This is a genomic window from Ideonella sp., assembly GCF_041914305.1.
In the GTDB taxonomy this organism is placed as follows: Bacteria; Pseudomonadota; Gammaproteobacteria; order Burkholderiales; family Burkholderiaceae_C; genus Ideonella.
This window is the reverse complement of sequence record NZ_JAYSDQ010000005.1, coordinates 171,824-356,801: the sequence shown is the minus strand read 5'-3', so window position 1 is coordinate 356,801 and position 184,978 is coordinate 171,824. Positions and strand designations below refer to the sequence as shown.

162 protein-coding genes and 7 tRNA genes (1 of these 169 only partly in view) are annotated in these 184,978 nt (G+C 67.5%); 103 read left to right on the top strand and 66 right to left on the bottom strand.

Going from position 1 to position 184,978, the window contains the following annotated elements:
- The 4 genes from eno to ACE3SG_RS09550 all read right to left on the bottom strand — a co-directional run.
- Window positions 1-968 (bottom strand): phosphopyruvate hydratase (gene eno, locus ACE3SG_RS09565; RefSeq protein WP_374564470.1); only part of this gene is annotated, 968 nt, incomplete at its 3' end.
- A gap of 95 nt (window positions 969-1,063) precedes the next feature.
- Window positions 1,064-1,369, bottom strand: coding sequence for a DUF1330 domain-containing protein (locus ACE3SG_RS09560; RefSeq protein WP_374564468.1), 306 nt, complete (start codon window positions 1,367-1,369; stop codon window positions 1,064-1,066).
- 13 nt (window positions 1,370-1,382) lie between these two features.
- A complete protein-coding gene (gene kdsA / locus ACE3SG_RS09555; RefSeq protein WP_374564466.1) occupies window positions 1,383-2,240 on the bottom strand; it encodes a 3-deoxy-8-phosphooctulonate synthase in 858 nt (285 codons plus the stop codon).
- A gap of 17 nt (window positions 2,241-2,257) precedes the next feature.
- Window positions 2,258-3,928: a CTP synthase gene (locus ACE3SG_RS09550; RefSeq protein WP_374564464.1), complete on the bottom strand. Its 1,671-nt coding sequence runs from the start codon at window positions 3,926-3,928 to the stop codon at window positions 2,258-2,260.
- A gap of 137 nt (window positions 3,929-4,065) precedes the next feature.
- Here ACE3SG_RS09550 and ACE3SG_RS09545 point away from each other — a divergent pair, with 137 nt between their 5' ends.
- On the top strand, window positions 4,066-4,464 hold the full coding sequence (locus tag ACE3SG_RS09545) for a 4a-hydroxytetrahydrobiopterin dehydratase (RefSeq protein WP_374564462.1): 399 nt from the start codon (window positions 4,066-4,068) through the stop codon (window positions 4,462-4,464).
- 18 nt (window positions 4,465-4,482) lie between these two features.
- Here ACE3SG_RS09545 and ACE3SG_RS09540 read toward each other — a convergent pair whose 3' ends face one another.
- The 3 genes from ACE3SG_RS09540 to ACE3SG_RS09530 form a co-directional block, all read right to left on the bottom strand.
- Window positions 4,483-5,277 carry an alpha/beta fold hydrolase gene (locus ACE3SG_RS09540; RefSeq protein ID WP_374564460.1) on the bottom strand — a complete coding sequence of 265 codons (795 nt, stop codon included), beginning with the start codon at window positions 5,275-5,277 and terminating at the stop codon, window positions 4,483-4,485.
- On the bottom strand, window positions 5,274-6,098 hold the full coding sequence (locus tag ACE3SG_RS09535) for a peptidase (protein WP_374564458.1): 825 nt from the start codon (window positions 6,096-6,098) through the stop codon (window positions 5,274-5,276). Before ACE3SG_RS09535 ends, ACE3SG_RS09540 begins: the two co-directional genes overlap by 4 nt.
- A gap of 168 nt (window positions 6,099-6,266) precedes the next feature.
- Window positions 6,267-7,049 carry a TolB family protein gene (locus ACE3SG_RS09530; protein ID WP_374564456.1) on the bottom strand — a complete coding sequence of 261 codons (783 nt, stop codon included), beginning with the start codon at window positions 7,047-7,049 and terminating at the stop codon, window positions 6,267-6,269.
- 58 nt (window positions 7,050-7,107) lie between these two features.
- On the opposite strand from ACE3SG_RS09530, the gene ACE3SG_RS09525 reads away from it, so the two are divergent.
- Both ACE3SG_RS09525 and ACE3SG_RS09520 read left to right on the top strand, forming a co-directional pair.
- Window positions 7,108-7,365 (top strand): hypothetical protein, encoded by a 258-nt coding sequence (locus tag ACE3SG_RS09525; protein ID WP_374564454.1) that lies wholly within the window; start codon window positions 7,108-7,110, stop codon window positions 7,363-7,365.
- Window positions 7,366-7,509: 144 nt separating this feature from the next.
- On the top strand, window positions 7,510-8,181 hold the full coding sequence (locus tag ACE3SG_RS09520) for a hypothetical protein (RefSeq protein ID WP_374564452.1): 672 nt from the start codon (window positions 7,510-7,512) through the stop codon (window positions 8,179-8,181).
- A 7-nt stretch (window positions 8,182-8,188) separates the two neighbouring features.
- On the opposite strand, the gene mutS is transcribed toward ACE3SG_RS09520, so the two are convergent.
- Window positions 8,189-10,816: a DNA mismatch repair protein MutS gene (gene mutS / locus ACE3SG_RS09515; protein ID WP_374564450.1), complete on the bottom strand. Its 2,628-nt coding sequence runs from the start codon at window positions 10,814-10,816 to the stop codon at window positions 8,189-8,191.
- 147 nt (window positions 10,817-10,963) lie between these two features.
- Here mutS and ACE3SG_RS09510 point away from each other — a divergent pair, with 147 nt between their 5' ends.
- The 7 genes from ACE3SG_RS09510 (at window position 10,964) to ACE3SG_RS09480 (ending at window position 19,340) form a co-directional block, all read left to right on the top strand.
- Window positions 10,964-12,286: a tyrosine-type recombinase/integrase gene (locus tag ACE3SG_RS09510; protein ID WP_374564448.1), complete on the top strand. Its 1,323-nt coding sequence runs from the start codon at window positions 10,964-10,966 to the stop codon at window positions 12,284-12,286.
- A 775-nt stretch (window positions 12,287-13,061) separates the two neighbouring features.
- The gene (locus ACE3SG_RS09505) at window positions 13,062-13,856 is read left to right on the top strand and encodes a hypothetical protein (RefSeq protein ID WP_374564447.1); all 795 of its coding nucleotides are present in this window, start codon (window positions 13,062-13,064) and stop codon (window positions 13,854-13,856) included.
- A 157-nt stretch (window positions 13,857-14,013) separates the two neighbouring features.
- The gene (locus tag ACE3SG_RS09500; RefSeq protein ID WP_374564445.1) at window positions 14,014-14,304 is read left to right on the top strand and encodes a helix-turn-helix transcriptional regulator; all 291 of its coding nucleotides are present in this window, start codon (window positions 14,014-14,016) and stop codon (window positions 14,302-14,304) included.
- Window positions 14,301-14,816: a hypothetical protein gene (locus tag ACE3SG_RS09495; RefSeq protein WP_374564443.1), complete on the top strand. Its 516-nt coding sequence runs from the start codon at window positions 14,301-14,303 to the stop codon at window positions 14,814-14,816. Before ACE3SG_RS09500 ends, ACE3SG_RS09495 begins: the two co-directional genes overlap by 4 nt.
- A gap of 662 nt (window positions 14,817-15,478) precedes the next feature.
- Window positions 15,479-15,766: a hypothetical protein gene (locus ACE3SG_RS09490; RefSeq protein WP_374564441.1), complete on the top strand. Its 288-nt coding sequence runs from the start codon at window positions 15,479-15,481 to the stop codon at window positions 15,764-15,766.
- A gap of 54 nt (window positions 15,767-15,820) precedes the next feature.
- Window positions 15,821-18,817: a DUF927 domain-containing protein gene (locus ACE3SG_RS09485; RefSeq protein WP_374564439.1), complete on the top strand. Its 2,997-nt coding sequence runs from the start codon at window positions 15,821-15,823 to the stop codon at window positions 18,815-18,817.
- Between the two features lie 19 nt (window positions 18,818-18,836).
- Window positions 18,837-19,340, top strand: coding sequence for a hypothetical protein (locus ACE3SG_RS09480; RefSeq protein WP_374564438.1), 504 nt, complete (start codon window positions 18,837-18,839; stop codon window positions 19,338-19,340).
- A 24-nt stretch (window positions 19,341-19,364) separates the two neighbouring features.
- Here ACE3SG_RS09480 and ACE3SG_RS09475 read toward each other — a convergent pair whose 3' ends face one another.
- Together ACE3SG_RS09475 and ACE3SG_RS09470 are read right to left on the bottom strand one after the other, a co-directional pair.
- A complete protein-coding gene (locus ACE3SG_RS09475; RefSeq protein ID WP_374564436.1) occupies window positions 19,365-19,979 on the bottom strand; it encodes a hypothetical protein in 615 nt (204 codons plus the stop codon).
- A 33-nt stretch (window positions 19,980-20,012) separates the two neighbouring features.
- Entirely contained in the window at window positions 20,013-21,770 is a 1,758-nt protein-coding gene (locus ACE3SG_RS09470; protein ID WP_374564435.1) for a restriction endonuclease, read from the bottom strand.
- A 363-nt stretch (window positions 21,771-22,133) separates the two neighbouring features.
- Between ACE3SG_RS09470 and ACE3SG_RS09465 the strand changes: the two genes are divergently transcribed.
- A complete protein-coding gene (locus tag ACE3SG_RS09465; protein WP_374564433.1) occupies window positions 22,134-22,763 on the top strand; it encodes a recombinase family protein in 630 nt (209 codons plus the stop codon).
- Between the two features lie 169 nt (window positions 22,764-22,932).
- Here the strand turns inward: ACE3SG_RS09465 and ACE3SG_RS09460 are convergent, their stop codons facing one another.
- Window positions 22,933-23,859 (bottom strand): inositol monophosphatase family protein, encoded by a 927-nt coding sequence (locus ACE3SG_RS09460; protein WP_374564431.1) that lies wholly within the window; start codon window positions 23,857-23,859, stop codon window positions 22,933-22,935.
- 130 nt (window positions 23,860-23,989) lie between these two features.
- Between ACE3SG_RS09460 and ACE3SG_RS09455 the strand changes: the two genes are divergently transcribed.
- Both ACE3SG_RS09455 and cysE read left to right on the top strand, forming a co-directional pair.
- A complete protein-coding gene (locus ACE3SG_RS09455) occupies window positions 23,990-24,754 on the top strand; it encodes an RNA methyltransferase (RefSeq protein WP_374564429.1) in 765 nt (254 codons plus the stop codon).
- A 51-nt stretch (window positions 24,755-24,805) separates the two neighbouring features.
- Window positions 24,806-25,585 carry a serine O-acetyltransferase gene (gene cysE, locus ACE3SG_RS09450; protein ID WP_374564428.1) on the top strand — a complete coding sequence of 260 codons (780 nt, stop codon included), beginning with the start codon at window positions 24,806-24,808 and terminating at the stop codon, window positions 25,583-25,585.
- A 60-nt stretch (window positions 25,586-25,645) separates the two neighbouring features.
- On the opposite strand, the gene mog is transcribed toward cysE, so the two are convergent.
- Both mog and yjgA read right to left on the bottom strand, forming a co-directional pair.
- Complete coding sequence (mog, locus tag ACE3SG_RS09445) at window positions 25,646-26,236, bottom strand: molybdopterin adenylyltransferase (protein ID WP_374564426.1); 591 nt, start codon at window positions 26,234-26,236, stop codon at window positions 25,646-25,648.
- Window positions 26,229-26,834, bottom strand: a complete 606-nt coding sequence (gene yjgA / locus ACE3SG_RS09440; RefSeq protein WP_374564424.1) for a ribosome biogenesis factor YjgA — start codon at window positions 26,832-26,834, stop codon at window positions 26,229-26,231. The genes mog and yjgA overlap by 8 nt, the downstream gene beginning before the upstream one ends.
- A gap of 138 nt (window positions 26,835-26,972) precedes the next feature.
- Here yjgA and pmbA point away from each other — a divergent pair, with 138 nt between their 5' ends.
- Together pmbA and ACE3SG_RS09430 are read left to right on the top strand one after the other, a co-directional pair.
- Window positions 26,973-28,346, top strand: a complete 1,374-nt coding sequence (gene pmbA / locus ACE3SG_RS09435; RefSeq protein ID WP_374564422.1) for a metalloprotease PmbA — start codon at window positions 26,973-26,975, stop codon at window positions 28,344-28,346.
- A gap of 230 nt (window positions 28,347-28,576) precedes the next feature.
- Window positions 28,577-29,659 (top strand): TRAP transporter substrate-binding protein, encoded by a 1,083-nt coding sequence (locus tag ACE3SG_RS09430; protein ID WP_374564488.1) that lies wholly within the window; start codon window positions 28,577-28,579, stop codon window positions 29,657-29,659.
- A 70-nt stretch (window positions 29,660-29,729) separates the two neighbouring features.
- On the opposite strand, the gene nhaD is transcribed toward ACE3SG_RS09430, so the two are convergent.
- From nhaD to ACE3SG_RS09375, 11 genes are all read right to left on the bottom strand, one after another.
- A complete protein-coding gene (gene nhaD, locus ACE3SG_RS09425; protein WP_374564420.1) occupies window positions 29,730-31,004 on the bottom strand; it encodes a sodium:proton antiporter NhaD in 1,275 nt (424 codons plus the stop codon).
- Window positions 31,005-31,009: 5 nt separating this feature from the next.
- Window positions 31,010-32,770, bottom strand: a complete 1,761-nt coding sequence (locus ACE3SG_RS09420; RefSeq protein WP_374564418.1) for a TRAP transporter large permease subunit — start codon at window positions 32,768-32,770, stop codon at window positions 31,010-31,012.
- Window positions 32,770-33,384: a TRAP transporter small permease subunit gene (locus ACE3SG_RS09415; RefSeq protein WP_374564416.1), complete on the bottom strand. Its 615-nt coding sequence runs from the start codon at window positions 33,382-33,384 to the stop codon at window positions 32,770-32,772. The genes ACE3SG_RS09420 and ACE3SG_RS09415 overlap by 1 nt, the downstream gene beginning before the upstream one ends.
- Window positions 33,385-33,531: 147 nt before the next feature.
- Complete coding sequence (locus ACE3SG_RS09410; protein ID WP_374564414.1) at window positions 33,532-33,882, bottom strand: TIGR01244 family sulfur transferase; 351 nt, start codon at window positions 33,880-33,882, stop codon at window positions 33,532-33,534.
- 14 nt (window positions 33,883-33,896) lie between these two features.
- Entirely contained in the window at window positions 33,897-34,343 is a 447-nt protein-coding gene (locus ACE3SG_RS09405; RefSeq protein WP_374564412.1) for a GatB/YqeY domain-containing protein, read from the bottom strand.
- 120 nt (window positions 34,344-34,463) lie between these two features.
- Complete coding sequence (gene rpsU / locus ACE3SG_RS09400; protein ID WP_009551973.1) at window positions 34,464-34,676, bottom strand: 30S ribosomal protein S21; 213 nt, start codon at window positions 34,674-34,676, stop codon at window positions 34,464-34,466.
- Between the two features lie 161 nt (window positions 34,677-34,837).
- Window positions 34,838-36,082: an NAD(P)/FAD-dependent oxidoreductase gene (locus ACE3SG_RS09395; protein WP_374564409.1), complete on the bottom strand. Its 1,245-nt coding sequence runs from the start codon at window positions 36,080-36,082 to the stop codon at window positions 34,838-34,840.
- A gap of 6 nt (window positions 36,083-36,088) precedes the next feature.
- On the bottom strand, window positions 36,089-36,916 hold the full coding sequence (locus tag ACE3SG_RS09390) for a sulfite exporter TauE/SafE family protein (RefSeq protein WP_374564407.1): 828 nt from the start codon (window positions 36,914-36,916) through the stop codon (window positions 36,089-36,091).
- 21 nt (window positions 36,917-36,937) lie between these two features.
- The gene (locus ACE3SG_RS09385) at window positions 36,938-37,402 is read right to left on the bottom strand and encodes an EVE domain-containing protein (protein WP_374564406.1); all 465 of its coding nucleotides are present in this window, start codon (window positions 37,400-37,402) and stop codon (window positions 36,938-36,940) included.
- A 356-nt stretch (window positions 37,403-37,758) separates the two neighbouring features.
- Window positions 37,759-38,085 carry a cell division protein ZapA gene (locus tag ACE3SG_RS09380; protein ID WP_374564404.1) on the bottom strand — a complete coding sequence of 109 codons (327 nt, stop codon included), beginning with the start codon at window positions 38,083-38,085 and terminating at the stop codon, window positions 37,759-37,761.
- Window positions 38,082-38,297 (bottom strand): DUF904 domain-containing protein, encoded by a 216-nt coding sequence (locus ACE3SG_RS09375; RefSeq protein ID WP_374564402.1) that lies wholly within the window; start codon window positions 38,295-38,297, stop codon window positions 38,082-38,084. The genes ACE3SG_RS09380 and ACE3SG_RS09375 overlap by 4 nt, the downstream gene beginning before the upstream one ends.
- Before the next feature lie 155 nt (window positions 38,298-38,452).
- Between ACE3SG_RS09375 and ACE3SG_RS09370 the strand changes: the two genes are divergently transcribed.
- Together ACE3SG_RS09370 and ACE3SG_RS09365 are read left to right on the top strand one after the other, a co-directional pair.
- The gene (locus tag ACE3SG_RS09370; RefSeq protein ID WP_374564400.1) at window positions 38,453-39,394 is read left to right on the top strand and encodes a FecCD family ABC transporter permease; all 942 of its coding nucleotides are present in this window, start codon (window positions 38,453-38,455) and stop codon (window positions 39,392-39,394) included.
- Window positions 39,391-40,131: an ABC transporter ATP-binding protein gene (locus tag ACE3SG_RS09365; RefSeq protein ID WP_374564398.1), complete on the top strand. Its 741-nt coding sequence runs from the start codon at window positions 39,391-39,393 to the stop codon at window positions 40,129-40,131. The genes ACE3SG_RS09370 and ACE3SG_RS09365 overlap by 4 nt, the downstream gene beginning before the upstream one ends.
- 4 nt (window positions 40,132-40,135) lie before the next feature.
- Here ACE3SG_RS09365 and ACE3SG_RS09360 read toward each other — a convergent pair whose 3' ends face one another.
- The 5 genes from ACE3SG_RS09360 to ACE3SG_RS09340 all read right to left on the bottom strand — a co-directional run bounded on the left by ACE3SG_RS09360 (window position 40,136) and on the right by ACE3SG_RS09340 (window position 46,591).
- Window positions 40,136-41,362, bottom strand: a complete 1,227-nt coding sequence (locus tag ACE3SG_RS09360; protein WP_374564396.1) for a right-handed parallel beta-helix repeat-containing protein — start codon at window positions 41,360-41,362, stop codon at window positions 40,136-40,138.
- A 51-nt stretch (window positions 41,363-41,413) separates the two neighbouring features.
- On the bottom strand, window positions 41,414-42,532 hold the full coding sequence (mltB, locus tag ACE3SG_RS09355) for a lytic murein transglycosylase B (protein ID WP_374564394.1): 1,119 nt from the start codon (window positions 42,530-42,532) through the stop codon (window positions 41,414-41,416).
- Complete coding sequence (locus ACE3SG_RS09350; protein ID WP_374564392.1) at window positions 42,529-44,595, bottom strand: transglutaminaseTgpA domain-containing protein; 2,067 nt, start codon at window positions 44,593-44,595, stop codon at window positions 42,529-42,531. Before ACE3SG_RS09350 ends, mltB begins: the two co-directional genes overlap by 4 nt.
- 12 nt (window positions 44,596-44,607) lie before the next feature.
- Window positions 44,608-45,564, bottom strand: coding sequence for a DUF58 domain-containing protein (locus ACE3SG_RS09345; protein ID WP_374564390.1), 957 nt, complete (start codon window positions 45,562-45,564; stop codon window positions 44,608-44,610).
- Between the two features lie 100 nt (window positions 45,565-45,664).
- On the bottom strand, window positions 45,665-46,591 hold the full coding sequence (locus tag ACE3SG_RS09340) for an AAA family ATPase (RefSeq protein ID WP_374564486.1): 927 nt from the start codon (window positions 46,589-46,591) through the stop codon (window positions 45,665-45,667).
- Between the two features lie 53 nt (window positions 46,592-46,644).
- Between ACE3SG_RS09340 and ACE3SG_RS09335 the strand changes: the two genes are divergently transcribed.
- On the top strand, window positions 46,645-47,580 hold the full coding sequence (locus ACE3SG_RS09335) for a histone deacetylase family protein (protein ID WP_374564388.1): 936 nt from the start codon (window positions 46,645-46,647) through the stop codon (window positions 47,578-47,580).
- Window positions 47,581-47,619: 39 nt separating this feature from the next.
- Window positions 47,620-48,885: a mechanosensitive ion channel family protein gene (locus ACE3SG_RS09330; RefSeq protein ID WP_374564386.1), complete on the top strand. Its 1,266-nt coding sequence runs from the start codon at window positions 47,620-47,622 to the stop codon at window positions 48,883-48,885.
- 29 nt (window positions 48,886-48,914) lie between these two features.
- On the opposite strand, the gene ACE3SG_RS09325 is transcribed toward ACE3SG_RS09330, so the two are convergent.
- Window positions 48,915-50,438, bottom strand: coding sequence for a fumarate hydratase (locus ACE3SG_RS09325; protein WP_374564384.1), 1,524 nt, complete (start codon window positions 50,436-50,438; stop codon window positions 48,915-48,917).
- Between the two features lie 61 nt (window positions 50,439-50,499).
- Between ACE3SG_RS09325 and nhaA the strand changes: the two genes are divergently transcribed.
- Window positions 50,500-51,681: a Na+/H+ antiporter NhaA gene (nhaA, locus tag ACE3SG_RS09320; RefSeq protein WP_374564382.1), complete on the top strand. Its 1,182-nt coding sequence runs from the start codon at window positions 50,500-50,502 to the stop codon at window positions 51,679-51,681.
- A 6-nt stretch (window positions 51,682-51,687) separates the two neighbouring features.
- Here nhaA and ACE3SG_RS09315 read toward each other — a convergent pair whose 3' ends face one another.
- Window positions 51,688-52,326, bottom strand: coding sequence for a TIGR00645 family protein (locus ACE3SG_RS09315; RefSeq protein WP_374564380.1), 639 nt, complete (start codon window positions 52,324-52,326; stop codon window positions 51,688-51,690).
- A gap of 202 nt (window positions 52,327-52,528) precedes the next feature.
- On the opposite strand from ACE3SG_RS09315, the gene acs reads away from it, so the two are divergent.
- The gene (gene acs / locus ACE3SG_RS09310) at window positions 52,529-54,493 is read left to right on the top strand and encodes an acetate--CoA ligase (protein WP_374564378.1); all 1,965 of its coding nucleotides are present in this window, start codon (window positions 52,529-52,531) and stop codon (window positions 54,491-54,493) included.
- Between the two features lie 282 nt (window positions 54,494-54,775).
- On the opposite strand, the gene ACE3SG_RS09305 is transcribed toward acs, so the two are convergent.
- On the bottom strand, window positions 54,776-55,072 hold the full coding sequence (locus ACE3SG_RS09305; protein ID WP_374564376.1) for a c-type cytochrome: 297 nt from the start codon (window positions 55,070-55,072) through the stop codon (window positions 54,776-54,778).
- Between the two features lie 144 nt (window positions 55,073-55,216).
- Between ACE3SG_RS09305 and ACE3SG_RS09300 the strand changes: the two genes are divergently transcribed.
- Complete coding sequence (locus tag ACE3SG_RS09300; protein ID WP_374564374.1) at window positions 55,217-55,501, top strand: TIGR04438 family Trp-rich protein; 285 nt, start codon at window positions 55,217-55,219, stop codon at window positions 55,499-55,501.
- A gap of 39 nt (window positions 55,502-55,540) precedes the next feature.
- Here ACE3SG_RS09300 and ilvD read toward each other — a convergent pair whose 3' ends face one another.
- Window positions 55,541-57,223: a dihydroxy-acid dehydratase gene (gene ilvD, locus ACE3SG_RS09295; protein ID WP_374564372.1), complete on the bottom strand. Its 1,683-nt coding sequence runs from the start codon at window positions 57,221-57,223 to the stop codon at window positions 55,541-55,543.
- Window positions 57,224-57,331: 108 nt separating this feature from the next.
- Between ilvD and ACE3SG_RS09290 the strand changes: the two genes are divergently transcribed.
- From ACE3SG_RS09290 to ACE3SG_RS09275, 4 genes are all read left to right on the top strand, one after another.
- Window positions 57,332-58,273 carry a LysR family transcriptional regulator gene (locus tag ACE3SG_RS09290; RefSeq protein ID WP_374564371.1) on the top strand — a complete coding sequence of 314 codons (942 nt, stop codon included), beginning with the start codon at window positions 57,332-57,334 and terminating at the stop codon, window positions 58,271-58,273.
- A 52-nt stretch (window positions 58,274-58,325) separates the two neighbouring features.
- Window positions 58,326-59,165 carry a prolipoprotein diacylglyceryl transferase gene (gene lgt, locus ACE3SG_RS09285; RefSeq protein ID WP_374564370.1) on the top strand — a complete coding sequence of 280 codons (840 nt, stop codon included), beginning with the start codon at window positions 58,326-58,328 and terminating at the stop codon, window positions 59,163-59,165.
- On the top strand, window positions 59,162-59,866 hold the full coding sequence (gene dnaQ, locus ACE3SG_RS09280; RefSeq protein WP_374564368.1) for a DNA polymerase III subunit epsilon: 705 nt from the start codon (window positions 59,162-59,164) through the stop codon (window positions 59,864-59,866). Before lgt ends, dnaQ begins: the two co-directional genes overlap by 4 nt.
- Window positions 59,867-59,907: 41 nt before the next feature.
- Window positions 59,908-59,982 (top strand) — tRNA-Val (locus ACE3SG_RS09275).
- Between the two features lie 102 nt (window positions 59,983-60,084).
- Here the strand turns inward: ACE3SG_RS09275 and ACE3SG_RS09270 are convergent.
- From ACE3SG_RS09270 to ACE3SG_RS09260, 3 genes are read right to left on the bottom strand one after another with little or no spacing between them, the layout of a single operon-like run.
- Window positions 60,085-60,837, bottom strand: coding sequence for a FadR/GntR family transcriptional regulator (locus ACE3SG_RS09270; protein WP_374564366.1), 753 nt, complete (start codon window positions 60,835-60,837; stop codon window positions 60,085-60,087).
- Between the two features lie 42 nt (window positions 60,838-60,879).
- Window positions 60,880-61,806, bottom strand: a complete 927-nt coding sequence (locus tag ACE3SG_RS09265) for a dihydrodipicolinate synthase family protein (RefSeq protein ID WP_374564365.1) — start codon at window positions 61,804-61,806, stop codon at window positions 60,880-60,882.
- 37 nt (window positions 61,807-61,843) lie between these two features.
- The gene (locus tag ACE3SG_RS09260) at window positions 61,844-63,586 is read right to left on the bottom strand and encodes an IlvD/Edd family dehydratase (RefSeq protein WP_374564364.1); all 1,743 of its coding nucleotides are present in this window, start codon (window positions 63,584-63,586) and stop codon (window positions 61,844-61,846) included.
- 188 nt (window positions 63,587-63,774) lie between these two features.
- Between ACE3SG_RS09260 and ACE3SG_RS09255 the strand changes: the two genes are divergently transcribed.
- Window positions 63,775-64,857 (top strand): aldose epimerase family protein, encoded by a 1,083-nt coding sequence (locus tag ACE3SG_RS09255; RefSeq protein WP_374564362.1) that lies wholly within the window; start codon window positions 63,775-63,777, stop codon window positions 64,855-64,857.
- Between the two features lie 160 nt (window positions 64,858-65,017).
- On the opposite strand, the gene ACE3SG_RS09250 is transcribed toward ACE3SG_RS09255, so the two are convergent.
- From ACE3SG_RS09250 to ACE3SG_RS09215, 8 genes are all read right to left on the bottom strand, one after another.
- A complete protein-coding gene (locus ACE3SG_RS09250) occupies window positions 65,018-65,992 on the bottom strand; it encodes a hypothetical protein (RefSeq protein WP_374564360.1) in 975 nt (324 codons plus the stop codon).
- Between the two features lie 109 nt (window positions 65,993-66,101).
- Window positions 66,102-66,926, bottom strand: coding sequence for an HDOD domain-containing protein (locus ACE3SG_RS09245; RefSeq protein ID WP_374564358.1), 825 nt, complete (start codon window positions 66,924-66,926; stop codon window positions 66,102-66,104).
- A 165-nt stretch (window positions 66,927-67,091) separates the two neighbouring features.
- Window positions 67,092-67,880, bottom strand: a complete 789-nt coding sequence (locus ACE3SG_RS09240) for a head GIN domain-containing protein (protein WP_374564357.1) — start codon at window positions 67,878-67,880, stop codon at window positions 67,092-67,094.
- Window positions 67,881-68,003: 123 nt separating this feature from the next.
- Complete coding sequence (locus ACE3SG_RS09235; RefSeq protein ID WP_374564355.1) at window positions 68,004-68,759, bottom strand: arginyltransferase; 756 nt, start codon at window positions 68,757-68,759, stop codon at window positions 68,004-68,006.
- Window positions 68,756-69,523 carry a leucyl/phenylalanyl-tRNA--protein transferase gene (gene aat, locus ACE3SG_RS09230; protein WP_374564353.1) on the bottom strand — a complete coding sequence of 256 codons (768 nt, stop codon included), beginning with the start codon at window positions 69,521-69,523 and terminating at the stop codon, window positions 68,756-68,758. The genes ACE3SG_RS09235 and aat overlap by 4 nt, the downstream gene beginning before the upstream one ends.
- A gap of 42 nt (window positions 69,524-69,565) precedes the next feature.
- The gene (locus ACE3SG_RS09225; protein ID WP_374564351.1) at window positions 69,566-71,779 is read right to left on the bottom strand and encodes a molybdopterin cofactor-binding domain-containing protein; all 2,214 of its coding nucleotides are present in this window, start codon (window positions 71,777-71,779) and stop codon (window positions 69,566-69,568) included.
- A gap of 1 nt (window position 71,780) precedes the next feature.
- Entirely contained in the window at window positions 71,781-72,248 is a 468-nt protein-coding gene (locus tag ACE3SG_RS09220) for a (2Fe-2S)-binding protein (protein WP_374564349.1), read from the bottom strand.
- 238 nt (window positions 72,249-72,486) lie between these two features.
- Window positions 72,487-74,679, bottom strand: coding sequence for a sodium-translocating pyrophosphatase (locus ACE3SG_RS09215; RefSeq protein WP_374564484.1), 2,193 nt, complete (start codon window positions 74,677-74,679; stop codon window positions 72,487-72,489).
- 268 nt (window positions 74,680-74,947) lie between these two features.
- On the opposite strand from ACE3SG_RS09215, the gene ppa reads away from it, so the two are divergent.
- Window positions 74,948-75,484, top strand: coding sequence for an inorganic diphosphatase (gene ppa, locus ACE3SG_RS09210; protein WP_374564347.1), 537 nt, complete (start codon window positions 74,948-74,950; stop codon window positions 75,482-75,484).
- A gap of 233 nt (window positions 75,485-75,717) precedes the next feature.
- Window positions 75,718-78,507: a M16 family metallopeptidase gene (locus ACE3SG_RS09205; protein ID WP_374564345.1), complete on the top strand. Its 2,790-nt coding sequence runs from the start codon at window positions 75,718-75,720 to the stop codon at window positions 78,505-78,507.
- A gap of 15 nt (window positions 78,508-78,522) precedes the next feature.
- Here ACE3SG_RS09205 and ACE3SG_RS09200 read toward each other — a convergent pair whose 3' ends face one another.
- Window positions 78,523-79,725 carry a GNAT family N-acetyltransferase gene (locus ACE3SG_RS09200; protein ID WP_374564343.1) on the bottom strand — a complete coding sequence of 401 codons (1,203 nt, stop codon included), beginning with the start codon at window positions 79,723-79,725 and terminating at the stop codon, window positions 78,523-78,525.
- Here ACE3SG_RS09200 and ACE3SG_RS09195 point away from each other — a divergent pair.
- Both ACE3SG_RS09195 and ACE3SG_RS09190 read left to right on the top strand, forming a co-directional pair.
- Window positions 79,724-81,436: an NAD+ synthase gene (locus tag ACE3SG_RS09195; protein ID WP_374564341.1), complete on the top strand. Its 1,713-nt coding sequence runs from the start codon at window positions 79,724-79,726 to the stop codon at window positions 81,434-81,436. The genes ACE3SG_RS09200 and ACE3SG_RS09195 overlap by 2 nt on opposite strands.
- Before the next feature lie 39 nt (window positions 81,437-81,475).
- Window positions 81,476-81,814, top strand: coding sequence for a P-II family nitrogen regulator (locus tag ACE3SG_RS09190; protein WP_374564339.1), 339 nt, complete (start codon window positions 81,476-81,478; stop codon window positions 81,812-81,814).
- A gap of 130 nt (window positions 81,815-81,944) precedes the next feature.
- Here ACE3SG_RS09190 and ACE3SG_RS09185 read toward each other — a convergent pair whose 3' ends face one another.
- The 6 genes from ACE3SG_RS09185 to ACE3SG_RS09160 all read right to left on the bottom strand — a co-directional run bounded on the left by ACE3SG_RS09185 (window position 81,945) and on the right by ACE3SG_RS09160 (window position 85,330).
- Entirely contained in the window at window positions 81,945-82,535 is a 591-nt protein-coding gene (locus ACE3SG_RS09185) for a TIGR00730 family Rossman fold protein (RefSeq protein ID WP_374564337.1), read from the bottom strand.
- A complete protein-coding gene (locus ACE3SG_RS09180; RefSeq protein WP_374564335.1) occupies window positions 82,532-82,930 on the bottom strand; it encodes a diacylglycerol kinase in 399 nt (132 codons plus the stop codon). Before ACE3SG_RS09180 ends, ACE3SG_RS09185 begins: the two co-directional genes overlap by 4 nt.
- Before the next feature lie 38 nt (window positions 82,931-82,968).
- Window positions 82,969-83,439 carry an RDD family protein gene (locus ACE3SG_RS09175; protein WP_374564333.1) on the bottom strand — a complete coding sequence of 157 codons (471 nt, stop codon included), beginning with the start codon at window positions 83,437-83,439 and terminating at the stop codon, window positions 82,969-82,971.
- 74 nt (window positions 83,440-83,513) lie between these two features.
- Window positions 83,514-84,308 (bottom strand): DUF3106 domain-containing protein, encoded by a 795-nt coding sequence (locus ACE3SG_RS09170; protein WP_374564331.1) that lies wholly within the window; start codon window positions 84,306-84,308, stop codon window positions 83,514-83,516.
- A gap of 9 nt (window positions 84,309-84,317) precedes the next feature.
- The gene (locus ACE3SG_RS09165; RefSeq protein WP_374564329.1) at window positions 84,318-84,767 is read right to left on the bottom strand and encodes a DUF3619 family protein; all 450 of its coding nucleotides are present in this window, start codon (window positions 84,765-84,767) and stop codon (window positions 84,318-84,320) included.
- Complete coding sequence (locus tag ACE3SG_RS09160) at window positions 84,764-85,330, bottom strand: RNA polymerase sigma factor (RefSeq protein ID WP_374564327.1); 567 nt, start codon at window positions 85,328-85,330, stop codon at window positions 84,764-84,766. The genes ACE3SG_RS09165 and ACE3SG_RS09160 overlap by 4 nt, the downstream gene beginning before the upstream one ends.
- 245 nt (window positions 85,331-85,575) lie before the next feature.
- On the opposite strand from ACE3SG_RS09160, the gene ACE3SG_RS09155 reads away from it, so the two are divergent.
- The 6 genes from ACE3SG_RS09155 (at window position 85,576) to pbpG (ending at window position 93,097) form a co-directional block, all read left to right on the top strand.
- Window positions 85,576-87,354 carry an acetolactate synthase 3 catalytic subunit gene (locus ACE3SG_RS09155; protein WP_374564325.1) on the top strand — a complete coding sequence of 593 codons (1,779 nt, stop codon included), beginning with the start codon at window positions 85,576-85,578 and terminating at the stop codon, window positions 87,352-87,354.
- Between the two features lie 163 nt (window positions 87,355-87,517).
- Window positions 87,518-88,009: an acetolactate synthase small subunit gene (gene ilvN / locus ACE3SG_RS09150; RefSeq protein WP_329718270.1), complete on the top strand. Its 492-nt coding sequence runs from the start codon at window positions 87,518-87,520 to the stop codon at window positions 88,007-88,009.
- A gap of 110 nt (window positions 88,010-88,119) precedes the next feature.
- The gene (gene ilvC / locus ACE3SG_RS09145; RefSeq protein WP_374564323.1) at window positions 88,120-89,136 is read left to right on the top strand and encodes a ketol-acid reductoisomerase; all 1,017 of its coding nucleotides are present in this window, start codon (window positions 88,120-88,122) and stop codon (window positions 89,134-89,136) included.
- A gap of 96 nt (window positions 89,137-89,232) precedes the next feature.
- Entirely contained in the window at window positions 89,233-90,087 is an 855-nt protein-coding gene (pssA, locus tag ACE3SG_RS09140; RefSeq protein WP_374564321.1) for a CDP-diacylglycerol--serine O-phosphatidyltransferase, read from the top strand.
- Window positions 90,088-90,297: 210 nt separating this feature from the next.
- A complete protein-coding gene (locus tag ACE3SG_RS09135) occupies window positions 90,298-91,839 on the top strand; it encodes a 2-isopropylmalate synthase (RefSeq protein WP_374564319.1) in 1,542 nt (513 codons plus the stop codon).
- 196 nt (window positions 91,840-92,035) lie between these two features.
- Window positions 92,036-93,097, top strand: a complete 1,062-nt coding sequence (gene pbpG, locus ACE3SG_RS09130; protein ID WP_374564317.1) for a D-alanyl-D-alanine endopeptidase — start codon at window positions 92,036-92,038, stop codon at window positions 93,095-93,097.
- A gap of 21 nt (window positions 93,098-93,118) precedes the next feature.
- On the opposite strand, the gene ACE3SG_RS09125 is transcribed toward pbpG, so the two are convergent.
- The 4 genes from ACE3SG_RS09125 to hpnC all read right to left on the bottom strand — a co-directional run bounded on the left by ACE3SG_RS09125 (window position 93,119) and on the right by hpnC (window position 97,024).
- Window positions 93,119-93,886, bottom strand: coding sequence for an IclR family transcriptional regulator (locus ACE3SG_RS09125; protein ID WP_374564315.1), 768 nt, complete (start codon window positions 93,884-93,886; stop codon window positions 93,119-93,121).
- Between the two features lie 107 nt (window positions 93,887-93,993).
- A complete protein-coding gene (gene hpnE / locus ACE3SG_RS09120; RefSeq protein ID WP_374564313.1) occupies window positions 93,994-95,310 on the bottom strand; it encodes a hydroxysqualene dehydroxylase HpnE in 1,317 nt (438 codons plus the stop codon).
- A 14-nt stretch (window positions 95,311-95,324) separates the two neighbouring features.
- The gene (hpnD, locus tag ACE3SG_RS09115) at window positions 95,325-96,191 is read right to left on the bottom strand and encodes a presqualene diphosphate synthase HpnD (RefSeq protein WP_374564311.1); all 867 of its coding nucleotides are present in this window, start codon (window positions 96,189-96,191) and stop codon (window positions 95,325-95,327) included.
- The gene (gene hpnC / locus ACE3SG_RS09110; protein WP_374564309.1) at window positions 96,188-97,024 is read right to left on the bottom strand and encodes a squalene synthase HpnC; all 837 of its coding nucleotides are present in this window, start codon (window positions 97,022-97,024) and stop codon (window positions 96,188-96,190) included. Before hpnC ends, hpnD begins: the two co-directional genes overlap by 4 nt.
- 166 nt (window positions 97,025-97,190) lie before the next feature.
- Here hpnC and ACE3SG_RS09105 point away from each other — a divergent pair, with 166 nt between their 5' ends.
- From ACE3SG_RS09105 to ACE3SG_RS09055, 11 genes are all read left to right on the top strand, one after another.
- Complete coding sequence (locus ACE3SG_RS09105; RefSeq protein WP_374564307.1) at window positions 97,191-98,339, top strand: efflux RND transporter periplasmic adaptor subunit; 1,149 nt, start codon at window positions 97,191-97,193, stop codon at window positions 98,337-98,339.
- 40 nt (window positions 98,340-98,379) lie between these two features.
- A complete protein-coding gene (locus ACE3SG_RS09100) occupies window positions 98,380-101,493 on the top strand; it encodes an efflux RND transporter permease subunit (RefSeq protein ID WP_374564305.1) in 3,114 nt (1,037 codons plus the stop codon).
- A gap of 211 nt (window positions 101,494-101,704) precedes the next feature.
- A tRNA-Leu gene (locus tag ACE3SG_RS09095) sits at window positions 101,705-101,791 on the top strand.
- A 28-nt stretch (window positions 101,792-101,819) separates the two neighbouring features.
- Window positions 101,820-103,127, top strand: a complete 1,308-nt coding sequence (gene tig, locus ACE3SG_RS09090) for a trigger factor (RefSeq protein WP_374564303.1) — start codon at window positions 101,820-101,822, stop codon at window positions 103,125-103,127.
- Window positions 103,128-103,258: 131 nt separating this feature from the next.
- The gene (gene clpP, locus ACE3SG_RS09085) at window positions 103,259-103,879 is read left to right on the top strand and encodes an ATP-dependent Clp endopeptidase proteolytic subunit ClpP (RefSeq protein ID WP_374564301.1); all 621 of its coding nucleotides are present in this window, start codon (window positions 103,259-103,261) and stop codon (window positions 103,877-103,879) included.
- An 83-nt stretch (window positions 103,880-103,962) separates the two neighbouring features.
- Window positions 103,963-105,231: an ATP-dependent Clp protease ATP-binding subunit ClpX gene (clpX, locus tag ACE3SG_RS09080; protein WP_374564299.1), complete on the top strand. Its 1,269-nt coding sequence runs from the start codon at window positions 103,963-103,965 to the stop codon at window positions 105,229-105,231.
- A 128-nt stretch (window positions 105,232-105,359) separates the two neighbouring features.
- On the top strand, window positions 105,360-107,795 hold the full coding sequence (gene lon, locus ACE3SG_RS09075) for an endopeptidase La (RefSeq protein ID WP_374564297.1): 2,436 nt from the start codon (window positions 105,360-105,362) through the stop codon (window positions 107,793-107,795).
- Between the two features lie 181 nt (window positions 107,796-107,976).
- Window positions 107,977-108,052: transfer RNA gene (locus ACE3SG_RS09070), tRNA-Gly, on the top strand.
- Window positions 108,053-108,141: 89 nt separating this feature from the next.
- Window positions 108,142-108,215 (top strand) — tRNA-Cys (locus ACE3SG_RS09065).
- A gap of 16 nt (window positions 108,216-108,231) precedes the next feature.
- Window positions 108,232-108,307: transfer RNA gene (locus tag ACE3SG_RS09060), tRNA-Gly, on the top strand.
- A 128-nt stretch (window positions 108,308-108,435) separates the two neighbouring features.
- Window positions 108,436-108,526, top strand: a tRNA-Leu gene (locus ACE3SG_RS09055).
- 137 nt (window positions 108,527-108,663) lie between these two features.
- Here the strand turns inward: ACE3SG_RS09055 and murI are convergent.
- A complete protein-coding gene (gene murI / locus ACE3SG_RS09050) occupies window positions 108,664-109,503 on the bottom strand; it encodes a glutamate racemase (protein ID WP_374564295.1) in 840 nt (279 codons plus the stop codon).
- Window positions 109,504-109,776: 273 nt separating this feature from the next.
- On the opposite strand from murI, the gene ACE3SG_RS09045 reads away from it, so the two are divergent.
- The 4 genes from ACE3SG_RS09045 to ACE3SG_RS09030 all read left to right on the top strand — a co-directional run bounded on the left by ACE3SG_RS09045 (window position 109,777) and on the right by ACE3SG_RS09030 (window position 114,362).
- Window positions 109,777-110,526, top strand: a complete 750-nt coding sequence (locus ACE3SG_RS09045; RefSeq protein ID WP_374564293.1) for an electron transfer flavoprotein subunit beta/FixA family protein — start codon at window positions 109,777-109,779, stop codon at window positions 110,524-110,526.
- A 1-nt stretch (window position 110,527) separates the two neighbouring features.
- The gene (locus tag ACE3SG_RS09040; RefSeq protein ID WP_374564291.1) at window positions 110,528-111,469 is read left to right on the top strand and encodes an electron transfer flavoprotein subunit alpha/FixB family protein; all 942 of its coding nucleotides are present in this window, start codon (window positions 110,528-110,530) and stop codon (window positions 111,467-111,469) included.
- Window positions 111,470-111,621: 152 nt separating this feature from the next.
- The gene (locus ACE3SG_RS09035; RefSeq protein WP_374564289.1) at window positions 111,622-113,412 is read left to right on the top strand and encodes an acyl-CoA dehydrogenase; all 1,791 of its coding nucleotides are present in this window, start codon (window positions 111,622-111,624) and stop codon (window positions 113,410-113,412) included.
- Entirely contained in the window at window positions 113,412-114,362 is a 951-nt protein-coding gene (locus tag ACE3SG_RS09030; protein ID WP_374564287.1) for an NAD(P)H-dependent flavin oxidoreductase, read from the top strand. The genes ACE3SG_RS09035 and ACE3SG_RS09030 overlap by 1 nt, the downstream gene beginning before the upstream one ends.
- A 6-nt stretch (window positions 114,363-114,368) precedes the next feature.
- On the opposite strand, the gene ACE3SG_RS09025 is transcribed toward ACE3SG_RS09030, so the two are convergent.
- On the bottom strand, window positions 114,369-114,707 hold the full coding sequence (locus ACE3SG_RS09025; protein WP_374564285.1) for a hypothetical protein: 339 nt from the start codon (window positions 114,705-114,707) through the stop codon (window positions 114,369-114,371).
- Between the two features lie 254 nt (window positions 114,708-114,961).
- Here ACE3SG_RS09025 and ACE3SG_RS09020 point away from each other — a divergent pair, with 254 nt between their 5' ends.
- From ACE3SG_RS09020 to zapE, 4 genes are all read left to right on the top strand, one after another.
- The gene (locus ACE3SG_RS09020) at window positions 114,962-117,820 is read left to right on the top strand and encodes a 2-oxoglutarate dehydrogenase E1 component (RefSeq protein ID WP_374564283.1); all 2,859 of its coding nucleotides are present in this window, start codon (window positions 114,962-114,964) and stop codon (window positions 117,818-117,820) included.
- Between the two features lie 114 nt (window positions 117,821-117,934).
- Window positions 117,935-119,209, top strand: a complete 1,275-nt coding sequence (gene odhB / locus ACE3SG_RS09015) for a 2-oxoglutarate dehydrogenase complex dihydrolipoyllysine-residue succinyltransferase (protein ID WP_374564281.1) — start codon at window positions 117,935-117,937, stop codon at window positions 119,207-119,209.
- Window positions 119,210-119,381: 172 nt separating this feature from the next.
- Complete coding sequence (gene lpdA / locus ACE3SG_RS09010) at window positions 119,382-120,809, top strand: dihydrolipoyl dehydrogenase (protein WP_374564279.1); 1,428 nt, start codon at window positions 119,382-119,384, stop codon at window positions 120,807-120,809.
- Window positions 120,810-120,946: 137 nt separating this feature from the next.
- On the top strand, window positions 120,947-122,122 hold the full coding sequence (zapE, locus tag ACE3SG_RS09005; RefSeq protein ID WP_374564277.1) for a cell division protein ZapE: 1,176 nt from the start codon (window positions 120,947-120,949) through the stop codon (window positions 122,120-122,122).
- A gap of 114 nt (window positions 122,123-122,236) precedes the next feature.
- Here the strand turns inward: zapE and ACE3SG_RS09000 are convergent, their stop codons facing one another.
- On the bottom strand, window positions 122,237-123,004 hold the full coding sequence (locus tag ACE3SG_RS09000) for a PP2C family serine/threonine-protein phosphatase (RefSeq protein WP_374564275.1): 768 nt from the start codon (window positions 123,002-123,004) through the stop codon (window positions 122,237-122,239).
- Window positions 123,005-123,096: 92 nt separating this feature from the next.
- Between ACE3SG_RS09000 and ACE3SG_RS08995 the strand changes: the two genes are divergently transcribed.
- Together ACE3SG_RS08995 and ACE3SG_RS08990 are read left to right on the top strand one after the other, a co-directional pair.
- Window positions 123,097-123,252: a DUF465 domain-containing protein gene (locus tag ACE3SG_RS08995; RefSeq protein ID WP_374564482.1), complete on the top strand. Its 156-nt coding sequence runs from the start codon at window positions 123,097-123,099 to the stop codon at window positions 123,250-123,252.
- Between the two features lie 136 nt (window positions 123,253-123,388).
- Window positions 123,389-125,365: an ATP-dependent DNA helicase gene (locus tag ACE3SG_RS08990; protein ID WP_374564273.1), complete on the top strand. Its 1,977-nt coding sequence runs from the start codon at window positions 123,389-123,391 to the stop codon at window positions 125,363-125,365.
- Between the two features lie 63 nt (window positions 125,366-125,428).
- Here the strand turns inward: ACE3SG_RS08990 and ACE3SG_RS08985 are convergent, their stop codons facing one another.
- Entirely contained in the window at window positions 125,429-126,244 is an 816-nt protein-coding gene (locus tag ACE3SG_RS08985) for an outer membrane protein assembly factor BamD (RefSeq protein WP_374564272.1), read from the bottom strand.
- Between the two features lie 67 nt (window positions 126,245-126,311).
- Between ACE3SG_RS08985 and ACE3SG_RS08980 the strand changes: the two genes are divergently transcribed.
- From ACE3SG_RS08980 to ACE3SG_RS08885, 20 genes are all read left to right on the top strand, one after another.
- The gene (locus tag ACE3SG_RS08980) at window positions 126,312-127,301 is read left to right on the top strand and encodes an RluA family pseudouridine synthase (RefSeq protein ID WP_374564270.1); all 990 of its coding nucleotides are present in this window, start codon (window positions 126,312-126,314) and stop codon (window positions 127,299-127,301) included.
- Window positions 127,302-127,664: 363 nt separating this feature from the next.
- Window positions 127,665-128,771 carry an SMC-Scp complex subunit ScpB gene (gene scpB / locus ACE3SG_RS08975; RefSeq protein ID WP_374564268.1) on the top strand — a complete coding sequence of 369 codons (1,107 nt, stop codon included), beginning with the start codon at window positions 127,665-127,667 and terminating at the stop codon, window positions 128,769-128,771.
- Window positions 128,768-130,900, top strand: coding sequence for a pseudouridine synthase (locus tag ACE3SG_RS08970; RefSeq protein ID WP_374564266.1), 2,133 nt, complete (start codon window positions 128,768-128,770; stop codon window positions 130,898-130,900). The genes scpB and ACE3SG_RS08970 overlap by 4 nt, the downstream gene beginning before the upstream one ends.
- Before the next feature lie 129 nt (window positions 130,901-131,029).
- Entirely contained in the window at window positions 131,030-131,455 is a 426-nt protein-coding gene (ndk, locus tag ACE3SG_RS08965) for a nucleoside-diphosphate kinase (protein ID WP_374564264.1), read from the top strand.
- Window positions 131,456-131,579: 124 nt separating this feature from the next.
- The gene (gene rlmN, locus ACE3SG_RS08960) at window positions 131,580-132,725 is read left to right on the top strand and encodes a 23S rRNA (adenine(2503)-C(2))-methyltransferase RlmN (protein ID WP_374564480.1); all 1,146 of its coding nucleotides are present in this window, start codon (window positions 131,580-131,582) and stop codon (window positions 132,723-132,725) included.
- Window positions 132,726-132,759: 34 nt separating this feature from the next.
- Window positions 132,760-133,596 carry a type IV pilus biogenesis/stability protein PilW gene (pilW, locus tag ACE3SG_RS08955; RefSeq protein WP_374564262.1) on the top strand — a complete coding sequence of 279 codons (837 nt, stop codon included), beginning with the start codon at window positions 132,760-132,762 and terminating at the stop codon, window positions 133,594-133,596.
- Window positions 133,589-134,599, top strand: a complete 1,011-nt coding sequence (locus ACE3SG_RS08950) for a RodZ domain-containing protein (RefSeq protein ID WP_374564260.1) — start codon at window positions 133,589-133,591, stop codon at window positions 134,597-134,599. The genes pilW and ACE3SG_RS08950 overlap by 8 nt, the downstream gene beginning before the upstream one ends.
- Window positions 134,600-134,610: 11 nt before the next feature.
- Window positions 134,611-135,909 (top strand): flavodoxin-dependent (E)-4-hydroxy-3-methylbut-2-enyl-diphosphate synthase, encoded by a 1,299-nt coding sequence (ispG, locus tag ACE3SG_RS08945; RefSeq protein ID WP_374564259.1) that lies wholly within the window; start codon window positions 134,611-134,613, stop codon window positions 135,907-135,909.
- 109 nt (window positions 135,910-136,018) lie between these two features.
- Window positions 136,019-137,341, top strand: coding sequence for a histidine--tRNA ligase (gene hisS, locus ACE3SG_RS08940; protein WP_374564257.1), 1,323 nt, complete (start codon window positions 136,019-136,021; stop codon window positions 137,339-137,341).
- Window positions 137,342-137,422: 81 nt separating this feature from the next.
- Window positions 137,423-138,097 carry a YfgM family protein gene (locus ACE3SG_RS08935; protein WP_374564255.1) on the top strand — a complete coding sequence of 225 codons (675 nt, stop codon included), beginning with the start codon at window positions 137,423-137,425 and terminating at the stop codon, window positions 138,095-138,097.
- Window positions 138,098-138,108: 11 nt separating this feature from the next.
- Window positions 138,109-139,221: an outer membrane protein assembly factor BamB gene (gene bamB, locus ACE3SG_RS08930; RefSeq protein WP_374564253.1), complete on the top strand. Its 1,113-nt coding sequence runs from the start codon at window positions 138,109-138,111 to the stop codon at window positions 139,219-139,221.
- A 27-nt stretch (window positions 139,222-139,248) separates the two neighbouring features.
- Window positions 139,249-140,586 carry a ribosome biogenesis GTPase Der gene (der, locus tag ACE3SG_RS08925; RefSeq protein WP_374564251.1) on the top strand — a complete coding sequence of 446 codons (1,338 nt, stop codon included), beginning with the start codon at window positions 139,249-139,251 and terminating at the stop codon, window positions 140,584-140,586.
- Between the two features lie 145 nt (window positions 140,587-140,731).
- Window positions 140,732-140,974: an RNA chaperone Hfq gene (hfq, locus tag ACE3SG_RS08920; protein WP_374564250.1), complete on the top strand. Its 243-nt coding sequence runs from the start codon at window positions 140,732-140,734 to the stop codon at window positions 140,972-140,974.
- A 55-nt stretch (window positions 140,975-141,029) separates the two neighbouring features.
- Window positions 141,030-142,241, top strand: coding sequence for a GTPase HflX (hflX, locus tag ACE3SG_RS08915; protein WP_374564248.1), 1,212 nt, complete (start codon window positions 141,030-141,032; stop codon window positions 142,239-142,241).
- A gap of 121 nt (window positions 142,242-142,362) precedes the next feature.
- Window positions 142,363-143,520 (top strand): FtsH protease activity modulator HflK, encoded by a 1,158-nt coding sequence (gene hflK / locus ACE3SG_RS08910; protein ID WP_374564478.1) that lies wholly within the window; start codon window positions 142,363-142,365, stop codon window positions 143,518-143,520.
- Between the two features lie 44 nt (window positions 143,521-143,564).
- Entirely contained in the window at window positions 143,565-144,458 is an 894-nt protein-coding gene (gene hflC / locus ACE3SG_RS08905; RefSeq protein WP_374564246.1) for a protease modulator HflC, read from the top strand.
- A gap of 36 nt (window positions 144,459-144,494) precedes the next feature.
- Window positions 144,495-144,683, top strand: a complete 189-nt coding sequence (locus ACE3SG_RS08900; protein ID WP_374564244.1) for a DUF2065 domain-containing protein — start codon at window positions 144,495-144,497, stop codon at window positions 144,681-144,683.
- Between the two features lie 72 nt (window positions 144,684-144,755).
- Complete coding sequence (locus ACE3SG_RS08895; protein ID WP_374564242.1) at window positions 144,756-145,919, top strand: ATP phosphoribosyltransferase regulatory subunit; 1,164 nt, start codon at window positions 144,756-144,758, stop codon at window positions 145,917-145,919.
- A 48-nt stretch (window positions 145,920-145,967) separates the two neighbouring features.
- Entirely contained in the window at window positions 145,968-147,317 is a 1,350-nt protein-coding gene (locus tag ACE3SG_RS08890) for an adenylosuccinate synthase (RefSeq protein WP_374564240.1), read from the top strand.
- 27 nt (window positions 147,318-147,344) lie between these two features.
- Window positions 147,345-147,866: a phosphoribosyltransferase gene (locus tag ACE3SG_RS08885; RefSeq protein ID WP_374564239.1), complete on the top strand. Its 522-nt coding sequence runs from the start codon at window positions 147,345-147,347 to the stop codon at window positions 147,864-147,866.
- A 175-nt stretch (window positions 147,867-148,041) separates the two neighbouring features.
- On the opposite strand, the gene ACE3SG_RS08880 is transcribed toward ACE3SG_RS08885, so the two are convergent.
- A tRNA-Leu gene (locus ACE3SG_RS08880) sits at window positions 148,042-148,126 on the bottom strand.
- Window positions 148,127-148,221: 95 nt separating this feature from the next.
- Between ACE3SG_RS08880 and rnr the strand changes: the two genes are divergently transcribed.
- On the top strand, window positions 148,222-150,513 hold the full coding sequence (rnr, locus tag ACE3SG_RS08875; RefSeq protein ID WP_374564237.1) for a ribonuclease R: 2,292 nt from the start codon (window positions 148,222-148,224) through the stop codon (window positions 150,511-150,513).
- A gap of 37 nt (window positions 150,514-150,550) precedes the next feature.
- On the opposite strand, the gene ACE3SG_RS08870 is transcribed toward rnr, so the two are convergent.
- Together ACE3SG_RS08870 and ACE3SG_RS08865 are read right to left on the bottom strand one after the other, a co-directional pair.
- On the bottom strand, window positions 150,551-152,119 hold the full coding sequence (locus ACE3SG_RS08870) for an NAD(P)H-hydrate dehydratase (RefSeq protein WP_374564235.1): 1,569 nt from the start codon (window positions 152,117-152,119) through the stop codon (window positions 150,551-150,553).
- Between the two features lie 35 nt (window positions 152,120-152,154).
- Window positions 152,155-153,450, bottom strand: a complete 1,296-nt coding sequence (locus ACE3SG_RS08865) for an NAD(P)/FAD-dependent oxidoreductase (RefSeq protein ID WP_374564233.1) — start codon at window positions 153,448-153,450, stop codon at window positions 152,155-152,157.
- 322 nt (window positions 153,451-153,772) lie between these two features.
- On the opposite strand from ACE3SG_RS08865, the gene rpsB reads away from it, so the two are divergent.
- From rpsB to ACE3SG_RS08785, 16 genes are all read left to right on the top strand, one after another.
- The gene (gene rpsB, locus ACE3SG_RS08860; RefSeq protein ID WP_374564231.1) at window positions 153,773-154,519 is read left to right on the top strand and encodes a 30S ribosomal protein S2; all 747 of its coding nucleotides are present in this window, start codon (window positions 153,773-153,775) and stop codon (window positions 154,517-154,519) included.
- Between the two features lie 142 nt (window positions 154,520-154,661).
- Window positions 154,662-155,558: a translation elongation factor Ts gene (gene tsf, locus ACE3SG_RS08855; RefSeq protein ID WP_374564229.1), complete on the top strand. Its 897-nt coding sequence runs from the start codon at window positions 154,662-154,664 to the stop codon at window positions 155,556-155,558.
- Between the two features lie 133 nt (window positions 155,559-155,691).
- Window positions 155,692-156,402 (top strand): UMP kinase, encoded by a 711-nt coding sequence (gene pyrH, locus ACE3SG_RS08850; protein WP_374564227.1) that lies wholly within the window; start codon window positions 155,692-155,694, stop codon window positions 156,400-156,402.
- A 12-nt stretch (window positions 156,403-156,414) separates the two neighbouring features.
- The gene (frr, locus tag ACE3SG_RS08845) at window positions 156,415-156,975 is read left to right on the top strand and encodes a ribosome recycling factor (RefSeq protein WP_374564225.1); all 561 of its coding nucleotides are present in this window, start codon (window positions 156,415-156,417) and stop codon (window positions 156,973-156,975) included.
- A 5-nt stretch (window positions 156,976-156,980) separates the two neighbouring features.
- The gene (gene uppS / locus ACE3SG_RS08840) at window positions 156,981-157,739 is read left to right on the top strand and encodes a polyprenyl diphosphate synthase (RefSeq protein ID WP_374564223.1); all 759 of its coding nucleotides are present in this window, start codon (window positions 156,981-156,983) and stop codon (window positions 157,737-157,739) included.
- Window positions 157,740-157,746: 7 nt separating this feature from the next.
- The gene (locus ACE3SG_RS08835; RefSeq protein WP_374564222.1) at window positions 157,747-158,583 is read left to right on the top strand and encodes a phosphatidate cytidylyltransferase; all 837 of its coding nucleotides are present in this window, start codon (window positions 157,747-157,749) and stop codon (window positions 158,581-158,583) included.
- Window positions 158,584-158,619: 36 nt separating this feature from the next.
- Window positions 158,620-159,804 carry a 1-deoxy-D-xylulose-5-phosphate reductoisomerase gene (gene ispC / locus ACE3SG_RS08830; RefSeq protein ID WP_374564220.1) on the top strand — a complete coding sequence of 395 codons (1,185 nt, stop codon included), beginning with the start codon at window positions 158,620-158,622 and terminating at the stop codon, window positions 159,802-159,804.
- A 12-nt stretch (window positions 159,805-159,816) separates the two neighbouring features.
- Window positions 159,817-161,178 (top strand): RIP metalloprotease RseP, encoded by a 1,362-nt coding sequence (rseP, locus tag ACE3SG_RS08825; RefSeq protein ID WP_374564218.1) that lies wholly within the window; start codon window positions 159,817-159,819, stop codon window positions 161,176-161,178.
- 10 nt (window positions 161,179-161,188) lie between these two features.
- Window positions 161,189-163,528: an outer membrane protein assembly factor BamA gene (gene bamA, locus ACE3SG_RS08820; protein ID WP_374564216.1), complete on the top strand. Its 2,340-nt coding sequence runs from the start codon at window positions 161,189-161,191 to the stop codon at window positions 163,526-163,528.
- Window positions 163,529-163,530: 2 nt separating this feature from the next.
- A complete protein-coding gene (locus ACE3SG_RS08815) occupies window positions 163,531-164,034 on the top strand; it encodes an OmpH family outer membrane protein (protein WP_374564476.1) in 504 nt (167 codons plus the stop codon).
- Between the two features lie 14 nt (window positions 164,035-164,048).
- Window positions 164,049-165,104 (top strand): UDP-3-O-(3-hydroxymyristoyl)glucosamine N-acyltransferase, encoded by a 1,056-nt coding sequence (lpxD, locus tag ACE3SG_RS08810; RefSeq protein WP_374564214.1) that lies wholly within the window; start codon window positions 164,049-164,051, stop codon window positions 165,102-165,104.
- A gap of 5 nt (window positions 165,105-165,109) precedes the next feature.
- Window positions 165,110-165,550: a 3-hydroxyacyl-ACP dehydratase FabZ gene (gene fabZ, locus ACE3SG_RS08805; protein ID WP_329725006.1), complete on the top strand. Its 441-nt coding sequence runs from the start codon at window positions 165,110-165,112 to the stop codon at window positions 165,548-165,550.
- 8 nt (window positions 165,551-165,558) lie between these two features.
- The gene (gene lpxA / locus ACE3SG_RS08800) at window positions 165,559-166,347 is read left to right on the top strand and encodes an acyl-ACP--UDP-N-acetylglucosamine O-acyltransferase (RefSeq protein WP_374564212.1); all 789 of its coding nucleotides are present in this window, start codon (window positions 165,559-165,561) and stop codon (window positions 166,345-166,347) included.
- Window positions 166,348-166,382: 35 nt separating this feature from the next.
- Window positions 166,383-167,501, top strand: coding sequence for a lipid-A-disaccharide synthase (gene lpxB / locus ACE3SG_RS08795; protein ID WP_374564474.1), 1,119 nt, complete (start codon window positions 166,383-166,385; stop codon window positions 167,499-167,501).
- Window positions 167,473-168,099 (top strand): ribonuclease HII, encoded by a 627-nt coding sequence (gene rnhB, locus ACE3SG_RS08790; protein ID WP_374564210.1) that lies wholly within the window; start codon window positions 167,473-167,475, stop codon window positions 168,097-168,099. The genes lpxB and rnhB overlap by 29 nt, the downstream gene beginning before the upstream one ends.
- A 4-nt stretch (window positions 168,100-168,103) precedes the next feature.
- Window positions 168,104-168,874 carry a TrmH family RNA methyltransferase gene (locus tag ACE3SG_RS08785; protein WP_374564208.1) on the top strand — a complete coding sequence of 257 codons (771 nt, stop codon included), beginning with the start codon at window positions 168,104-168,106 and terminating at the stop codon, window positions 168,872-168,874.
- An 86-nt stretch (window positions 168,875-168,960) separates the two neighbouring features.
- Here ACE3SG_RS08785 and ACE3SG_RS08780 read toward each other — a convergent pair whose 3' ends face one another.
- Window positions 168,961-169,785 (bottom strand): pyruvate, water dikinase regulatory protein, encoded by an 825-nt coding sequence (locus ACE3SG_RS08780; protein ID WP_374564206.1) that lies wholly within the window; start codon window positions 169,783-169,785, stop codon window positions 168,961-168,963.
- A gap of 305 nt (window positions 169,786-170,090) precedes the next feature.
- Here ACE3SG_RS08780 and ppsA point away from each other — a divergent pair, with 305 nt between their 5' ends.
- The 8 genes from ppsA (at window position 170,091) to ACE3SG_RS08740 (ending at window position 179,820) form a co-directional block, all read left to right on the top strand.
- Complete coding sequence (ppsA, locus tag ACE3SG_RS08775; RefSeq protein ID WP_374564204.1) at window positions 170,091-172,490, top strand: phosphoenolpyruvate synthase; 2,400 nt, start codon at window positions 170,091-170,093, stop codon at window positions 172,488-172,490.
- A gap of 130 nt (window positions 172,491-172,620) precedes the next feature.
- The gene (gene rpsF, locus ACE3SG_RS08770; protein WP_329717107.1) at window positions 172,621-172,983 is read left to right on the top strand and encodes a 30S ribosomal protein S6; all 363 of its coding nucleotides are present in this window, start codon (window positions 172,621-172,623) and stop codon (window positions 172,981-172,983) included.
- Window positions 172,984-173,020: 37 nt separating this feature from the next.
- Window positions 173,021-173,305, top strand: coding sequence for a primosomal replication protein N (gene priB, locus ACE3SG_RS08765; protein WP_374564201.1), 285 nt, complete (start codon window positions 173,021-173,023; stop codon window positions 173,303-173,305).
- Window positions 173,306-173,356: 51 nt separating this feature from the next.
- Window positions 173,357-173,641, top strand: coding sequence for a 30S ribosomal protein S18 (rpsR, locus tag ACE3SG_RS08760; RefSeq protein ID WP_329717109.1), 285 nt, complete (start codon window positions 173,357-173,359; stop codon window positions 173,639-173,641).
- A 12-nt stretch (window positions 173,642-173,653) separates the two neighbouring features.
- A complete protein-coding gene (gene rplI / locus ACE3SG_RS08755) occupies window positions 173,654-174,106 on the top strand; it encodes a 50S ribosomal protein L9 (RefSeq protein WP_374564198.1) in 453 nt (150 codons plus the stop codon).
- Window positions 174,107-174,298: 192 nt separating this feature from the next.
- Window positions 174,299-175,717 (top strand): replicative DNA helicase, encoded by a 1,419-nt coding sequence (gene dnaB, locus ACE3SG_RS08750; protein ID WP_374564196.1) that lies wholly within the window; start codon window positions 174,299-174,301, stop codon window positions 175,715-175,717.
- Window positions 175,718-175,781: 64 nt separating this feature from the next.
- A complete protein-coding gene (locus ACE3SG_RS08745; protein ID WP_374564194.1) occupies window positions 175,782-178,553 on the top strand; it encodes an ATP-binding protein in 2,772 nt (923 codons plus the stop codon).
- A 52-nt stretch (window positions 178,554-178,605) separates the two neighbouring features.
- Window positions 178,606-179,820, top strand: coding sequence for a PA0069 family radical SAM protein (locus tag ACE3SG_RS08740; protein WP_374564193.1), 1,215 nt, complete (start codon window positions 178,606-178,608; stop codon window positions 179,818-179,820).
- Window positions 179,821-179,830: 10 nt separating this feature from the next.
- On the opposite strand, the gene ACE3SG_RS08735 is transcribed toward ACE3SG_RS08740, so the two are convergent.
- The 3 genes from ACE3SG_RS08735 to dnaK form a co-directional block, all read right to left on the bottom strand.
- Complete coding sequence (locus tag ACE3SG_RS08735) at window positions 179,831-181,639, bottom strand: response regulator (RefSeq protein ID WP_374564191.1); 1,809 nt, start codon at window positions 181,637-181,639, stop codon at window positions 179,831-179,833.
- A 137-nt stretch (window positions 181,640-181,776) separates the two neighbouring features.
- Window positions 181,777-182,940: a molecular chaperone DnaJ gene (dnaJ, locus tag ACE3SG_RS08730; protein ID WP_374564189.1), complete on the bottom strand. Its 1,164-nt coding sequence runs from the start codon at window positions 182,938-182,940 to the stop codon at window positions 181,777-181,779.
- A 114-nt stretch (window positions 182,941-183,054) separates the two neighbouring features.
- On the bottom strand, window positions 183,055-184,978 hold the 3' portion of the coding sequence (gene dnaK, locus ACE3SG_RS08725; RefSeq protein ID WP_374564187.1) for a molecular chaperone DnaK. It continues 26 nt past the right edge of the window; the window shows 1,924 of its 1,950 coding nt (coding positions 27-1,950); its start codon lies beyond the right edge, outside the window; the stop codon is at window positions 183,055-183,057.

Below are 184,978 nucleotides of genomic sequence, written 5' to 3'. Positions count from 1 at the left end.
TTCAGGATCTTGGTGTTGGTGACGAACAGGTCGTCGCCCACCAGCTGCACCTTCTTGCCCAGGCGTTCGGTCAGGTGCTTCCAGCCGTCCCAGTCGCCTTCGTGCATGCCGTCTTCGATCGAGATGATCGGGTACTTGTCGACCCAGGTCGCCAGGATGTCGGTCCACTCGGTGGCCGACAGCACCAGGCCTTCGCCTTTGAGGTGGTACTTGCCGTCTTTGTAGAACTCGCTGGCGGCGCAATCGAGGCCGATGGCGATTTGCGAGCCGGCCGTGAAGCCGGCCTTGTCGATCGCTTCGAGGATCAGCTGGATCGCCGCTTCGTGGCTGGGCAGGTTGGGCGCGAAGCCGCCTTCGTCGCCGACGGTGGTGCTCATGCCCTTGGCGTCGATGATCTTCTTCAGCGCGTGGAAGACCTCGGCACCGTAGCGCAGCGCTTCGCGAAAGCTCGGCGCGCCCACCGGGATGATCATGAACTCTTGCAGGTCCAGGCTGTTGTTCGCGTGGGCGCCGCCGTTGATGACGTTCATCATCGGCACCGGCAGCTGTACACCACCCATGCCGCCGAAGTAGCGGTACAGCGGCAGGCCCGACTCTTCAGCCGCCGCGCGCGCCACGGCCATCGAGACGGCCAGCATCGCGTTGGCGCCCAGGCGGCTCTTGTTGTCGGTGCCGTCGAGGTCGATCAGCGTCTTGTCGAGAAAGGCCTGCTCGGACGCGTCCAGGCCCAGCACGGCTTCGCTGATGTCGTTGTTGATGTTCTGGACGGCCTTCAGCACGCCCTTGCCGAGGTAGCGGCTCTTGTCGCCGTCACGCAGCTCGATCGCTTCGCGCGAACCGGTGGACGCGCCCGACGGCACGGCCGCGCGGCCCAGGGTGCCGCTTTCGAGCAGCACGTCGCATTCGACGGTGGGGTTGCCGCGGCTGTCGAGGATCTCGCGGCCGACGATGTCAACAATGGCACTCATTCAGTCTCACTCCAAGTCAATAACAAATCGCGGCGGCAGGATGCCGGAAATCCGTTACCTGCGCGCATCAAGTTCTGGGTGGGGCAGGGTACGCCTCAGACGACCCCTTCGAAGCCTTCGACGAGCACCATGTTGAAGTACTCGGTCGCGCCGAGGCGCTTCTGGCGGATCTGGGTGTACTGGGCGTCGTCGTAGAAGGCCTTGGCCTTCTCGTAGCTGGGAAAGCGCAGCACGGCGACGCGGTGCGGGTTCCATTCGCCCTCGAGCGTTTCATGCTTGCCGCCGCGCACCAGGTACTCGCCGCCAAAGGCCTTCACGGCCGCCGGCGCTTCGGCCATGTACTGCTTGTAGCGCTCCGGGTCGCTGATGTTCATCGTGACGAGCAGGTAGCCATAGGCCATCGGTCCGGCTCCTTCAGCAGGAAAAATCGTTCTCGAGCAAAGGCTTGCTCTTGATCACGCGGTCCAGCGCGACCAGTTGTTCCAGCAGCGCGGCCATGTGCTTCAGCGGCACGGCGTTCGGGCCGTCGGACAGGGCGTTGGCCGGGTCGGGGTGGGTTTCCATGAACAGGCCCGCCACGCCGACCGCCACGCCCGCGCGCGCCAGCACCGGCACGAACTCGCGCTGGCCGCCCGAGCTGGTGCCCTGGCCGCCGGGCAGTTGCACCGAGTGGGTCACGTCGAAGACGACCGGCGCGCCGGTCTCGCGCATGATCGCCAGGCTGCGCATGTCGGAGACGAGGTTGTTGTAGCCGAAGCTGGCGCCACGCTCGCAGGCCATGAAGCGGTCTTCGCTCAGGCCTGCTTCGCGCGCGGCGGCGCGGGCCTTGTCGATCACGTTCTTCATGTCGCCAGGGGCGAGGAACTGGCCCTTCTTGATGTTCACTGGCTTGCCGCTCTTGGCCACGGCGTGGATGAAATCGGTCTGGCGGCACAGGAAGGCCGGGGTCTGCAGCACATCGACGACCTTGGCCACCTCGGCAATCTCGGCCTCGCTGTGCACGTCGGTCAGCACCGGCACGCCCAGCTCGCGCTTGACCTTGGCCAGGATCTCCAGCCCACGCTCCATGCCGGGGCCGCGGAACGAGGTGCCGCTGGAGCGGTTGGCCTTGTCGTAGCTGGACTTGAAGATGAACGGGATGCCCAGCTTGCTGGTCATTTCCTTCAGCCGGCCGGCCACGTCCATCTGCAGCTGTTCGCTTTCGACCACGCAGGGGCCGGCGATCAGGAAGAACGGCTTGTCGAGGCCGACATCGAAGCCACACAGTTTCATGGGGTCCTTTCGCCGGCTTAGGCCGCGGCCTTCTGGTTGCTGCGCGTGGCCTGGTGGGCCAGCGCGGCCTTGATGTAGCTGATGAACAGCGGGTGGCCGCCCCACGGGGTCGACTTGAATTCGGGGTGGAACTGCACGCCGACGAACCACGGGTGGGTGTCGCGCGGCAGCTCGACCATTTCGGTGAGTTTCTCGCGCTGGGTGATGGCCGAGATCACCAGGCCAGCCTGCTGCAGGCGGTCGAGGTAACGCTCGTTGGCCTCGTAGCGGTGGCGGTGGCGCTCGGTCACGACCGGGCCGTAGATCTCGTGCGCCAGCGTGCCGGGCTTGACGTCGGAGCTTTGCGCGCCCAGGCGCATCGTGCCGCCGAGATCGGAGTTGGCGTCGCGCTTCTGGATCGAGCCGTCACGGTCTTGCCATTCGTCGATCAGCGCGATCACCGGGTGCGCGGTGTCGGGGTCGAACTCGGTCGAGTTCGCGCCGTCGAGGTCGGCCATGTGGCGGGCGTATTCGATCGTCGCGACCTGCATGCCCAGGCAGATGCCGAGGTAGGGCACGCCGTGCTCGCGGGCGAATTGCGCCGCGTGGATCTTGCCCTCGACGCCACGCTTGCCGAAGCCGCCGGGCACCAGCACCGCGTCGACCTTGGCCAGCTGCACGTCGGCCTGGCCGTCGGTCAGCGTCTCGGCGTCGATGTACTCGATCTTGACGCGCACGTGGTTGTGCAGGCCGGCATGGCGCAGCGCCTCGTTCAGCGACTTGTAGCTGTCCGACAGGTCGGTGTACTTGCCGCACATGCCGATCGTCACCTCGCCGCGCGGGTGCTCGACCTCGTGCACCAGGGTGTCCCAGCGGCGCAGGTCGGCTGGGCGGGTGAGCGACTGCAGCTTCATGCAGATCATCTCGTCCAGGCCCTGCTCGTGCAGCATGCGGGGCACCTTGTAGATGGTGTCCACGTCCCACATCGAGATCACGCCGTGCTGCGGCACGTTGGTGAACAGCGAAATCTTCTCGCGCTCGTCGTCGGGGATCGGCCGGTCGGCGCGGCACAGCAGCGCGTCGGGCTGGATACCGATCTCGCGCAGCTTCTGCACCGTGTGCTGGGTCGGCTTGGTCTTCAGCTCGCCGGCGGCGGCGATCCACGGCACGTAGGTGAGGTGGACGAAGGCGGTGTGCGTCGGGCCCAGCTTCAGGCTCATCTGGCGCACGGCTTCGAGGAACGGCAGCGATTCGATGTCGCCCACCGTGCCGCCGATCTCGACGATCGCCACGTCGACCGCGTCGGGCGTGCCGACGCCGGCGCCGCGCTTGACGTAGTCCTGGATCTCGTTGGTGACGTGCGGGATGACCTGCACCGTCTTGCCCAGGTAGTCGCCGCGGCGCTCTTTCTCGAGCACCGACTTGTAGATCTGGCCGGTCGTGAAGTTGTTGCTGCGCTTCATCCGGGTGGTGATGAAGCGCTCGTAGTGGCCGAGGTCGAGGTCGGTTTCAGCGCCGTCGTCGGTGACGAACACCTCGCCATGCTGGAAGGGCGACATCGTGCCCGGGTCCACGTTGAGGTACGGGTCCAGCTTGATCAGGGTGACTTTGAGGCCGCGCGATTCGAGGATCGCGGCGAGTGATGCTGACGCGATGCCCTTGCCGAGAGAGGACACCACACCGCCGGTGACGAAGACGAACTTGGTCATGTCAAAAAGCACTCCGGCAGGCCGGGGGATCGGCCAGGCTCAGGAGTGCCGTGGTGGTAAAGCGTGATTATACGGGTCGGCTCGGCGGGGCGCTCTCATGGCTGCCCCCAAGGGCCACCACCTGCCGGAGAGCGCCCATGCCCAGCGACCCCAACCACCAGCGCCTCGCCCCGCTGCACGACGATGAATTGGCCGCCCGCCTGGCGCGCGAACTGCCGGGCTGGCGGCTGGCCGATGGCGCGATCGAGCGCTCGATCGACACCGCCGGCTGGCGCGCCACGCTGATGGTCGTCAACGCCGTCGGCCACCTGGCCGAGGCCGCCTGGCACCACCCATCGCTCGAGGTGGACTACGCACGGGTCGTCGTGCGGCTGTGGACCCACGATGCGAACGGCATCACCGAGCGCGACCTGGCGCTGGCCAGGAAGATCGACGAGGTGGTGCTGTGGCGGCCGGGCCGCGAAGCCGGCTCGCCGCTCGAGGGGCCGCCCGAGGGGGACCCCCGCCACGCCTACATCGTGCACCCGGCGCGTTGAGCCGGCTCGCGGGGGGCGTCAGGCCAGCAGCGCGAGCACCGCGTCGGCCGTGTCGTCCGGCCGCTCCATCGGGTACAGGTGGCTGCCTTCCATCCACTGGAAACGCTCTTTCGCCAGCGCGTGGGCGGCGGCCAGGCCGCCTTGCCGGGCCTCGACCGACTGGGTGCCGGCGATGAATGCCACCGGGCACTGCGGTGGATGGCGCTTCAGCACGCTGCCCATGTGGTGTGGCAGCGTGTCGTAGATGCGGGTTTCGACCGAGCGATGGAAGGCCAGCTCGACATGCCCGTCGCGCTCTTCGAAGCCGCTGGCCACGTAGTCGGCCAGCACACGATCGTCCCAGCGCGCAAAGACACTCTTGGCCTGGAAGTGCGCCAGCACCGCGGCACGGTCGGGCCACTGGTGGCGGCGCTGGCGCGACACCTTGCCGGGCGAGATGCGTGGCATCAGCCCGCTGCGCTTGAGCATCTGCACGCTGTGGGCGCGCCAGCCGGTGACCACCGGAGAGTCGAGCAGGACCAGGCGGGCGGCCAGGTCCGGCCGCTTGCAGGCGGCCAGCAGGCTGAGCAGGCCACCGAGCGAATGGCCGACCAGCAGGGCTGGGCCGCCGACCTCGGCCTCGATGAAATCGATCAACTGGTCGCGCAGCCCGCGCCAGTTGCTGGTCACCGGGTAGCGAGGATCGTGGCCGAAACGCTCGATCGCGTGCACCGGGTGGCCGGCGCTGCGCCAGCGCTCGAACAGCACCCGGTAGGTGCCAGCCGGGAAGCCGTTGGCGTGCGAGAAGACGATCGGCAGGGGCAGGGTGCTCAAACGATCTTCTCTTCGGGCCGGCCGATCTTGCGCATCGGCTCGTAGCGCTCGGACGGCGCGAGCAGTGGGTGCGTGGTGTCGGTGCCGTCCCAGTGTGGGTCGTCGATCGCCTCGAAGACCTCGCGCAGGCGCTGGCCCCAGGTGCCGCGGATCATGCGGAAGTAGGGGTTCTGGTCGTCGATGACGGCGATGTTGCTGCTCTGCAGCTTGCCTTCTTCGTAGACCAGCAGGTCCAGCGGCAGGCCGACCGACAGGTTCGATTTCAAGGTCGAGTCCATCGACACCAGCGCGCACTTGGCGGCTTCTTCGAGCGGCGTGGTGGGGGTGAGCACCCGGTCGAGGATCGGCTTGCCGTACTTGCTCTCGCCGATCTGGAAGAAGCAGGTCTCGCGCGTGGCCTCGATGAAGTTGCCGGCCGAGTAGATGTGGAACAACCGCATCGCCTCGCCCTTGATCTGCCCGCCGAAGATCATGTTGGAGTTGAAATCGACGCCGGCGTTGTGCAGCGCTGCCGCGTCCTGGTCGTACACGCGGCGCACCGCGGCACCCAGCACGCGGGTCGCGTCGAACATGCTCTTGGCGTTCCAGATCGTCAACGGCTCGCCGTCGCCGTTGGGCAGCTTCTCGACCTGCAGGATCTCGCGCACCGACTGCGAGATGCTCAGGTTGCCCGCCGACAGCAGCACCATGAAGCGATCACCGGGCTTCTCGTAGATGATCATCTTGCGGAAGGTGCTGATCGCGTCCAGGCCCGCGTTGGTGCGCGAATCCGACAAGAAGACCAGACCGGCGTTGAGCCGGATGCCGACACAGTAGGTCATGGGAACACCCGTCAATCCGGGAATCGTTGATCAGACGATTGTCCACACTTGGCGGGTGTTTGCAGCCGCGCCGTGAGGGGCGGATGGCTTCTTGGGGCCCGCGCGCCGCTGCGATGCAACAGGCGCGCGGATTGCTCCCTCCACCGTTTCAGCGCTCGGCGCCTGCCGTCAATCGGTCCACGCCATCAAGTCGCAACCGAGCGTGCGCTTGTCACCGTCACGGTTGCTCACCTCGAAGCTGAGGGCGTCGTGCGCCGCCGGCAGGGCGGTCACGTTGCGCGCCTCGGCGGGCACGTACCAGAGCTCGCAGGTGCCCATGCAGCCCATGCCGGTGCAGAAAAAACCGGTGTCCACGTCGAAGGCCAGGTAGCGGCCGTCGGGCGACCAGTGGGCGCCATAGCTCATCTTGGTCGTGGTGACGCGCTCGAGCCCGCTGCCGTCGAGGTTGGAGACCCAGATGTCGCTGTCGGGCGAGGGCTCGACGTCGTTCTGGATGCGCAGCGCCAGGCGGTTGCCCTGGCGGTTGGCCCAGGCGTCGATGAGGTAGTGGTGCGGGGGCAGGTTGAGCTGGCCGCTCGGCGTTTCGGTCTCGGGGCCGTCGAGCGCGCCGGTGCTGATCGCGCCTTGCTGGGTGATCCGCAGATAGCGGTTGTCGGGCAGCCAGGTGAACGCGTCATCGGCGGTGAATTGGCGCACGACCGTCATCGTGGGCAGGTCGATGAAGATCCAGTCGGCCGGCGAGATGGTGTCTGCGCCGAGCATCGCCGCGAGGATGGTCTTGCGTGGCGCAGGCCGTTCATTGCGCAGGTAGCCCTCTGCCGTGGCGCTGTAGAGCACGTTGCCCGACAGGTCCAGCACCCTCAGCGTACTGATGTCGTCGTCCATGTCGGTGATCGCGTATTGCTTGCCGTCTGGCCAGGGGTAGCCCCAGCCGTCGGCCGTGACCTGCACCGGCAGGCCGCCGCCGGGGAAGGCGATCTGCGTGCCGTCCCGGAAGTCGAGCGCGTAGTTGTCGTGCCACAGGCTGCCGGAGACCGGCGGGGGCGGCGGTGGAGACGGGGAGGGCGATGGTGACGGCGACGGGGATGGTGACGGTGAGGGCGATGGGGATGGTGACGGTGAGGGCGATGGCGAGGGTGATGGCGACGGCGGAGGCGCCGTGTTTCCCGTCGGCTCGCCACCGCCGCCACCGCCCCCACAAGCGCCGAGCGCGGCAGCGCAGATGACGGCGGTGGCCAGTGCGCGCAGGTGGCGCAGCTTGTCCTGACGGCCGGCGGGCGATTCGTATCTGTTCGTGTCCATAGACCTCCTTGGTTATGTCGGGCTGCTGATTGGTTGACAGCGAGGCCCGAAGCCTAGGCAGGCGACGGTTCAAATACCATGGTTGAAACTGAACCGTGGACCCGACCCGTTGAGCAACGACCACACCGACGACGTGCCCGAATGGACGCCGGCCGCCGACCTGGAGATCACCGACCCGGCGGCGGTCGAGATCCTGTGGCACCTCGAAAAGCGCGTGCACCTGAAGCCGTTCTTCGGCCAAAGCGCAGACCTGGCGTCCGCCGCCGAGCAACTGCACGTCAGCAAGACGGCGATGAGCTACTGGATCGGCCGCCTCGTGGATGTGGGCCTGATCCGGCTGGTGCGCGTCGAAAAAAGAGGCCGCCACCGCGTGCGCCACTACCGCTGCGTGGCCGATCGCCTTCGCGTGAGCCTGAAAGAGGCGCCACTGGCCAGCTACGAAGGCGTGCTCGACGATTTCACGCAGCGCTGGCAGGCCCAGGCGCGAGCCGCCATGGCGCGCTCACTGGCGAAGCAGGCGCCCGATCTGGAGCTGTGCATCGCCAACACCGGCGAAGCCGCCGGGCTGTTCACGACCATCCTGCCGCGGCCCGGTCGCCCGGCACCGCCGGACGACTTCATCCAGTACTGGGCCCGGCTCTGGCTGACCGACGACGAGACCCGCCAGTTGGCGAGCGAGCTGAATGCGCTGTATGACCGCTATGCCGCCTTGAGCGACAAGACCCGCAAGACCGTGCCGACGCTGATGCAGCTGACCCACGTGCGCGAGTCGCAGCGCTGAGCTTGGCTCAGGCGCCGCCTTTGATCTGCAACTGCTTCAGGCGGTACAGCGCGTCGAGCGCTTCGCGCGGGGTCAGGGTGTCCGGCTCGATGTGGGCCAGCGCCTCGTCCACCGCCGAGGCCACCGGCGCCGGTGCCGCCGGCGGCGCGGCGAACAGGTCGACCTGCGCATCGCGCTCGCGCGACTGGGCTTCGAGCGCTTCGAGCGCGGCCCGCGCCTGGCGGATCAGCGCCGGCGGCATGCCGGCCAGCCGCGCCACCTGCACGCCGTAGCTGCGGCTGGCGGGGCCGGGCTCGATGGCGTGCAGGAAGACGATGTCGTCGCCGCTTTCGGTGGCGCTGACGTGCAGGTTCAGCGCACGCTCGTGGCGGCGCGGAAACTCGGTCAGCTCGAAGTAGTGGGTGGCGAACAGGGTGAAGGCCTTGTTGCGGTCGTGCAGCTGGGTCGCGATCGCCGAGGCCAGCGCCAGGCCGTCGAAGGTCGAGGTGCCGCGGCCGATCTCGTCCATCAGCACCAGCGACTGCTCGGTCGCGCCGTGCACGATGGCCGCGGCCTCGGTCATCTCCATCATGAAGGTCGACTGCGCGTTGGCCAGGTCGTCGGCCGCGCCGATGCGGGTGTGGATGGCGTCGATCGGGCCCAGTCGGCAGGCCCTGGCCGGCACGTACGAGCCCATCGCCGCCAGCAGCACGATCAGCGCCACCTGGCGCATGAAGGTGCTCTTGCCGCCCATGTTGGGGCCGGTGATCACCAGCAGCCGGGTGCGGCTGTCGAGCCGGCAGTCGTTGGGGATGAACTCGGCACCACCGGTCTCGGCCAGGCGCGCCTGCACCACCGGGTGGCGGCCGGCGTCGATCTCGATGCACGGGTGGTTGACGAACTCAGGGCGGCACCAGTCGAGCGTGGCGGCGCGCTCGGCCAACGCGGCCAGCGCGTCCAGCGTGGCCAGCGCGCGGCCCAGGGCGGCCAGCGGCGCGAGCCAGTTCTGCAGCTGCTCCAGCAGTTGCTCGTAGAGCCACTTTTCGCGCGCCAGCGAGCGGTCTTGCGCCGACAACGCCTTGTCTTCGAAGGTCTTCAGCTCGGGCGTGATGAAGCGCTCGGCGTTCTTCATCGTCTGCCGGCGCTGGTAGTCGGCCGGCACCTTGTCCAGCCCCGACGCGGTGACCTCGATGTAGAAGCCATGCACGCGGTTGAACTGCACCCGCAGGTTGGCGATGCCGGTGCGGGCACGCTCGCGGGTTTCGAGGTCGATCAGGAAGGCGTCGCAGTTCTGGCCGATGGCACGCAGCTCGTCCAGCTCGGCGTCGAAGCCGGTGGCGATGACGCCACCGTCGCGCAGCAACACGGCGGGCTCTTCGGCGATGGCGCGGGTCAGCAGCTCGGCCACCGTGGGGTCGGGCGACAGCGCGGCGTGGCAGTCGTCCAGCAGCTTGCTGCCCTGCGGCGCGATGCTGCGCAGCGTGGGCAGGCTGGCCAGCGTCATGCGCAGGCCCGCGAGCTCGCGCGGGCGCACCTGGCGCAGGGCGATGCGCGAGACGATGCGCTCGACATCGCTGACCGAGCGCAGCGCGTCGCGCAGGGTGTCGAAGCCACTGGCCAGCAACTGGGCGATCGCGGCGTGGCGGGCATGGGCCTGGGTGCGATCGCGGGCCGGGTGCGTCAGCCAGTGGCGCAGCGCGCGGCTGCCCATGCCGCTGCGGCAGGTGTCCAGCAGCGACAGCAGCGTGGGCGCGCGCTCGCCGCGCAGGGTTTCGGTCAGTTCGAGGTTGCGGTGCGTGGCCGGCGGCAGCTCGAGCAGCTCGCTGGCGCGCTGCACGGTCAGCGTGTTGACGTGCGCCAGCGCGCGGCCCTGGGTGTGCTCGGCGTAGGCCAGCAGCGCGGCGGCGGCGGCGTGGGCCTGGCCCAGGTCCTGCGCGTTGAAGCCGGCCAGCGACGCCACCCGCAACTGCTCGCACAGCTTGCGCAGGCCCAGGCCCGTGTCGAACTGCCAGGCGGGCCGGGCGGTGAGGGTGCTCTTGGCCTGGCGCAGCGCCGGCGAAGGCGATTTGTCGATGCTGTCGCGGTCGATCAGGATCTCGGCCGGCGCCAGCCGGGCCAGCCAGCCCGGCAGCTCACGCTCGCCGCATTCGGCCAGGCCGAGCTGGCCGCTGGAAAGGCCCAGCCAGGCCAGGCCATAGGTGCTGCGTTGGCGGTGCACGGCCAGCAGCAGGGTGTCGGCGCGGTCGTCGAGCAGCTCGCTGTCGGTCACGGTGCCGGGCGTGACCACGCGCACCACCTTGCGCTCGACCGGGCCCTTGGCGGTGGCGACGTCGCCGACCTGTTCGGCCACGGCGACCGATTCGCCCAGCTTCAGCAGCCGGGCCAGGTAGTTCTCGACCGCATGCACCGGCACACCGGCCATCACCACCGGCTCGCCGGCGCTCTGGCCACGGGTGGTGAGCGTGATGTCGAGCAGCCGGTGGGCCTTGCGGGCGTCGTCGAAGAACACCTCGTAGAAATCGCCCATGCGGTAGAACACGAGCGTGTCCGGGTGCTCGGCCTTGATGCGCAGGTACTGCTGCATCATGGGGGTGTGAGCTGAGAAATCAGCCTGCGCAAGTGCTTGATTTTGCTGCTCTGATGGCGCGTAACTCATTGATCTAATGATGGTTTCTGGCTCGCGCAGCATTCAGAGATAACAAAATAGAACCCAACCGCAACACGTTCGCTATTGGCATTTTGGCGTAGGATTATTGGCACCGTATTTTCGAAGCTACGCTACGGCGTAGGTTTACTGAAAGCGATGCAATTCGACGCCCGCAAAGCCAAGGCGCTCAAGCCTAGCGATCATCTTACTTTGGAGGGTGCGCCAGGCCTGCGCCTGGAGGCCACCGAAACCAGGCGGGCGTGGATATACCGGTTCAAGAGCCCGGCAGACGGCCGCATGCGCCAGGTCAAGCTGGGGCAGTGGCCGGCCATGTCGCTCGCCGCTGCTCTGGGCGCCTGGGAGGCCATGAGGGCGGTGCGCGATGCCGGCCGTGACCCTGCGCAAGAGAAGCGGGCGGCGGCACACGCCGAGCGCGCCAAGCTGGCCAGCGGCCGAGCCGATGGGGCCGCCCTGACGGTGCAGCGCCTGTGCGAAGACTTCATCGAGCGCTTCGTGGCCGCGCGCCGCACACCCAAGGGGGTGGCCGAGCTGCGCGCTCTGTTCGCCCGCCGCGTCTATGGGCTGCCGCTGGCCAGGCGCCCGGCCGCGAGCGTGACGCGGGCCGATGCCTATGACCTGATCAGCTCGGCCGCAGGCACCCCGGTGGAGGCGGGCAACCTGCGCCGCGAGCTGGGGGCTGCATGGGACTACGGGCACGACTCGGGCCGGCTGGGCGACGAGGTGCCGAACTGGTGGCGCCTGGTCCTGCGGGGCAAGCTGGCCAGCAAGGGCAAGCTCGTCGGCCGCAAGGTGGTGGATGGCAAGCCGACAGGCGGGGCTCACCAGGGCGTGCAGAAGGTAGCGCTACGGCCTGGCCAGGTGGGTGAGGTGCTGCGCCACCTGCCGCACGTCAGCCGGCAGACGGCCGAGCTGCTGACGCTGTACCTCTGGACGGGATGCCGCGGGGCCGAGATCGTGGCGATCGAGGGCCGCGAGGTGGCCCAGGAAGCTGACGGCTGGTGGTGGACCATCCCTCGCCGGAAGCTGAAGATGGGCAAGCACCCGCTGGCCACGGACCTGCGGGTGCCGCTGATCGGCCGCGCGCTGGAGGTGGTGCGCGCCAGGATCGACCGCCATGGCGCCGGCTACCTCTACCCACCAGCGCGTGGCAAGGCCCCTCATGTGGACCAGAGCGTGGTCAGCGTGGCCGTCTGGTACCACATGCCCGGCTGCACGCTGCGGCCCGAGGCCGAGCGGGCGCGCTGGCCTGTGGAGGGCTGGACGCCGCACGACCTGCGCCGCACGGTGCGCACGCAGCTCACTGCGCTGGGCTGCCGCGACGACGTGGCAGAGGCGGTGCTGGGGCACCTGCAGGCCGGCGTGTCAGGGGTCTACAACCGGCATGCCTACGATGCTGAACGGAGAGAGTGGCTCACCAGGATTGACCGGGCGTGGGAAGCTGCCGCCGAACGGGCCTAGAAGACTCAGCGCCGCTGATGTGACACGGCAGGTAGCTTGCTGCAGCAGCGGCAGCCGGCCCGCGATGGCGGGTGGTGGTGGGCTCACCTTTCGCGCGAGTAGGCAGAAGGGGCAGGCGCCAGAGGAAAGCTGGGGCGGAACGCGTTGGCACAGCGGGGACACGGGGACAGTCGGCTTGAAGGTCGGCAGCCAGGTGGGTTTGCAGACCGATCGACAGGTCTGGCGATGGCGGGGACAAGGCGGGGACAGGGCGGGGACACGGGGACAGAGAGAGTGAGTGGGATCCTCTTCTCTTCTTGATTCCCACCTTTGCATTCACAGCTCGCTCACCAGGCGCCGGCCGACGAGTTACTTACCTTTGCCCTCATCGAGGGTGTGCAAGTGGTCGGCCGATCAAGGCGCTCTATCAGGTCGTGGGTCCTTCCCAGCAGGTTTCCTCCTGCGGGCACGAAACGGCGCGGAATCTCTCTAGTTTTCGGGATGCCTATGAGGTGCGTAAGAGGTAGCGGCCTGCATAGACAGCACCTATCGGGGTGGTGATGCGCCTTGCCCTGGCGGTAGGCGCCTTCCTGGCTGGACGCGCGGCGCGAAAAAGGACTGCCGCCCCGCGCCCGATGCGCGCGCCAACGGGATGGCAGGGGCTTCCTTGAATGGTCTGTCGTTCGTATCCTTGGCGGGCGCCGCGTCGGTGGCCCGCTGATCCCGGGCCAAGTGCCAGACCCTCCCCTGGTGGACGCGGCGCCTTCGTGTGGGAGATCACCGGTGAGGGGTGAAGGTGGAATTTCAGCCTAAGCACGATGCCTGCCGCTTTGGTCCGCTGTCACTGGACGGCACGGCTGCCGGGCAGCTTGTAAGCCTGGCGGACGTAGTTCGCTGGTGCATATTCAGCGGTAGTCCATTCCTCCAAGAGGCGGCAAAGTACGTGCTTGGTGTTGTGGAGTCGCAGCTCAAGGCGCGGCTGTACTTGACCCAGCCCGGCACGAGGGCGCAACTGGTGTCGGACGAAACAGTGATTACTCCCTCGGCGAGGGGCAGCTATGCCGTGGCCCCCGATCTGGATAGCGTCGAAGGGATCGATCAGTGTCGATGTCTACGCCTTGAGATTGCGGCACCACGCCCAGCCAAGAAAGGCGCTGCAGCCTTGCTGGGCCGGCTTCGCGCCAAATGGGCCTGCTCGCGTGCTCCCGATGACTTAGATGCCCGCGCCGCCGCTGCAGCTGGTGGCCAGGTCGCCATCTTGCAGACTGATGCTGCACGGTTGTTTGGCTATGGCGTGCGGGCCGAATCTTCTGTGCCTTCCACGATAGCGACCGTGCAGGGACAGTTGACCTCTGTTGCATCGCCCGTGGAGTCAGCCAACGAGGGCGAGCCAATGGCCAAGAGGAATGCCGATGCCATAGCCATGCTCAGAAAATTGCATAAAGAGGGGCGCAAGAGGGCACAGAAGATCGTTGCCGAAAAATTCAATGTTGCCGAGCGCACGGTGGGCAAGTGGAAGGCGAAGGTTGAAAAGCAGGAAGCCGAGGACCGGAAGGCGTCGGGATATTTGCAGCAACTCGGCGGCGCCTGAGGCTACCAAGCGGGGCCGACTTTCGGCCCTCATTGAGTCGGCACCACAGGGGGGCAACTAGGGCCGAAAGCCGGCCCGTTGCTTGAGGCAAGGGCCGACCGACAAACTGCGTTCCCATCAACCCGACACGGACGATTCAAGCGCCGTGCGGACTTCGATGGAGAACCCGCCCATGTCCCTTCCCCAACTTGTGCACTCGGCCCGTGAGGTGGTTCGGCGGGATCGCCTTATTCGGCTGCCCGAAGTCGAGCGAGTCACCAGCATTCGTAAGTCCACAATTTATTCCCTGATGTCTCAGACCCCGCCGGCGTTTCCGCGCTGCGTGCAGGTTACCCCTCGCTGCGTTGCCTGGCCAGAGTCCGCAGTGCTGCAGTGGGTGCAAGACCGTATCGCCCAGGCACAAGACGCGAGCGCGGCAGCGGCAGCGGCTCAGGGGGCCTCGCAATGAGCACCGCCGCCGACGCTTCGCTCGAAATTCGCCTGGCCGTCGACAGGATCTTGGACCATGCCGCCGCAGCAAATCGCTACGCTGCCCAGGCTGGCACAGACCTGCCTCAACAGACTGCGGCTCTTCTGGTGCAGGAAGCCTTGGCTGACGTGGAAGCAGCGGCCATGGTCATTGACGCAGCACTTGTGGCGGTTCTACCGCCAGTCAGCGCCGCCGTGCCTGCCGTGTTGACGAAACATCAACGCGAGTGGGCGTTGGCCATGGCCCGGCATGCGTTGAACGTGAGCCCGCCGCGTGTCTGTGCGCTCATCAGTGTCCCCACCGAGGCCGGCGACATGTCGGCGCTGGCCACCATGGAGTGGGGTGGCGGCGTGACCGTGAGGGTACGTGCGACCGGTGAAGAGGTGGCAAGGTCGGAACCGGGCAATCCTGATCGGCTGTTGATCCGGCCCGAAGGGAAGCAGGCCATGGTGTCTGCAAGTCGCCGGCCGAGTGGTGGTGGGCTGGAATGACCGCTTCACGCTTGCGCCCCCACGCGCTACACTGGCCGTGCCCCTGCTCATCAGGGGTCGGGTTTAGCAGCTCGGACAAGCAAGGCGCGCGGCCGCCTCAAGTGCGGCTTTTTCATGCGCGATTCTTCGCCCTAGGGGCGCCGTTTTCTATGGCGGCTCGGGCGGGGGAGCCTTCGGGCTCGCCGTTGCCTTGCTTACGGTCTGCTAACCCCGCTTCGAGCCGTCACCATCGTTTAGCAGCGAGGGCGACGGTCTGTGACCACAAGCAAGGAGCCCTCGCCATGGCTGGTATTCCCCTGGGCGCGCACGCGCCTCACCACCCCTCGCAACCCGGCGCCGAATGCGCTCGCGATCTTCGACTCGTCAAGCCGTCGCGCAAGCTGCGATTGCACGGGGCCTTCTCGTTGGCGGGTCATTCCGCTGCCGCGGTAACCAGCTCGCGTCGCGCTGGTGAGCGGTTTGGGGTGGCAATCCTGCTGCGTCAAGGCCTGTTCACGCACACGGCGCGCATGCAGCCCGCGCACGCCCGCGCCATAGCGCAGGCCCTGGACGCAGCCGCTACGGCCGCTGAAGCGGCCTCGCCGCTCGGTGCGGCGGCGATGGCTGGGGAGGCGTCATGAAAGGCGCCGCATTGAACGCCGCCGGCCCGGTCATTCCGGCCCGTGTCCTTTGCTGCCGTCATGGCCATGAGCCGCAAGAGTGCGGCCGGCGGCTATGACATCCCCTCTGGCGTGAACCCCGTTACCCAGTTGCACGAGGAAGAGATGGTCTTGCCCTCGCCGCTGGCCAATGCGGTGCGGCGCATGGCCGGCGAGGGGGAGGGCGGCGGCGCTGGTGGCGACACATACGCCCTTCAGGCCACGCCCTTGCCTGGCGGCTTCTGGATGGCGCATGAGTCCAGCTTTGTGCGCTTCTTCGAAACCCTGCAGCGCAACAAGCGCGTTCGCTGATCGTCACCAGCACACTTAAGCCACCCCTGCAGGGTGGCGACTGCAACTCGCACCATGCCCTCACGCAAGCCGGCCACCCCACGCCCAGTGCGCACCGTCACGCCTGACCTCGTGCGCTCGGCGCTGGCCAGCATTCCTCCGGACATCGGGCACGACGACCGCGCGCGGGTCTTCATGGCTTGCTGGGATGGCATTGGCGACACCGCGAAGGACCTGTGCCTTGATTGGGCAGCGCAGCGAGCCAAGGCTGACTCGGCCGAAGACTTGGCCATGTGGAAGAGCGTGCGCAAGCCAGGCAAGGTGAAGGTCGGCACGCTGTTCGGCATGGCCAAAGACCGTGGATTCAGGTTTCCGGAGCCGGACTGCCAGGCCGACGCCCGGCCCAGTCCTGAAGCCGAAGCCGAAGCCGAGCGGCTTGCTGCCGAGAAGCAGCGCCAGCACGAAGCCCAGGAGGCTGAGTACCGGCGCAGGGCAGACCGCGCCGCAAGCGACGCGACGGCGATGTGGGCGGAGGCCCGCGAGAGCGGAGCGGCGCCGTATCTGCGGCGCAAGGGCGTTCAAGGGCATGGTGTGCGCTACCTGGCGGACGGCACGCTGCTGGTGCCGTTGCGCGATGCGACAGGAGCGATTCAGAACCTGCAGCGCATCGCGCCTCGCAAGCCAACCGCCGACGAAGAGCATGCTGGGCAGGCGGAGAAGCGCTTCCTGCCGGGCGGGCGCAAGTCCGGCCTGTGGCACATGCTGGGCGAGCCGGATGGGGCGCCGGTGATCCTGCTGGCTGAGGGGTATGCCACGGGAGCCAGCGCGCACGAGTCCAGCGGGCGGCCCGTGGCCGTGGCGTTTGATGCCGGCAACCTGGTGCACGTGGCAAAGGCGTTGCGCACCCTGTTCCCGGCGGCGACGCTTCTCGTATGCGGCGATGACGATCGCGACACCGAGGCCAGGACCGGCAAGAACCCTGGCCGTGAGAAGGCTGCCAGCGCTGCGCGAGCCGCAGCAGTTGGCAGCGCGCTGGCCGGCGCTGTGTTTCCTGAGGGCCTGCCACCCGGCGGCAGCGACTTCAATGACCTGGCCGCACATGCCGGCCTTGACGCTGTGCGCCAGCAAATCGAGCGGGCGATCGAAAGCCCGGTCATCCCAAAGCCCCGGCGATGGGGCAAATCGGCCCATGGCGGTGCGATCGACGATGCGGATGGGGCTGGGCCTCACCCGAGCCCAAAAGACGCGCCTGACGAGCCGCCAAACACTGGCGGCATTGCCGGCGGGCAGGCCCGGGGCCGAGATCCGTTCGAGCTGACCGAGGATGGCGTCTACTTCGTCGCCCGCGATGCCGACGGCAACGAGAAGCCGCCGCTGTGGCTGTGCGCGCCGCTGCGCATCGGGGCCCGCACGCGAGCTGACGACACGAACGGCTGGGGCTGCCTGCTGGAGTTCCACGATCTGGACGGCAACGCCAAGACGTGGGCGATGCCGTCATCCCTGTTGAGCGGCGAGGGGGCCGAGTGGGCGGCCCGACTGCGGGACATGGGCCTGCAGATGGCGCCGGGTACGCGCGCCCGCAACCTGGTGGCGCAGTACATCGATACGCGCAACCCTGCTGAGCGCGTGACATGCACTGACCGCGTCGGTTGGCACCCCGGCGGTGTCTACGTGTTGCCTTCAGGATGCATCGGCAGCGTCGAAGGACGCCGCTATGTTTTCCAGAGTGAGAGCGGCATGGAAGACACTTTCCGCAGGGCTGGCACCCTCGCTGACTGGCAACGCAACGTCGGCGCGTTGTGCGAGGGCAATACGCGTTTGGTGTTCGCGCTAGGTTGTGCATTCGCCGGCCCGCTGCTGCGCCTGGCGGGCATGGAGAGTGGTGGCTTCCACCTTCGCGGCGATTCGAGCAAGGGCAAGACGACCGCGCTGAAGGTGGCTGCCAGTGTTTGGGGGCGCCCGAGCTACATGCAGCGCTGGCGCACGACCGACAACGCGCTGGAGGCTACGGCGGTGCAGCACTGCGACGGGCTGTTGATCTTGGATGAGATTGGTCAGGTCGACGGCCGTGTGGTGGGTGACTGCGCCTACCTGCTGGCCAACGAACAAGAGAAGGGCCGAGCGACTCGCAGCGGTCTCACCCGAAAGCGCCGCACCTGGCGCCTGCTGTTCCTGTCATCTGGCGAAAAGAGCATGGCCGATCACATGGCCGAGGCAGGGAAACGGGTGATGGCTGGCCAGGAGGTGCGCCTGGTCGACATCCCGCTAGATGCCGGCGCGGGCATGGGGGGCCTGGAATGCCTGCACGACCACGAGACCCCGGGCGGCCTCGCCGAGGCCATCACCAGCTCGGCGGCGCATCACTACGGTACAGCGGGCCGCGCGTGGATCGAATGGGCGGCTGCGCGGTGCGATGTCTTGCCCGAGCGCATCGGTGTGATGCTGGAGAAGCAGCGTGCGGCGATCGTGCCCGAAGCCGCCGCGGAACAGGTGCGCCGCGTTGGAGCTCGGTTTGCGCTGGTGGCGGTGGCCGGCGAACTGGCAATTGAGGCCGGCATAGCGCCCTGGCCGGCAGGACATGCCGCAGATGCCGCGCGGGCTTGCTTCAATGCGTGGCTCGGCGCTCGTGGGCACCTGGACAACGGCGAAGAGGCGGCGATGCTGCGCCAGGTGAAGGCGTATCTTGAGAAGAACGGCGATGCGCTGTTCACGTGGGCGCATCGCGCCATGGACGACCATCGCGGCAACACGCCGCTTCGCGTTGGATTCAAGCGGATGGTCAACGCGGACGGCGAGTTGGTGAAGCTTGATGCCGCAGCGGACTACATTGAGCGAAATGGCGGCGAGTGGAGGGAGCGGACAGACGCCCTGATCGAGTACCTCGTCTTGCCGGAGGCCTTCCGTCGTGACGTTGCAAGGGGTTTTGATTCGCAAGCGGTTGCCGGTCTGCTACGCCAGCGAGGACACCTCAAGCACGAGAAGGACCGACTGACGATAAAGCACCGCTTGCCGGGCATGGACAAGGCGCCTGTCTACCATATCAAGCCGAGCATCTTCTCCGACGACCTTTGACCCCCTTGGAGGACCATCAATGGCTGCTCATTCCGACCCGGCCAATTTGCGCCAAGCTCAGTCCGCCGAGCGTGAGCTCGTCGTCGAAACATCCATCTATGGATGGCTACGGTACGAAGGCACCGCTGACCAGCTCATTGCCGAAGGCCTCATTCCGAGGCACCTTGAGTGGCCGAGAGCCGCGGCCGAAAAGTGCTGGGAGGTTGGCGGCTTCGACTACTGCCTTTCCCGCAAGCGCCCGAAAGGGCACAAGGGATCGATGCGATCGTGGCTGGGGTTGGACAATTGGTGCGTCCGCATTCAGGTTTCCGGCCGAGACTGGAGGTGGTATCAAAGCCGGGTCATCAATCGCAAGGTGAAAGAACTGCAGGCCGAGATCATCCACCACCTTCAATCTGAGGCCGGCGGGAGCGAGTGGCACGTCAGCCAGGATCGTTACCGGATAGCGCGCTGCGATGTAGCGTTTCAAGCCTTCAAGTCCGGCCTACTGCCCAAGGCGCCGAAGCCGAAAGGCGTGCAGTAACGAGCGGTGGATTCTTCGCAGGACCTACGGCCTGTTGGTGGGGTCCCACCGTTGCCGAAAGTGGGCTCCCCATTCCGGATTGAAGTGCCTAACGTGTCGACCTGATGGAAGCTTGGCGCCTGACTCAAAAGCTTGGGCAATTGCCTCGTGGCTACCGCCCAACTTCTTCCAATGCAGCAGATGGGAATGCGGCCCGTAGCCGCTCCAATGGTTCTCTCGAAACTCAAACTGGCTGGCCGAGGGGTGGTGATCGCGCAACCCAGCGTAGAGAAGAAGCCAGCGCCTTCGCTCATCATCGACAAAGAGAAATCCGGTGCGAGCTTTGCGTTCGTCGGCAAACGCACGCAACTTTCGGGCAGCGGTTGCCGCCACACCTTCAAGAGCACGAGGCTCAGCGCCTGGCCGGGTGCCGCTTAACTGGCGCATGAGTTCAACCATCTGAGCCGGCTCCGGCACCTGGGCTTCTGGCAATGATTCCCAGTGCAATCGACGGACTTGAACGCCTCGGCCGGGCGCTGACTCAATCATGGCGCCGATGACGCCGGGTGAGGTGAACGCCCGATTGCAGTAGGCGTCAACCTCGCCCGTTCTCCGCAGATCTAAGGCGTCGAGCGTGAAGGGGTCGAATTGACCAGGCATCGAGATGGCGAAGCGTGTACGGCCGCCCGGTCGTCAGCTTCTTGGTGCCATACGCTTGGCTTCGTGAATATCGATGCGAGCCTTATGCCCGTGACGCTCAAGCATGTGCAGCAGGTTCGCGCCGCTCAGCAGCACCAAGGGCTTGCCATTTGCGAAGGCATAGGAATCCGGCCCAAAGTCCGAGGTTGTGACCAAAACGCCCTTTGTCGCGCCTTCGTTCAGAACGGTGCCATAGAGGTCGCGCACGGCGCTCACGCCGACCGTGTTGGTATAGCGCTTGGCCTGAATCACGATCTTGCCGCCTCGGATCGGGTCAGGGTCGAAGGCGACGGCATCAACCCCGCCATCCCGGCTCGCTTGAGTGACTTTTACTTCACCGCCATTAGCGGAGAACTCCTGTTCGAAGACCTCACGAATCAGGTGTTCGAAGTCCTCCCAATCCATCGCGGCGAGGTTGTCGCCTTCGGTCAGCGTCGAGGCGACCGCATAGCCGGCGACAAAGCGCGCATCGTCGCGCCGCAGCGGCATGATTGGTGGCACTGGTGACAGGCCATGTAGCTTTGAGCTGCCGACACCCTTCAGCGACTTGAAGCAGGCTTTCGGATCGACTTTCGCCAAGTCGATGGCAGCGAACTCTTCACGACCTGCGCGCAGCGAAAGCACGCATGCGGTGACCTGTTTCCCCTTGCCTCGGTCGATTGAGGTGACGATGCCGTTGAAGACGATGGATTGCAGCGCCCCTGCAGCATCTGCCTCGTACAGCTCGTGAATGGTTCGCAAGGCCACTTGATACAGCGCCTCGTCATAGGTCCTGGAGAGCTGTGCTTCGGTGACGTGTTGCTCCTCGAACTCGTCGCGCGTGGCGACGTACTTGACGCTCTTGAGCGTGGGCATGTCGTCCGGCGACGGCAGCACATAGTCCACGATGAGGTTGCCCGAGGCCGGGTCAAAGTCGAGGTCGAACTCTTGGGGGAAGTAGTCTGGGTACCTTGAGTTTGATAGCACCAGATCGCAATAGGCGATGACCGCATCGGCATTCTTGGACAGGTACGCCGCCCGCTGCTCATCGACTGCCTTGTGTGCAAGTGCCTGTTGTTCGAGGTAGGTACTGCGGCGCTGCTCCCACTCTTGAACCTCGATGGCAAGAGCTGCCTTCTGCCTGTCCAAAGCCTCATTGAAAGCGCGCATGGCCGCCGCGTGTTCGCGGTCGGCGGTCTCCCGTGTCTGCGCCCACTCCGCATGCTCTCGATCAAACTTGGCTTTCATCTCGGCGTTGCGCAAGGCTCGGCGCGAGGAAAAGAGCTTGTCCAGCAGGCTGAGTCTTGGTTGATACCGCAGGCCGCCAGGCTCAGGTTCGTGCGGGATTTGTCGCCGCTGAGGTTGAACGGGTTTGGTTCGAAGCTGAGGCTTCGCTTCGGCGAAAGGGGTCTTGTCTTTCAAGGTCTCCCAGTCGATCGCATCGTCGACGTCCAAGGTGGCCTGCAGCAACGTGGACAGTGCGGCCAGCTCAGCCTGCGCCTCTGCCGACTTCTCAAGGGCGAGCGCCTTCTGGCTCTCTTGGTGTTGCTTGCCCTGAAGCTTCTGACTGCGATCGTTGTCGCGCGCAGCGAGCGCCTGCCATCGCTCAGCCCATTCGGCGACTTGCAACTCGGCCTTGCGAATGACGATCTGTTGGTCGTCGCCTTTGATCAGGCGATGTTTCTTGAGGCCGTCGTGCCATAGCTCCAAGGAAAAGGACGCCTTGCCCCTCGCGCTGTAAGCGACGTTGAGCTGGCCGATTCGTGTCTCCATTGCTCTTGCCTCCCTGTCAGGTTCGCGCTGCCCCTCGCAAACGGTCTGACTCTTGTCCCCGCTTCTCTAGGGGCGCGGGGACATCCTACAGGCGAGCCGGTGACACAGAAAGCTAGGATTCATGCGGGTTTGCGGGCGCTGTCCCCGTGTCCCCGCTGGGTCCGTGAAAGAAACGGCCGACCCGAGGTTTCCTGCGGCGAGGCGGCGCTGTAGCGCGCAGCGCCCAGCTGTCAGGATGGGCTACACCCCAGCCGGACGGCTCGAATCAGCCTGCAATCTGTCCGACTAGGGTTGCGTTCAAAATTTCTTGACGCATTCTGTAAGAGTATCTAGAGTTCATCCTGACACTTTAGGGGATGAACGATGGCCAGGGCGAACAGCACCACCAAGCCGGCCGGCACACATCAAGCCGGCCAGCGCGTCGGCTATGTCCGCGTGTCGACTGTGGACCAGAACACCGCGCGGCAGCTCGACGGCGTAGCGCTCCACAAGGTATTCACGGACCACGCAAGCGGTGGCACTGCTGACCGGCCGCAGTTGGCCGAGGCGCTGCGCTACATCCGCGAGGGTGACTGCCTCGTGGTGCATTCCATGGATCGGCTCGCCCGCAACCTGGACGACCTTCGCCGCATCGTGCGCGAGCTGACAGGGCGAGGGGTGTCGGTCGAGTTCGTGAAGGAGGCTCAGACCTTCACGCCTGAGAGCACGAATCCGATGGCTCAGCTCATGCTGTCCATGCTCGGTGCGTTCGCCGAATTCGAGCGCTCGCTGATCCGCGAGCGGCAGCGGGAGGGCATCGCGATCGCGCGGCAAGACCCTGAGAAGTACCGCGGCAGGGCGCCAGCGCTAACACCTGAGCGAGCCGAGTTGCTGCGCGAAAAGGACCGGGAGCAGGGCGGCAAAGGACGCGCTGCCCTGGCGCGTGAGTTCGGTATCAGCCGCGAAACCCTTTATCAGTACCTTCGAGCTGAATCGTCGGCTACCGGCTCCTGAAAGCCCACGCTTGGCGGCCAGCGCGGGTCAAGTTCAGCGCTAGTTTCAGCGTAGGTTTACTGACGAATTGCCGAATTTCCCGAGGTGGAATACTGCTGCATCATGGGCGTGTGGGCACTGAAATCCTGCACCGGCAGGGTCTCGTTTTTCATGGGCTGACGGCCTTTGATCAGTCGGCCTGTTCGTCGCCGGCTTCGGCCTGCACGTCCTTCTTGCGCAGGCGCACCAGCTTGCGTTCCACCAGCGGGGCGTCCACCGGCGGCGGCGGGGCGACCGGCTCTTCGTCCTTGATGATGCGGGTGAAGGGCGACAGCAGCTGCACCAGCTGGCCGTAGACCTTGGGCGCGCCGGCCACCACCTCGCGCTGGTGCAAGAAGTCGGCCTCGCCGGTGAAGTTGCCGATCAGGCCACCGGCCTCGGTGATCATCAGCGAGCCCGCGGCCACGTCCCAGGGGTTCAGGCCGGTTTCGAAGAAACCGTCGTACCAGCCGGCGGCCACGTAGCACAGGTCCAGCGCGGCCGAGCCCGGGCGGCGCAGGCCGGCGCAATGCGGCGCCACGGCCTCGAACATCTTCAGGTAACGCTGGAAGTTGTCGCCCTTGCGGAACGGGAAACCGGTGCCGACCAGCGAGTCGGCCAGGCGGGTGCGCTTGGACACGCGCAGGCGCTTGTCGTTCAGGAAGGCGCCGCGGCCCTTGGAGGCCATGAACAGGTCGTTGCGCGTCGGGTCGTAGACAACGGCCTGCTCGACCTTGCCGCGGAACGACAGCGCGATCGAGATGCAGTAGACCGGCAGGCCGTGGATGAAGTTGGTGGTGCCATCGAGCGGGTCGATGATCCACAGGAAATCGCTGTGCTTGGCGCCGTGGGTGCGGCCCGATTCCTCGGCCAGGATGGCGTGGCCCGGGTAGGCCGTGAGGATGGTCTCGATGATCGCGGCTTCGGCCGCGTGGTCGACCTCGGTGACGAAGTCGTTCGCGCTCTTGGCGGTGACCTTGAGCAGGTCGACGTCCAGCGACGCCCGGTTGATGATCGCCCCCGCACTACGGGCCGCCTTGATGGCGATGTTCAGCATGGGATGGATGGATTGCGACATGGGCGACCTGAAAAAGCTGGACGAGAGCGGGGGAAGAACCGGGCTGGCAGAGGAAAAGAGCGGTCGGTGGGCGCCTTCGGCCTGCGTGCAGGCGGGACAATCCACGCGAAACCGCAGATTTTAGCCGCCCATGCCCGATTCGCCAGCCCCCGCCACGCCCGACGCCACACGTTTCGTGCTGATGAACACGAGCCACCCCGGCAACGTGGGCTCGGCGGCGCGGGCGATGAAGGTGATGGGCTTCTCGGACCTGGTGCTCGTGGCGCCGCGGTTCGACGACGTGCTGGCCCGCGAGGAGACGCTGGCGATGGCCAGCGGGGCGACCGATGTGCTGGCCGCCGCGCGCATCGCCGGCAGCCTGGCCGAGGCGCTGGCGGGCGTGGACTACGCCTGCGCCACCGCGATGACGCCGCGCGACTTCGGCCCGCCGACCTTTGCGCCGCGCGAGCGTTTCGCCAGCCTGGCCGGTGAAGGCCGCCGTGTCGCCTTCGTCTTCGGTGGCGAGCGGTTCGGCATGGCCAATGACGACGTCTACCGCTGCCATGCCTGCCTCAGCATCCCCACCGACCCGGCCTATGGCTCGCTGAACCTGGCCCAGGCGGTGCAGGTGCTGGCCTACGAGTGGCGCCAGGCGCTGGGCGGCTTCGCTGTCGAGGCGCGCACCGCGCCGGTGACCTGGGCCGACGGGGCCGCGGTGCAGGGGCTGCTGGCGCATTGGCAACAGGCGCTGGTCGAGATCGGCTTTCTCGACCCGGCCGCGCCGAAAAAGCTGGTGCCGCGCCTGAACCAGCTGGCCAACCGCGCCGCGTTGACCGCCGAGGAGGTGCACATCCTGCGCGGCATCGCCACCGCAATGCAGCGTGCCGCCAAAGCCCCAGGCCGCGAGCGGGGTTGAGCGGCATATAAACTCGATTGCCCTTTCACTAACCCACCAGATTGGACGCCCATGTTCGGACGCTTGCGCGAAGACATCGCCTGCATCCTCGAGCGCGACCCCGCGGCTCGCACGACCTGGGAGGTGTTGACCTGTTACCCGGGCCTGCATGCGCTGTTCTTGCACCGCCGCGCCCATTGGTGCTGGACCCACGGGCTGAAGTGGCTGGGCCGCTTCATTTCGCACATGAGCCGCTGGCTGACCGGCATCGAGATCCACCCCGGCGCGACGATGGGCCGGCGCGTCTTCATCGACCACGGCATGGGCATCGTCATCGGCGAGATGGCAGAGGTGGGTGATGGCTGCACGATCTACCAGGGCGTCACGCTCGGCGGCACCTCGCTCGTCAAGGGCGCCAAGCGCCACCCGACGCTGGAGGCCGGCGTGATCGTCGGCGCCAACGCGGCGGTGCTGGGCGGCTTCACCGTCGGTGCCGGCGCACGCGTGGGCTCGGGCGCGGTGGTGACCAAGCCGGTGCCGGCCGGTGCCACGGCGGTGGGCAACCCGGCGCGCATCATCGCGGCCGAGGTGGACGCCGCGCGCGAGGTGACGGCCGCCAAGATGGGCTTCTCGGCCTATGGCGTGACCAGCGGCGACGACCCGGTTGCCCAGGCGATGAAGGGCCTGATCGACAACGCTGGCTCGCACGAACACCAGATTGCGTTGCTGTGGCAGGCGATCGAGAAACTCTCGGCCCGTGCGCGCGAGCTGCCGAGCGAAGAATGTGTGCCGCAGGACGCGCACACCACCGAGAACTTCGACGCCGAGCGGCTGAACCGCCTCGTCAAGTAACCGGGCGGCGTCGGGCCGCCCCGAGCCGGCCGATTTCCCCGGGGACCGGCGCCGCTGGGGTCAGCGTCGTGCCGACTTGGGGCGAAACGCGTCGCAGACCGCCGGGTCGGTCTCGAGGTACGGGCCGCCGATCAGGTCGATGCAATAAGGCACCGCCGCGAAAATGCCGCCGGCCGGTGGGCTGGCGTGGGGCAGGCCTTCCAGCGTCTCGGCGATCGATTTCGGCTGCCCCGGCAGGTTGATGATCAGCGCCTTGCCGCGGATCACCGCCACCTGGCGCGACAAGATCGCGGTCGGCACGAAACGCAGGCCGATCGCGCGCATCTGCTCGCCGAAACCGGGCATCTCGCGGTCGGCCACGGCCAGCGTGGCTTCGGGCGTCACGTCGCGCGGGGCCGGGCCGGTGCCGCCGGTGGTCAGCACCAGGTTGCAGCCGGCCTGGTCGACCAGCTCGACCAGCGTGGCGCTGATCTGCGCCTGCTCGTCGGGAATCAGCCGCGGCTCCCACTGCACCGGGTTGCGCAGCGCGCGGCCCAGCCAGGCTTGCAGCGCCGGGATGCCCTTGTCTTCGTAGATGCCGCTGGAGGCGCGGTCGCTGATCGAGACCAGGCCGATGCGCACCGGCTCGAAGCCGGCGTGGGTGTCACTCATCGTCGTCGTCCTCGCCGGGTTCGCCGTCTTCGGGTTGCGGTGCCGCGGTGGCGGCCAGTGCCGTCTTGATCAGCTGGAACATTTCGCGGTAGCTGCGGCCATGGCGCTGCTCGGGCGCTTCGGCCTTGGCGTCTTTTCGGGCGGCGCGCACGAGGCTGCGCAGCTGCTGCGCGTCGGTCTCGGGAAAGTGGTTGAGCCAGCGGGTGATCGCATCGTCGCTGGCCAGCAGCTCTTCGCGCCAGCGCTCGGCCTCGTGCAAGGCCAGGGTTTCTTTGGCGCTGCCCAGCTTGGCGGCGGCCACCGCCTCGCGGATCGGGGCTTCGTCGGTCTGGCGCATCAGCTTGCCGATGAACTGCAGCTGGCGCCGCCGGCCCTCGTGTGACCGGGTGCGGCGGTATTCGGCCAGCGCGTCGCGCAGGGCCTCGGGCAGGTCCAGCTTGGCCACGCGCGATGCGGGCAGCTCGGACAGCTCTTGCCCCAGCGATTGCAGGCTGTGCATCTGGCGCTTGAGCGCCGACTTGCTGGGCCGGCCGGCGTCGTCTGCGTCGTCGTCGGGCTCGGGCGGGTTGTTGTCGTTGTCTTGGGGCGCTCGGCGCATGGGAATCGGCGACGTGAGGGGGTTGGTGAGGCTCGCTATGATTGTCCCGCAATTCAACGCGTTGCCCGCCCGGGGCGCCCTGCCATGACCAGGGCCGAACCGGCGGGTTTTGCACTTCCAAGCCTCGAGCAAAAAACGATGACCCCAACCGCCGCCCGCACGGGCTTTGCCTACAGCCGCGAACAGTTCCAGCAGATCGTCGAGGACGTGCTCGGCATGGCGCGTGACCTGGGCACCAGTGATGCGGGGGTCGAGGTCAGCGAGGGCAGCGGCATCAGCGTGTCGGTGCGCAAGGGCGAGGTCGAGCATGTCGAGCGCAACCGCGACAAGTCGGTCGGCGTGTCGGTCTACCTGGGCCAGCGCCGCGGCAATGCGAGCACCTCGGATTTCTCTGCCGCCGCGCTGGCGCAGACGGTGCGCGCCGCCTACGACATCGCCCGCTTCACCGCCGAAGACCCGGCCGCCGGCCTGCCCGATGCCGAAGACCTGGCCACCGCCGCTGAAGTGGCGCAGGACCTGGACCTGTTCCACCCCTGGGCGCTGGACGCCGAAACCGCCGCCGAGCTGGCGCGTCGCGCCGAAGACGCCGCGCTGTCGGTCGACAAGCGCATCACCAACTCCGAGGGCGGTTCGGTGTCGGCCCAGCAGTCGCACTTCTGGGCCGGCAACAGCCGGGGCTTTCGCGGCGGCTACGCCAGCTCGCGCCATTCGCTGTCGGTCTCGCCGATCGCCGGCAAGGGCAACGACATGCAGCGCGACTACTGGTACACCTCGATGCGCGACGCGCTCGAGCTGGCCGCCCCCGAGGCGGTTGGCCGCTACGCCGCCGAGCGCGCGCTGTCGCGCCTGAAGTCGCGCAAGGTCAAGACCTGCGAGGTGCCGGTGCTGTTCGAGTCGACCGTCGCGGCGGGCCTGCTGGGCGCGTTCGTGCAGGGCACCAGCGGCGGCTCGTTGTACCGCAAGGCCAGCTTCCTGCAGGACAGCCTGGGCCAGACCATCTGGCCCGAGCACATCGACATCGCCGAAGACCCGCACCAGCGCCGCGGCAAGGGCAGTGCGCCGTTCGACGACGAAGGCGTGCGCACCAAGGCGCGCCAGGTGGTGTCGGCCGGCGTGGTGCAGGGCTACTTCCTGTCGAGCTATTCGGCGCGCAAGCTGGGCATGAAGACCACCGGCCACGCCGGCGGCTCGCAGAACCTGCGCCTGACCAGCCGCCTGACGCAACCTGGCGACCACCTGGAGCAGATGCTGCGCAAGCTGCACCGCGGCCTGTTCGTCACCGAGCTGATGGGCCAGGGCGTGAACTACGTGACCGGCGACTACTCGCGCGGTGCCGCCGGCTTCTGGGTCGAGGACGGGCGCATCGCTTTCCCGGTGCACGAGATCACCATCGCCGGCAACCTGCGCGACATGCTCAAGGGCATCTCCGCCGTCGGTGCCGATGCCTACAACATGGGCGCCAAGACGATCGGCTCGGTCCTTGTGGACAGAATGAAGCTCGCCGGCAGCTGACTTGCTTTCTGCGGGCCAGCGGCCCGCCGCCGAGCGCGTGGGGCCTCAGGTAGTTTCCCGAAGTTCAGCAAGTTGCAAGCTTCGCTTCGCGATGATGATCTGCGGATCGTGGCCGTGGAGGTACGGTCGAGTGGCGCGCGGGTATTCCCCGCACGCGCTCGGGAGGGCACTTCCTAGAATTTGCCGCGTCTGATGTTTGTTCCTATCGCAACAGGAGACTCTTGACCATGATGGAACGTCGTTCCTTTGTTCGTGGCGCCGGCTTGGCTGGCGTACTCGCCGCGGGTGCCGCGCCTGCAATCGTGCACGCGCAGGCCAACATCCGCTGGCGCCTGGCCTCCAGCTTCCCGAAGTCCTTGGACACCATCTTTGGCGCTGCCGAAGTGTTTGCGAAGAAGGTCAAGGAGATGTCGAGCGGCAAGTTCGAAATCTCGGTCCATGCCGGCGGCGAGCTGATGCCCCCGTTCGGCGTGGTCGACGGTGTGCAGAACGGCACCGTCGAGATGGCCCATACGGCACCGTACTATTTCTTCGGCAAGGACGAAACCTTCGGCCTGGGCTGCGCGATCCCGTTCGGCTTGAACAGCCGCCAGATGACCGCGTGGATGGTCGAAGGCAACGGCATGAAGCTGATGCGCGAGTTCTACAAGAACTACAACATCATCAACTTCATGGGCGGCAACACCGGTGCCCAGATGGGCGGCTGGTACCGCAAGGAAGTCAAGACCCTGGCCGACATCAAGGGCATGAAGATGCGCATTGGCGGCTTCGGCGGCAAGGTGCTGGAGCGCATTGGTGGCGTGCCGCAGAGCATTCCCGGCGGTGAGATCTACTCCGCACTGGAGAAGGGCACCATCGACGCGGCCGAGTGGGTGGGCCCGTACGACGACCAGAAGCTGGGCTTCAACAAGGTCGCGGGCTTCTACAACTACCCCGGGTGGTGGGAAGGCGGCCCGCAGCTCGACTTCTACATCAACACCAAGGCGTACGACGGTTTGTCGGCCGAATACAAGGCGATCATCGAAGCGGCCTCGGCAGTTGCCCACATCGACATGCAGGGCAAATACGATGCCAAGAACCCGGCAGCGCTGAAGCAGTTGGTGGGAGCCGGCACCAAGCTCGTGCGTTTCCCGAAGGACGTGATGGACGCCGCCTTCAAGGAGGCGATGGCGCTGTACAGCGAGCTTTCGGGCAAGAACCCGAACTGGAAGAAGGTCTACGAGGACTTCGCCAACTTCCGCCGCGACCAGAACCTGTGGTTCCGCTTCGCCGAAGCCGGCTTCGACGACTTCATGCAGCAGCAAAAGCTCTGATCCGGGTGGCCGATCACCGGCCACGAAAAAAAGGGGTGCGGCGTGAGCCGCACCCCTTTTGCCTTCTGGGTTACGCGAACTCGACCAGGTAGGCCGCCGCGCCCGCCAGGTAACCCAGCAGCGCCAGGCCGCTGATGTGCTTGACGTACCAACCGAAGCTGATCCGCTCCAGGCCCATCGCGGCAACGCCGGCTGCCGAGCCGATGATCAGGATGGAACCACCGGTGCCTGCGCAATAGGCCAGGAACTCCCAGATGAAATGATCGGGTGGGTAGTCGCCCAGGCTGTACATGCCCATCGACGCGGCGACCAACGGCACGTTGTCGACGACTGCGCTGGCCAGCCCGATGCTCATCACGATCAGATCCAGCCGGCCGATCGTCTGGCTGAGCCAGGCGGCGAGCGACGCCAGCAGGTGGGTGTGCTCGAGGGTGGCCACTGCCAGCAGAATGCCGATGAAGAAGACGATCGACGCCATGTCGATACGGCTCAGCGCGTGGACCAGCGTCAAGCGCTGCTTGTCGTCGTCGTGCTTGCGGCGATGGACCAGGTCGCCCACCAGCCACAACACGCCCAAGCCGAACAAGATGCCCATGAACGGCGGCAGGTGTGTGATCGTCTTGAATGCCGGCACGCTCACCAGGATGGCCAGGCCGAAGAAGAACATCAGGTTGCGCTCGAACGCGGTGGTGTGGACATCGGCATCGCCCGCGTCGCGTGGTGGGCTGACGACCGGGCGGCCGCGCAACAGGAAGGCGGTGACCGCCAAAGGCACCGCCAGGCTGACCAGCGATGGCAAGAACAGCGCCTTCATGATCGACAGGCTGGTCACCTGGCCGCCGATCCACAACATCGTGGTGGTCACGTCACCGATAGGCGTCCACGCGCCGCCGGCGTTGGCGGCGATGACGATGATGCCGGCGAAGAACAGGCGATCGTCCTGCTTGTGCAACAGCTTGCGGATCAGCGAGACCATCACGATGGTGGTGGTCAGGTTGTCGAGGATGGCGCTGAGGAAAAAGGTCACGGCGCCGACCAGCCACATCAGGCTCGAGAGCTTGGTGGTCTTGATGCGGGCCGTGATGACGTCGAAGCCGTTGTGCGCATCGACCACTTCCACGATGGTCATCGCGCCCATCAGGAAGAAGACGATCTGGGCAGTGCCCATCAGCGTCTCGCCCAACTGCTCGCCGACCAGGTGGGTGTCGCCGGTGAGCGTCGCGTAGATCGTCCACAGCAGCCCCGCGCCGATCAGCGCGGAGGCAGACTTGTTGACGCCCAGTGGGTGCTCCAACGCGATCGCTGCATAGGCGACAACGAAGACAATGACGATGGCAGCCAGCATCGCTGTCACTTCTTTGGCGGCTCGCCAAAGCCTTGCATCGGGTCGAACGCTTCGCTGGCCGCCGGCTCGGCGCCCGACGGACCCGACGGATGCTCGCCTTGCATCATTTGCTCCAGGGCCTTGTCGGCGTCGATCTGGGTCGTCTCCCCGATGCCGCCCACCACCATGGCGGGGAACGCGACGATGGAAGCCACCATCAGGACCTGCAGCACGATGAAGGCGATCGATCCCTTGTAGATCTGGGTCGTGGTCACGGCAGGAATGGTCTCGCCGGTGATGCGGTCCTTGTAGTCGGATTTCGCGGCCACGCTGCGCAGGTAGAACAGCGCAAAGCCGAAGGGCGGCGTGAGGAACGAGGTCTGCAGGTTCATCGCGATGATGACGCCGAACCAGATCATCACGGCATCAGGCGGGATGCCGGGCAACATGGCCGGCAGCAGTTTCTCGGCCACCGGCACCAGCATCGGGATCACGATGAAGGCGATCTCGAAGAAGTCGATGAAGCAACCGAGCACGAACACCAGCAGGTTGACGACGATCAGGAAGCCCAGCGCGCCGCCAGGCAGCTTCGCGAACAGGTGCTCGACCCAGACGTGCCCGTCGGCCGCGTTGAAGGTGAAGCTGAACACCGTCGAGCCGATCAGGATGAACAGCACGAAAGTGGCGAGCTTGGCGGTGTTCTCGAGCGCCTGGTTCAGAAGCTTCAGGTTCAGCTGTCGCCGGCCGATGGCCATCAGCAACGCGCCGAGCGCGCCCATCGCGCCGCCTTCCGTCGGTGTGGCGATGCCGAGGAAGATGGTGCCCAGCACGAGGAAGATCAGCACCAGCGGCGGGATCAGCACGAAGGTCACTCGCTCGGCCAGGCGCGACAGCAGGCCCAGCTTGAGGGCGCGGTTCAGCAGCGCCAGCAGCAGTGCCAGCAGCGACGACACCGTCATCGACATGATCAGGATCTCGTCGCCCGGTGCCGCTGTTTGGCGGTTGAGCCAGGCGTTCATCAGGCTGCCGTGGACCTGCGACCAGGCCCAGCCGGCGAAGGCACACAGCGCCAGCAGGATCAGCAGCGACCGATGGCCGCTGGCGCCGTTGGGCTCACGGTAGATGCGCGCCTCGGCCGGCAGTGCCGGCACCCAGGTCGGCTTGACGATCGCGACCACGGCGATGAAGGCGATGTACAGAGCGACCAGCAACAGGCCCGGGATCAGCGCGCCGGCATACATGTCGCCAACCGAACGCCCCATCTGATCGGCCAAAACGATCAGCACCAGCGACGGCGGGATGGCCTGCGCCAGCGTGCCCGAGGCCGTGATCGTGCCGGTGGCAATGGTGCGGTTGTAGCCGTAGCGCAGCATGATGGGCAGCGAAATCAGCCCCATCGAGATCACCGCGGCAGCGACGACGCCGGTGGTGGCGGCCAGCAGCGCGCCGACCAGGATCACCGCGATCGCCAGGCCGCCGCGCACCGGCCCGAAGACCTGGCCGACGGTTTCGAGCAGATCCTCGGCCATCCCCGATCGCTCGAGGATGATGCCCATGAACGTGAAGAAGGGGATCGCCAGCAAGGTGTCGTTCTGCATGATGCCGAACACCCGCAGCGGCAGGGCCTGGAACAGCGTGGGGCCGAACAGACCAACCTCCATGCCGACAAAGCCGAACAGCAACCCGGTGGCGGCCAGGCCGAAGGCAACCGGGATACCCGTCAGCAGAAAGACCAGCAGACCGCTGAACATCAGCGGCACGAAATTCTCGGCAATGAAATGGGTCATCAGCGGCTCCCCTCGTGGCCGGTCTTGTCGTGTACGGGGGCGCCGGCAGCGAGCTCTTCGACCAGTTCTTCCTCGACCGACTTGGAGTGCATGTCGGTGAAGGGCTGGTCACGGTGCCCGGTGAGGAAGGCCACGCGCTTGACCAGCTCCGACAGCGATTGCACGAGCAGGATCGCGAAGCCGGCGGGGATCAGCGCCAGCACCGGCCAGCGGATCAGCCCGCCGGCGTTCTGGCTCATCTCACCCGACACCCAGGCGTTGTGGAACAGCGGCCAGCCCAGGGTGACCATGATGATCGACAGCGGGATCGTGAAGACGACCATGCCCACTGCATCGATGATCGCGTTGGTGCGGGTGGAAAGGCGCGCCGAGATGAAGTCGATGCGCACATGCCCGTTGTGCAGGAAGACATACCCCACGCCTAGCATGAACACGCCGGCGAACAGGTACCACTGGATCTCGAGGAACGAGTTCGAGCTGTAGTTGAACAGCTTGCGCACGATGGCATTGCCGGCGCTGATGAGCACCGCTGCCAGCACGAGCCAGCGAATGAACTTGCCGATAGCCTCGTTGAACGAGTCTATCCAGGCCGAGAGGCGCAACAGGGGGGCCAAGGGTGTCTCCTGGAAGGTCGCGGACGTGGACCGATTCTGCGGGAGGCCGGTTGGGCCTCAGGCGCGGTGTAACCCGCACCTGCGCAGAGTGGTTGGCGCGACTGTAGGAGCTTGGCCCTGAAAGGACGCTTAATCGCTGCGCCGGGGTCAACCCTGAGTCGCGGCGGTCAGGAACAGCTTGGTCGAGCGTGCGCCCGAGCGGCAAAAGGCCAGCATCGGCTTGGGCAACTCGGCCAGCAACCGGGCAAAGGCGGCGATCTCTTCGGGCGACTGGTAGCCGCCGTTGACCGGCAGGAAGCGGTACTCGAGGCCGGCCGCCTGGGCGGCGGCTTCGATCGCGGCGCTGGTCGGCTGGTCCGGGCCGTGCTCGAAATCGGGCCGGTTGTTCACGACGCTGCGAAAGCCCAGCCGCGCCAGCTCGGCCATCGCCTCGGGGGTCAGTTGCGGGGCAACGCAGACGTCGTCGGCGATCTGGCGAATCGGCAATGAGGATTGCATGGGGCGCTCCCGGGTTACTTGGACAGGGCCTGCTTGACCGCGGCCGAGACCAAGCCCATGTCGGCCTTGCCGGCCAGCTTGGCCTTGGCCGCGCCCATCACCTTGCCCATGTCGCCCGGGCCGGCGGCGCCCAGTTCGGCCACCAGCGCCGCGATCTCGGCGTTGATCTCGTCGGCGCTCAGGCGCTGGGGCAGGTAGGCGTTCAGCACGGTGACCTCGGCGCTTTCCTTGTCGGCCAGGTCGGTGCGCCCGGCTTGCTGGAAGGCGGCGATCGAGTCCTTGCGCTGCTTGATCAGCTTGTCGACGATGCCGATGACGGTGGCGTCGTCCAGCTCGATGCGTTCATCGACTTCTTTTTGCTTGCAGGCGGCCAGCAGCATGCGGATCGTCGACAGGCGGTCGGCTTCCTTGGCGCGCATGGCGGCCTTCATGTCTTCGGTGATGCGTTCTTTCAGGGTCATCAAAGTCTCCCAGCTTCAAACTCGAACAACGTCAATGTCAAAAAACAAAAAGCCCGCAACGGCGTCCCGCGCGGGCTTCTTCGAAACGAGCAGCGCTTGCGCGCGGCGAGCGTACCGGAATCAGTACAGCTTCTTCGGCAGCTGCATGCTGCGAACGCGCTTGTAGTGGCGCTTCACGGCAGCGGCCTTCTTGCGCTTGCGCTCGGAGGTGGGCTTCTCGTAGAACTCGCGAGCGCGCAGTTCGGTCAGCAGGCCCAGCTTCTCGATGGTGCGCTTGAAACGGCGCAGCGCCACGTCGAACGGCTCGTTTTCCTTGACTCGGATGGTTGTCATTGACTGAAGAATCCTTCGGGGGATGGATGCGCTCGGTGCCTTGCGTCGCTGCGGGGTTTGAGACCGGTTTTCACCTGCTCAAGCGGGCCGCATCGAACTCGAGTTTCGCAAGATCGACACGCGGTTTGCCAGCAAAGACAGTGATTCTACTCTGAAAACAGTCAGCTTGCCAAATTGGCGCTGGCCGGCTGTTGCTGCGCCGCCAGTGCCTCGGCGCAGGCGTGGGCGCTGGACCAGGCCCATTGGAAGTTGTAGCCGCCGAGCCAGCCGGTCACGTCGACCACCTCGCCGATGAAGTACAGCCCCGGCTGCAGCTTGCTTTCCATCGTCTGCGAGCTGAGGTCGCGGGTGTCGACGCCGCCGGCCATCACCTCGGCCTTGCGCCAGCCTTCGTCGCCGGTGGGCTGCAGCTCCCATTGCTGCAGGCTGGTGGCCAACTGGCGCAATGCGGCGTCGGGCAGCTGCGGCATCGGCAGGTCGGCGGCAGGGCCGTGCTTGGCCAGCCAGGCATCGGCCAGGCGCTGCGGCAGCCAGGTGGCCAGCTCGTTGCCCAGCTGGCGGCGCGAGCGCACCTTGGCCTGGGCCAGCTCGGCGGCCAGGTCGTGGCCTGGCGCCAGGTTGATCCGCAGGGCCTGGCCCAGGCGCCAGAAGCTGGAGATCTGCAGCACCGCGGGGCCGGACAGGCCGCGATGGGTGAACAGCAGGTCTTCGAGAAATTCGGTGCGCACCGGCCCGCGGCGCCCCGGGCTGGCGGTGGAGATGGCCACCGGCAGCGCGATGCCGGCCATCGGCACGAAGGGGGCCCATTCGGCGGCGTCGAAGGTCAGCGGCACCAGGGCCGGCCGCGGCTCGACGATGCGGTGGCCAAAACGCTCGGCCCAGCGCAGCCCGACATCGGTGGCGCCGATCTTGGGCACCGGCAGGCCGCCGGTGGCGACAACGACGGCCGCGGTGGTCACCTCGCCGCGGTCGGTGGCCACCACCCAGTCGGCCGCCTCGCGCCGCAGGCCCGAGACCTTGCAAGGCTGCCAACGCGTGACCCGGCCTTCGTCGCATTCGCGCAGCAGCATCACGATGATCTGCTCGGCCGAGTCGTCGCAGAAGAGCTGCCCCTTGTGCTTCTCGTGAAAGGCGATGCCGTGCCTGCGCACCAGTGCGACGAAATCTGCTGCGGTGTAGCGCGCGAGCGCCGAGCGGCAGAAGTGCGGGTTCTCGGACAGGAACTGCGCCGGCGATGCCTCGCGGTTGGTGAAGTTGCAGCGGCCGCCGCCCGAGATGCGGATCTTCTCGCCCAGCTTGGGCGCGTGGTCGATCAGCAGCACCTTCAGCCCACGCTGGCCGGCCTGCGCAGCACAGAAAAGCCCGGCGGCGCCGGCGCCGATAATGACGGCGTCGAAACGGTTCATGCCCACTCAGCCGGCAAAGGCCTTGAACAGCATGTAGACGGCCAAGCCGTAGAGCAGCACCGCGAAGGCTCGCTTGAGTTGCGCCACGTTCATCGCATGTGCGGCCCGCGCGCCCAGCGGCGCCATCGTCACGCTGGCCGCCGCAATCAGCACCAGTGCCGGCAGGTACAGGTAGCCCACTGCGCCGGGCAGGGCGCTCGGCAGGTTCCAGCCCCCGATCACGTAGCCCAGCGTGCTGGCCACCGCCACCGGCACGCCCAACGCCGCGCTGGTGGCAACCGCGTTGTGGATCGGCACATTGCACCAGGTCATGAAAGGCACGCTGACGAAACCACCGCCCGCACCCACCAGGCCCGACAGGAAGCCGATGCCGGCGCCGGCCGCCGACTGGCCGGCCCAGCCCGGCATCTGGCGGTGCGGTGCCGGCTTCTTGCCGCGCAGCATCTGCGTGGCCGAGAAGCTGACGAACAGGCCGAAGACCAGCGCCAGCGCCTGGCCCTTGAGCAGCGCGAACGCACCGGCGCCCGCGAGCAACCCGCCCACGAGAATGCCCGGGGCCACGCCGCGCACGATGGACCACCGCACGGCGCCGCGGCTATGGTGGGCACGCACGCTCGACAACGACGTGAACAGAATCGTCGCCATCGAGGTGGCAATCGCCATCTTGACGGCCATGCTGGCCTCGACGCCGCGGTGGCTGAGGATCAGCGTCATGAACGGCACCAGCAGCATGCCGCCGCCGATGCCGAACAGGCCGGCCAGGAAACCGGCGCACACGCCCAGCACCAGCAACTCGGCGATCAGCGCCGGCGGCAACAGGTCCAGCCAGTTCATCGGGCGTTCGCCATCGGCCGGCTATTCACCCAGCAGCGCCAGCACGGCGCGCCACTCGGCCGGCGAGACGGGCGTGATCGACAGGCGATTGCCCGGCTGCAGCAGGCGCATCTCGGCCAGTTGCGGCGCCGCACGCATCTCTTTCAGTGGCAACAACCGGGTCTTCTTGACGAGCTTGACATCCACATGCTGCCAGCGTGGCTCTTCACGCTTGGACTTGGCGTCGTAGTAGGGGCTGTCGGGGTCGAACTGGGTCGCGTCCGGATAGGCGGTGCTGGCCACTTCGGCCAGGCCGGCCACACCGGGCTCGGGGCACGACGAGTGATAGAACAGCACGCCGTCGCCGACGCGCATCACATCGCGCATGAAGTTGCGTGCCTGGTAGTTGCGCACGCCGGTCCACGGCAGGGTCTGGTCGGGGGCCGCGGCGAGGTGGTCGATCGACGCCTCGTCGGGCTCGCTCTTCATCAGCCAGTATTGAGGCATCACCTGGGGCGTCAGAAATGCGCCCCGGGTGGGCGCTGGCAGCTTGGCGAATAAGGTGTCCACCGCAAACCGTGGGCCGCATTCCTGAACCCAGGGATTCAGGTGGGCGAGGTCAGCGCGGCGTCGGGTTCATCTGACGCGAGACGATCACACCAGCCGGGCAATGTTCCAAGCCCCGGCTCGCGAGAGCATCGGTTCAAGGAAATATAAAACCCACGCGGATGCGGTGGACGGTTTGATTCTAGGCGCTAGTGCCCTGTCCCACAAACAACTGCCATTGAGATTTGTCCATTGCGGTCCGTCGCAATGGCAGCTGTTTGCGGGACAGGACACTTGGCTTGCCGCGCAGCTTTGTCTCAGAGAAGTTGACCGTCGTCACCGAGCGTTGCATCGAGCCGCTCGATCAAGCCGTTGATCATCGCATCGGCCTCGGTGTCCGACAACGGCGTGTCATCTGCTGCCGCGCGTGACGGCGGTGCTGCCGGGCGCTCGGCCAGGCGGTAGGCGAGGTTCAGCGCCGCCAGCACGGCCATGCGTTCACGGGCCTTGACCTTGCCGGCGTCGCGGATGGCGCTCATCTCGCTGTCGACCGTGGCGACCGCGGCGTGCAGCAGCGATTCGCCGCCCTCGGGGCACGCGAGCAGGTAGCTCTGGCCCAGGATCGTCACTTCCAGTTGCTTCATTCAGCCGACCCCGGTGTGGCCTTCTCGATCGGCAGGCGGTCGAGCAGCGCGTCGATGCGCGAGCGGGCCGCGGCCAGGCGCGACTTCAGGCTGTCGCGTTCGGCCGTCACGCTCTGCAGTTGCTCGTTGAGCAAGGCATTGGTGCGGGCGAGTTCCTCGTGGCGCAGCACGAGGCGGTCGATGCGCTCGGCGAGATCCGGCAGGCGAGACATGGGCCTTCGGGGTGGGACTGGGAAACCCAATTGTAGGCATGGGTTACCGGCGACACGCCCGGGCTTGCCCCTGTGCGGCGGCGGTGGGCGGCGGCGGTGGGCGTGCAGCTTGGCATGGACAATGCGCTGCCCACCCGCTGAGTGCCCCCTACGCCTTGAGCCAAGCCCTGAGCCACCCGTCGATGCCGCTGCGCTGGAGCGTGGCCCTGGGTGCCGCCGTGCTGCTGGCCGCGGTGGCGCTGGCGGCTGGCAGCGGCGGCTGGGACGTCCAACTGATCCTCGCGCTGCGGCTGCCACGCGTCGTGGCGGCCGCGGGGGTCGGTGCCTTGCTCGCGTTGGCCGGTTTGATGATGCAGGTGCTGCTGCGCAACCCGCTGGCGGACCCGTATGTGCTGGGCACCTCGGGCGGTGCGTCGGTCGGCGCCTTGCTGGCGCTGTTGCTGGGCACCAGCCTGTGGCTCGGGGCGGGTTTGGGGGCTCTGGGGGCGGGCGCGCTGTTGCTGTGGCTGGCCCGCTCGGCGCTGGCCTCGACCGACGACGCCTCGCCGCGCCTCATCCTGGTCGGCGCGATGCTGGCGGCCCTGTTCGGCGCGCTGGCCACCTTGCTGTTGATGCTGACGCCCGACGAACGCCTGCGCGGCGCCATCTTCTGGCTCGTTGGTGATTTGTCTGCCGCGCAAGACCACGGCGTGGGGCTGGGCGCGGCGATGGTCTTGCTGCTGGGCTTGTTGTGGCGCGGCCGTTCGGTGGACCGCCTGATGCTCGGGGCCGAGGCCGCGGGGCTGCTGGGCGAGCCGGTGCGCCGCCTGCGGCTCGAGTTGCTGGTCGCCGCCTCGCTTGCGGTCGGCCTCGCGGTCGCCACGGCCGGGGCGGTCGGCTTTGTCGGCCTGGTGGTGCCGCAGGCCTGGCGGCTTGCTGGCGTGCAGCACACGCGTGAGCTGGCGGGCTTGTCGGCTCTGGGCGGCGCCACGCTGCTGGTCGGGGCCGATCTGGTCGCCCGCATCGCCGCCGCGCCGATGGAGTTGCCGGTGGGCGCGGTGATGGCCCTGCTCGGCGCGCCATGCTTCATCGCCTTGCTGATCCGGGGCACGCGATGAACGGTGCGCTGCTCGAAACCCGCCGGCTTGACCTGTGGGCCGGTGAGCACCGGTTGGTCGGTGAACTCGACTGGCGGGTCCAAGGCGGCGAGCGCTGGTGCCTGATCGGCCGCAATGCGGTGGGCAAAAGCAGCCTGCTGCGCGCACTGGCGGGCCTGCCGGTGGCCGGCCGCGCCGGCGAGGTGATCTGGCGCCAGCGAGACCAAGTCGACTGGCCTGCCGCAGAGGCCGCATGTTTGCGCGCCTGGATGCCGCAGCAAGCGGCCGACCGGTTTGCGCTGCCGGTGCGCCGCCTGCTCGACCTGTCGGTGGTTCAAGCCGGTGACGCGAGCGAGCGGGACGCCGATCTTGCGCAGCTCGACATCACCGAGCTGGGCGACCGCGTGCTGACGCAGCTGTCAGGCGGTGAACGCCAGCGCGTGGCCATTGCGCAAGCAGCGGCGCAAGGCGCGCCCTTGCTGCTGCTCGACGAGCCGATCGCGTTTCAAGACCCCGCGCATCAGGGCTTGGTGGCGCGTTGGGCGGCCGATTGGGTGGCTCGCCGCCCCGGCCGCGCGCTGGTGATGAGCAGCCACGACATGCACTGGGTGGCGCGCGCCGCGACGCATGTGCTGGCCCTGTTGGGCGACGGCCGCTGGCGCGCCGGGCCGGTCGATGAAATCCTTCAGGCCGAACCACTCCGCGAGATCTTCGATTGCGAGTGGCTGCCCGCTGGCGGCAGCTGGCTGCCGGCCTGAGTTCTCAGTTCCCCTGGTACTCGTAGGCGCCGAGGTCGACGACGGCGCCATGCCCGCCATCCGCGACGCGGCGTTTGCCTTTCCGGTCGCGTTTGATGTCGGCCACGGCGGCGTTGTCGCCCACATCGATCAAGGGCGATTGGCTTTGCAGGCTGTACGGGTTGGTGCCCGCCGTGCTTGCAAACAGGGGATCCGCCGAGAAGTTCGTGCCTCCTGTCGCCGTGCCGGCACAGGATCCGGTCGCTGCGGCACCTTGAGTCGCAAACACGTCATTGAAGCCGAACCGAGGGCTGCCGCTGCTGCAGTCAACGGCGCCAAGGATCGATGAGGAGCGCAGGATGTTGTTGTTGAATTGGACGTGATTGCCATCGCCCCAGAAATACAGCTCGGTGGCGCCTGCTGCCTTGTTATCCGCGATCGTGTTGTTGATGAAGGTGGCGGCGCCGCCCGTTGGGGCAGCCAGGTACACACCGCCGCCGTCCCTGGTTGCCTTGTTCTTGTAGATGAGGTTGTTGACGAAGCTCGCCACTTCCGGGGAGTTGGCATGGATCCGCACTCCGCCGCCGTCGGGCCCGTTGTTGAACCGAATCACATTGGCTGTGATCGTCATGGCCCCATTGCCACCAGCGTCGTTGATCACGAGTCCGCTGCCCTGATTGCGTTCGATTGTGTTGTTGGACACCGTCGTCGATCCCGGGGTCGAGTCGAGCGTGATGCTGTCGCCGGTGTTGAAGGCGATGTGGTTGTGACGGATGTAGACCGTGGCCACGTCTTGAGCGAAGATTCCGCTTCCCCAGGCGGCGGTGTTGTGGACGATTTCGTTGCGCTCGATGGCGACCGTTGCTTCGCCATAGACTCTGATGCCGCCGCCGCCTTCGAATTCGCCTGTCTTGCCGTTGCGCAATGTGAAGCCCGTTACGCGGGAGTTGGCGGACTGGTACGCTCCAACGACGATCACCGAGCCTTGCTCCTGAGCATCGATGATGGTCTGTTCCGCACCGGCCTCGCTGGTGATCGCGACGCCCTTGTTATAGATGTCGAGCCGCTCGTAGTAGGTGCCAGGGGCCACAAGCACCTCGTCGCCGCTCTGAGCGGCCGCGATCGCAGCCTGGATGGTCGGTGCGTTCGCGGGCACGCGAATGGTCTTGGCGTGCGCGACACCGGCAGCACCCACTGCCAGGGCGCAAGCAAGCATGCGCGTTGGAGTGACGCTGTATTTGGACGAGTGCATTGGGTCCTCCCTGGATTGGTTCAATTGCGGCGATGCTGCCGAGGCCCGGGATTATCGGCGTGGGCTGTTCAGCGGTTCGTCAACAAACTGCTGAGACCCCGCCGGCCGCATCTGCCGCAGCGCCCGCGCCAGCTCGATCACCGCCATCGCGTAGTAGCTGGACCAGTTGTAGCGCGTGACGACATAGAAGTTGCGCGTGCCGGCCACGTAGCTCGGCTCGGCGTCGCCGTTTTGCAGCATCACCAGTGCCATCGGGCCGTCGTGGGCGCGGCCGGCGTCGTCGAGTTTGGCACCGCGCTCGGCGAACTGCTGGGCGCTGAAGCTGGGCACGATGTCGGGCGCGAGCATCAAGGCGCGGTCGCGCAGCTCGGCCGGTGGCGTGACGGCGAAGTGCGTGGGCATGTCGCGCTGCCAGCCGAACTGCGCGAAGTAGTGGGCCACGCTGCCGACCACGTCGGCGCCGTTCGAGTCCAGGTCGATGCGGCCGTCGCCGTCGAAGTCGATCGCGTATTTCTGCAGCGTGCTGGGCATGAACTGCGGCAGGCCCATCGCGCCGGCGTACGAGCCTTTGACCGCGAGCGGGTCGCGTTGCTCGGCGGCGCACCAGGCGAGAAACGACTCCAGCTCGTTGCGGTAGAAGCCGCTGCGATCGGAGCGGCCGGTGGGGAAGTCGAACGACAAGGTGGCCAGTGCGTCGATCACCTTGAAGCCGCCCATGATGCGGCCGTAAAACGTCTCGACGCCGACGATGGCCACCACCATGTCCGGCGGCACGCCCCAGCGGGCCTCGGCATCGTTGAGCCAGCGCTCGTTGGCTTGCCACCAGCGCAGCCCTTCGCGGATGCGCTGCGGCTCGACGAAGCGGCTGCGGTAGGCGTCCCAGTTCTTGGCCGTGCCGGTGGGCGGCGGCATCACCAGGCGGGCCACGCTCGGCTGGTAGCGCGCCTGCGCCAATTGCTCGATCGCCCAATCGGCATCGAAGCCCTGGCGCTCGGCCGCTTGCTGAACGAAGGCGACCAGGTCTTCGCGCCGGCCGTAGGTGACGACGTCGGGCGCACTGTCGGCGCGCGCGGCGGGCGCTGCATGCGCCGTGCCGAGTTGGATGACCAGCAGGACCGGGGCGATGCCGAACGAAGAAAAACGGGCCAAGCCCGCAACCGAAAAAATCATGCCCCGATTATCGGCGGCGCGCTGGTCGTGGCCGGTGGCGGCGGTGCGTTGCGCGCCGCGGCCACGGCCTCGCGAAACTGCCGCCACCAGCCCGGTGGCGTGCCTTCGCGGCCGGGCCGGCCGTAGCGGTGCAGGTCGAGCTCGAGCAGCGCCTGCGCCGCGGCCTCGGCCCCGTTGCCACGCTGCTGCCGCAGGCGCTGGGCGAGGGCAGTCAGCGTGTCGCTGGGCTTGGCCTCGACACCCAGGCGCGCCAGCTCGCGGGTGATGCCGCCGCGCAGCTTTTGCCACGGGCTTTGTTTGCGCGCGTCGAACCAGGCCCAGACGGCGCCGGCCAGGCCAGCGCCGACCACCAACACCACCAGCACGCGGATCAGCGACAGCACGTCGGGCGACTGCATGCCCAGCTGGCCCATCAGGTCGAACTGCTGGCGCTTGCCGTAGCCGAGGATCCACTGGTTCCAGCGGTTGTCCAGGGCCTCGGCAAAGCGGCGCAGGCTCAGCCGCAGGTCGGGGCTGACGGCCTCGAAGGCGCCGGCGATGAAGCCGGGGGGCGCCTCCAGCGCCTGGCCGCGGCGGATGCGCTCGGGCGCGACCGCACCGGTCGGGTCGGCCCGCACCCAGCCGCGGCCGGCCTGCCAGTATTCGGTCCAGGCGTGGGCATTGCTCTGGCGCACGGCGTAGTAGCCGTCGACCGGCAGGAAATCGGTGCCCTGGTAGCCGGTGACGATGCGGGCCGGCACGCCCAGTGCACGCATGATCACGACGAACGAGGCCGCGTAGTGCTCGCAGAAGCCTTCGCGCCGGTCGAGCCAGAACTCGTCGACCGGGTCGTTTTGGTACGTGCCGGGCGCCAGCGTGTAGACATAGGGCTCGCGGCTGATGTGCTGCAGCACGGCGTTGACCAGCGTGGTGGCATCGGCGTCGCGCAGCGCGGGCTGGTTGCGCAGCGCCAGCGCCCAGGCGCGGGTGCGTGGGTGCCGGTTCGGCGGCAAGGCCAGCAGCGAGCGGCGCTCCATCGTGCGCAGGCCCGTGGCCAACGGGCCGCGCAGGTCGGCCTCGGCCTTCAGGATCACGCGCTCGGTCAACGGGCGGCGCAAGCGCCACTGGCCGCTGTTGTCGGGCTGGGCCGGCATGCCGGCGAGGGGCGGGTTGGCCTCGGGGGGCGTGCGGGTGCCTTCGAGCAGCGGCAGCCACTGGATGCGCAGCGGCTCGAGCGTCATCTCGTAGCGGTAGGTCGGCTCCACCGAAGCCGGGGCCTCGAGGGCCGGCGGCGTGAAGGCGTCGACATGCCATTGCTTGCCGTCGTAGTCGCTCAGCACCGGGCCGCGAAAGTACAGCGCGTCGGCTGGCGGCGGCTGGCCATCGAAGCGCAGGCGAAAGGCGATGCTGTCGTCGTTGGCCAACTCGGCCACGTCGCCCAGTTGCAGGTTGTCGGACAGGCCGGTGTGCGCGCCGGCGCCGGGCATGGCCCACAGCGGGCCGATGCGCGGGAACAGCAGGAACAGCGCGATCATCACCGGCGTGCCGACCAGCGCCGCGCGCCCCGCCAGGCCGGCGGCTTCGCGCAGCCGCGGCCGGCCGGCCGGCATGTGGGCCAGCGTCAGCGCCGTCAGCCAGCCCCAGACCGACAGGCCCATCGTCAGCGCCGTCCACAAAGACTGTGAGTACAAAAACTGCGTCAGCACCAGGAAGAAACCGAGGAAGAACACCACCAGCGCGTCGCGGCGGGCGCGCAGCTCGAGCGTCTTCAAGGCCATCAGCACCACCAGCAAGGTGACGCCGGCGTCCTTGCCGATCAGCGTGCGCTCGGTCCAGTAGGTCAGCCCGGCAGCCAGAAACAAGGTGCCGACCAGCCACCAGCGGCTGGGCAGTGGCGCCTGGCGCACGGCCAGCGAGCCGCGCCACAGCAGCACGGCGGCGCACAGCAGGCCCACCCAGGGGGTCAGGCGCAGCACATGCGGCGCGATGGTCCAGCCGATCACCGTCAACACGAACAAGGTGTCGCGCGAATCGCGGCTGGTGCTGCCGGTCCAGGTGCTCCAGGTCGAACCGAAGGGCTTCATCGCCGGTGTCTTTCAGCGCCAGGCGGCCAGTGCGCTCAGGGTGGCGTGGCGGTGCGGGGCACCGCTGGAGGGCGGCAACTCCAGCCCCGGCAGCCGCAGGCCATAGGCCAGGCCTTGGCGCTCGGCCAGCAGCACCCATGCGGCCAGGCGCGACAGGCGGGCTTCGGTTTCGGGCTGGCGGGTGGCGGCCCAGTCCAGCCACAGCTCCTGGCGCGCCGATTCGCGGCCCTCGCGGCTGATCAGCTCGCCGCTGCGCGCGACCTTTTTCCACGCCACCTGGCGCAGCGTGTCACCGCGCCGCCAGGGGCGCAGGCCGTCGAACTCGCCGCCTTGTGCACCGCGGGCCGGCACGGGCCCACCGGCCGTTGCCGCTGCCGCGGGCAGGGCTGCGGCGGGTTGCTCGGGCCGTGGGTAGACGCACAGCTGGCCGGCGGGCCGCCACAGCGACCAGGCGCGGAACAGCCCGAACGGGAAGCGCGTCTCGATCTTCAGCAGTGGCAGCGACTGCAGGCCGCGCTTGTCGGCCAGCACGCCGATGGCCACCGGCGACTGGCCCGCCGCGCCGATCTCGGCGAACGCCAGTTGCGCCGGCGCGCCCGACACCACCACCCCGAAGCCCAGGCCGTGGCGCGCCGCGCCAGGGTTCGTGACCACCACCTCGAGCGTCGCGCGGTCGCCGGCGAAAACAGGCGAGGGCGGCCGCGCATGCAGCGTCAGCCCGCGCAGGCTGTTGTGCGTCATGTGCATCGACGCGAGCGCGCTGCCGGCCAGCAGGAAGGTCAGCGCATAACCCAGGTTCAACTGGTAGTTGATCGACGCGATCAGCAGCACCATCAGCGTCACGCCGAAGAACAGCCCGGCGCGGGTTGGCACGATGTAGATGTTGCGCTGGCTCAGGTGCCACTGCTCGGCCGGCCGGTGCCGGCCTTGCCACCAGGTGTCCAAACCACGCTTCAGCCGAGCAAACATGTCACGCTCGAACCAAGGTGCTTGCGCGGATCCGGCTTTGCCGGTCCGCTGCAAGGGCCCCCTTGGGGGGCAGCGACCGGAAGGGAGCGTGGGGGTCTCATTACGGCAGGGGCACCGCCTCGACCATCGCGCGGACCTGCTCGCGCCGGCCGCGGCCAGCACCGGCCACCGGCATCAGGCGGTGCGCGATGGCTTGCGGCAGCAGGGCCTGCAGGTCGTCGGGCGTGACATGGTCACGCCCGGCCATCAGGGCCCGGGCCTTTGCCACGCGCAGCACCGCAATGCCGGCACGCGGCGACATGCCTTCGACAAACCACTGGCCCGACCGGGTGGCGGCGATCAGCGCTTGCAGGTAGTCGAGCAAGGCATCGGACGCGTGGACCTCGGGCACCGCGGCCATCAGGGCCTGCAGTTCTTGCAGGCTCATGACGGGCTCGAGCCGGGCGATCGCATCGCGCCGGTCTTCGCCGGCCAGCAGCGCGCGTTCGGCCTTCCGGTCGGGGTAGCCGAGCGTGATGCACATCAGGAAGCGGTCAAGCTGGCTCTCCGGCAACGGGTAGGTGCCCAATTGGTCGGTCGGGTTCTGCGTGGCGATGACGAAGAACGGCGCGGGCAGGGCGCGGGTCTGCCCGTCGATGGTGACCTGGTGTTCTTCCATCGCTTCGAGCAGCGCGCTTTGCGTCTTCGGGCCGGCGCGGTTGATCTCGTCGGCCAGCAGCACCTGCGCAAAGATCGGCCCGGGGTGGAAGACGAACTCTTCCTTGGCGCGCTCGTAGATGCTCACACCGATCAGGTCGCTGGGCATCAGGTCGGCGGTGAACTGGGCGCGCGCGAACTGCAGGCCCAGCGACACCGCCAGCGCATGCGCCAGCGTGGTCTTGCCGACACCGGGCACGTCTTCGACCAGCAGGTGGCCGCCGGCCAGCAGGCAGGCGATGCTGTCGTCGATCTGCTCGGCCTTGCCGACGATGATCGTGCTAATCTGATTCTTGAGCTGGCTCAAGCGCGATTGCAGGTGGGCGCTCATCATGGTGAGGGCACGATAGCGCAAGATCGCGCCTGACCTGAGGTTTCGTTCCGATGACCACTGCCTACTTCTCGCACCCCGACTGCCGCGCCCACGACATGGGCCGCGGCCACCCGGAATGCCCCGCGCGGCTGGATGCGATCGAAGACCATCTGCTGGCCACCGGGCTGGACATTGCGCTGACGCGCTTCGACGCCCCGCTGGTGCGCCACGAAGACCTGGCGCTGGCCCACACGACCGGCTATGTGGCCGAACTGTCCGAGTTCATGGAGCAGGCGGCTGCGCTGGGCGAGCACCGCTCCGTCGACCCGGACACCTCCGTGAGCCCGGCCACCTGGCAGGCGGCCATGCGGGCGGCCGGCGCCGCGGTGGCCGCCACCGAAGCGGTGATCGACGGCCGGGCCGAGAACGCGTTCTGCGCGATCCGCCCGCCGGGGCACCACGCCACGCGCTCGCGCGCGATGGGCTTCTGCTTCTTCAACAACGTGGCGATCGCCGCGCGCTATGCGCTGGATGTGCGTGGCCTGCAGCGGGTGGCCATCGTCGACTTCGATGTGCACCACGGCAACGGCACCGAAGACATCATCGCCAACGACGAGCGGGTGCTGATGGCGAGCTTCTTTCAGGACCAGCTCTACCCGTTTTCCGGCGGGGTGCCGCTGGGCACCAACATGGTCAACCTGCCGGTGCCGGCCTACACGCGGGGCGGCGAGATCCGCGAGCTGATCGAGGCCAACTGGATGCCGCGGCTGGAGGCGTTCAGGCCGCAGATGGTCTTCATCTCGGCCGGCTTCGACGCCCACCGCGAAGACGAGCTGGGCCAGCTCGGGCTGGTCGAGGCCGACTACGAGTGGATCACCCGCCGCCTGGTCGACCTGGCGCAGCGCCACGCGCACGGGCGCATCGTGTCGTGCCTGGAGGGGGGCTATGCGCTGAGCGCGCTGGCCCGCAGCGTGGCCGCCCACCTGCGGGTGCTGGCTGGCGTCTGAGTCATCTAACGAGTCGCTGCGGCTGACACAATCGGCCGCATGAACAACTCATCCATCCTGCCCGCCGTCACGCTGGACGAGCTGCTCGCGGCGCTGTCGCATTCGAGCGCGTGGATCGAAGCGGCCGTGGTGCTGGCCTGCCTGGCGCTGGCCTGGCTGGTCGTGCGCCTGGTGCGCGGGCGCGAAGTGCCGCCGCAGTCGGTCTGGTTCGGCCGGCAGATCGTCGACGGCGTGCTGTTTCCGGCCTTGGCCTTGGCGTTGGCCTACGGTGCGCGGCGGCTGATGCCTGCGATGGGCGTGCCGCTGGCGTTGTTCAAGATCGTGATCCCGGTCTTGCTGTCGTTCGCGGTCATCCGGCTGTCGGCACGGGTGCTGACGGCGGCGTTCCCGAACTCGCGCGTGATGCGCCTGGCCGAGCGGCTGATCTCGTGGCTGGCTTGGCTGGCCGTCGTCGGCTGGATCACCGGCCTGCTGCCGGTGGTGCTGGACGAGCTGGACGACATCCACTGGAAGCTCGGCGGCGCGAAGGTCTCGGTGCGCAACCTGATCGAGGGCGCGTTGTCGGCCGGCTTCGTGCTGGTGCTGGTGCTGTGGGTGTCCGCCGCGATCGAGGCCCGGCTGCTGCGCGGTGCATATGGCGAAGAGCTGTCGCTGCGCAAGGCGGCGGCGAATGCGGTGCGCGCGCTGCTGACCTTCTTCGGCCTGCTGCTGGCGCTGACGGCGGTGGGCATCGACCTGACCGCCTTGTCGGTGCTGGGCGGCGCCGTGGGCGTGGGCATCGGCTTTGGCCTGCAAAAGCTGGCGGCTAACTACGTCAGCGGTTTCGTGATCCTGGCCGAGCGCTCGTTGCGCATCGGCGACATGGTGCGCGTCGACGGGTTCGAGGGCCGCATCACCGACATCGCCACGCGCTACACGGTGATCCGCGCGCTGAACGGGCGCGAGGCGATCGTGCCGAACGAGATGCTGATCACCCAGCGGGTCGAGAACTCGTCGCTTGCCGACCCGAAGGTGCTGCTGACGACGCAGGTGCAGGTGGCCTACGGCACTGATCTGGACCTGCTGCGACCCAAGATGATCGAGGCGATCCGCAGTGTCAAACGGGTGATGCAGGACCCGGAGCCGGCCGTGCAGCTCTCGGCTTTCGCCGCCGACGGCCTGGAGCTGACCATCAGCTTCTGGATCGTCGACCCCGAGAACGGCAGCGGCGGCGCGCGCTCGGACGTGAACATGGCGATCCTGCGCTGCCTGACGCAGGAGGGGATCGAGATCCCCTTCCCGCAGCGGGTGCTGCGCCGCGCTTAGGCGGCGCTTGGCCCGCGATCAGGGCCTGTTCAGGCCACCGCCACCGGGATCTTGCCGATCTTGTTCTGCCAGATCTTCGGGCCTTCGATGTGCGCGCTGGCGCCGCTGGCGTCCACGGCCACGGTGACCGGCATGTCGACCACGTCGAACTCGTAGATCGCTTCCATGCCGAGGTCGGCAAAGCCGACCACCTTGGCGCCCTTGATCGCCTTCGAGACGAGGTAGGCGGCGCCGCCCACGGCCATCAGGTAGGCGCTCTTGCTGTCCTTGATCGCCTCGATCGCGACCGGGCCGCGCTCGGCCTTGCCGATCATCGCGATCAGGCCGGTCTTCTCGAGCATCATGCGGGTGAACTTGTCCATCCGCGTTGCGGTGGTCGGGCCGGCGGGGCCGACGACCTCGTCACGCACCGGGTCGACCGGGCCGACGTAGTAGATCACGCGGTTGGTGAAGTCGACCGGCAGCTTCTCGCCCTTGGCCAGCATGTCGGCGATGCGCTTGTGCGCGGCGTCGCGGCCGGTCAGCATCTTGCCGTTCAAAAGGATCGTGTCGCCGTGCTTCCAGCTCGCGACCTCTTCCTTGGTCAGCGTGTTCAGGTCGACGCGCTTGCTCTTGTTGTAGTCGGGCGCCCAATGCACGTCGGGCCACAGGTCCAGGCTGGGCGCTTCGAGGTGGGCGGGGCCGGAGCCGTCGAGCACGAAGTGGGCATGGCGCGTGGCGGCGCAGTTCGGGATCATCGCCACCGGCAACGAGGCCGCGTGCGTCGGGAAGGTCTTGATCTTGATGTCGAGCACGGTGGTCAGCCCACCCAGGCCCTGCGCGCCGATGCCCAGCGCGTTGACCTTCTCGTACAGCTCGATGCGCAGCTCTTCGAGCTTGTTGCTGGGGCCGCGCTGCAGCAGCTCGTACATGTCGATGTCGTCCATCAACGCTTCCTTGGCCATCAGCACGGCCTTTTCGGCGGTGCCGCCGATGCCGATGCCCAGCATGCCCGGCGGGCACCAGCCGGCACCCATCGTCGGCACCGTCTTCAGCACCCAGTCGACCAAGCTGTCGCTGGGGTTGAGCATCTGCATCTTCGACTTGTTCTCCGAGCCGCCACCCTTGGCCGCAACGGTCACGTCGACCGTGTTGCCGGGCACCACCTCCATGTGGATCACGGCGGGGGTGTTGTCTTTGGTGTTCTTGCGCTCGAAGATCGGGTCGGCCAGCACCGAGGCGCGCAGCACGTTGTCCGGGTTCAGGTAGCCCTGGCGCACGCCTTGGTTGATGGCGTCCGCGATCGAGCCGGTGAAACCGTCCCATTTCACGTCCATGCCGATCTTGAGGAACACGTTGACGATGCCGGTGTCCTGGCAGATCGGGCGACGGCCCTCGGCGCTCATGCGCGAGTTGGTCAGAATCTGGGCGATCGCGTCCTTGGCCGCCGCGCTTTGCTCGCGCTCGTAGGCGCGCGCCAGGTGGGCGATGTAGTCGGCCGGGTGGTAGTAGCTGATGTACTGCAGCGCGCTCGCGACGGATTCGACGAGGTCGGCCTGGCGGATGGTGGTCATGGCGATCTGGCGGTGGCTAGGTAGGGAAAACGCCAAAGTTTACTCAAGGGGGTGAAACGGGATGGTCACACAGGCATTGAAGCGTTTCCTCGGTCACGAATCGGCCGGCGGCGTGGTGCTGGGTCTGGCGGCCTTGGCCGCGCTGGTGATCAGCAATTCGGCGTGGGCGCCGGCGTATGACGCCTTCCGGCAATGGCCGGGCGAGGTGCGCATTGGCAGCGGCGCGGATTCGCTGGTGCTGGCCAAGCCGTTGCAGGTCTGGGTCAACGACCTGTGGATGGCGGTGTTCTTCTTCCTCGTGGGGCTGGAGATCAAGCGCGAGTTCGTGGAAGGCGAGCTGTCCACCGGCGCGCAGGCCGCCTTGCCGGCGGTGGCTGCGCTGGGCGGCATGGTGGCGCCTGCCCTGATCTTTGCGGCGTTCAACATGGGCGATCCGGTGGCGCTGCGCGGCTGGGCGATTCCGGCAGCGACCGACATTGCGTTCGCGCTTGGCGTGTTGCTGCTGCTGGGCGATCGGGTGCCGATATCGCTGAAGGTTTTCCTGACGGCGGTGGCGATCATCGATGATCTGGGGGCGATCGCCGTGATCGCGCTGTTCTACACGGCCCAGTTGTCGCCGCTGATGCTGGCGGGCGCCGGCGTGTGCGCATTGGGGCTGTTTGCGCTGAACCGCGCGCGGGTCGTGCGGGTCGAGGCCTATGTGCTGCTCGGCTTGGTGCTGTGGCTGTTCGTGCTGAAGTCCGGCGTGCACGCCACGTTGGCCGGCGTCGTCACCGCGCTGGCGGTGCCGATGCGCGACGCCGCCGGGGGCTCTCCGCTGCAGCGCGTCGAGCATGGGCTGCATCCCTGGGTGGCGTTTGCGGTGTTGCCGCTGTTCGCGTTCGCCAACGCCGGGGTGTCGCTTCAGGGCGTGTCGCCATCAGCGTTGTTGGCCCCTGTGCCCTTGGGCATCGCCGCCGGCCTGGTGCTGGGCAAGGCGGCTGGCGTGTTCGGCAGCCTGTGGCTGATGGTGCGATTGGCGGGTGCGCCACGGCCGGCCGAAGCGAGCTGGGCTCAGTGCTTCGGTATGGCGTTGCTGTGCGGCATCGGCTTCACGATGAGCCTGTTCGTCGGCGGCCTGGCCTTCGAGGGCCAGGGTGCCGGCTACGAGGCCCAGCTCAAGCTGGGCGTGCTGAGCGGCTCGATGGTCGCTGGCGTGCTGGGCACGCTGGTGCTCTTGGCCGCGGGCCGCAAACCGCGCTGATTCTGCTCAGTGCTTGCCGCCGGCGTGCGGCATCACCCGGTCGGCCGCGGCAATGGCCAGCGCCGAGAGCAGGAAGGCGACGTGGATCAGCGTCTGCCACATCAGCGTCTTCTCGGTGTAGTTCTCGGCGTTGATGAAGGTCTTCAGCAGGTGGATCGAGCTGATGCCGATGATGGCGGTGGCCAGCTTGACCTTCAGCACCGAGGCGTTGACGTGGCTCAGCCACTCGGGCTGGTCGGGGTGGCCGTCCAGATCGAGGCGCGAGACGAAGGTTTCGTAGCCGCCGACGATCACCATCACCAGCAGATTCGAGATCATCACCACGTCGATCAGGCCCAGCACCACCAGCATGATGATGGTTTCGCTGAGTTTCACGATCGGCTCATAGCCGGTGACCTTGCCGGAGGCTGCGTCGACGATGGCCGTGCCCTTGTAGCCGAGGCTGGTGACCAGGCTGGCCAGCGCGTCCTTGCTGCCGAACACCGCCTCGATCAGGTGGATCAGCTCGCCCCAGAACTGGAACACGTAGACCGCCTGCGCCAGGATCAGGCCGAGGTACAGCGGCAGCTGCAGCCAACGGCTGGCAAAGATCAGCTGCGGCAGCGGCCGCAGGCGTGGCGATGGGTTGTTGCTCGGTTGTTCCATTGGGGGGCGAACGATGTGCGACAGTGTGGAAATCGGCAGGCCGCGGATTGTAGGGGCCCCCTCAAGACAGCGGTCTGACGGTTGCCGGCGACGGGAGTAAGCCCTTCGTCAGACGCCCGGACGAAAGTGCGGGCCATCAGCTGGCCGGCGTCTGCCGGACGCGGCCGCTCGCAGCCTGTTTGCAGTCTTGAGGAGACAAGTGATGACCGAAGAGCTGAAGACCTACGCACCCCCTTCTGCGTTGGCCGCCACCGCCCACGTGTCCGGCATCGCCGCCTACGAGGCCTTGTGCCGCGAGGCCGACAGCGACCACCAGGCCTACTGGGGCCGCCTGGCGCGCGAGCTGATCAGCTGGAAAAAGCCTTTCACGAAGGTGCTGAACGACAGCGAAGCCCCGTTCTTCAAGTGGTTCGAAGACGGCACGCTGAACGCGTCGTACAACTGCCTGGACCGCAACGTCGAGCGCGGCCTGGGCGACAAGACCGCGCTGATCTTCGAAGCCGACGGCGGCGAAGTCACCAAGACCAGCTACAGCGAACTGCTGGCCAAGACCTGCCAGATCGCCAATGGCCTGAGGTCCCTGGGCATCACCAAGGGCGACCGGGTTGTCATCTACATCTCGATGTCGGTCGATGGCGTTGCAGCCATGCAGGCCTGTGCGCGCATCGGTGCGACGCACTCGGTGGTCTTCGGCGGCTTCTCGGCCCAGTCGCTGCGTGACCGCATCGAAGACACCGGCGCCAAGGCGGTGATCACCGCCGACCATCAGATCCGCGGCGGCAAGCAACTGCCGCTGAAGGCGATCGTCGACGAGGCGCTGGCCCTGGGCGGCTGCGATTCGGTGAAGAACGTGCTGGTGGTCAAGCGCTCCGGCGCGGCGGTCAACATGACGGCCGGCCGCGACCAATGGATGGCCGACGTGGTGGCCAGCCAGCCGACGACCTGCGAGCCAGAATGGGTCGAGGCCGAGCACCCGTTGTTCCTGCTGTACACGTCGGGCTCGACCGGCAAGCCCAAGGGCGTGCAGCACTCGACCGGCGGCTACCTGCTGCATGCCGCGCTGACCACCAAGTGGACCTTCGACCTGAAGGCCGACGATGTGTTCTGGTGCACGGCTGACATCGGCTGGGTCACCGGCCACACCTACATCACCTACGGCCCGCTGGCGCTGGGCGGCACCGAGATCGTGTTCGAAGGGGTGCCCACCTACCCGGATGCCGGCCGCTTCTGGAAGATGATCCAGGACCACAAGGTCACGATCTTCTACACCGCGCCGACGGCGATCCGCTCGCTCATCAAGGCGGCCGAGGCCAACGCGGCCGTGCACCCGAAGAGCTACGACCTCAAGAGCCTGCGCATCCTCGGCTCGGTGGGCGAGCCCATCAACCCGGCGGCCTGGGAGTGGTACCACCAGCACGTGGGCGGCGGCCGCTGCCCGATCGTCGACACCTTCTGGCAGACCGAGACCGGCGGCCACATGATCACGCCGCTGCCGGGCGCCACCACGCTGGTGCCGGGCTCGTGCACGCTGCCGTTCCCGGGCATTGCCGCGGCGATCGTCGACGAGTTGGGCAATGACGTGCCGAACGGGCAGGGCGGCATCCTGGTCGTCAAGAAGCCGTGGCCGGCGATGATCCGCACGATCTGGGGCGACCCCGAGCGCTTCAAGAAGAGCTACTACCCGCCCGAGCTGAAGGGCTACTACCTGGCGGGCGACGGTGCGATCCGCGACGCGCAGACCGGCTACTTCACGATCACCGGCCGCATCGACGACGTGCTGAACGTCTCGGGCCACCGCATGGGCACGATGGAGATCGAGTCGGCGTTGGTCAGCTGCACCGAGCTGGTGGCCGAAGCCGCGGTGGTCGGGCGGCCCGACGACACCACCGGCGAGGCCATCTGCGCCTTCGTCGTGCTGAAGCGCCCCCGCCCGACCGGTGACGAGGCCAAGGCGATCGCCAAGCAACTGCGCGACCACGTCGGCAAAGAGATCGGCCCGATCGCGAAGCCGAAAGACATCCGCTTCGGCGACAACCTGCCCAAGACCCGCTCGGGCAAGATCATGCGGCGGCTGCTGCGCTCGATTGCCAAAGGCGAAGCCATCACCCAGGACACGAGCACGTTGGAGAACCCAGCGATCCTGGATCAGTTGTCTGAGAACAACTGAGTTGCTCCGACGGAGCAACTCGGTTGTTCGGGGTTTGCTCATATCGCAAGGCGATGTGGGCAAACACCAAAACAACTGATCCCGCGGCTGCCCGGCAGCCGTCGCCGCTGTGCGGCGAGATCGCTGGGTTCGGGGTTCACTCATATCGCGTCAGCGATGTGGGTGAACACCAGAACCCCAACGCAAGTCAGCCAACCTGGTACGACGCGCTGACCTCACAACAGAGATCAACAAACAAAAAGCCCCGCATCGCGGGGCTTTCTCTTTCAGGGCGTCACCCGATCACTTGATCGTCAACACCCAGGTCGCCAGTTGCTTGGCTTCTTCCGGCGTCACCGGGTTGGCGGGCATCGGCACCTGGCCCCAGACACCCACGCCACCCTTCTGGATCTTGTCGGCCAGCTTGGCCACGGCGTCCTTCTGGCCGGCGTACTTGGCGGCCACGTCCTTGTAGGCGGGGCCGACCAGCTTCTTGTCGGTGGCGTGGCAGGCCAGGCAGTTCTTCTGCTTGGCCAGGTCGGCATTGGCAAAGGCCGGCGACACGGCGGCGACGGCGAGCAGGGCGATCAGACTTTTCATGGTGTCCTTCAGCAAAGGGTGGGACAAAGAGGGCTGCAACATGGGCTCTGGTTTACAGTCCATCCAACGCAGTTTACAAACTTCCGTTGACGCTGGGCTCGCGGCCTTGCGACATCGTTCACCGGCCGCGTTGGAGTGCTTGCCATGTTGTTCATCATCATCGGGGTCGCATTGATCGTGTTGCGCATCGCTGGCGTCAGCCCCATGGCCGACTGGAATCTCGATCTCACCGGCGACCTGTGGAAGCTGGTGCTGCCCTTTGTCCTGGCCCTGGCCTGGTGGGGCTGGTCCGACGCGAGCGGCATGACCAAGCGGCGCGAGATGGAGCGCGACGAGGAGCGCAAGTCCGAGCGCCGCGCCCGCAACATCAACAACCTCGGCCTCGGGCCGAAAGACCCGAAGGCCAAGGGCTCCGCCCGCCGGCGTTGAGCGGGCGGCAAGGCGCGTGCCGAGCCGGCCCCTTGCCCCTTATTCGAAGCGGTCCAGCACGGCGCCCCCACTGGCGCTGCAGGCGTTCTTCGAGAATTTGGCCAGCACGCCGCGGGTGTAGCGCGGGGCCGGGCGCTGCCAGGCGGCACGGCGGCGAGCCAGTTCGGCATCGTCCACGTTCAGCTCCAGCTTCAGCTGGTGCGCGTCGATCGTGATCGAGTCGCCCTCCTTGACCAACGCGATCGTGCCGCCCTCGTAGGCTTCGGGCGCCACGTGGCCCACCACCATGCCCCAGGTGCCGCCGGAGAAACGCCCGTCGGTGACCAGGCCGACGGATTCGCCCAGGCCCTGGCCGATCAGCGCACCGGTGGGGGCCAGCATCTCGGGCATGCCCGGGCCGCCCTTGGGGCCCAGGTAGCGCAGCACCATCACGTCGCCGGCCTTGATCTGGTTGGCCATGATCGCCGCCAGCGCCGATTGCTCGTCGTCGAACACGCGCGCCGGGCCGGTGATCACCGGGTTCTTCAGGCCGGTGATCTTGGCCACGCAGCCTTCGGGCGACAGGTTGCCCTTCAAGATGGCGAGGTGGCCTTCGCTGTACATCGGCTGGGTGAGCGGGCGGATCACCTCCTGCCCGGCCGGCGGTGCATCGGGCACATCGGCCAGGTTCTCGGCCACCGTCTTGCCGGTGATCGTCATGCAGTCGCCGTGCAGCAGGCCGGCGTTCAACAGCAGCTTCATCACTTGGGGGATGCCGCCGGCGCGGTGCAGGTCGATCGCCAGGAAACGGCCGCTGGGCTTGAGGTCGCAGATCACCGGCACCTTGCGGCGCACGCGCTCGAAATCGTCGATCGTCCAGTCGACCTCGGCCGCGTGCGCAATCGCCAGGAAGTGCAGCACCGCGTTGGTCGAGCCGCCGGTGGCCATGATCACCGCCACCGCGTTCTCGATCGCTTTCTTGGTGACGATGTCGCGCGGCTTCAGGTCTTGGCGAATGGCCTCGACCAGCACCGCGGCACAGTGCTTCACGCTGGCGACGATCTCTTCCTCGACGTTGGCCATCGTCGACGAATACGGCAGGCTCATGCCCAGCGCCTCGAACGACGAGCTCATCGTGTTGGCGGTGTACATGCCGCCACATGAGCCGGTGCCCGGGATCGCACGGCGCTCGATCTGGCAGAAATCTTCTTCGCTCATCTTGCCGGCCGAGAACTGGCCGACCGCCTCGAACACGCTGACGATGTTCAAGTCCTGGCCCTTGTAGTGGCCCGGCAGGATCGTGCCGCCGTAGACGTAGATCGACGGCACGTTGGCGCGCAGCATGCCCATCATGCCGCCCGGCATGTTCTTGTCGCAGCCCCCGATGACGATGACGCCGTCCATCCACTGGCCGCCGACGCAGGTCTCGACGCAATCAGCAATGACTTCGCGCGAGACGAGCGAATACTTCATGCCCTCGGTGCCCATCGCCATGCCATCACTGATCGTCGGCGTGCCGAAGATCTGCGGGTTGGCGCCGGCCTCTTTCAGGCCATGCACTGCGGCGTCGGCCAGCTTCTGCAGGCCCGAGTTGCAGGGCGTGATCGTCGAATGCCCGTTGGCCACGCCGACCATCGGCTTGCCGAAGTCACCCTCCTGGTAGCCCATGCCGTAGTACATGGATCGGTTCGGCGCGCGTGCCACGCCTTCGGTGATGTTCTTGGAGCGACGGTTCAGGCTCATGGGTTCTCCTCGCGGGGCGGGATGGGGTGGGGCGGTGGAGGGCAAGTATCTCGCCGCGGGAATGCCGAGTCCAATATATTCATGGGCCGGCAGTAATATGCACAGCATATGAATGACCCGACGCCACCGCTGATCGAGCTGCGTGCCTGGCGGCAGTTTCTGGCGCTGGCCGAGACCTTGCACTTCGGCCAGGCGGCCCAGCGGCTGGCGATGACGCAGCCGCCGCTGACGATGGCGATCCAGCAGCTCGAGTCACGCCTGGGCGTGGCGCTGTTCGAGCGCAACCGCCGCCGGGTCGCGCTCAGCCCAGCCGGCGAGGCGCTGGTCGAGCCGGTGCGCCACCTGCTGCAGCAGGCCGCGGCCTTGCCCGGTGTGGCGCAGGCGGCCGGGCGCGGCGCGGTGGGACGGCTGCGTCTGGGCTTCGTGTCGACGGTCGGCTTCGGCCCGTTGCCCGGCTGGCTGCGTGGCTTTCGGCAGGCCGAGCCGGGTGTGCAGGTGGTGCTGAAGGAGGCGACCACCGACGTGCAGCTGCAGGCCTTGTCGCGCGGCGAGGCAGACGCCGGTTTCGTGCTGCACGCCCCCGGCGCGTCGGCCGCGCTGGCGCCATGGTCGCGCCTGTCGGTCGGCCGCGAGCCGCTGGTGCTGGCCTTGCCCGAAGGCACGCCGCTGGCCACCACGCGCCGGTTGAAGGTGGGCGAGTTGCTGGCGCAGCCGCTGGTGATCTTCCCGCGGGTCATCGCACCGTCGTTGTACGACGCGGTGCTGGGCTACTACCACCGGCACGGTGTGTCACCGGTGGTGGTGCAAGAGGCGATCCAGATGCAGACCATCGTCAACCTGGTGTCGGCCGGCCTGGGGCTGGCCTGGGTGCCGCGCTCGATGATGCAGTTGCAGCGCCCCGGCGTGGCCTACCGGGCGCTGCCGACCTCGTTGAGCGAAGGGGCGCCGCAGTGCGAGACCAGCCTGGTCTGGGCACCCGACAGCGGGGCGGTGGCCGGACGTTTTGCAGCCTACGTCGCCGCGGCGCTGGCCGGCGCCGCCCGGCACTGAGCGCGGCCCGGCCAGCCGGGGGCGGGCGGCCGCCGCCGTATCATCCCGCCCCATGCTCACGCACCCGCAATTCAACCCGATCGCGCTCGACCTGACGCGCATCGGCCTGCCCCTGCAGATCCACTGGTACGGGCTGACCTACCTGGTTGCCTTTGGCCTGTTCCTGTTCCTGGCCGCACGGCGTGTGCGCCTGCCCTGGTTTGCCAACGCCGGCTGGACGCGGCGCGACGTGGAAGACCTGTTGTTCTACGGCGTGGTCGGGGTGGTGCTCGGTGGGCGCCTGGGCTATGTGATGTTCTACAAGCCGGGCTATTACGCCAGCCACCCGCTCGAAGTCTTTGCGGTCTGGAAAGGCGGCATGTCGTTCCACGGCGGCTTGCTCGGCGTGGCGGTGGCGATGGCGATGTTCGCCTGGTTGCGCAAGCGCTCGTTCTGGCAGGTCACCGACCTGATCGCGCCGTGTGTGCCGACCGGGCTGGCCAGTGGCCGCGTGGGCAACTTCATCAACGGCGAGCTGTGGGGCCGCGCGGCGGACCCGAGCCTGCCGTGGGCGATGGTGTTCCCGCAGGCGGGGCCCGAGATGCTGCCGCGCCACCCGTCGCAGGTCTACCAGTTTCTGCTCGAGGGCCTGCTGCTGTTCGTGCTGCTGTGGTTCTATGGCAAGAAGCCGCGCGGCCGGGGCCAGGTCTCTGGCGCATTCCTGTTCGGCTACGGGGTGTTCCGCTTCATTGCCGAGTACTTCCGCGAGCCCGACAACTTCCTCGGCCTGCTGGCGATGAACATGAGCATGGGCCAATGGCTGTGCGTGCCGATGATCCTGGGCGGCGCAGCGCTGTGGGCCTGGGGCTCGCGCCAGCCGGTGCCCGGCGCCGCGATGGAGGCCAAGGCATGAGGCAGATCTTTCTCGACACCGAAACCACGGGCCTCTCGCCCGACAGCGGCGACCGCCTGGTCGAAGTTGGCTGCATCGAGATGGTCAACCGGCGCCTGACCGGCAACACCAAGCACTTCTACCTGAACCCCGAGCGCAAGAACAGCGAAGACGCGGTGCGCGTGCACGGCCTGACCGACGAGTTCCTGGCCGACAAGCCGATCTTCGCGGCCATTGCCGACGAGCTGATGGAGTTTCTGGCCGACGCCGAGGTCGTGATCCACAACGCGGCCTTCGACGTGGGCTTCCTGAACGCCGAACTGCGCCGCCTGAACCGCCCGTTGTTCGCCGACTGCGTGGGCGGCATCAAGGACTCGCTCGCGATGGCGCGCGAGATGTTTCCCGGCAAGAGCAACTCGCTCGATGCCTTGTGCAAGCGGCTGGAGGTCGACAACTCCAACCGCACGCTGCACGGCGCGCTGCTCGACGCGGGGCTGCTGGCCGAGGTCTACATCCGCCTGACGCGTGGGCAAGACTCGCTGGTCATCGACAGCGCCGAGTCGTCCAACCAGGGCCTGCAGGTGGCGCAGATCGACTTGTCGACCTTCGACTTGGTGGTCACTGTGCTGAGCGACGCAGAGCTCGCGGCCCACGAGGCGATGTTGGCCGAGTTGGACAAGGCCAGCGGCGGCAAGACGCAGTGGCGAAAACTTGTGGCATAATCACAGGCTTCCCGGAACACGCTGTTTTCCGAACAGAATCCGGGCGGTTAGCTCAGCGGTAGAGCACTGCCTTCACACGGCAGGGGTCGCAGGTTCGAACCCTGCACCGCCCACCAGAACAACGCCCCATTCGTCGATCGACGGTGGGGCGTTTGTCATTCTGGTGTCCGCAGGGCCGGCCGTGCCAAGGCTGCCAGGCGGCCCCGCCCCGGCGTCTGTCAAAAGCTCGGGATGTTGCCCGGCAGCACCGTCGACAGGTCGTCGCCGGTTTCCTGCAGCTGCACCAGCGTGGCCTGTCGGGCGCCGAGCGGGTCGCGGTTTTGCAGCGCGGTCAGGATGGCCTTGTGCCGCGGCAGCGACAGCGCATGGGTGTTCGGGTGCTGGCTGCTGAGCTTGATCGATTCGCGCAGCGCCAGCGACAGCATGTTGCCGATGTAGGCCAGCAGCTCGTTGCCGGTGGCCTCGGCGATGCGGCGGTGAAAGGCGACGTCGGGCTCCAGCAATTCTTCGGGCGTCTTGGCGGCCTCCATGCCGGCGTAGGCCTCGGCGATTGACTTCAGCTGCGCCTCGCTGGCCAGCTGCGCCGCCAGGGCCGCGGCGGCCGGCTCGATGATGCGGCGCACCGTCATCAGCACGCCGACGAATTCGTTCTTCGGCTTGCTCTGGATCAGCCAGTACAGCACGTCTGGATCGAGCAGGTGCCATTCGCTGCTGGGCCGCACCGAGGCGCCCGAGCGCTGCTTGGACACCACCAGCCCCTTGGCCACCAGCACACGCATCGCCTCGCGCAGGACGGGGCGGCTGACCTCGTAGCTCTCGAGCAGCGTGGCCTCGCTCGGCAGGCGCTCGCCAGGCTTCAGCTCGCCCGAGACGATGCGCAGGCCCAGCTCGCGCACGATGCGCCCGTGCATGCTCTTGCCGTCCGGCTTGCGGCGGTAGGCGGAGAGCTCGGCTTGGCCTTCGATGGGCATGGCGGGTGCAGATGCGGAAAGGGGAACCCTATCACAGCGACCTCACCGGGCCCAGCGCAGCACCAGCGGGTCGAGCCGGCGTGCAGTGTCGATCAGGCCCGTGCGCACGGCGGGGTGCAGGTCGGGCCACGGGTGGCGCGAGGCGGCGCAGGCGATCACGCCGCCTTCGTGCATCAGCGCCTTGGCGGCCAGGAAGCCGGCCTGGCGGTTCTCGTAGTTGATCAGTGGCAGCCAGCGTTGGTAGAGGTCCATCGCCTCGTCGCGGCGGCCGGCGGTGTAGGCGTCCATGATCTGGCGGATGCCGTCGGGGTAGCCGCCGCCGGTCATCGCGCCGGTGGCGCCGGCGTCCAGGTCGGGCAGCAGCGTGATCGCCTCTTCGCCGTCCCACGGGCCTTCGATCGCGTCGCCGCCCAGGCGGATCAGCTCGCGCAGCTTGCTTGCGGCGCCCGCCGTCTCGATCTTGAAGTAGGCGACGTGTTCGATCTCCTGGGCCATGCGCGCCAGGAACGCGGCTGACAGCGGCGTGCCGGCGACCGGGGCGTCCTGGATCATGATCGGGATGCGGATGGCGTCCGACAGGCGCGAGAAGAACTCGCGGATCTGCGGCTCGCTGACGCGCAGCGTGGCGCCGTGGTAGGGCGGCATCACCATCACCATCGCGGCGCCCAGGTCTTGCGCGCGGCGGCTGCGGCTGGCGCAGACCTGGGTGCTGAAGTGCGTGGTGGTCACGATCACCGGCACGCGGCCGGCCACATGCTCGAGCACCGTGCGGGTCAGCGTCTCGCGCTCGTCGTCCGACAGCGAAAACTGCTCGGAGAAATTGGCCAGGATGCACAGGCCGGTCGAGCCGGCGTCGATCATGAAGTCGACACAGCGCTTCTGGCTCGCCAGGTCGAGCTGGCCCTGCGCGTCGAAGGTGGTCGGCACGACCGGGAAGACGCCGCGGTATCGGGGGTTGGGGTGGCTCATGGCGCGCTTTCTTGTGGGGTCGCTGCAGTGGCAGCGGTCAGTGTGAGTGACGCGGTACTTCGGCGCCGCGGCAGCCGACGAGGAAGTCGAAATCGCAGCCTTCGTCGGCCTGCATCACGTGTTCGACATAGAGGTGGCGGTAGCCGCCGGCGTCGGCCGGGTCGGCGACCTGGCGCGTGGCCCAGTCGGCCAGGCGCCGCGCCAGTTCGGCGTCGGGCACATCGAGCTGCAGGCGGCCGCTGTCGCAGTCGAGCTCGATCCAGTCGCCGTCTTGCACCACGGCCAGCGGGCCGCCGGCGCGGGCCTCGGGGGCGACGTGCAGCACCACGGTGCCGTAGGCGGTGCCGCTCATGCGGGCGTCGGAGATGCGCACCATGTCGGTCACGCCTTGCGCCAGCAGCTTGGGCGGCAGGCCCATGTTGCCGACCTCGGCCATGCCCGGGTAGCCGCGCGGGCCGCAGTTCTTCAGCACCAGGATCGACTCGGCCGTCACCACCAGCTCGGGGTCGGCGATGCGGGCCTTGTAGTGCTCCAGGTTCTCGAACACCACGGCGCGGCCGCGGTGCTTCAACAGGTGCGGGCTGGCGGCCGAGGGCTTCAGCACCGCGCCGCGCGGCGCCAGGTTGCCGCGCAGCACGCGGATGCCGCCGTCGGCCACCAGCGGCGTGTCGAGCGGGCGGATGACCTCGGCATCGTGGATCGCCGCGTCCTTCACGTTGTCCCACAGCGTGCGGCCGTTGGCCGTCAGCGCGCCGGGGTGGGGCAGCAGGCCGGCCTCGCCCAAGCGGCGCAGCACGCCGGGCAGGCCACCGGCGTAGTAGAACTCTTCCATCAGGAACCGGCCCGAGGGCTGCAGGTCGACGATGGTCGGCGTGTTGCGGCCCAGGCGTGTCCAGTCTTCGAGCGACAGCTCGACGCCGATGCGCCCGGCGATCGCCTTCAGGTGGATCACCGCGTTGGTCGAGCCGCCGATCGCCGCGTTGACGCGGATCGCGTTTTCGAAAGCCTCGCGCGTCAGCAGCTTCGACAGCTTCAGGTCTTCGTGGACCATCTCCACGATGCGCATGCCCGACAGGTGCGCCAGCACCTGGCGCCGCGCGTCCACCGCCGGGATGGCGGCGTTGTGCGGCAGGCTGACGCCGAGCGATTCGGCCATGCAGGCCATCGTCGACGCGGTGCCCATCGTGTTGCAGGTGCCGGCTGAGCGTGACATGCCGGCTTCGGCGGCCAGAAAGTCGTTGATCGTGATCTTGCCGGCCTTGACCTGCTCGGAGAGCTGCCACACCACGGTGCCCGAGCCGATGTCGCGCCCGTTGTGCTTGCCGTTGAGCATCGGCCCGCCGGTGACGACGATCGCCGGCACATCGCAACTGGCCGCGCCCATCAGCAGCGCCGGTGTGGTCTTGTCGCAGCCGACCATCAGCACCACTGCGTCGATCGGGTTGCCGCGGATCGCCTCTTCGACATCCATGCTGGCCAGGTTGCGGGTCAGCATGGCGGTGGGGCGCAGGTTCGATTCACCGTTCGAGAACACCGGGAACTCGACCGGGAACCCTCCGGCCTCCAGCACGCCGCGTTTCACATGCTCGGCCAGGTGGCGAAAGTGCGCGTTGCACGGCGTCAGCTCGGACCAGGTGTTGCAGATGCCGATGATCGGCTTGCCCTGGAACTCATGGTCCGGGATGCCCTGGTTCTTCATCCAGCTGCGGTACATGAAGCCGTTCTTGTCGGCAGTGCCGAACCAGGCAGCCGAACGGAGCTTGGCGGGTGGCTTCGTCATGCGGTTCTCGGGTGTTGTGTTTCTTATTTAAAGTATGACAATTAGAATGATGTATTGCAATATATGCATATTTATAGCGAATGACATGCCTTAATTGGTATGACATTTTTGAGCGGAGCGAAGCGTTGGGGCGGCCTGCCGCCCGCCGACTCGCGCGGCCCATTCGATGACCTCGACAGAATGACCCGATGAGTGAATCAACAACCTCTTGCCGCATCGACCAGCGCGAGTTCGGCCACCTGCCCGATGGCCGGGTGGTGCACGAGTACACGCTGCATGCCGGTGGCCTGTCGCTGAGCGCGATCACGCTGGGCGGTATCGTCACGCGGCTGATGGTGCCGGGCCGTGGCAGCGAGCGCGCCAACGTCGTGCTCGGCTTCGACGGCCTGGACGACTATGTCGAGCGCAACCCGCACTTCGGCGTGATCGTGGGGCGCTACGGCAACCGCATTGCCAATGCCTGCTTCACGCTCGATGGCCAGCTGCACACCCTGTCGCGCAACGACGGCGCCAACTGCCTGCACGGCGGCGCCGGCGGCTTCGGCACCCGGCTGTGGCAGGCCGAGCCGCTGCCGCAACGGCCGGGCGACAACCGCGTGGCGCTGCAGCTCAGCTACACCAGCGACGATGGCGAGCAGGGCTTTCCGGGGCGCTTGCAGGTGCAGGTGCGCTACACGGTGGCGGCCGATGCCAGCTGGCGCATCGACTACGAGGCGCGCACCGACTGCGCGACGGTGATCAACCTGACCCACCACGACTACTTCAACCTTGCCGGCGGCGGCAGCGCGCTGGGCCACCGGCTGCAGCTGGCGGCCAGCCGCTACACCGAGGTCGGCCCGGGCTTGATCCCCACCGGCGTGGCCGAGGTCGAGGGAACGCCGTTCGACTTTCGCCAGCCGACGGTGATCGAGCGCCGCATCCGGCAAGACCACCCGCAGCTGGCGCTGGGCCGTGGCTACGACCACAACTGGCTGCTGGACGGCCACGGCGACGGCCGGTTGCACCTGGCCGCGCGGCTGGAAGACCCGGGCAGCGGCCGCGTGATGGAGGTGCACACCACCGAGCCGGCGATCCAGTTCTACTCGGGCAATTTCCTCGACGGCAGCTTGCTCGGCACGGGTGGCCAGCGCTACCGGCAGGGCGACGGCCTGTGCCTGGAAACCCAGCACAGCCCCGATTCACCGAACCGGCCCGATTGGCCGAGCACGGTGCTGCGGTCGGGCGAGCTCTACCGCAGCAGCACGCTGCACCGGTTCAGTGTCGAGGCTTAGGCAACGCTGAACAAGTCCCTCGCGGGCCGCGCGTGCCTGCTTTGGGCGGTCTGCTGCGTTGCAAATCCTCGCCATAGCACAAGCTATGGCTGTGGTTTGCGCCTTGCAGCCCATCCCAAACCAGGGCGCGCAGCCTCGCGGGGACTTATTCGGCGTTGCCTCAGCAGCCGAAATCGGCCCACACCGCCGCATGCTGCGAGGCGCAGCGCGCGGCGGTGCTGACGCCGGGAAACGGCCGTTCGTTGGCGATCGAGTTGTGTTGCAGATCAGGCAGGCCGCGGCGCTCGACGCCGGCCTCGCAGAACGTGGCCTTCAGCGCGTCCGACACCAGGATGTAGTCGCGCTGCTCGTTCTGGCGCAGATGGCAGGTCCAGCGGTCGTCGGGGATCGCGAACTGCAGCGCCAGCACGTCGGACAGGCCGTCCAGCTTCAGCAGCGGCGCCAGCGTCTGCGGTGCGTGCAGCGGCGAGTCGCCCAGGTCGCCCAGCACGGCGACGAGGTCGCGGCCGAGGTCGAAGCGCTGGGCCAGACATTGCGCCACCGCGGCGGCCTGGCGGCGGCGCAGGGCGTCGCCGCCGTTGCCGTCGACATCGGCGGCGTGGAAGTGGGTGATCAGCAGGTGCAGCGCCCGCCCGTCGGGCAGGGCCAGCTCGGCCTCGAGGCAGTCGCGCTCGAACAGAAGGCCGTGTGCGTCGTGGTCGAACAGGTGGCTGCGCAGGTTGGTGATCGGCAGCTTGCTCAGCAGGCCCACGCTGATGCCGCGCGGATCCTGGCTCTCGATCAGCATCGAGAAGGGGAAGCGACCGTTCAGGTGCATGCGGTTCACCGCGTCGATCGCCAGCCGGCTTTCCGCCTCGACCAGGCATTGCACATCGGCCTGGACGGCCCGCAGCACCTGGGCCTTGGCCTGGCGGCGCTCGTCGGAGATCGACACGCGCCGGTGGCGCACGCCGCCGGCGCTGTACTCGACATGGCGCGCCAGCGCCGCGACCTGCAGCTTGCGTGGTGGGTGGGGCAGGGCGGCCAGTCGGTCCAGCAGCTCGGTGCGGCGCGCGGGCTCGGCCAGGCTCAGCGCCCGGGCCCGGCTGAAGAGGTTCTCGCAGTTGAAGGTCGACAGCCGGATCTTCGTGGCCATGTGGCGCCGCGCGCTGAGGTGGCGGGTCCTGCAACCCACTGTGCCACTTCAGGCGCGACGGACCGTCCCCAGCCGAGGGGATGACGCGGGGCGGCGAAGGCCGCAGGCCCTAGTCGTCGGCCGAGGCGTCGTTGATGCGCTGCCAGTGCTGCGCCACCGAGCGGGCCAGCGTGGTGGCGTCCAGCCCGCCCAGCGGGCCGACCTGTTGGGCGACCGCATCCGCGTCGGCCCCGGTAATGGTGGCGTCGGCCACCGCGCCCAGCGCCAGCAATGCGCGCACCGCCTGCGGCCGCTGGGCCCAGCTGTCGCGGTCGTGCGGGCGTTCGCGCACGTAGTCGGCCACGTCGCCGGCCAGGCCCCAGGCCCGGCACAGCGACGAGCCCAGCACCTCGTGGCTGAGGCCGAAGGCGGCGGTTTCCTCGGCCAGCAGGCCGGTGAAATCGGCGCTGTTGGCGTGGCGGGCGAGCATGCCGGGGTAGTCGCCCGGCGCATGCAGGCACAGCACGGCCTGGCCGCTTTGCGCGAACAGGCCGGCCGATTGGGCGCGCCAGGCATGCAGGCTGAGCGAGACCGCGGTGCGGCCCATCAGCAGGCCGCGCATGCGGGCGGTGTCCCAGATGCGGGCCATGTCGGGCGAGGGCGGAAACTGCGTGCGCAGGCCGAGCTCGAGCGTGATCGCGGCGACCTCGCGCATGCCCAGGTAGAGCACCGCCTCGGCCACGGTTTCCACGCGCCGCAGCACGCCGAACATGGCCGAGTTGACGGTGCGCACGACGGCCGACGCGAGCGCCAGGTCGCCTTCGATCACTTCGGCCACCTCGGGGATCGAGGTGTCTTCGTTGCCCATCAGCTCGGAGAGCTTCAAGGTGGCGGCCGGGCTGGCCGGCAGCTCGATGTCGAGCTGGCGCAGGTTCGAGTCGGGGCGGGTGCTCATGCTGTTTATCCCTCAAATGAGGCGCAGGCCCGAAGGCCTGCGCGAGGAGTCGGTGACAGCGATGATGGCCGGAAAGCCCGCCCAGCACAAACCGGGTCGATCGGGGCGTGGCTTATCTCACGTCGGCCGGTGGCCCACCGTGGCGTGCAGCGCACGCCTTGACGGTCAGCGCACGGCGTGCAGGTCGCCCGAGCCGACCACGCGGCTGCTGACCTTGGGCGGGTTGCCGCTGTAGGCCACGTCGCCCGAGCCGGCGATCTGCACCGACAGGGCTTCGGCCGCGTGCACCCGCACGTCGCCCGAGCCGGCGATGTCGACGCTGACGCGCTTGGCCTGCAGGTCGGCGGCGTGCACGTCGCCTGAGCCGGCCAGGTTGTAGCTGGCGTCGTCGCACTTGCCCGTGACCCAGATGTCGCCCGAGCCGGCCAGGCGGGTGGTCAGCTTGCCGAGATCGGCGTTGTCCAGCCGCACGTCGCCCGAGCCGGCGAGCGAGAGCTCGAACAGGTCGCCCTTGATCGCGCTGACGTTCAGATCGCCACTGCCGCGCAGGTCGGCCTGCGTCAGCTTGGTGAATTCGACCGTCACGTTCAGCTCCGACTGGGTGCGGATGCCGGTGTTGGGCTTGAGCTTGACGATCAGCGTGTCGCCTTCGACCGTGGTGGTGATCAGCGGGGCGATGTTGTCGTCGGCCCGCACGGTGACGCCCGGGGCGCTGGCGGGGCGGGCGTTGACGGTGATGGCGCTGTCCAGCCGCAGCTTGCTGAACGGGCCGATCGCGCGCTTGTCGTCGATCACCTTGCCCGAGCCTTGCACGGCCTTGTTGAACATGCCGGTCTGGATCTCGATCGTGGCCGCCTGGGCTTGCGGGGCGGCCAAGCCGGCCAGCGTGACCAGCACGGTCATCAACGGGGCGATCAGCAGGGCGGCGGGCTTGGCGGTGCGGCGGTGTTGCATGTCGAACTCCTGTTCTGGGATGTTCGTGATGCTACGTTTGCCATTCCGGCGCGCCAGCGGGGCGCGACAGGCCGTCGATCGGGCGGCCTGAACCGCACGAGACGCGGACAGCCCGGCTCTGTTTCAGCCTGTTTCGGCCCCTGATTGCCACTGCCCGTCCACCAGCACTTGATGGGGGCCGAACTGGTTCTTGTAGGCCATCTTCGGGCTCTCGGCGATCCAGTAGCCCAGGTACAAGTGGGGCAGTTTCATCGCCTTGGTCTGCTCGATCTGCCACATCACGCAGTAGGTGCCGTAGCTGGCCTTCACGTCGGGGTCGTAGAAGGTGTAGACGGCCGACAGCCCGTCGCTGAGGATGTCGACGATCGCCACCATGCGCAGCTCGCCCAGGCCCGCGCCCTCGTCGGGCGGCGTCGGCTCGCGGAACTCGATCAAGCGCGAGTTGACGCGCGTCTGCAGCAGGAATTGGGTGTACTGGTCGACGCTGTCGTGGTCCATGCCGCCGCCTGCGTGGCGGCCGGCCTGGTAGCGCAGGTAGAGCTGGTAGTGCTCGGGCACGAAACCGAGCCGCATCACGCGGGTCTTCAGGCCCCGGTGGGCGGCCCAGGCGCGGCGCTGGCTGCGGGTGGGCTGGAAGGTCGCGACCGGCACGCGCAAGGGCTTGCAGGCGTGGCAGTTGTCGCAATAGGGCCGGTAGGTGAACATGCCGCTGCGGCGAAAACCGCAGGCCACCAGTGCCGAGTACGCCTCGGCATGGATCAGATGGCCGGGGGTGGCCACTTGCGAGCGGGCCATGCGGTCCGGCAGGTAACTGCACGGATAAGGCGCCGTCGCGTAGAACTGGAGCGACGCAAACGGAAGCTCTTTCGGGTGGGTCACGGGGGGTTATCGGCAGCGGGTCCGTCTGACATGAGCTGAAAACGCGCCCAGCAGGCTGAATCATAGGCCCAGCGCCGGGGGGCTGGCTCGGCCACGGCCGTGCGCAAATGGGCTTCGAACGCGGCCCGCGGGATCGGCCGCGCGCCCAGGCTGGCCAGGTGGCGGGTTTGCTGCTGGCAGTCGATCAGCGCGATGCCCTCGGCGCGGCAGAACGCCACCAGCGCGGCCAGCGCGAGCTTGGACGCATCGGTGCGGCGGGCGAACATCGACTCGCCATAGAACATGCGGCCGAGGTTCACGCCGTACAAGCCCCCCACCAACGCCCCGTCGACCCAGGTTTCCACGCTGTGCACGACGCCGGCCTGGGCCAGGCGGACGTAGGCCTCGACCATCTCGGGCACGATCCAGGTGCCGTCCTGGCCCTCGCGCGGCGCACCGGCACAGGCCTTGATCACCGCCGGCGTGTCACCGTCGAAGCGGAACTCGCAGCCGGGCGTGCGCAGAAAGCGCTGCAGCGTCTTGCGCAGCGAGCGCGAGAGCTTGAACTCGGCCACCGGCAGCACCATGCGCGGGTCGGTGGTCCACCACAGCAGCGGCTGGCCTTCGCCATACCAGGGGAAGATGCCGTGGCGGTAGGCATCGACCAAGCGCGCCGGGCTGAGATCGCCGCCGGCCGCCAGCAGGCCCGGCGCATCGGTCTCGGGGCCGAGCGCCCGCGTAGTCGGCGGGAAGGGCATGTCGCCATGCAGCCAGGGCAGTTGCATGGCGACCAAGCATAGCGACCCCGCGCCGAAACGCTGGGCCTCTCAGGCCTTTTTGAGCAAAGCGGTGTCGATTGGCAAGCTGCGGATGCGTTGGCCGGTGGCGGCGAAGATCGCATTGGCCACCGCCGGCGCGATCGGCGGCGTGCCGGGCTCGCCGATGCCGCCGGGCCCCTCGGTGCTGTGCAGGATGTGCACCTCGACCTTGGGCATCTCGTTCATCCGCAGCACCGGGTACTGGTGGAAGTTGCCCTGCTCGACGCGGCCGTCCTTGAAGCTGATCTTGCCGTACAGCGCGGCCGACAGGCCGTAGACGATGGCGCCTTCGATCTGGCGCGCGATCGTCAGCGGGTTGACCGTCATGCCGCAGTCGACCGCGGCCACCACGCGGTGCACCTTGGGCGTGCCGTCTGCCGCCACCGACACCTCGGCCACCTCGGCCACGTAGCTGCCGAAGCTCTGTGCCACCGCGATGCCGCGGTGCACCCCGGCCGGCAGCGGGCCGCCCCAGCCGGCCTTCTGCGCGGCCAGCTCGAGCACGGCCTTGTAGCGCGGCTGCTTGCCGAGCAGGCTGCGGCGGAACTCGAACGGGTCTTTCTTCGCCGCGGCGGCCATCTCGTCGATGAAGCTCTCGATGAAGAAGATGTTTTGCGAGTGACCGACCGAGCGCCAGAACCAGACCTGAGGCCCGGGCTCGACGCGGCCATAGGCGATGCGCGAGTTGGCGATGTCGTAGGGGTTGTCTTCGATGCCTTCGAGCGCGAACTGGTCGACGCCGCTGTCGGGGATCTTCATGAAGCCCGACGCCGCCATGATCGACGGCGAGCCGACGTCGATCCTCAATAACGTGGGCCGGCCTTGCGCGTCCAGCGCGCCTTCGAACTTGGCGATCGAGGCCGGCCGGTAGAAGCCGGCAGCCATGTCGTCTTCACGCGTGTAGATCAGCTTGACGGGCTTGCCCGAGATCTTGGACAGCAGCGTCGCGTCGATCGTGAAGTCCGGGGCGAAGCGCCGGCCGAAGCCGCCGCCGAGCAGCATCGTGTTGACCTTCACCTTGGCCGGCGTGACCTGCGCCACCTGGCCGAGGATGCCTTGTGCCGGCCCCTGGCTTTGCGTGCCGGCCCAGATCTCGACTTCGTTACCGCGCACCCAGGCCGTGCAGTTCATCGGCTCCATGCAGGCATGGGCGAGGTAGGGCGCCTCGTAGACGGCGTCCAGCGTCTGCGCGCTGTTGGCGTGGGCGTCCTTCAGGTTGCCTTCGTCCTTGGCGATGGCCGAGGCGTTGTTGGCAGCGTCGAGCAGGGCGCCGGACACGGTGGCCGAGTTCAACGTTGCCAGGGGGCCCAGGTCCCAGGTGACTTCCAGCGCGTCGCGCCCTTGCTTGGCGGCCCAGTAGCCGGTGGCCAGCACCGCGACACCCGACGGCAGCGGGATGACCTGCTGCACGCCCTTGACGGCCTTGGCCTTGGCATCGTTGACCGCTGTGGCCTTGGCGCCGGGCTGCGGCGCGCGTGCCATCACCGCCACCAGCATGCCGGGCAGTTGCGCGTCGATGCCGAACTTGGCCGTGCCGTTGATCTTGGCGGCGGTATCCAGCCGCTTGGTCGGCTTGCCGAGGATCTTGAAGGCCTTCGCGTCCTTCAGCTTGGGCGTGGCCGGCACGGGCTGCTTGGCCGCGGCGGCCACCAACTGGCCGTAGCTGAGCTTCTTGCCACTGCTGTGGATGACCTGGCCCAGCTCGGTGCGGCACTGGTCGGCGCTGACGCCCCATTGCGCGGCGGCGGCGGCCACGAGCATTTCGCGCGCGGCCGCGCCGGCCTTGCGCATCGGCTCCCAGTGGGCGCGCACGGTGGTCGAGCCGCCGGTGGCCTGCATGCCGAACATCGGGTTGTTGTAGGCGGCGTCGACCGGGGCCTGCTCGACGCCGACTTTCTTCCAGTCGGCATCGAGCTCTTCGGCCACCAGCATCGGGATCGCGGTCAACACGCCCTGGCCCATCTCGGCCGAGCCGCAGACGACGGTGACCCGGTCATCGGGCGTGATGCGCAGGTAAGCGTTGGGGGCGAAGGCGCCGGCCGGTGCCGGGGCCACTGCGGCGCGGCCGGATTGCGGCAGCGAGAAGCCGATGACCAGTGACGTGGCGGCCGAGGCCTGCAGGAACTCGCGGCGGGTGGGGGCGTCGGCGCCTGCCGGGCCGCCCCAAAGGCGCCGACCCCCTCGGGGGGCAGCTTGCGAAGCTAGCTTGGGGGCTTGTTTCATGTCACACCCCCTTCGCCAGGTGACCGGCCGCGTCGTGGATCGCCGCACGGACCTGGTTGTAGGTGCCGCAGCGGCAGATGTTGCCGCTCATCGCGTCGTCGATGTCGGTGTCTTTCGGGCTCTTGTTCTTGGCCAGCAGCGCACACGCGCTCATGATCTGGCCCGACTGGCAGTAGCCGCATTGCGGCACATCGACGGTGGCCCAGGCCGCTTGCACCACCTTGCCGGTGGGCGTGGCGCCGACGCCTTCGATGGTGGTGACCTTCTTGCCCGCGGCCATCGACAGTGGTGTCGAGCACGAGCGCACGGGTTGCCCGTCCAGGTGCACGGTGCAGGCCCCGCACAGCGCCATGCCGCAGCCGAACTTGGTGCCGGTGAGTTGAAGATCCTCTCGCAGCACCCACAGCAACGGGCTGTCGGGCGCCGCGTCCACCGTTACTTTCTTTCCGTTCACGGTCAAGGTCGTCATCTCGTCTCCTTTGGCTGGGCTCGGGGGGAAGCGCGGGGAACGATACGAAGTCGGGCAGGGCGCGTCAAAAGGTTTTGCAATCCCCGGCGCCGGTGCTCGCCTATGCCGGCGGGCGCAAGCGGTGGCGGGCCGCCTGCGGTAGTGCGGGCGGTGCAGGCCCTGCGCTCGCCAGGCCCGGCCGCCGACATGAAAAAGGGCCGGCAAGAGCCGGCCCCTGTGATGGTTGGGAGTGAAAGCTTCAGCTGCCGCTGGCGGCCGATGCCGCCGGCATGGCCGAGGGCGCCGCCTCGGACGCCGGCATGCTGGTCGCAGCGGGCGCCGCCGAGGCCGCCGGCGCCACCACGGCCGGCTGGTCGGCGGCGTGGCTGGTGCTCGCGGCGACGGGCAGGAGCGGCACGATCAGCAGCGCCACGATGTTGATGATCTTGATCAGCGGGTTGACGGCCGGGCCGGCGGTGTCCTTGTAGGGGTCGCCCACGGTGTCGCCGGTGACCGCGGCCTTGTGGGCATCGCCGCCCTTCTTGTGCAACGTGCCGTTGGCATCGGTGAAGCCTTCTTCGATCAGCTTCTTCGCGTTGTCCCAGGCGCCGCCGCCGGTGCACATCGAGATGCCGACGAACAAGCCGGTGACGATGGTGCCCATCAGCAACCCGCCCAGCGCGGCCGGGCCGAGCAGCAGGCCCACCAGGATCGGGGCGACCACCGGCAGCAGCGACGGCACGATCATTTCCTTGATCGCCGCGGTGGTCAGCATGTCGACCGCTGCGCTGTAGTCGGGCTTGCGCTTGTTGGCCATGATCTGGCCGTCGGCGAACTGCTTGCGCACCTCTACCACCACCGCGCCTGCGGCACGGCCCACCGCTTCCATCGCCATCGCGCCGAAGAGGTAAGGGATCAGGCCGCCGATGAACAAGCCGACGATGACCTTGTGGTCCGACAGGTCGAAGGTCAGGTGCATGCCCCGCGCTTCGAGGGCGTGGGTGTAGTCGGCAAACAGCACCAGCGCGGCCAGGCCGGCCGAGCCGATCGCGTAGCCCTTGGTGACGGCCTTGGTGGTGTTGCCCACGGCGTCCAGCGGGTCGGTGATGTCACGCACGCTGTCGGGCAACTCGGCCATCTCGGCAATGCCGCCGGCGTTGTCGGTGATCGGGCCATACGCGTCCAGCGCTACCACGATGCCGGCCATGCTCAGCATCGAGGTCGCGCCGATGGCGATGCCGTACAGGCCGGCCATCGCGTAGGCCGCATAGATCGCGGCGCAGATGAAGACCACCGGGAAGGCGGTCGAGCGCATGCTCACGCCCAGGCCGGCGATGATGTTCGTGCCGTGGCCGGTGGTCGAGGCTTGCGCGATGTGCTGCACCGGGCTGAACTGGGTGCCGGTGTAGAACTCGGTGATCCACACCATCGCCGCCGTCAGCACCAGGCCGATCACGCACGAGCCGAACAGCGACATCGCGTTGACGCTGCCGCCGTTGCTCAAGGTCACCGGCGTCGGGAACATCGCCGTGGTGACGAAGTAGAAGGCGATCAGCGACAGCACGCCGGCGACGATCAGGCCCTTGTAGAGCGCCGGCATCACGTTCTTCATGCCCGGCGAGGCCTTGACGAAGGCGCAGCCGATGATCGACGCGATGATCGACACGCCACCCAGCAGCAGCGGGTAGACCACTGCGCTGACGGTGGCGCCGGTGACCATCAGCGCGCCGAGCGCCATCGTCGCGATCAGCGTGACCGCGTAGGTCTCGAACAGGTCGGCCGCCATGCCGGCGCAGTCGCCGACGTTGTCGCCCACGTTGTCGGCGATCACCGCAGGGTTGCGCGGGTCGTCTTCGGGGATGCCGGCTTCGACCTTGCCCACCAGGTCGGCGCCGACGTCGGCGCCCTTGGTGAAGATGCCGCCGCCCAGGCGCGCGAAGATCGAGATCAGCGACGAGCCGAAGGCCAAGCCCAGCAGCGGCTTCAGCGTGGTCGAGTCGACGTTGCTGCCGCCGGTGAGAAACCAGAAGAAGCCGCCGACGCCCAGCAGGCCCAGGCCCACCACCAGCATGCCGGTGATCGCGCCGCCCTTGAAGGCCACGTTCAACGCCGGGCCAATGCCTTGCGTGGCGGCTTGCGCGGTGCGCACGTTGGCGCGCACCGACACGTTCATGCCGATGAAGCCGCAAGCCCCCGACAGGACCGCGCCGATGACGAAACCGATGGCGGTCTTCGTGTCAAGAAAGAAGAAGATCAGTATCGCCAGTACCACACCGACGATCGCGATGGTCTTGTACTGTCTGGCCAGATAGGCGGCGGCGCCTTGCTGCACAGCCCCCGCAATTTCTTGCATGCGGGCATTGCCCGCGTCCTGGCCCAAGATCCAGCTGCGCTGGATGAAGCCATAAAGCACAGCCGCGAGGCCGCACGCCAGCGCCACATACAGCGCCATGGTGGTCGATATCAAAGGGTTCTCCTTCCGCTCACTGACACTTACTTGGTGCGTTGCGCCCGCAAGGCCGGGGGCATGCTTTTGGCTACCCGAAAGGGCGCGCGACGATGCTAAGGGGAAGCTTCTGCGGCCCGGCATGGTGTTTTCCTGCGGTGCAGCATGGGCGGCGGCCAGTGTCTTCAAGCCGCACGCAAAGGGCAAGGCCGCTGTCAGCAGCCTTCGTAGAATCGGGGTTTTCCCGCTCAACAGCCACTTTTCCGAGAACACCATGAGCCTGCACAACGTGACCCCCGGCGCCAACGCGCCCGACGAGTTCAACGTGATCATCGAGATCCCGATGAATGCCGACCCGATCAAGTACGAAGTGGACGAAGACAGCGGCGCCTTGTTCGTCGACCGCTTCATGGCCACCTCGATGCACTACCCGTGCAACTACGGCTACATCCCGCAGACGCTGGCCGACGATGGCGACCCGGTCGACGTGCTGGTGATCACGCCGGTGCCGCTGATCCCGGGCGTGGTCGTCACCTGCCGCCCGCTGGGCATGCTGCGCATGGATGACGAAGCCGGCGGCGACAACAAGCTGCTGGCCGTGCCGATCGACAAGATCCTGTCGATCTACTCGCAATGGCAGAAGCCGGAAGACCTGAACCCGCTGCGCCTGAAGACCATCCAGCACTTCTTCGAGCACTACAAAGACCTCGAAGCCGGCAAGTGGGTCAAGGTGCTGGGCTGGGAAGGCAAGGACGCTGCGCTCGAAGAAGTGCGCACCGGCCAGGCCAACTGGAAGACCAAGCACGCCTGATGTTTGTCAGCCCCAAGGTCCGGGCGATGCCCGGCCCGCCCCCGAGGGGATCAAGGACCTCGGGAGCGGCCCTTCGGTCCTTGACCGGCAGGGCGCCGGAGCGCCGTTTGCCTTGAGGTATCGTCCGCGCTGGCGTGCCACCTGATGGAGGTGGCCGCGGCGTCATACCGCAACGCCGCCTACGGGCGGCGTTTGTTTTGTGGCGCCGGAGTTCTCGATCAGGAGTCGAACCGATGCGCAAGATCCCGTCCGGGTGGTTGATCGCGGCCAGCGCCATGCTGGCCTGCTCGGCCCAAGCCGCCCCCGCCCGCAAGCCGCAACCCAAGACGCCGCCGCGCGGCAAGCCCGCCGCCACCGCGCCGGCCGCCCCCGCGGGCGCCACGCTGCAACCGGTGCGCAGCGTCGAGGGCATCGTCGAGTACAAGCTGCCTAACGGCCTGCAGGTGCTGCTGGCACCCGACGACGCGAAGCCCACCACCACCGTCAACCTGACCTACCGGGTCGGTTCGCGGCAAGAAAACTACGGCGAGACAGGCATGGCCCACTTGCTGGAGCACCTGCTGTTCAAGGGCTCGCCGAAATACCCCAAGGCCTGGGCCGAGTTCACCAAGCGTGGCCTGCGCGCCAACGGCAGCACCTGGCTGGACCGCACCAACTACTTCGCCAGCTTTACCGCCAACGAAGACAACCTGCGCTGGTACCTCGGCTGGCAGGCCGACGCGATGGTCAACAGCTTCATCGCGCGGCGTGACCTGGACACCGAGATGACGGTGGTGCGCAACGAGATGGAGATGGGCGAGAACAACCCATCGCGCATCTTGTTCGAGAAGACGCTGGCGATGATGTTCCAGTGGCACAACTACGGCCACGACACGATCGGCGCGCGCGCCGACGTCGAGAACGTCGACATCGGCCGCTTGCAGGCCTTCTATCACCAGTACTACCAGCCCGACAACGCCACGCTGATCATCAGCGGCAAGTTCGACCCGGCCAAGGTGGTGGCCTGGGTGCAGGCCGAGTTCAGCAAGATCCCGGCGCCCAAGCGCACGCTGCCGCACCTGTACACGATCGACCCGGTGCAAGACGGCGAACGCGCGATCACGCTGCGCCGCAACGGCGGCGTGCCGCTGCAGTTCGCGGCCTACCACGTGCCGCCCGGCGCGCACCCGGACACCGCGGCCGTCGAGTTGCTGGGCCTGGTGATGAGCGATGTGCCGTCGGGCCGGCTGCACAAGAAGCTGGTCGAAGGTCAATTGGCAGCCAACGTGTTTTCGTGGAACGCCGCGCTGGCCGACCCGGGCTTCGCGCTCTTCGGCGCGCAGCTGGCCCCGGGCCAGGACGCCGACAAGGCGCGCGACGCATTGCTGGCGACGCTCGAATCGGTCACCGCGCAGCCCATCACCGAAGAAGAGGTCAACCGTGCACGCGCCAAATGGCTGAAGGACTGGGACCTGCGCTTCTCGGACCCGGAGACCGTCGGCGTGGCTTTGTCAGAGACGGTGGCCCAGGGCGACTGGCGCTTGTTCTTCCTGCTGCGTGACCGGATCAAGACCGTGACCGCGGCGGACCTGAACCGCGTGGCAACCGAGCGCTTCCTGCGCGACAACCGCACGCTCGCCACCTACGTGCCGACCGACAAGCCGGCGCGTGCCCCCAAGCCCGCCAACGTCGACGTGGCCGAGGAGCTGAAGAGCTTCAAGCCGGTGGAAACGATGGCCAAGGTCGAGGCCTTCGATGCTTCGCCGGCCAACATCGAGGCGTGCACGCAGCGCTTCGAGGTGGCGCCGGGGCTGAAGGTGTCGCTGCTGCCGAAGGCCACGCGGGGCGATGTGGTCAACGCGCAGATCTCGCTGCGCATGGGCGACGAAGACAGCCTGAAAGGCCAGTCGACCACCGCCGAGCTGCTGGGCGCGATGCTCGACAAGGGCACCGCGAAGATGAGCCGCCAGCAGTTGCAAGACCGCATGACGGCGCTGAAGGCCGAGATCGGGTTCGGCGGCTCGGCCGACAACCTGATGGCCAACATCCTGACCACACGCGAGAACCTGCCGGCGGTGATCGACCTGGTCGCCCAGATGCTGCGTGAGCCGACCTTCCCGGCCGACGGCTTGGACGAAGTGCGGCGGCAGATCATCTCGAGCGTCGAGCAAAGCCGCAAGGAGCCCGAGGCGATCGTCGAGGACGCCCTCGACCGCCATGGCAACCCGTACCCGAAGGGCGATGTGCGCTACGCACGCAGCTTCGACGAGACGGTGGCCGAGGTCAACGCGGCGACCGTGGCGCAGATCAAGGCCTTCCACCAGCGCTTCCTGGGCGCCGGCCGCGCGCAGTTCGCCGCGGTGGGCTCGATGGACGTGCCGGCCGTGCGCGCCGCGCTCGAGAAGGCGTTTGGGGGCTGGGCACAGTCGGCGGCCGTCAAGCGTGTGCCGCACCCGCTGGTGGCTGCGCCCGCCGCTCGCCTGGCCTTCGAGACGCCGGACAAGCAGAACGCGACGATGGTCGTGCGCCTGCCGCTGCCGCTGAAAGAGCTGGACCCGGACCAGGCGCCACTGATGGTGGCCAACTTCGCCTTCGGCAGCGGCGGCAACTCGCGCCTGTGGAAGCGCATCCGCGAGGCCGAGGGCCTGAGCTACGACGTGCGCAGCGGCCTGGCCTGGAACGCCGAAGACGCCAACACCGGCTGGCAGGCCAGCGCGATCTTCGCGCCGCAAAACCGCGCGAAGGTCGAAGCGGCGTTCAAGGAGGAGGCCGAGAAGTCGATCAAGACCGGCTTCACCGCCGACGAGATCGCACAGGCCAAGTCCGGCTTGCTGAACTACCGCCGCCTTTCGCGCGCGCAAGACGGCAACCTCGCCGGCGGCCTGGTGAACAACGACTACCTGGGCCGCAAGTTCACGGTGGCGCAGCAGCTGGACGACGCGATCGCGGCGGTGACGCCCGAGCAGGCGACGGCCGCGTGGCGCAAGTACATCGACCCGCAGCGCTTCGTCAGCGCGGTGGCGGGCGATTTCAAAGGCAAGTGACGGCCGGGGCTGCGGTCACGGCGGCGGGCCCGGCTCGCCGCCGGCCCGTGCCTTGAACGGGTCGCGCTCGCGCAGCTCGTCCATGTAGGCGGCCACGCCGGCGCCCTCGCGCGCGAGGAAATCCTCGACCGCCTGGGCGAACTGCGGGTGCGCCAGCCAATGCGCTGATCGCGTCGGCGTCGGCGTCAAGCCGCGCGCCATCTTGTGCTCGCCTTGCGCCCCGCCCTCGAAGCAGCGGTAGCGCTGCTCGATGCACCACTGCAACGGCTGGTAGTAGCAGGCCTCGAAGTGCAGGAAGGGCACGGCCTCGGTGGCGCCCCAGTAGCGGCCCCAGGCCCAGCCACGCGCCGGGTCGATCGCCACCAGCGAGGCGGCGATCGGCCGGCCCTCGCGCTGCGCGATGAACATCAGCCAGTGCTGCGGCAGCTCGCGCGCGACGCGTTGGAAGAACTTCAGGTTCAGGTAGGGCGTCGAGCCGTGCGCGCGGTAGGTCAGGCTGTAGCAGCGGTGAAAGAAGCGCCAGTCGGCCTCGGTGATCGCGGCGCCTTCACGCACCTCGAAGGTGATGCCGGCCTCGGCCACGCGGCGGCGCTCTTGCTGGATCTTCTTGCGCTTCTCGCGCTGCAGCGCGGCCAGAAAGTCTGCGAAATCGGTGTAGGGCAGGTCGACCCGGTTGCGCCAGTGGAACTGCACGCCGTGGCGGATCATCCAGCCATCGGCGTCGGCGGCCTCGAAGTCGTCGTCGTTGCCGAACAGCAGGTGGGCCGATGACCACTCGTTGCGCATCGCCAGGCTGCGCAGTGCGCGCATCAAGGTCAGCCGGTCGGTGGCGTTGCGCGCCAGCAGGCGCGGGCCCGGCACCGGGGTGAAGGGCACCGCCGCCAGCAGCTTGGGGTAGTAGTCCAGGCCGTGGCGCTGGTAGGCGTCGGCCCAGGCCCAGTCGAACACGTATTCGCCGTAGGAGTGCGACTTCAGGTAGGCGGCAACGGCGCCAGCGAGGCGATGGCCGTGATGCAGCGTGATGAAGGCCGGCGACCAGCCCGAGTCGCCCGAGGCACAGCCGGTCTGGTGCAGGGCCAGCAAGAACTCGTGTCGCAGGAAGGGCAGGGGGTCGGGCTGCGCCGCAAGCAGCTCGTTCCATTCGGACGCCGCGATGTCGGCCGGGTCACCGTGGACCCGAATGACATAATCGATTGCTCCGCTTTCTGTATCGCTCATGCGCAGCCCGGACTCCGTCTCAGGCACCGTCTTGGTGGCATTGGCCCAGATCAACGCGACGGTGGGCGATCTGGCCGGCAACGCGCGCCTGATGGCCGCCGCGGCCCGCGAAGCCTACGCGCAGGGTGCCCGCCTGGTGCTCGCGCCCGAGCTGGCCCTGACCGGGTACCCGCCCGAAGACCTGCTGCTGCGCCCCGCGTTCTTGCACGCCTGTGAGCTGCAGCTGGCGGCCTTGGCCACCGAGCTGGCGGATTGCGCGGGCTTGCATCTGATCGTCGGTCATCCGTTGTCTTGGGGTGATGCGCACGATCTTAGGTCGAAGTCCTATTCCCTGCCGCGGCGCTTCAATGCGGCCTCGGTGCTGGCAGGCGGGCGCGTCCAGGCCACCTACTGCAAGCGCGAGCTGCCCAACTACCAGGTGTTCGACGAGCGGCGCTATTTCGTGTCGGGCCGCGACGCCGGCCGCGGCCCGGTGGTGATTGATGTGCAGGGCGTGCGCTTCGGCATCCTGATCTGCGAAGACGCCTGGTTCGACGAGCCGGCCGAATCGGCCTGCCAGGCCGGGGCCGAGGTGCTGTGCGTGCTGAATGCATCGCCTTTCCACCTCGACAAGCACGACGAGCGCGAAAAGCGCATGGCCGCGCGGGCCAAGGCCTGCGGCGTGCCGCTGCTGTACTCGCACTTGGTGGGCGGGCAGGACGAGGTGGTATTCGACGGTGCCTCGTTCGCGGTCGACGCGCAGGGCGCGGTGCAGGCGCGTGCCCCGATGTTCGCGTCGGCCACCTTGATGGTCGAGGTGGGGGCCGATGGTTCTGCCAAGGGCGAGATCGCGCCGGTGCCGTCGGTCGAGGCGCAGGCCTGGGGTGCGCTGGTGATGGGCGTGCGCGACTACCTCGGCAAGAACGGTTTCCCCGGCGCAATCATCGGCCTGTCCGGCGGCATCGATTCGGCGCTGGTGCTGGCGATCGCGGTCGATGCGCTCGGCGCCGACAAGGTGCGCTGCGTGATGATGCCGTCGCCCTACACGGCCGACATCTCGTGGCTCGATTCGCGCGAGATGGTGGCCAGGCTGGGCGTGCGCTACGACGAGATCGGCATCACGCCGATGTTCGATGCGTTCCGCGGCGCGCTGGCCGAGCAGTTCGCCGGGCTGGCCGAAGACGCGACCGAAGAGAACATCCAGGCCCGCGTGCGCGGCACGCTGCTGATGGCCTTGTCGAACAAGACCGGCGCGATCGTGCTGACCACTGGCAACAAGAGCGAGATGGCGACCGGCTACTGCACGCTGTATGGCGACATGGCCGGCGGCTTTGCGGTCATCAAAGATGTGGCCAAGACGCTGGTCTACCGCCTGGCGGTGTGGAAGAACCAGCAGCCGAACCTGCGCGCCGATGGCTCGATCGGCCCGGTGGTCCCCGAGCGCATCATCACGCGCCCGCCGTCGGCCGAGTTGCGGCCAGACCAGAAAGACCAGGACAGCCTGCCGCCTTACGACGTGCTGGACGCGATCCTCGCCCGCTACATGGAGGACAACCAGGGCATCGAAGAGATCGTGGCCGCGGGGTTCGACCGCGCTGACGTCGAACGAGTGACCCGGCTGATCAAGATCAACGAGTACAAGCGACGCCAGGCGCCGGTCGGCATCCGCATCACCCACCGGGCGTTCGGCAGGGATTGGCGATACCCGATCACGTCGAAGTTCCGTGCTTAAATCGAACCGAACCAGACTCTTTCCCCACGGAGGCCACCCATGAAACAGATCACCGCCATCATCAAGCCGTTCAAGCTGGAGGAAGTGCGCGAGGCGCTGGCCGAGGTCGGGGTGTCGGGCTTGACGGTGACGGAAGTCAAGGGTTTCGGCCGGCAAAAAGGCCACACCGAGCTGTACCGCGGCGCCGAGTACGTGGTCGACTTCCTGCCCAAGGTGAAGGTTGAGGTGGTGGTGCGCGATGCCGACGTCGACCGCGCGATCGAATCGATCGTCAAGGCTGCCAAGACCGGCAAGATCGGCGACGGCAAGATCTTCGTGACGGCCGTTGAACAAGTCGTTCGCATTCGCACCGGCGAGACCGACGAATCAGCTGTATAGGGCCCCCACGCCCCCCCCGGAGCTGCCCCCCAAGGGGGCTCGCGCAGCGGACCGGCAAAGCCGGATCCACGCACGCCACTTGTAAGGGGCGGCGCTGCGCGCGCCCCGTCGGCCACACAGACCCGGAGGGTTAGATCCGACTGAAATCTTCGGATTGCGTTGCTCGGCTCGCCTCGGCGGCCAGCTGATCCAGCAGGGCCGCCGGGTCAATGTGCACGGTCAGCATCGATTGCTGATGCTGGTCGACAAACCCGGCCTGCTGGGTGTGGGCCATGAAGGCCAGCAGCGGGTCGTAGAAGCCATCGACGTTGAGCAGGCCGATCGGTTGGTCGTGGTAGCCGAGGTGGCGCCAGGTCCAGACTTCGAACAACTCCTCGAAGGTGCCGATGCCGCCGGGCAGCGCCACGAACACGTCGGCCAGTTCGGCCATCAACTTCTTGCGCTCGTGCATCGTCGGCACGACGTGCAACTCGGTCAGGCCGCGGTGGCCGACCTCGAGGTTGACCAGCAGCTCGGGGATCACGCCCACGGCTTCAGCGCCGGCGGCCATGGCCGCATCGGCGGTCGCGCCCATCAGGCCGACATTGCCGCCGCCGTAGACCATGCGCCAGCCGCGCCGGCCGATCTCGCGGCCGAGGGCTTGCGCGGCGGCCAGGTAGGCCGGCGAGCTGCCGAAACGTGAGCCGCAGTAGACGCAGACGCTGAGCGGGGTCTTCTTCATGCGGCAAAGCGGGCCCACAAGGCCGCGCCCCAGACACCCACGCACATCATCAACGCCATCCACACGGCGGCGCTGGCCACGTCTTTGGCCCGGCCGGACAGTTCGTGGCGTTCGGGGCCGATGCGGTCGATCGCAGCCTCGACCGCCGAGTTCAACAGCTCGACGATCATCAGCAGCCAGACGCACCCGGCCAACAGGGCCACCTCGACCCAGCTGCGCCCGAGCCAGAAGGCCAGCGGCACCAGCACGACGGCGAGCGCGGTTTCTTGCCGAAACGCCCGCTCGCCCTGGTAGGCCAGGCGCAGGCCGCGCATCGAGTTGATCCAGGCGTGACGCAGGCGGCTGAGGCCGCCCAAGGTCTTGGGCGCCGGGGATGTGGAAGGGGCAGTGCTCATCGGGCCCGATTTTGACAGGCGGCCGATCGCCTGCCGCGTCAGGCCGCGGGCTTCTTGGCCGGGCGGGCGTCGACCAGCCGGGTGCCGCAGACCACGTCGTGCCAGAACTGGCGTTGCGGGTGCAGGCGGGCGAGGGCGGCATAGGCCGCGACACCGGCGAACAGGATGCCGAAGATGGCGGCGCCGCTCTTCAGCCCTGACAGGTGAGCGGCCAGCAGCGCTGGCGCGAACCAGAGCCACGCGAGCAGGTAGCGCACGGCCGCGCGCGCCTGAGACACCGCTTGGCCGCGGGCGTCGAGCAGCTTGATGTGCCAGGCTTTCATGGCCACCGTCTGTCCGCCGCGCGACCAGAACCAGATGAAGTAGATGCCGAGCACGACGAACAGGAAGATCTGCAGGCCGAGCGTGCCCTGCAACGCGTGCCGCATCTGCGTCAGTGCCGAATAGAGGTAGCCCGCGATCATGAGCACACCGAACAGCAGCACGCCCTCATAGACGAAGGCGGCCATGCGGCGTGACAGCGCAGGCGCCGTCAGATCGGGGGCAGGCGAAAGGGGCTCGCCTGCAGATGAGGGCGCGACGCTCACCGCGCCGACGACGGGGCGACGGCCGGCGCAGGGGCTGCCGGCGTCGGCGTCAACCGGGCCGACTTGACCGGCGGCGGCAGCGCGGCGCCCGGCTTTGGCAACAAGGTGGTCCTGTCGACCTGCTTCGGCGTGGCCGCGATCTTCGGCTGGCCGGGTTGCTGGTGCAGCGGCGGCCGGGGCGTGGCAGTGACCAGCGACGTGGTCGCGCCCCGGTTGGCCTGAACGACGGTCGGTGCGACCGGCCTGGGCAGCTGCGTGTTGCTGCGGGCCGGTGCGACGAGGTTCGACTTGGGGGCCTGCGCATCGACCGGCGCGTTGCGCAAGGCCATGGCCGGGCTGCGCGGCTGGCTCTGGACCGGGCTGGGCTTGGCGCGGGCTGCCAGGGCGGCGCGCTCTTCGGCGGGCAGTGCCTGGTAGGCCTCCCAGCGGGCCTGCCGGTCTTGCGGGGCCACCTGCTTGGACTGCTGGTAATTCACGCGGGCTTCGCTGCGCTGCGAGGGCGACAGCCTCGCCCATTCGGTCATCCGCTCGCGAACCCGCTCCTGGCGCTGCGGCGGCATCGTGCCGAAGCGGGAAGCCACCTCGAGCCATTTTTCTTTGCGACTGGCGTCCAGGTTGTCCCAGTCGCCGCGCAAGGGGGTCAACGCCTTCTGCTGCGCCGGCGACAGCTGCGACCACGACGGCCCGGTTGGCGCTGGCGGCGCTGCCAGCACGGGCAGCGCCAGCCCGAGCAGCAAGGCCAGGGCAGCGACCGGTCGGCCGGCAAGGGGGAAGGGGCGGCGCGGGCTCACGTCAGCGGGTTATTGGGGAGCGTCTTGCTTGAGGAATTCGACAAAACCGGCGTCGCTGTAGGCGTCGGGCGGCAGTTCGTCGGCCAGCAAGGCCGTGTCGACATCGGCGGCGGCTTCGATCTGCTGGCGGTCGTGCCATTCGTCGATCGCGATCAGGCCGGCGATCAGCACCACCAGCGGCATCACCGAGGCGAAGCGGAACAGCCAGCCGGGCTGGCGGCCCAGCAAGGCGCTGCGGCCTTTGCCGACCACCACCTCGGACGGCGCCGAGGCCGCGGCAGGCGCCATGCGCGCCGCCCGCGCGCGCGCCACCGCCTGCTCGCGGGCCACGCGCAGGCGCTCGGACACGTCGTGGGGCGTGCGCTGAGCCTGCTCGTTGAGCAGCGCCCCGATGCGCAGGCCGAAGCGCGCCTCAATGCTGGCGGCGTCGGCAGACGAATGGGTGGTGGTGCTGTTCATGGCGCGATTCCCTTGGCTTTGAGCGATTTCGCCAGCGCATGAACAGCCCGTGAGCAATGCGTTTTCACGCTGCCTTCGGAGCAACCCATGACCGTGGCGGTTTCTGCAACATCCAGTTCTTCCCAGTAACGAAGCAGGAAGGCTTCGCGTTGACGGCCGGGCAGCAGGGCAATCTCTTTCTCTATTAGAAGCAATATCTGTTCCCGTCCGACCGTGTCTGCGGCGCTCTCGGCGCCCAGCGAGCCCTCGACCGTGGCCAGCAGTTCAAGCAAGTCGAAATCGGAATCTTCGTCGCCACCGTCGAAGTCCGACAGGTTGGTCATGACGGCATTGCGCACTTTTTGGCGCCGGAACCAGTCCATCGTCGCGTTCGACAGGATGCGCTGGAACACCAGGGGCAGTTCGGCCGCCGGCCGGTCGGCATATTTCTCGGCCAGCCGGATCATCGAATCCTGGACGATGTCGAGCGCCGCGTCATCGTCACGCACGGCGTAGGCCGTGCGCTTGAACGCGCGTTTTTCAACGCTCTTGAGGAAGTCGGTGAGTTCTTTGTCGGTGGCCAAGGCAGGCAAGGGGCGGCTCAACCCCCGAAATCGGCCGCGATTATGTCATTCGACTTGCGATGGGCCTGCGCAAGTGGGCCGGGCGATGCAATAATGCTGCTTCGCACAATTTGCGAATTCGTCGTTCAGGCCGCCCCGACCACGGGTCCCGGCAATGTTGATCGCGCAGGTTCCAAGTCCGCCTCACGAGGGCGAGAGGAGGTTCACCGATGGTTTTTCGTCAGAGAAATTCACAAAGGTTCGAAATGGACATGTCTGCCGCGGAAGTCAAGCGTGCCGCTTCGGCACAACCGCATTCTTCCTCCCCCTCCGCTGAGCCGAACGGCTCCGAAATCCTCGTCCGCTGTCTTCAGGCTGAAGCCGTGAAGTACCTCTGGGGCTACCCAGGCGGCGCGGTGCTCTACATCTACGACGCGCTGTACAAGCAAGACAGCATCCAGCACGTGCTGGTTCGCCACGAACAGGCGGCCATCCACGCGGCTGACGGCTATGCGCGTGCCACCGGTGAGGTCGGCGTGGCGCTGGTCACCTCGGGCCCTGGCGTCACCAATGCCGTGACCGGCATCGCGACGGCCTACATGGACTCGATCCCGATGGTGATCATCACGGGTCAGGTGCCGACGCCGGCGATCGGCCTGGATGCTTTCCAGGAATGCGACACCGTCGGCATCACCCGCCCGATCGTCAAGCACAACTTCCTGGTCAAGGACGTGCGCGACCTGGCCACGACGATCAAGAAGGCTTTCCACATCGCCCGCACCGGCCGGCCCGGCCCGGTGGTGGTCGATGTCCCGAAGGACGTGTCGCTGAAGACGGCGCCGTTTCACTACCCTGAGCGTGTCGAGATGCGCTCGTACAACCCGGTCAAGAAGGGCCACGGCGGCCAGATCCGCAAGGCCGCGCAGCTGCTGCTGGGCGCCAAGCGGCCCTATATCTACACCGGCGGCGGCGTGATCCTGGGCAACGCCTCGGCCGAGTTGCGCGAGTTGGCCGACATCCTCGGCTACCCCTGCACCAACACGCTGATGGGCCTGGGCGCGATCTCGTCGAGCGACCCCAAGTTCCTGGGCATGCTGGGCATGCATGGCACCTACGAAGCCAACATGACGATGCAGCACTGCGACGTGCTGCTGGCCGTGGGCGCGCGCTTCGACGACCGGGTGATCGGCAACCCGAAGCACTTCGCTTCGGTCGAGCGCAAGATCGTCCACATCGACATCGACCCGTCGTCGATCTCCAAGCGCGTCAAGGTCGACATCCCGATCGTCGGCGACGTGAAGGACGTGCTGCAGGAGTTGATCAGCTACCTGAAGGAGGCGACTACCAAGCCGGACAAGGACGCCGTCAACGCCTGGTGGTCGCAGATCAACGACTGGCGCAAGAAAGAGTGCCTGGCCTACCGCAAGAGCGACGAGGTCATCAAGCCGCAGCACGTGATCGAAACCCTGTGGCAGTTGACGCGCGGGCGCGACACCTACATCACGTCCGACGTCGGCCAGCACCAGATGTGGGCGGCGCAGTATTTCGGCTTTGCCGAGCCGCGCCGCTGGATCAACTCCGGCGGCTTGGGCACGATGGGCGTCGGCTTGCCGTATGCGATGGGCATCAAGCTCGCCAAGCCGGACAGTGATGTGTTCTGCATCACCGGCGAAGGCTCGATCCAGATGTGCATCCAGGAACTCTCGACCTGCCAGCAGTACAAGACGCCGGTCAAGATCGTTTCGCTGAACAACCGCTACCTGGGCATGGTGCGGCAGTGGCAGGAGCTGGACTACCAGGGCCGCTACTCGCACAGCTACATGGACGCGCTGCCCGACTTCGTCAAGCTGGCCGAGGCCTACGGCCACGTCGGCATCAAGATCGAGAAACCGTCCGAGGTGGAGCCGGCTTTGAAAGAGCTGATCCGCCTGAAGGACCGTACCGTCTTCCTCGACGTGCGCACCGACCCGACGGAGAACGTCTGGCCGATGGTCAAGGCGGGTAAGGGCATCTCCGAGATGCTTCTGGGGTCCGAGGACCTGTGACGGCGTGAAGGCCGCCGCTGCGCGCGTGGTTACCGCCACGCGGGCGGCGATGGCCGAATCACCGGCACAGCCTCAGACCATTCGTTGTTCCTGTTTCTGACGGCGTGGCCAAGCGCCGACGGTTACCGCCGCCGGCCGTGAAGAGCGCGCCAGGAGAAAGCCCATGAAACACATCATCGCCGTGCTGCTCGAGAACGAGCCCGGCGCCTTGTCACGCGTGGTCGCCTTGTTTTCGGCCCGCGGCTACAACATCGAGAGCCTGACGGTCGCGCCGACGGAAGACCCGTCGCTGTCGCGCATGACCATCGTCACCACCGGTTCGGACGAGGTGATCGAGCAGATCACCAAGCACTTGAACCGCCTGGTCGACGTGGTCAAGGTGGTCGACCTGACCGAGGGCCAGTTCACCGAGCGTGAGCTGATGCTGATCAAGGTCCGCGCGGTCGGCAAAGAGCGCGAAGAGATGAAGCGCATGGCCGACATCTTTCGCGGTCGCATCATCGACGTGACCGAGAAGAGCTACACCGTCGAGCTCACCGGCGATGCCGGCAAGCTCGATGCGTTCATCGAGGGCATCGACCGCGCCGCCATCCTCGAAACCGTGCGCACCGGCACCAGCGGCATCGGCCGCGGCGAGCGCATCCTCAGAGTCTGACAACCACCCCGAAAGCGCCTGGCGGCGCTCTCCCCTCAAGGGGCGCCGCCAGCGGACCGGCAAAGCCGGATCCGCGGCAGCACTTGTACCGATTTCACCTGGAGAGAACCATGAAGGTCTACTACGACAAGGACGCCGATCTCAGCCTCATCAAGGGCAAGAACGTCACCATCATCGGCTACGGCTCACAAGGCCACGCTCACGCGCAAAACTTGAACGACAGCGGGGTCAAGGTCACCGTCGGCCTGCGCCGCGGTGGCGCGTCGTGGGCCAAGGTCGAGAAGGCCGGCCTGAAGGTCGCCGAAGTGGCCGATGCGGTGAAGAGCGCCGACGTGGTCATGATCCTGCTGCCCGACGAGCAGATCGCCGAGGTCTACAAGAAAGAAGTTGAGCCGAATATCCGCGAGGGCGCTTCGCTGGCCTTCGCCCACGGCTTCAACGTGCACTACGGCCAGGTGCAGCCGCGTGCGGACCTGGACGTGTGGATGGTGGCGCCCAAGGCCCCGGGCCACACCGTGCGCAACACCTACACCCAAGGTGGCGGTGTGCCGCACCTGATCGCCGTGCATGCCGACAAGAGCGGCAAGGCGCGTGACCTGGCGCTGAGCTACGCCGCCGCCAACGGTGGCGGCAAGGCCGGCATCATCGAGACCAACTTCCGCGAAGAGACCGAAACCGACCTGTTCGGCGAGCAGGCCGTGCTGTGCGGCGGCACCGTCGAGCTGATCAAGGCCGGTTTCGAAACGCTGGTCGAGGCCGGTTATGCGCCCGAGATGGCCTACTTCGAGTGCCTGCACGAGCTGAAGCTGATCGTCGACCTGATCTATGAAGGCGGCATCGCCAACATGAATTATTCGATCTCGAACAACGCCGAGTACGGCGAGTACGTCACCGGCCCGAAGGTCGTGACGGCCGAGACGAAGAAGGCGATGCAGCAGTGTCTGAAGGACATCCAGACCGGCGAGTACGCCAAGAGCTTCATTCTCGAGAACCGCGCCGGTGCGCCGACGCTGATTTCGCGCCGCCGCCTGACCGAAGAGCACCAGATCGAAGTGGTGGGCGAGAAGCTGCGCGCGATGATGCCCTGGATCAAGGCCAACAAGCTGGTCGACAAGAGCCGCAACTGACCTGAGTTCGAGCGGGTATACCGCTCGGTGCTCAAAGGGCCGCCTTCGGGCGGCCCGTTTACTTTTGGCGACACGCCTGCGTTATCCTCCCCGCCCATGCCTGAATCGGACCACCCGGCTTTTGACGCGGCCGCTGCTGCGCCAATCGACGACGACATCGAATTCCACGAGCCGCGCCGCCCGCGCCGCCGTGGCATCTACATCCTGCCCAACCTGTTCACGCTCGCGGCCTTGTTCGGGGGCTTCTATGCGATCGTGATGGCGATGAACGGCCGGTTCGAACAGGCCGCCTACGGCATCTTCACCGCGGCTTTGCTCGACAGCCTGGACGGCCGCGTGGCGCGCATGACCAACACGCAAAGCGCGTTCGGCGAGCAGATGGACAGCCTGTCCGACATGGTCAGCTTCGGCGCGGCACCGGCGCTGATCGTCTACGAATGGGTGCTGAACAGCCTGGGCAAAGCCGGCTGGATCGCGGCCTTCGTCTACTGCTCGTGCGCCGCGCTGCGGCTGGCGCGCTTCAATACCAACATCGCGGTCGTCGACAAGCGCTTTTTCCAGGGCTTGCCCAGCCCCGCTGCGGCCGCGCTGGTGATCGGCTTCATCTGGGTGATGGACGACGCGGGCTACCAAGGCGCAGCGCAATACGCCGGGCTGCCGTGGGGCGCGTTCTTCTTGACGCTGTATGCTGGGCTGACGATGGTGACCAACGCGCCGTTCTACAGCTTCAAGGACGTGAGCTTCAAGCGCACGGTGCCGTTCATCGTGATCGTCGCGATCGCGCTGGGCATTGCGCTGATCACGATCCACCCGCCGATCGTGCTGTTTGGCTTGTTCTGCGCCTACGGCATCTCGGGCTATGGGGTCTACGTCTACCGCAAGGTGAAGGGCAAGCCGGTCAGCGTGATTTCCACCTCGACCGACGAGCCCGACGAGCGGGGCCTGCACTGAGTTTTCTTTGTTGCGCCGCCGCATCTGCGTGTTATATTGATTCCAACATGAACCGGCCTTCGATCGCCATTACGTTGCTGCTACTAGGAGCTCTCTGGGCTCGCTGATCGAACACGTCCGTCGCTTCTAGATACTCTCTCCCCGATCAACGGCCCGCAGTGCGCAAGCAGCGGGCCGTTTTTGTTTTGTCCCTCAACCTTCGAGACCGCCATGGCTGACAAGCTCATCATCTTCGACACCACCTTGCGCGACGGCGAACAATCGCCTGGCGCCTCGATGACCAAGGACGAAAAGCTGCGTATTGCGCGCCAGTTGGAGCGGCTGCGCGTCGACGTGATCGAAGCCGGCTTTGCCGCCTCGTCGAACGGCGACTTCGAGGCGGTGAAGGCCATCGCGGCGGCGATCAAGGATTCGACCGTCTGCTCGCTGGCGCGTGCCAACGACCGCGACATTTCGCGCTCCGCCGAAGCCCTGGCGGGTGCCGCCAGCGGCCGCATTCACACCTTCATCGCGACCAGCCCGTTGCACATGGAGAAAAAGCTGCGGATGACGCCGGACCAGGTGTTCGAGCAAGCCAAGCTGGCGGTGCGGTTTGCGCGCAACCTGTGCGGCGACATCGAGTTTTCGCCGGAGGACGGCTATCGCTCGGATCCCGACTTTCTCTGCCGCGTGCTTGAGGCGGTGATCGCCGAAGGCGCCACGACGATCAACATCCCCGACACCGTGGGCTATGCGATCCCCGAGTTGTACGGCAACTTCATCCGCCACCTGCGCGAGCGCATCCCCAACTCCGACAAGGCGATCTGGTCGGTGCACTGCCACAACGACCTGGGCATGGCGGTGGCCAACTCGCTGGCCGGCGTGAAGCTGGGCGGCGCGCGCCAAGTGGAATGCACGATCAACGGCCTGGGCGAGCGTGCCGGCAACTGCTCGCTCGAAGAGGTGGTGATGGCGGTGCGCACGCGGCGCGACTACTTCGGCCTCGAGGTCGGCATCGACACCACCCAGATCGTGCCCGCGTCGCGCATGGTCAGCCAGACCACCGGTTTCGTCGTGCAGCCGAACAAGGCGGTGGTGGGCGCCAATGCCTTTGCGCACGCCAGCGGCATCCACCAGGACGGCGTGCTGAAGGCGCGCGACACCTACGAGATCATGCGCGCCGAAGACGTGGGCTGGTCGGCCAACAAGATCGTGCTGGGCAAGCTCTCGGGCCGCAATGCGTTCAAGCAGCGCCTGCAGGAACTCGGGGTCTCGATGGAGTCGGAAGCCGAAATCAACGCCGCCTTCGCCCGCTTCAAAGACCTGGCCGACCGCAAGAGCGAGATCTTCGACGAGGACATCATCGCGCTGGTCAGCGACGAGAGCGTGGCGCATGACCATGAGCACTACCGCTTCGTTGCGCTGTCTCAGCGCTCGGAAACCGGCGAACGCCCGCATGCCCGCGTGGCCTTCGGCATGGGCGACGAAGAGCACGTGGCCGAGAGCGACGGCAACGGCCCGGTCGATGCCAGCTTGAAGGCGATTGAATCAAAAGCTCAATCTGGTGCCGAGATGTTGCTGTATTCGGTCAATGCGATCACCTCGGGCAGCACAGAATCTCAAGGCGAGGTCACCATCCGGCTGCAGCATGGCGGCAGGGTGGTCAACGGCGTAGGCAACGATCCTGACATCGTCGTTGCCTCTGCCAAGGCCTACCTCGCGGCGCTGAACAAGCTGCACGCCAAGAACGAACGGGTCGCTGCGCAGGGCTAAACCGGAGCAATTCGGTGCCGAACCCACGCTAGACTCGCTCGATTCCTGAGCCGGGTGGGCCCCAGCGGCGCACTTGAGGAAAGACATGCAAGTTTTTGATCTTGCATGTCTTTTTTGTTTCAAATAGACTCGCGGCAGCACAGCGGTGGCACACGACAGAATGCTCAAGTTCAGAATTTCGACGCGTTGGTTGGGCATGGTGAGTTTGGCCGTGGGGCTGGCCGTATTCGGCTCGGCCGCCGATGCCAAGGCGCGTCGCCCGGTCACGTCCACCGCGCAGACCAGTGCATCGGCCAAGAAGGCCCCGGTCGCGCGCACCAGCACCCGTGCCAAGGCCTCGGTCACCCCGCGCAGCACCCGCACCGTCGCCACTCAGCGCCGCTCGGTGGTTCGCGTCGCTGAACCCGCCCGTCAATCATTCGGCCAGCTGGCTGGCCTGCATGAAGCCGACGATCCGCTGGATCTGAAGTCAGGCGTTGCCTTCGTGCTCGACCAGGACACCAACGAGGTCCTGCTGAACAAGAACTCCAAGGCCGTGTTGCCGATCGCGTCGATCACCAAGCTGATGACCGGCTTGCTGATCAGCGAATCCAACCAGCCGATGGACGAGGTGCTGACGATCACCGAAGAAGACATCGACACCGAGAAGGGCAGTTCGTCGCGGCTGCGTCCGGGCACGCAATTGACCCGTGGCGAGATGCTGCACCTGGCGCTGATGTCGTCGGAGAACCGGGCCGCCAACGCGCTGGGCCGCAACTACCCGGGCGGCTTGACGGCCTTTGTGGCGGCGATGAACGCCAAGGCCAAGCTGCTGGGCATGAACGACACCCGCTACGTCGAGCCCACCGGCCTGTCGAGCCAGAACCAATCGAGCGCGCGTGACCTGGCTATGCTGGTCAAGACGGCGCACCAGGTGCCGCTGCTGCGCGAATTGTCGACCTCGCCCGAGTACCAGGTGGCCGTGGGCAACCGACAGCTGCAGTACCACACCACCAACCGTCTGGTGCTGAACCCCAGCTGGGACATCGGTCTGCAGAAGACCGGCTACATCACCGAGGCTGGTCAATGCCTGGTGATGCAAGCCCAGCTGGCCGGCCGCAAGCTGATCATGGTGCTGCTCGATTCGGCGGGCAAGTACTCGCGCATCGGCGATGCCGAGCGCATCCGCAAGTGGCTGATCAGCAGCCCGTCGCTGCCCGCCGCCGTGGCGCCGACCGCGGCGCCCGCCGTGGTGGCGCACGAAGCCAGCGCCGGCTGATCACCGCGCTCAACGAGGCGCTCAGCCCCGGTGGCCGAGCGCTGAAGAGATCTGCGCTGCGGTCGACTTGACGCGGTCCAGCCACGACTCTTCCAGCCGGTCGGCCGGCGCCGAGATCGACAGGCCGGCCACCAGCTTGCCCTGGTCGTCGAAGATGCCGGCGGCCATGCAACGAACCCCCAGCTCCAGCTCTTCGTTGTCGCGCGCGACCGCGTGGCGGCGCACCGCGGCCAGCTCACGCTCCAGCGCGGGCAGGTCGGTCAGGCTGTTGCGCGTGTGGCCGGCCAGCCCGGTGCGCGTGGCATAGGCGCGCACGCGCTGCGGGTCGTCATAGGCAAGAAAGAGCTTGCCGACCGAGGTCAGGTGCAGCGGTGCGCGGCCACCAACGGCGCGCACCACCTGCATGCCCGAGCGTTCGCTGTAGGTGCGCTCGATGTAGACGATCTCGTCGCCCTGGCGCACCGACAGGTTCACCGGCTGATGGGTCAGCTTGTGCAGGTCGCGCATCGGGCCCAGGGCCGCGTCGCGCACATCCAGCCGTGCCTTGACCAGGTTGCCCAGTTCCAGCAAGCGCATGCCGAGCCGGTAGCTGCCCGCTTCAGGTCGGTCGACCAGGCGGCCCGCCGCGAGGTCGTTCAGGATGCGGTGGGCGGTCGATGGGTGCAGGCCGGTGCTTTCGCTCAACTCCTTGAGCGAGACCGGGTCCTGGTGCGAGGCCAGTACATCGAGCAGGCTGAAGGCCCGTGCCAGCACCTGGATGCTGGGGGACGAGCTGTCTTTTCGGGTCATTTGTACGCATCCTCCGTTTGCCTGATTTTGCATGGCGAAAATGGATGCGTCTATCCGAAAAACAACGGCCGCTTGACAAGGGTCTACCCGGTGGCCCGGGGTTGAGCCTAGCCGGCCAGTGCTTCGGCCGCTGCCAGCCCCGAGCGCACGGCGCCTTCGAGTGTGGCCGGGTAGGGCCCCTGCACATGGTCGCCCGCCACCGTGACGCGGGCATGCACGCGGGCGGGTGCGCGCTGCAGCAGGGGCTTGCAGGCGAAAGTGGCGCGCTTCTCGGTGCGGCTGGCCAGCCACTCGGCCGGCCCGTGGCGGGTGGTGGGAAAGGCCTCTTCCCATTGATGGAGCAGCGCGGTGCGCGTCGCCTCGGTGCCCGCGTCGACCCAGGCGGCGGCGCCGCTCACCACCAGGGCAAAGGTGCCGGCCTGGCCGCCCAATGCGCCCAGATCGAACCCGAACTGGGCGGGCCGCAGGCCGTCGGCACGCAGCGCCATCATCGGCTGCGGCCAGCGCGCCTGCGGTGCCCGCAACCAGGCCGTGATGATCGGCTGGTAGCTGAAGGCAGCAGCATCGCGGCTCCAGTCAGGCGCGAGCGCGGCGAGCAGCCGCGCGGCTTCGCCGGGCGGGGTGGCGACGATGGCATGGTCGAAGGTTTCACCGTCGATGTTGACGCCTTCGCCACTGAGGCTCATCTGCATCACCCGCTGCCCGAGGCTGACCTGAGCGCCGTGCGCCCGCAGCCATTGCTGTGCGGCGGTGGGCAGCAAGGCGTCCAGCGGGGCGCGGGGCAGCAGCAGGTCGGCCGCGCCGGGCGCGCCGAACAACGCGTCACGCAAGACGGTGAGCAGCACCTGGGCGCTGGCCTGCTCGGCCGGGGTGTTCAGCGCCGCCACGCACAGGGGCTCGATCAGCTCGCGGTAGGCCTGTGGCGGGCAGCGGCGCGCCAGCTCGGCCACCGTCATGGCTGGCGGGCAGCGAAAACCTTGCAGCCGCCAGCGTGCCGCGAGCACCAGCAAGCCCAGCCGATCGCGCCAGGGCAGGTCGCGCCAGCCCAGCACGCCGCGCGCAAAGGCCGGCAATGCGGGGCCGGGCGGCAGGCGCAGCCCGCTGCCATCGGGGTAGCAGAGCGTCAGTGGCTGGCGGTGCAGCACGGCGTCGGGGTCGACGCCGACCTGGCGCATCAGCGCCAGCGTGTCGCGGTAGGCGCCGATGAGGATGTGCTGGCCGTTGTCCAGCGTCTGCCCATCGTGGGTGACCGAGCGGGCGCGGCCGCCCAGTTGCGGCGCCATCTCGAAGAGGCTGACCTGGTGGTCGAGCGAGCAGGCCCGTACCGCGGCGGCCAGGCCGGCCCAGCCGCCGCCGATCACGGCGACCCGGCGGATTGCCGAGGCCGTCACCGGGCGGCGCTCATCACGCAGCGGCCCAGCCATGCCACGCGCCAGGCTCACCGGCCTGTGACATGCGTGCGCGCCGCGATCCAGAGCTTGCGCAGCGGCGTCAGCGAGGTGCGTTGGTGCAGCACCTGGAACTGGCTTTTCTCGATCTCGCGCAGCAGCGTGCGGTAGATGTTGGCCATCATCAGCCCGGGCTTCTGCGCAGGGCGGTCGGCGTCCGGCAGCAGGCCCATCGCTTCGTCGTACAGCTGGTGCGCCCGTTCGGCTTGGAACCGCATCAGTGCCTGGAAGCGGTCGCTGTAGCCCCACGGGGCCTCGCGCTTGAGCAACTCGTGCGCCTTCACGTCGAACTGCTGCAGTTCGTTGATCGGCAGGTAGATGCGGCCGCGGCGGGCGTCTTCGCCGACGTCGCGAATGATGTTGGTCAGCTGCATCGCCTGGCCCAGCTTGTGGGCGTAGGCAACCGTCGAGTCCTGGGTGCGACCGAAGATGTTGCAGGCCACCTCGCCCACGATGCCGGCGACCAGGTGGCAGTACTGGGCCAGTGCAGGGAAGTCGAGATAACGGTTCTGCGACAGGTCCATCTCGCAGCCCTCGATCACGGCATGCAGGTGGCGCATCTCGATCGCGAAGTCGGCCGCCAGCGGCATCAGGGCCTGCATCACCGGGTGGGTGGGTTGGCCGGCGAAGGCCTGTGCCACTTCGTTGCGCCACCAGGCCAGCTTGGTGCGGGCGACGTGCGGGTCGTGCACTTCGTCGACCACGTCGTCGACCTCGCGGCAGAAGGCGTAGAAGGCGGTGATCGCGGCCCGCCGCGGCGGCGGCAGGAACATGAACGCGTAGTAGAACGACGAGCCGCTGCCGGCCGCCTTCTCCTGCACATACTGTGCGGGCGTGTGCGCAGTGGGGACGGTCAACGCGCGGCTCCAGGCGAGTGCATCAGCGCACGCCAGAGCAGGCGGGGCGCGTCCCAGCGGCTCAGCGCGGGGCGTTGCGACAAGGTGGCGAAGTCCATGGCGGCGATTTTCTCAAGAATGCGCAGCCCGCCCTGCACGACGAGCCGAAGTTCCCAGCCCGCGCGGCCCGGGATCTGCCGCGCCAGCGGGGCGCCTTCAAGCATCAACTGTCGGCTCCACTCGCACAAGTCGCGGACCAGCGCCTTTTCGGCCGCACTGGCCGGCCCGGCCCGCACGGCGCTCGCGCGCAGGCCGTGCCGCTCGGCGTCGCCTTGCGGCAGGTAGCAGCGGCCCCTGGGCAGGTCCACGCTCAGGTCTTGCCAGAAGTTGATCAGTTGCAGCGCGCTGCAGACGGCGTCGCTGCGGGCCAGCGCCGACTCGTCGCGAATGCCGTACAGGTGCAGCAGCAGGCGGCCGATCGGGTTGGCCGAGCGGCGGCAGTAGTCCAGCAGTGCGGGGCGGTCGGGGTAGAGCGGGTTGCCGGTGTCTTGCACGAAGGCGTCGAGCAGGTCGTCCAGCAGTTCGGGCGGCAGCGCATGCTCGTGCATGGCCCTGGCAAGGGGTGTGAAGACGGCGGCCCAGCGTGCCGCAGGCGCCTGCCCGGCGGCCACGCGGGCCAGTTCGGCCCGGTAGGCGGCCAGGTCGGCCTGGCGCTGCGCCACCGGGGCGTCGCCCTCGTCGGCGATGTCGTCGGCGACCCGGGCGAACCAGTAGATCGCGGTGATCGGCGCGCGCAGCGGCCGAGGGCACAGCCACGAGGCGACCGGGAAGTTTTCGTAGTGCTCGACGCTCACAGGGCGCGGATTGTGCCTTTGCACGGTTGCGGCGGGTTTGATGCGGGAAAGCGTTGACGGCGATCGGTGCAGACCCTATATTACTGACCGGTCAGTCAGTAGTGTGACCGTTACATCCACATCAGCCGCGACCTTGTCGCGGCTGTTTTTCACCGAGTTCTTTGCCATGAACAAGCCGCTGTTCGTCGCCGCCGTCATCAGTCTCTCCGCCCTGGGTTTGGCGGGCTGCGCCAAGAAAGAGGCCCCACCGGAGCCGGTGCGCGCCGTGCGCACCGTCACCGTCAGCAGCGGCGAAACGGTGGCTGCGCACGAATACGCCGCCGAAATTCGCGCCCGCACCGAATCGCGGCTCGGTTTCCGCGTCGGCGGCAAGCTGCAAAGCCGCTCGGTCAACCTGGGCGATTCCGTCAAGGCCGGCCAGGTGCTGGCCCAGCTGGATGGGCAGGACCTGCGCCTGGGCCAAGAAGCCGCCCGCGCCGCGCTGGCCGCGGCCCAGACCAATCTTGACCAGGTCACGGCCGACTACAAGCGCTTCAAGGAGCTGCGTGACCAGGGTTTCATCGGCGCTGCCGAACTGGAGCGCCGCGATACCGCGATGAAAACGGCCCGCGCGCAGTTGGACCAGGCCAAGGCCCAAGCCTCGGTGCAAGGCAACCAGGCGGGTTACGCCTCGTTGGTCGCCGAGGTGGCCGGTGTGGTGACCGCGGTGGAGGCCGAGCCCGGTCAGGTGGTCGGCGCCGGCACGCCGGTGGTGCGCCTGGCGCACGACGGCCCGCGCGATGCGGTGTTCTCGGTGCCGGAAGACCGCATCGGCGCGCTGCGCCAGCTGATCGGCAAGGCCGGCGGCGTCATGCTGCTGCCGTGGGGCGACGGCCAGCCGGTGAAGGCCACGGTGCGCGAGGTAGCCGCCGCGGCCGACCCCGTCACCCGCACCTTCCTGGTCAAGGCCGACCTGGGCAACGCCGCCGTGCGCCTGGGCCAATCGGCCAATGTGAGCGTGCCGGGGCCGGCTGTGGCCGGTGTCATTCGCCTGCCGCTGACGGCGGTGGGTGAGACCAAGGGCCAGACCGTCGTCTGGCTGCTGGACCGCGGCACGATGACCGTGCGCAGCCAGCCGGTCGTCGTGGCCGGTGCCGACGGCAACTCGGTCGTGATCGGCCAGGGCGTGAAGCCCGGTGACGAGGTGGTGGTGGCCGGCACCCATGTGCTGACCGCCGGTCTGAAGGTCAAGCCCTTCGTCGAGACCCAGGTGGCATCGGCCAGCAAGGTGATCCCGGCGTCGGCGTCGGTCCCTGCGCCGGCCGCTTCGCGCTGAACCTTTCCCGTCCTCAAGCACGCCAAGAACGAGAACGACCATGAGCGACACCCAAGGTTCGCGTTTCAACATTTCGCGCTGGGCGCTGGAGCATGCGCCGCTGACGCGCTACCTGATGGTGGTGCTGATGGTGCTGGGCCTGGCGGCCTATTTCCAGCTCGGGCAAGACGAAGACCCGCCATTCACCTTCCGCGCGATGGTGGTGCAGGTCTTCTGGCCCGGCGCCTCGGCCCAGCAGATGGCCGAGCAGGTGACCGACAAGATCGAGCGCACGCTGCAAGAGGTGCCGCACTCCGACATCATCCGCAGCTACACCAAGCCGGGTGAGTCGCTGACGATCCTGCAGCTGAAGGACTCGGCGCCACCCAAGGAGGTGAGCGACGTCTGGTACCAGGTGCGCAAGAAGATCGGCGATACCCGCAGCTCGCTGCCTTCGGGCGTGATCGGCCCCTTCTTCAACGACGAGTTCGGCGACGTCTACGGCTCGATCTACGCGCTGTCAGCCGATGGCTTCAGCACCGAAGAGCTGCGCCGCTACGCCGAGGACGTGCGCTCGCAGCTGCTGCGGGTGCCCAGCGTGGCCAAGGTCGAGCTGTTCGGCGTGCAGGCCGAGAAGCTGTTCGTCGAGATCTCGCAAAAGCGCCTGGCCCAGCTTGGGCTGGACATGAACCAGGTCATCGCCCAGCTGAACGCGCAGAACGCGGTCGAGGGCGCGGGCACGCTGAACGCCTCGTCGCAGAACCTGCAGGTGCGTGTGGCCGGGGCCTTCACCTCGGTGGAAGACCTGCGCCAGCTGCCGATCCGCGCGGTGAACCCCACGACGGGCGCGGCCAGCTCGCTGCGCCTGGGCGACATCGCCGATATCCGCCGCGAATACGTCGATCCGCCGTCGGTGATGGTGCACCACCAGGGCCAGCCAGTCATCGCGATGGGCGTGTCGATGGCCAAGGGCGGCGACATCATCGACCTGGGCAAGGCGCTGCAAGCCAAGACGGCCGAGATCAAGGGCAAGCTGCCGCTGGGCGTGGAGCTGCACCAGGTGCAGAACCAGCCGCAGGCGGTGTCCCGCTCGGTCGGCGAGTTCGTCGGCGTGCTGATCGAAGCCGTTGTCATCGTTCTGGCGGTCAGCTTCCTCAGCCTGGGCCTGCACATGCGGCCATTCCGCATCGACATCTGGCCCGGCCTGGTGGTGGGCATCACGATCCCGCTGGTGCTGGCGATCACCTTCGTGACGATGTTCTATTGGGGCGTCGGCCTGCACAAGATCTCGCTCGGCTCGCTGATCATCGCGCTCGGCCTGCTGGTCGACGACGCGATCATTGCGGTCGAGATGATGGTGCGCAAGCTCGAAGAGGGCTATGACAAGAAGACCGCCGCGACCTTCGCCTATGAAGTGACCTCGATGCCGATGTTGACCGGCACGCTGATCACCGCCGCCGGCTTCTTGCCGATCGGCCTGGCCAAGTCGAGCGTCGGCGAATACACCTTCGCGATTTTCGCCGTCACATCGGCCGCGCTGGTGATCTCGTGGGTGGTGTCGGTCTACTTCGTGCCGTTCCTCGGCGCGTGGCTGCTGAAGACCAAGAAGACGCACGAGGGCGAGGCGCACGAGCTGTTCGACACGCCGTTCTACAGCCGCTTCCGAAAGGTGGTGGACTGGTGCGTGAACCACCGCTGGAAGACCATCGGTGCGACGCTGGCGATTTTCGCGCTCGGCATCGTCGGCATGGGCAAGGTGCAGCAGCAGTTCTTCCCTGATTCGAGCCGGCCCGAAGTGCTGGTCGACCTGTGGCTGCCGGAGGGCTCGACCATCCAGGCCAGCAACGAGGTCGCCAAGCGTTTCGAGAAGCGCATGGCCACCGAGACCGGCATCGAGACGGTGACGGCCTGGGTCGGCAGCGGCGTGCCGCGTTTCTACCTGCCGCTCGACCAGATCTTCCCGCAGGCCAACGTCAGCCAGTTCATCCTGCTGCCCAAGAGCCTGCCCGAGCGCGAGGCGCTGCGCAAGAAGCTGCCCGAGATCCTGGCCAACGAGTTCCCCGAGGTGCGTGGCCGCATCAAGCTGCTGCCCAATGGGCCGCCGGTGCCGTACCCGGTGCAGTTCCGCGTCGTCGGGCCCGACATGGAGACGGTGCGCCACTGGGCCGACGAGGCCAAGGAAGTGCTGCGCAAGAACCCGAACATGCGCGGTGTGAACGACAACTGGAACGAGCGCGTCAAGTCGCTGAAGCTGGAGATCGACCAGGACAAGGCCCGCGCCCTGGGCGTGACCAGCCAGTCGATCGCCCAGGCCTCGCGGGTGATGCTGTCGGGCAGCACAATCGGCCAGTACCGCGAAAACGATCGCCTGATCGACATCGTGCTGCGCCAGCCGGCCGATGAGCGCAACGCGATCACCGACATCGGCAACGCCTACATCCCGACCAGCAACGGTCGCAGCATTCCGCTGACGCAGATCGCCAAGATCGGCTTCGGCTGGGAGCCGGGTGTGCTGTGGCGCGAAGGGCGCAAGTACGCCGCGACGGTCCAGGGCGACGTGGTCGATGGCGTGCAGGGCGCCACCGTCACCAAGGAAGTCTGGCCCGAGATGGCCAAGCTGCGCGAGCGCATGCCCGATGGCATGGACATCGAGATCGCCGGTGCGGTGGCCGAGAGCTCGAAGGGGCAGGGCTCGATCGCCGCCGGCGTGCCGCTGATGGTGTTCATCATGTTCACGTTGCTGATGCTGCAGCTGCACAGCGTGTCGCGCGCCATCCTGGTGGTGCTGACCGCGCCGCTGGGCATTGCCGGCGTGGCGGGGGCACTGCTGCTGCTCAACCGGCCGTTCGGTTTCGTCGCGCTGCTGGGCTTCATCGCGCTGGCGGGCATGATCATGCGCAACTCGGTGATCCTGATCGACCAGATCGAGCAGGACCGCGAGCGTGGCGTGCCGACCTGGAACGCGATCGTCGAATCGGCGGTGCGCCGGTTCCGGCCGATCGTGCTGACGGCCGCCGCGGCGGTGCTGGCGATGATCCCGTTGTCGCGCAGCCCGTTCTGGGGCCCGATGGCGGTGGCCATCATGGGTGGCCTGATCGTGGCCACGGTGCTGACGCTGCTGGCACTGCCGGCGATGTACGCGGCCTGGTTCCGCGTGCGGCGGGAGACCGCGTAGATCGGCGGAAATAGGTAAAGCCCAGTACGGTTCTGTGATTCAGAGCCGTACCGGAGCCCAGTAGAATACGCGGTTTACCGGTTCGCCTGGCGCGAGCGGCCTGCGGCGCGAAGGCGTCTCAGGGCGATCGCGCCAGAAGCTTTTTCAAGAAGGCTGGGTCGACAAAGCCGGCTGGCGGGCGCGCCAGACGGTCGGCTCACTGGCTTTTCCCGCGCGGGTGGCGAAATTGGTAGACGCACCAGGTTTAGGTCCTGACGCCTTCACGGGCGTGCCGGTTCGAGTCCGGCCCCGCGCACCAGACACGCAACGCAACCAGAGTTCGCACCATGTCAGTCAACGTTGAAACCCTCGAGAAGCTCGAACGCCGCATCACCCTGACGCTGGCCGCCACCGAGATCAATTCGGAAGTCGAGTCCCGGCTGAAGAAGCTGGCCCGCACCGTCAAGGCCGACGGTTTCCGCCCTGGCAAGGTGCCGATGTCGGTCGTGGCCCAGCGCTACGGCTACTCGGTGCAATACGAGGTGATGAACGACAAGCTGGGCCAGGCCTTCACCCAGGCCGCCAACGAAGCGCAGCTGCGCGTGGCCGGCGTGCCCAACATCACCCAGAAGGACCAGGCGCCCGAAGGCGTGATGGCCTTCGACGCCACCTTCGAGGTCTACCCCGAAGTGAAGCTGGGTGACCTGAGCGCGGCGGAAGTCGAGCGGGTGTCGGCCGAAGTCGACGAGCCCGCGATCGACAAGACGGTCGAGATCCTGCGCAAGCAGCGCCGCACCTTCGCCCAGCGCCCGGCGGCCGAAGGCGCCGAGGTCGGCGACCGCGTGACGATCGACTTCGAAGGCAAGATCGACGGCGAGCCGTTCGCCGGCGGCAAGGCCGAAGGCTTCCAGTTCCTGATCGGCGAAGGCCAGATGCTCGAGCAGTTCGACTCGGCCGTGCGCGGCATGAAGGTCGGCGAGTCGAAGACCTTCCCGCTCCAGTTCCCGGCCGATTACCACGGCCAGGACGTGGCCGGCAAGGAAGCCGACTTCATGGTCACCATGAAAAAGATCGAGGCCCAGAATCTGCCCACCGTCGACGAGGCTTTTGCCAAGTCGCTGGGCATCGCCGGCGGCACGGTCGAAGCGCTGCGCGCCGACGTCAAGAAGAACCTGGAGCGCGAGGTCAAGTTCCGCGTGCTGGCTCGCAACAAGGCCGCCGTGATGGACGCCCTGGTCAAGACCGCCGAGCTGGATCTGCCCAAGGCGCTGATCGAGGCCGAAGTGGGCCGCCTGACCGAAGGCGCCCGCGCCGACCTGAAGCAGCGCGGCGTGAAGGACGCCGACACGGCGCCGATCCCCGCCGAGATCTTCACCCCGCAAGCCGAGCGCCGCGTGCGCCTGGGCCTGGTGGTGTCGGAGCTGGTGCGCCAGAACAACCTGCAAGCCAAGCCCGAGCAGCTGCAAGCCCACATCGAAGAAATGGCGCAGAGCTACGAGAAGCCGGCCGAGGTGGTGCGCTGGTACCTGTCGGACCGCCAGCGCATGGCCGAGGTCGAGGCGGTTGTGATCGAGAACAACGTCACCAACTTCGTCCTGGAAAAGGCCAAGGTCACCGACAAGGCCCTGCCGTTCGACGAACTGATGACCGCCTGATCCTTCTCAGGCGTTCAGCCAGGAAATCGCCCGGCCCAGGCCGGGCTTTTTTTCGCCTGATCAGCCTGCTTGACGTCGGCTTCATAATGAGGCCAACACCCACAACAAATGAATTGCACGAGGCATCTGTCATGAGCGCACTGGACACACAAGCCCTGGGCATGGTCCCGATGGTGATCGAGCAGTCGGGCCGCGGCGAGCGGGCCTACGACATCTACTCGCGCCTGTTGCGAGACCGCATCGTTTTCCTGGTCGGCCCGGTCAACGACCAGAGCGCCAACCTGGTGGTGGCGCAGCTGCTGTTCCTGGAAAGCGAAAACCCGGACAAGGACATCTTCTTCTACATCAACTCGCCGGGCGGCAGCGTCAGCGCGGGCCTGTCGATCTACGACACGATGCAGTTCATCAAGCCAGACGTGTCGACGCTGTGCATCGGCATGGCCGCCAGCATGGGCGCCTTCTTGCTGGCCGCGGGCGCCAAGGGCAAGCGCATTGCGCTGCCGAACAGCAAGATCATGATCCACCAGCCGCTGGGGGGCGCGCAGGGCCAGGCGACGGACATCGAGATCCACGCTCGCGAGATCCTGAAAACCCGCGAGCAGCTGAACCGCATCCTGGCCGAGCGCACCGGCCAGCCGCTGGAGAAGATCCAGGCCGACACCGAGCGCGACTACTACATGAGCGCCGAAGAAACCCGGGCCTATGGCCTGATCGACCAGGTGATCGAAAAACGCGGCATCCCGGGCGCTTGACCCTCACGTTTTCCTGACCGCCGGCATGGCCGGCGCTTGCTCTATCATTGACCCAGGCTTCCCAGGCCCTAACCCGCACTCCCATGCCCGACAAGAAAGGCGCCTCTGGCGAAAAAGTCCTCTACTGCTCTTTCTGCGGGAAGAGCCAGCACGAGGTGAAGAAGCTCATCGCCGGGCCGTCCGTGTTCATTTGCGACGAGTGCATCGAGCTGTGCAACGACATCATCCGTGATGAAGTGCCGGCCGAAGGCGCCACCGCCAAGGCGGCCAAGTCCGACCTGCCGGTGCCCAGCGAGATCAAGGCCAGCCTCGACCAGTACGTGATCGGCCAGGACCCGGCCAAGCGCACGCTGGCGGTGGCCGTCTACAACCACTACAAGCGGCTGAAGCACCTGGGTGCCAGCAAGGACGAGGTGGAGCTGGCCAAGAGCAACATCCTGCTCATCGGCCCCACCGGGTCCGGCAAGACGCTGCTGGCGCAGACGCTGGCCCGCTTGCTCAATGTGCCGTTCGTGATCGCCGACGCCACCACGCTGACCGAAGCCGGTTATGTGGGCGAAGACGTCGAGAACATCATCCAGAAGCTGCTGCAGAACTGCAACTACGACGTCGAACGGGCGCAGCGCGGCATCGTCTACATCGACGAGATCGACAAGATCTCGCGCAAGGCCGACAACCCCAGCATCACCCGCGACGTGTCGGGCGAGGGCGTGCAGCAAGCGCTGCTGAAGCTGGTCGAAGGCACGATGGCCTCGGTGCCCCCGCAGGGCGGGCGCAAGCACCCGAACCAGGACTTCCTGCAGATCGACACGACCAACATCCTGTTCATCTGCGGCGGTGCGTTCGACGGGCTCGAAAAAGTCATCCAGAACCGCACCGAGAAGTCCGGCATCGGCTTCGGTGCCACGGTGCACAGCAAGTCCGAAAAGCGCGTGTCAGAGGTGTTCCGCAACGCCGAGCCGGAGGATCTGGTGCGCTTCGGCCTGATCCCCGAACTGGTCGGCCGCCTGCCGGTGGTGGCCACGCTGGGCGAGCTGACCGAAGAGGCGCTGGTGCAGATCCTGGTCGAGCCGAAGAACGCGCTGGTCAAGCAGTACCAGAAGCTGTTCTCGATGGACGGCGTCGAGCTGGAGATCCGCCCGTCGGCCCTGGTGGCGATCGCTCGCAAGGCCCTGGCCCGCAAGACCGGTGCCCGCGGCCTGCGCTCGATCATGGAGCAATCGTTGATCGACACCATGTTCGACCTGCCCACGCTCGACGGCGTGGCCAAGGTGGTGGTCGACGAGCACATCATCGACGAGGGCGGCAAGCCCCTGCTGGTCTATCGGGAACAGGCCAAGGCGAGCGCCTGACCCGCTTTTCCGGGTTTTCATGTTCCACGAGCCGGCTAACCTGATGAGCCGAGCTTCCAGTAGTCACCCGGCTTCTTGCAATCCACCGCTCGGGCCCCATGTGGGCACGAGAAAGTGAGGCATCTCCCATGTCAGGACACCCGATTCTCCCCGCCGAACCGATCACGCTGCCGCTGCTGCCGCTGCGCGACGTGGTGGTTTTCCCCCACATGGTGATTCCGCTGTTCGTCGGCCGGCCCAAGTCGATCAAGGCCCTCGAAGCCGCGATGGAAGCCGGCCGGCAGATCATGCTGGTGGCGCAAAAGGCCGCTGGCAAGGACGAGCCACGCGCGGACGACATGTTCGAAGTCGGCTGCGTCTCCAGCATCCTGCAGATGCTGAAGCTGCCCGACGGCACCGTGAAGGTGCTGGTCGAGGGCGTGCAGCGTGCGTCCACGCTGAGCATCAACGACAACGGCGAGCACTTCGTCTCTGAAGTGATGCCGATTGAGCCGGGCGGCGAAGCCTCGCCCGAGGTCGAGGCGCTGCGCCGCGCCGTGACGCAGCAGTTCGACCAGTACGTCAAGCTGAACAAGAAGATCCCGCCGGAGATCCTGACTTCGATCGCCGGCATCGACGATCCGGGCCGCCTGGCCGACACGATCGCCGCGCACCTGCCGCTCAAGCTCGAAGCCAAGCAGTCGGTGCTCGACCTGTTCGACGTGGCCAAGCGGCTGGAAAAGCTGCTGGAGCAGCTCGAGCACGAAGTCGACATCCTGCAGGTCGAAAAGCGCATCCGTGGACGCGTCAAGCGCCAGATGGAGAAGAGCCAGCGCGAGTACTACCTGAACGAGCAGGTCAAGGCGATCCAGAAGGAGCTGGGCGACGGCGAAGAAGGCGCCGACCTGGAAGACCTGGAGAAGAAGATCAAGGCTGCGCGCATGCCGAAGGAAGCGCGCAAGAAGGCCGATGCCGAGCTGAAGAAGCTCAAGCTGATGTCGCCGATGTCGGCCGAAGCCACGGTGGTGCGCAACTACCTGGACACGCTGATCAACCTGCCTTGGTCGAAGAAGACCAAGATCAAGCACGACCTGGGCAACGCCGAGGTGGTGCTGAACGAAGACCACTACGGCCTGGACAAGGTCAAGGACCGCATCCTCGAATACCTCGCGGTGCAGCAGCGTGTCGACAAGGTCAAGGCGCCGATCCTGTGCCTGGTCGGCCCCCCGGGCGTGGGCAAGACCTCGCTCGGCCAGTCGGTCGCGCGTGCCACCGGGCGCAAGTTCGTCCGCATGGCTCTGGGCGGCGTGCGTGACGAAGCCGAGATTCGCGGTCACCGCCGCACCTACATCGGCTCGATGCCGGGCAAAGTGCTGCAGAGCCTGTCGAAGGTCGGCACGCGCAACCCGCTGTTCCTGCTCGACGAGATCGACAAGCTGGGCATGGACTTCCGCGGCGATCCGTCATCGGCGCTGCTCGAAGTGCTCGACCCTGAGCAGAACCACACCTTCAGCGACCACTACATCGAGGTCGACTTCGACCTGAGCGATGTGATGTTCGTGGCGACCTCGAACTCGATGAACATCCCGCCGGCCCTGCTGGACCGGATGGAAGTGATCCGCCTGTCGGGCTACACCGAGGACGAGAAGCTCAACATCGCGCAGCGCTACCTGTTGCCCAAGCAAGCCAAGAACAACGGCGTGCTGGACAACGAGATGGAAGTGACCGAGGCGGCCATCCGCGGGATCATTCGCTACTACACCCGCGAAGCCGGTGTGCGTTCGCTCGAGCGCGAGATCTCGAAGATCTGCCGCAAGGTGGTCAAGGGCATCCAGCTCAAGACCTACGAGGGCAAGGTCGTCGTCACCGACGAGAACCTGAACGAGTTCCTGGGTGTTCGCAAGTACGACTTCGGTCGCGCCGAGAAGACCAACCAGGTCGGCCAGGTCGTCGGCTTGGCGTGGACGGAAGTGGGTGGCGATCTGCTGACCATCGAAGCCACCGCGATGCCGGGCAAGGGCAACATCATCCGCACCGGCTCGCTGGGCGACGTGATGAAGGAATCGGTCGAGGCCGCACGCACGGTGGTGCGCAGCCGCGCCCGCCGCCTGGGCATCAAGGACGAACTGTTCGAGAAGCGTGACGTGCACGTGCACGTGCCCGATGGCGCCACGCCGAAGGACGGCCCGAGCGCTGGCGCGGCAATGACCACTGCCTTCGTCTCTGCACTGACAGGCATTCCGGTCAAGGCGCATGTGGCGATGACGGGTGAGATCACGCTGCGCGGCGAGGTCACGGCCATCGGCGGCTTGAAGGAAAAGCTGCTGGCCGCGCACCGTGGTGGCATCAAGCTGGTAATGATCCCTGAAGAGAATGTGAAGGACCTGCAGGACATCCCGGACAACGTGAAGAGCCACCTCGAAATCGTGCCGGTGCGCTGGATCGACAAGGTGCTCGAAGTGGCGCTCGAATCGATGCCGGCACCGCTGCCCGACGACGAACCCGCGTCGACTGAAGCGTCTGCAGCCAAGCAAGAGAAGGGCACCGGCGCGCCGGTGGCTGCGTCCGACACATTGCCTCATTGAAGTGTGTTGCGGCACGCCCGCAAGTCGCTTTGCAAAAACTGCACAGTGACTTGCGGGAAGCCTAAAAATCCTCCTATAATGCTTGCTTCCCTGTTGCGCTGGGAACGCAGTTGAAAGACAGCGATTCACAGCGAGCGACACCAAGCGCGCCAGCAGGGAAAAGTGTTCCGTCAGGAGCCATGCGGGAATAGCTCAGTTGGTAGAGCGCAACCTTGCCAAGGTTGAGGTCGCGAGTTCGAGCCTCGTTTCCCGCTCCAGAATGTCGTGAAAGGGAAGCCCAACAGCTTCCCTTTTTTATCAGGCACGCTGGGCATGGCGATTGAAGGGCACGGCATCGGTTGAGTGCGGCGCGGTAGCAAAGCGGTTATGCAACGGATTGCAAATCCGTCTAGCCCGGTTCGACTCCGGGCCGCGCCTCCAGGCCTGATGGCACCATGCGGGAATAGCTCAGTTGGTAGAGCGCAACCTTGCCAAGGTTGAGGTCGCGAGTTCGAGCCTCGTTTCCCGCTCCAAACACGATGAAGGGAAGCTGCCACGCAGCTTCCCTTTTTAGTTTCGGCGTCACGTCGCCGAACAACGTGAGCCTTCATTGCAAGCCGGCGCCCGCCGGTTTGTCTCTGGCCGATAATTCGCGCGACCCGCCCGGATGGCGAAACAGGCAGACGCAGCGGACTTAAAATCCGCCGCCCTTTCATCGGGGCATACCGGTTCGAACCCGGTTCCGGGCACCATCTACGCGGGCGCGCTGTGAAGCGAAGAGGGCCTGCTGTCCTTCGACACCGGTGCGTCCGGCTTGCTCGTTATGTGGCTGGCATTGAAAGAGCCTTCAAATCGGCGGCGCAAGCTGCGGTCGGCCGATGCGGTGCTCTCAGATCTGAATGCGTTGTACCGGCAGCGCCTGGCCCAGGCCGATGAGTGCCATGCGGGCCAGCAACTCCGGCTCACCCGTGGTTTGCAGCACGATGCTGCCGGCATCGCCGTCAGCGGCTTGGGGTGCCAGCAGATCGACTGCGCGCCGCGCCACCGCGTCGGCGGTGTCCAGCAGTTGGATACCCGGCGGCAGGCGGGCCGCGATGCGCTCGGCCACGAAAGGGTAGTGCGTGCAGCCCAGCACCACGGTGTCGATGTCCATCGCGGCCAGCGGCGCGCAGTACAGGTCCAGCAGGCGATCGACTTCGGCTGATCCGGCCTCGCCGCGCTCGATGGCTGCCGCCAGACCGCTGCAAGGGACCGGGTGAACGCGGCAATCCGGTGCGTGGCGCGCGACCAGGTCGGCATATCGCGCACTGGCCAGGGTGGATGGCGTTGCCATGACGGCGATGGCGTGTCGGGCGCTGGCCCGTGCGGCCGGCTTGACGCCAGGCTCCACGCCGACGAAAGCCACGCCCGGGTGGTGCGCTCGCAACGCGTCTACAGCCCGGGCAGTGGCTGTGTTGCAGGCGATGACGATCAGGCGCGCGCCCTGGTCGACCAGATGATCGACCACGCGCTCCGAGCGTTCGCGCACGTGAGCCGCATCTCGATCGCCATAGGGCGCATGGCCGGCGTCTGCGACGTAGAGCAAGGGCGCATGCGGCAGTTGCCGATGCAAGGCGCGCAGCACGGACAGGCCACCCACGCCGGAATCGAAAACGCCGATCAGCGACGCAGCCGCAGGCGGCGCCGCGGTGGTGTCTTGGGGGGCGGGTTGATCGGCAAGCGGTGTCATGGCGGCGGCAGTCTACCCGGCTGCCCGGGTGGCGCATCGGCGGGCGCCTGCCCGGTCAAAGAGCGCCAACTGTCGCTCGGCCGGCTGGCATTTCTGGGGCTGCGCACCTAAAATAGCACGATCGTTCGATTTATGCTTCGGCCTGCGCCACACGCGCATGGCGTCGAGCATCGTGCCGGTTTTACCCCGTCCGGCATTGGTGCAACCACTAGAATCCCGCAGTTAACGTAAACGTCAATTCAGACCATTCGGGTCCGACAGGAGCAACGCGACATGAAGGTATTGGTAGCCGTCAAGCGCGTCGTCGACTACAACGTGAAGGTTCGCGTGAAGTCCGACGGCACGGGGGTGGACATCGCCAACGTCAAGATGAGCATGAACCCCTTCGACGAAATTGCCGTCGAAGAGGCCGTCCGCTTGAAAGAGAAGGGCGCTGTCACCGAGGTGATCGCCGTCTCTTGCGGTGTCACGCAGTGCCAGGAAACCCTGCGCACCGCGATGGCCATCGGTGCCGACCGCGCGATCCTGGTCGAGACCGACGCAGAACTGCAGCCATTGGCCGTGGCCAAGCTGCTGAAGGCCCTGGTCGACAAGGAGCAGCCGGGCCTGGTGATCCTGGGCAAGCAGGCGATCGACGACGACTGCAACCAGACTGGCCAGATGCTGGCCGCGCTGGCCGACCTGCCGCAGGCCACCTTCGCCTCGAAGGTCGAGATCGCCGATGGCAGCGTGAACGTCACGCGTGAAGTCGACGGTGGCCTCGAGACGCTCAAGCTCAGCACGCCGGCCGTCGTGACCACCGACCTGCGCCTGAACGAGCCGCGCTACGTGACGCTGCCCAACATCATGAAGGCGAAAAAGAAGCCGCTCGAAGTGGTGAAGCCCGCCGACCTGGGCGTGGACGTGGCGCCGCGCCTGAAGACGCTGAAGGTCGCCGAGCCGCCCAAGCGCGGCGCTGGCGTGAAGGTGCCGGACGTCGCCACGCTGGTGGCCAAGCTGAAGAACGAAGCGAAGGTGATCTGAGATGGCTGTCCTCGTCATTGCTGAACATGAACACGGCACCCTGAAGGGCGCCACGCTGAACACCGTGACCGCCGCCTCGCAATGCGGTGGTGACGTGCACGTGCTGATCGCCGGCTCGAATGCCTCGGGCGCCGCCCAGGCCGCCGCGCAGATCGCCGGTGTCGCCAAGGTGCTGCACGCCGACGATGCCAAGCTGGCCGAGCAACTGGCCGAAGACGTGGCTGCGCAGGTGCTGGCACTTGCGGGAGATGGTGCAGGCAACTACAGCCACATCCTGTTCCCCGCCACCGCCCACGGCAAGAACGTGGCCCCGCGCGTCGCGGCCAAGCTCGACGTGGCGCAGATCAGCGACGTCACCAAGGTCATCAGCGCCGACACCTTCGAGCGCCCGATCTACGCCGGCAACGCGATCGCCACCGTGCAGAGCGCCGACAAGGTCAAGATCATCACCGTGCGCACGACCGGCTTCGACGCCGCGGCGGGCGGTGGCTCGGCTGCTGTTGAATCGGTGGCGGCCGTGGCCGGCAACGGCAAGTCGAGCTTCGTGGGCCGCGAGGTCACCAAGAGCGATCGGCCCGAGTTGACCGCCGCGAAGATCATCGTCTCTGGTGGCCGCGCGCTGGGTTCGTCGGACAAGTTCAATGAAGTGCTGACGCCGCTGGCCGACAAGCTGGGCGCCGCGCTGGGCGCCAGCCGCGCTGCGGTTGATGCGGGCTATGCGCCGAACGACTGGCAGGTCGGCCAGACCGGCAAGATCGTCGCGCCGCAGCTGTACATCGCCGCCGGCATCTCGGGCGCGATCCAGCACCTGGCCGGCATGAAGGATTCCAAGGTGATCGTCGCGATCAACAAGGACCCGGAAGCGCCGATCTTCAGCGTGGCCGACTACGGCCTGGAGGCGGACCTGTTCACCGCCGTGCCCGAGCTGATCAAAGCCCTCTGAAGTTGAGCTGCGCGCGGCTTGCCGCCGCGCGCCACGACATTTCCAAGGGCGCCGTTGTGCGCCCTTTTTCTTAATCTGGTTCCGGCATCACGTTGCCCAGGCAACATGAGCCCACACCGCAAACCGCCAACCGGTTTGTCCAGGAGACTGCAGTGACCTACCGCGCACCCGTCAAGGACATGTTGTTCGTGATGAAAGAGCTGGCCGGCATCGACGCCGTGGCCCAGCTGCCCGGTTTTGAAGACGCCGGTTTCGACACGGCCCAGGCCGTGCTCGAAGAATGCGCCAAGCTCAATGAGGCCGTGGTGGCGCCGTTGAACGTCGACGGCGACGTGAACCCGTCGTCGTTCAAGGACGGCCAGGTCCGCGCGACCCCGGGTTTCAAGGAGGCTTTCCAACAGTTCAGCCAAGGTGGCTGGCAGGGCCTGCATCACCCCACCGACTTCGGCGGCCAGGGCCTACCCAAGCTGATCCACGCCGCGTGCCAGGAAATGGTCAACGCTGCGAACCTCAGCTTCGCGCTGTGCCCGCTGCTGACCGACGGTGCGATCGAGGCGCTGCTGACCGCGGGTTCCGACGAGCAGAAGGCGACCTACATCCCGAAGCTGATCGACGGCACCTGGACCGGCACGATGAACCTGACCGAGCCGCAGGCCGGGTCGGACCTGTCGATGGTGCGCACCAAGGCCGAGCCGCTGCCCGACGGCACCTACAAGATCTTCGGCACCAAGATCTTCATCACCTGGGGTGAGCACGACATGGCCGAGAACATCGTCCACCTCGTGCTGGCCCGCGTGGTCGGTGCGCCGGAGGGCGTGAAGGGCATCTCGCTGTTCATCGTGCCCAAGTTCATGCTGAACGCCGACGGCACGCCTGGTGCGCGCAACGATGTGCACTGCGTGAGCATCGAGCACAAGATGGGCATCAAGGCCAGCCCGACGGCGGTGCTGCAGTACGGCGACCATGGCGGCGCGATCGGCTACCTGATCGGCGAAGAGAACCGCGGCCTCGAGTACATGTTCGTGATGATGAACGCCGCGCGCTTTGGCGTTGGTGTGCAAGGCCTGGCGGTGGCCGATCGTGCCTACCAGCGCGCCGTGGCCTACGCCCGCGAGCGCGTGCAGTCGCGCCCGGTCGACGGGTCGATGAACACGGCCGCGCCGATCATCCACCACCCCGACGTGCGCCGCATGTTGATGACGATGCGCGCCAACACCGAAGGCTGCCGCGCGATGGCGCTGGTCGGCGCTGCGGCGTTCGATGCCGCGCACCACCATCCGGATGCGGCGACGCGCCAGCAGAACCAGGCCGTCTACGAGTTCCTGGTGCCGCTGATCAAGGGTTACTCGACCGAGATGAGCCTGGACGTGACCTCGCTGGGCGTGCAGGTGCACGGCGGCATGGGCTTCATCGAAGAAACCGGCGCGGCCCAGCATCTGCGCGACGCGAAGATCCTGACGATCTACGAAGGCACGACCGCGATCCAGGCCAATGACCTGGTGGGCCGCAAGACCTCGCGCGATGGTGGCCGCGCGGCCAAGGCGATCGCAGCGCAAGTCGAGGGCACGGAGCAGGCCCTGATGAAGCAAGGTGGCGACGCGGCGAAGGCGATGGCCAAGCGCCTGGGCACTGCGCGCCAGGCCTTTCTCGACGTGGTCGATTTCGTCGTCGCCCAGTCCAAGACCAACCCGAACGCCGTCTTCGCCGGCAGCGTGAACTACCTGATGCTGGCCGGCAACCTGGTGGCCGGCTGGCAGATGGGCCGCGCGCTGCTGGCCGCCGAAGCCAGGCTGGCGGCGGGCGAAGACGCCGAGTTCATGAAGGCCAAGATCGCCACGGCGCGCTTCTACGGCGACCACATCCTCTCGAAGGCGACCGGCCTGCGCGACAGCATCGTCGACGGCGCCGCCAGCATCACCGACATGGCTCTGGAGGCCTACTGATGTCCATGCCTGCGATCCTCGCGAACCTGCCGCTGCCGATCATTGGCGCGCCGCTGTTCATCATCTCCAACCCCAAGCTCGTGATCGAGCAGTGCAAGGCCGGCGTGGTCGGCTCGATGCCGGCGCTCAATGCGCGCCCGGCCGAGCAGCTGGACGAGTGGCTGGCCGAAATCACCGAGACCTTGGCCGCCTACAACCAGGCCAACCCGGACAAGCCGGCGGCGCCTTTCGCGATCAACCAGATCGTGCACAAGAGCAACGAGCGCCTCGAGCACGACCTGCAGGTCTGTGCCAAGTACAAGGTGCCGATCATCATCACCTCGCTGGGCGCGCGCACCGATGTGAACGACGCCGTGCACAGCTGGGGCGGCGTGGTGCTGCACGACGTGATCAACAACACCTTCGCCAAGAAGGCGATCGAGAAGGGTGCCGACGGCCTGATCGCGGTGGCGGCCGGTGCCGGCGGCCACGCGGGTGTCAAGAGCCCGTTTGCGCTGATCCAGGAGATCCGCGAGTGGTTCGACGGCCCGCTGGCACTGTCGGGCGCCATGTCCACTGGCGGCGCCGTGCTGGCCGCGCGGGCGATGGGCGCCGACTTCGCCTACATCGGCTCGGCCTTCATCGCCACCGAAGAGGCGCGCGCGATCGACAGCTACAAGCAGGCGATCGTCGAAGGCTCGAGCGACGACATCGTCTATTCGAACCTGTTCACCGGCGTGCACGGCAACTACCTGAAGCGCTCCATCCTGTCGGCGGGCCTGGACCCGGACAACCTGCCGCAGAGCGACCCGTCGAAGATGAACTTCGGCGGCGACGCGAAGAAGGCCTGGAAGGACATCTGGGGCTGCGGCCAGGGCATTGGCGCGATCAAACAAGTGCAACCGGCGGGCCAACTGGTCGCCCGGCTGGCGCGCGAGTACCGCGCGGCGCAGGCCCGGGTCGCGGCCTGAGCCTGTTCAGGCCGTTTCGGCCACCAGGCTGGCATCGCAGCCGGTGGCCGACGCGATCCAGCGCCGGGCCAGCCGGCTCAGCAGCGGGGCCAGTGCCGGCGGCAGCCAGCGCAACACGCGGGCGGGATCGCTGACCAGGCCGCAGACGTAGCGGCCATCACTGTCGCTCCATTGCAACGCGTGACAGGCGCCCACGCGCTTTCGGCTGACCAGCACGCCGACCGGGCAGGGCTCGGCAGCGCAGCACAGCCCGCAGCCGTTGCACGGCGCCCCTTCGGCCGGTTTCGGCGGGGCGTCGACATGCAGGTGGATCACCCGGGAGGGTGGCGAAGACGGGCGGCTCACGCCGCCAGTGTGGTGCCGACCGCACGCTTGCTGTCGTGCAAGTAACGGCCATCGCCCATTGCATTTCCACGTACGACGACCTGGGTACACCGGTGTTACAGTGCCGTCCGTGAGTATGTAGGTCCTTCTGTGTCCCCTTGCTGGTGTCAATTTCAGCAAGGCGGGTCGCTAGTCCGCCAACCGGTAGAGCCGGGCCGCGGAAGGTTGATCAACCCATCGGAGCTCTGGAAACCAGGGCGAAAGGTGAGCGAAAGATGATGCAGCAATACAGGTCGAATTCGTACCTGTTCGGGGGTAATGCGCCGTACGTCGAGGAGATGTACGAAGCCTACCTCGACAACCCGGGTGCTGTTCCCGACAACTGGCGCGCGTATTTCGACGCGCTGCAAAACGTGCCCGCGGTCGATGGCTCCGACAGCCGCGACGTGGCGCATGCCCCGGTGATCGAATCCTTTGCGCAGCGCGCGAAGTCGAATGCGTTCGCCGTCAAGGCCAGCTCGGCCGACCTGGCGGTGGCCCGCAAGCAGGTCCACGTCCAGTCGCTGATCGCGGCCTATCGGTTCCTCGGCTCGCGCTGGGCCGACCTGGATCCGCTCAAGCGCACCGAGCGTCCGAAGATCCCCGAGCTGGAGCCGGCGTTCTACGACCTGAGCGAGTCCGACATGGACATCTCGTTCAGCGCTGCCAACACCTATTTCTCGCGCGCCGAGAACATGACGCTGCGCGAGATCATGCAGGCCCTGCGTGAAACCTACTGCGGCTCGATCGGCGCCGAGTTCATGCACTGCACCGACCCGACCGAAAAGCGTTGGTGGCAGGAGCGCCTCGAGAGCGCGCGCAGCAAGCCCACCTTCACCGGCGAGAAGCGCAAGCACATCCTCGACCGGCTGACCGCCGCCGAAGGCCTGGAGCGCTACCTGCACACCAAGTACGTCGGCCAGAAGCGCTTCTCGCTCGAAGGCGGCGAGAGCTTCATCGCCTCGATGGACGAAGTGGTCCAGCGTGCCGGCGAGAAGGGCGTGCAGGAGATCGTCATCGGCATGGCCCACCGCGGCCGCCTGAACGTGCTCGTCAACACCCTGGGCAAGGCGCCGAAGGACCTGTTCAGCGAGTTCGACCACACCGCGCCCGAAGAGCTGCCCTCGGGCGACGTGAAGTACCACCAGGGCTTCTCGAGCGACATCTCCACCGCTGGCGGCCCGGTCCACCTGAGCCTGGCCTTCAACCCCTCGCACCTGGAGATCGTCAACCCGGTGGTCGAGGGCTCGGTCAAGGCCCGCATGGACCGCCGCGGCGACAAGGAAGGCGACCAGGTGCTGCCCGTGCTGGTGCACGGCGACGCGGCCTTTGCCGGCCAGGGTGTGGTGATGGAGACGCTGGCGCTGGCGCAGACCCGCGGTTACTACACCGGCGGCACGCTGCACATCGTCATCAACAACCAGATCGGCTTCACCACCAGCGACCCGCGCGACAGCCGCTCGACGCTGTACTGCTCCGACGTCGTCAAGATGATCGAAGCGCCGGTGCTGCACGTGAACGGCGACGACCCCGATGCGGTCGTCTGGTGCACCCAGCTCGCGCTCGACTACCGCCAGGAGTTCAACAAGGATGTCGTCGTCGACATCATCTGCTTCCGCAAGCTCGGCCACAACGAGCAGGACACCCCGGCGCTGACGCAGCCGCTGATGTACAAGAAGATCGCGCAGCACCCCGGCACGCGCAAGCTCTATGGCGACAAGCTGGTCGCCCAGGGCGTGCTGCCGCAAGGTGGGCCGGAAGAGATGGTCAAGACCTTCCGCGCGGCGATGGACGCGGGCAAGCACCACTACGACCCGGTGCTGACCAACTTCAAGAGCAAGTATGCGGTCGACTGGCAGCCGTTCCTTGGCAAGAAGTGGACGGACGCCGCCGACACCGCGCTGCCGCTGGCCGAGGTCAAGCGCCTGGCCGAGCGCATCACCACGATCCCGGCCAACTTCAAGGTCCACCCGCTGGTCGAGAAGGTGATCGCCGACCGCGCGGCCATGGGCCGGGGCGAGATCAACGTCGACTGGGGCATGGGTGAGCACCTGGCCTACGCGTCGCTGGTGGCGTCGGGTTACCCGGTGCGCCTGTCGGGCGAAGACTGCGGCCGTGGCACGTTCACGCACCGCCATGCCGTGCTGCACGACCAGAACCGCGAGAAGTTCGACGAGGGCATCTACACGCCGTTGGAGCACGTGGCCGAGAACCAGGCCCCGTACGTCGTGATCGACTCGATCCTGTCCGAAGAAGCGGTGCTCGGCTTCGAGTACGGCTACGCCTCGGCCGACCCCAACACGCTGGTGATCTGGGAAGCCCAGTTCGGCGACTTCGTCAACGGTGCACAGGTCGTGATCGACCAGTTCATCGCGTCGGGCGAAGTGAAGTGGGGCCGTGTCAACGGCCTGACGATGATGCTGCCGCACGGCTACGAAGGCCAGGGCCCCGAGCACAGCTCGGCGCGCCTGGAGCGCTTCATGCAGCTCGCCGCGGACAACAACATGCAGGTCGTGCAGCCGACGTCGGCGAGCCAGATCTTCCACCTGCTGCGCCGGCAGATGGTGCGCATGTTCCGCAAGCCGCTGGTCATCATGACCCCGAAGTCGCTGCTGCGGAACAAGGACGCGACCTCGCCGCTGGTCGAGTTCACCAAGGGCGAATTCAAGACGGTGATCGGCGAACAGAGCGCCGACATCGACGCTTCGAAGGTCAAGCGCGTGATCGCCTGCTCGGGCAAGGTCTACTACGACCTGGTCAAGAAGCGCGAAGAGAAGAAGTCGGGCGACGTCGCGATCATCCGCGTCGAGCAGCTCTACCCGTTCCCGCACAAGGCGTTTGCCGCCGAGATCAAGAAGTACGCGAGTGCGACCGAGATCGTGTGGTGCCAGGACGAGCCGCAGAACCAGGGCGCCTGGTTCTTCGTGCAGCACTACATCCACGAGAACATGCTCGACGGCCAGAAGCTCGGCTACGCCGGCCGCCCGGCCTCGGCCTCGCCGGCGGTGGGTTATGCCCACCTGCACCAGGACCAGCAGAAGGCTCTGCTGGACCAGGCCTTCGGCAAGCTCAAGGGCTTCGTCCTCTCTAAATAAGACCACCCCGAAGCGCCTGCGGCGCCTCCCTTCGAGGGGCGCCGCTGGCGGACCGGCAGAGCCGGATCCGCGGCGTCTGCTGGGCTCGGTTACAGCACATCAAATGGTTTGAACATGGCAATCGTAGAAGTCAAGGTTCCGCAGCTCTCCGAATCGGTGGCCGAAGCCACGTTGCTGCAGTGGAAGAAGAAGCCCGGCGAGGCCGTGGCGATGGATGAGATCCTGATCGAGATCGAAACCGACAAGGTCGTGCTCGAAGTGCCGGCGCCGGCCGATGGCGTGCTGGCCGAGCATGTGGTCGCCGATGGCGGCACCGTGGTCAGCGATCAGGTCATCGCCAAGATCGACACCGAAGGCAAGGCGGGCGCGGCCAGCGCTCCCGCAGCGGCGGCCACCGTTGCGCCGCCGCCGCCCGCGGCAGCCCCGGCGCAGGCCGCCGGCGGCAGCAAGTCCGACGTGGCGATGCCTGCCGCAGCCAAGCTGATGGCCGACAACAACCTGGCCGCCGGCTCGGTGGCCGGCACCGGCAAGGATGGCCGCGTGACCAAGGGCGACGTGCTCGGCACGATCGCTGGCGGTGGCGCCGCGAAGACGGTGGCCCCGCCGCCGCCGGCCCCGTCGCCCGCACCGGCCGCAGCCAAGGCGGCGCTGCCCGCCGTGGCCGCACCGGTCGGCCCCAACCTGGGCGACCGCCCCGAGCAGCGCGTGGCCATGTCGCGCCTGCGCGCGCGCATCGCCGAGCGCCTGGTGCAATCGCAGTCGACCAACGCCATCCTGACCACCTTCAACGAGGTCAACATGGCCCCGGTGATGGAGATGCGCAAGAAGTTCCAGGAGAAGTTCGAGAAGGAGCACGGCGTCAAGCTCGGCTTCATGAGCTTCTTCGTCAAGGCGGCGGTGCATGCGCTGAAGAAGTACCCGGTGCTGAACGCCTCGGTCGACGGCAACGACATCGTCTACCACGGCTACTTCGACATCGGCATCGCCGTCGGCTCGCCGCGCGGCCTGGTGGTGCCCATCATCCGCAACGCCGACCAGATGACGTTTGCCGAGATCGAGAAGAAGATCGCCGAGTTCGGCCAGAAGGCCAAGGACGGCAAGCTGGGCATCGAAGAGCTGACCGGCGGCACGTTCTCCATCAGCAACGGCGGCACCTTCGGCTCGATGCTGTCCACGCCCATCATCAACCCGCCGCAATCGGCCATCCTGGGCGTGCACGCCACCAAGGACCGCGCGGTGGTCGAGAACGGCCAGGTCGTCGTTCGCCCGATGAACTACCTGGCGATGAGCTACGACCACCGCATCATCGACGGCCGCGAAGCCGTGCTGGGCTTGGTGGCGATGAAGGAAGCGCTGGAAGACCCGGCCCGCCTGCTGTTCGACATCTGAACGCACGCATGAACCTGCTGCGCGACCCGATCTAGCGCCTGTGTTGCTCGCCGTACGGGAGTACGGCTGCGCTACTCGACGCTACCTCGGGCCGCTCGCTACGGTTCCTGCGCACGTTCAGCCACCCTATTGATTCGGCTGGCGGTTCGCGGGTCGAGACTGGAGAGATCAAGTGTCCAAACAATTCGACGTCATCGTCATCGGCGGTGGCCCGGGTGGCTACATCGCCGCCATCCGCGCCGCGCAGCTGGGCTTCAATACCGCTTGCATCGACGAGTGGAAGAACGCGGCCGGTGGGCCCGCGCCGGGCGGCACCTGCACGAATGTGGGCTGCATCCCGTCGAAGGCGTTGCTGCAGTCCAGCGAGCATTTCGAGCATGCCGGCCACCACTTCGGCGACCACGGCATCAGCCTGTCGGACCTGAAGATCGACGTGGCGAAGATGGTGGGCCGCAAGGACGCCGTCGTGAAGCAGAACAACGACGGCATCCTCTACCTTTTCAAGAAGAACAAGGTCAGCTTCTTCCACGGCCGCGGTTCGTTTGTGGCAGCCAAGGACGGCGGCTACGAGATCAAGGTCGCCGGCGCGGCAGAAGAAACGCTGTTCGCCAAGCAGGTCATCCTGGCCACCGGCTCCAACCCGCGCCAGCTGCCGGGCGCCGAGTTCGACGAAGACCTGATCCTGTCGAACGACGGGGCGCTGCGCATCCCCAGCGTGCCGAAGAAGCTCGGCGTGGTCGGCTCGGGCGTCATCGGCCTGGAGATGGGCTCGGTCTGGCGCCGCCTGGGTGCTGAGGTGACCATTCTCGAGGCCTTGCCGGCCTTCCTGGGCGCGGCCGACGAAGCCGTGGCCAAGGAAGCCGCCAAGGTCTTCAAGAAGCAGGGCCTGAAGATCGAGCTGGGCGTGAAGATCAGCGGTGTCGAGAAGGCCAAGGACGGCGTCACGGTGAAGTACACCGACGCCAAGGGTGCCGAGCAGACGCTGGCCTGCGATCGCCTGATCGTCTCGATCGGCCGTGTGGCCAACACCATCGGCCTGAATGGCGAAGCGGTGGGCCTGAAGCTGGACGAGCGCGGCATGATCGTGGTCGATGCCGAGTGCAAGACCAACCTGCCGGGCGTGTGGGCGGTGGGCGATGTGGTGCGGGGCCCGATGCTCGCGCACAAGGCCGAAGAAGAGGGCGTGGCGGTGGCCGAGCGCATTGCAGGCCAGCATGGGCACGTCAACTTCAACACCATCCCGTGGGTCATCTACACCAGCCCCGAGATCGCCTGGGTCGGCCAGACCGAACAGCAGCTCAAGGCCGAAGGCCGCGCCTACAAGACGGGCCAGTTCCCGTTCCTGGCCAACGGCCGGGCACGCGCGCTGGGCGACACCACCGGTTTCGTCAAGATGATCGCGGATGCGAAGACCGACGAGATCCTCGGCGTGCACATCATCGGGCCGTTCGCGTCGGAGTTGATCTCCGAAGCGGTGGTGGCGATGGAGTTCAAGGCCTCGTCGGAAGACATCGCCCGCATCTGCCACGCGCACCCGTCGCTGTCTGAGGCGACGAAGGAAGCCGCGCTGGCCGTCGACAAGCGCACGCTGAACTTCTGAGCCCCCAACGCCCCCTCCGGCCACTGCCCCCCGAGGGGGCTTTTGCATCGGACTGGCAGCGCCAGATCCGTGCAAATCCCTTGACGGGGTAGTGCCGGAGGCGAGCAAAGGTCGCACGCCCAACGTCTGCGGTTCACATGGCTGTCCGCCAGCTTTACCAAGCCATCCTCGCCGAGCGCGGCTACAAGGCCGACGAGGCGCAGCTGCGTGCGATCGCCGCGCTGGAGCGTTGCGAGAACGAATGGGCCGACTACAAGGCGCGGCGCTCGAACGCGGTCACTCAGCTGCTGCGGCCGACGCCATCGTCGCCCGCTGACATCCCGGCCGGCGAGAGCGAGCCGGTGCTGCGCCGCCTGGGCGACTGGATCGTGCGGCCGCCGATCCCGCGTGGCGTCTACATGTACGGTGGGGTGGGGCGCGGCAAGAGCTTCCTGATGGACTGCTTCTTCCAGTCCGTGCCACTCACGCGCAAGACGCGCCTGCACTTTCACGAGTTCATGCGCGAGGTGCACCGCGAGCTGCAAGACCTGAAGGGCATCCAGAACCCGCTGAACGTGCTTGGTGAGCGCATCGCGCGGCGGCACCGCCTGATCTGCTTCGACGAGTTTCACGTCGCCGACGTGACCGACGCGATGATCCTGCACCGGCTGCTGGAGTCGATGTTCGAGCACCGCGTCAGCATCGTGACGACCTCGAACTTCCACCCCGATGCGCTGTACCCGAACGGTCTGCACCGCGACCGCATCCTGCCTGCCATTGCGCTGCTGAAAGCCAAGCTCGAGGTCATCAACGTCGACGCCGGCACCGACTACCGCCGCCGCACGCTGGAGCATGTGAAGCTGTACCACACACCGCTGGGCCCCGACGCCGACGCGGCGATGGAGCAGGCCTTCAACGAGTTGGCCGAAGCGCGCGACGAATCACCGCTGCTGCACATCGAGCAGCGTGAGATCCGCGCCCGCCGCCGTGCCGGCGGCGTGGTGTGGTTCGATTTCGCCACCCTGTGCGGCGGGCCTCGTTCGCAGAACGACTACCTCGAGCTGGCCACGCAGTTTCACACCGTGCTGCTGTCCGACGTGCCCCAAATGCCGCCGCGCCTGGCCTCGGAGGCGCGCCGCTTCACCTGGCTGGTCGACGTGCTTTACGACCGCCGCGTCAAGCTGATCATGTCAGCCGAAGTGCCGGCCGAGCAGCTCTACAACGAAGGCCCGTTGGCCCACGAGTTTCCGCGCACCGTGTCGCGCCTGAACGAAATGCAATCCGCCGAATTCCTGGCCCTCGAACGCCGCGAAGTTGACACTTCACTGACCTAGTATTCGGGGGCGCCCGCAGGGTCGCCCCTTTCAAGTGGCGTGCGCGGATCCGGCTCCGCCGGTCCGCTGCGCGAGCCCCCTCGGGGGGCAGGGCCCGGAAGGGTCCGTGGGGGCCTATTTCAATGCTTCGACGCGAATCATCGCCAGCGACAGGTTGTCGCCGGTGCCTCGCGCACGCTGGCGCGCCTTGCTGATCAGCATCTCGCTGGCTTCCCGGGGGCTCAGCGCATTGACGATGGCGCCGAGCTCCTTCTGGCTCAGGTAGTGCCACAGGCCGTCCGAGCAGGCGAGCAGCGTGTCGCCGACTTCCAGCCGTTCGATCTGGGTCACCTCGACCGGCGGGTCTTGCTGCGTGCCCAGGCAGCCCGTCAGCAGGTTGGACTGCGGGTGGGTGTTGGCCTGGGCCTCGCTGATCTTGCCTTCGTCGATCAGGCGCTGGACGTACGAATGGTCGATCGTTCGGCGGACCAGTTCGGAGCCGCGGAAGTGGTAGACGCGCGAGTCGCCGGCATGCACCGTCCAGCCGGTCAGGTCGGGCAGCACCAGGAAGGCGGCCAGGGTGCTGTGCGGTTCTTCGTCGGCGGTGATCGCGGTCAGCTTGATCATCAGGTGCGCCTCGACGACCAGCTGGCGCAGCATCGTGGCGGGGTCGTCTGCGTTGGGGGCGAAGCGCTCGAAGACCTGGCGCGCAATCATCACCACCTGGTCGGCGGCGGTGCGGCCGCCGCTCTTGCCGCCCATGCCGTCGGCCACCAGCGCCAACGCGCAACCGGGCACGCGGCCATGCGGCAGTACTTCGACCTGGTCTTGTTGGTAGGCGCGGTCGCCTTTGTGAAGGCCGGTGGCGGCGGAGAGGCGGAAACCTTGGGGGGCGGTGATCATGACCGGCAATATAAACTGCCGCCGCTGTGACCGACGCCGTAGAACCCCCCGATAACCTGCATTCTCCGCAGCGCCGCCTGATCGAATTGCGGATGGAACATGCCGATCTGGACAGCCTGATCGACCAGGTCGACCTGCAGGGCACCGGCGACGAGCTGACGCTGCGGCGGCTGAAGAAGCGGCGTTTGCTGTTGCGCGACCAGATTGCGCAGCTCGAAGCGCAGCTTGAACCCCCTGAACCCGCATGATGACGCCCCCACGCCCCCTTCCGGGGGCTGCCCCCCAGGGGGGCTCGCGCAGCGGACCGGCTAAGCCGGATCCGCGCACGCCACTTGAAGGGCGGCGGCGCCTGCGGCGCGCCGCCAATGCGGCAGCGCCGGTGCTATGACCGAACATGCCGAAGTGACCGGCGAGTTGCGACTCGCGGTGGCGCAAAGCTTTGCTTCCGACGGGCCATTGGGGCGCGTGGACAGTGCCTATTCGGTGCGTGACGCGCAGCTGCAGATGGCCGAGGCGGTGGCGGGGGCGATCGATGCCAATGAGGCGCTGGTTGTCGAAGCGGGCACTGGGGTGGGCAAAACCTTTGCTTACCTTGTGCCGGTGTTGGTGTCGGGCAAACGCACGTTGGTGAGCACGGCGACCAAGAACCTGCAGGACCAGCTGTTCTTCCGCGACCTGCCGCGCCTGCGCGATGCGCTGGGCCTGCCGGCGACGGTGGCGCTGCTGAAAGGGCGTGGTAGCTATCTCTGTCGGCATCGGCTGGCGCAGGCTCGCGAAGGCGCCGTGCTGCCCGATCGCATGGCCGTGCGGGCACTGGCACGCATCGAGACTTGGGCCCAGGCGACCACCACCGGCGATATCGGCGAGCTCGAAGGGCTCGACGAGCGCTCCGAGGTGATCCCGATCGTCACCTCGACGCGCGAGAACTGCCTGGGCAGCGAATGCCCCGAGTACCACGCCTGCCACGTGATGAAGGCACGGCGCGATGCGATGGCTGCCGACATCGTGGTCGTCAACCACCACTTGTTCTTTGCCGACCTGGCGCTGCGCGACAGCGGCGTGGCCGAGCTGTTGCCGACCGTCGACGTGGCGGTGTTCGACGAAGCGCACCAGATGGTCGAGGCCGGCATCCAGTTCCTCGGTCAGACGCTGGGCACGGGGCAGGTGATCGATTTCTCGCGTGACCTGCTCGCCGCCGGCCTGCAGCATGCCCGGGGGCTGCTGCCCTGGGCCGAATTGACAGGCGCGTGCGAAAAGGCGGCGCGCGATCTGCGTTTGGCGGCGGCTGGCGAACTGCACGACGTGCGCAGCATCGTCAAACGGCGCTGGGACGAAGCCGCGCGCGGCGATGGCCTGACCATGGCGCTGGACACGCTGGTGGGCGCGTTGATGGCGGCCGCCGAAGCGGCGCAAGGCGTGGTCGAGTCGGCGCCCGATTTCACCCGGCTGCATGGGCGCGCCAAAGAGCTGGCGGCGCAGGCGGCACGCTTTCAAAAACCCAGCCCGGCCGACCAGGTGCGCTGGGTCGACCTGACGCCTCACCAGGCGCGGCTGATCGAGTCGCCGCTGGACATCCGCGCGATGATGACCCAGCAGCGCGCGGCGGCCAGCCGGGCCTGGGTCTTCACCTCGGCGACGCTGGGCGACGACGATGCCTTGAGCTGGTTCAGCGAGGCTGCCGGCCTGGAGGACGCTCGCCACCTGCGGGTGGGCAGCCCGTTCGACTACGCGGCGCATGCGCGCGTCTATGTGCCGCCGCGGTTTCCCGCGCCCAACGAGGCGCCACACAACACGATGGTCGGTCGCGCGGCCGCCCACTGCGCCGCGGCCTTGGGTGGGCGCACCTTTGTGCTGACCACCACGCTGCGCGCGATGAAGGTGGTGGCTGAAGCGCTGACCAACGAACTGGCCGATCTGGGCCAGCCGCTGGAGGTGCTGGTGCAGGGCACTGCGGCCAAGCGCGCGCTGCTCTCGCGTTTTCAGCAAGGCGGCAGCGTGCTGGTCGGCTCGCAAAGCTTCTGGGAGGGCATCGACGTGCCCGGCGACGCGCTGCAGTGCGTGCTGATCGACAAGCTGCCGTTCCCGCCGCCGAACGACCCGCTGGTCGAGGCGCGTGTGCGGCAGCTGAAAGAGCAGGGCCGCGATGCGTTCAACGACTACTTCGTCGCCGAAGCGGCGATCTCGCTCAAGCAAGGCGCCGGGCGCCTGATTCGCACCGAGACCGACCAGGGCCTGCTGGTGATCTGCGACACCCGGCTGCGCCAGGCGCGCTATGGGGCTCGGCTGCTCAAGGCGTTGCCACCGATGCAACCGCTGGAGACCGGCGAGCAGGCGCTGGCCTGGTTGCGGTCGCTGCGGTAGCGCCCAAAAAAGAAGGCGGCCCGAGGGCCGCCTGCGATTTTGTTCAGTGCCGTGAGGGGCGGCTTACCAAAGCTGCCACCAAGCCTTGTCTTCGCGCGCCTTGCCGTCGGCCAGGAAGCGGCTCTTCGGGAAGTTGCCCTTCAGCACGCGGTCTGCGTCGTCGCGCAGCTCGACCAGGCCCAGCTTGTCGTACGAGCGGCTCATGATGTAGAGCGCTTCTTCGATCGCCGGGGTCTGCGGGTAGGTGGTGATCGCCTGCTGCGCGCGGTTGGCCGCGGCGATGTAGGCGCCGCGGCGCAGGTAGTAGCGCGCCACGTGCACTTCGTAGTCGGCCAGGGCATTGACCGTGAAGTCCATGCGCAGCTTGGCGTCAGGCGTGTACTTGGAATCGGGGAACTGCTCGACCAGTTGCTTGAACGACTGGTAGGCGTCGCGGGCGGCCTGCTGGTCGCGCTCGGACAGCTTCTGCTGCGACAGCGCGGCGAGGAAGCCGATGTTGTCGTTGAAGTTCACCAGGCCGCGCAGGTACAGCGCGTAGTCCAGCCCGGGGCTGGACGGGTTCAGCTTGATGAAGCGGTCGAGTGTGGACAGGGCGGCAGCCTTTTCGCCGGCCTTCCAGTTCGCGTAGGCCAGGTCGAGCTGGGCCTGCTGGGCCAGCAGCGTGCCGCCGGCGCGGCCTTCGACCCGCTCGAGCAGCTTGATCGCGTTGAGCCAGCCGCCCGCCGCCATGTCCTCTTTGGCGTCTGCATACAATTTCTCTGCAGAACCCTGGATGTCGCCGTCGTCCTTGTTGAAGAACGAACTGCAGCCGGCCAGCAGCACAGCCAGGGACAACATCGCGGCGCGCGCCAGCGGCCGGCGGAACAAGTCTTGGATCATCGGTGGGGTCACGCAGCGAACGAACGCGCCGCGAAAGTGGTCTTGCCAAGCAAACGCGAAGGATTATATGGGGGGCCTTCCACAGCCTCGGACGCCACCGCCGAGCGGGTCGTCCGAAGGCTTGCCCGACGACAACGAGGTCGACAGCGGCCCCGAAACGCGCAGTTGGCGCCTCGACGCCGAAGCCCATGGCCAGCGGCTGGACAAGGTGCTCGCCGGCCTGGTGCTCGAGTTCTCGCGCAGCCACCTGCAGACGCTGCTTGCGGCAGGCGAGGTGACGCTCGACGGGGCGCCGGCGACGGTGGCCTCGCGCAAGGTCAAGGTCGGCCAGCAGTTGACGATCACCCTGGTGCTGCCGGCCGAGGCGCGCGCCTTCACGCCGCAGGCGATGGCGCTGGACGTGCTGTACGAGGACGCCCACTTGCTGGTGCTGCACAAACCGGCCGGCCTGGTGGTGCATCCGGCGGCGGGCAACTGGTCGGGCACCTTGCTCAACGGGTTGCTGGCCCGCGATGCGAACGCCGCTCGATTGCCGCGCGCCGGCATCGTGCACCGGCTGGACAAGGACACCTCGGGCCTGATGGTGGTCGGCCGCAGCCTGGAGGCGGTGACCGCGCTGATCCGCGACATGGCGGCACGCGACATCCGCCGCCGCTACCTCGCGCTGGCGCATGGCGACGTCGGCCGGGTGCCATTCACGATCGATGCGCCGATCGGGCGCGACCCGGTGGCGCGCGTGCGCATGGCGGTGGTGCCGGGCGGCAAGCCGGCGCGTACCGACGTGTACCCGGTCGCCTACCAGGGCGGCATCAGCGCGGTGCGCTGCGAGCTGCACACCGGGCGCACCCACCAGATCCGCGTGCACCTGGCCTCGCGCGGCCATGTGCTGGTGGCCGACACGGTGTACGGCGGCAAGCCGGCGCTGGGCATGCAGCGGCAGGCCCTGCATGCGGCCGAGCTCGAACTGGCGCACCCGATCACCCGCGAGCCGCTGCGGTTCGAGGCGCCGCCGCCCGAAGATTTCGCGGCGGCCTGGGCCGCTGTGGTGCCGGCTTGACAGCCAAGGGGCGGCCCTTATGCGGGGGCGGTGGCGCGGGTTTACAATGCGGTTCCAGGCCGACAGATCCAGCGGGATCCGCCGAGTAATCCCACCGCATCAGGCGCGAGCCACTGTGCGGGGCGCAAGTCGAGCCACTGGTGTCGGGCCGTTGCCGCCGCCGTCTGCCCGAAGCCCTCAGAGGGCCCATCAGACAAGCCGCAGCCGCGCCGCCGACCATCGCCAACGAACCGCACCGTCGACGCCGTCCGTGCGATCGCCCGCGCAGGCCCAGCCCGCGCCCGGCAATTGCCCCCGTCGAAGGGCTTGTTGAAGACAACCGCTGCCTGACCGCAGCTTGTGACCCGTGTCGATACCTGATCGATGAATACCCAGGACGCCAAGCGCGTGCTCGAAACCGCGCTCATCTGCGCCAGCCAGCCGATGCCGCTGCGCGACATGCGTGCGCTGTTTGCAGACCAACTGGGCTCCGACACGCTGCGCTCGCTGCTCGACGAGCTCGGGCGTGACTGGGCCGGCCGCGGCGTCGAACTGGTGGCGTTGGCCACCGGCTGGCGCTTCCAGAGCCGGCCCGAGATGCGCGAGTTTCTCGACCGGCTGAACCCCGAAAAGCCGCCGCGCTATTCGCGTGCGGTGCTCGAAACGCTGGCCATCATCGCCTACCGCCAGCCGGTGACGCGCGGCGACATCGAAGACATCCGCGGTGTCGTCGTCTCCAGCCAGATCATCAAGCAGCTGGAAGACCGCAACTGGATCGAAGCCATCGGCCACCGCGACGCCCCGGGCCGACCGGCGCTGTATGCCACCACGCGCCAATTCCTCGACGACCTCGGCCTCGAAAGCCTGGACCGTTTGCCGTTGCTGGACGGCCCGCCCGGCGCCGAGGCGCTGAAGGCGCTCAGCGCCGAGCAGGCCGGGCTGTTGAACGACCAAGGCGAGTTGCCCCTCGATGAGGCGCTGGTCGAGGGCGAGCTTGTGCCGGCGGAGCAGGGTGCTGATGCGACGGGTGCCCCCGCTGCAGACCCGGTGGCGATCGAGGCGGGGTCGGTCGATGCCGGCGCGACCTCCCCCAGCGACATCGCTGCCGGCGACCTGCCGACCGACACAGATGCCGAGGCGGCGCCGACCGATCCGGTCGATGCGATCGACTCGGGCGACGAGCCTGCCGCCGAAGCCGAAGCCGAAGCCGAAGCCGAAGCCGAAGCCGAAGCCGAAGCCGAAGCCGAGCCCGTCGAGGCCACCGAGCCGGCCGCTGCCGCCGCCGAGCCGGTGGTCGAACCGCTGCTCGCCGACGAGCCCCCCGCCACTGAAGATGACGCTGTCGACAGCGCCGAGGCCGGCGACGCGGACATCGCGGCCACCGAAATCCCCTTGTCCGTCGAGCCAGCTTCGCCGGCCGACCCAGAACAAGCACCGGCCGATGACTCGGCCGACCCTCTTGCCACCTCCACCAACGCGCCCCAAGCATGAACACCGAATCCAAGTCCGACCCGTCGTTGCCCGCCGAGACGGCGCCGGCACCCGATGCTGCCGTCGACGGGGCGCCCGCTGCGCCCGCTGCGCCCAAGCGCCGCACGCGCACGCGCAAGGCGGATACCGCAGAGGCAGCGGAAGCTGGCCAGGCCGAAGCCGGCGCTGCTCCGGTGGTTGAGGGCGAAGCCGCTGCGCAGAAGCCGGCACGCAAGCCGCGCACCCGTGCCGCGAAGAAAGACATCGAAGAATCCGGTGGCGGTTCGGCCGATGCGCCGGCCGCTGTGGCAGTGGCGGCTGACGCCCCGTCGCACGCCGCCCAGGCGCCGGCTGCGCCGATGGCCGATCGCGCTGATGTGCGTGGTGCGGGTGATGCAGGTGGTGCGGCAGAAGGCGGCTTCGACGCCGCAGCGCCGGCCGCCGAGGCGGGCGAATCGGGTGACGCTGGTGAGGGTGGCCCGGGCGGCGAATCGCGCCGTGGCCGCAACCGCCGTCGCCGCCGTGGTGGCGACCGGGGTGAGCGCGACGAGCAGGGCGGTGGTGCACCCCGCCCGCAGCCGGCCGCCGCCGTGCCGGCGCCCGACACCGGCGACTTGTTTGCCGCGGTGATCGCGGGCGAGTTCGATGGCGGCGACGCCGAGCCGGTCGAGGCAGAGGCTGCCGCCGCGCCCGAGGCCACGCCCGCCCCCGCAGAAGACGAATCGGGCTCCGCCGCCGGAGCCGGCGAGGCGCCCGAAGCGGCCGGGGCCGAAGAAGCTCAAGAAGAGGGGGCCGACAAGCGGGTGCTGCTGCCCGACCCCGATGCGCCCAAGCTGCACAAGGTGCTGGCCCAGTCCGGCATCGGCTCGCGCCGCGACATGGAACAGGCCATCATCGACGGCCGTGTGGCCGTCAACGGCGAAACGGCCCATACCGGCATGCGCATCTCTTTCGGCGACCGTGTGACGCTGGACGGCAAGCCGGTGCGCGTGCGCATCGCGCCGCCGCCGGCGCGCGTGATCGCCTACCACAAGCCGGTTGGTGAGGTGGTGTCGCACGACGACCCGCAGCAGCGCCCGACCGTCTTCCGCAAGTTGCCGCGCTTGCCGCAAGGCAAGTGGCAGTCGGTGGGCCGGCTGGACATCAACACCGAAGGCCTGCTGCTGTTCACCAACTCGGGTGACCTGGCCAACAAGCTGATGCACCCGCGCTTCGGCGTCGAGCGCGAGTACGCGGTGCGCGTGCTCGGCACGCTCGAGAAAGAGGCCAAGGAGCGCCTGCTCGCCGGTGTCGAGATCGAGGGCCAGAGTGCGGCCTTCAAGTCGATCGAGGACGGCGGCGGCGAGGGCGTGAACCACTGGTACCGCGTCGTCATCACCGAAGGCCGCAACCGCGAAGTGCGTAAGCTGTTCGACGCGGTCGGCCTGACGGTCAGCAGGCTGATCCGCATCCGCTACGGCTGCGTGGTGCTGCCGCGTGGTCTCAAGCGTGGCGTCTGGGTCGACCTGGGCGAGGGCGACCTGCGCGCACTGCGCCAGATGACCGATGGTGGCCGGCCCGAACAGCGCCCGGACCACCGCAACGACCGGCGCGACAACCGCAATGACCGCAACGATCGTGGCGGCGACCGAGGTGGTGATCGTGGTGACCGGGGCCCCGGCAAGCGCGGGCCCGATGGCGGTGGCCATGAGTCGCGCCAGGCCGATCGCAGCAGCAAGAAGAAGCCGCACAACCAGCCTCAGAACCAGCCGCGCCGCGAGCGGATGGAGCGTGTCGATTCCGACCGCCTGCCCGGCGAATTGCGCGAGCCGGGCGATCCGACACGGATCCCGAACCCGCTGCAGCAGACCTTCGACAAGCGTGCCATCCAGCGTGAGCGCTCGACCCGCCGCGAGGACGATTTCGAGAACGGCCCGATCCCGAACCCGCTGCAACAAACCTACGACAAGCGCTTCGTGCAACCGCAGCGTGGCTTTGGCACCGGTGGTGGCAAGGGCGGCGGCGGCAAGGGTGGCCACAAGGGCGGTGGCGGCGGGGCCCAGCGCGAACCCGATCCAATGCAGACCTCGGTGGGCTACATCGGCGCCGACGCGTTCACCCGCAAGGCCCATGGCAAGGGTGGGCGCCGCGGCGGCGGCGGCCGGCGCTGAGGCGCAACAGCCTGTTTGCCCCGCAGGCTCTGATAACCGGCAAGGCTAGAATTCAAGGCTTTGCTCACGCAACCACCGGCCCGAAATAGCCAAAAAGGCCGGTCAAAGATTCAACTCAAGGAAGCTCTCATGGCCATCGAACGCACCCTCTCGATCATCAAGCCCGACGCCGTCGCGAAGAACGTGATCGGCCAGATCTACGCCCGCTTCGAAGGCGCCGGCCTGAAGATCATCGCCGCCCGCATGATGCACCTGTCGCGTGCCGAAGCCGAAGCCTTCTACGCCGTGCACAAGGCCCGCCCGTTCTTCAACGACCTGGTCAACTTCATGATCTCCGGCCCCGTGATGGTGCAGGCGCTGGAAGGCGAAGGCGCGATCCTGAAGAACCGCGACCTGATGGGCGCCACCGACCCGAAGAAGGCCGAGAAGGGCACCATCCGCGCCGACTTCGCCGACTCGATCGACGCCAACGCCGTGCACGGCTCTGACGCTGCCGAGACCGCCGCGGTCGAGATCGCGTTCTTCTTCCCGAGCATGAACATCCACTCGCGCTGATAGGCGCACCAGTGGTCGTCGAGCGATGAGTCAGTCGGACCGAGCGCAGGGCCGCTCCCAAGCCGGTCCGAATCCCCTCGGGGGATCGGCGGGCGTACCCGCCGGCCGAGGGGCTCCAGTCAATCTGCTGGACTTCGATCTCGACGGGCTGGCCGCTTATTGCGAGGGGCTGGGCGAGAAGCGCTTTCGCGCCACCCAGCTCTTTCGCTGGATTCACCAAAAAGGCGCCGCCGATTTCGGCGCCATGACCGACCTGGCCAAATCGCTGCGCGACAAGCTCGCCGGCGTGGCCGAGGTCAGGCCGCTGCCGGTGGCCACCGAGCAGGCCTCGGCAGACGGCACGATCAAGTGGCTGTTCGACGTTGGCGGCGGCAACGCGGTCGAATCGGTCTTCATCCCCGAAGACGATCGTGGCACCTTGTGCATCTCGTCGCAGGCAGGCTGTGCGGTCGGCTGCCGCTTCTGCTCCACGGGCCACCAGGGCTTTTCGCGCAACCTGACAACGGGCGAGATCCTGGCCCAGCTCTGGTATGCCGAGCACCACCTGCGCCAGCGCCTGAAGCTCGCGCCCGGTGAACGGGCGATCACCAACGTGGTGATGATGGGCATGGGTGAGCCGCTGCAGAACTACAGCGCGCTGGTGCCGGCGCTGAAGGCGATGCTGGACGACCACGGCTACGGCCTGTCGCGCCGGCGTGTCACCGTCTCGACCTCGGGCGTCGTGCCGATGATGGACCGGCTGCGCGAAGACTGCCCGGTGGCGCTGGCCGTGTCGCTGCACGCGCCAACCGACGCACTGCGCGACGACCTCGTGCCGCTGAACAAGAAATACCCGCTGGCCGAGTTGATGGCGGCCTGCCGTCGCTACCTCGAAGCCGCGCCGCGTGACTTCATCACCTTCGAGTACTGTATGCTCGACGGCGTCAACGACAGCGACGACCAGGCGCGCCAACTGCTGGCCCTGGTCAACGGCCGCGGCGCCGGCGGCACCGAGCGCGTGCCCTGCAAGTTCAACCTGATCCCGTTCAACCCGTTCCCCGAATCCGGGCTGTTGCGCTCGCCGCGCGAGCGCGTGATGGCCTTCGGCAAGGTGCTGCAGGACGGCGGCGTGGTGACGACGATCCGCAAGACCCGCGGCGACGACATCGACGCCGCCTGTGGTCAGCTCGCCGGTGAGGTACAAGACCGTACCCGTGCCGCGCAGCGCATGAAGCGCCTGCCGATCCAGGTGGTGGCCGCCCGCCCGGACGGCACCCCCAAGACCCATTGACCACAAGGCCCTCGCCGCCGAAGGAGACACTGCATTGACGTCCAAGCATTGCGGGCCCGCCCGCGCATGGTGGCTGGTGGCGAGCCTCGGCCTGTGGGCCACGGTGGGCTTGCTGCAGGGTTGTGCGGCACCCGCCGGAGGCGGCCGGAGCAGCACGCCCACCGCCGACGTGCAAACCGAATCGGACACGCCCGAGGCGGACCGGCGCGCACGCGTGCGCATGGAGCTGGCGGCGGCCTACTTCAGCCGCGGCCAATCGAATACCGCGCTCGACGAGGTCAAGCTCGCGCTGCAGTCCAAGCCCGACATGGCCGACGCCTACAACCTGCGCGGCCTGATCTACGCCAACATGGGCGAGTTCGCGCTGGCCGAAGACAGCTTCCGCCACGCGCTGCAGATCAACCCGCGCGATGCGGACACGATGCACAACTTCGGCTGGTTCCTGTGCCAGCAGCGCCGCTATGCCGACGCCGAGGCCCAGTTCAACGCCGCGCTGGCGGTGCCGGGCTACCGTGACCTGATTCGCACGAACCTGGCGCAGGGCGTGTGCCACGCGCGCAACAACCAGCTGGCCGAGGCCGAGCGCTCGCTGCAACGGGCCTACGAGCTGGACCCTGCCAACCCCACCACCGCGCTGAACCTGTCCGAGGTGCTGTACCGGCGCGGCGAGTTCGAGCGCGCGCGTTTCTACGTGCGCCGCGTCAACGCCGTCGACGAACTGGTGAACGCGCAGACGCTGTGGTTGGCCGCGCGCATCGAGAAAAAGCTCGGCCAGCAGTCGCAGGTGCAGATCCTGGGCACCCAGCTGAGCAACCGGTTCCCCCAATCCCCCGAAGCCCTGCTGTACGAAAAGGGTCGGTTCGATGAGTGAGTCTGGCGATACGACGCCGCCTGCGGGGAGCGCCGATACCGCCGGGGCGCTGCTGCGCGCCGCGCGCCAGGCGCAGGGCCTGCATGTGGCGGCCCTGGCCACCGCGCTGAAGGTGCCGCCGCGCAAGCTCGAGGCGCTCGAGAACGACCGCTACGAAGAGTTCCAGGGCGCGACCTTCGTGCGCGCGCTGGCGCAGGCTGCCTGCCGGGCCCTGAAGATCGACCCGGCGCCGGTGCTCGAGCGCCTGCCCGAGCTCGACAGCGGCGCCCTCAGCCAGCTGGAGCGGGGCTTGAATGCGCCGTTCCGCGAGCGGGGCGCGCGCCGCGAATCCGCCGAGATGCCAATCGCCAGCCGCGCCGCGCTGCTGGTGGTGGTGGTGCTGGTGCTGGGCACCTTGGCCTTCCTGTTCTGGCCTGCGAACTGGCACCTGCCGAACCTGACCGCGCTCACGTCGTCGTTGCCGGTGTCGAGCAGCACGGACACCCCGGTCGAGGCCAGCGCGCCGCTCAGCGTGCCAGGCGTGCCGGCCAGTGCGGTCGCCACCAGCGAGCCGGCCTTCCCGGCGCCGGCGTTGCCCACGGCCGGATTGCCGACCACTCAGTTGCCAACCACTCAGCTGCCGCCCCGCGCGCCCGTGCCGAGCGCGGCGCAGCCTTCGGCCCCGCAGCCGGCATCGGTGCCCGGTGCCCGCGCCGTCGCGTCGGCACCCGCCGCCGGCGCCTTGACGGTGCCCGCCGCGCCTGCGGTGGCGGCGGCCGTGCCGGGTGGCACGCTGCTGCAGTTGCGCGCCAACAAACCGTCGTGGATCGAGGTGGTCGACGGCCGCTCGCAGGTGCTGCTGGCGCGCACGCTGGCCGCCGGCGAAGCCGTGGGCTTCGATGGGGTCTTGCCGCTGCGTGTCAAGATCGGCAACGTGTCGGGCACCGACGTGAGCTTCCGGGGCCGCCCGGTGGATCTGGCCCCGCAAACCCGCGACAACGTGGCGCGGCTGGAATTGAAATGACGAGTGGGCGAATGACTGCACAGCTGGATCCCTCCCAAGCCCTGGACGACGAACAACCGATCGTGCCGGCGGCCCCCGCGGCGCGGCGCAGCCGCCAGGCCCGCGTGACCTGGGGCAGCCGGGTCGTCACCGTCGGCGGCGACGCGCCGGTGCGCGTGCAGTCGATGACCAACACCGACACGGTCGACGTGATCGGCACGGCGATCCAGGTCAAGGAGCTGGCGATCGCCGGCTCCGAGATGGTGCGCATCACCGTCAACACGCCCGAGGCGGCGGCGGCGGTGCCACACATCCGCGACCAGCTCGACCGCATGGGCATCGATGTGCCGCTGATCGGCGACTTCCACTACAACGGCCATCGGTTGCTGACCGAGCACCCGGCCTGCGCCGAGGCACTGTCGAAGTACCGCATCAACCCCGGCAACGTGGGCAAGGGCGACAAGCGCGACAAACAGTTCGCGCAGATGGTCGAGGCCGCCTGCAGGTATGACAAGGCAGTGCGCATCGGCGTCAACTGGGGCTCGCTCGACCAGGAGCTGCTGGCCTCGCTGATGGACGAGAACCACGGCCGCGCCGAGCCCTGGGACGCGAAGCAGGTGATGTACCAGGCGCTGGTGCAATCGGCGCTGCAATCGGCCCAGGCCGCGCGCGACGTGGGGCTCGATCCGAACCAGATCATCATCAGCTGCAAGGTCAGCGGTGTGCAGGACCTGGTCTCGGTCTATCAGGCCCTTGGCCAGCGCTGCGACTACCCACTGCACCTGGGCCTGACCGAAGCCGGCATGGGCACCAAGGGCACGGTGGCGTCGGCTGTCGCGCTGTCGGTGCTGCTGCAGCAAGGCATCGGCGACACGATCCGCGTTTCACTCACGCCGCAACCCGGCGAGGCCCGCACCCAAGAGGTGGTGGTCGCGCTCGAGATCCTGCAGGCGCTGGGCCTGCGCAGCTTCAACCCCAGCGTCACCGCCTGCCCCGGTTGTGGCCGCACGACCAGCACCACCTTCCAGGAGCTGGCCAAGCAGATCGACGATTTCCTGCGGGCGCAGATGCCCGTCTGGCGTGCCCGCTACCCCGGCGTCGAGGAAATGAAGGTTGCCGTGATGGGCTGCATCGTCAACGGCCCGGGCGAAAGCAAGCACGCCAACATCGGCATCAGCCTGCCGGGCACCGGCGAGGCCCCGGCGGCGCCGGTGTTCATCGACGGCGAGAAGGCGATGACGCTGCGCGGCGAGGGCATCGCGCGCGAGTTCCAGACCATCGTCGAGCAATACATCGAGCGCCGCTACGGCACGGTGACCGCCGCGCATTGACGCGGCCCGCCACCCCGGTCCGTTTGGTGGGGGCGCTGCGCGCACCCTGCGTCTGCTGTCTGTCGTCGGTGCCCCTGTGAGGGCATCGACACCTCTCTTGCGAGCTCTCATGGCCGAAACTCTCAAAGCCGTCAAAGGCATGAACGACATCCTGCCGGGCGGCGTCCCGCGCAAGGACAAACTGCCCGACTCGGCGCTGTGGCACTGGTTCGAGTCCACCGTTCGCTCGGTGCTTGCCCGCTATGGCTACCAGTACATCCTGACGCCGATCGTCGAACCCACCGCGCTGTTCGTGCGCGGGCTGGGCGAGGTGACCGACATCGTCGAGAAGGAGATGTACTCGTTCACCGATTCGATGAACGGTGACCAGCTGACGCTGCGCCCCGAGGCCACTGCCGGCATCGTGCGGGCGATGGTCGAGCACAACGCGCTCTACAACGGCCCGCTGCGGCTGTGGACGATGGGGGCGATGTTCCGCCACGAGCGGCCGCAGAAGGGCCGCTACCGCCAGTTTCACCAGCTCGACGTGGAGGCACTGGGCTTCGCCGGGCCGGACGTCGACGCCGAATTGATCCTGCTGGTGCGCCGGCTGTGGAAGGAGCTCGGCCTGGTCGAAGGCCAGCATGTGCGGCTGGAGCTGAACAGCCTGGGCCAGCCGGCCGAGCGCGCGGCGCACCGCGCGGCGTTGATCGCGCACTTCGAGGCCCACGTCGAGCTGCTGGACGAAGACGCCAAGCGCCGCCTGCACACCAACCCGCTCCGCATCCTGGACACCAAGAACCCGGCGATGCAGGCGCTGGTCGAAGCTGCGCCGAAGCTGATGGATTTTCTCGGCGAGCAGACACTCGCGCACTTCAACGCGGTGCGGGCGATCCTCGATGCGGCCGGGCTCGAGTACCGCGTCAACACGCGCCTCGTGCGCGGCATGGACTACTACAACCTGACCGTGTTCGAGTGGGTCACCGACCACCTCGGCTCGCAGGGCACCGTTTGCGGTGGCGGCCGCTACGACGGGCTGATCGAGCAACTGGGCGGCAAGAGCGCGCCGGCGGTCGGGTTCGGCCTGGGCATCGAACGGCTGCTGCTGCTGATCCAGGAGCTGCAGTTGCCGGTGCCCGACGGCGCCGCAGACGCCTACGCGGTCGTGCTGGACCCCAGTGCCTTGCCTGCGGCGATGGTGACGATCGAAGCGCTGCGTGCCGAAGGCGTGGCCGTGCAGATGCATGCCGGCGGCGGCAGCATGAAGGCGCAGTTCAAGAAGGCCGACGCCAGCGGTGCCCGCTTTGCATTGGTCTTCGGCGGCGACGAGCTGGCGCGCGGCACGGTCAGCGTGAAGGCGCTGCGCGACGCGGGCATTGCGCAGGTCGAGCAGCGCCTCGATGCGGCGGCCACCTGGGCCGGCACGCTGCTGGCCCCTTCGCGGGACGCATAATCCCGGCTTTCGCCCACGGCAGTGGGCTTCTCGCACTCACGGCCCGCTCGTACCGAGCGGGCCCATTGGTTTGATCAGTTCATGGCAAGCAATCTCGATCTGCAAGAACAGGAACAGCTCGACGAGCTGAAGGCGTTCTGGAAGCAATACGGCAACCTGATCACCTGGGGCCTGACGCTGGTGCTGGGCGGTTTCGCCGCCTTCAATGGCTGGAACTATTGGCAGCGCGACCAGGGCACCAAGGCCGCCGTGATGTACGAGGAATTCGACAAGGCGGTCCAGGCCGGCGACGCCGACCAGGCAGGGCGGGTGTTTTCCGACCTGAAGGAGCGTTATGCCCGCACCGCCTACGCACAGCAGGCCGGCTTGCAGGCCGCCAAGCTGCAGGCCGACAAGGGCAAGGACGAGGCGGCCCAGGCCAGCCTGACCTGGGTTGCGGAGCAGGCCACCGATGACGAGTACAAGGCGCTGGCGCACCTGCGCCTGTCGGCCCTGTTGCTGGACAAGAAGGCCTACGACGACGCGCTGAAGCAGGTCGATGCCATCAAGTCGCCCGAATTCGCGGCCCTGGCCGATGACCGTCGCGGCGACATCTTGCTGGCCTCGGGCAAGAAGGACGACGCCGTCAAGGCCTACCTGGCCTCCTACAAGGCGATGAGCGACCAGCTGGACTACCGCCGCATCGTCGAGTCGAAGCTGGCCAGCCTGGGTGCAGCGCCCGAGCCGGCGGCCGCGGCCAGCGGGGTGGCCAAGTGATGGCGGGCCGCATGCCTGGCCGTCTTGCCGCTGCCGGCCTGGTGGCCTTGGCCGTGCTGGCCGGCTGCGCTGCCGACAAGCCGAAGCCTGCCAAGCTCGAGTCACTCGAATCGCAGATCGCCGGTCGCCAGGTCTGGAACACGCGGTTGAATGGGGTGACCTTCCCGCTGTCCGTGGCGGTGCGCGCAGGCCGCTTCCACGTGGCCGCGGACGACGGTACCGTGGTGGCGCTCGAGGCTGCCACCGGCCGCGAACTGTGGCGGGGTGACGCGGGCGGGCGCTTGTCTGCCGGTGTTGGCAGCGACGGCCGCTACGCCGCTGTGGTCACGCGCAGCAACGAACTGGTCGTGATGGACGGTGGTGCCGTCACCTGGCGCAAGAAGCTCGAGTCGCCGGTCGTGACCGCGCCGCTGGTCGCCGGCGAACGTGTCTTCATCGTCGGCGTCGATCGCATCGTGCATGCGTTCGACGCGATCGACGGCCGCCGCCTGTGGACGCTCAAGCGCCCGGGCGACGCGTTGACGCTGTCGCAAGCCGGTGTGCTGGCTGCCTACAAAGACACCTTGCTGGTCGGGCAGGGCGCCCGCCTGCTGGGGCTGGATCCGCTCAAGGGCACCGTGCGCTGGGACACCGCGTTGACCACGCCGCGCGGCACCAACGAGGTCGAGCGCCTGGCCGATCTGGTCGGCCCGCCGTCGCGCACCGGCAGCGTCTTTTGCATGCGCTCGTTCCAGAACGCCGTGGGCTGCATCGACGCCGAGCGCGGCACGCTGAAGTGGGCGCAGAACGGCGGTGGTGTCGAGGCCGTGGGTGGCAACGACGAGTACGTGTTCATGGCCGACGGCAGCGACCGCATCACCGCCCGCAAGCGCGCCAGCGGCGAGCTGGCCTGGACCAGCGAGATGCTGCTGAACCGCGCCGTCAGCGCGCCGGTGGCGATGGGCACGACCGTGGTCTTCGGCGACTTCGAAGGCCAGGTGCACTTCCTGTCGCAAGACGCGGGCAAGCCGTTGCTGCGCCTGCCGACCGACGGCTCGCGCGTGGCCGCACCGCCGGTGCTGTCCGACAACAACCTGCTGATCGTCACCCGTGCCGGCGGGGTGTTCGCATTCCGACCGGAATAGTTTTCCTCTTGAGCTGAAGGCCCCGCCTTGAAACCCGTTATCGCCCTGGTGGGGCGTCCCAACGTCGGCAAATCGACCCTCTTCAACCGGATGACGAAGAGCCGCGACGCGATCGTGGCCGACTTCGCCGGCCTGACGCGCGATCGCCACTACGGCGACGGCCGCCTGGGCAGCCGCGAATTCATCGTCGTCGACACCGGCGGCTTCGAGCCCGACAGCACGACCGGCATCGTCAAGGAAATGGCGCGCCAGACGCGCCAGGCGGTGGCCGAGGCGGATGTCGTGATCTTCGTCGTCGACGTGCGCACCGGCCTGTCCGGGCAAGACCAGGACATCGCCCGCTACCTGCGCCAAGCCAACAAGCGGGTGCTGCTGGCGGTCAACAAGGCCGAGGGCATGTCCGAATCGCCGCTGCTGGCCGAGTTTCACGAGCTCGGCATGGGCGAGCCGCACCCGGTGTCGGCGGCGCACGGGCAGGGTATTCGCAGCCTGCTCGAAGCGGCATTGATCGACTTCCCTGAAGAAGACGAAGAAGCCGCTGAAGCCGACGAGAACGGGCCCATCCGCCTGGCCGTGGCGGGCCGGCCGAACGTGGGCAAGTCGACGCTCATCAACACCTGGCTGGGTGAAGAGCGCCTGATCGCCTTCGACATGCCCGGCACCACGCGCGACGCGATCCATGTGCCGTTCGAGCGCGACGGCAAACGCTTCGAGCTGATCGACACCGCCGGCTTGCGCCGCAAAGGCAAGGTCTTCGAAGCGATCGAGAAGTTCTCGGTCGTCAAGACGCTGCAGGCGATCGCCGATGCCAACGTGGTGGTGCTGATGGTCGACGCCACGCAGGGAGTGAGCGACCAGGATGCGCACATCGCCGGCTACATCCTCGATTCGGGTCGCGCCGTGGTGATCGCCATCAACAAGTGGGACGCGATTGACAACTACCAACGCCAGATGCTCGAGCGCTCGATCGAGCAGCGCCTGGCGTTCCTGAAGTTTGCACCGCTGCTGCACATTTCGGCGTTGAAGCGGCAGGGCCTGGGTCCGCTGTGGAAGGCGATTGCCGATGCCCACGCGTCGGCCACCAAGAAGATGCCGACGCCGGTGCTGACGCGTTTGCTGCACGAAGCGGTGGAGCACCAGGCGCCCAAGCGGGCCGGGGCTTTCCGGCCCAAGCTGCGTTATGCGCACCAAGGCGGGATGAACCCGCCGATCATCGTGATCCATGGCAATTCGCTGGAGCACGTGACCGATTCGTATAAGCGCTATCTCGAAGGGCGATTCCGCGAGCATTTCAAGCTCGTGGGCACGCCGATGCGCATCGAAATGAAACTCTCTCGGAACCCTTTTGCCGAGGGAGAGCACTGAGAATAGCGGGCCCGAACTCAAGGTGGGCCGCTGCGGCCGGCTCAATCACCTTAGGCGACGGTGCCGAACGCACCAAAGGGGCCGGATTTCCGGCCCGCTGTGTTAACGTGACAACTCCAACACTTCTTCCAACACGGAGCATATCGTGAGCAACAAAGGGCAACTCCTACAAGACCCCTTCCTGAACCTGCTGCGCAAGGAGCACGTTCCGGTTTCGATTTACCTGGTCAACGGCATCAAACTTCAGGGCCATATCGAATCTTTCGACCAGTATGTTGTGCTGTTGCGCAACACCGTGACGCAGATGGTCTACAAGCACGCGATCTCCACCGTCGTGCCGGGCCGTGCGGTCAACTTCCACGCCGCCGACGCTGGCGACACCGCCTGAGCGCCGCCGCGCGCACGCTGTCGCTGCAGCAGGCGACTTGGCTTCCCCACCGACCTTGAGCTCCGACGCTTACCCGCCCGCGCGCTCCGACAACGAAGCGGCGCGGGCAGTTCTTGTCGGCGTGGACCTGGGGCCGGGCTCTTCATTCGACCCGACCCTCGACGAACTGGCGTTGCTGGCCGAATCGGCCGGTGACGAACCGGTTGCGCGCGTCATTGCCAAACGCAAGGCGCCGGATCCGGCGCTGTTCGTCGGCTCGGGCAAGGCCGACGAGATCAAGCTGATGGTGCAGGCCCACGGGGCCCATGGCGTGATCTTCGACCAGGCCTTGTCACCCGCCCAGCAACGCAACCTGGAGCGCCACCTCGGCGTGCCGGTGGCCGACCGCACTGCGCTGATCCTCGAGATCTTCGCGGCCCGCGCGAAAAGCCACGAAGGCAAGCTGCAGGTAGAGCTGGCCCGGCTGCAGTACCTGTCGACCCGGCTCGTTCGGCGCTGGAGCCACCTGGAGCGGCAGCGCGGCGGTGTCGGTCACCGCGGCGGCCCGGGTGAGGCGCAGATCGAGCTGGACCGCCGGATGATCGGCGACCGCATCAAGTCGGTCAAAGAACGGCTGGAAAAGGTCAAGCGCCAGCGTGGCACCCAGCGGCGCGCTCGCGAGCGCAGCGGCACCTACAAGGTTTCGCTGGTGGGCTACACCAACGCCGGCAAGTCGACCTTGTTCAATTCAATGGTCAAGGCCCGCGCCTATGCGGCCGACCAGTTGTTCGCGACGCTGGACACCACGACCCGATCGCTTTACCTCGGTGAAGCAGGGCGCTCGGTTTCGCTGTCGGACACCGTGGGCTTCATCCGCGACCTGCCGCACAAGCTGGTCGAGGCTTTCCAGGCCACCTTGCAAGAGGCCGCCGATGCGGACCTGCTGCTGCATGTCATCGACGCCAGCAGCCCGGTGCTGCAGGAGCAGCAGGCCGAGGTCGAGCGGGTGCTGGAAGAAATCGGCGCCCAGGGTGTCCCGCAGATCCTGGTGTTCAACAAGATCGACCGGATCGAGCCGGCCCTGCGGCCGCGCGTGGCGCACGACGAGCTCGAGGTCGCACCGAACGTGCGTGTCCAGCGCGTGTTCGTCAGCGCGCTGACCGGCGAGGGCCTGGGCACGCTGCGCGAGCTGATTGCGGCACATGCGGCGCCGGCGGCCTTGAGTTCCGAGCCTGACGCCTTCACCTTGCCTGATGGCAGTGTCGCGCCGCCGCCGCCGCGCCACTGATTTCGACATTTCCCCCTTACATACCGGGCCCCATGGCATGAGCATGCGAACCCTCCACCCTGACGCACCCGGCTTCGGCGCCCGCCTTGGCGCGCTGGCACGTGCGGCGCGCGACCTCGTGATGAACAACGGCCGCAACGATGGCCCGCCCGACCTGGACGAGCTGTGGCGCGATTTCAACCGCAAGCTGTCGGGCCTGTTCGGCGGCAAGGGCGGCGGCCCGCGCAGCAGCGGCCCGGAGGATCCGGGTTTTCAGCCGGACATGAAGAGCGCCAGCATCGGCCTGGGCCTGGTCGTCGGTCTGGTGGTGCTGATCTGGGCCGGCAGCGGCCTGTTCATCGTCCAGGAAGGCAACCAGGCGGTTGTCACCACCTTCGGCAAGTACACCAGCACGGTGGCCGCGGGCATGCAGTACCGCCTGCCTTACCCGTTCCAGGCCCATGAGACGGTGCCGGTCACGCAACTGCGCTCGGTCGAGGTCGGTCGCAACACGATTGGCCAGGCCACCGGCCTGCGCGATTCGTCGATGCTGACGCAGGACGAGAACATCGTCGACATCCGCTTCATCGTGCAGTACGTGTTGAAGGACGCGCGCGCCTTCCTGTTCGAGAACCGCGACACCGACCAGGCGGTCGTGCAGGCCAGCGAATCGGCGGTGCGCGAGATCGTCGGCAGCAGCAAGGTCGATTCGGTGCTGTACGAACAGCGCGATGCGATCGCCGCCAAGCTCGCAGCGTCGATTCAGCAGCAGCTGGACCGGCTCAACGCAGGCGTCACGATCAAGAATGTGAACCTGCAGAACGTGGCGGTGCCGGAGCAGGTGCAGTCCTCGTTCGACGACGCCGTGAAGGCGGGGGCCGACCGCGACCGTTTCAAGAACGAAGGCCAGGCCTACGCCAGTGATGTGATTCCGAAGGCCCAGGGTACCGCGTCGCGCCTGCGTGCCGAGGCCGATGGCTATCGTTCGCGCATCATCGCGACCGCCGAGGGGGATGCCGAACGCTTCAACTCGGTCTTCGCCGAGTACCAGAAGGCGCCGGCTGTGACGCGTGACCGCCTGTACATCGACACGATGCGCGAGGTCTACAGCAACGTCAGCAAGGTGATGGTGGACAGCCGCAGTGGCTCGAACCTGCTGTACCTGCCGCTGGACAAGCTGCTGCAGCAGGCCGGCGCCACCGCGCCGGCGGCTGTGTCCACCCCGACACCGGCGCCCGCGATCGACGCGAACGCCGACCGCACGCGCGACATCCGCAGCCGTGACCGCGACAGCCGCTGATTGCCGCTGACGCCCCACTTGCGCCGAAACCATTTGGAAACCTCATGAACCGATTCGCCGTCATCGTCGGCAGCGTGCTGGTGCTGCTCGTGCTGGCCGCCTCGACGCTGTTCATCGTCGACCAGCGCCAGATCGCCGTCGTCTACGCCCTGGGCGAGATCAAGGACGTGGTCACCGAGCCTGGCCTGAAGGTCAAGCTGCCGCCGCCGCTGCAGAACGTCGTCTTTCTCGATCGCCGCATCCAGACGCTGGACAGCCCCGAAACCAAGTCGATCTTCACCGCCGAGAAGAAGACGCTGGCCATCGACTGGCTGGTCAAGTGGCGCATCGCCGACTCGCGCCAGTTCATCCGCAACAACGGCGTCGACCTGCGCAACCTCGAGAACCGGCTGAGCCCGGTGGTGCAGGCGGCATTCAACGAAGTGGTGACCAAGCGCACCGTCGGCGAAGTGCTCGCCACCGAGCGTGACAAGATCATGATCGACGTGAAAGCGCGCCTGGCTGAGCCGGCCAAGTCGTTCGGGGTCGAGATCATCGACGTGCGGATCAAGCGCGTCGACTTCGTGGCCAGCATCACCGAGTCGGTCTACCGTCGCATGCAGTCCGAGCGTCAGCAGGTGGCCAACGAGTTGCGTTCCAAAGGCCAGGCCGAAGGTGAACGCATTCGCGCCGATGCCGATCGCCAGCGTGAAGTGATCATCGCCGAGGCCTACCGCGACGCCCAGAAGATCAAGGGCGAAGGCGATGCCAAAGCCTCGGCCATCTACGCCAGCGCCTTTGGCCGCGACCCGCAGTTCGCCCAGTTCTACCGCAGCCTCGAGGCCTACAAGCAGAGTTTTCGCAACAAGAGCGACGTGATGGTCGTCGACCCCTCGTCGGACTTCTTCAAGGCAATGCGTGGCAGCGGTGGCGGCGGCGCCCCGGCCGCCAAGAAGTGAGCCAAGGCGCAATCCGCTTCGAAGGGGGCCGCCATCATGGGTGACCTGCTGCTGCCGGCGCTGGCGCTGATGCTGGTGTTCGAGGGCCTGCTGCCCTTTTTCAGCCCTGGGCGCTGGCGCGAGATCTTTCTGCGCGCCACGCAGCTCAGCGACGGGCAGATCCGTTTCATCGGCCTGACCAGCATGCTGATCGGGCTGGCGGTATTGCTGCTTTTGGGCAACTGAAGGCGACGCGCCAGGCCTCTGCCTGGCGATACCCCACCTGTACAATGCCGGTTTTAACCCCGGTGCTTTTTCATGTCCTCTGCTTGGCTGCTGCCAGAGCACATTGCTGACGTCCTGCCCGCAGAGGCCAGGCGCATCGAGGAACTGCGGCGCCAATGGCTGGACCGCGCCCGCGGCTACGGCTTTGAGCTGGTGATGCCGCCGCTGCTGGAATACCTGGACTCGCTGCTGTCCGGTACCGGCCGCGAACTGGACCTGAAGACCTTCAAGCTGGTCGACCAGCTCTCCGGCCGCACGCTCGGTCTGCGCGCCGACACCACGCCGCAGGTCGCCCGTGTCGACGCCCACCTGCTGAACCGCGAAGGCGTGACGCGCCTGTGCTACTGCGGCCCGGTGCTGCACACCAAGCCCTCGGGCTTGCACATGACGCGCGAGCCGCTGCAGTTCGGCGCCGAAATCTTCGGCCATGCTGGCCTCGAGGCCGACCTCGAAGTGCAAGAGCTGGCGCTGGACGGCTTGGCCGCCATCGGCGCACGCGAGCTGACGATCGACCTGGGCGACGCCCGCGTGGTGCGCTCGGTGCTGGCTGGCGTGCCGTTGGACGCCGCGGCGCTGACCGAACTGGTGGCCGCACTGACCGCGAAAGACGGCAGCACCGTGAACGCACTGGCTCGCCAATGCCCGGCGGAAACGCGGGCCGGGCTGGCCACGCTGCTCGAGCTTTACGGCGGCGACGAGGTGCTCGATCAGGCGCGCCACCGCCTGCCGGCCCGCGCGCCGATCGCCGCGGCGCTGGACGACCTGGCCTGGCTGGCGCGTCACCTGCGCCAGTCCAACCCCGAGGTGCGCATCGGCTTCGATTTGTCCGACATGAGCGGCTACGCCTACTACAGCGGCGTGCGCTTCGCCGTCTATGGCGCGGGCTCGACCAACGCGTTGGTGCGGGGCGGCCGCTACGACGAAGTCGGTGCCGTGTTTGGCCGCAACCGCCCCGCCGTGGGCTGCAGCCTGGACCTGAAGGGCCTGACCGCGGTGACGCCGATCGCGCCGCCGCGGGCTGCCGTGCGAGCGCCCTGGGGCGAAGACGCCGGCCTGCGAGCCGCGGTGCGCCAACTGCGCGCCCAGGGCGAGACGGTGGTCTGCATCTTGCCGGGCCACGAGCATGAGACCCAGGAATTTGATTGCGACCGCGAGTTGGCTGCGGTCGACGGCCAATGGGTTGTGCGCGCGCTGTGACCAGCGGGCACGCGGCCCACTTCCGAATCCTTTGACTTGATGACATCGATGCAACAGAGCACTCCCTCGGCCGTCGCGCGCGGCCACAACGTCGTCGTCGTCGGCACCCAGTGGGGCGACGAGGGCAAGGGCAAGGTTGTTGACTGGTTGACCGACCATGCGCAGGGCGTGGTCCGCTTCCAGGGCGGCCACAACGCCGGCCACACGCTGGTGATCAAGGGCGTCAAGACGGCGCTGCAGCTGATCCCTTCGGGCATCATGCGCGACGGCGTCGCCTGCTACATCGGCAACGGCGTGGTGGTCGATCCGTCTCACCTGCTCGGCGAAATCGAGCGACTCGAGAAGATCGGCCTGGACGTGCGCTCGCGGCTGTACCTCAGCGAGTCGTGCCCGCTGATCCTGCCGTTCCATGTCGAAGTCGACAAGGCGCGCGAGGCGCTGCGCGAGACCAGCGGCGCCGGCAAGATCGGCACCACCGGCAAGGGCATCGGCCCGGCCTACGAAGACAAGGTGGCGCGCCGCGCGCTGCGGGTGCAAGACCTGAAGCACCCCGAGCGCTTCGCCGCCAAGCTGCGTGAGCTGCTGGAGCTGCACAACTTTGCGCTCGGCGGCTACCTGAAGAGCACGCCGCTCGAATTCCAGCCCATCTTCGATCAGGCGATGAAGATGGGCGAGGCGCTGCGGCCGATGATGGCCGACGTGGGCTACCGCATCTACATCGCCAACCGCGCGGGCGCCAACCTGCTGTTCGAAGGCGCGCAAGGCACGCTGCTGGACATCGACCACGGCACCTACCCGTACGTCACCTCCAGCAACTGCGTCGCCGGCAACGCGGCGGCAGGCGCCGGCGTCGGGCCGGACATGCTGCACTACATCCTGGGCATCACCAAGGCGTACACCACGCGTGTCGGTTCGGGCCCGTTCCCGACCGAGCTGCCGATGGATGTGCCAGGCACGGTCGGTCACCACCTGTCGACTGTCGGCCAGGAGCGCGGCACGGTGACGGGCCGCCCGCGCCGCTGCGGCTGGCTCGATGCTGCGGCGCTGAAGCGCTCCATCATCATCAACGGCATCTCGGGCCTGTGCTTCACCAAGCTCGACGTGCTCGACGGCTTGAAGGAGATCAAGGTCTGCGTGGGCTACACACTGGGCGGCCAGGCGGTCGACATCCTGCCGCTGGATGCCGACGACATCGCCGCCTGCCAGCCGGTCTACGAAACTTTCCCGGGCTGGGAAGGCTCGACCGCCGGCCTGACCCAGTGGGACCAACTGCCGCTGAACGCGCGCCGCTACATGGAGCGTGTGCAGTCGTTCATCGGTGCGCCGATCGACATGGTGTCGACCGGCCCGGACCGCGACCACACCATCCTGCTGCGCCACCCCTACAAGGCGGCCTGACACTCACACAAGAATCGAGGGACAACGATGCTGACCGACGACGGCAAACACCTGTACGTCTCTTGGGACGAATACCACCTGCTGATCGAGCGCCTGGCGCTCAAGGTGCACAACTCGGGTTGGGAGTTCGACCAGATCCTGTGCCTGGCCCGCGGCGGCATGCGCCCGGGCGATGTGCTGTCGCGTGTGTTCGACAAGCCGCTGGCCATCATGTCGACCAGCTCGTACCGCGCCGAGGCCGGCACCATCCAGGGCCGGCTCGACCTGGCCAAGTACATCACCATGCCCAAGGGCGAGCTGGCGGGCAGGGTGCTGCTGGTGGATGACCTGGCAGATTCGGGCGTGACGCTGAAGGCGGTGGTCGACCGCCTGCGCGGCATCCCGTCGATCACCGAGCTGCGCTCGGCGGTGATCTGGACCAAGGCGGTGTCGAGCTATACGCCCGACTACTACGTCGAGATGCTGGCCACGAGCCCGTGGATCCACCAGCCTTTCGAAGACTACGACAATCTGCGCCCGGACGGCCTGGCGCGCAAGTTCGCTGTTTGAGCGGGCTTTCTCTTTTGGCCACGACCACGAGCATCAACCGCCACGTGGTCGGTCTTCTTCACCTCGCACGCACGAGCAGTTTGATCGGCGCAACGGGCAAGAAAAAAGGGCCAGCACTTTCGCGCTGGCCCTCTTGTATGTCTTGTTGTTCTTCTGTTCTTATTGCTCTTAACTTTGGTGCCCAGGAGAGGACTCGAACCTCCACGGAGTTACCCGCTAGTACCTGAAACTAGTGCGTCTACCAATTCCGCCACCTGGGCTTAACGTTGTTTCGCGATCGCGTTGCAACGAAAGATAGGACTATACCATCAAAACAAAAACGAATGCAAGTACCCCCGCGTTGGGTGGTGCTTTGATGAGCGAAGTCGAGGGCATCGTCCTCGGCCACCGTGACGGCCATGGCTTCTTGCAGCGCGATGACGGCGAGCCCGACATCTACCTTGCACAGCAGGAAATGCGCGCGGTGCTGCACAAGGATCGCGTTCGCGTCCGCGTCATCCGCTACGACCGCAAAGGCCGGCCCGAGGGCCGCATCATCGAGATCCTCGATCGCCGCAAGGTGCCGATCATCGGCCGCCTGCTGCACGAGAACGGCATGTGGCTCGTGGCCCCTGAAGATCGGCGTTATGGGCAGGACATCCTGATCCCGAAGAACGCCACGGCGAGCGCGGCGGCAGGGCAGGTGGTCGCGGTCGAGCTGACCGAGCCACCGTCGATGTACTCGCAGCCGGTGGGGCGTGTGACTGAGGTGTTAGGGCAGATCGACGACCCGGGCATGGAGATCGAGATCGCGGTGCGCAAATACGAGGTGCCGCACCGCTTCTCGCCCGAAACGCTGGCCCAGGCCGCGGCGCTGCCGGACAAGCTGCGCGCAGTCGACATGAAGCACCGCATCGACCTGACCGACGTGCCGCTGGTGACGATCGACGGCGAAGACGCGCGCGACTTCGACGATGCGGTTTACTGCGAGCCGCACAAGAGCGGGCGTGGCAAGACGGCGTTCGAGGGCTGGCGCCTGCTGGTCGCGATTGCCGATGTCAGCCACTACGTCAAGCCCGGCGAGCCGCTGGACGAAGACGCGTACGAGCGCGCCACCTCGGTCTATTTCCCGCGCCGCGTCATTCCGATGCTGCCCGAGAAGCTGTCGAACGGGCTGTGCTCGCTGAACCCCGAGGTCGATCGCCTGAGCATGGTCTGCGACATGCTGATCAACAGCGACGGCGAGATGCATGCGTACCAGTTCTACCCGGCGGTCATCTGCTCGCACGCGCGGCTGACCTACACCGAGGTGGCCGCGGCGCTGGCCAACACCCGCGGCCCCGAGGCCGCGAAGCGGCGTGACATCATGCCGCAGCTGCTGAACCTGCATGAGGTCTATCGCGCGCTGCTGAAGGCGCGCCACCGCCGCGGCGCGATCGACTTCGAGACCACCGAGACGCAGATCGTCTGCGACGAGAACGGCCGCATCGAAAAGATCGTGCCGCGCACGCGCACCGACGCGCACCGGCTGATCGAAGAGGCGATGCTGGCGGCCAACGTCTGCGCGGCCGAGTTCATCGCCGGGGCCGAGCACCCGTCGCTGTTCCGCGTGCACGAAGGGCCGACGCCTGAGAAGCGCACGACGCTGCAGAACTACCTGAAGAGCCTGGGTCTGGGCCTTGCGATCAGCGAGGAGCCGACGCCCGGCGAGTTCCAGGCGATTGCCGAGGCGACCAAAGACCGCATCGACGCGAGCCAGATCCACATGATGCTGCTGCGCTCGATGCAGCAGGCGATCTACACGCCCGCCAACAGCGGCCACTTCGGCCTGGCCTACGGCGCCTACACCCACTTCACCAGCCCGATCCGGCGTTACCCCGACCTGCTGGTGCACCGCGTCATCAAGGCGGTGCTGGCGAAGAAGCGCTATCACCTGGCCACGGGCGAGCTGGCCGATGCCGGCGCCCGCGCCACCAAGCTGCGCAAGGGCAGCAAGGCCGCCAAGCCGCACATCAGCGAGCAAGAGCACTGGGAAGGCGCCGGCGCACATTGCAGCGCCAACGAGCGGCGCGCCGACGAAGCCTCACGCGACGTCGAGGCCTGGCTCAAGTGCCGCTACATGCGCGAACACCTGGGCGAAGAGTTCGCCGGCACGGTCAGTGCGGTGACGAGCTTCGGCCTGTTCGTGACGCTGGACGCGCTGTATGTCGACGGCCTGGTCCACATCACCGAGCTGGGCGGCGAGTACTACCGCTTCGACGAGATGCGGCAGGAGCTGCGCGGTGAACGCACCGGCATCCGCTACACGATCGGTGCGCGGGTGCGGGTGCAGGTCAGCCGGGTCGACCTGGACGGCCGCAAGATTGATTTCCGCATGGTCCACGAAGGCGAGGGCGACCGCCTGCTCTCACGGGGGCGGCCGTCTTCGCGCGGCGAATCGGGCAGCGCGAGCGAAGCGTTGGCCGGTGTCGAATCGGCCGACCGCGCGCACAAGCGGGCGACCAAGGCTGCCAAGGCGAGCAAGGGCGCAACCAAGGGCAAGCGCGCCAGCGGGGGCACCCCGCGCGCCAGTTCGGCGCGAGCCAAGGCCTCAGCCGAAGGCAAGGGTGGCAAGGCGGCGGATGCCGCGTCGCCGCGCAGCGCCAGCAAGCCGCGCAGCAAGCGCTGAGGGTCGCTGAGGGCCGCCGAGGGCGTCACGCGCGCGTTCAGCGCAGCGTGTCGGCCGCAGCGGCCATGGCCTCGATCAGCTGGCTGGCGGGCATCGGCAGGGCAGTGCCGGGGGCTTCCACTGCACGGCCGTGCAGCCAGGCACTGCCCGCGGCGACCTGGGCCGCCAGGGGCGTGGCGGTCGAGCGCGCGGCTTCGTCTGCGTGCGTGCTCCAGCACCCGCCGATCCAGCCGGCCAGCACGTCGCCAGTGCCGGCCGTGGCCAGGCGCGCATTGCCGCTGGCGTTGATGACGGGCGGCTGACCCGGCGCGGCCACGACGCTGCCCGAGCCTTTCAGCACCACCGTGGCGCCGAAGCGATCCGCCAGCGTTTGCGCGGCCTGAATGCGGTTGGCCTGCAGCGCGGCGGTGTCGGTGCCCAGCAGGCGCGCGGCTTCCAGGGGGTGAGGGGTCAGGGTCGTCGCGGCACCGCGGCGCCCGCGCGCCTGCAGCTGCTGGGCCAGGGCGCTGTCGGTGGCGATGCAGTTCAACGCATCGGCGTCCAGCACCAGGCGGTGGGCCCGGCTGATCAGCTCGGGCAACACTTGGCGCACGGCCTCGCCGCCGCCGCAGCCGCAGACCACGGTCGCTTGGTCTACCCAGCTGGCGGTGCGGGCGTCCGACCATGGGCGCTGCATCAGCTCTGGGCTGGTGGGCGACGGCGGTGCGCCGGCATCGCCCGCCAGCCAGCTCACGTAGACGCGGCCGGCGCCTGCGCGCAGGCTCGCGCGCGCCGCCAGCTGCGCCGCGCCCTGCATGCCTGCGGCGCCGCCGACGACCCAGACGTCGCCGAAACGGCCTTTGTGCGATGCGTGGGGTGCAGCGAGCCTGGGCGCCATGGCGGCCTGCGCATCGGCGCGGCTCGACAGCCGAGCGGTGGCGGGCCAGGCGCCGAGCGCCACGCCGAGATCGTCCCACCACACGGCGCCGGCGGCGTCACGGCCGTGACCGGTGAACAGGCCGGGCTTGGCGGTCAGCAGCGCGAGCGTCGCATCGGCCTGCACCAGGGCCTCGCCCAGCGCTCGGCCGGTGTTTGCACACAAGCCGGTGGGCAGGTCGACGGCGAGTGCGAAGGCGCCTCGTCGCCGGCACGCATTGAGCACGTGGATCGTTGCCGCCATGGCGCCTTCGGGCGCGCGGCGTTGGCCCAGGCCGAGCAAGGCGTCGATGACGAGGCCGGGGTCTTGCCCGTCGGCGGCCGGCAACGCGGCTTCGCTGTGCAGCGCCACGCCGGCGACCAAGGCCTGCTGTCGGGCGTGGGCGGCGTCGGGCGGCAGGCGATCGGTGTCGCCGATGCAAGTCACGTGCACGCTTCTGCCGGCGGCGTGCAGCCAGCGTGCGGCGACCAGCCCGTCCCCGCCGTTGTTGCCGGGGCCGGCGGCAACCCAGATGCGCTGGGCATGCGGCGCAAGCGACAGCGCCAGCCGCGCCACCGCGAAGCCCGCGCGCTCCATCAGCGCATGGGCGGGGGCCTGGGCCAGTGCGGCGTGTTCGATGGCTCGGCTGGCGTCGCTGTCGAACAGCGGTGCGCCGGCATCACCGGGCGACAAGCGGAGCAGCCCGTTCATCGGCTGGGCTTTCCTGGAGTGGCTGGGCGGCCAGCTTAGCGCAGCCGCGCTGGGTCGAGGGCGCCGCAGTCGAAAGGCGCCGGGCGGCCGGCCAACTGGTCGGCCAGCAAGCGGCCGCAGGCCGCGGCCTGGGCCCAGGCCTGGGCGCCGTGTCCGATGTTGAGCCACAGACCCTTTTCCGGGCTGCGGCCGACCGCCGGCAGTCCGTCGGCCAGATGGTCCTGGCGACCGACCCAGGGCTGGGCGCGCGCAGTGCGGGTGGCGCCGGGAAAGGTGGCTTCCAGCGTCGCGTAGAGGTGCGCCAGAGCAGCGGGTGCGGGGCGCGATGGGGGGGCGCCGAGCGACGCGCAGCCGGCCACTCGCAGGCGGTCGCCCATGCGGCCGATCGTGACGCCCGCCGCCGGGTCCAGCACGGCACCGCTGGGGCCGAATGTCTCGCCGGCGTCGGCAGCCACGTGGCGCGGGGCGGTGACCGAATGGACATGGCCCCAGGCAACGCGCGGTCGGGCGGCGCCGGCCATCAGCCTGGACGCCGCCTCGGCGCTGCACAGCACCACGGCGTCGAAGGTCTGCGGGCCTTCGTCGGCGATCGTGGTGCTGCCGGTCGAGCTGGCGCTGTGGCTGCTTTCGCCGAGGTCGCGGCGGCGCTCGGCTTGAAGCTCGACCTGAGGCCTGGTTCCGCCGGCTGGCGTGAGCCGGACGACGTCTTGCTGGAACTGGAACCTGACGCCCAGGCGCACAGCCTCGGCGCGCAGCGCATGGGCAAACTGGCGGCCGTTGGCGGTTTGGCCGGCAGGCCAGTACAGCGCGCCGTACAGCGGCAGCTTGGGGCTGATGCCCGGCTCGGCGGCGCGCGCTTCGTCGGCGTTGAGCCAGCGCGCCGGCAGGTTCAGCGGTGCATGCTTGGTGAGCAGCGCCTGGGCGCGGCTGGCGTGCCGAGGTGTTCGCATCAGCGCCATCACGCCGGCGTGGTGCTCATGCTCCAGTTGGTGGGCCGCTTCGATGGCCTGCAGCCGCTCCAGGCTGAACACGGCCAGGTCGCGCAGGCAGGCCAGCCGCGCCGCGTGGGCGGGCTGGCGTGCGGCGCGCCAGCGGCGCCACAGCCAAGGCCACGCGGCCGGGCGTGCGAGCATCCGCTCGAGCCCGCCGGCGCCGCCCACGGCGGCATGCGCAAGCCACAGGCCAGGGGCCAGCACGCTTGCCGGCGCAAAGCTGCCTTCGGCTGCAATGCTGCTGCGGCGCTCGTAGACGGTGACCTCATGGCCATCGCGGGCCAGTTCATAGGCGGTCGTGACGCCGGCCAGGCCGGCGCCGATCACGGCAACTCGCATCGTGTCAGGCCTGCCCCGTCGTGAGGCGGGGCCGGGCGAGGGCCCGCACGGTATGAGCGGCGCCCAGGCATTGGGCGGCCGCGAGTTGGGCTGCTATAATCTTTGGGTTTTGCTGGTTGCCCATGGTTCTTATTGGTGTCGCGGGCGTCAGTCAAACCGGAAAGCCCGCGTTTTCTCAGGGCAACGGCTCGATCACGAGGCTTTCCGAAGTTCGCGAACCCGGCTTATTCAAGGTGTCGCGTGCAGTGCCAGCCCCTTGTCACAAAGGGCAAACGCTGTAGCGATGTGTGCCGGGATTCTAGACCCAACCTTCGGAGTACCTATGTCCGTTTCGATGCGTGAAATGCTGGAAGCCGGTGTGCACTTTGGCCACCAAACCCGCTTCTGGAACCCCAAGATGGCCCCGTTCATTTACGGCCATCGGAACAAGATCCACATCATCAACCTCGAAAAGACGCTGCCCAAGTTCGAGGAAGCGATGAAGTTCGTGCGCCAGCTGTCGAGCAAGCGCGGCACGATCCTGATGGTGGGCACCAAGCGCCAGGCGCGTGAAGTCGTCGCGATGGAAGCCCAGCGCGCCGGCATGCCCTTCGTCGACCAGCGCTGGCTGGGCGGCATGCTGACCAACTTCAAGACGGTCAAGGGCTCGCTGAAGAAGCTGAAGGACATGCAGGCCACCAAGGATTCTGGCGCTGAAATGCGCATCAAGAAGGAAGCCCTGATGTTCGACCGCGAACTGGCCAAGCTCGAGAAGGACATCGGCGGCATCCAGGACATGAACGCGCTGCCCGATGCGCTGTTCGTGATCGACGTCGGCTTCCACAAGATCGCCGTTGCCGAAGCCAAGAAGCTGGGCATCCCGGTCATCGGCGTGGTCGATACCAACCACTCGCCCGAAGGCGTGGACTACGTGATCCCCGGCAACGACGACTCGGCCAAGGCCGTGGCGCTGTACGCCCGTGCCGTGGCTGACGCGGTGCTCGAAGGCAAGGCCAACGCCGCCACCGACCTGGTGCAGGCCGTGGCCGCCGACGGCGACGAGTTCGTCGAAGTCAGCGACAACGCCTGATCCCCTCAGCGCGCAAGCGCCTTGTCGAAAGAGGGGCTGTCACAGCCCCTTTTTCGTACCCAGTGATGCCCCAGACACAAGGTCTGGACGGAACTTTCGGCGCCGGGCCACGCCCTGACGCCACAGCAACGGAGAGATGAAGATGCCTGCAATTACCGCCAGCATGGTTGCCGAACTGCGCGCCAAGACCGACGCGCCGATGATGGAATGCAAGAAGGCGCTGACCGAAGCCGACGGCGACGCTGAACGCGCCGAGGAAATCCTGCGCGTCAAGCTGGGCAGCAAGGCTGGCAAGGCCGCTTCGCGCGTGACCGCCGAAGGCGTCATCAGCGCCGCAGTGAACGGCAGCACCGGTGCGCTGCTCGAAGTCAACTGCGAGACCGACTTCGTGTCGAAGAACGACTCGTTCCTGGCTTTTACCAAGTCGTGTGCCGAGCTGATCGCCGCCAACAACCCGGCCGACGCCGCGGCGCTGTCGGCGCTGCCGCTGTCGCAAGACGGTTTCGGCCCGACGGTCGAAGACGTGCGCAAGGGCCTGATCGGCAAGATCGGTGAGAACATGGCCATCCGCCGCTTCAAGCGTTACGCCGGCGGCGCCAAGCTCGCCAGCTACCTGCACGGCACCCGCATCGGCGTGATCGTCGAGTACGACGGTGACGACGTGGCCGCCAAGGACGTCGCGATGCACGTGGCGGCGATGAAGCCTGCCGCGCTGTCGTCGGCTGAAGTGCCGGTCGAGCTGGTGGAGAAGGAACGCAAGATCGCCGCCGAGAAGGCCGCCGAGTCGGGCAAGCCGGCCGAGATCGTCGCCAAGATGGTCGAGGGCTCGGTGCAGAAGTTCCTGAAGGAAGTCTCGCTGCTCGACCAGGTCTTCGTGAAGGCCGCCGATGGCAAGCAGACCGTCGCCCAGATGCTGAAGGAAAAGGCCACCACGGTGAAGAGCTTCACCCTGTACGTGGTCGGCGAAGGCATCGAGAAGAAGGTCGACGACTTCGCTGCCGAAGTGGCCGCCCAGGTGGCCGCCGCCAAGGGTCAGTAAAGACCTGCAAAGCCCGCTCCGGCGGGCTCGCGCGGTGGCTTGCGATCCAGGCCGCCGCGTACACTTCCAGCCGGTCCAAGAGATCGCGCCCCGACTGATTCCGCTGCAACTTCGACTCTTGGGAGAGCCCCGCATGCCGGCGTACCGACGCATCCTGCTGAAATTGTCCGGTGAGGCCCTGATGGGCGACGACGCCTATGGCATCAACCGGGCCACCATCGTGCGCATGGTGCGCGAGGTGCAGGAGGTCACGCAGCTGGGCTGCGAAGTCGCGGTGGTGATCGGCGGCGGCAACATCTTCCGCGGCGTGGCCGGCGGCTCGGTCGGCATGGACCGCGCGACCGCCGACTACATGGGCATGCTGGCCACGGTGATGAACTCGCTGGCCCTGGCCGACACGATGCGCCAAGAGGGCATGACGGCCCGCGTGATGTCGGCCATCAGCATCGAGCAAGTCGTCGAGCCGTATGTGCGGCCCAAGGCGCTGCAGTACCTCGAAGAAGGCAAGATCGTTGTCTTCGCCGCCGGCACCGGCAACCCCTTCTTCACCACCGACACCGCTGCTGCGCTGCGTGGCGCCGAGATCGGTGCCGAGATCGTGCTGAAGGCCACCAAGGTCGATGGCGTCTACACCGCCGACCCGAAGAAAGACCCCGAAGCCACCCGCTACACGAACATCACGTTCGACGAAGCCATCGCGAAGAACCTGCAGGTGATGGACGCGACCGCCTTCGCGCTGTGCCGCGACCAGAAGCTGCCGATCAAGGTGTTTTCGATCTTCAAGACCGGTGCCCTGAAGCGCATCGTGCAAGGCGAAGACGAAGGCACGCTGGTGCACGTCTGAGGAGAGCTGACCATGACCATTGCCGACATCAAGAAGAACGCCGAGACCAAGATGGCCAAGTCCATCGAGGCGCTGAAGAACGACCTGCAGAAGGTGCGCACCGGCCGCGCCCACCCCGGCATCCTGGACCAGGTGCACGTGGACTACTACGGCTCGATGGTGCCGATCAGCCAAGTCGCCAACGTGAGCCTGCTCGATGCCCGCACGATCAGCGTGCAGGCCTGGGAAAAGGGCATGTCGGCGAAGATCGAAAAGGCCATCCGTGAGTCCGACCTGGGCTTGAACCCGTCGGCCCAGGGCGACCTGCTGCGCGTGCCGATGCCCGCGCTGACCGAAGAGCGCCGCAAGGAGCTGACCAAGGTCGTGCGCCACGAAGGCGAGAACGCCAAGGTGGCCGTGCGCAACCTGCGCCGCGACGCCAACGAGCACCTGAAGAAGCTGCTCAAGGACAAGGACATCTCCGAAGACGACGAGCGCCGTGCACAGGACGACGTGCAGAAGCTCACCGACCGCACTGTCAGCGAGATCGACAGGCTGGTCCAAGCGAAGGAAGCCGACGTCTTGGCGGTTTGAGCCTGATGGCCACCGCGTCAACCGCGGCCGTGGGCCGCGACCCCAGCGTGCCGCGCCACGTCGCCATCGTGATGGACGGCAACGGCCGCTGGGCCAATCGCCGCTTCATGCCGCGCGTGTTCGGCCACAAGTTCGGCATGGAAACCGTGGTGCGCGTGATTGACGATTGCGCGCGCCGCGGCATCGACTACCTCACCGTCTACGCGTTCTCGTCCGAGAACTGGAAGCGCCCCGACGAAGAGGTCTCGGGCCTGATGAACCTGGTGCTGGTGGGGGTGTCGAAATACCTCAAGCGCCTGGCGAAGGACGGCATCCGCATCAAGGTGATGGGTGATCGCTCGGCCGTGTCCGAGAAAGTTCGCCAGGCCTGGAACGAAGCCGAGGAACTGACCAAGGACAACCGCGGTCTGACCTTGACCGTGGCCTTCAACTATGGCGGCCGGTGGGACATCGTCCAGGCTTGCAAGCGCGCCTTGGCCGATGGCGTCGCGCCCGAAGCCCTGACCGAGGATTCCTTGAGCCGCTACATGGCCCTGGCCCATGCGCCAGACCCGGACCTGTTCATCCGCACCGGCGGCGAAGTGCGCATCAGCAACTTCCTGCTGTGGCAACTGGCCTACGCCGAGTTCTATTTCACCGACTGTCTGTGGCCCGATTTCGACGCGGCCGAGATGGACAAGGCCATCGCCGCCTTTGCGGGGCGCGAGCGCCGCTTTGGTGGTGTTCCCGCTGCGGCGCCCCTGAACGAGGCCTCGTCGGCCTGACCCCACCATGCTGCTGCAACGGGTGATCACGGCGTTGGTGTTGATGGCGCTGCTGATGCCGGCCCTGCTGGCCGACAGCCTGCTGCCGTTTGCGGCGCTGTCGTTGTTGATGGTCGGCGCCGCGGGCTGGGAATGGGGCCGGCTCAACGGCCTTGGCGCCGCCGGTGCCGTTGCGCTGGGCATTGCCGTGGCGTTGACCTGCGGTGCGGCCTGGTGGACCGGCTGGGCGCTCGCGGTGCCGGCGATCGTCTGGTGGCTGGCCAGCGCCGGCTGGGTGATCGGTGGTGGCCTGGCGCTGCGCGCGGGCCCGCCGGCCTGGCCGCATTTGCCACAGGTGGCGCGCTTGGTGCTCGGCTGGCTGATGCTGTCGGTGGCCTGGTTGGCGCTGACGGCGGCCAAGCAGCGTGGCCTCGGGTTCATTCTTTCAGCCATGTGCATCGTCTGGGCAGCAGACATCGCGGCTTACTTCGGCGGCCGCGCGCTGGGCCGGCGCAAGCTCGCACCGTCGATCAGCCCGGGCAAGAGCTGGGAGGGCGTCTGGTCGGGCATGGTCGGCGTGGGCCTGCTGGCGTGGGGTTGGATGGCCGCCGAGAAGGTCTGGTCGGTCGCAGGGCCCAGTGTGTTCTCGGCGCTGCTGGCGCAGCGCGGCCTCGTGCTGTTGGTCGTGGGCCTGATCGCGCTGTGCGGCTTGAGCGTGGTCGGCGACCTGGTCGAATCGATGGCCAAGCGCGCGGCCGGGGCGAAAGACTCCAGCCGCCTGCTGCCCGGCCACGGCGGCGTGCTCGATCGCATCGACGCCTTGCTGCCGGTGCTGCCCGCCGTGATGGCATTGACCGCGGTCTGATCCGCACCTTCACGATTGACGGAAGAAACGGTACCGATGCGACAGCGCCTGTGCGTTCTGGGTTCCACCGGTTCGGTGGGCAGCAACACGCTCGATGTGGTCAGCCGCCACCCCGAGCGTTTCGAGGTCGTCGCGCTGACCGGCCAACAACGCGTGGACGAGTTGCTCGCGCAGTGCCTGCAATGGAAGCCCCGTTTCGCGGCGATGGTGCTGCCGTCGGCGGCCAAGGAGTTGCGCGAGCGTCTGCGCGAAGCGGGCTGCAGCACCGAGGTGCTGGACGGCCCCGGCGCATTGGTGCAGCTGGCTGCCCACCCCGACGTCGACACCGTGATGGCCGCCATCGTCGGCGCCGCGGGCCTGCCGCCGTGCATGGCCGCCGCGCGGGCCGGCAAGCGGCTGCTGCTGGCCAACAAAGAGGCGCTGGTCGTCGGCGGCGCCCAGTTCATGGCGGCGGTGGTCGAGGGCGGCGCCACGCTGCTGCCGATCGACAGCGAGCACTCGGCGATCTTCCAATGCCTGCCCGAAGACCGGTCGCAGTGGAAGCAGCGCATCGACCACATCGTGCTGACCGCGTCGGGCGGCCCGTTCCGCCAGCGCGACCCGGCTTCGTTGGCCGGCGTGACGCCCGAGGAAGCCTGCGCTCACCCGAACTGGGTGATGGGCCGCAAGATCTCGGTCGACTCGGCCACGATGATGAACAAGGCGCTCGAGGTGATCGAGGCGCGCTGGCTGTTCGACCTAGCGCCGGAGCAGGTGAAGGTCGTCATCCACCCGCAGAGCATCATCCATTCGATGGTGGTGTGCCGCGACCAGTCGGTGCTGGCGCAGCTGGGCACGCCCGACATGCGGGTGCCGATCGCCTACGGCCTGGCTTTCCCCGAGCGCATCGAATCGGGCGCCGACGCGCTCGACTTCCTGTCGCTGGGGGCCTTGACCTTCGAGCCGCCTGAGCGTGCGCGCTTCCCGGGCTTGTTTCTGGCGTGGGACGCACTGCACGGCCCGCACGGCAGCACCGCGGTGCTCAACGCAGCCAACGAAGAAGCGGTGGCCGCTTTCCTGGACCGGCGCATCGGTTTCGATGCGATCCACCGCATCAACGCCGAGACCCTGGAGGCGCTGCCGCCGCGCCTGTCGCTCGACGCCCCGGTCGAAGACCTGCTCGACCTGGACCGCCAGGCCCGCGATTGCGCCCGCCAACGGGTGCAGGCCTTGCTGCGCTGAGGGCCGCCGACGATGAACATGGTGCTCGGCTTCCTGCTCACGCTCGGCATCCTGATCGTCGTGCACGAGTACGGCCACTACAAGGTGGCGCGCTGGTGCGGCGTCAAGGTGCTGCGGTTCTCGATCGGCTTCGGCCAGGTGATCTGGCGCCGTCAGGCCCACCCGGGCGCCACCGAGTTCACCCTCTCTGCCATCCCGCTGGGTGGTTATGTGCGGATGCTGGGTCACGGCGAGCCGTTCCCGCCCGAGCAGGCGCACGAAGCCTTCGATGCCCAACCCCTGCGCCGCAGGGCGGCGGTCATCGCCGCCGGCCCGGTGGCCAACCTCGTGTTGGCGGTGCTGCTGTACGCCGGTGCCAACTGGTGGGGCAGCGACGTGCCGATGGCCATCGTGTCGACCCCGCCGGCCCGCACGCTGGCGGCCGAGGCCGGGCTGGTCGCGGGCGACTGGGTCCAGGCCACGTCGACCCAGGCCGGTGAATGGGACGACATCGCCTCGATGAACGACCTGCTGCGGCAGGTGACCCAGGCTGCGCTGCGCGGTGAAGACCTGCCGCTGCAGGTCAGCGACTCGGACGGCAACCATCGCCGCCAGCTGACCTTGCGCCTGTCCACCCTGGCGGGGCAGGAGATCGACGCGACCACGTTCCAGCGCATCGGCATCGGCACGCCTTTCCGCCCGCCGGTGATGGGCCGGCCGATGGCTGGTGGGCCGGCCGAAAAGGCCGACGTGCGCGCCGGTGACCTGGTGCTGAGCATCGACGGCGCACCGGTGGTCGATGCGCAGGGCCTGATCGACCGCATCCGCGCACACCCGACGGGTGACGTGGTACCGATGCGCTGGGTGGTCGAGCGGGGTGGCCAGCGGGTCGAGCTCGATGTCTCGTCGCGCGCGGTGACCGAGGGTGGCAAGACCTTCGGCCGCATCGATGCACCGGTCGGCGGCGCATTGCGGCTGGCCAATGTTCGCCTGGGCGTGTGGGACGGCCTGGTCCGCGGTGCAGAGCGCACCTGGGAGATGGCAGGCATGAGCCTGAAGATGCTGGGCCGCATGCTGATCGGGCAGGCCTCGCTGCGCAACCTCAGCGGCCCGCTGACGATCGCCGACTACGCGGGCCAGTCGATCCAGCATGGCCTGAGCGACTACCTCGAATTCCTCGCGATGGTCAGCGTCAGCCTCGGCATATTGAACTTGCTGCCTCTGCCGATGCTCGATGGTGGGCACCTGATGTATTATCTTTTCGAGGGCGTGACCGGTCGACCGGTCTCGGATCTGTGGCTCAAGTGGCTGCAGCGCAGTGGGGCCTTCGTGCTCCTGCTGATGATGACCATCGCCCTCTCCAACGACGTGGCCCGCATCCTGGGCCTGCAGTGACACCCTCCCGATGCCATTTCCCTTTGCCTTGACCTCGCTGCGTCCGGTCCCCGCGTACGTGGCTCTGTTGGCTGCCGCCACGGTCGCAACATCCGCTCGGGCCGTCGAACCCTTCAAGATCGCCGACATCCGTATCGAGGGCCTGCAGCGGGGTGACCCCGGCAGCGTGTTCGGTGCGTTGCCGTTCCGGGTCGGCGACGAGTACAACGATGACAAGGGCGCTGCGGCGCTGCGTGCGCTGTTCGCGACCGGCCTGTTCAAGGACGTGCGCGTCGACATCGAGGGCCAGGTGGTGGTCGTCGTCGTCGAAGAGCGTGCCGTCATCGCGTCGGTGAACTTCATCGGCCTGCGCGAGTTCGACAAGGACACGCTGGCCAAGGCGCTGAAGGAAAACGGCATCTCTGAAGGCCAGCCCTATGACAAGGCGGTGGTCGACCGTGCCGAGCAGGAAATCAAGCGCCAATACCTGACGCGCAGCCTGTACGGCGCCGAGGTGGTGACGACCGCCACCCCGATCGAGCGCAACCGCGTCAACATCACCTTCACGGTGGTCGAAGGCGATGTGGCCAAGATCAAGGACATCCACATCGAGGGCACCAAGGCCTTCAGCGAATCGACGCTGCTCGACCTGATGGACCTGACGACCGGCGGCTGGCTCAGCTGGTACACCAAGTCGGACCGTTATTCACGCGCCAAGCTGAATGCCGACCTGGAAAAGATCCGCGCCTACTACCTGAACAAGGGCTACCTCGAGTTCGACGTCAAGACCACGCAGGTGACGATCTCGCCCGACAAGCAAGAGATCAGCATCACCATCGGCATCGAAGAAGGCCAGCCGTACACCGTGGCCGGCGTCAAGCTCGAAGGCGAGTACCTGGGCCGCGAGGAAGATTTCAAGAAACGCGTGGTGATCACGCCGGGCGAGCCCTACCGCGGCGACGAGGTGACAGCGACGACGCGCGCGTTCTCCGAGCTGTATGGCACCTACGGCTACGCCTTCGCGCGCATCGAGCCGCGGCAAGACATCGATCGCAAGACCGGCCAGGTCGTGATCGTGCTGCAGGGCAGCCCCGGCGTGCGCGTGAACGTGCGCCGTGTCAACATCGCCGGCAACGCCATCACCCGCGACGAGGTGCTGCGCCGCGAGTTCCGCCAGTTCGAGTCGGCCTGGTACGACGGCGCGAAGATCAAGCTCTCGCGCGACCGCGTCGAACGCCTGGGTTACTTCGAAGACGTGACCGTCGACACCCAGGAAGTGCCCGGCTCGCCCGACCAGGTCGACCTGGTGCTGAACGTGAAAGAAAAGCAGACCGGCAGCTTGCAGCTGGCGGCCGGCTACTCGACCGCGGGCCTGTCGTTCTCCGGCTCGATCAAGAAGGAAAACGTCTTCGGCACCGGCAACTACCTGGGCCTGGAGGTCAACACCAGCAAGCTCAGCCGCAACCTGGTGATCAGCACGGTCGATCCGTACTTCACCGACGACGGCGTGTCGCGGGCGCTGGACCTGTACTACCGCACCTCCAAGCCGCTGAACAGCCAGGGCGATGCCTACCAGCTGGCCACGCCCGGCGCGTCGGTCCGCTTCGGTGTGCCGTTCACCGAATACGACACGGTGTTCTTCGGCGTCGGCCTGGAGCAAACCATCATCGGCACCTCGGCCGGTGTGCCCAACAGTTACTTCACCTTCGTCGAGAACTTCGGCAATCATGCGCTGAGCGTGCCGCTGACGGTGGGCTGGGCGCGTGAAGAGCGCGACAACCCGCTGGTCCCGACCAAGGGCCGTTACCAGCGCGTCAACCTCGATTTCTCGATCGCCGGCGACGTGCACTACGCGCGCCTGAACGCGCAGTACCAGCAGTACTTCTCGGTCACCAACAAGCTGACGCTGGGCGTCAACGGTGAAGTCGGCGCGGGTTACGGCCTGGACGGCAAGCCGTACCCGCTGTTCAAGAACTTCTATGGCGGTGGCCTGGGCTCGGTGCGCGTGTTCGAGCAGGGCTCGTTCGGCGGTGTCGACATCACCGGCGCCTACGACGGCGGCGCGAAGAAGATGAACCTGAACGCCGAGCTGTACTTCCCGGTGCCGGGCTCGGGCAACGACAAGTCGTTGCGCATCTTCGCCTTCACCGATGCCGGCAACGTCTGGCGCGACCACGACGGCGCGGTGAACCAGCGAGACCGCGACCGCGGTCAGACCGGCACGCTGAGCGACCTGCGCGTCTCGGCCGGCCTGGGCCTGAGCTGGATTTCGCCGGTCGGTCCGCTCAAGCTGAGCTACGGCACCCCATTGCGCGCCTTCACAGGCGATAAAATCCAACGTTTCCAGTTTCAAGTCGGAACGGCCTTTTGATGATCAAGTCGCTTAGCAAAACCCTCGTCGCTGCGGCGGCCCTGTCTCTGGCCGGCGGCGTCTATGCCGAAGAGCTGAAGATCGGCTACGTCAACAGCGAGCGCGTTCTGCGCGAAGCTGCACCGGCCAAGGCCGCCCAGGCCAAGCTGGAAGCCGAGTTCAAGAAGCGCGAAACCGAATTGGCCGACCAGGGCAACCGCCTGCGCGGCGCGATGGAAAAGCTCGAAAAAGAAGGCCCGACGCTGCCTGAATCCGAGCGCACCCGCCGCCAGCGCGACTTGGCCGACCAGGACCGCGATTTCCAGCGCAAGCGCCGCGAACTGCTCGAAGACCTGAACCAGCGCAAGAACGAAGAGCTGTCGGCCGTCGTCGAGCGCGCCAACAAGGTCATCAAGCAGATCTTCGAGCAAGAGAAGTACGACCTGATCCTGCAGGAAGTCATCTTCGCCGGCCCGCGCGTCGACATCACCAAGAAGGTGGTGGACGCGCTGAACGCCGGCAAGTGAATGGCGGCCTGACCATGCCTTCGCGGCCGGGCGAGACCCTTGCTGTCCGCCTGGCCGATATCGCCGCCGCACTGGGCGGCGAATTGCGTGGCGACGGCGAGCGCCTCGTCGAACGCATCGGCCCTCTGGAGGCCGCCACCCCCACCACGATCAGCTTTCTGGCGCAGGCGCGCCTGAAGCCGCTGCTGGCCACCACCGCCGCCGGCGCGGTGATCGTGCGTGACGATGTCGCGCCGGTCGTGCTGGCGCGCGGCGCATCGGCCGTCGTGGTGGCAGACCCTTACCTGGCCTTTGCCCGCCTGACGCGCTGGTGGGCGGCGCGCACGCGGCCGCTGCCGGCGCCCGGGGTTCACCCGAGCGCCTACGTGGCCCCCGGCGCGCAGGTGCACGCCTTGGCCAGCATTGGGCCGTTCGCGGTGATCGAGGCGCACGCGGTGCTGGCCGAGCATGTGGTCGTCGGTGCGCATGCGGTGGTGGGCGAGGGCGCCGAGGTGGGCCCGGGCACGCAGTTGCGCGCGCGGTCGACCTTCGGCCAGGCCTGCCGCATTGGCGCCCGCGGCATCGTGCACAGCGGCGCTGTGATCGGTGCCGACGGCTTTGGCTTCGCACCGCACGAAGGCCGCTGGGAAAAGATCGAGCAGTTGGGCGCCGTGCGCATCGGTGACGATGTCGAGATCGGCGCCAACACCTGTGTCGACCGCGGCGCGCTGGACGACACCGTGATCGAGGACGGCGTGAAGCTGGACAACCTGATTCAGATCGCGCACAACGTGCACATTGGTGCGCACACCGCGATGGCCGGCTGCGTTGGCGTCGCGGGCAGTGCCCGCATCGGCAAGCACTGCACATTCGGCGGCGCGGCGATGATTCTTGGGCACCTGCAAATCGCCGACCACGTGCACATTTCGGCCGCCAGTGTGGTGATGAGCTCCATCATGAAGCCGGGTCAGTACAGCGGCGTATTTCCAATCGATGAAAATGGCAACTGGGAGAAGAACGCAGCGACACTGCGCCAGTTGCACACCTTGCGCACGCGGCTGCGCGCGCTTGAGAAGAAGAGCTCACCATGAACACCGTGATGGACATCCACCAGATCCTCAAACGCCTGCCCCACCGCTACCCGCTGCTGCTGGTGGACCGGGTGGTCGAGCTGGACAAGAACGTCCGCATCCTGGCGCTGAAGAACGTCACGATCAACGAGCCGTTTTTCACCGGCCACTTCCCGCATCGCCCGGTGATGCCGGGTGTGCTGATCCTCGAGGCGATGGCCCAGTCGGCCGCGTTGCTGTCGTTCGCGTCGATGGACGTGGACCCGGGCGACGACATGGTGGTCTACTTTGCCGGCATCGACGCCGCGCGCTTCAAGCGCCCGGTCGAGCCGGGTGACCAGTTGATGCTCGAGGCGCTGATCGACCGCGTGCGCGGCGGCATCTACAAGTACAAGGCCAAGGCCACGGTGAACGGCGAAATGGCCGCCGAGGCCGAGCTGATGTGCACGATGCGCAAGGTGTCCTGACGCGGGACATGGCCAAGATCCACGCCACTGCGATCATCGACCCCGCGGCCGAGCTGGACGCGACGGTCACCGTCGGCCCCTACGCCGTGATCGGCCCGGATGTGCGCATCGGCGCCGGCACCAGCGTGGGCCCGCACACGGTGATCGAGGGCCGCACGACGATCGGCTGCGACAACCGCATCTTCCAGTTCGCCTCGATCGGCGCGATCTCGCAAGACATGAGCTACGGCGGCGAGCCGACGCAGCTGGTGATCGGCGACCGCAACACGATCCGCGAGTTCTGCACCCTCAACCTGGGCACGATGAAGGAAGAGGGCGTCACGCGCATCGGCTCGGACAACTGGATCATGGCCTACGTGCACGTCGCGCACGATTGCCGCGTCGGCAACCACATCGTGATGGCCAACAACGCCACGCTGGCCGGCCACGTGCACGTGGGCGACTGGGCGGTGATCGGCGGGCTGACCGGGGTGCACCAGTTCGTGCACATCGGCGCCCACGCGATGATCGGCTTCCAGGGCCACGTGGCACAGGACGTGCCGCCCTACATGACGGTCGATGGCAATCCGCTGGCCGTGCGCGCGGTCAACCTCACCGGGCTGAAGCGCCGCGGCTTCAGCAATGAGCGCATGGGCGTGATCCGCCAGATGCACAAGCTGATCTATCGCGATTCGCTGACGCTGGATCAAGCCGTCGCCGCGATCGGCGCGCTGAAGGGCAGCCAGCCCGATGCCGACGCCGACGTGGCGGCGATGCTCGATTTCCTGGCCGGCGCCAAGCGCGGCATTGTTCGCTGAAGGCCGGCGTGAAGGTGTCGAATCCCCGCCTGGGCATGGTGGCCGGCGAGGCCTCCGGCGATTTGCTGGCCGGCCTGTTGCTGCAGGGCCTGCGTGAGCGTTGGCCTGGCGCCCTAGCCGCAGGCATCGGCGGGCCGAAGATGCTCGCCCAGGGCTTCGAGGCCTGGTGGCCGAGCAGCAAGCTGTCGGTCTTCGGTTATGTCGACGCGCTGCGCCACTACCGCGAGCTGGTTGGCATTCGCACCGCGCTGCGCAAGCGCCTGATCGCCGAGCGGCCCGATCTGTTCATCGGTGTCGACGCGCCTGACTTCAACTTCGGCCTCGAAACGCCGTTGCGCGAAGCCGGCATCCGCACGGTGCACTTCGTCTGCCCGTCGATCTGGGCCTGGCGCGGCGAGCGGGTCAAGAAGCTCGCCGCAGCGGCCGACCACGTGCTGTGTCTGTTCCCGTTCGAGCCCGCGTTGCTCGAGCAGCATGGCGTCAAGGCCAGTTTCGTCGGCCACCCGCTGGCCGACACGATCCCGCTGGAGCCGCCGCGCGAAGCGGCCCGCAATGCGCTGAAGCTGGCCCACGACGACACGGTGGTGGCGCTGTTGCCCGGCAGCCGGCGCAGCGAGATCCGCTACATCGCGCCGGCGCTGCTGCGGGCCGCGGCGCTGCTGGCTCGGCAGCGGCCCGGCCTGCGCTTTGTGCTGCCGGTGGCGCCGGGCCTGCGGGACATGGTCTGGCCGCTGGTCAACGAGCTGGCGGGTGGCGCCGAGGTCGAGCTGCTGGAAGGCCGATCGCACGAAGCGCTGGCAGCTTGCGACGTGACGCTGATCGCCAGCGGCACCGCCACGCTGGAGGCGGCGCTGTTCAAGCGGCCAATGGTCATCACCTACCGCATGCACTGGCTGAACTGGCAGTACATGAAGCGCCGCGCCTACCAGCGCTGGTTCGGGCTGCCGAACATCCTCAGCCGCAAGTTCATCGTGCCCGAGTTGATGCAAGATGCGGCCACGCCCGAGGCGCTGGCCCGCGAGGCCCTGGCCTGGCTGGACGATGCGCCGCGGCGCGCGTTGTTGAACGACCGATTGACCGAACTCCACCTGACATTGCGCCAGGACACGGCGCGCAAGGCCGGCGATGCGATCGCGCAAATTCTCGAAGCCTGAACAGATTTCGCTCGTCTTCGACGCGCCCGGCCTGGTGGCGGGCGTGGACGAGGCCGGCCGCGGGCCGCTGGCCGGGCCGGTCGTGGCCGCGGCGGTGATCCTGGACGAGCTGAAGCCGATCCGCGGGCTGAAGGATTCGAAGGTCTTGACCGAGAAGCGGCGCGAGGCCCTGTTCGACGAGATCCGCGCCAAGGCGCTGTGCTGCAGCATCGCCGAAGCCAGCGTCGACGAGATCGACACGCTCAACATCCTGCACGCGACGATGCTGGCGATGCGCCGTGCCGTCGAGGGCTTGCGCCTGCTGCCGGCCAAGGTGCTGGTGGACGGCAACCGGCTGCCGGTGCTGCGCGTGCCGGCCGAGGCGATCGTCAAGGGCGATGCCAAGGTCAAGTCGATCTCGGCCGCGTCGATCCTGGCCAAGGTGCACCGCGACCGCCTGTGCACGGCGCTGGACGAAGCCCACCCGCAGTACGGCTTTGCCACGCACAAGGGCTACCCGACGCCGGACCACCTGGCCGCCTTGCGCACGCATGGCGCCTGCGTGGTGCACCGCCGCAGCTTCGGGCCGGTGCGCGCCGCGCTCGGCCAGCTGGAATGAGCCGGTGAACGAGCCCCTGCTGATCACGGCGCGCGACAACCCGTTGTTGCAGCGCATTCGCAAGCTGGCCGGCGACCCGGGCGCCTACCGCAAGCAGGGCCAGGTCTGGCTCGAAGGTGACCACCTGGTCGGTGCCGCGCTGCAGCGCGGTGTCGCGCTGGATGAGCTGATCTTTGCCGAATCGGCCTGGGCCGAGCGTGTCGACTGGCGCGCTTGGGCCACCAAGGCCCGGCGCGTGTTGCGCGTGCCCGACCCCCTGTTCAAGACACTGAGCGGGCTGGAATCACCGGCGCGGTTGGGCGCCTTGCTCGTCACGCCGCCAGCACCGGCCATCGACCCGGTTGCGGCCAGTGTCGTGCTGGACCGGCTGCAGGACGCCGGCAACGTCGGCAGCATCCTGCGCAGCGCCGCTGCTTTCGGCGCGCGCCAGGTGCTGGCGATCAAGGGCACGGCGGCGCTGTGGTCGCCCAAGGTGCTGCGGGCCGGCATGGGGGCGCATTTCGGGCTGCACCTGATCGAGGGCTTGTCGCCGGACGATCTGGACGCGCTGCAGGTGCCGCTGCTGGCCACCAGCTCGCACGGCGGGCTGTGGCTCGGCCAGGCCGCGTTGCCGCAGCCCTGCGCCTGGGTACTGGGGCACGAGGGGCAGGGCGTCGACACCGCGCTGATGGCGCGCTGCACCCACACCGTGCGTATCCCGCAGCCGGGCGGCGAAGAGTCGCTCAATGTGGCGGCGGCCGCCGCGGTGTGCCTCTTCGCCTCAAGTTTGAACTGAGGCGGGTCTCAAGAAACGAAGGGCCGCTCCCGAGTTTCTTGATCCCCTTGGGGGACGGTCCGGGCACGGCCCGGACCTTGGGGCCGTCAATAAATCAGCCGGTCGGGCCGGATGTCGCGCAGGATGGTGGTGGCGATCTCCTCGATCGACTTGTGGGTCGAGCTGAGCCACGAGATGCCGCTGCGCTTCATCATCATCTCGGCTTCGCGCACCTCGTAGCGGCAGTTCTCGATCGCCGCATACTTGCTGCCCGGGCGCCGCTCGTGGCGGATGTGGGCGAGCCGGTCGGGGTCGATCGTCAGGCCGAAGCATTTGCGCTTGTGCGGGGCGAGCGACGACGGCAGGTGGCCGCGCTCGAAGTCTTCCGGGATCAGCGGGTAGTTGGCCGCCTTGATGCCGTGCTGCATCGCCAGGTACAGCGAGGTCGGCGTCTTGCCGCTGCGGCTGACGCCGACCAGGATCACGTCGGCCTGCTCCAGGTTCTTGGCCGACTGCCCGTCGTCGTGCGCCAGCGAGAAGTTGATCGCCTCGATGCGGTCGTTGTATTCCTCGCTCTTGGCGGCGTCTGAAAACCGGCCGACCCGGTGGTTGGACTTGATGCCGAACTCGCGCTCCAGTGGCTCGACGAAGGACGCGAACATGTCCATCACCATGCCCTTGCAGCGCTCGCTGGTCAGGATCGAGCGGATCGACTCGTTGGCCAGCGTGATGAAGACGATCGGCCGCTTGCCCTCGGCGTCGGCGGTGGCGTTGATCTCCGAGACGACCTTGTCGGCCTTGTCCTGGCTGTCGATGAAGGGCCGGCGGATGTGCCGGGGCTTGGCCGAAAACTGAGCCAGGATCGAGTTGCCGAAGGTCTCGGCGGTGATGCCGGTGCCGTCGGAGACGAAAAAGACGGTGCGATTGGGCATGTTCAGTTCCGGCGAGCCATTCCGGGCTGCGGTCGAACCCCTTGCGGGGGCTGCGGGCGATGCGGGGGTCGAGTCATATTGCACGCGGAGGTTTCAGCGGAGGTTCAGCGATGATAGGCAATCCCTCCGTAGAATGACGCCCCAATTGACGTGCTCCTTGGACGGGCCGCTTGAGCGGGCCGGCACACACCGCGGATGAGCCCCTGCAGCCAGACAAATCGAACCACACGCGCTGCAGCGTGGGCCCCCGGCGTGGCAGCAGGGGTGGCATGGCGCCAGGTTTTTTGTCATCAAGGAGCTTCCCCATGTCATCAACCCACCTGGCGACCGCCCTGGTCGCCCCGTTCGAACACCTGAGAATGACCGACGTCGAGGCGGTTGGCGGCAAGAACGCCAGCCTCGGCGAGATGATCAGCCAGTTGGCGGCGTCCGGCGTGCGCGTGCCGGGCGGCTTTGCCACCACCGCCCACGCGTTCCGCGAGTTTCTCAAGCACGGTGGCCTGACCGAGCGCATCAACGCCCGGCTGTCGGCCCTGGACACCGACGACGTGCGGGCGCTGGCCGAAGCAGGCGCCGAGATCCGCCAATGGGTGATCGACGCGCCGTTCCCGCCCGCTTTCGAGGCGGCGGTGCGCGCCGAGTACGACCGCGTGGTGGCCGGTGCGCCCGACGCGACCTGGGCCGTGCGCTCGTCCGCCACCGCTGAAGACCTGCCCGACGCCTCGTTCGCCGGCCAGCAAGAGACTTTCCTCAACGTGCACGGCATCGATGATGTGCTGCACAAGATGAAAGAGGTCTTCGCGTCGCTCTACAACGACCGCGCGATCAGCTACCGCGTCCACAAGGGCTTTGCCCATTCGGACGTGGCTCTGTCGGCCGGCGTGCAGCGCATGGTTCGCTCGGACCTGGGCTCGGCCGGCGTGATGTTCACGATCGACACCGAGTCCGGTTTCAAGGACGTGGTGTTCATCACCTCCAGCTACGGCCTGGGCGAGACGGTGGTGCAGGGCGCCGTCAACCCGGACGAGTTCTACGTCCACAAGCCGGCGCTCGAAGCCGGCAAGCTGGCCGTCATCCGCCGCGGCCTGGGTTCGAAGCTGGTTCGCATGGAATTCGCGACGCCGGCCGAAAAGGCCGCCACCGGCAAGCTGGTGAAGACGGTGGATACGCCGCCCGAGCAGCGCAACCGCTACTCGCTGACCGATGCCGATGTGACCGAGCTGGCCAAGTACGCGCTGGTGATCGAAAAGCACTACGGCCGCCCGATGGACATCGAGTGGGGCAAGGACGGCGTCGACGGCAAGCTCTACATCCTGCAGGCCCGGCCGGAAACCGTTCGCAGCCAGGCCGAAGGCCAGGTCGAGCACCGCTACAAGCTCAAGGGCCACTCGACCGTGTTGGCTGAAGGCCGCGCGATCGGCCAGAAGATCGGCACCGGCCCGGTCCGCCTGGTCAGCTCGATCGCCGAGATGGAGCGGGTGCAGCCCGGCGACGTGCTGGTCACCGACATGACCGATCCGAACTGGGAGCCGGTGATGAAGCGCGCCAGTGCCATCGTCACCAACCGCGGTGGCCGCACCTGCCACGCGGCGATCATTGCCCGCGAGCTGGGCATCCCGGCGGTGGTGGGTTGCGGCGACGCGACCGAGACGCTGCACGACGGCGCGCTGGTCACGGTGGCCTGCTCCGAGGGCGACACCGGCCACGTCTATGACGGGCTGTTGGAGACCGAGGTGACCGAGGTCACGCGCGGCGAAATGCCGTACTGCCCGATCAAGATCATGATGAACGTCGGCAACCCGACGCTGGCGTTCAACTTCGCGCAGGTGCCCAACTCCGGCGTGGGCCTGGCGCGGCTCGAGTTCATCATCAACAACAACATCGGCGTCCACCCGAAGGCGATCCTCGACTACCCGAACGTCGACCCCGACCTGAAGAAGGCGGTCGAGTCGGTGGCGCGTGGCCACGCGTCGCCGCGGGCTTTCTACGTCGACAAGCTGGCCGAAGGCGTGGCCACCATTGCGGCGGCCTTCTGGCCCAAGCCGGTGATCGTGCGCCTGTCCGACTTCAAGTCCAACGAGTACAAGAAGCTGATCGGCGGCTCGCGCTACGAGCCCGACGAAGAGAACCCGATGCTGGGCTTCCGCGGCGCCTCGCGCTACATCAGCGGCGAGTTCACCGATGCCTTCGGCATGGAGTGCGAAGCGCTCAAGCGCGTGCGCAACGACATGGGCCTGACCAACGTCGAGATCATGGTGCCCTTCGTGCGCACCGTGCGCCAGGCCGAGCGCGTGGCCGAGCTGCTGGCCGGGCGGGGCCTGAAGCGTGGCCAGAACGGCCTGCGCCTGATCATGATGTGCGAGGTGCCGAGCAACGCGATCCTGGCCGAGCAGTTCCTGCAGCACTTCGACGGTATGTCGATCGGCTCGAACGACCTGACCCAGCTGACGCTGGGCCTGGACCGCGACTCCGGCCTGGAACAGCTCGCCGACGATTTCGACGAGCGCGACCCGGCCGTCAAGGCGATGATTTCACGCGCCATCGCGGCCTGCCGGGCCACCGGCAAGTACGTGGGCATCTGCGGCCAGGGCCCCAGCGACCACCCCGACTTCGCCGACTGGCTGGCCGCCGAGGGCATCGTCTCGATCTCGCTGAACCCCGATTCGGTGATCGAGACCTGGACGCGGCTGGCGGCCATCCGCTGATCCGCGCCAAACCGCCAAACACAGGCTCGGGAGAACCCGGGCCTTTCTGTTATGATCGCGGGCTTTCCCTTTGCCGCACTTGCTTTGACGCGCAGGGCGGCTTCCATCCACGGAATCCACAAGGAGTGTTATGCGTCACTACGAGATCATTCTGCTGATCCATCCGGATCAAAGCGAACAGGTTCCGGCCATGCTGGAACGCTACAAGGCCCTGGTCACCAATGGTGGTGGCAAGGTGCACCGCGTGGAAGACTGGGGCCGCCGTCAGCTGGCCTACATGATCCAGAAGCTCGCCAAGGCGCACTACCTGTGCATCAACATCGAGTGCTCGAAGGAAGTGCTGGCCGAGCTCGAAACCGGCTTCCGCTTCAACGACGCCGTGCTGCGCCACCTGACCGTCGCCACCGCCAAGGCCGAAACGGCCCCGTCAGTGATGATGAAGTCGGTCGAGAAGGAAGAGGCCCGCAAGGCCGCCCAGGAGTCCACCACCTGAAGCCCGTTGGCTCGCCACGGCGTGCCGAGGCTGCGCGATGAACCGGTTGGTTCTGGCGGCTGAGGTGGTCGAGCGAGGCGCGATGCGTTACACCCCCGCCGGTTTGCCGGCCCTGGACCTGCAGCTCAGGCACCAGTCCACGGTCAGTGAAGACGGCCAACCCCGCCAAGTTGCGATGCAACTGAAAGCGGTGGCGATCGGGGCGATCACGCGGCCCGCCGCGGCCCTGGCGCTTGGAACCCCGGCTCAGTTCGCCGGTTTCCTGGCCGCCTCGCGCAACGGCAAAGGCCTCGTGTTCCACGTGACCGAGATCGACGCCTGACGAGCCCAACGTACCTGTTTGAACACCGGATAGACATTTTCAGAGGTCATCATGCCCCCACCGAAGAGCCGCTTTTCCAAGGACCGTCGTCCCAAGCGCAACCAGCAATCGCTGCTGTTCCGCCGCAAGAAGTTCTGCCGCTTCACCGTCACCGGCGTCGAGTCGATCGACTACAAGGACGTCGACCTGCTGCGTGATTTCATCGGCGAAAACGGCAAGATCACGCCGGCCCGCCTGACCGGCACGCGCGCTTTCTTCCAACGCCAGCTGACCACCGCCATCAAGCGCTCGCGCTTCCTGGCCATGCTGCCGTACAGCGACCAACACCGCGTCTAAGGAGCCACCACCATGCAAATCATCCTGCTGGACAAAGTGGCCAACCTGGGCAACCTGGGCGACATCGTCAAGGTCAAGGACGGCTTCGCCCGCAACTTCCTGATCCCGACCAAGCGCGCCCGCCGCGCCACCGAGGCCGCGATCAAGGAATTCGAAGCCCGCCGTGCCGAACTGGAAAAGGTCGCTGCTGACAAGCTGGCCGCTGCCACCGCCGTGGGCGAGAAGCTGGCTGGCCTGACCGTCACGATCAGCCAGAAGGCTGGCGTCGATGGCCGCCTGTTCGGCTCGGTCACCAACGGTGACATCGCCGAAGCGCTGATCAAGGCCGGCTTCCAGGTCGTCAAGTCGCAGGTTCGCCTGCCGAACGGCCCGCTGAAGGCCGTGGGCGAGTTCCCGGTCAGCGTTGCCGCCCACACCGATGTGGTGGTTGAGATCACCGTCAAGGTGGTTGGCGAGACCGACTGATCAGCGTTCGCGCTGAAGCAGAGGCCGGCTTTTGCCGGCTTCTTTCATTTGGGCGGCACGTTATCCACTGGTTCAGGCGGCGTGCGCACGGGATTTGCACAGGGTTACGCACAGCGTGCCAGAAACGAGTTTTCTGCCCCTATCGAATGCCCCTACTAGCCCGGCCGGGCTTCTGCTTCATAGGATCGACCGATGACCACGATCTTCGAATCGCACGACCCCCGCTCCGCCCCGCGCGACGAAGAGGTCGCGAAGCTGCGCGTGCCGCCGCACTCGATCGAAGCCGAGCAGAGCGTGCTCGGTGGCCTGTTGCTGGACAACGGCGCCTGGGACCGGGCCGCCGACGTGCTCAACGAGACCGATTTCTACCGTTATGAGCATCGGCTGATCTTCGGTGCCGTCGGCGGCCTGATCAACGCGACCAAGCCGGCCGACGTGATCACCGTCTTCGAGCAGTTGCAGTCGCTCGGCAAGGCCGAGGAGTGCGGTGGGCTGGCCTACCTGAATGCGCTCGCGCAGAGCGTGCCCAGCGCCGCCAACCTGCGCCGCTACGCCGAGATCGTTCGTGAGCGGGCGATCCTGCGCAAGCTGATCGCGGCGAGCGACGAGATCGCGACGCAGGCCTTCAACCCGCAAGGGCGGCAGGTCTCGCAGATCCTGGACGAGGCCGAAGGCAAGATCTTCAAGATCGGCGAAGAAGGCCAGCGCACCAAGCAGGGCTTCCAGAGCATGGACCAGCTGGTGATGCAACTGATCGACCGCGTCACCGAGCTGGCCGAGAACGGCGCCGAGGAAGTGACCGGCGTGCGCACCGGCTTCTACGACATGGACCGCATGACCGCGGGCCTGCAGGGCGGCGACCTGATCATCCTGGCCGCGCGGCCGTCGATGGGCAAGACCGCGTTCGCGCTGAACATCGCCGAGAGCGTGGCCGTGAACGAGGGCTTGCCGGTCGTCATCTTCTCGATGGAAATGGGCGCGGCGCAGCTCGCCTTGCGGATGGTCGGCTCGCTCGGGCGCATCGACCAGTCGGGCCTGCGCACCGGGCGGCTGCGCGACGACGACTGGGGCCGCCTGACCGAGGCGGTCGACAAGCTGTCCAAGGCCTCGATCTTCATCGACGAAACGCCGGCGCTGAACCCGGCCGAGTTGCGTGCCCGCGCACGCCGCCAGGCCCGCCAGTGCGGCAAGCTCGGCCTGATCGTCATCGACTACCTGCAGCTGATGAGCGGCACCAACAGCTCCAGCGGCGAAAACCGCGCGACCGAGATCAGCGAGATCTCGCGGGGCCTGAAAGCCCTGGCCAAGGAGCTGCACTGCCCGGTGATCGCGCTGTCGCAGCTGAACCGATCGGTCGAAACGCGAACCGACAAGCGGCCGATGATGAGCGACCTGCGCGAATCGGGCGCCATCGAGCAGGACGCGGACGTGATCATGTTCATCTACCGCGACGAGTACTACAACAAAGAGTCGAAAGAACCGGGCGTGGCCGAGATCATCATCGGCAAGCAGCGTAACGGCCCGGTGGGCACCTTGAAGCTGGCGTTCCTGAAGCAGAACACCAAGTTCGACAACCTGGCGCCCGACGCCTACACGCACCAGGAATACTGAGCGCCGCCGCTGCCGGGCCCACACGGGTTGCCGTGAGGGGCCGGCTGGGTGCAGGATGCTCGCCATGAAAGGCTGGAGCCTGCAAGCTCGGCTGGCAGTGCTGCTGCTGGCGCTGGTGGCCCTGCTGGGCACGGCAGGTGCACTGGCGTTGCGTGGCCTGGGGCAGGCCGCCTCGTCGCTCGATACCGTCTACCGTGACCGCGTGTTGCCGTTGCAGCAACTGGCGGCGATTTCCGAAGCCTATGGCGTGGGCATCGTGGCGGCGGTCGAGCGTGCGCGCGACGGCGCCATCCCGGCCTCGCAGGCGCTGGCCAGCATCGATGCGGCGCAGGCCCGCATCGACCAGCAGTGGCATGCCTATCGCCAGACCTACCTGGTCGCGCAAGAGGTTCAGCTGATCGCTGAAACCACCCCGCTGATGCAGCGCGCCGACTTGGCCGTGCAGCAGGCCAAGGGCCTGCTGTTGACGTCGGACCGACCGGGCTTGGCGCGTTTTGCGGCGACCGACATGTTCCCGGCCATCGCCCCGGTGATCGAGGTGCTGGGCCGCTTGATCGCGGTGCAGCCCGAGGTCGCGCATGTCGAGTCCGAGAGCGCACGTGCCACCTACCGGCGCACGTTGATCAGTGCCGGGGCGCTGGTCGCGCTGGCCTTGACGGCCGGTGGCCTTCTCACCGCGTCGGTGCTGTCACGCCATCTGCGCGAAAAGCGCGCGGCCGATGCCCGCACCGCACGGATCAGCCGCTTCCACCGCGCCCTGTCGCGGACCAACCAGCTGATCGTGCGCGAGGGCGATGCGCAGAAGCTGCTCGAAGGCCTGTGCCGCATCTGTGTCGACACCGGCCACGCTTTGCTGGCCAGCGTGCTGCTGCGTGACGGCGACCGGGCCCGCCGGGTGGTCAGCGCCGGGCCGGCCGCCGAGCTGTTCGCCGGCGTGCCGAGCGTGGTCGACCTGACCGAGCCGCGGGTGCGCATCTCGCTGAGCTGCGAGGCGATGGACCGGGGCGTGCCCGCGGTCAGTGACCACGTGGCGACCGACCCGCGAACCGCGCCGTGGCAAGAGCGCGCGCGCCACCACGGCGTCCGCTCGGCAGCGGCCTTTCCGCTGCGCCGCGGTGGCGCCGTGGCCGGGGTGCTGGTGCTGTACGCCGAGGAGCCGGGCTTCTTCGACGCACCGCTGGTGCAGTTGCTGGTCGAGATGGTCGGCGACGTTTCGTTCGCGCTCGACACGATCGACGGCAACGTGGCGCATCAGGCGGCGCAGCGCGAGGTCGAGGCTGGCTTGGTGCGCTTTCGCCAGCTGTTCTACAAGGCGCCGATGTCGATCATCATCCTGGCGCGAGACAGCGGCCACGTGCGCGACATCAACGACTTCGCCAGCGAGCGCTATGGCCTGACCCGCGCGGACATGATCGGCCGCACGATGCGCGAGCTGGGCGTGGGGCTGGTGGACAAGGACCGCGAGCGCTTCTATGCGCTGCTCGCACGCGACGGGCGGGTCGAGCAGATGCCCGCGCAGGTGAGGGGGGTCCAAGGGCAGCTGCGCGAGGTGTTGACCAGCGCCGAGCCCATCGACTACCTCGGTGAACCCTGCCTGCTGGCCATGAGCCTGGACGTGACCGCCTTGCGCGCCGCCGAGCAGGCGCGCCGAGCCCAGCAAGAGGCCGAAGCGGCCAGCCGTGCCAAGACCGAGTTCCTCTCGCGCATGAGCCACGAGCTGCGCACGCCGCTGAACGCGGTGCTCGGCTTCTCGCAGCTGCTGCGCGGCGACTTGCGGTTCGCCGCCGACCAGCAGGCCCAACTGGGCCACATCCACCAGGCCGGCCAACACCTGCTGGCATTGATCAACGACGTGCTCGACGTCGCCCGCATCGAGGAGGGCCGGCTCAAGGTGGCGACACAGGCCGTCTTGCTGGGGCCGGTGGTGGCCGACGCCTGCCGCATGCTGGCGCCCCTGGCCGAAGCGCAGGCGGTGCGCATCGACCCCGCGCCGCCCGGCATCGACACGGCCTGGGTGGAGGCCGACCCGATCCGGTTGCGCCAGGTGCTGATCAACCTGATGTCGAACGCCGTCAAGTACAACCGCCCCGGCGGCTGGGTGCGGGTGGAGCTGGCTCGCGACGCCGATCAGCTGTGGCTCAGCGTGCGGGACAACGGCATCGGCATGAGCGCCGAGCAGCTGGCGCATCTGTACGAGCCTTTCAACCGCCTCGGGCGCGAGCGGGGCGCCGTCGAGGGCACCGGCATCGGCATGGTGCTGACGCGCCAGCTGGTGCGCTTGATGCACGGGCAGCTCGAGGTGATGAGCCTGCCCGACCAGGGCACCCAGGTGCGGCTGGGGCTGCCGGCGGCGAGCGCGCAGCAGGCCTTGTCGATGGCCGCGCAACAGGCCGCCACCGCGGCGCCGGCGGCAACCGGCGCACCCACCGGCGTGGTGCTGTACATCGAAGACAACCCGGTCAACCTGCTGCTGGTCGAGCAGATGCTGGCGCGCTGGCCGGCCGTGCGGGTGGTGCAGGCCGAAAACGGCCGAACCGGGCTCGACCTGGCGCGCACCCTGAGGCCCGACGTGGTGCTGCTGGACATGCACCTGCCGGACCTGGACGGCGCCGAGGTCTTGCGGCGCCTGCGTGCCGACCCGGCCACGCGCGGTTTCACCGTGGTGGCCTTGTCGGCCAGCGCGATGCCCGAAGAGGTGGCCGAGGCGCGGGCCGCCGGCGCCAACGACTACTGGACCAAGCCGTTCGAGGTCGAGCACCTGCTGGCTGATTTGCGCCGGCTGCTGCCTTCGCGGCCGCAGGACGGGGTGTCATCGGCGGCAATGGGCTGGCACTGAAAAGTGGCCTCGCCGGCTTGGCTGCCGCGGTGATACTGTATATATTTACAGTATGCCAAGCAGCCACCCCAGCCCGCCACCCAGCCGCGCCGACCGGGCGACCCAGGCGGTGCCCGTCGTCTTCGTGCCCGCCAGGAAATCGCCCGCCGAACCGGTGGCCGTGAAGGGGCGCGGCACGGCCTGGGCGATCGAGCACCGGTTCACCAAAGACCACCACGAGCGCTTCGACGATGGCTGGGGCACGCTCGACCAGGACGCCGCCGAGGAAAGGCTGCCGCAAACCACCGAAATCATCGAGCAGCGCGTCAAGAGCATCCTGACCGGCAACGACTCGCCGGACATCAGCTTCGACCTGTCGATCAACCCCTACCGCGGCTGCGAGCACGGCTGCATCTACTGCTTCGCGCGGCCGACGCACAGCTACTTCAACCTGTCGCCTGGGCTCGATTTCGAGACCAAGATCTTTGCCAAGGTCAATGCGGCCGAGCGTGTGCGCGCCACGCTGCAAAGCCCCGGCTACGAGCCGATGCTGCTGAACATCGGCTCCGCGACCGACGCCTACCAGCCGGCCGAGCGCAAGCTCGGCATCACCCGCTCGGTGATCGAGGTGCTGAGCGAATTCAAGCACCCGTTTTCGGTCATCACCAAGTCGTCGGGCATCGAGCGCGACATCGACCTGATCGCGCCGATGGCCGCCGAGCACATGGCCGCCGCCTACATCTCGCTGACCACGCTGGACGGCGGGCTGGCCCGCATCCTCGAGCCGCGGGCGGCCCAGCCCGAGCGGCGTTTGAAGACCATCGAGCGCCTGGCCAAGGCGGGCATTCCGGTGGGCGTGAGCGCGTCGCCGATGATCCCGTTCATCAACGAGCCCGAGCTCGAGCGCATCCTCGAGGCGGCCGCGCAGGCCGGGGCCACCAGCGCCTTCAGCATCGTGATCCGCCTGCCGTGGGAGGTGAACCCGCTGTTCCAGCAGTGGCTCCAGGCGCACTTTCCCGAGCGTGCCAAGCGCGTGATGGCGCGCATCCGCGACATGCGCGGCGGCAAAGACTACGACGCGCGCTTCGGCAGCCGCATGTCAGGCCAGGGCCTGTGGGCCGAGTTGATCCGCCAACGTTTCGACAAGGCGGCTTCGCGGCTGGGCCTGCTCAACAACCGGGCTGCGCTGGACATGACGCGCTTCGTGCGCACTGCCAAGGCGAAGAAGCCGGCCAAGCCTGCGAGCGCGCCGCCAGCCGAACCGCCGGCACAGCAAAGCCTGTTCTAGCGACTGCAGGTCAGGCGGCGTTGCTGGGCTCGATGGCCAGCGCGGCGGCTGGCTGCTCGGCCGCGCCGGCCTCGGCGAGGTCGGCCAGGTCGGCTGGGTCCGCACTTGCCGGGCCGCCCGGGCTGCTCGGGGCGGCGTCGCCCGCAGGGGCGGCGGGCGGCGTGGGTTCGGCCGTGGGCGCCGCGGGCGCGGCCGTGGCGCGCAGGGCCAGCCCGCCCGATTGGCGGCCCGCACCGCCGCCCACGCCGGGCATCGTGGCCGAGGCCAGCTTGGCATACAGCTCGTCGGCCTGGGCCTGCAGCGCGCCGGCGTCGGGGATCTTCTCGGCGTGGCGTTGCAGCACCATGCGCGCCATGTCGATCAGCTTGGTGTTCAGCGTCTTGCTGCCGTGGCTGAGCAAGGCCATGGCGGCGGCCCGAGGCTCGCCGTTCAGGCTGTGGTTCATCGCCGCCTCGGCCAGCGCCAGCACCTTGGCGTGGGCGGCGCGCACCTGCTCGGCGTAGGGCGGGTAGACGCCGCAGGCCTTGGCCAGCAGCTCGGACAGGCTCTTCGACACGCAAAAGCGCATCGCGATGGTTTCGATCCACTCGTTGGCCGCGTCCAGCTGCAACTCGGCGGCGGCCAGCTCAGACATCAAGGTGGCCATGTTCAGCGCGGCTTCGATGTCGAAGCCCGGCTGCCTGATCTCGCGCGCCAGCTCGCGCAGCTCTTCGAGCACGCGGGCCAGCTGGCGGTTCTGCATCAGGCACAAGGTGCCGATCAGCGTGGCAAAGCGGCGCAGGCGCGAGCTTTGCGGGTTCTTCTCGAGCACGTGGCGCACGTTTTCTGCGCAGCGCTGCAGGCCCTTGCCGTCCTTGTCGCGAAAGCGCGCGAAGGCCAGCAGCACCATCGATTGCAGGTCGAACATCTTCGACGTGATGCCGATGCTGGCGGCGCGCTCCAGCGCCCGCCGCGCCTCGGCCTGTTCGCCGCAGTAGAAGGCCAGCATGCCCTGGCGCTGCAGCCGCTCGATCGAGCCGGGCGTCAGCTGGGTGGCCATGCGGTAGGTTTCCAGCGCCTCGGTCAACGCGCCTTGCTCCACATGCACGCGGCCCATCACGTCGTAGGCATCGGCATGGCTGGGGTCGTCGGCGATCAGCACCTCCAGCGTGCGGCGGGCCTGCTGCACCTTGCCGCCTTCGAGCTGCGAGCGTGCGATGCCCAGCCGGGCCCAGGGCAGGGCCTGGGCGTCGATGACGGCCTGGAAGAGCTTCTGCGCCGCGTCGTGCTGGCCGATCCGCAGCAACAGCTCGGCGCCGATGCGCGCGGCGTACAGCCAGTACGGCGCCTTGGCCTGAAAGCGCACCAGGCACAGCCGCGCCGCCTGGTCGAAGTCACCCGACTCGATCGCCACGAAGATGTCGCGCAGCACCCGCTTGCGCTTGCGCGCCTGCAGCAGGCGGTCGGCCAGCGACGCAGCGGCAAAGGGCTTGAGCAGGTAGCTGTCGAGCGCCGATTCGGCGGCTTCGGCGACGGCCGTGTAGCTGGCCTCGCCCGTCACCATCACGAAGACGGTGGAAAACGGCAGCAGCTGCGCGCGGCGAAGATCGTCCAGCAGCGACTGGCCGGACGAATTGCCGTCCTGGAAGTGCTGCTCGCACAGCACCAGGTCGAATTCGCGCGCCTCCAGCTGCTTGCGGGCATCGGCAATGCGATTGCATTGGATGACCGTGCCCACGCCGAGGTCGCGCAGCTGCGACGCCAGGATGCTGCGCGAGGTCGGATGACCATCGATGATGAGCGCCTTGCAGCTGCTGAAATCGTGGTCGGCGCGGGTCACCGCCCGTCTCCTGGACGCGCTGCGGTGACTTCAGCAGGGGTGTGGAACAAGCTGTGGGGCATGCGGCAGAAGCCAGACGGAGGCGGCCGCGGGAGGATCCCCTTGGCCTTGTCTGAGCATATCGGCCGCCGGCCGCACTACTTGAACAGATCCTTCACCCGGTCGGTCCAGCTCTTGGCGTTCGGCGAGTGGCGCTCGCCGCCTTTCTTCAGCGACTCGTCCAGCTCCTTGAGCAATTTGCGCTGGTGCTCGGTCAGCTTGACCGGCGTTTCCACGGTGACGTGGCAGTACAGATCGCCCGGGTAGCTGGAGCGGATGCCCTTGATGCCCTTGCCGCGCAGGCGGAAGGTCTTGCCGTGCTGGGTGCCCTCGGGCAGCTCGATCTCGGCCTTGCCGCCCAGCGTCGGCACCTCGATGGCGCCGCCCAGCGCGGCCGTGGTCAGGCTGACCGGCACGGTGCAGTGCAGGTCGTCGCCGTCGCGCTCGAAGATGTCGTGCTGCTTGATCCGGATCTCGATGTACAGGTCGCCCGGCGGGCCGCCGTTGGTGCCCGGCTCGCCGTTGCCGGCCGAGCGGATGCGCATGCCTTCGTTGATGCCGGCAGGGATCTTGACCTCCAGCGTCTTCTGCTTCTTGGTCTTGCCCGCGCCATCACACACCGTGCAGGGCTCGGGAATGATCTTGCCGGTGCCGTGGCAGTGCGGGCAGGTCTGCTGGATGCTGAAGAAGCCCTGGCGCATGTGCACCGTGCCGGCGCCGTTGCAGGTGCTGCAGGTCTTGGCCTTGGTGCCGGGCTTGGCGCCGGTGCCGTTGCAGGTCTCGCAATGCTCCCAGCTGGGGATGCGGATCTGGCTGTCCTTGCCGAGCGCGGCTTCTTCGAGCGTGATCTCCATCGCGTACGACAGGTCGTTGCCGCGGTAGACCTTTTGCCCACCGCCGCCACCGCCGCCGCGCCGGCCACCGCCGCCGCCCTGGCCACCGAAGATGTCGCCGAAGATGTCGCCAAAGGCCTCGGCGAAGCCGCCGAAGCCTTCAGCCCCCGGCCCGCCGCGGAACCCGCCGGCATTCGGGTCGACGCCGGCATGGCCGTATTGGTCGTAGGCCGCGCGCTTTTGCGGGTCCGAGAGCATCTCGTAGGCCTCTTTGGCCTCCTTGAACTTCTCTTCCGCGGCCTTGGCCTCGTCACCCTGGTTGCGGTCAGGGTGATGCTTCATGGCCAGCTTGCGGTAGGCCTTCTTGATGTCGTCGTCCGAGGCGTTCTTGGCGACGCCCAGGATTTCGTAATAGTCACGCTTTGCCATGAATGGATCCAACGAGGGTGCTCAAGCGAAACCGCCGCGTTGAGCGGCAGGCGTGTGGCCTGCCGTTCGAACGCGGCGAGATAAAACGTCGGGCCGACCGGGCCCGACGGTTTATCACTTCTTGACTTCCTTGAACTCCGCGTCGACCACGTTGTCGTCGTCGGCCGGCTTGGCCTGGGCTTGGGCGTGCTCGGCATGCTCGCCGCCACCGGCCGCTGCACCTGCCGCGGCCTGGGCCGCCTGCTGGTCGGCGTACATCTTTTCGCCCAGCTTCTGGCTGGCGGTCATCAGGGCTTCGGTCTTGGCGTCGATGGTGGCCTTGTCGTCGCTCTTCAGCGCTTCCTCGGCGTCCTTCAGCGCGGACTCGATCTTCTCCTTCTCGCCAGCGTCCAGCTTCTCGCCATGCTCGGCCAGGCTCTTCTTGACCGAGTGGATCATCGCGTCGGCCTGGTTGCGGGCCTGCACCAGCTCGAGCTTCTTCGCGTCTTCGGCCGCGTTCAGCTCGGCGTCCTTCACCATCTTCTCGATCTCGTCCTCGGACAGGCCCGAGTTCGCCTTGATGGTGATCTTGTTTTCCTTGCCGGTGCCCTTGTCCTTCGCGCTTACGTGCAGGATGCCGTTGGCGTCGATGTCGAAGGTCACCTCGATCTGCGGCAGGCCTCGCGGCGCCGGCGGGATGCCCTCGAGGTTGAACTCGCCCAGGCTCTTGTTGCCCGAGGCCATCTCGCGCTCGCCCTGGTAGACCTTGATCGTCACGGCCGGCTGGTTGTCGTCGGCGGTCGAGAAGGTCTGCGCGAACTTGGTCGGGATGGTCGTGTTCTTCTTGATCATCTTGGTCATCACGCCGCCCAGGGTCTCGATGCCCAGGCTCAGCGGGGTGACGTCGAGCAGCAGCACGTCCTTGCGCTCGCCGCCCAGCACCTGGCCTTGCACGGCCGCGCCCACGGCGACGGCTTCGTCAGGGTTGACGTCCTTGCGCGGCTCCTTGCCGAAGAACTCCTTGACCTTCTCCTGCACCTTGGGCATGCGGGTCATGCCGCCGACCAGGATCACGTCGTCGATGTCGGCCAGCTTGACGCCGGCGTCTTTCACCGCGATGCGGCAGGGCTCGATCGTGCGCTCGATCAACTCGTCGACCAGGCTTTCCAGCTTGGCGCGGGTCAGCTTGATGTTCAGGTGCTTCGGGCCCGACGCGTCGGCCGTGATGTAGGGCAGGTTGACGTCGGTCTGGGTGCTGTTGGACAGCTCGATCTTGGCCTTCTCGGCGGCTTCCTTCAGGCGCTGCAGGGCCAGCACGTCCTTCGTCAGGTCGACGCCTTGTTCCTTTTTGAACTCGGTGACGATGTAGTCGATGATGCGCTGGTCGAAGTCTTCGCCGCCCAAGAAGGTGTCGCCGTTGGTCGACAGCACTTCGAACTGCTTTTCGCCATCGACATCGGCGATCTCGATGATCGAGATGTCGAAGGTGCCGCCGCCCAAGTCGAACACGGCGATCTTGCGGTCACCCTTGCCGTGCTTGTCCAGGCCGAAGGCCAGGGCCGCGGCGGTGGGCTCGTTGATGATGCGCTTGACGTCCAGGCCGGCGATGCGGCCGGCGTCCTTGGTGGCCTGGCGCTGGCTGTCGTTGAAGTAGGCCGGCACCGTGATCACGGCTTCGGTCACCTCTTCACCGAGGTAGTCCTCGGCGGTCTTCTTCATCTTGCGCAGGATCTCGGCGCTGACCTGGGGCGGCGCGAGTTTCTTGCCGCGCACTTCGACCCAGGCGTCGCCGTTGTCGGCCGCGACGATCGAGTAGGGCATCAGGTCGATGTCCTTCTGCACTTCCTTCTCGGTGAACTTGCGGCCGATCAGGCGCTTGACGGCGTAGATCGTGTTGCGCGGGTTGGTCACGGCCTGGCGCTTGGCGGCTGCGCCGACCAGCACTTCGCCGTCTTCCTGGTAGGCGACGATCGAAGGCGTCGTGCGGGCGCCTTCCGAGTTCTCGATCACTCGCGTGGTGTTGCCTTCCATGACGGAGACACACGAGTTGGTCGTGCCG

Coding starts and splice junctions, on each gene's coding strand:
- ACE3SG_RS09560 (WP_374564468.1), bottom strand. CDS start 1,369: ATGGCCTATGGCTACCTGCTCGTCACGATGAACATCAGCGACCCGGAG.
- kdsA (WP_374564466.1), bottom strand. CDS start 2,240: ATGAAACTGTGTGGCTTCGATGTCGGCCTCGACAAGCCGTTCTTCCTG.
- ACE3SG_RS09550 (WP_374564464.1), bottom strand. CDS start 3,928: ATGACCAAGTTCGTCTTCGTCACCGGCGGTGTGGTGTCCTCTCTCGGC.
- ACE3SG_RS09545 (WP_374564462.1), top strand. CDS start 4,066: ATGCCCAGCGACCCCAACCACCAGCGCCTCGCCCCGCTGCACGACGAT.
- ACE3SG_RS09535 (WP_374564458.1), bottom strand. CDS start 6,098: ATGACCTACTGTGTCGGCATCCGGCTCAACGCCGGTCTGGTCTTCTTG.
- mutS (WP_374564450.1), bottom strand. CDS start 10,816: ATGAGTTACGCGCCATCAGAGCAGCAAAATCAAGCACTTGCGCAGGCT.
- ACE3SG_RS09510 (WP_374564448.1), top strand. CDS start 10,964: ATGCAATTCGACGCCCGCAAAGCCAAGGCGCTCAAGCCTAGCGATCAT.
- ACE3SG_RS09500 (WP_374564445.1), top strand. CDS start 14,014: ATGGAGAACCCGCCCATGTCCCTTCCCCAACTTGTGCACTCGGCCCGT.
- ACE3SG_RS09495 (WP_374564443.1), top strand. CDS start 14,301: ATGAGCACCGCCGCCGACGCTTCGCTCGAAATTCGCCTGGCCGTCGAC.
- ACE3SG_RS09485 (WP_374564439.1), top strand. CDS start 15,821: ATGCCCTCACGCAAGCCGGCCACCCCACGCCCAGTGCGCACCGTCACG.
- ACE3SG_RS09480 (WP_374564438.1), top strand. CDS start 18,837: ATGGCTGCTCATTCCGACCCGGCCAATTTGCGCCAAGCTCAGTCCGCC.
- ACE3SG_RS09475 (WP_374564436.1), bottom strand. CDS start 19,979: ATGCCTGGTCAATTCGACCCCTTCACGCTCGACGCCTTAGATCTGCGG.
- ACE3SG_RS09470 (WP_374564435.1), bottom strand. CDS start 21,770: ATGGAGACACGAATCGGCCAGCTCAACGTCGCTTACAGCGCGAGGGGC.
- ACE3SG_RS09465 (WP_374564433.1), top strand. CDS start 22,134: ATGGCCAGGGCGAACAGCACCACCAAGCCGGCCGGCACACATCAAGCC.
- ACE3SG_RS09460 (WP_374564431.1), bottom strand. CDS start 23,859: ATGTCGCAATCCATCCATCCCATGCTGAACATCGCCATCAAGGCGGCC.
- ACE3SG_RS09455 (WP_374564429.1), top strand. CDS start 23,990: ATGCCCGATTCGCCAGCCCCCGCCACGCCCGACGCCACACGTTTCGTG.
- cysE (WP_374564428.1), top strand. CDS start 24,806: ATGTTCGGACGCTTGCGCGAAGACATCGCCTGCATCCTCGAGCGCGAC.
- mog (WP_374564426.1), bottom strand. CDS start 26,236: ATGAGTGACACCCACGCCGGCTTCGAGCCGGTGCGCATCGGCCTGGTC.
- yjgA (WP_374564424.1), bottom strand. CDS start 26,834: ATGCGCCGAGCGCCCCAAGACAACGACAACAACCCGCCCGAGCCCGAC.
- pmbA (WP_374564422.1), top strand. CDS start 26,973: ATGACCCCAACCGCCGCCCGCACGGGCTTTGCCTACAGCCGCGAACAG.
- ACE3SG_RS09430 (WP_374564488.1), top strand. CDS start 28,577: ATGGAACGTCGTTCCTTTGTTCGTGGCGCCGGCTTGGCTGGCGTACTC.
- nhaD (WP_374564420.1), bottom strand. CDS start 31,004: ATGCTGGCTGCCATCGTCATTGTCTTCGTTGTCGCCTATGCAGCGATC.
- ACE3SG_RS09420 (WP_374564418.1), bottom strand. CDS start 32,770: ATGACCCATTTCATTGCCGAGAATTTCGTGCCGCTGATGTTCAGCGGT.
- ACE3SG_RS09410 (WP_374564414.1), bottom strand. CDS start 33,882: ATGCAATCCTCATTGCCGATTCGCCAGATCGCCGACGACGTCTGCGTT.
- ACE3SG_RS09405 (WP_374564412.1), bottom strand. CDS start 34,343: ATGACCCTGAAAGAACGCATCACCGAAGACATGAAGGCCGCCATGCGC.
- rpsU (WP_009551973.1), bottom strand. CDS start 34,676: ATGACAACCATCCGAGTCAAGGAAAACGAGCCGTTCGACGTGGCGCTG.
- ACE3SG_RS09395 (WP_374564409.1), bottom strand. CDS start 36,082: ATGAACCGTTTCGACGCCGTCATTATCGGCGCCGGCGCCGCCGGGCTT.
- ACE3SG_RS09390 (WP_374564407.1), bottom strand. CDS start 36,916: ATGAACTGGCTGGACCTGTTGCCGCCGGCGCTGATCGCCGAGTTGCTG.
- ACE3SG_RS09385 (WP_374564406.1), bottom strand. CDS start 37,402: ATGCCTCAATACTGGCTGATGAAGAGCGAGCCCGACGAGGCGTCGATC.
- ACE3SG_RS09380 (WP_374564404.1), bottom strand. CDS start 38,085: ATGAAGCAACTGGAAGTGACGATCCTGGGCCAGAGCTACCTGCTCGCG.
- ACE3SG_RS09375 (WP_374564402.1), bottom strand. CDS start 38,297: ATGTCTCGCCTGCCGGATCTCGCCGAGCGCATCGACCGCCTCGTGCTG.
- ACE3SG_RS09365 (WP_374564398.1), top strand. CDS start 39,391: ATGAACGGTGCGCTGCTCGAAACCCGCCGGCTTGACCTGTGGGCCGGT.
- ACE3SG_RS09360 (WP_374564396.1), bottom strand. CDS start 41,362: ATGCACTCGTCCAAATACAGCGTCACTCCAACGCGCATGCTTGCTTGC.
- mltB (WP_374564394.1), bottom strand. CDS start 42,532: ATGATTTTTTCGGTTGCGGGCTTGGCCCGTTTTTCTTCGTTCGGCATC.
- ACE3SG_RS09350 (WP_374564392.1), bottom strand. CDS start 44,595: ATGAAGCCCTTCGGTTCGACCTGGAGCACCTGGACCGGCAGCACCAGC.
- ACE3SG_RS09345 (WP_374564390.1), bottom strand. CDS start 45,564: ATGTTTGCTCGGCTGAAGCGTGGTTTGGACACCTGGTGGCAAGGCCGG.
- ACE3SG_RS09340 (WP_374564486.1), bottom strand. CDS start 46,591: ATGAGCGCCCACCTGCAATCGCGCTTGAGCCAGCTCAAGAATCAGATT.
- ACE3SG_RS09335 (WP_374564388.1), top strand. CDS start 46,645: ATGACCACTGCCTACTTCTCGCACCCCGACTGCCGCGCCCACGACATG.
- ACE3SG_RS09330 (WP_374564386.1), top strand. CDS start 47,620: ATGAACAACTCATCCATCCTGCCCGCCGTCACGCTGGACGAGCTGCTC.
- ACE3SG_RS09325 (WP_374564384.1), bottom strand. CDS start 50,438: ATGACCACCATCCGCCAGGCCGACCTCGTCGAATCCGTCGCGAGCGCG.
- nhaA (WP_374564382.1), top strand. CDS start 50,500: ATGGTCACACAGGCATTGAAGCGTTTCCTCGGTCACGAATCGGCCGGC.
- ACE3SG_RS09315 (WP_374564380.1), bottom strand. CDS start 52,326: ATGGAACAACCGAGCAACAACCCATCGCCACGCCTGCGGCCGCTGCCG.
- acs (WP_374564378.1), top strand. CDS start 52,529: ATGACCGAAGAGCTGAAGACCTACGCACCCCCTTCTGCGTTGGCCGCC.
- ACE3SG_RS09305 (WP_374564376.1), bottom strand. CDS start 55,072: ATGAAAAGTCTGATCGCCCTGCTCGCCGTCGCCGCCGTGTCGCCGGCC.
- ACE3SG_RS09300 (WP_374564374.1), top strand. CDS start 55,217: ATGTTGTTCATCATCATCGGGGTCGCATTGATCGTGTTGCGCATCGCT.
- ilvD (WP_374564372.1), bottom strand. CDS start 57,223: ATGAGCCTGAACCGTCGCTCCAAGAACATCACCGAAGGCGTGGCACGC.
- ACE3SG_RS09290 (WP_374564371.1), top strand. CDS start 57,332: ATGAATGACCCGACGCCACCGCTGATCGAGCTGCGTGCCTGGCGGCAG.
- lgt (WP_374564370.1), top strand. CDS start 58,326: ATGCTCACGCACCCGCAATTCAACCCGATCGCGCTCGACCTGACGCGC.
- dnaQ (WP_374564368.1), top strand. CDS start 59,162: ATGAGGCAGATCTTTCTCGACACCGAAACCACGGGCCTCTCGCCCGAC.
- ACE3SG_RS09270 (WP_374564366.1), bottom strand. CDS start 60,837: ATGCCCATCGAAGGCCAAGCCGAGCTCTCCGCCTACCGCCGCAAGCCG.
- ACE3SG_RS09265 (WP_374564365.1), bottom strand. CDS start 61,806: ATGAGCCACCCCAACCCCCGATACCGCGGCGTCTTCCCGGTCGTGCCG.
- ACE3SG_RS09260 (WP_374564364.1), bottom strand. CDS start 63,586: ATGACGAAGCCACCCGCCAAGCTCCGTTCGGCTGCCTGGTTCGGCACT.
- ACE3SG_RS09255 (WP_374564362.1), top strand. CDS start 63,775: ATGAGTGAATCAACAACCTCTTGCCGCATCGACCAGCGCGAGTTCGGC.
- ACE3SG_RS09250 (WP_374564360.1), bottom strand. CDS start 65,992: ATGGCCACGAAGATCCGGCTGTCGACCTTCAACTGCGAGAACCTCTTC.
- ACE3SG_RS09245 (WP_374564358.1), bottom strand. CDS start 66,926: ATGAGCACCCGCCCCGACTCGAACCTGCGCCAGCTCGACATCGAGCTG.
- ACE3SG_RS09240 (WP_374564357.1), bottom strand. CDS start 67,880: ATGCAACACCGCCGCACCGCCAAGCCCGCCGCCCTGCTGATCGCCCCG.
- aat (WP_374564353.1), bottom strand. CDS start 69,523: ATGCAACTGCCCTGGCTGCATGGCGACATGCCCTTCCCGCCGACTACG.
- ACE3SG_RS09225 (WP_374564351.1), bottom strand. CDS start 71,779: ATGAAACAAGCCCCCAAGCTAGCTTCGCAAGCTGCCCCCCGAGGGGGT.
- ACE3SG_RS09220 (WP_374564349.1), bottom strand. CDS start 72,248: ATGACGACCTTGACCGTGAACGGAAAGAAAGTAACGGTGGACGCGGCG.
- ACE3SG_RS09215 (WP_374564484.1), bottom strand. CDS start 74,679: ATGGCGCTGTATGTGGCGCTGGCGTGCGGCCTCGCGGCTGTGCTTTAT.
- ppa (WP_374564347.1), top strand. CDS start 74,948: ATGAGCCTGCACAACGTGACCCCCGGCGCCAACGCGCCCGACGAGTTC.
- ACE3SG_RS09205 (WP_374564345.1), top strand. CDS start 75,718: ATGCGCAAGATCCCGTCCGGGTGGTTGATCGCGGCCAGCGCCATGCTG.
- ACE3SG_RS09195 (WP_374564341.1), top strand. CDS start 79,724: ATGCGCAGCCCGGACTCCGTCTCAGGCACCGTCTTGGTGGCATTGGCC.
- ACE3SG_RS09200 (WP_374564343.1), bottom strand. CDS start 79,725: ATGAGCGATACAGAAAGCGGAGCAATCGATTATGTCATTCGGGTCCAC.
- ACE3SG_RS09190 (WP_374564339.1), top strand. CDS start 81,476: ATGAAACAGATCACCGCCATCATCAAGCCGTTCAAGCTGGAGGAAGTG.
- ACE3SG_RS09185 (WP_374564337.1), bottom strand. CDS start 82,535: ATGAAGAAGACCCCGCTCAGCGTCTGCGTCTACTGCGGCTCACGTTTC.
- ACE3SG_RS09180 (WP_374564335.1), bottom strand. CDS start 82,930: ATGAGCACTGCCCCTTCCACATCCCCGGCGCCCAAGACCTTGGGCGGC.
- ACE3SG_RS09175 (WP_374564333.1), bottom strand. CDS start 83,439: ATGGCCGCCTTCGTCTATGAGGGCGTGCTGCTGTTCGGTGTGCTCATG.
- ACE3SG_RS09165 (WP_374564329.1), bottom strand. CDS start 84,767: ATGAACAGCACCACCACCCATTCGTCTGCCGACGCCGCCAGCATTGAG.
- ACE3SG_RS09155 (WP_374564325.1), top strand. CDS start 85,576: ATGGACATGTCTGCCGCGGAAGTCAAGCGTGCCGCTTCGGCACAACCG.
- ilvN (WP_329718270.1), top strand. CDS start 87,518: ATGAAACACATCATCGCCGTGCTGCTCGAGAACGAGCCCGGCGCCTTG.
- ilvC (WP_374564323.1), top strand. CDS start 88,120: ATGAAGGTCTACTACGACAAGGACGCCGATCTCAGCCTCATCAAGGGC.
- pssA (WP_374564321.1), top strand. CDS start 89,233: ATGCCTGAATCGGACCACCCGGCTTTTGACGCGGCCGCTGCTGCGCCA.
- ACE3SG_RS09135 (WP_374564319.1), top strand. CDS start 90,298: ATGGCTGACAAGCTCATCATCTTCGACACCACCTTGCGCGACGGCGAA.
- pbpG (WP_374564317.1), top strand. CDS start 92,036: ATGGTGAGTTTGGCCGTGGGGCTGGCCGTATTCGGCTCGGCCGCCGAT.
- ACE3SG_RS09125 (WP_374564315.1), bottom strand. CDS start 93,886: ATGACCCGAAAAGACAGCTCGTCCCCCAGCATCCAGGTGCTGGCACGG.
- hpnE (WP_374564313.1), bottom strand. CDS start 95,310: ATGGCTGGGCCGCTGCGTGATGAGCGCCGCCCGGTGACGGCCTCGGCA.
- ACE3SG_RS09105 (WP_374564307.1), top strand. CDS start 97,191: ATGAACAAGCCGCTGTTCGTCGCCGCCGTCATCAGTCTCTCCGCCCTG.
- ACE3SG_RS09100 (WP_374564305.1), top strand. CDS start 98,380: ATGAGCGACACCCAAGGTTCGCGTTTCAACATTTCGCGCTGGGCGCTG.
- tig (WP_374564303.1), top strand. CDS start 101,820: ATGTCAGTCAACGTTGAAACCCTCGAGAAGCTCGAACGCCGCATCACC.
- clpP (WP_374564301.1), top strand. CDS start 103,259: ATGAGCGCACTGGACACACAAGCCCTGGGCATGGTCCCGATGGTGATC.
- clpX (WP_374564299.1), top strand. CDS start 103,963: ATGCCCGACAAGAAAGGCGCCTCTGGCGAAAAAGTCCTCTACTGCTCT.
- lon (WP_374564297.1), top strand. CDS start 105,360: ATGTCAGGACACCCGATTCTCCCCGCCGAACCGATCACGCTGCCGCTG.
- murI (WP_374564295.1), bottom strand. CDS start 109,503: ATGACACCGCTTGCCGATCAACCCGCCCCCCAAGACACCACCGCGGCG.
- ACE3SG_RS09045 (WP_374564293.1), top strand. CDS start 109,777: ATGAAGGTATTGGTAGCCGTCAAGCGCGTCGTCGACTACAACGTGAAG.
- ACE3SG_RS09040 (WP_374564291.1), top strand. CDS start 110,528: ATGGCTGTCCTCGTCATTGCTGAACATGAACACGGCACCCTGAAGGGC.
- ACE3SG_RS09030 (WP_374564287.1), top strand. CDS start 113,412: ATGTCCATGCCTGCGATCCTCGCGAACCTGCCGCTGCCGATCATTGGC.
- ACE3SG_RS09020 (WP_374564283.1), top strand. CDS start 114,962: ATGATGCAGCAATACAGGTCGAATTCGTACCTGTTCGGGGGTAATGCG.
- odhB (WP_374564281.1), top strand. CDS start 117,935: ATGGCAATCGTAGAAGTCAAGGTTCCGCAGCTCTCCGAATCGGTGGCC.
- zapE (WP_374564277.1), top strand. CDS start 120,947: ATGGCTGTCCGCCAGCTTTACCAAGCCATCCTCGCCGAGCGCGGCTAC.
- ACE3SG_RS09000 (WP_374564275.1), bottom strand. CDS start 123,004: ATGATCACCGCCCCCCAAGGTTTCCGCCTCTCCGCCGCCACCGGCCTT.
- ACE3SG_RS08995 (WP_374564482.1), top strand. CDS start 123,097: ATGGAACATGCCGATCTGGACAGCCTGATCGACCAGGTCGACCTGCAG.
- ACE3SG_RS08990 (WP_374564273.1), top strand. CDS start 123,389: ATGACCGAACATGCCGAAGTGACCGGCGAGTTGCGACTCGCGGTGGCG.
- ACE3SG_RS08985 (WP_374564272.1), bottom strand. CDS start 126,244: ATGATCCAAGACTTGTTCCGCCGGCCGCTGGCGCGCGCCGCGATGTTG.
- ACE3SG_RS08980 (WP_374564270.1), top strand. CDS start 126,312: ATGGGGGGCCTTCCACAGCCTCGGACGCCACCGCCGAGCGGGTCGTCC.
- scpB (WP_374564268.1), top strand. CDS start 127,665: ATGAATACCCAGGACGCCAAGCGCGTGCTCGAAACCGCGCTCATCTGC.
- ACE3SG_RS08970 (WP_374564266.1), top strand. CDS start 128,768: ATGAACACCGAATCCAAGTCCGACCCGTCGTTGCCCGCCGAGACGGCG.
- ndk (WP_374564264.1), top strand. CDS start 131,030: ATGGCCATCGAACGCACCCTCTCGATCATCAAGCCCGACGCCGTCGCG.
- ACE3SG_RS08950 (WP_374564260.1), top strand. CDS start 133,589: ATGAGTGAGTCTGGCGATACGACGCCGCCTGCGGGGAGCGCCGATACC.
- ispG (WP_374564259.1), top strand. CDS start 134,611: ATGACTGCACAGCTGGATCCCTCCCAAGCCCTGGACGACGAACAACCG.
- hisS (WP_374564257.1), top strand. CDS start 136,019: ATGGCCGAAACTCTCAAAGCCGTCAAAGGCATGAACGACATCCTGCCG.
- ACE3SG_RS08935 (WP_374564255.1), top strand. CDS start 137,423: ATGGCAAGCAATCTCGATCTGCAAGAACAGGAACAGCTCGACGAGCTG.
- bamB (WP_374564253.1), top strand. CDS start 138,109: ATGCCTGGCCGTCTTGCCGCTGCCGGCCTGGTGGCCTTGGCCGTGCTG.
- hflK (WP_374564478.1), top strand. CDS start 142,363: ATGAACAACGGCCGCAACGATGGCCCGCCCGACCTGGACGAGCTGTGG.
- hflC (WP_374564246.1), top strand. CDS start 143,565: ATGAACCGATTCGCCGTCATCGTCGGCAGCGTGCTGGTGCTGCTCGTG.
- ACE3SG_RS08900 (WP_374564244.1), top strand. CDS start 144,495: ATGGGTGACCTGCTGCTGCCGGCGCTGGCGCTGATGCTGGTGTTCGAG.
- ACE3SG_RS08895 (WP_374564242.1), top strand. CDS start 144,756: ATGTCCTCTGCTTGGCTGCTGCCAGAGCACATTGCTGACGTCCTGCCC.
- ACE3SG_RS08890 (WP_374564240.1), top strand. CDS start 145,968: ATGCAACAGAGCACTCCCTCGGCCGTCGCGCGCGGCCACAACGTCGTC.
- ACE3SG_RS08885 (WP_374564239.1), top strand. CDS start 147,345: ATGCTGACCGACGACGGCAAACACCTGTACGTCTCTTGGGACGAATAC.
- rnr (WP_374564237.1), top strand. CDS start 148,222: ATGAGCGAAGTCGAGGGCATCGTCCTCGGCCACCGTGACGGCCATGGC.
- ACE3SG_RS08870 (WP_374564235.1), bottom strand. CDS start 152,119: ATGAACGGGCTGCTCCGCTTGTCGCCCGGTGATGCCGGCGCACCGCTG.
- ACE3SG_RS08865 (WP_374564233.1), bottom strand. CDS start 153,450: ATGCGAGTTGCCGTGATCGGCGCCGGCCTGGCCGGCGTCACGACCGCC.
- rpsB (WP_374564231.1), top strand. CDS start 153,773: ATGTCCGTTTCGATGCGTGAAATGCTGGAAGCCGGTGTGCACTTTGGC.
- tsf (WP_374564229.1), top strand. CDS start 154,662: ATGCCTGCAATTACCGCCAGCATGGTTGCCGAACTGCGCGCCAAGACC.
- pyrH (WP_374564227.1), top strand. CDS start 155,692: ATGCCGGCGTACCGACGCATCCTGCTGAAATTGTCCGGTGAGGCCCTG.
- frr (WP_374564225.1), top strand. CDS start 156,415: ATGACCATTGCCGACATCAAGAAGAACGCCGAGACCAAGATGGCCAAG.
- uppS (WP_374564223.1), top strand. CDS start 156,981: ATGGCCACCGCGTCAACCGCGGCCGTGGGCCGCGACCCCAGCGTGCCG.
- ACE3SG_RS08835 (WP_374564222.1), top strand. CDS start 157,747: ATGCTGCTGCAACGGGTGATCACGGCGTTGGTGTTGATGGCGCTGCTG.
- ispC (WP_374564220.1), top strand. CDS start 158,620: ATGCGACAGCGCCTGTGCGTTCTGGGTTCCACCGGTTCGGTGGGCAGC.
- rseP (WP_374564218.1), top strand. CDS start 159,817: ATGAACATGGTGCTCGGCTTCCTGCTCACGCTCGGCATCCTGATCGTC.
- bamA (WP_374564216.1), top strand. CDS start 161,189: ATGCCATTTCCCTTTGCCTTGACCTCGCTGCGTCCGGTCCCCGCGTAC.
- lpxD (WP_374564214.1), top strand. CDS start 164,049: ATGCCTTCGCGGCCGGGCGAGACCCTTGCTGTCCGCCTGGCCGATATC.
- lpxA (WP_374564212.1), top strand. CDS start 165,559: ATGGCCAAGATCCACGCCACTGCGATCATCGACCCCGCGGCCGAGCTG.
- lpxB (WP_374564474.1), top strand. CDS start 166,383: ATGGTGGCCGGCGAGGCCTCCGGCGATTTGCTGGCCGGCCTGTTGCTG.
- rnhB (WP_374564210.1), top strand. CDS start 167,473: ATGCGATCGCGCAAATTCTCGAAGCCTGAACAGATTTCGCTCGTCTTC.
- ACE3SG_RS08780 (WP_374564206.1), bottom strand. CDS start 169,785: ATGCCCAATCGCACCGTCTTTTTCGTCTCCGACGGCACCGGCATCACC.
- ppsA (WP_374564204.1), top strand. CDS start 170,091: ATGTCATCAACCCACCTGGCGACCGCCCTGGTCGCCCCGTTCGAACAC.
- rpsF (WP_329717107.1), top strand. CDS start 172,621: ATGCGTCACTACGAGATCATTCTGCTGATCCATCCGGATCAAAGCGAA.
- priB (WP_374564201.1), top strand. CDS start 173,021: ATGAACCGGTTGGTTCTGGCGGCTGAGGTGGTCGAGCGAGGCGCGATG.
- rpsR (WP_329717109.1), top strand. CDS start 173,357: ATGCCCCCACCGAAGAGCCGCTTTTCCAAGGACCGTCGTCCCAAGCGC.
- rplI (WP_374564198.1), top strand. CDS start 173,654: ATGCAAATCATCCTGCTGGACAAAGTGGCCAACCTGGGCAACCTGGGC.
- dnaB (WP_374564196.1), top strand. CDS start 174,299: ATGACCACGATCTTCGAATCGCACGACCCCCGCTCCGCCCCGCGCGAC.
- ACE3SG_RS08745 (WP_374564194.1), top strand. CDS start 175,782: ATGAAAGGCTGGAGCCTGCAAGCTCGGCTGGCAGTGCTGCTGCTGGCG.
- ACE3SG_RS08740 (WP_374564193.1), top strand. CDS start 178,606: ATGCCAAGCAGCCACCCCAGCCCGCCACCCAGCCGCGCCGACCGGGCG.
- dnaJ (WP_374564189.1), bottom strand. CDS start 182,940: ATGGCAAAGCGTGACTATTACGAAATCCTGGGCGTCGCCAAGAACGCC.